Annotated in this window: 190 protein-coding genes, 4 tRNA genes and 1 other RNA gene (2 of these 195 only partly in view); 96 read left to right on the plus strand and 99 right to left on the minus strand. The window is 65.9% G+C overall.

From position 1 onward, the window contains the following. The 18 genes from eccCa to D9V34_RS09595 all read left to right on the plus strand — a co-directional run. Positions 1 to 1,899: the 3' end of a type VII secretion protein EccCa gene (gene eccCa / locus D9V34_RS09510; RefSeq protein WP_121688607.1), read on the plus strand. The gene continues 2,088 nt to the left of window position 1, outside the view; the window shows 1,899 of its 3,987 coding nt (coding positions 2,089-3,987); its start codon lies off the left edge, out of view; the stop codon is at positions 1,897 to 1,899. 231 nt (positions 1,900 to 2,130) lie between these two features. After that, a complete protein-coding gene (locus tag D9V34_RS09515) occupies positions 2,131 to 2,685 on the plus strand; it encodes a septum formation family protein (RefSeq protein ID WP_121688608.1) in 555 nt (184 codons plus the stop codon). 79 nt (positions 2,686 to 2,764) lie between these two features. Continuing rightward, positions 2,765 to 3,427, plus strand: a complete 663-nt coding sequence (gene rpe, locus D9V34_RS09520; RefSeq protein ID WP_121688609.1) for a ribulose-phosphate 3-epimerase — start codon at positions 2,765 to 2,767, stop codon at positions 3,425 to 3,427. Between the two features lie 125 nt (positions 3,428 to 3,552). Then, the gene (locus D9V34_RS09525) at positions 3,553 to 3,816 is read left to right on the plus strand and encodes a phosphoribosyl-ATP diphosphatase (protein WP_030143515.1); all 264 of its coding nucleotides are present in this window, start codon (positions 3,553 to 3,555) and stop codon (positions 3,814 to 3,816) included. A 48-nt stretch (positions 3,817 to 3,864) separates the two neighbouring features. Further along, entirely contained in the window at positions 3,865 to 4,704 is an 840-nt protein-coding gene (hisG, locus tag D9V34_RS09530; RefSeq protein ID WP_030143516.1) for an ATP phosphoribosyltransferase, read from the plus strand. A gap of 11 nt (positions 4,705 to 4,715) precedes the next feature. Continuing rightward, positions 4,716 to 5,480 (plus strand): imidazole glycerol phosphate synthase subunit HisF, encoded by a 765-nt coding sequence (gene hisF, locus D9V34_RS09535; protein WP_121688610.1) that lies wholly within the window; start codon positions 4,716 to 4,718, stop codon positions 5,478 to 5,480. Continuing rightward, the gene (gene hisI / locus D9V34_RS09540; RefSeq protein WP_030143518.1) at positions 5,477 to 5,866 is read left to right on the plus strand and encodes a phosphoribosyl-AMP cyclohydrolase; all 390 of its coding nucleotides are present in this window, start codon (positions 5,477 to 5,479) and stop codon (positions 5,864 to 5,866) included. The genes hisF and hisI overlap by 4 nt, the downstream gene beginning before the upstream one ends. Before the next feature lie 62 nt (positions 5,867 to 5,928). Next, the gene (locus tag D9V34_RS09545; protein ID WP_121688611.1) at positions 5,929 to 7,467 is read left to right on the plus strand and encodes an anthranilate synthase component I; all 1,539 of its coding nucleotides are present in this window, start codon (positions 5,929 to 5,931) and stop codon (positions 7,465 to 7,467) included. Next, on the plus strand, positions 7,464 to 8,141 hold the full coding sequence (locus tag D9V34_RS09550; protein ID WP_121688612.1) for a Trp biosynthesis-associated membrane protein: 678 nt from the start codon (positions 7,464 to 7,466) through the stop codon (positions 8,139 to 8,141). Before D9V34_RS09545 ends, D9V34_RS09550 begins: the two co-directional genes overlap by 4 nt. Positions 8,142 to 8,254: 113 nt before the next feature. Beyond that, a complete protein-coding gene (locus D9V34_RS09555) occupies positions 8,255 to 8,485 on the plus strand; it encodes a DUF6704 family protein (protein WP_030143521.1) in 231 nt (76 codons plus the stop codon). Positions 8,486 to 8,488: 3 nt separating this feature from the next. Continuing rightward, positions 8,489 to 9,259 carry an indole-3-glycerol phosphate synthase TrpC gene (trpC, locus tag D9V34_RS09560; protein WP_121688613.1) on the plus strand — a complete coding sequence of 257 codons (771 nt, stop codon included), beginning with the start codon at positions 8,489 to 8,491 and terminating at the stop codon, positions 9,257 to 9,259. Positions 9,260 to 9,264: 5 nt separating this feature from the next. Further along, positions 9,265 to 10,479: a tryptophan synthase subunit beta gene (gene trpB, locus D9V34_RS09565; protein WP_121688614.1), complete on the plus strand. Its 1,215-nt coding sequence runs from the start codon at positions 9,265 to 9,267 to the stop codon at positions 10,477 to 10,479. Further along, complete coding sequence (gene trpA / locus D9V34_RS09570; protein ID WP_121688615.1) at positions 10,476 to 11,264, plus strand: tryptophan synthase subunit alpha; 789 nt, start codon at positions 10,476 to 10,478, stop codon at positions 11,262 to 11,264. The genes trpB and trpA overlap by 4 nt, the downstream gene beginning before the upstream one ends. Positions 11,265 to 11,300: 36 nt before the next feature. Continuing rightward, a complete protein-coding gene (gene lgt / locus D9V34_RS09575; RefSeq protein ID WP_245991987.1) occupies positions 11,301 to 12,278 on the plus strand; it encodes a prolipoprotein diacylglyceryl transferase in 978 nt (325 codons plus the stop codon). Between the two features lie 115 nt (positions 12,279 to 12,393). Next, positions 12,394 to 17,193, plus strand: coding sequence for a glutamate synthase large subunit (gltB, locus tag D9V34_RS09580; RefSeq protein WP_121688616.1), 4,800 nt, complete (start codon positions 12,394 to 12,396; stop codon positions 17,191 to 17,193). Continuing rightward, positions 17,186 to 18,643 carry a glutamate synthase subunit beta gene (locus tag D9V34_RS09585; RefSeq protein ID WP_121688617.1) on the plus strand — a complete coding sequence of 486 codons (1,458 nt, stop codon included), beginning with the start codon at positions 17,186 to 17,188 and terminating at the stop codon, positions 18,641 to 18,643. The genes gltB and D9V34_RS09585 overlap by 8 nt, the downstream gene beginning before the upstream one ends. Positions 18,644 to 18,690: 47 nt before the next feature. Next, entirely contained in the window at positions 18,691 to 20,133 is a 1,443-nt protein-coding gene (gene pyk / locus D9V34_RS09590; RefSeq protein ID WP_121688618.1) for a pyruvate kinase, read from the plus strand. Positions 20,134 to 20,239: 106 nt separating this feature from the next. Beyond that, a complete protein-coding gene (locus tag D9V34_RS09595; RefSeq protein ID WP_121688619.1) occupies positions 20,240 to 21,349 on the plus strand; it encodes an N-formylglutamate amidohydrolase in 1,110 nt (369 codons plus the stop codon). Positions 21,350 to 21,413: 64 nt separating this feature from the next. Here D9V34_RS09595 and D9V34_RS09600 read toward each other — a convergent pair whose 3' ends face one another. From D9V34_RS09600 to D9V34_RS09615, 4 genes are all read right to left on the minus strand, one after another. Then, complete coding sequence (locus D9V34_RS09600; protein ID WP_121688620.1) at positions 21,414 to 24,287, minus strand: ABC transporter permease; 2,874 nt, start codon at positions 24,285 to 24,287, stop codon at positions 21,414 to 21,416. A 46-nt stretch (positions 24,288 to 24,333) separates the two neighbouring features. Further along, a complete protein-coding gene (locus tag D9V34_RS09605; protein ID WP_121688621.1) occupies positions 24,334 to 25,059 on the minus strand; it encodes an ABC transporter ATP-binding protein in 726 nt (241 codons plus the stop codon). Then, positions 25,056 to 25,697, minus strand: a complete 642-nt coding sequence (locus D9V34_RS09610) for a PadR family transcriptional regulator (protein ID WP_121688622.1) — start codon at positions 25,695 to 25,697, stop codon at positions 25,056 to 25,058. Before D9V34_RS09610 ends, D9V34_RS09605 begins: the two co-directional genes overlap by 4 nt. Positions 25,698 to 25,825: 128 nt before the next feature. Next, a complete protein-coding gene (locus tag D9V34_RS09615; RefSeq protein ID WP_121688623.1) occupies positions 25,826 to 27,187 on the minus strand; it encodes an anaerobic C4-dicarboxylate transporter in 1,362 nt (453 codons plus the stop codon). A 251-nt stretch (positions 27,188 to 27,438) separates the two neighbouring features. On the opposite strand from D9V34_RS09615, the gene D9V34_RS09620 reads away from it, so the two are divergent. The 12 genes from D9V34_RS09620 to D9V34_RS09675 all read left to right on the plus strand — a co-directional run bounded on the left by D9V34_RS09620 (position 27,439) and on the right by D9V34_RS09675 (position 44,611). Beyond that, positions 27,439 to 30,090 carry a response regulator transcription factor gene (locus D9V34_RS09620; protein WP_121688624.1) on the plus strand — a complete coding sequence of 884 codons (2,652 nt, stop codon included), beginning with the start codon at positions 27,439 to 27,441 and terminating at the stop codon, positions 30,088 to 30,090. Further along, positions 30,087 to 32,747: a helix-turn-helix transcriptional regulator gene (locus D9V34_RS09625; protein WP_121688625.1), complete on the plus strand. Its 2,661-nt coding sequence runs from the start codon at positions 30,087 to 30,089 to the stop codon at positions 32,745 to 32,747. Before D9V34_RS09620 ends, D9V34_RS09625 begins: the two co-directional genes overlap by 4 nt. 274 nt (positions 32,748 to 33,021) lie before the next feature. Next, on the plus strand, positions 33,022 to 36,117 hold the full coding sequence (locus tag D9V34_RS09630; protein WP_147441675.1) for a vWA domain-containing protein: 3,096 nt from the start codon (positions 33,022 to 33,024) through the stop codon (positions 36,115 to 36,117). Between the two features lie 59 nt (positions 36,118 to 36,176). Then, positions 36,177 to 36,797, plus strand: coding sequence for an alternate-type signal peptide domain-containing protein (locus D9V34_RS09635; RefSeq protein ID WP_121688627.1), 621 nt, complete (start codon positions 36,177 to 36,179; stop codon positions 36,795 to 36,797). A 75-nt stretch (positions 36,798 to 36,872) separates the two neighbouring features. Next, positions 36,873 to 37,637, plus strand: coding sequence for a hypothetical protein (locus tag D9V34_RS09640; RefSeq protein WP_121688628.1), 765 nt, complete (start codon positions 36,873 to 36,875; stop codon positions 37,635 to 37,637). 6 nt (positions 37,638 to 37,643) lie between these two features. Further along, a complete protein-coding gene (locus D9V34_RS09645; RefSeq protein WP_121688629.1) occupies positions 37,644 to 38,234 on the plus strand; it encodes a signal peptidase I in 591 nt (196 codons plus the stop codon). Beyond that, positions 38,231 to 38,974 (plus strand): hypothetical protein, encoded by a 744-nt coding sequence (locus tag D9V34_RS09650; protein WP_121688630.1) that lies wholly within the window; start codon positions 38,231 to 38,233, stop codon positions 38,972 to 38,974. The genes D9V34_RS09645 and D9V34_RS09650 overlap by 4 nt, the downstream gene beginning before the upstream one ends. 269 nt (positions 38,975 to 39,243) lie before the next feature. Beyond that, positions 39,244 to 40,389, plus strand: a complete 1,146-nt coding sequence (locus D9V34_RS09655) for a serine hydrolase domain-containing protein (protein ID WP_121688631.1) — start codon at positions 39,244 to 39,246, stop codon at positions 40,387 to 40,389. Between the two features lie 37 nt (positions 40,390 to 40,426). Continuing rightward, positions 40,427 to 41,029 carry a TetR/AcrR family transcriptional regulator gene (locus tag D9V34_RS09660; RefSeq protein ID WP_121688632.1) on the plus strand — a complete coding sequence of 201 codons (603 nt, stop codon included), beginning with the start codon at positions 40,427 to 40,429 and terminating at the stop codon, positions 41,027 to 41,029. A gap of 211 nt (positions 41,030 to 41,240) precedes the next feature. Further along, positions 41,241 to 42,680, plus strand: coding sequence for a C40 family peptidase (locus D9V34_RS09665; RefSeq protein ID WP_121688633.1), 1,440 nt, complete (start codon positions 41,241 to 41,243; stop codon positions 42,678 to 42,680). Positions 42,681 to 42,786: 106 nt separating this feature from the next. Beyond that, on the plus strand, positions 42,787 to 44,034 hold the full coding sequence (locus D9V34_RS09670; protein ID WP_030143541.1) for a pyridoxal phosphate-dependent aminotransferase: 1,248 nt from the start codon (positions 42,787 to 42,789) through the stop codon (positions 44,032 to 44,034). A 163-nt stretch (positions 44,035 to 44,197) separates the two neighbouring features. Beyond that, positions 44,198 to 44,611, plus strand: a complete 414-nt coding sequence (locus D9V34_RS09675) for a hypothetical protein (RefSeq protein WP_121688634.1) — start codon at positions 44,198 to 44,200, stop codon at positions 44,609 to 44,611. 146 nt (positions 44,612 to 44,757) lie between these two features. Here D9V34_RS09675 and D9V34_RS09680 read toward each other — a convergent pair whose 3' ends face one another. From D9V34_RS09680 to D9V34_RS09690, 3 genes are read right to left on the minus strand one after another with little or no spacing between them, the layout of a single operon-like run. After that, entirely contained in the window at positions 44,758 to 48,120 is a 3,363-nt protein-coding gene (locus tag D9V34_RS09680) for an ATP-binding protein (protein ID WP_121688635.1), read from the minus strand. Further along, entirely contained in the window at positions 48,117 to 48,929 is an 813-nt protein-coding gene (locus D9V34_RS09685; protein ID WP_121688636.1) for a DUF4194 domain-containing protein, read from the minus strand. Before D9V34_RS09685 ends, D9V34_RS09680 begins: the two co-directional genes overlap by 4 nt. Next, on the minus strand, positions 48,926 to 50,476 hold the full coding sequence (locus D9V34_RS09690; protein ID WP_183091937.1) for a DUF3375 domain-containing protein: 1,551 nt from the start codon (positions 50,474 to 50,476) through the stop codon (positions 48,926 to 48,928). Before D9V34_RS09690 ends, D9V34_RS09685 begins: the two co-directional genes overlap by 4 nt. 188 nt (positions 50,477 to 50,664) lie before the next feature. On the opposite strand from D9V34_RS09690, the gene cmtR reads away from it, so the two are divergent. The 3 genes from cmtR to D9V34_RS09705 all read left to right on the plus strand — a co-directional run bounded on the left by cmtR (position 50,665) and on the right by D9V34_RS09705 (position 53,767). Continuing rightward, positions 50,665 to 51,078, plus strand: coding sequence for a Cd(II)/Pb(II)-sensing metalloregulatory transcriptional regulator CmtR (cmtR, locus tag D9V34_RS09695; protein ID WP_121688638.1), 414 nt, complete (start codon positions 50,665 to 50,667; stop codon positions 51,076 to 51,078). Continuing rightward, a complete protein-coding gene (locus D9V34_RS09700) occupies positions 51,078 to 53,042 on the plus strand; it encodes a heavy metal translocating P-type ATPase (RefSeq protein WP_425454450.1) in 1,965 nt (654 codons plus the stop codon). The genes cmtR and D9V34_RS09700 overlap by 1 nt, the downstream gene beginning before the upstream one ends. A 164-nt stretch (positions 53,043 to 53,206) precedes the next feature. Then, positions 53,207 to 53,767, plus strand: coding sequence for an HdeD family acid-resistance protein (locus tag D9V34_RS09705; protein ID WP_121688639.1), 561 nt, complete (start codon positions 53,207 to 53,209; stop codon positions 53,765 to 53,767). A gap of 73 nt (positions 53,768 to 53,840) precedes the next feature. Here D9V34_RS09705 and D9V34_RS09710 read toward each other — a convergent pair whose 3' ends face one another. Beyond that, positions 53,841 to 54,608, minus strand: coding sequence for an SDR family oxidoreductase (locus tag D9V34_RS09710; RefSeq protein WP_121688640.1), 768 nt, complete (start codon positions 54,606 to 54,608; stop codon positions 53,841 to 53,843). Between the two features lie 203 nt (positions 54,609 to 54,811). Between D9V34_RS09710 and D9V34_RS09715 the strand changes: the two genes are divergently transcribed. The 4 genes from D9V34_RS09715 (at position 54,812) to D9V34_RS09730 (ending at position 57,717) form a co-directional block, all read left to right on the plus strand. After that, positions 54,812 to 55,282 carry an NfeD family protein gene (locus tag D9V34_RS09715; RefSeq protein ID WP_121688641.1) on the plus strand — a complete coding sequence of 157 codons (471 nt, stop codon included), beginning with the start codon at positions 54,812 to 54,814 and terminating at the stop codon, positions 55,280 to 55,282. Positions 55,283 to 55,325: 43 nt separating this feature from the next. After that, the gene (locus D9V34_RS09720) at positions 55,326 to 56,339 is read left to right on the plus strand and encodes an SPFH domain-containing protein (RefSeq protein WP_121688642.1); all 1,014 of its coding nucleotides are present in this window, start codon (positions 55,326 to 55,328) and stop codon (positions 56,337 to 56,339) included. A 37-nt stretch (positions 56,340 to 56,376) separates the two neighbouring features. Further along, positions 56,377 to 57,132: a glycerophosphodiester phosphodiesterase family protein gene (locus tag D9V34_RS09725; RefSeq protein WP_183091938.1), complete on the plus strand. Its 756-nt coding sequence runs from the start codon at positions 56,377 to 56,379 to the stop codon at positions 57,130 to 57,132. Positions 57,133 to 57,351: 219 nt separating this feature from the next. After that, entirely contained in the window at positions 57,352 to 57,717 is a 366-nt protein-coding gene (locus D9V34_RS09730; protein WP_030143556.1) for an RNA polymerase-binding protein RbpA, read from the plus strand. An 80-nt stretch (positions 57,718 to 57,797) separates the two neighbouring features. Here the strand turns inward: D9V34_RS09730 and D9V34_RS18140 are convergent, their stop codons facing one another. From D9V34_RS18140 to D9V34_RS09750, 4 genes are all read right to left on the minus strand, one after another. Next, entirely contained in the window at positions 57,798 to 58,361 is a 564-nt protein-coding gene (locus D9V34_RS18140) for a type II toxin-antitoxin system PemK/MazF family toxin (protein ID WP_245991988.1), read from the minus strand. Between the two features lie 223 nt (positions 58,362 to 58,584). Next, positions 58,585 to 59,844: an ammonium transporter gene (locus D9V34_RS09740; RefSeq protein ID WP_121688644.1), complete on the minus strand. Its 1,260-nt coding sequence runs from the start codon at positions 59,842 to 59,844 to the stop codon at positions 58,585 to 58,587. Positions 59,845 to 60,016: 172 nt separating this feature from the next. Continuing rightward, the gene (locus D9V34_RS09745; protein ID WP_121688645.1) at positions 60,017 to 61,048 is read right to left on the minus strand and encodes an NADP-dependent oxidoreductase; all 1,032 of its coding nucleotides are present in this window, start codon (positions 61,046 to 61,048) and stop codon (positions 60,017 to 60,019) included. A 10-nt stretch (positions 61,049 to 61,058) separates the two neighbouring features. After that, a complete protein-coding gene (locus D9V34_RS09750) occupies positions 61,059 to 61,451 on the minus strand; it encodes a DUF1304 domain-containing protein (RefSeq protein WP_121688646.1) in 393 nt (130 codons plus the stop codon). A gap of 87 nt (positions 61,452 to 61,538) precedes the next feature. Between D9V34_RS09750 and D9V34_RS09755 the strand changes: the two genes are divergently transcribed. Next, entirely contained in the window at positions 61,539 to 62,123 is a 585-nt protein-coding gene (locus D9V34_RS09755) for a TetR/AcrR family transcriptional regulator (RefSeq protein ID WP_121688647.1), read from the plus strand. Between the two features lie 29 nt (positions 62,124 to 62,152). On the opposite strand, the gene zapE is transcribed toward D9V34_RS09755, so the two are convergent. Further along, the gene (gene zapE / locus D9V34_RS09760; protein WP_121688648.1) at positions 62,153 to 63,202 is read right to left on the minus strand and encodes a cell division protein ZapE; all 1,050 of its coding nucleotides are present in this window, start codon (positions 63,200 to 63,202) and stop codon (positions 62,153 to 62,155) included. 195 nt (positions 63,203 to 63,397) lie between these two features. Between zapE and D9V34_RS09765 the strand changes: the two genes are divergently transcribed. The 3 genes from D9V34_RS09765 to D9V34_RS09775 all read left to right on the plus strand — a co-directional run bounded on the left by D9V34_RS09765 (position 63,398) and on the right by D9V34_RS09775 (position 65,576). After that, the gene (locus D9V34_RS09765; RefSeq protein ID WP_121688649.1) at positions 63,398 to 64,321 is read left to right on the plus strand and encodes a sulfurtransferase; all 924 of its coding nucleotides are present in this window, start codon (positions 63,398 to 63,400) and stop codon (positions 64,319 to 64,321) included. A gap of 99 nt (positions 64,322 to 64,420) precedes the next feature. Next, entirely contained in the window at positions 64,421 to 64,864 is a 444-nt protein-coding gene (locus tag D9V34_RS09770) for a SufE family protein (RefSeq protein ID WP_121688650.1), read from the plus strand. Continuing rightward, on the plus strand, positions 64,857 to 65,576 hold the full coding sequence (locus D9V34_RS09775) for a dihydrofolate reductase family protein (protein WP_121688651.1): 720 nt from the start codon (positions 64,857 to 64,859) through the stop codon (positions 65,574 to 65,576). Before D9V34_RS09770 ends, D9V34_RS09775 begins: the two co-directional genes overlap by 8 nt. A gap of 138 nt (positions 65,577 to 65,714) precedes the next feature. On the opposite strand, the gene D9V34_RS09780 is transcribed toward D9V34_RS09775, so the two are convergent. Continuing rightward, on the minus strand, positions 65,715 to 66,905 hold the full coding sequence (locus D9V34_RS09780; RefSeq protein WP_121688652.1) for an alpha/beta hydrolase family protein: 1,191 nt from the start codon (positions 66,903 to 66,905) through the stop codon (positions 65,715 to 65,717). A gap of 25 nt (positions 66,906 to 66,930) precedes the next feature. On the opposite strand from D9V34_RS09780, the gene D9V34_RS09785 reads away from it, so the two are divergent. The 9 genes from D9V34_RS09785 to D9V34_RS09825 all read left to right on the plus strand — a co-directional run bounded on the left by D9V34_RS09785 (position 66,931) and on the right by D9V34_RS09825 (position 77,818). Then, positions 66,931 to 67,548, plus strand: a complete 618-nt coding sequence (locus tag D9V34_RS09785) for a DUF3000 domain-containing protein (RefSeq protein ID WP_121688653.1) — start codon at positions 66,931 to 66,933, stop codon at positions 67,546 to 67,548. Positions 67,549 to 67,756: 208 nt separating this feature from the next. After that, positions 67,757 to 68,980 (plus strand): HRDC domain-containing protein, encoded by a 1,224-nt coding sequence (locus D9V34_RS09790; protein ID WP_425454451.1) that lies wholly within the window; start codon positions 67,757 to 67,759, stop codon positions 68,978 to 68,980. Between the two features lie 74 nt (positions 68,981 to 69,054). Further along, positions 69,055 to 70,251 carry a thiolase family protein gene (locus tag D9V34_RS09795; protein ID WP_121688655.1) on the plus strand — a complete coding sequence of 399 codons (1,197 nt, stop codon included), beginning with the start codon at positions 69,055 to 69,057 and terminating at the stop codon, positions 70,249 to 70,251. A gap of 3 nt (positions 70,252 to 70,254) precedes the next feature. After that, a complete protein-coding gene (locus D9V34_RS09800; RefSeq protein WP_121688656.1) occupies positions 70,255 to 72,387 on the plus strand; it encodes a 3-hydroxyacyl-CoA dehydrogenase NAD-binding domain-containing protein in 2,133 nt (710 codons plus the stop codon). Between the two features lie 180 nt (positions 72,388 to 72,567). Beyond that, the gene (locus D9V34_RS09805; protein ID WP_121688657.1) at positions 72,568 to 73,623 is read left to right on the plus strand and encodes an LLM class flavin-dependent oxidoreductase; all 1,056 of its coding nucleotides are present in this window, start codon (positions 72,568 to 72,570) and stop codon (positions 73,621 to 73,623) included. Beyond that, complete coding sequence (locus D9V34_RS09810; protein ID WP_245991989.1) at positions 73,616 to 74,932, plus strand: LLM class flavin-dependent oxidoreductase; 1,317 nt, start codon at positions 73,616 to 73,618, stop codon at positions 74,930 to 74,932. Before D9V34_RS09805 ends, D9V34_RS09810 begins: the two co-directional genes overlap by 8 nt. A 28-nt stretch (positions 74,933 to 74,960) precedes the next feature. After that, entirely contained in the window at positions 74,961 to 75,974 is a 1,014-nt protein-coding gene (locus D9V34_RS09815) for an amino acid ABC transporter permease (protein WP_121688658.1), read from the plus strand. Beyond that, positions 75,971 to 76,825, plus strand: coding sequence for an amino acid ABC transporter ATP-binding protein (locus D9V34_RS09820; RefSeq protein WP_121688659.1), 855 nt, complete (start codon positions 75,971 to 75,973; stop codon positions 76,823 to 76,825). Before D9V34_RS09815 ends, D9V34_RS09820 begins: the two co-directional genes overlap by 4 nt. Positions 76,826 to 76,837: 12 nt before the next feature. After that, positions 76,838 to 77,818, plus strand: a complete 981-nt coding sequence (locus D9V34_RS09825; RefSeq protein ID WP_121688660.1) for an ABC transporter substrate-binding protein — start codon at positions 76,838 to 76,840, stop codon at positions 77,816 to 77,818. Positions 77,819 to 77,918: 100 nt separating this feature from the next. Here the strand turns inward: D9V34_RS09825 and dxs are convergent, their stop codons facing one another. From dxs to dut, 5 genes are all read right to left on the minus strand, one after another. After that, positions 77,919 to 79,874, minus strand: coding sequence for a 1-deoxy-D-xylulose-5-phosphate synthase (gene dxs, locus D9V34_RS09830; RefSeq protein ID WP_121688661.1), 1,956 nt, complete (start codon positions 79,872 to 79,874; stop codon positions 77,919 to 77,921). 175 nt (positions 79,875 to 80,049) lie between these two features. Further along, a complete protein-coding gene (acnA, locus tag D9V34_RS09835; protein ID WP_121688662.1) occupies positions 80,050 to 82,800 on the minus strand; it encodes an aconitate hydratase AcnA in 2,751 nt (916 codons plus the stop codon). A gap of 263 nt (positions 82,801 to 83,063) precedes the next feature. Beyond that, entirely contained in the window at positions 83,064 to 83,852 is a 789-nt protein-coding gene (locus D9V34_RS09840; RefSeq protein WP_121688663.1) for a DUF3159 domain-containing protein, read from the minus strand. Between the two features lie 3 nt (positions 83,853 to 83,855). Further along, positions 83,856 to 84,530 carry a DUF3710 domain-containing protein gene (locus D9V34_RS09845; protein WP_121688664.1) on the minus strand — a complete coding sequence of 225 codons (675 nt, stop codon included), beginning with the start codon at positions 84,528 to 84,530 and terminating at the stop codon, positions 83,856 to 83,858. Further along, a complete protein-coding gene (gene dut, locus D9V34_RS09850; protein ID WP_183091940.1) occupies positions 84,527 to 84,985 on the minus strand; it encodes a dUTP diphosphatase in 459 nt (152 codons plus the stop codon). Before dut ends, D9V34_RS09845 begins: the two co-directional genes overlap by 4 nt. Positions 84,986 to 85,022: 37 nt before the next feature. Between dut and D9V34_RS09855 the strand changes: the two genes are divergently transcribed. Next, on the plus strand, positions 85,023 to 85,481 hold the full coding sequence (locus tag D9V34_RS09855) for a DUF3093 domain-containing protein (protein ID WP_121688666.1): 459 nt from the start codon (positions 85,023 to 85,025) through the stop codon (positions 85,479 to 85,481). A gap of 182 nt (positions 85,482 to 85,663) precedes the next feature. Here D9V34_RS09855 and D9V34_RS09860 read toward each other — a convergent pair whose 3' ends face one another. Then, complete coding sequence (locus D9V34_RS09860; RefSeq protein WP_030143580.1) at positions 85,664 to 85,957, minus strand: DUF4193 domain-containing protein; 294 nt, start codon at positions 85,955 to 85,957, stop codon at positions 85,664 to 85,666. A gap of 201 nt (positions 85,958 to 86,158) precedes the next feature. Here D9V34_RS09860 and sepH point away from each other — a divergent pair, with 201 nt between their 5' ends. Continuing rightward, the gene (gene sepH, locus D9V34_RS09865; RefSeq protein WP_121688667.1) at positions 86,159 to 87,379 is read left to right on the plus strand and encodes a septation protein SepH; all 1,221 of its coding nucleotides are present in this window, start codon (positions 86,159 to 86,161) and stop codon (positions 87,377 to 87,379) included. A gap of 96 nt (positions 87,380 to 87,475) precedes the next feature. On the opposite strand, the gene D9V34_RS09870 is transcribed toward sepH, so the two are convergent. From D9V34_RS09870 to D9V34_RS09890, 5 genes are all read right to left on the minus strand, one after another. After that, positions 87,476 to 88,486 carry a LacI family DNA-binding transcriptional regulator gene (locus D9V34_RS09870; RefSeq protein ID WP_121688668.1) on the minus strand — a complete coding sequence of 337 codons (1,011 nt, stop codon included), beginning with the start codon at positions 88,484 to 88,486 and terminating at the stop codon, positions 87,476 to 87,478. A gap of 15 nt (positions 88,487 to 88,501) precedes the next feature. After that, positions 88,502 to 89,983, minus strand: coding sequence for a GH1 family beta-glucosidase (locus D9V34_RS09875; protein ID WP_121688669.1), 1,482 nt, complete (start codon positions 89,981 to 89,983; stop codon positions 88,502 to 88,504). Between the two features lie 25 nt (positions 89,984 to 90,008). Next, positions 90,009 to 90,896 (minus strand): carbohydrate ABC transporter permease, encoded by an 888-nt coding sequence (locus D9V34_RS09880; RefSeq protein ID WP_121688670.1) that lies wholly within the window; start codon positions 90,894 to 90,896, stop codon positions 90,009 to 90,011. Then, the gene (locus D9V34_RS09885) at positions 90,893 to 91,966 is read right to left on the minus strand and encodes a carbohydrate ABC transporter permease (RefSeq protein ID WP_121688671.1); all 1,074 of its coding nucleotides are present in this window, start codon (positions 91,964 to 91,966) and stop codon (positions 90,893 to 90,895) included. The genes D9V34_RS09880 and D9V34_RS09885 overlap by 4 nt, the downstream gene beginning before the upstream one ends. A 71-nt stretch (positions 91,967 to 92,037) precedes the next feature. Beyond that, on the minus strand, positions 92,038 to 93,312 hold the full coding sequence (locus D9V34_RS09890) for an ABC transporter substrate-binding protein (protein ID WP_121688672.1): 1,275 nt from the start codon (positions 93,310 to 93,312) through the stop codon (positions 92,038 to 92,040). Between the two features lie 484 nt (positions 93,313 to 93,796). Here D9V34_RS09890 and D9V34_RS09895 point away from each other — a divergent pair, with 484 nt between their 5' ends. Continuing rightward, complete coding sequence (locus D9V34_RS09895; protein ID WP_183091941.1) at positions 93,797 to 96,277, plus strand: adenylyl cyclase; 2,481 nt, start codon at positions 93,797 to 93,799, stop codon at positions 96,275 to 96,277. Between the two features lie 57 nt (positions 96,278 to 96,334). Here D9V34_RS09895 and D9V34_RS09900 read toward each other — a convergent pair whose 3' ends face one another. Next, complete coding sequence (locus tag D9V34_RS09900) at positions 96,335 to 97,507, minus strand: alkaline phosphatase family protein (protein ID WP_245991991.1); 1,173 nt, start codon at positions 97,505 to 97,507, stop codon at positions 96,335 to 96,337. Positions 97,508 to 97,595: 88 nt separating this feature from the next. On the opposite strand from D9V34_RS09900, the gene D9V34_RS09905 reads away from it, so the two are divergent. Continuing rightward, positions 97,596 to 100,265 carry a DNA gyrase/topoisomerase IV subunit A gene (locus D9V34_RS09905; protein WP_121688674.1) on the plus strand — a complete coding sequence of 890 codons (2,670 nt, stop codon included), beginning with the start codon at positions 97,596 to 97,598 and terminating at the stop codon, positions 100,263 to 100,265. Positions 100,266 to 100,401: 136 nt separating this feature from the next. On the opposite strand, the gene D9V34_RS09910 is transcribed toward D9V34_RS09905, so the two are convergent. Continuing rightward, positions 100,402 to 102,483, minus strand: a complete 2,082-nt coding sequence (locus tag D9V34_RS09910) for a DNA gyrase/topoisomerase IV subunit B (RefSeq protein WP_121688675.1) — start codon at positions 102,481 to 102,483, stop codon at positions 100,402 to 100,404. Between the two features lie 173 nt (positions 102,484 to 102,656). Between D9V34_RS09910 and D9V34_RS09915 the strand changes: the two genes are divergently transcribed. Further along, positions 102,657 to 102,881: a DUF7455 domain-containing protein gene (locus D9V34_RS09915; RefSeq protein ID WP_030143592.1), complete on the plus strand. Its 225-nt coding sequence runs from the start codon at positions 102,657 to 102,659 to the stop codon at positions 102,879 to 102,881. Between the two features lie 175 nt (positions 102,882 to 103,056). Here D9V34_RS09915 and D9V34_RS09920 read toward each other — a convergent pair whose 3' ends face one another. The 5 genes from D9V34_RS09920 to D9V34_RS09940 all read right to left on the minus strand — a co-directional run bounded on the left by D9V34_RS09920 (position 103,057) and on the right by D9V34_RS09940 (position 109,048). Then, a complete protein-coding gene (locus D9V34_RS09920; protein ID WP_121688676.1) occupies positions 103,057 to 103,776 on the minus strand; it encodes a type 1 glutamine amidotransferase in 720 nt (239 codons plus the stop codon). Further along, positions 103,773 to 105,083: a Mur ligase family protein gene (locus D9V34_RS09925; protein WP_147441676.1), complete on the minus strand. Its 1,311-nt coding sequence runs from the start codon at positions 105,081 to 105,083 to the stop codon at positions 103,773 to 103,775. The genes D9V34_RS09920 and D9V34_RS09925 overlap by 4 nt, the downstream gene beginning before the upstream one ends. Continuing rightward, positions 105,067 to 106,290 carry an RNA polymerase sigma factor gene (locus tag D9V34_RS09930; protein WP_030143595.1) on the minus strand — a complete coding sequence of 408 codons (1,224 nt, stop codon included), beginning with the start codon at positions 106,288 to 106,290 and terminating at the stop codon, positions 105,067 to 105,069. Before D9V34_RS09930 ends, D9V34_RS09925 begins: the two co-directional genes overlap by 17 nt. Before the next feature lie 299 nt (positions 106,291 to 106,589). Continuing rightward, positions 106,590 to 107,927 (minus strand): MFS transporter, encoded by a 1,338-nt coding sequence (locus tag D9V34_RS09935; protein ID WP_121688678.1) that lies wholly within the window; start codon positions 107,925 to 107,927, stop codon positions 106,590 to 106,592. Positions 107,928 to 108,106: 179 nt separating this feature from the next. Further along, complete coding sequence (locus D9V34_RS09940; protein ID WP_121688679.1) at positions 108,107 to 109,048, minus strand: proteasome assembly chaperone family protein; 942 nt, start codon at positions 109,046 to 109,048, stop codon at positions 108,107 to 108,109. Between the two features lie 130 nt (positions 109,049 to 109,178). Between D9V34_RS09940 and D9V34_RS09945 the strand changes: the two genes are divergently transcribed. The 4 genes from D9V34_RS09945 to D9V34_RS09960 all read left to right on the plus strand — a co-directional run bounded on the left by D9V34_RS09945 (position 109,179) and on the right by D9V34_RS09960 (position 114,415). Next, positions 109,179 to 110,681: a leucyl aminopeptidase gene (locus tag D9V34_RS09945; RefSeq protein ID WP_121688680.1), complete on the plus strand. Its 1,503-nt coding sequence runs from the start codon at positions 109,179 to 109,181 to the stop codon at positions 110,679 to 110,681. A gap of 92 nt (positions 110,682 to 110,773) precedes the next feature. Further along, positions 110,774 to 112,147 carry a dihydrolipoyl dehydrogenase gene (lpdA, locus tag D9V34_RS09950; protein WP_030143599.1) on the plus strand — a complete coding sequence of 458 codons (1,374 nt, stop codon included), beginning with the start codon at positions 110,774 to 110,776 and terminating at the stop codon, positions 112,145 to 112,147. A 51-nt stretch (positions 112,148 to 112,198) separates the two neighbouring features. Beyond that, positions 112,199 to 113,596, plus strand: a complete 1,398-nt coding sequence (gene sucB, locus D9V34_RS09955) for a 2-oxoglutarate dehydrogenase, E2 component, dihydrolipoamide succinyltransferase (protein ID WP_121688681.1) — start codon at positions 112,199 to 112,201, stop codon at positions 113,594 to 113,596. Between the two features lie 111 nt (positions 113,597 to 113,707). Then, complete coding sequence (locus D9V34_RS09960) at positions 113,708 to 114,415, plus strand: DUF4191 domain-containing protein (protein WP_030143601.1); 708 nt, start codon at positions 113,708 to 113,710, stop codon at positions 114,413 to 114,415. A 120-nt stretch (positions 114,416 to 114,535) separates the two neighbouring features. On the opposite strand, the gene D9V34_RS09965 is transcribed toward D9V34_RS09960, so the two are convergent. Next, on the minus strand, positions 114,536 to 114,973 hold the full coding sequence (locus tag D9V34_RS09965) for an RDD family protein (protein WP_121688682.1): 438 nt from the start codon (positions 114,971 to 114,973) through the stop codon (positions 114,536 to 114,538). Between the two features lie 139 nt (positions 114,974 to 115,112). Between D9V34_RS09965 and glnA the strand changes: the two genes are divergently transcribed. Then, positions 115,113 to 116,537, plus strand: coding sequence for a type I glutamate--ammonia ligase (gene glnA / locus D9V34_RS09970; protein WP_121688683.1), 1,425 nt, complete (start codon positions 115,113 to 115,115; stop codon positions 116,535 to 116,537). A gap of 81 nt (positions 116,538 to 116,618) precedes the next feature. Here glnA and D9V34_RS09975 read toward each other — a convergent pair whose 3' ends face one another. Then, the gene (locus D9V34_RS09975; protein WP_121688684.1) at positions 116,619 to 120,278 is read right to left on the minus strand and encodes a S8 family peptidase; all 3,660 of its coding nucleotides are present in this window, start codon (positions 120,276 to 120,278) and stop codon (positions 116,619 to 116,621) included. A 321-nt stretch (positions 120,279 to 120,599) separates the two neighbouring features. On the opposite strand from D9V34_RS09975, the gene D9V34_RS09980 reads away from it, so the two are divergent. Both D9V34_RS09980 and D9V34_RS09985 read left to right on the plus strand, forming a co-directional pair. Continuing rightward, a complete protein-coding gene (locus D9V34_RS09980) occupies positions 120,600 to 121,253 on the plus strand; it encodes a TIGR00645 family protein (RefSeq protein ID WP_245991992.1) in 654 nt (217 codons plus the stop codon). Between the two features lie 167 nt (positions 121,254 to 121,420). Next, positions 121,421 to 123,544, plus strand: a complete 2,124-nt coding sequence (locus D9V34_RS09985; RefSeq protein WP_121688686.1) for an APC family permease — start codon at positions 121,421 to 121,423, stop codon at positions 123,542 to 123,544. Between the two features lie 71 nt (positions 123,545 to 123,615). Here the strand turns inward: D9V34_RS09985 and D9V34_RS09990 are convergent, their stop codons facing one another. From D9V34_RS09990 to D9V34_RS10015, 6 genes are all read right to left on the minus strand, one after another. After that, positions 123,616 to 124,026 (minus strand): hypothetical protein, encoded by a 411-nt coding sequence (locus tag D9V34_RS09990; RefSeq protein WP_147441677.1) that lies wholly within the window; start codon positions 124,024 to 124,026, stop codon positions 123,616 to 123,618. Positions 124,027 to 124,051: 25 nt separating this feature from the next. Next, positions 124,052 to 126,616, minus strand: coding sequence for a DEAD/DEAH box helicase (locus D9V34_RS09995; RefSeq protein WP_121688688.1), 2,565 nt, complete (start codon positions 126,614 to 126,616; stop codon positions 124,052 to 124,054). 148 nt (positions 126,617 to 126,764) lie between these two features. After that, a complete protein-coding gene (locus tag D9V34_RS10000; protein ID WP_147441678.1) occupies positions 126,765 to 128,054 on the minus strand; it encodes a cutinase family protein in 1,290 nt (429 codons plus the stop codon). Positions 128,055 to 128,366: 312 nt separating this feature from the next. After that, positions 128,367 to 131,372: a bifunctional [glutamine synthetase] adenylyltransferase/[glutamine synthetase]-adenylyl-L-tyrosine phosphorylase gene (locus tag D9V34_RS10005; RefSeq protein WP_121688690.1), complete on the minus strand. Its 3,006-nt coding sequence runs from the start codon at positions 131,370 to 131,372 to the stop codon at positions 128,367 to 128,369. A gap of 2 nt (positions 131,373 to 131,374) precedes the next feature. After that, complete coding sequence (locus D9V34_RS10010; protein ID WP_121688691.1) at positions 131,375 to 132,730, minus strand: glutamine synthetase family protein; 1,356 nt, start codon at positions 132,728 to 132,730, stop codon at positions 131,375 to 131,377. A 118-nt stretch (positions 132,731 to 132,848) separates the two neighbouring features. Further along, positions 132,849 to 133,034 (minus strand): SPOR domain-containing protein, encoded by a 186-nt coding sequence (locus D9V34_RS10015; RefSeq protein WP_121688692.1) that lies wholly within the window; start codon positions 133,032 to 133,034, stop codon positions 132,849 to 132,851. 33 nt (positions 133,035 to 133,067) lie between these two features. Here D9V34_RS10015 and map point away from each other — a divergent pair, with 33 nt between their 5' ends. Next, entirely contained in the window at positions 133,068 to 133,943 is an 876-nt protein-coding gene (gene map / locus D9V34_RS10020; RefSeq protein ID WP_121688693.1) for a type I methionyl aminopeptidase, read from the plus strand. Beyond that, complete coding sequence (gene ppgK, locus D9V34_RS10025) at positions 133,940 to 134,704, plus strand: polyphosphate--glucose phosphotransferase (RefSeq protein WP_121688694.1); 765 nt, start codon at positions 133,940 to 133,942, stop codon at positions 134,702 to 134,704. Before map ends, ppgK begins: the two co-directional genes overlap by 4 nt. Positions 134,705 to 134,763: 59 nt before the next feature. Here ppgK and rnpB read toward each other — a convergent pair. From rnpB to D9V34_RS10040, 3 genes are all read right to left on the minus strand, one after another. Beyond that, an RNA gene (gene rnpB / locus D9V34_RS10030) (RNase P RNA component class A) lies at positions 134,764 to 135,124 on the minus strand. An 84-nt stretch (positions 135,125 to 135,208) separates the two neighbouring features. Beyond that, positions 135,209 to 135,964 (minus strand): zinc ribbon domain-containing protein, encoded by a 756-nt coding sequence (locus D9V34_RS10035; RefSeq protein WP_121688695.1) that lies wholly within the window; start codon positions 135,962 to 135,964, stop codon positions 135,209 to 135,211. A 36-nt stretch (positions 135,965 to 136,000) separates the two neighbouring features. Next, positions 136,001 to 136,819 carry a Nif3-like dinuclear metal center hexameric protein gene (locus tag D9V34_RS10040; protein ID WP_121688696.1) on the minus strand — a complete coding sequence of 273 codons (819 nt, stop codon included), beginning with the start codon at positions 136,817 to 136,819 and terminating at the stop codon, positions 136,001 to 136,003. A gap of 186 nt (positions 136,820 to 137,005) precedes the next feature. On the opposite strand from D9V34_RS10040, the gene D9V34_RS10045 reads away from it, so the two are divergent. The 3 genes from D9V34_RS10045 to D9V34_RS10055 all read left to right on the plus strand — a co-directional run bounded on the left by D9V34_RS10045 (position 137,006) and on the right by D9V34_RS10055 (position 140,558). Continuing rightward, positions 137,006 to 137,443, plus strand: coding sequence for an acyl-CoA thioesterase (locus D9V34_RS10045; RefSeq protein ID WP_081864069.1), 438 nt, complete (start codon positions 137,006 to 137,008; stop codon positions 137,441 to 137,443). A gap of 208 nt (positions 137,444 to 137,651) precedes the next feature. Further along, on the plus strand, positions 137,652 to 139,241 hold the full coding sequence (locus tag D9V34_RS10050) for a GH39 family glycosyl hydrolase (protein WP_121688697.1): 1,590 nt from the start codon (positions 137,652 to 137,654) through the stop codon (positions 139,239 to 139,241). 81 nt (positions 139,242 to 139,322) lie between these two features. After that, positions 139,323 to 140,558 carry an ROK family transcriptional regulator gene (locus tag D9V34_RS10055; protein ID WP_121688698.1) on the plus strand — a complete coding sequence of 412 codons (1,236 nt, stop codon included), beginning with the start codon at positions 139,323 to 139,325 and terminating at the stop codon, positions 140,556 to 140,558. A gap of 570 nt (positions 140,559 to 141,128) precedes the next feature. Here the strand turns inward: D9V34_RS10055 and D9V34_RS10060 are convergent. Then, on the minus strand, positions 141,129 to 142,478 hold the full coding sequence (locus D9V34_RS10060) for an enolase C-terminal domain-like protein (RefSeq protein ID WP_121688699.1): 1,350 nt from the start codon (positions 142,476 to 142,478) through the stop codon (positions 141,129 to 141,131). A 167-nt stretch (positions 142,479 to 142,645) separates the two neighbouring features. Between D9V34_RS10060 and D9V34_RS10065 the strand changes: the two genes are divergently transcribed. The 5 genes from D9V34_RS10065 to D9V34_RS10085 are packed head-to-tail and all read left to right on the plus strand — an operon-like array spanning position 142,646 to position 147,753. Beyond that, positions 142,646 to 144,034 carry an ABC transporter substrate-binding protein gene (locus D9V34_RS10065; RefSeq protein ID WP_220700577.1) on the plus strand — a complete coding sequence of 463 codons (1,389 nt, stop codon included), beginning with the start codon at positions 142,646 to 142,648 and terminating at the stop codon, positions 144,032 to 144,034. A 3-nt stretch (positions 144,035 to 144,037) separates the two neighbouring features. Continuing rightward, positions 144,038 to 145,090, plus strand: a complete 1,053-nt coding sequence (locus tag D9V34_RS10070) for a carbohydrate ABC transporter permease (protein ID WP_121688700.1) — start codon at positions 144,038 to 144,040, stop codon at positions 145,088 to 145,090. Continuing rightward, a complete protein-coding gene (locus D9V34_RS10075) occupies positions 145,090 to 145,992 on the plus strand; it encodes a carbohydrate ABC transporter permease (protein WP_220700578.1) in 903 nt (300 codons plus the stop codon). The genes D9V34_RS10070 and D9V34_RS10075 overlap by 1 nt, the downstream gene beginning before the upstream one ends. 8 nt (positions 145,993 to 146,000) lie before the next feature. Next, the gene (locus D9V34_RS10080) at positions 146,001 to 146,870 is read left to right on the plus strand and encodes an NAD-dependent epimerase/dehydratase family protein (RefSeq protein ID WP_121688701.1); all 870 of its coding nucleotides are present in this window, start codon (positions 146,001 to 146,003) and stop codon (positions 146,868 to 146,870) included. Continuing rightward, positions 146,863 to 147,753 (plus strand): aldose epimerase family protein, encoded by an 891-nt coding sequence (locus tag D9V34_RS10085; RefSeq protein WP_147441679.1) that lies wholly within the window; start codon positions 146,863 to 146,865, stop codon positions 147,751 to 147,753. Before D9V34_RS10080 ends, D9V34_RS10085 begins: the two co-directional genes overlap by 8 nt. Before the next feature lie 55 nt (positions 147,754 to 147,808). On the opposite strand, the gene D9V34_RS10090 is transcribed toward D9V34_RS10085, so the two are convergent. Both D9V34_RS10090 and D9V34_RS10095 read right to left on the minus strand, forming a co-directional pair. Next, on the minus strand, positions 147,809 to 148,405 hold the full coding sequence (locus tag D9V34_RS10090) for a short chain dehydrogenase (RefSeq protein WP_121688703.1): 597 nt from the start codon (positions 148,403 to 148,405) through the stop codon (positions 147,809 to 147,811). Between the two features lie 130 nt (positions 148,406 to 148,535). Then, positions 148,536 to 148,913, minus strand: coding sequence for a winged helix-turn-helix transcriptional regulator (locus D9V34_RS10095; RefSeq protein WP_121688704.1), 378 nt, complete (start codon positions 148,911 to 148,913; stop codon positions 148,536 to 148,538). A 125-nt stretch (positions 148,914 to 149,038) separates the two neighbouring features. Between D9V34_RS10095 and D9V34_RS10100 the strand changes: the two genes are divergently transcribed. Next, on the plus strand, positions 149,039 to 149,683 hold the full coding sequence (locus D9V34_RS10100) for an NAD(P)-dependent oxidoreductase (protein WP_121688705.1): 645 nt from the start codon (positions 149,039 to 149,041) through the stop codon (positions 149,681 to 149,683). 53 nt (positions 149,684 to 149,736) lie between these two features. On the opposite strand, the gene D9V34_RS10105 is transcribed toward D9V34_RS10100, so the two are convergent. Continuing rightward, complete coding sequence (locus tag D9V34_RS10105) at positions 149,737 to 150,354, minus strand: TetR/AcrR family transcriptional regulator (protein ID WP_183091942.1); 618 nt, start codon at positions 150,352 to 150,354, stop codon at positions 149,737 to 149,739. 134 nt (positions 150,355 to 150,488) lie between these two features. Between D9V34_RS10105 and D9V34_RS10110 the strand changes: the two genes are divergently transcribed. The 5 genes from D9V34_RS10110 (at position 150,489) to D9V34_RS17565 (ending at position 158,148) form a co-directional block, all read left to right on the plus strand. Next, complete coding sequence (locus tag D9V34_RS10110) at positions 150,489 to 151,826, plus strand: extracellular solute-binding protein (protein WP_121688707.1); 1,338 nt, start codon at positions 150,489 to 150,491, stop codon at positions 151,824 to 151,826. Further along, positions 151,826 to 152,791, plus strand: a complete 966-nt coding sequence (locus tag D9V34_RS10115) for a carbohydrate ABC transporter permease (RefSeq protein ID WP_121688708.1) — start codon at positions 151,826 to 151,828, stop codon at positions 152,789 to 152,791. The genes D9V34_RS10110 and D9V34_RS10115 overlap by 1 nt, the downstream gene beginning before the upstream one ends. Further along, positions 152,788 to 153,726 (plus strand): carbohydrate ABC transporter permease, encoded by a 939-nt coding sequence (locus D9V34_RS10120; protein ID WP_121688709.1) that lies wholly within the window; start codon positions 152,788 to 152,790, stop codon positions 153,724 to 153,726. Before D9V34_RS10115 ends, D9V34_RS10120 begins: the two co-directional genes overlap by 4 nt. A gap of 59 nt (positions 153,727 to 153,785) precedes the next feature. Next, on the plus strand, positions 153,786 to 156,911 hold the full coding sequence (locus D9V34_RS10125; protein ID WP_121688710.1) for a glycoside hydrolase family 2 TIM barrel-domain containing protein: 3,126 nt from the start codon (positions 153,786 to 153,788) through the stop codon (positions 156,909 to 156,911). Positions 156,912 to 157,188: 277 nt separating this feature from the next. Next, complete coding sequence (locus D9V34_RS17565) at positions 157,189 to 158,148, plus strand: thrombospondin type 3 repeat-containing protein (RefSeq protein WP_147441680.1); 960 nt, start codon at positions 157,189 to 157,191, stop codon at positions 158,146 to 158,148. 144 nt (positions 158,149 to 158,292) lie between these two features. Here D9V34_RS17565 and D9V34_RS10140 read toward each other — a convergent pair. Further along, a tRNA-Val gene (locus D9V34_RS10140) sits at positions 158,293 to 158,365 on the minus strand. Positions 158,366 to 158,526: 161 nt separating this feature from the next. Continuing rightward, entirely contained in the window at positions 158,527 to 158,985 is a 459-nt protein-coding gene (locus D9V34_RS10145; RefSeq protein ID WP_121688713.1) for a peroxiredoxin, read from the minus strand. Positions 158,986 to 159,181: 196 nt separating this feature from the next. Here D9V34_RS10145 and aceE point away from each other — a divergent pair, with 196 nt between their 5' ends. Further along, positions 159,182 to 161,908, plus strand: coding sequence for a pyruvate dehydrogenase (acetyl-transferring), homodimeric type (aceE, locus tag D9V34_RS10150; protein WP_121688714.1), 2,727 nt, complete (start codon positions 159,182 to 159,184; stop codon positions 161,906 to 161,908). Between the two features lie 15 nt (positions 161,909 to 161,923). Next, complete coding sequence (locus D9V34_RS10155) at positions 161,924 to 163,123, plus strand: PucR family transcriptional regulator (RefSeq protein WP_030143638.1); 1,200 nt, start codon at positions 161,924 to 161,926, stop codon at positions 163,121 to 163,123. Positions 163,124 to 163,202: 79 nt separating this feature from the next. On the opposite strand, the gene D9V34_RS10160 is transcribed toward D9V34_RS10155, so the two are convergent. Next, entirely contained in the window at positions 163,203 to 163,847 is a 645-nt protein-coding gene (locus D9V34_RS10160; RefSeq protein WP_121688715.1) for a hypothetical protein, read from the minus strand. Further along, positions 163,837 to 164,430, minus strand: coding sequence for a hypothetical protein (locus tag D9V34_RS10165; protein ID WP_121688716.1), 594 nt, complete (start codon positions 164,428 to 164,430; stop codon positions 163,837 to 163,839). Before D9V34_RS10165 ends, D9V34_RS10160 begins: the two co-directional genes overlap by 11 nt. Before the next feature lie 244 nt (positions 164,431 to 164,674). Here D9V34_RS10165 and D9V34_RS10170 point away from each other — a divergent pair, with 244 nt between their 5' ends. Continuing rightward, positions 164,675 to 165,631, plus strand: a complete 957-nt coding sequence (locus tag D9V34_RS10170) for a patatin-like phospholipase family protein (RefSeq protein ID WP_121688717.1) — start codon at positions 164,675 to 164,677, stop codon at positions 165,629 to 165,631. A 77-nt stretch (positions 165,632 to 165,708) separates the two neighbouring features. Here the strand turns inward: D9V34_RS10170 and D9V34_RS10175 are convergent, their stop codons facing one another. Continuing rightward, positions 165,709 to 167,022: an MFS transporter gene (locus D9V34_RS10175; protein WP_342773000.1), complete on the minus strand. Its 1,314-nt coding sequence runs from the start codon at positions 167,020 to 167,022 to the stop codon at positions 165,709 to 165,711. Between the two features lie 62 nt (positions 167,023 to 167,084). On the opposite strand from D9V34_RS10175, the gene D9V34_RS10180 reads away from it, so the two are divergent. The 5 genes from D9V34_RS10180 (at position 167,085) to D9V34_RS10200 (ending at position 171,325) form a co-directional block, all read left to right on the plus strand. After that, complete coding sequence (locus tag D9V34_RS10180) at positions 167,085 to 167,651, plus strand: TetR/AcrR family transcriptional regulator (protein ID WP_121688719.1); 567 nt, start codon at positions 167,085 to 167,087, stop codon at positions 167,649 to 167,651. Between the two features lie 77 nt (positions 167,652 to 167,728). Continuing rightward, positions 167,729 to 168,664 (plus strand): ACP S-malonyltransferase, encoded by a 936-nt coding sequence (locus tag D9V34_RS10185; RefSeq protein WP_121688720.1) that lies wholly within the window; start codon positions 167,729 to 167,731, stop codon positions 168,662 to 168,664. After that, complete coding sequence (locus tag D9V34_RS10190) at positions 168,661 to 169,665, plus strand: beta-ketoacyl-ACP synthase 3 (protein ID WP_121688721.1); 1,005 nt, start codon at positions 168,661 to 168,663, stop codon at positions 169,663 to 169,665. The genes D9V34_RS10185 and D9V34_RS10190 overlap by 4 nt, the downstream gene beginning before the upstream one ends. Positions 169,666 to 169,746: 81 nt before the next feature. Continuing rightward, positions 169,747 to 169,995: an acyl carrier protein gene (locus D9V34_RS10195; protein WP_030143644.1), complete on the plus strand. Its 249-nt coding sequence runs from the start codon at positions 169,747 to 169,749 to the stop codon at positions 169,993 to 169,995. An 88-nt stretch (positions 169,996 to 170,083) separates the two neighbouring features. Next, positions 170,084 to 171,325, plus strand: coding sequence for a beta-ketoacyl-[acyl-carrier-protein] synthase family protein (locus D9V34_RS10200; protein ID WP_121688722.1), 1,242 nt, complete (start codon positions 170,084 to 170,086; stop codon positions 171,323 to 171,325). Positions 171,326 to 171,448: 123 nt separating this feature from the next. On the opposite strand, the gene D9V34_RS10205 is transcribed toward D9V34_RS10200, so the two are convergent. After that, the gene (locus D9V34_RS10205) at positions 171,449 to 171,928 is read right to left on the minus strand and encodes a DUF3145 domain-containing protein (RefSeq protein ID WP_121688966.1); all 480 of its coding nucleotides are present in this window, start codon (positions 171,926 to 171,928) and stop codon (positions 171,449 to 171,451) included. A gap of 190 nt (positions 171,929 to 172,118) precedes the next feature. Here D9V34_RS10205 and D9V34_RS10210 point away from each other — a divergent pair, with 190 nt between their 5' ends. Continuing rightward, complete coding sequence (locus tag D9V34_RS10210; protein WP_183091943.1) at positions 172,119 to 172,712, plus strand: PadR family transcriptional regulator; 594 nt, start codon at positions 172,119 to 172,121, stop codon at positions 172,710 to 172,712. Between the two features lie 8 nt (positions 172,713 to 172,720). Here the strand turns inward: D9V34_RS10210 and D9V34_RS10215 are convergent. From D9V34_RS10215 to D9V34_RS10225, 3 genes are all read right to left on the minus strand, one after another. After that, positions 172,721 to 172,794, minus strand: a tRNA-Ile gene (locus D9V34_RS10215). A 74-nt stretch (positions 172,795 to 172,868) separates the two neighbouring features. Next, positions 172,869 to 174,125: a glycosyltransferase gene (locus D9V34_RS10220; RefSeq protein WP_245991993.1), complete on the minus strand. Its 1,257-nt coding sequence runs from the start codon at positions 174,123 to 174,125 to the stop codon at positions 172,869 to 172,871. A gap of 150 nt (positions 174,126 to 174,275) precedes the next feature. Further along, on the minus strand, positions 174,276 to 175,202 hold the full coding sequence (locus D9V34_RS10225) for a DMT family transporter (RefSeq protein ID WP_245991994.1): 927 nt from the start codon (positions 175,200 to 175,202) through the stop codon (positions 174,276 to 174,278). A 43-nt stretch (positions 175,203 to 175,245) separates the two neighbouring features. Between D9V34_RS10225 and def the strand changes: the two genes are divergently transcribed. Further along, the gene (gene def, locus D9V34_RS10230) at positions 175,246 to 175,812 is read left to right on the plus strand and encodes a peptide deformylase (protein ID WP_121688724.1); all 567 of its coding nucleotides are present in this window, start codon (positions 175,246 to 175,248) and stop codon (positions 175,810 to 175,812) included. A gap of 69 nt (positions 175,813 to 175,881) precedes the next feature. Here the strand turns inward: def and D9V34_RS18265 are convergent, their stop codons facing one another. The 7 genes from D9V34_RS18265 to dusB all read right to left on the minus strand — a co-directional run bounded on the left by D9V34_RS18265 (position 175,882) and on the right by dusB (position 182,507). Next, positions 175,882 to 176,010, minus strand: coding sequence for a hypothetical protein (locus D9V34_RS18265; protein WP_259177640.1), 129 nt, complete (start codon positions 176,008 to 176,010; stop codon positions 175,882 to 175,884). Positions 176,011 to 176,065: 55 nt separating this feature from the next. Next, positions 176,066 to 176,140, minus strand: a tRNA-Asn gene (locus D9V34_RS10235). 1,044 nt (positions 176,141 to 177,184) lie between these two features. Beyond that, positions 177,185 to 177,256, minus strand: a tRNA-Asn gene (locus tag D9V34_RS10240). 109 nt (positions 177,257 to 177,365) lie between these two features. Further along, on the minus strand, positions 177,366 to 178,112 hold the full coding sequence (locus D9V34_RS10245; protein WP_121688725.1) for an ATP-binding cassette domain-containing protein: 747 nt from the start codon (positions 178,110 to 178,112) through the stop codon (positions 177,366 to 177,368). A 3-nt stretch (positions 178,113 to 178,115) separates the two neighbouring features. Then, on the minus strand, positions 178,116 to 180,026 hold the full coding sequence (gene dnaG, locus D9V34_RS10250) for a DNA primase (protein ID WP_121688726.1): 1,911 nt from the start codon (positions 180,024 to 180,026) through the stop codon (positions 178,116 to 178,118). A gap of 95 nt (positions 180,027 to 180,121) precedes the next feature. After that, positions 180,122 to 181,360 carry a deoxyguanosinetriphosphate triphosphohydrolase gene (locus tag D9V34_RS10255; RefSeq protein WP_121688727.1) on the minus strand — a complete coding sequence of 413 codons (1,239 nt, stop codon included), beginning with the start codon at positions 181,358 to 181,360 and terminating at the stop codon, positions 180,122 to 180,124. Continuing rightward, positions 181,353 to 182,507, minus strand: coding sequence for a tRNA dihydrouridine synthase DusB (dusB, locus tag D9V34_RS10260; protein WP_121688728.1), 1,155 nt, complete (start codon positions 182,505 to 182,507; stop codon positions 181,353 to 181,355). The genes D9V34_RS10255 and dusB overlap by 8 nt, the downstream gene beginning before the upstream one ends. Positions 182,508 to 182,630: 123 nt before the next feature. Here dusB and cyoE point away from each other — a divergent pair, with 123 nt between their 5' ends. Next, positions 182,631 to 183,584 carry a heme o synthase gene (gene cyoE, locus D9V34_RS10265; RefSeq protein WP_121688729.1) on the plus strand — a complete coding sequence of 318 codons (954 nt, stop codon included), beginning with the start codon at positions 182,631 to 182,633 and terminating at the stop codon, positions 183,582 to 183,584. A gap of 56 nt (positions 183,585 to 183,640) precedes the next feature. Here the strand turns inward: cyoE and D9V34_RS10270 are convergent, their stop codons facing one another. Further along, positions 183,641 to 184,444 carry an isoprenyl transferase gene (locus D9V34_RS10270; protein ID WP_121688730.1) on the minus strand — a complete coding sequence of 268 codons (804 nt, stop codon included), beginning with the start codon at positions 184,442 to 184,444 and terminating at the stop codon, positions 183,641 to 183,643. Further along, positions 184,441 to 185,235, minus strand: a complete 795-nt coding sequence (recO, locus tag D9V34_RS10275; RefSeq protein ID WP_121688731.1) for a DNA repair protein RecO — start codon at positions 185,233 to 185,235, stop codon at positions 184,441 to 184,443. Before recO ends, D9V34_RS10270 begins: the two co-directional genes overlap by 4 nt. A 138-nt stretch (positions 185,236 to 185,373) precedes the next feature. Here recO and D9V34_RS10280 point away from each other — a divergent pair, with 138 nt between their 5' ends. Beyond that, on the plus strand, positions 185,374 to 186,117 hold the full coding sequence (locus D9V34_RS10280; protein WP_051701856.1) for a trimeric intracellular cation channel family protein: 744 nt from the start codon (positions 185,374 to 185,376) through the stop codon (positions 186,115 to 186,117). Positions 186,118 to 186,145: 28 nt separating this feature from the next. Here the strand turns inward: D9V34_RS10280 and D9V34_RS10285 are convergent, their stop codons facing one another. From D9V34_RS10285 to hrcA, 15 genes are all read right to left on the minus strand, one after another. Beyond that, entirely contained in the window at positions 186,146 to 186,502 is a 357-nt protein-coding gene (locus D9V34_RS10285) for a helix-turn-helix domain-containing protein (RefSeq protein WP_121688733.1), read from the minus strand. Beyond that, positions 186,489 to 186,992 (minus strand): hypothetical protein, encoded by a 504-nt coding sequence (locus D9V34_RS10290; RefSeq protein WP_121688734.1) that lies wholly within the window; start codon positions 186,990 to 186,992, stop codon positions 186,489 to 186,491. Before D9V34_RS10290 ends, D9V34_RS10285 begins: the two co-directional genes overlap by 14 nt. A gap of 145 nt (positions 186,993 to 187,137) precedes the next feature. Beyond that, positions 187,138 to 188,898, minus strand: a complete 1,761-nt coding sequence (leuA, locus tag D9V34_RS10295) for a 2-isopropylmalate synthase (protein ID WP_121688735.1) — start codon at positions 188,896 to 188,898, stop codon at positions 187,138 to 187,140. Between the two features lie 210 nt (positions 188,899 to 189,108). Next, the gene (locus D9V34_RS10300; RefSeq protein WP_245991995.1) at positions 189,109 to 190,581 is read right to left on the minus strand and encodes an ABC transporter permease; all 1,473 of its coding nucleotides are present in this window, start codon (positions 190,579 to 190,581) and stop codon (positions 189,109 to 189,111) included. Further along, the gene (locus tag D9V34_RS10305; RefSeq protein ID WP_121688736.1) at positions 190,578 to 191,339 is read right to left on the minus strand and encodes an ABC transporter ATP-binding protein; all 762 of its coding nucleotides are present in this window, start codon (positions 191,337 to 191,339) and stop codon (positions 190,578 to 190,580) included. The genes D9V34_RS10300 and D9V34_RS10305 overlap by 4 nt, the downstream gene beginning before the upstream one ends. Before the next feature lie 187 nt (positions 191,340 to 191,526). Further along, complete coding sequence (locus D9V34_RS10310) at positions 191,527 to 192,207, minus strand: response regulator (RefSeq protein WP_121688737.1); 681 nt, start codon at positions 192,205 to 192,207, stop codon at positions 191,527 to 191,529. Between the two features lie 11 nt (positions 192,208 to 192,218). Next, positions 192,219 to 193,460, minus strand: a complete 1,242-nt coding sequence (locus tag D9V34_RS10315) for a sensor histidine kinase (RefSeq protein WP_121688738.1) — start codon at positions 193,458 to 193,460, stop codon at positions 192,219 to 192,221. A gap of 56 nt (positions 193,461 to 193,516) precedes the next feature. Then, positions 193,517 to 194,446, minus strand: coding sequence for a GTPase Era (gene era, locus D9V34_RS10320; RefSeq protein WP_121688739.1), 930 nt, complete (start codon positions 194,444 to 194,446; stop codon positions 193,517 to 193,519). A 40-nt stretch (positions 194,447 to 194,486) separates the two neighbouring features. Then, a complete protein-coding gene (locus D9V34_RS10325; protein ID WP_121688740.1) occupies positions 194,487 to 195,788 on the minus strand; it encodes a hemolysin family protein in 1,302 nt (433 codons plus the stop codon). Between the two features lie 51 nt (positions 195,789 to 195,839). After that, positions 195,840 to 196,301, minus strand: a complete 462-nt coding sequence (gene ybeY / locus D9V34_RS10330; protein ID WP_030143672.1) for an rRNA maturation RNase YbeY — start codon at positions 196,299 to 196,301, stop codon at positions 195,840 to 195,842. Further along, positions 196,298 to 197,392: a PhoH family protein gene (locus D9V34_RS10335; protein WP_396822696.1), complete on the minus strand. Its 1,095-nt coding sequence runs from the start codon at positions 197,390 to 197,392 to the stop codon at positions 196,298 to 196,300. Before D9V34_RS10335 ends, ybeY begins: the two co-directional genes overlap by 4 nt. A gap of 1 nt (position 197,393) precedes the next feature. Continuing rightward, positions 197,394 to 197,747 (minus strand): histidine triad nucleotide-binding protein, encoded by a 354-nt coding sequence (locus D9V34_RS10340; protein ID WP_030143674.1) that lies wholly within the window; start codon positions 197,745 to 197,747, stop codon positions 197,394 to 197,396. Between the two features lie 82 nt (positions 197,748 to 197,829). After that, the gene (locus D9V34_RS10345) at positions 197,830 to 198,573 is read right to left on the minus strand and encodes a 16S rRNA (uracil(1498)-N(3))-methyltransferase (RefSeq protein ID WP_121688741.1); all 744 of its coding nucleotides are present in this window, start codon (positions 198,571 to 198,573) and stop codon (positions 197,830 to 197,832) included. 1 nt (position 198,574) lies between these two features. Continuing rightward, the gene (gene dnaJ, locus D9V34_RS10350; RefSeq protein WP_121688742.1) at positions 198,575 to 199,672 is read right to left on the minus strand and encodes a molecular chaperone DnaJ; all 1,098 of its coding nucleotides are present in this window, start codon (positions 199,670 to 199,672) and stop codon (positions 198,575 to 198,577) included. A 108-nt stretch (positions 199,673 to 199,780) separates the two neighbouring features. Beyond that, a complete protein-coding gene (gene hrcA, locus D9V34_RS10355) occupies positions 199,781 to 200,803 on the minus strand; it encodes a heat-inducible transcriptional repressor HrcA (RefSeq protein ID WP_121688743.1) in 1,023 nt (340 codons plus the stop codon). 244 nt (positions 200,804 to 201,047) lie between these two features. On the opposite strand from hrcA, the gene D9V34_RS10360 reads away from it, so the two are divergent. Beyond that, on the plus strand, positions 201,048 to 201,665 hold the full coding sequence (locus tag D9V34_RS10360) for a DUF4870 domain-containing protein (protein WP_121688744.1): 618 nt from the start codon (positions 201,048 to 201,050) through the stop codon (positions 201,663 to 201,665). Positions 201,666 to 201,720: 55 nt separating this feature from the next. Here the strand turns inward: D9V34_RS10360 and D9V34_RS10365 are convergent, their stop codons facing one another. Genes D9V34_RS10365 through D9V34_RS10390 form a run of 6 tightly spaced genes read right to left on the minus strand, consistent with a single transcriptional unit; the run spans position 201,721 to position 207,634 of the window. Beyond that, positions 201,721 to 202,689, minus strand: coding sequence for an LLM class flavin-dependent oxidoreductase (locus D9V34_RS10365; RefSeq protein ID WP_121688745.1), 969 nt, complete (start codon positions 202,687 to 202,689; stop codon positions 201,721 to 201,723). Then, positions 202,686 to 203,732 carry an adenosine deaminase gene (add, locus tag D9V34_RS10370; protein WP_121688746.1) on the minus strand — a complete coding sequence of 349 codons (1,047 nt, stop codon included), beginning with the start codon at positions 203,730 to 203,732 and terminating at the stop codon, positions 202,686 to 202,688. Before add ends, D9V34_RS10365 begins: the two co-directional genes overlap by 4 nt. Beyond that, entirely contained in the window at positions 203,729 to 204,523 is a 795-nt protein-coding gene (locus D9V34_RS10375; RefSeq protein ID WP_121688747.1) for an amino acid ABC transporter ATP-binding protein, read from the minus strand. The genes add and D9V34_RS10375 overlap by 4 nt, the downstream gene beginning before the upstream one ends. After that, positions 204,520 to 205,452 carry an amino acid ABC transporter permease gene (locus tag D9V34_RS10380; protein WP_220700579.1) on the minus strand — a complete coding sequence of 311 codons (933 nt, stop codon included), beginning with the start codon at positions 205,450 to 205,452 and terminating at the stop codon, positions 204,520 to 204,522. Before D9V34_RS10380 ends, D9V34_RS10375 begins: the two co-directional genes overlap by 4 nt. Then, positions 205,449 to 206,738 (minus strand): LLM class flavin-dependent oxidoreductase, encoded by a 1,290-nt coding sequence (locus D9V34_RS10385; RefSeq protein WP_121688748.1) that lies wholly within the window; start codon positions 206,736 to 206,738, stop codon positions 205,449 to 205,451. Before D9V34_RS10385 ends, D9V34_RS10380 begins: the two co-directional genes overlap by 4 nt. Before the next feature lie 2 nt (positions 206,739 to 206,740). Then, positions 206,741 to 207,634, minus strand: coding sequence for an ABC transporter substrate-binding protein (locus D9V34_RS10390; RefSeq protein ID WP_183091944.1), 894 nt, complete (start codon positions 207,632 to 207,634; stop codon positions 206,741 to 206,743). Positions 207,635 to 207,823: 189 nt separating this feature from the next. Between D9V34_RS10390 and D9V34_RS10395 the strand changes: the two genes are divergently transcribed. After that, entirely contained in the window at positions 207,824 to 208,999 is a 1,176-nt protein-coding gene (locus D9V34_RS10395) for an LLM class flavin-dependent oxidoreductase (RefSeq protein ID WP_121688750.1), read from the plus strand. 334 nt (positions 209,000 to 209,333) lie between these two features. Here the strand turns inward: D9V34_RS10395 and hemW are convergent, their stop codons facing one another. From hemW to lepA, 3 genes are all read right to left on the minus strand, one after another. Beyond that, positions 209,334 to 210,554, minus strand: a complete 1,221-nt coding sequence (gene hemW / locus D9V34_RS10400; RefSeq protein ID WP_121688751.1) for a radical SAM family heme chaperone HemW — start codon at positions 210,552 to 210,554, stop codon at positions 209,334 to 209,336. Next, a complete protein-coding gene (locus tag D9V34_RS10405) occupies positions 210,554 to 211,207 on the minus strand; it encodes a DUF1990 domain-containing protein (RefSeq protein ID WP_030143691.1) in 654 nt (217 codons plus the stop codon). Before D9V34_RS10405 ends, hemW begins: the two co-directional genes overlap by 1 nt. A gap of 123 nt (positions 211,208 to 211,330) precedes the next feature. Then, the gene (lepA, locus tag D9V34_RS10410; protein ID WP_121688752.1) at positions 211,331 to 213,187 is read right to left on the minus strand and encodes a translation elongation factor 4; all 1,857 of its coding nucleotides are present in this window, start codon (positions 213,185 to 213,187) and stop codon (positions 211,331 to 211,333) included. Between the two features lie 288 nt (positions 213,188 to 213,475). On the opposite strand from lepA, the gene rpsT reads away from it, so the two are divergent. Further along, positions 213,476 to 213,745 carry a 30S ribosomal protein S20 gene (gene rpsT / locus D9V34_RS10415; protein WP_030143693.1) on the plus strand — a complete coding sequence of 90 codons (270 nt, stop codon included), beginning with the start codon at positions 213,476 to 213,478 and terminating at the stop codon, positions 213,743 to 213,745. 74 nt (positions 213,746 to 213,819) lie between these two features. On the opposite strand, the gene holA is transcribed toward rpsT, so the two are convergent. Further along, positions 213,820 to 214,875: a DNA polymerase III subunit delta gene (gene holA, locus D9V34_RS10420; RefSeq protein WP_121688971.1), complete on the minus strand. Its 1,056-nt coding sequence runs from the start codon at positions 214,873 to 214,875 to the stop codon at positions 213,820 to 213,822. A gap of 318 nt (positions 214,876 to 215,193) precedes the next feature. On the opposite strand from holA, the gene D9V34_RS10425 reads away from it, so the two are divergent. Then, positions 215,194 to 216,447, plus strand: a complete 1,254-nt coding sequence (locus D9V34_RS10425; protein WP_121688753.1) for a thioester domain-containing protein — start codon at positions 215,194 to 215,196, stop codon at positions 216,445 to 216,447. 13 nt (positions 216,448 to 216,460) lie between these two features. Here the strand turns inward: D9V34_RS10425 and D9V34_RS10430 are convergent, their stop codons facing one another. Then, positions 216,461 to 217,048: a TetR/AcrR family transcriptional regulator gene (locus tag D9V34_RS10430; RefSeq protein ID WP_183091945.1), complete on the minus strand. Its 588-nt coding sequence runs from the start codon at positions 217,046 to 217,048 to the stop codon at positions 216,461 to 216,463. 205 nt (positions 217,049 to 217,253) lie between these two features. Here D9V34_RS10430 and D9V34_RS10435 point away from each other — a divergent pair, with 205 nt between their 5' ends. Beyond that, positions 217,254 to 217,673 carry a RidA family protein gene (locus tag D9V34_RS10435; protein WP_183091946.1) on the plus strand — a complete coding sequence of 140 codons (420 nt, stop codon included), beginning with the start codon at positions 217,254 to 217,256 and terminating at the stop codon, positions 217,671 to 217,673. Here D9V34_RS10435 and D9V34_RS10440 read toward each other — a convergent pair whose 3' ends face one another. From D9V34_RS10440 to D9V34_RS10455, 3 genes are all read right to left on the minus strand, one after another. After that, positions 217,674 to 219,881: a ComEC/Rec2 family competence protein gene (locus D9V34_RS10440; RefSeq protein WP_183091947.1), complete on the minus strand. Its 2,208-nt coding sequence runs from the start codon at positions 219,879 to 219,881 to the stop codon at positions 217,674 to 217,676. A gap of 248 nt (positions 219,882 to 220,129) precedes the next feature. Continuing rightward, positions 220,130 to 221,143 (minus strand): ComEA family DNA-binding protein, encoded by a 1,014-nt coding sequence (locus tag D9V34_RS10445; protein ID WP_121688755.1) that lies wholly within the window; start codon positions 221,141 to 221,143, stop codon positions 220,130 to 220,132. A gap of 316 nt (positions 221,144 to 221,459) precedes the next feature. Continuing rightward, positions 221,460 to 222,308, minus strand: a complete 849-nt coding sequence (locus D9V34_RS10455) for a helix-turn-helix transcriptional regulator (RefSeq protein ID WP_121688973.1) — start codon at positions 222,306 to 222,308, stop codon at positions 221,460 to 221,462. Positions 222,309 to 222,408: 100 nt separating this feature from the next. On the opposite strand from D9V34_RS10455, the gene D9V34_RS10460 reads away from it, so the two are divergent. Beyond that, positions 222,409 to 223,173, plus strand: coding sequence for an SDR family oxidoreductase (locus tag D9V34_RS10460; RefSeq protein WP_121688757.1), 765 nt, complete (start codon positions 222,409 to 222,411; stop codon positions 223,171 to 223,173). An 87-nt stretch (positions 223,174 to 223,260) separates the two neighbouring features. Here D9V34_RS10460 and leuS read toward each other — a convergent pair whose 3' ends face one another. The 5 genes from leuS to cydD form a co-directional block, all read right to left on the minus strand. Further along, entirely contained in the window at positions 223,261 to 225,771 is a 2,511-nt protein-coding gene (leuS, locus tag D9V34_RS10465) for a leucine--tRNA ligase (protein ID WP_245991997.1), read from the minus strand. A gap of 170 nt (positions 225,772 to 225,941) precedes the next feature. Further along, a complete protein-coding gene (locus tag D9V34_RS10470; RefSeq protein WP_121688758.1) occupies positions 225,942 to 227,426 on the minus strand; it encodes an anthranilate synthase component I family protein in 1,485 nt (494 codons plus the stop codon). 9 nt (positions 227,427 to 227,435) lie between these two features. Beyond that, positions 227,436 to 228,686: an MFS transporter gene (locus D9V34_RS10475; RefSeq protein WP_183091948.1), complete on the minus strand. Its 1,251-nt coding sequence runs from the start codon at positions 228,684 to 228,686 to the stop codon at positions 227,436 to 227,438. Positions 228,687 to 228,774: 88 nt separating this feature from the next. Further along, positions 228,775 to 230,478 carry a thiol reductant ABC exporter subunit CydC gene (gene cydC / locus D9V34_RS10480; RefSeq protein ID WP_121688760.1) on the minus strand — a complete coding sequence of 568 codons (1,704 nt, stop codon included), beginning with the start codon at positions 230,476 to 230,478 and terminating at the stop codon, positions 228,775 to 228,777. Next, a protein-coding gene (gene cydD, locus D9V34_RS10485; protein WP_121688761.1) for a thiol reductant ABC exporter subunit CydD crosses the window boundary here: on the minus strand, positions 230,475 to 230,686 show its final stretch. 1,474 nt of this gene lie beyond the right edge of the window; the window shows 212 of its 1,686 coding nt (coding positions 1,475-1,686); the start codon falls outside the window, past its right edge; its stop codon occupies positions 230,475 to 230,477. Before cydD ends, cydC begins: the two co-directional genes overlap by 4 nt.

Raw genomic sequence — 230,686 nt, forward strand, 5'->3', positions numbered from 1 at the left:
ACCGGCCGGGCCCTGGGAAACGCAGACAACACCCCGGTGCGGATCAGCCCGTTCACCGCGGCCCCGGTCCTGCGCGACGAGCCCGAAACTCCCGAGGAGATCGAGCCCGAGGTGCCGGTCAGCGCCGAAGAGGCCACCGAAAAGCGCAGCACGTTTGATCTGGCCGTCGCCAAGATGTCTGAGAGCGGCATGAGCGCACACCAGGTGTGGCTGCCACCGCTGGAGATTCCGCCGACCCTGGATGAACTCTTCGGAGAGCTCGTGGTGAGTTATGAGCTCGGTCTGCACTCGCCGGCCTGGCGTCGGGCGACCCCGCTCACGGTGCCGCTGGGCCTGGTGGACGTGCCGCTCGAACAGCGCCGGGACACCCTGACCGTGGACCTGTCCGGTGCCTCGGGCCACGTGGCCATCGTGGGTGGACCGCTCTCGGGTAAGAGTACGCTGGCGCGCACACTGGTGACCGCGCTGTCGCTGCGGCATACACCGCATGAGGTTCAGTTCTTTGTGCTGGATTTTGGTGGCAGCTTTGCCGGAATGCGCGACCTGCCCCACCTGGCCGGCCTGGCGACCCGAACCGAATCGGACATCGTGCGCCGCTCGGTAGCCGAGGTCACCGCACTGCTGGATGCTCGTGAGGCGTACTTCCGCGCCAACGGGATCGACTCGATTTCGACGTACCGCACTCGGCGCGCGGCGGGCACGGCGGACGACGGGTACGGTGATATCTTCCTGATCATCGACGGCATCGGCACGATTCGCAGCGACTATGAGTCCCTGGAAACCCCGATCCAACTCATTGCCGCGCGCGGACTCAGCTATGGCGTGCACGTGGTGCTCACCGCCGGAAGGTGGATGGAGATCCGTCCAAATCTCAAGGATCTGCTGGGTACCCGACTTGAGCTCAAGCTGGGTGACCCGGTGGACTCCGAGGTCAACCGCAAGGCCGCCGGGAACGTGACCCCCGGTCGTCCCGGGCGAGGTCTTGCCCCCAGCACGCTTCAGATGCTCACCGCGTTGCCGCGTATCGACGCCGATCCCGACTCCGGCTCACTCAGCCAGGGTGTGGATGACCTGGTGAACAAGACCTCCTCGGCCTGGGTGCGTGAGCCCGGTCCTAAGCTGCGACTGCTCCCCGAGGAGCTGCCGCTGGCTCAGGTTCTCGCCGACGAACACGCGCAGCTGGAGCAGATCCAGCTGGGTATCGACGAGTCCACCCTGTCACCGTTTGGTATCGACCCGCGGACCGAGGCACACCTGTTCCTCTACGGCGACTCGGGGTCGGGTAAGTCAACGATGCTGCGTGGCTATATTCACGAGATCATGCGACGCTATGAGCCGGGTAAGGCGCGTATCTTTATGATCGACTACCGCCGGGCCAACCTCGGCGAGATCCCCGCCGACTATCTGGGCGCCTACATGACCGGACATGAGCAGACCACCGACTCGATCGCTCAGCTGGTGGACTTCTTCCGCAGCCGCCTGCCCGGACCCGATGTGACCGCCGAGCAGCTGCGCACCCGGAGCTGGTGGAGCGGTGCCGAGGGATTTGTGCTGATCGACGACTACGATCTGGTCGCTACCTCCCAGGGCAATCCGGCCGCACCGCTCGCCCAGCTCCTCGCTCAGGCGGCGGATGTGGGACTGCACGTTGTGGTCACCCGTCGCTCGGGTGGTGCCTCGCGTGCCGCCTACGACCCGATCCTGCAGGGCATGACCGACCTCGGGGTGACCGGCATCCTGCTCAGCGGAAACCCCGAGGAGGGTCAGCTGATCGGTAAGGTTAAGGCCATGCCGGCGGTTCCCGGTCGGGCGCAGGTGGTCAGCCGGGAGCGCGGCCACTTTATCGCTCAGCTGGTGCACACCCCGTCCATTCACAGCACCGACTCCGCGGAAGACTAACCCGCGTTGTGTCACAGGCCCCGGATCCACACGGTCCGGGGCCTGTGGCATGCGGGAAGGTGGGAATGCGACAGCACAACTATCGAAATCATCACATCTGTTCTTTTACGGGTGCTCAAGGCCCTACTGTGGTAGCGGCCGGGTGACTTCGTCAAAATCCTCCGGTCGCATTTTTGAACATCGCACGCGCCCCGGCAGCATCCGGGGGTCGTGGCGGACAAGGGGAACAACATGAACAAGAACACGATGTCGCGACGTCTGATGCGCGGGGGACTGGGCGTGGCGGTGGCACTGAGTGCGGCGCTGACCATGAGCGGCTGCTCGATCCTGGAGGATATCGCCAGCAACGGGAAGACACCCGTGCGCGACGATCAGGGGTCGGTAGTCGAGGGTGGCAAGCAGGACGTTTTCACCATCAAGGTGGGCGACTGCGTCAACGTCCCCAATGGGGACACGGTGAGCGATCTGAAGGTCATCCCGTGCGACACCGAGCACGATGCCGAGCTGTACTACGAGCACGAGATCACCCAGGACGACCTCGGTGCCGTGGACATCGAGGACGGATACCCCGGGGAGGACGCCGTGCACGAGGTCGCCGCGCGTGCCTGTGAGTCACGCTTCACCGAGTATGTCGGGGTGGACTATGAAACCTCGGCCCTGGACTACGACTGGTTCTACCCAACCGAAGATGGCTGGGACGCCATTGACGACCGCACCATCCAGTGCTTCCTTTTTGACGGGGAAAGCGGAAAGCTCACCGGCGCCCTCGCCGGTTCCGGACGCTAACCCGGTACCCATCCACCCGCACACGCCCGCCCGGCACTTTCGGGCGGGCGTGTGGTGTCTCAGGCGATAGGCTGGAGACATGACAGTCCGGATCAACCCGAGTATTCTTTCCGCCGATTTTGTAAACATGCAGGCGGATCTTGAGCGCATTGCCAACGCCGATTTTGTGCACGTCGATGTGATGGATAACCACTTCGTGCCCAACCTGACCTTCGGGCCGCAGATGGTGCGTCGCATCCAGGATGTGTCGCCGGTCCCGCTGGATATCCACCTGATGATCAGCGATGCAGACCGTACGGCCCCCGAATATGCCGAGATCGGCGCGGCCTCGGTGACCTTCCACGCCGAGGCCGCCGAGAACCCCATTGCGCTGGCTCGTCGTCTTCGTGAGATCGGCTCACGGGCGGGAATCGCGCTCAAGCCCGGTACCCCGATTGAGCCCTACCTGGAGCACCTGGACGAATTTGACCAGATTCTCATCATGACCGTGGAGCCCGGGTTCGGTGGACAATCGTTCATGGCGGACATGATGCCCAAGCTTGCGGCACTGTCGGCCGAGGCCAAGCGCCGCGGATCCAACGTGTGGCTGCAGGTGGACGGCGGCATCGCCGAGGCCACCATAGCCCAGGCTGCCGAGGCCGGAGCGGATACCTTTGTGGCCGGGTCGGCCGTCTACGGGGCGCAGAGCCCCGCGCTGGCGATCGATTCGCTGCGTGACTTGGCCGCCGCCCACCGTCACTAGCGTCGAGGAAACGGGCGCACCGGTGTTTGGTCCTGCACCGGTGTGCTCAAAATCCGGGCATATTTCCGCCCGGATCCGGGCCTCGCGGTCTTTTTCGGGCCCGGGCACCTAGTAGTGTGAACTTCGTGAAGACTTTCGACACCCTGTTTACCGAGCTGACCCGAAAGGCGCAGGAGCGCCCCGAGGGTTCGTTGACGGTGGCCGAGCTGGACCGTGGCGTCCACGGCATCGGCAAGAAGATCGTGGAGGAGGCCGCCGAGGTATGGATGGCCGCCGAATACCAGAGCAATGATGAGGCTGCCGAGGAGATCTCGCAGCTGCTCTACCACCTGCAGGTGATGATGATCGCCAAGGGTCTGACCCTGGAGGACGTGTATCGACATCTGTGAAGCCCCCGCTTCACCCTCGATACCCAACTTCAAACCTAAGGTTCACCCATGCTGAGAATTGCCATCCCCAATAAGGGATCGCTGTCCGAAACCGCCACCCTGATGCTTGCCGAGGCGGGCTATGCGACCCGTCGCGACCCCAAGGAACTGCACCTGGTCGACGCCGAGAACGACGTCGAGTTTTTCTTCCTGCGACCGCGCGATATCGCCACCTATGTGGGCTCCGGTGCCCTCGATGTGGGTGTCACCGGCCGTGACCTGCTGCTGGATTCCGGATCCGATGCCATCGAGATCGAGCCGCTGAACTTCGGCGACTCGACCTTCCGTTTCGCCGGCCCGGCCGGTAAATTCCACGAGCTGAGCGACCTGGAGGGGGTCCGCGTGGCCACCAGCTACCCGGGCCTGGTGGGCGATTTCCTCGCCGCGCACGGCGTGAGCGCCCACCTGGTGAAGCTCGACGGTGCCGTGGAATCCGCCGTGCAGCTCGGCGTCGCCGACGCCGTGGCCGACGTGGTCTCCACCGGCGCGACCCTGCGCAAGGCTGGACTGGACATCTTCGGCCCGGTCATCCTCGAATCCACCGCGGTCCTGATCCGCTCCGAGCAGGAGCAGCCCGGTCTGGCGACCCTGCGTCGCCGCCTCGAGGGTGTCCAGGTTGCCCGTCAGTACGTGCTGATGGACTACGACCTGCCGCTCTCGCTGCTGGATGAGGCCACCGCGATTGCCGGCGGCCGCCAGTCGCCGACCGTGTCGCCGCTGCGCGAGCCCGAGTGGGTCGCCGTGCGCGTCATGGTTCCCAAGCGCCGTACCAACCAGATCATGGATGCCCTCTATGAGCTGGGTGCCCGCGCGATCCTGGTCAGCGCGATTCACGCCGCACGTCTCTAAGGGGGAAGACCATGACACTCGCAACGCGTGTGATCCCGTGTCTCGACGTGGCAGGTGGCCGCGTGGTCAAGGGTGTGAACTTCCAGAACCTGCGCGATCAGGGCGACCCGGTTGAACTCGCCGCGAACTATGCGGCTCAGGGCGCAGATGAGATCACCTTCCTCGACGTCACCGCGACCGTGGATGGACGTGCCACGACCTATGACGTGGTGACCCGCACCGCCGAGCAGGTTTTTGTGCCGCTGACCGTGGGCGGGGGTGTGCGCTCAGCCGAGGACGTCGCGCGCCTGCTGGGTTGCGGTGCCGACAAGATCGGCGTGAACAGCGCGGCAATCGCGCGTCCCGAGCTGATCGGCGAAATTGCCGACCGTTTCGGCGCGCAGGTGGTGGTGCTCTCCCTCGACATCACCCGTGATGCTGCGGCCCCCTCGGGCTTTGTGGTGACCACCCACGGTGGCCGCACCAAGACCGAGCTGGACGCGCTGGCCTGGGCCACCGACGCCATCAACCGCGGTGCCGGCGAGTTGCTGGTCAACTCGATTGATGCCGACGGTACCCGTGACGGTTTCGATCTGGAGCTGATCCGGGCGATCCGCGCTATCTCGCACGTCCCGGTGATCGCCTCGGGCGGCGCCGGAGCGCTTGAACACTTCGCCCCCGCCGTACATGCCGGTGCCGATGCGGTGCTCGCCGCGAGCGTGTTCCACACCGGTGCGTTCACCATCGATCAGGTCAAGCTGGCGCTGGCGGACGAGGGGATCGAGGTGCGGCGATGAGCGGTACCGTCACCCTGAACACCTCGAGTCCCGAGGCCGTGGCCGCGAGCGTCACCTATGACGAGAATGGCCTGGCTCCGGCGATCATTCAGGAGGTGGGTACCGAACGCGTGCTCATGCTCGGGTACGTCAATGCGGAGGCGCTGCGGCGCACCCTGACCGAGGGGAGGGTCACCTTCTGGTCGCGATCGCGCCAGGAGTTCTGGCGTAAGGGTGATACCTCCGGCCACGCCCAGTATGTCCGGGATGTCAGCGTCGATTGTGATGCCGATACCCTGCTCATCCGCGTGGTTCAGGTGGGAGCTGCCTGTCACACCGGCGCACACTCATGTTTTGATGAGCGCACGGTTCCGGCGGTTCCGGGAGAGGTTCCCGGCCGCCCCTAGCCACGTGCACGTACGCCCGCTAGCCTCGAACGAGGGCGCGGCGCGAACATTCGGGAGTTTTGATGAGTAACAGTATGTCCGGCACCACCACCCGTGCGGACTTTGACCGCCTGGTTTCGGCGGGGGAGCACCGGGTGGTTCCGGTTGCCCGCGAGATCTTTGCCGACGGCGAAACGCCGGTAGGTATCTACCGGAAGCTGGCCGCCGGGAAGCCCGGCAGTTTCCTGCTGGAATCCGCCGAGCAGGGCGGTATCTGGTCGCGCTACTCGTTTATCGGGGTGTCCTCGTTTGGTGTGCTCACCGAGCGGGACGGTGCGAGTCACTGGATCGACTACGATCTGAGTGCCGAGCGCGCGTTCGGCGAGTCGATCCCCGCCGGCCCGCTGGATGCCGTGGACGCGTTCTACCGTCGCTGGGCCGGACCCAAGATCGACGGCTTCGCCCCGCTGACCGGTGGTCTGGTCGGGTTTATCGGCTGGGAGGCCATTCGTCAGATCGAGCACCTGCCCGATGCCCCGCCGCGCGAGATTCCGGTGCCCGACCAGGCGCTGAGTTTCGTGGAGAGCCTGGCCGTGTGCGATCACCGCTCGGCCACCGTGCGCCTGATCGTCAACGTGCTGCTGGATGATGAGCTGGACGGGGACACCCGCTGGGCCCACGCCCAGGCGCAGCTCAACGCCCTGCAGACCGGCCTGGCCCAGCCCGCCGAGGCATGGCTCGCCGAGGCCGACTTCTCGCTGGTGGCCGATCCGACCAACCGTACCGATCCGCAGGACTATCTGGACGGTGTCCTGGCCTCGCAGGAGTACATCCGTGCCGGTGACATTTTCCAGGTGGTGCTCTCGCAGCGCTTTGACCTGAAAACCGAGGCGGAACCGGTGGATGTCTACCGGGTGCTGCGCGCGCTGAACCCCAGCCCGTACATGTACCTCTTTGCGCTGGAGGATGCGGAGGGGCGCCCCTTCCACGTGGTGGGTTCCTCTCCGGAGGCCCTGGTTAAATCGGAGGATGGTCACCTGATCACCCATCCGATCGCCGGATCCCGCCCACGCGGGCGCACCCCCGAACAGGACACCGAACTCGCCGACGAGCTGCTCGCCGACGAGAAGGAACGCGCCGAGCACCTGATGCTGGTGGACCTGTCCCGCAACGATCTGGCCAAGGTGTGCACGCCCGGCACCGTCGAAGTGACCGAGTTCATGCGGATCGAACGCTTCAGCCACATCATGCACCTGGTGTCCTCGGTGGAGGGTACGCTCCGTGCAGATGCCAGCCCGGTGGACATCTTCCGCGCGACCTTCCCGGCCGGCACCCTCTCCGGTGCGCCCAAGCCGCGGGCGCTGGAGATTATCGACGAGCTGGAGCCCGCCCAGCGTGGCGTGTACGGGGGAGTCGTGGGCTACTTCGGCCTCTCCGGTGACGCCGACCTGGCCATCGCCATTCGCACCGCCACCATCGTCGACGGCACCGCCTACGTGCAGGCCGGCGGCGGACTGGTGGCCGACTCGGTGCCCGAACTCGAAGCGGCCGAAAGCCGCAATAAGGCCGCCGCACCGCTGCGCGCGGTGGCCATCGCCAACGCACTCACGAGGATTTCATGACCCAGCCCACCGAAGCCACCCCGACGGAAGCGGAGAAGATCGCCAAGAAGCGCCGCGGACTCAAGTCCCGCTCGCTGCTCCTGCTGATTGTTGCCGGGGGACTGGGACTGCTCTCGTGGACCCAGACCTGGGTCAACCTGACCGTCAACATCCCCAGTGGTGGCAGCAAGGACCTCGCGGTCAACGGGACCATCGCCGCACCGGCGCTGACGGCCCTGGCTCTGTGTCTGATCGCCCTGGCCGCGGCGCTGTCGATTGCCGGATACGTCCTGCGCCTGCTCTTTGGTGCCCTCTCGGTCATCCTCGGACTGTGCATCGCCCTCGAGGGCATCCTGGTGCTGCTGAACCCCGGTGCCTCCTCGGGAGCCGCGGTCACCGAGGCCACCGGCGTGGCCGGACCCGCCTCGATTGCCCAGGTGATCACCGCGTCGAGCGTCACCTTCTGGCCCTATGTGGGTCTGCTGGGGGCGGCCATCGCGGTCTTCACCGGGTTTGTCATCATCCTCACGGCCAAGCACTGGCCCGGATCTGCCGGACGCAAGTATCAGACCACCCCGCGGGTGCGGGTCGTGGATGAAAACGCCATGCCCGACGCGATCGATAGCTGGGATGACCTGAGTCGCGGCGAGGACCCCACCGATCCCACACTTCCCAACTCGACCTCCAAGTCCTAACCCCACGCGCGTCACCCCGATCCGCGCGTCCCGACCCGAGGCGCACCGCGTGGGTGCGCACGCCCCCGGCGATCCCCGATAGGATGGATCCGCCCATTCGTTTAAGGAGTTTCATGAGCACCGACATTTCCGATCCCGGACACGGACACTCGCCCGCAGCCTGGACCGCCGTCATCGTTATGCTGGCCGCCGTTACCATCGGCACCGTTGCCTTCTGGTTCGCCCAGGTGTGGCTGGTGTGGGCTTCGGTTGCGCTGATCGGCGTGGGTGCGCTGCTCGGTTGGATCCTCTCGAAGGCCGGTTGGGGCGTCAAGGGCCCCAAGTACGTCGCCAAGAGCCACTAGCTCATGCTCGCCGACCTGATGGCGGGTGCCGCGGCCGACGCCGCCGATCGTGAGCGGCTGAAGCCGCTCGAGGCGGTGCGAGCCGAGGCGCTCGCCCGCCCCGCCGCGATCGATGCCCTCGCCGCGCTGGCGCCGAGTGACCGGGTGAAGATCATCGCCGAGGTCAAGCGCGCGAGCCCCTCGCGCGGTGACCTCGCCGAGATTCGCGATCCCGCCCAGCTGGCCGTGTCCTATGAGACCGGTGGCGCCAGCACCATCAGCGTGCTCACCGAGGGACGAAAGTTCAAGGGGTCGCTGGCCGACCTCGAGGAGGTTCGTCGTTCGGTCGCGCTGCCTGTGCTGCGCAAGGACTTCATCTCGTCGCCGTACCAGGTGTACGAGGCCCGCGCGGCCGGAGCCGACCTGGTGCTGCTGATCGTGGCCGCGCTGGATGATGCCACCCTGGCCTCACTGTATGCGCTGATCACCGAGCTCGGCATGACCGCGCTGGTGGAGACGCACAGCGAGGAGGAGCTGCACCGCGCCCTCGCGCTCGGCGCCCAGCTGGTCGGTGTGAACGCCCGCAACCTTTCCACGTTCGAACTCGATCGTGACCTCTTTGGCACCCTCGCCCCGCAGATCCCCGCCGGGGTCATCCGGGTGGCCGAATCCGCCGTGCTCTCGCCGGCCGATGTGCGCCACTACCGCGCGGCCGGTGCCGATGTGGTCCTGATCGGCGAGGCCCTGGTGACCGGAGATCCGGTCGCGACCCTTGCTGAATATCTGGCGGTTTAATCCCTATGACGGATCTTCGTTCCGAAACCGGACCGTACTTCGGTGCCTTCGGTGGTCGTTATTCCCCCGAGTCGCTGATCGCGGCTCTCGACGAGCTCACCGAGGCCTGGGACAGCGCCCGGAATGACGAGGCCTTCCTCGGCGAGTTCCGCGCGCTGCTGCGGGACTACGTGGGTCGTCCCTCGATCATTACCGAGGTGCCCCGGTTTGCCGAGCACGCCGGTGGTGCCCGGATCATCCTCAAGCGCGAGGATCTGAACCACACCGGTTCACACAAGATCAACAACGCGCTGGGTCAGGTGCTGCTCACCAAGCGCATCGGCAAGACCCGGGTGATCGCCGAGACCGGTGCCGGACAGCACGGGGTGGCCACGGCCACCGCCGCCGCGCTGTTTGGGCTCGACTGCGTCATCTACATGGGCGAGGTGGACACCGAGCGTCAGGCGCTCAACGTGGCCCGCATGCGCCTGCTGGGTGCCGAGGTCATTCCGGTCAAGACCGGTTCGCGCACCCTCAAGGACGCGATCAACGACGCGATGCGTGACTGGGTCACCAACGTCGAGACCACCAACTACATCTTCGGAACCGTGGCCGGACCGCACCCGTTCCCCGCGCTGGTTCGTGATCTGCAGAAGATCATCGGCGAGGAGGCCCGTCAGCAGGTCCTCGACCTGACCGGCGCGCTGCCCACCGCGGTGACCGCGTGTGTCGGCGGAGGATCCAACGCGATGGGAATCTTCCACGCGTTCCTCGACGATGCCGACGTGGCCCTGTACGGCTTTGAGGCCGCCGGTGAGGGCGTGGACACCCCGCGTCACGCGGCGACGATCACCAAGGGACGCCCCGGCGTGCTGCACGGTGCGCGCTCGTACCTGCTGCAGGACGAGGATGGCCAGACCATCGAGTCGCATTCGATCTCGGCGGGCCTTGACTACCCGGGCGTGGGTCCCGAGCACTCGTGGCTCGCAGACCTCGGCCGTGCGCAGTACCGTCCGATCACCGATGCCGAGGCGATGGAGGCCTTCCGTCTGCTGAGTCGCACCGAGGGCATCATCCCGGCGATCGAGTCCTCGCATGCGCTGGCCGGCACGCTGAAGCTCGGCCGCGAGCTCGGACCGGACGCCACCATCCTGGTGAGCCTGTCGGGCCGCGGTGACAAGGATATGGAAACCGCGGGTCGCTACTTCGACCTGATCGACGAGGGAGCCACGCAGCTGTGACCCAGGTACACGACACCCTTGCGGCACTGCGCCGCGACGGTTCCGGGGCCCTGATCGGATACCTTCCGGTTGGCTTCCCCGACTTCCAGACCAGTGTGGACGCCGCGGTGGCCATCGCCGAAAACGGCGTGGACATCATCGAGCTCGGCGTGCCCTACTCGGACCCGGTCATGGATGGGGCCGCGATTCAGGCGGCCACCGTTCAGGCCCTGGCCGGTGGGTTCAAGCTCGCCCACGTGTTTGAGGCGGTTCGTCAGATTCGTGCTCGCGTGGACGTGCCGGTCCTGTTGATGACCTACTGGAACCCGGTCATTCAGTATGGACCCGACCGCTTCGCCGACGACCTGGTCGCCGCCGGTGGTGCCGGGCTGATTACCCCGGACCTGATCCCCGATGAGGCCGCCGACTGGCTCTCGGCCTCGGACCGGACCGATCTGGAACGCATCTTCCTGGCCGCGCCGTCCTCGAGTGACGAGCGCCTGAAGACCGTGTCGGAGCTCAGCCGTGGATTCGTCTATACGGTGTCCACGATGGGAATCACCGGTGCCCGCAGCGAGATGGACGGTGCCGCCCGCGCACTGACCACCCGCCTGCGCGCCGCCGGAGACAACTTCGCCTGTGTGGGACTGGGAATTTCCAGTGCCGCCCAGGTGCGTGACGTGCTCAGCTATGCCGACGGTGCCATCGTCGGTTCCGCTCTGGTCTCCGCCCTCGCCGAGGGTGGAGTGCCCGCCGTGGCCGCCAAGGCCGCCGAGCTGGCAACCGGTAAGAGCCAGTCGAAGTAGAATTATCCGCGCCGCCAGGCGTATCTGAAGAAAGGCGTGACCCGGGTGATTTCCCTGAGCATCCCCAGTCCCGAGATTAACTCGTTTAATATCGGGCCCGTAACCATCTACTTCTATGCCCTCTGCATTATGGCGGGCATCGTCGCCGCGGCGTTCCTGGTGAACCACCGCCTGAATAAGCTGGGTGCCGGTAACGGCGTCGTGCTGGACATGATCCTGCTGACCGTGCCGATCGGCATCATCGGCGCGCGGATCTTCCACGTGCTGACCCACCCCAACGACTACTTCTACCCGGGAGCGAACCTCTGGGAGGTCGTGGATATCCGTAGCGGTGGAATCGCGATCTTCGGTGCGCTGCTGGGTGGTGCCGTGGGCGCCTGGCTCGGCTGCAAGTGGACCGGACTGCGCTTCTGGGTCTTCGCCGACGCGCTGGCCCCCGGTCTGCTGCTGGCTCAGGCCTTCGGCCGTTTCGGCAACTACTTCAACCAGGAGCTGTTCGGTACCCCCACCGACCTGCCCTGGGGCCTGCAGATCGACAGCACCAACGCGGCCTGGCCGCTGGGTCTGCCCGCCGGTACCCTGTTCCACCCGACCTTCCTCTATGAGGTCATCTGGAACCTGCTCGGTGTGCTGTTCCTGCTGTGGCTCTCGCGCAAGATCAACGTGGGCTGGGGCAAGGTCTTTGGTGCCTACCTCATTTGGTACGGCGCAGGCCGTACCGTATGGGAGTCGATCCGGATCGACCCGAGCGAGATTTTCTTCGGAATTCGGGTAAATGTTTGGGCGGCTCTGCTCGCCATCGTTGTGGGAATTGTCCTGATCATCGTGCAGAACAAGCGCCACACCGGTTTGATCCCCTCGGCATATATGCCGGGTCGTGGCGATAAGGACGCTCAGGCTGGAGTAGGATCTTCACACACCGATGTGGAGTACGTAGATACCACTGACCCCTCGGTTCCGGCAACGGCGCCGGTAGCTGAACCGGCCACAAGCCGGGAAGGCGCAACCCCCTAACCCGCTCGGGTTCAGCCAGAACATACCCAGTTACAACGCATTGGCCCGGGACAGGTTAGACCTGCCCCGGGCCAATGGCGTCCCATCCCCTTAAACACTCCGTAAGGGTGGATTCATGACGCAACACAGTCCCTATCAAAGCTTCTCCGCGGTTCCGCCGCGGCAGGGGCTTTACAACCCGGTCCAGGAAAAGGACGCCTGTGGCCTGGCCGCGGTCGCTACCCTGCGTGGCACCGCCGGACACGACATCATCGAGCTGGCCCTGCAGGCCCTGCGTAACCTCGAGCACCGCGGTGCAATCGGCTCGGACGCCGGCACCGGTGACGGCGCGGGTCTGCTGAGCCAGGTGCCCGACGCCTTCCTGCGCGAGGTTACCCCGTTTGAACTTCCCGAGGCGGGGGAGTATGCGGTCGGTATGGCCTTCCTGCCCAAGGACTCGGCCGAGCGCGCCGCTCAGAAGGCCGCGATCGAGCAGATCGCCGCCGAGGAAGAACTCACCGTGCTGGGTTGGCGTGAGGTCCCGACCGACCCCGAGCACCTCGGTACGCTCGCCCGCGAGGCCATGCCCGCGTTTGAGCAGCTGTTTGTGCGCGTGGAAACCGAGATCGCTCACCACGCTCCCGAGCCGCAGCTGCACGAGCACTCGCCGATCGAACCCGGCGCCCCGGAGGAGGTGAACCCGACTCCCGCAACCGTCTTCTCCAACCTGGACGCGGTCTCCACCGCCACCTCCTCGATCCCCACGATCACCCCCTCGTCGAGCGCCTCGATCCCCACTCCCGCGCGCTCCGAGGACATTCCTCCCGCGGTCCCCACGACCGCCGCGCGTCCCGCCCGCCCGGATCCCCTCCTGCTGGATCGGCTGGCCTACCGACTGCGCCGTCGCGCCGAGCATGAGCTCGGTGCCTACTTCGCCTCGCTGTCGAGCCGTACCCTGGTCTACAAGGGCATGGTTACCACGCTCCAGCTTGAGCCGTTCTACCCCGATCTTTCGGATGCCCGTTTCGCCTCCAAGCTCGCGCTGGTGCACTCGCGGTACTCCACCAACACCTTCCCGTCGTGGCCGCTCGCGCAGCCACTGCGGATGCTCGCCCACAACGGCGAGATTAACACCGTGGAGGGTAACCGTAACTGGATGCGTGCGCGCCAGTCACAGCTGGCCAGCGACCTGCTGGGCGACCTCTCGCCGCTGCTGCCCATCTGCACCCCCGGTGCCAGCGACTCGGCCTCGCTGGATGAGGTGTTTGAGCTGCTGACTCTGTCGGGTCGCTCGATCACCCACGCGATGACGATGCTGGTGCCCGAGGCCTGGGAGAAGAAGACCGGGCTGGATGACAACCTGCGCGCCTTCTACGAGTTCTCGGCGCTCCAGATGGAGCCCTGGGACGGCCCTGCCGCGCTGACCTTCACCGACGGCACCCAGGTGGGCGCGACCCTCGACCGCAACGGACTGCGTCCGGGTCGCTGGCTCGAGACCACCGATGGCCTGGTTGTCCTCGGTTCCGAGATCGGTATTCTGCCGATTGCCCCCGAGCGCGTGGCCCGCAAGGGACGCCTGCGTCCGGGACAGATGTTTGTGGTGGACACCGCCGAGGGTCGGATCATCGAGGACACCGAGGTCAAGAAGGGCCTGGCCGAGTCTGAGCCCTGGGCCAAGTGGCTGGAGACCGAGCAGATCACCCTGGAGGACCTGCCCGAGCGCGAGCACATCGTGCACACCGCCGCCTCGATCACCCGCCGTCAGCGGACCTTCGGGTACACCGAGGAGGAGGTGCGCATCCTGCTGGCCCCGATGGGGCAGAACGGTGCCGAGCCGCTCGGTGCGATGGGATCCGATACCCCGATCGCCGTGCTGTCCGACCGCCCGCGCCTGGTGTTTGACTACTTCACCCAGCGCTTCGCGCAGGTGACCAACCCGCCGCTGGACGCGATCCGTGAGGAGCGGGTCACCTCGCTCTCGATCGGTCTGGGACCCGAGCACAACCTGCTCGAGGACGCCCCCGCGCACGCCCGCCGGGTAATCCTCAAGTTCCCGGTGATCAACAACGATGAGCTGGCCAAGATCCAGCACATCGAGCCCGAGGACCTCTCCAGTGCGCCCGCCGAGCTCGCGGTGACCATCCGTGGTCTCTACCGCTTCGACCGCGGCGAGAACGCGCTGCGCGACCGTCTGGACGAGATCCGCGCCGAGGTGGACACCGCGCTGGCCCGCGGCGCCGAATTCCTGGTGCTGAGCGACCGCGAGTCCACCAAGGACCTGGCCCCGATTCCCTCGCTGCTGCTGCTCTCGACCGTGCACCACCACCTGGTGGAGCGGGAGAACCGCATGCGGGTGGGCCTGATCGTTGAGGCCGGAGACGTCCGCGAGGTACACCACGTGGCCCTGCTGATCGGCTACGGTGCCACTGCGGTCAACCCGTACCTGGCGATGGAGACCTGCGAGCACCTGACCCGCACCGGCGTGATCACCGGCATCACCCCCGAGCAGGCCGTCAAGAACGTGATCTATGCCCTGGGTAAGGGTGTGCTGAAGATCATGTCGAAGATGGGTATCTCGACGGTGTCCAGTTACGCCGGTGCCCAGGCCTTCGAGGCCGTGGGTCTGTCCCAGGAGCTCATCGACGGCTACTTCGGTGGCACCGTGAGCACCCTGGGTGGCGTGGACCTCGGTGTCCTGGCCGCCGAGACCATGTCGCGGCACAAGAGCGCCTACCCGGACAACTCGGCCGAGCGGGTGCACGAGCGCCTGAACACCGGTGGCGAGTACCAGTGGCGTCGCGACGGTGCCCCGCACCTGTTCAACCCCGAGACCGTCTTCAAGCTGCAGCACGCGACCCGCTCGCGCCGCTACGACATCTTCCGCGAGTACACCGCCCTGGTAGACGAGCAGAACGAGAAGCTGATGACCCTGCGCGGCCTGTTCCGCCTCGAGGGCCACGGCCGCACCCCGGTGCCGCTGGACGAGGTCGAGTCCGTCGCCGACATCGTGAAGCGCTTCTCGACCGGAGCGATGAGCTACGGCTCGATCTCCAAGGAGGCCCACGAGACCCTGGCGATCGCCATGAACCGTCTCGGTGCCAAGTCGAACACCGGTGAGGGTGGCGAGGACACCGAGCGTCTGCTCGACCCCGAGCGTCGCTCGTCGATCAAGCAGGTGGCATCCGGTCGCTTCGGCGTGACCAGCATGTACCTGACCCACGCCGACGACATCCAGATCAAGCTCGCCCAGGGTGCCAAGCCCGGCGAGGGTGGTCAGCTGCCGCCGACCAAGGTGTACCCCTGGGTGGCCCGTACCCGTCACGCGACCCCCGGTGTCGGCCTCATCTCGCCGCCCCCGCACCACGACATCTACTCGATCGAGGACCTCAAGCAGCTCATCTTCGACCTCAAGCGGGCCAACCCCGCCGCGCGTATCCACACCAAGCTGGTCAGCCAGGCCGGTATCGGTGCGGTGGCCGCAGGTGTGGCCAAGGCGCTGTCGGATGTGATCCTGGTTTCGGGTCACGACGGTGGTACCGGTGCGTCCCCGATGAACTCGCTCAAGCACGCGGGAACCCCCTGGGAGCTCGGCCTGGCCGAGACCCAGCAGACCCTGATCCTCAACAACATGCGTGACCGCGTGGTGGTGCAGGTGGATGGTCAGCTGAAGACCGGCCGCGACGTCATCATCGGTGCCCTGCTGGGTGCCGAGGAGTTCGGCTTCGCGACCGCGCCGCTGGTGGTTTCGGGCTGCATCATGATGCGTGTCTGCCACCTGGACACCTGCCCGGTGGGTGTGGCCACCCAGAACCCGGTGCTGCGCGAGCGCTTCACCGGCAAGCCCGAGTTTGTGGTGAACTTCTTCGAGTTCATCGCCGAGGAGGTGCGCGAGTACCTCGCCGCCCTGGGCTTCCGCACCCTGGACGAGGCCATCGGCCGGGTGGACCTGATCCACGCCGGAGATGCCGCTGCCCATTGGAAGGCGCGCGGACTCGACCTGGACCCGCTGCTGTACCGTCCTGAGACCGAGCAGGCCCTGCGTGGCATCCGCACCCAGGACCACGAGCTCGACCAGCACTTCGACAACCAGCTGATCCGGCACGCCCGTGCGGCCCTGGAAAACGGCGAGCCGGTGGCGATTGATCTGCCGATCAACAACACCGACCGCGCCGTGGGCACGATGCTCGGCCACGAGGTGACCAAGCGTCACGGCGAGGCCGGGCTGCCCGAGTCCACCATCGAGGTTGCGCTGCACGGTACAGCCGGTCAGTCGCTCGGTGCGTTCATGCCCGCCGGAATTGCGCTGCGCCTCGAGGGTGAAGCCAACGACTACGTGGGTAAGGGACTCTCGGGTGGTTTGATCACCCTGCGTCCGCCGCGCGAGGCCACCTATCGGGCCGAGGAGTCGGTGATCGCCGGTAACGTGATCGGCTACGGCGCCACCTCGGGCCAGATCTTCCTGCGCGGTGTCGTGGGCGAGCGCTTCCTGGTGCGTAACTCCGGGGCCACCGCGGTGGCCGAGGGCGTGGGCGACCACGCACTGGAGTACATGACCGGCGGCGAGGCCCTGATCCTCGGACCCACCGGCCACAACGTGGGTGCGGGAATGTCCGGTGGTGTCGCGTACATTTACCGTCTGAACCCCGAGGCCGTGAACCCCGACGCCCGCGAGAGCGGCGAGCTGGGTGTGCACCCGCTGGACCGCGCCGATCAGGAGCGCCTGCGCGAGCTGCTCGGCCGTCACTTCGAAGCGACCGGTTCGCCGGTGGCCGAGGCGATCCTCGCGGACTTCGAGTCCGCCTCAACCGAATTTTCTAAGCTCGTACCGCGCGACTTCGCCGCGGTACAGGCCACCCGTGCCCAGGCCGAGACCGAGGGTCTTGACCTGGACGGCGACGTGGTTTGGGAGCGCATCCTGGAGGTGACCCGTGGCTAACCCGCGCGGATTTATGGAGACCACGCAGCGCGAGACCGCTGCCCGCCGCCCGGTGTCGGTGCGGATCATGGACTGGAAGGAGGTCTACGACAAGCGTGATGGCGCGACCGTGGCCCGCCAGGCCGGACGCTGCATGGACTGTGGTGTGCCCTTCTGCCACCAGGGCTGCCCGCTGGGAAACATCATCCCCGAGTGGAACGATCTGGTGCGTCGGGGCGAGGGTCACGCGGCCATCGAACGCCTGCACGCAACCAACAACTTCCCCGAGTTCACCGGCAAGCTGTGCCCGGCCCCCTGTGAGAGCGCCTGCGTGCTGGGGATCAACCAGCCCGCGGTGACGATCAAGGAGGTCGAAGCCTCGATCATCCAGGACGCCTGGGACAACGACTGGGTTCAGCCCCAGCCGCCCGAGCGCATCACCGGCAAGACCGTGGCCGTGGTGGGATCGGGCCCCGCGGGCCTGGCCGCCGCCCAGCAGCTGACCCGGGCCGGTCACACCGTGGCCGTGTACGAGCGCGAGGACCGCATCGGCGGGCTGCTGCGCTACGGCATCCCGGACTTCAAGATGGAAAAGGGCGACATCGACCGCCGCCTGGACCAGATGCGCGCCGAGGGCACCCGGTTCCGTGCCGGCGTGAACATCGGGGTGGACCTGACCTGGGAGGCGCTGCGCAAGCGCTTCGACGCCGTGGTTGTCGCCACCGGTGCCACCATCCCGCGCGATCTGCCGATTCCGGGTCGCGAGCTGTCGGGTGTGCACTTCGCGATGGACTACCTGGTGCCGGCCAACCGCGCGGTCGCGGGGGAGACCCCGGAGAACCTGATCGACGCCCGCGGCAAGCACGTGGTCATCCTCGGTGGTGGCGACACCGGTGCCGACTGCATCGGTACCGCGCACCGCCAGGGTGCTGCATCCGTCACCACGCTGGCCATCGGCAAGCAGCCCGGGACCGAGCGCTCGGATGCTCAGCCCTGGCCGACCATGCCGACCCTGTTTGAGTTCCAGAGCGCGCATGAGGAGGGTGGTGAGCGGGCCTACCTGGTCTCCACCGTCGAGTTCCTTTCGGACGAAGATGGGAAAGTGTGCAGCATTCGTGTTGCCGAGACCGAGTTCGTGGATGGGCGGCGTGTCCCCAAGGCTGGGACCGAGCGTGAAATCCCTGCGGACCTGGTATTCCTTGCCCTGGGCTTCACCGGGACAGAGGGCGACACGGTACGCGACCAGCTCGGGCTTCCGATCGCCACACAGGGTAACCTGGAACGAGACAATGATTACCGGACCAACCAGCCCGGGGTCTTCGTTGCCGGTGATGCCGGCCGCGGTCAGTCGCTCATCGTATGGGCGATTGCCGAGGGTCGTGCGGCTGCCGCGGCGGTAGATCGCTACCTGGAAGGCACCAGTTCTCTCCCAGCCCCGGTGCACGCTCACGAGCGGGCGCTCTCGCTGTAATCACCCCAGCCGCGGCATCTGCCGCAGAAGTTTGGAGCTCTATACCCATGAGACGCGCAAAAATTGTCGCGACACTTGGTCCGGCCACGAACACGTATGAGAACATCCGCGCGATCCTTGAGGCCGGCGTCAACGTCGCTCGGATGAACCTCAGCCACGGTGACTACTCGGTCCACGAGGCCGTGTACACCAACGTGCGCAAGGCCGCCGCGGACCTTGGTCACCCCACCGCCGTTCTGGTGGACCTGCAGGGACCCAAGATCCGTCTGGGCAAGTTCGAGGGTGGTCCCTACGACCTCGCCGAGGGCGACGTGTTCAAGATCACGACCGACGACATCATCGGCAACAAGGACATCTCCTCCACCACGTTCAAGGGCCTGCCCGCGGACGTGAAGGTTGGCGACCCGCTGCTGATCGATGACGGCAAGGTGGGCCTTGAGGTCACCGCCGTTGACGGCAACGTCGTCACCACCGTCGTGACCGTGCCCGGTCCGGTCTCGAACAACAAGGGCATCAACCTGCCCGGCGTTGCCGTGAACGTGCCCGCACTGAGCGAAAAGGATGAGGCCGACCTGCGCTGGGGCCTGAACCTCGGTACCGACTTCATCGCCCTGTCCTTCGTGCGTGACGCCAAGGACATCGTTCGTGTTCACGAGATCATGGACGAGGAGGGTCGCCGCGTTCCGGTGATCGCCAAGATCGAGAAGCCGCAGGCAGTGGACAACCTCGAGGAGATCATTGAGGCCTTCGACGGCATCATGGTTGCCCGTGGTGACCTCGGTGTGGAGCTTCCGCTGGAGGCCGTGCCGATCGTGCAGAAGCGCGCCATCGAGCTGTGCCGTCGTGCCGCCAAGCCGGTTATCGTCGCCACCCAGATGCTGGAGTCGATGATTTCGAGCCCGCGTCCGACCCGCGCCGAGACCTCCGACGTGGCAAACGCCGTCCTTGACGGTGCCGACGCGGTCATGCTCTCGGGCGAGACCAGCGTGGGTGCCTTCCCGGTGATCACCGTGGCCACCATGGCACGCATCGTGGAGTCCACCGAGGAGCACGGCCTGGAGCGCATCCCGGCCCTGGGCAGCAAGCCCCGCACTCAGGGTGGCGCCATTACGGCCGCCGCCGCCGAGGTGGGCGAGTTTGTGGACGCCAAGTTCCTCTGCGTCTTCACCGAGACCGGTGACTCGGTTCGCCGGACCTCGCGTCTGCGCAGCCGGATCCCCGTCCTCGGCTTCACCCCGCTGGAGTCGACCCTGCGTCGCATGCAGCTGAACTGGGGTGTCGAGGGTCGTCTGATCGAGACCGTGACCCACACCGACGCCATGTTCGGCCAGGTGGACGACGCTCTGCTGGGCGAGGAAATCGCCGAGCAGGGTGACAAGGTTGTTGTCATCTCCGGTTCGCCCCCCGGAATCTCGGGTTCGACCAACGACCTGCGCATTCACCGCGTGGGCGATGCGGCGAACCAGATCGTTCCGGCGTATCAGAAGTAGAAACGCCAGCAGTGACGGCCCCGGGGTTTTCCCCGGGGCCGTCCCGCGTTAACCCGCCCCCGTGTAGGGGATATTTTTGCGGGGCACTTGTGGGTAGTGTGCGGTCATGACCACCAGTGATGCCGCCCCCGTTCTCATTCCCGCGGGCACCGTGTTTTCGCCCGCGGACATCACCTTCTGGGCCGACCGGGATAGCCGGAGCCTCGAACAGGCCATTTCCGAGGCGGATGTGCTGGTGAGCTGTCCACACTCGGGCGCGGCCATCCCCGCCGAGATTTCACGCTTTTTGGCCCCCGAGTTCACCCGGCGTCTCCAGTACGATTTTTCCGATGTGGCGACCTCGGCAATCGTGCGTCGCTGGGCCGAGATCGATCCCCGCATTGTGTACGTGGAAAACCCGCACCCGCGGCTGATCCGTGACCCCAACCGCAAAAAGCCCGAGGATCCGGCGGCGCTGCTGGCCGAAGCGATCGGACGGGTGCGGACGGCCGGCGCGTATCAGCGGGCGGATCTCACCGGGGTGGATGCGATTCGCCCGGTCACCTTCTCCTTCTATCCGCTGCTGCGCGTGCCCAGCACGGATGCGGAGCTCTCCGAGCTCACCTCGACCTTCGAGGCCGTGGCCGAGCAGGGACTCGGTGTGTATGAGCGTACCCGGGATGAGCTGACCGAGCGTTTCATCGCCGCCGCCTATGCGCGTGCGGCATCCGGGGGAGACGCGTGGTTTACCCGGCTGAGTTTCCACGACACGATGAACACCACCACCACCCGCGAGGGTGCCGTCAACGTGGAGCGGGACCCGGCAGACCGGCTGCCGCGTGTGGTGGCGCTGTCCAACCGCGGCGATCACGCGGGTAATCCACGTCCCGAGGGGCCGGTCACCATGAACCCGGTGCGGCTGCGCATGCTGGCGTCGGCCCACCGCGAGGCCTTCGCGGTCGAGCGGGCCGAGGATGTGGCCCTCAATCAGCCCTATCTGGGCAGCCAGGAAATCATCGCGGCGGGGGAGCGCTTCGCCCGCGAAACCGATGCGGCACAGGCCGGCGTGCACTTCGACGCGGTCCAGGCCGAATTCCTGCGCGAGTTCCTCCTCGGTGACGCGGCGGTCCGGGTACTACATGAGCCGGGGACCGGCTGGATCACCGAGGATCCTGCACACGTCGACGCCGTGGCACACGCCTGCCGTGATGCCTGGGACCGCTACCGTCGCTCCTAGACACGCGTTCATGGGACGTCCCCGCCGCACATAGATGCGGCGGGGACGTCCCGTTTTGGGGCAACTAGACGAGGGTTTGCCGCCTGGTAAGCGGCAACGAGCCCCGGGTGAGCAGCCAGGCAGCGAGCGCCCCAACCAGGGGAACCACGACCAGCAGGACACCGAATTGCGCCCAGGGCACAACGAGCACGGCATTGCGCGTGAGCGTAAAGATCAGCGCGGCCGGAATCGCGCCGGCGATGAGCCCCAGGGCGGTGCCGAGGGTGGCGGTGAGTAGTGTCTGTGCGGCGGAAGCGGAGCGGCGCAGGCGAGTTGAGGCGCCAACGCTGGCGAGGGTCGCCTGGTCGGACCGGCCGTCGGCAAGGGCGAGACCCGCGGTGATCCCGGCCGCGCTCAGCGTGATCAGAGCCGAGGCCACAACGATCCACCACAGCATCTGCTGGATGAGAGAATCCGGCCCAGATTCGATCCAGAGACCCGATCCCTCGGCGAGCAGCTCGACCGCGGCCGACATGCGGTCGCGCTCGGCAACGGTCGGTGTCTCCGCGAAGGTAATGAGCTGAGTCACCGGCACCACGGTCATGCCGAGCTTCCGTGCCGTGTCGGGCGAAATGACACCGTAGTAGGGGATGTCGACATCGGGCTCCGCCACGCTAGCGGGAATCACCTCTCCGGTGGAGATGGTCGGCTGGTATCCGCTAAAGCTCCCCGGGATTGCCGTCTCGGCGGCCAGTCTTGCGGCCTCGTCCGTGTAGTGCACAATCGTGGCGGTACCGTTGTTTCCCAGCATTGCCGGGTTACTCAGCACGATCCCTCCACTGCGTAGGGTTTCCTTAGCCTGAGTACCGGGCTGGCGTCCGAGCAATACGGCAAGATCGCTCTCGTCACCCACCACAATCGCGGGCAACCGATTCAGCGAGCCGGGACCATGAGCGCCCGAGCCCTGGCAGCGCGCATCGGTCAGATCCAGGGGGGTGCCGTCGGGTGCTATCCGGCAACGGTTTTCCTCGGGCCAGTACACACTAAACGTTTCACACGCCGCGGGGCCATCTCCCGCCTCGGCCCTTGCCTGGGCCTGAGCCTTACAGGCGTCCTCAGGTTCGGAGGCGTACAGCGTGTGGGAGACGGGGGGAGTGGACGTCGAGTCGGTGAGGGCCTTGAGCACCCGTTCGGGATCGACGCGGGTAACTCCGGTGATCTCATAGGTGGCAGGGTCGTGTCGGTACTGAAAGAGCTCGAGCGCCGCCTGATTCTTATGTGCGCTCCAGTTATAGTCACGCCGCGCCTGCTCGCCATTGCTTGCCAGGACCACCATCAGCAGGCTCGCGAGCATCGCGGCGGCGAGGACGGCCGCGACGGCCGGGGTGGCACGGCCACGATTGCGGCCCGCGTCGCGGGCGGCCAGCCGCAGCGGCAGCGGCAATCCGGCGGCCCGCTTTGAGATCGCCTCGATCAGCGGGCCGGTGAGCAGGATCAGCGAGGTTGCAAGCGCCAGCGCACCGGTGATGCTGAGCAGCCACCACAGTGAGCCGATGGGTGAATCCTGGGTGAAGGGCGACATCATCAGGGTGAGAGCGACCATGCCTCCAAACAGCAGCAGGGCGACAATTCCAAAGACCACGCCCACGGTCAGGGCCCGTTTGGTGGGGCCGGCTACCGATCGGCCGCCCTTCAGCGCGGAGAGGGTGGCCTGGTTGGCCACCTGCCGGGCGGGAACCGATGCCGCAACCAGACCGGCCAGCACCCCCACAATCACCACGAGGATCGAGACCGGCCAGGCAATCACCAGCGAGGCGAAACGAGCGCTGCCCGCCGCCTGCGAGACACGGACCACCGCGACCCCGATTGCCGTTCCCAGCGCGGTGCCCACGATGCCGCCGAGGAGACCGAGCCAGATTCCGCTTGAGATGACGATGTGGCGCAGGCTCACGCTCTCTGCTCCAGAAGCCGAAAGGAGCGCCAACTCCCGCTGCTGGCGACGCGCGCCCATCGTGAAGGCCGCACCGGCCAGAAGGCACACCTCAAAGAGTGCGAGAACGCCAGCCAACGTGAGCATCCCGGCGATCGCCAGGATCGAGACTAGTCTGTGGTCCTCGCTCAACGTGGTGAGCTCGGCACCAATTTCTTCGGGCGCCGGTGGATTAGCCAGGAGGTCGCGGGAGGTAAGCAGGACCCCCTGCGCATTGAGCGGAGCGACCTCACTCCAGGTGAGCGGACGATCTCCAACCAGATATACGGTGGTGTCCGCCGGGCTAGATCGCAGCTCCGCGGGAACCTGATCCGGCGACACAAAAAGAACCTTCGCCGAGTCATCACGTGTGGCGGTGCGGAGGGTTCCCGTGGCGGTCACCGAGCCCAGCTGAGTGGACAGCGTATCTCCGATTTTCCACCCACCGCTCTCGAGGAGACCCGGTGAAACCAGAACTTCGTCATAGCGGGCGGGTGCCCGGCCCTCAAGCAGGGTGTACTTGCCCGTGAAAGCCGGGTTAAGGGCATCCGTGGCGACGGTGGTGACGCTGACCGCGACGTCGTTTCGCGTCATCGAGAACGTGTACTGGTTCCACGCAATGGTGGTGAAGCCGGCCGGGGCGGCATCGGCGGGTGGAGTGGCATGGAAATCTGGATCGTCGTCGCCCTGGACGCCGGTGCCACCCAGGTCCCCACGAGTGCCCTGATAGCCGAGTGCGTTGGTGACGTTGAACGGTGTGAGCCTGCCCTGGGTAGTGCCGAGTTCGGTGCGCGCGGTTTCCTCCCCTGAGGGGAAGGCGCTGAGCGCCACGGTGCCCCCGAGGGAGACCCCGATGATGGGCAGGGCGATGAGTGCCACCACGAGGGCTGAGCGGCCGCGGTGCGCGCCGATGTCTCGCCGGGCGATGCGGAGGCTCAACCGGGCACGGCGAAGCCACCCACCCCGGGTGGGAGTCAGATCGAGAGGCATGTTAGATTGCCCCTCCGGTGTGCGGGTGTGTCGGGGTGCTCATGATCTAGGCACTCCGCTCTGCGAGCAGCACACGCGGATCGTGCTGGGCTGCGGCCTGGTCGATGATGCGGCCGTCGCGGAGGAAAACAACCCGGTCGGCCCAGCCCGCATGACGCGCTTCGTGGGTCACCATGATGACCGCGGCACCGGCCTCGGCACGCGAACGCAGTACCTCGAGCACCTCGTCTCCGGTGGTGGAATCCAGGGCCCCGGTGGGTTCGTCGGCGAGGATCAGGCGGCGCTGGCCAACAATCGCCCGGGCGATCGCGACCCGCTGCTGCTGCCCACCGGACATCTGATCCAGGAAGCGATCGGCGAGGTTGTCGATCCCCACCTGACGCAGCGCATCGTGGGCCTGCCGGTGGGCCTTGCGCAGGGCGACCCCGTCGAGCTCGCGGGGGAGGGCGACGTTTTCCAGGGCGGTGAGGGTGGGGATCAGGTTGAAGTCCTGGAACACATAGCCGACCGCGCGGCGGCGCAGCCGGGCGAGTTCATTGGTGGACAAACCGCCCAGCGGGGTGCCCTCCACAAACACCTCACCACTCGTGGCGCGGTCCAGGCCGCCGGCGAGGGTCAGGAGCGAGGACTTGCCCGAGCCCGAGGGTCCCATCACCGCCACGAACTCGCCCGAGTGTACGGTCAGGGAGACATCACGCAGTGCGGCTACCGCGGTGGCACCTTCGCCGTAGTGACGAGAAACCCCGGAGAGCTGCAGGATCTCGGTGCTCATTTGGCCACCCGCTCGGCCTGGGCATCCTCATGCGTGGCCTCGGAGCCGCTTGCCGGGGATCCGTTGGCTGGAGTACGAGTGGCCGTGCCGTCGGAGGTCTGTGCCCGCTTGGCCAGCCATCCCTCGCAGTGATCCAGCCAGCGGATCTCCGCCTCGGTTTCAAAGATCAGCGCGTCCAGGACCAGCAGCCAGGCCGTGCTGTCGGTGCCGCTTTCGGGGGCATCGAGCTCGGCCGCCGCGGTGCGGCGCTGCCGGGTGAAGTCCTGCAGGGTGGTGATCGAGGCGGCGCGCTGGGTCTGGATGATCGTGGCCACGTCCACCCCGTCCAGGGTGAGTGCCAGGGCCAGCTTGATCGCCAACTCGTTGCGCGGCGGGTTCTGGTTCACCACCGGGGTGGCAAACCATCCATCGGCCTCGGCGCGACCGGCCTCGCTCAGACGGTAGATGACGTGTCCGGCACCGTCGTCGCCGTCGTTGACCACCAGGCCGTCTCGCTCCAGACGGTCCAGGGTGGTGTAGACCTGGCCGATGTTGAGCGGCCACGTGGATCCGGTGCGCGACTCGAAGTCGCCGCGGAGCTGGTAGCCATAGCGTGGGCCCTCGCTCAGCAGCGCGAGTAGGGAGTGACGAATCGACACGGGATCCTCCAACCGGGCGCGAACGCCGCTCTCTGGTCACGGCCTGCGTCTGCATACCGCGTATGGTTAATGTACCTACTCGGTATGCGAGTTGCAAGCATCCACGGATGCCGTGTCACAAAGTTTTGTTAGCCCCAGAGCAATCCGAAGCCCGCGCCGGCAATAATCGTGAAGCCGGCCAGCACCAGGGTGGGGACAAAGAACGAGTGGTCAACCAGCTTGGTGCCGAGCTTGGTCGAGCCGGTGTAGTCGAAGTTGGCCGCGGCGATCTGCGACCCGTTGGTGGGTAGCAGATAGATCCCGGCAAACGCACCGGCCCACATGCCCGAGAGGAGACCGAGGGGGATACCCGCGGCTAAGCCGATGGGCACCACCGTTCGGGTCGCCGTGGATTGGCTGGTGGTGAGCACACAGACCAGGAAGATGCCCAGGGCGAAGATCCAGGGCCAGTTGCCCACCCAGCCGCCCACGGTGTCCGCGATGACCTGCTGGTGTGCACCGAGGAAGGTATCGGTCAGCCAAGCCAGACCAAACAGGGCGATCGCCGAGACCATTCCGGCCTTGAACACCGTCATCGTGGGGATCTCGGCCACCTTGGGACGGGCGACCAGCAGGATCAGGGTACCCACCACAAACATGACGATCTCGATAATCGGGGTCATGGCCAGCGGGACCTGGCCGGGGGCACCATCGATAACACCGGGAACCAGCGGGCGCAGGTCCTTGAACAGGCCGAAGATGACGATCACCAGGACTCCGCCCAGGAAGATCAGCGCCGCGTTGCGCCCCTTGGCCGTGGGGGCCACGTCGGCGTGGGAGAGCGGGCCGTCCTGTTTGGGTGCCTCAAACTTTCCGGCAGCGATCCGGGCCTGGATCTCGGGATCATCGGCGATGTCCTTGCCCAGCCGCGAGACCACAAACGAGGCCAGCACAATCCCCACCACGGCGGCGGGGAAGGTGACCTTGACGATATCGATCAGCTCGTACCCGTAGGCGGGTGCGTCGGTGAGGGTCACCATTGCGGCCATCGCCGCCGACACCGGGCTACACGCCAGCGCGACTCCGGTGGCCACCACCGAGAGCGAGAGCGGGCGCGAGGGACGAATGTTGTTTTTATAGGAGAGGTCCTGGATCACCGGCAGCAGTGGGTAGAGGATATTCGACGTGCCGGCACCGGCCGAGAACAGGAAGGACACCAGCGGTGCCACCAGGGTGATCTGCTTGGGACTGCGCGAAATCAGCTTGGCCGCCACCCCAACCATCCAGTCAATGCCACCGGCCGCCTGCATCATCGAGGAAGCCAGCACCACCGAGAGCACGATGAGCAGGGCGTCCACCGGGGGAGAGCCCACCGGCTCTCGAAAAACGAACACCAGGATCGCGACACCGGTGCCGCCCCAGAGCCCGAGGCCCACACCGCTGGATCGGGTTCCCATGATGATGGCACCCAGTACCACCAGCAATTCCAAGATGAATGTGACGGCTTCCATGTTGATGCGTCCTCCCCGGCTCCCGCGCGCACGCGCGGCAGAATCTGCGCTCAGCCTAGCGACGCGCGGGGGCAAAATGGGGAAAACAATCAACCCAGAACGGGGACGTGTGTCGCGCCCCCACCGAACGCTAATCTGGGAGGCAGCCTTCGTTTTTTCGAATACCCGATCGAAAATTACGGACGGAGGCACCCGAAAGCTGCGCTCCTTTACCCATGACACGAGGGGCCTGGCACACCCGAAGGATCCCGATGCGAACTCTTTCCCCGCCTCGGCTGCAATTCGACTGGACCCCCCAGGCGGCCGACGTCCTGACCTCTTTTAGTGACCCTACCGTACCCCGTGCCCTGGCCCTGGTTGGCCCGACAGGCTGTGGCAAAACGGCGATTTCCAGCCTGGTGATCGCCGATCTTGGTGAGCCCTATTCGATTCTGCGGATTCGCGGAGTTTCCTTCGGCAGCGATAGCCCCTATCTCGCGATTGCGCACCTCGTCTCGGGCACCGTGAGCCCAACCGACACTCCGGTGAGTGTGCTGCGTCGCCTGGATGAGCGGCTGCGTCAGATCTCGGCCGACCGTCCGGTACTGCTGTACATCCAGAACTTTGAACTCCTCGACTCGGCCAGCGCCGCCGTGCTGTCCACCCTGCTCGGAGCGGGCACATATGCCGCCCTGATCACCTGCGGCCCGGTGGAGAGCCAGGCGTCGCTGATGGGGGTGATCGCCGGCGGGATGGTCGAGCCGGTCGAGATCCGTCCGCTGTCCATCCGCACCGTCCACAAGATCCTCGAGGCTGCCCTCCCGGGGACCGTGCCCTACCCGGTTGCCGAACGCCTCACCCGGGCCGCCGCCGGCAACCCGGTGCGCCTCCGAGTGCTGGTGGAACAGGCCCTGGCGGTGGAGGGTTTGCGATTTCGTGACGGTGTGTGGTCACTGAGTGGTGACGGCGCCCTCGGGGAATCCGGCTCACGTACGGATACCGCCTTCCTCGGGGTCTATGAGCTCCTGGAGGAACACGAGCGATTCGCGATCAACGCGCTGGCGGTTTTTGAGCGGCTGAGTATCGCCGGGCTGATGGATATCGCGGCCCACGCCGACCTGGAGCAGCTCGAACGCGCCGGGCTGATCATTATCGAGGGGGAGCCGCCCCGCTATCGCCTGGCCTCCAGCACCGTGAACGCGTCCTTCCTCCGCTCGCTCAGCCCCGATTTGGTGCGAGACCTGTGGACGCAGTTCGGGCAGCGCGTCCGCGCCCTGGAGGGCACCCTTCATCCGGCCGCGATCCTCCGCGCCGCCCGCGGTGGCGTGCGGGTGACCCGGGAAGAACTGTACGCGGCGGCGTTTACCGCGACCGGCGACCAGCGCCCCGACCTCAGCGACCTCCTGCTGGACCAGCTGGGTCCCGACACCGCGGAAACCTTCCTGGTCCGCGCGGGCAATGCGCGCCAGCGCGGTAATATCCAGGCCTCGGAGGAGTTCGCCAGCCGCGCCGAACTCTCGGCTTCGGTGACGGCCGAGGCCGCGCAAGCGCGCGCACTGCACATCCTCAATACGCTTGAGGATCGCGCGCAGGTAGCCGAGTCCGAACGCCTGTTGGAGGCGTTTACGCAGTGGCAGCGTGAACACGCCTCCACCGATCCGGTGGCGCTCTCGCTGGTGGTGTATTGCGACATGCTGATCGCCTCCCACCGCGGACGCTGGCAGCGAGTGCGCGAGATTGCCGAGGAGAAGCGGTTTGCCCGGCTGACCCCGGACATGACCAACGTGTGCTTAATGCTGGTGGCCGAGGCCCTGTGTGTGCAGGGCCTCCAGAATGAGGGGATCGCGCTCGCGCGTCGGGTGTTCCCGGACACGCTCAACCTGGTCTGGTTCGAGTTGCGTGATACCTCGGTGATGGCCATGTGGCGGGTACTCCAGGTGCGCGGCGAGTGGGATGAGTGCCGACACCTGGCGGCCGTGCTGCGCGAGCGTTTCCCGCAGGCCGGGAGTACCTATGCGGCGGTGGGCGAGCTGGTGGACGGATTCCTCGCGCTCCTCCAGGGACGTGCCGAACGGGCCGAGCGTCCGATGCGGACCGCCCGCGCGCTCTTTGCCCAGCTGGATCCCGCGGAAGGAGCCGAGCTCGGGCGCGCGATGGAACCACTGCTGGCCGATCACTCGGCCGAACCCGCCCCCGATATCGAGTTTGACCTGCAGGGCGTGCCGCGTCCGCTGGTGTTTCTGGGGGAGACGATCATGACCCGGACAGAAGCGGACGGGCTCGACCTGCCTGCGGCGATCTCGGCCCTCGTCGCCCAGGCCGACGCCCACCATCTGCGAGCCGAGTTTGGCTATCAGGTGTTCCCCGCCGCCGGGCTGCTCCGGCTCCTGCTGGCTGCCGATCCGGCCGCCCTGGCCGGCGCCGGGGAGAGTGTTCAGCGTGCCCGTGCCGTCATTTCTCGGGCGCTGAGCCACAGCGAGGGACCGCTCTCGCGAGCGTGCGCGGCGTTCGAAATCGGGTTGGATCGCCGTGATGTCTCGGGAGCCGTGCGTGCGGGAACCCGACTGAGCGACATGCTCGGGCTCGGCGCGTTTGTGTATTCCGGTGAGGACGAGGCCGTGGGCGCGGAATCCGCGAGTGACGTCGTCCACAATGAACCCGAGGGGCTGTCCGAACGGGAGCGGCACGTGTTTGCGGCGCTACGCGATGGCCTGCGCAATCGAGAGATTGCGGCGATCCTCGGCATTTCCCCGCGCACGGCCGAGGGGCACGTTCAGCGCTTGTACCGCCGACTCGGGGTGCGTTCACGCACCGAGTTGCTCGCCGCCTATCCGCTCGAGGGGCACGGCGTTACCTCGATTGATGCCGGGACTTCTGCCCACCCCCTCGCCGCGGTCACCCAGCTGCGAGGGCGTGCGGGATGAAAGACGGGACGGAAGCCGTCGAGGTTCGTGACGCGGTAATCATTCGCGACCGTGCGGTGAGCGTGCTGCGCGAGCCCGCGAGCGCCGGGGTGTGCCTGGTTGCCCCCGGTGCCATCGGCCTGCCGGATCTGGCGCGGGAAACCTGCGCCGCCGCGGGGATCGATAAAACCATGAGGGTGGTGGGAAATCGTAGCCTGTCCGATGTGGCCTACGGTGCGCTGGCGCCCTTTCTCGGACCGATTCTGGATACCCCCGATCCCGACGCCCTCACCGCGCTCTCGGGCTTCCGCGGCGAGATCGAGCGACGCCGCCAGGGTGCGCCGTTTGTCATTATCGTGGAGCAGGTTGAGCTGTTGGACTCGGCCAGCGCCGGCCTGCTCGCGCAGATTTCGATCGAGGCGTGGGTGCACCTGATGATCCTGGCACCGGGTGCCGCCCGAATCCCGCGCGATCTGCGGGCGCTCTTGCTTGAGGGGCAGCTGGTCGAGTTTTCGATGACCTCGCTCAGTACCGACGGCGTCATCGCGTTTGCGCACAGCCGACTCGAGGGCATCGTCCCGTGGGCGGTGGCCGACCGCTTTGTCCGGATGGGTGGGGCTGCACCGCAAATTCTTGAGGGCGGGCTGCGCGAGAGCGTACGCACCGGCGCACTGGTCGCCACCGAGGGCGTCTGGCGATTTGTGGATGAGCCGCGGCTCGGATCGGCGAGTGTCTGGCAGCTGCGCGGGATGCTTGCCCAGCTGAGTCCCGAGGAAACCGACGCACTCAGTGCGGTGGCCCTGGCCTTCGCGATTCCGACCAATCTCCTGGGGGAAATCTTCGGGGGCGATGCCGTACGCGCACTGCGGGCGACCGAGCTGCTGGTGTCCATCGAACGGGACGGACTGGATGAGTCGGGGGAGGAGTTGCTGCGGATCCCCACCAATCTGATTGCCGCGGTGCTGCGCGAGTCCCTGTCACCCTCGGCTAGTCGCGCGCTCTGGCAGCGAGTATTCTCGCGGTTGCCGTTGCCGCGGCTCCCCGAGTCAACCCTGCGCTATGTGGAGTGGACAATCGAGTGTGGTGGCGTGGTGGACACCCAGTCCCTCGGCATTTTGGCGACGTTGGCCAACCGGGTCGGCCGGCCCGAGCTGGCGCTGCGGGCGGTTGCCCTGGATCGCGAGACCCCTCGCTCTACGGCCATGCAGGTGCAGCGCGCCCGTGCACACTTCTACCTGGGCGAATCCGCAGCGGCGTTGCAGATCATCGATGAGATTTTCATCGGCCCTGGCTCGCTGAACGATATTCAGCGCATCGCCACCCTGCTGGCACAGATCTACGTCACCACCGGCCAGGGGTTTGACCAAATTGAGGTCATGCTGGATCGATGGACCACGATGGCAGAGGGCACCAACTATCACGGTGTGCTCGCTCAGCATGCCTGGGCGATGCGTGCCCCCGCCTTCCTGATGACCAGTGGGGACTATCGCGCCGCCCGTGCCGCGGTGGAGCCACTCCTGCAGCGATCGGGAAATATCAACGCGGAAACCGTGTTGATCGGAGCCCTCACCGGGGAAATCCTCGCGGTGACCGGAGACTTCGAGCGGTCGCTAGAACAGCTGGAATCCGCACTCGAGCTGGTCATGAACACGGCGGAATTGGCCAACTACGGGGGCTTCCTGTTTACCCGAATCGCGCTTGTGCAGTGCTCGTACGCCGACTGGGAGCGGCAGGATCGACTCCTGGAACGTCTGGCCGAGGAGCAAAATGCCTGGATGATTCGACAGGGAGTTGTCGTCGAGCTGTTGCGTGCGGTGCAGAACATGCAGGAGGGTGATTTTGAGGCCGGGGCGCGGCACTCTCAAGCGGCGGTTGTCCTGGCCCGTGAGAGCGACCCCGAGCGCCTTCGTCCACTGGTCCTCGCCACCGCCGCGTTTTCCGCGGTGGTCTGTCAGGATTTGGACCTCGCCGCCGCCTACCTGGCCGAGTACGCCACTCTTGAATACGGGGGAACGCCCCTCACCGACACCCTGACCCGAGCATACGCGTCCTATGCACGGTATCTGGTGGACCCGAGTCTGGGGCTTGATGAGCTGCGAGCGGTTGCACGAGAGGCCGGGGAACAGGGGCACTATCCTGGTCGCGTTCAAATCCTGCTGCTCCTGATGGATTTGGGGGACCGCGAGTGCCTGGACGAGATGACGGAGATTACCGAGGGCGTCAGCGACAGGATGGGACGAGCCGCCCGTGCGTTGGCCCAGGCGCTGCGCACAGGACTCGCCTGCGACTTTGTGGGTGCCGCAGAGATCGCGATCGAGTGTTCCCAGCACTACATTGCCGCCCGCGCACTGACCAGCGCGTTCCTGGCCCTGCGCGTGGTTCCCGAACGTGCCCTGCATCGGCGGGCTCTGGACGCGCTTGCCCTGCTGGCACCGAGTGCCCGGGCTTTGGACCCGATGCTCAACGCCATGCGGGAGGCCACGGTGCTCTCCGATCGTGAGCGGGAGGTGGCGCGCCTGGTGGCGCGTGGACTCACCAGCCGGGAGATTGCCCGGGCGCTCTCGCTCTCGGACCGCACGGTCGAGGGCCATGTACAGCGGGTTCTCCTCAAACTGGGGCTGGGCTCGCGCGAGCGCCTGCTTGACGCGAACCTGGGCTTCATCGGGGATACGGCATAGGCACCAAGCGTCCCCCACATGATTGACCGGCGTGCACCCAGATGGGTGCACGCCGGTCGTTTTTGCGTAAGAAAGGCCCCTCAAACGAGGGTCTACGCGGGCGGGGCACGTAGTTTTTGCGGTGTTAATGCGTAGGTTCGCGGCCCACCTACGTAGTTTTCTGAGGTCTCCCTGAACAAAACACGTAGCGATACGCATCGCACTACAAACTATCGCTTTTTAGATTGTTCCTAGATGTGCGCCCCCTGCACACATGAGTCAAAAGGAACGTTCGGTGAAGAACAGGAATTTCAGGATTGCGACGGCCGCCACGGTGGCGCTCGCGCTGATCGTGGGTGGTGCCTCACTGAGCGCCTACGCGGCCAGCGGCGCGGCAACCCCCGAGGCTGCCCCCTCCGAAGCCGCACTCGCGGTCACCGCCAATGAGAACATTCGCGCGGTGGATGATGCCCCGGCACAGACACCCGCCCCTCAGATCGGAACCGAGGCCCCGGCAGCCCAGCCGACTCGTCCCGCCGAAACGACCGCCCCCGCGGCCGCACCGACGCCCGGGACCGCGAGCACCACCGCGCCCGAGACTCCGGCCGAAACCGGTAGCAAGGGAACCGTCGAGTCCGCCCGGACACCCCTCGCCGGGGAGTCTCTGGTGGCGGATGCGGGCGTTGTTACCCCGTTGGCGGCACCGACGGTGGTGCCGCCCGGCAGCAAGGCCGTGATCAACGTGCAGGTTGGTGGCACCCGCACCGCCGGTGGTGTGGTTGGACCGCAGCCGGGTGTGGGGTTGCGCCTGGTAACCCACAGTGGCGGACCCTCCAATACGCTGTATGCCCCCTGGGCAACCTGTACCTCCGATGCCGACGGCAACTGTGCAATCCTGGTGCCGTCCAACTTCACCTTCCCGCGTAACTCAAATGCTCCGTGGGTAGCCCTGCAGAGCACCCCCGCGGGCGTGTTCTCGATTACGATGACGCGGACAGGTACCCAGAACACCGCCGTGTCCACCCCCTACGCGTTCCAAACCTCTTCGGGTGATTACGCTCAGGGAAAAATTACCAAGTACCCGGCGGTTGGCTCCTCCGACTCGAGTGTGGCCCTGAACAGCACGGGAATCTTCCAGACCTCCCAGGACAACCCGGCGCTTGCCCCCAAGTGTGGGCTGAACATCGGCCTGCTGGTTGACCTGTCATCCTCGCTGAGCGGATCTCAGGCTGCCCTGCGCACCGCCACGACCGGATTCGTGGACGCCCTGACCGGCACCCCGACCCGCCTGGGCATCTGGACGTTCGGGACCACCTCCCCGGCCGCCGGATCTGCCAACACCAACTCGGAGATGGTGAGCCTGGCCACCCCTCAGTCCGCCGCACCGATCCGCACCAAGGCCAATGGCCTCACCGTGCCCAGCGATTCGGGCACCAACTGGGATGCGGGACTGCGCGCGATCACCTCCAGTAACGAGGCGCTCGATCTGGTGCTGGTCCTGACCGACGGTGCTCCGACCTTCCGACTGAGCACGGGCGGCGCCCTGAACGGCGTGGGCAATAACACCACTGTGGCCGACATCGAGGCCGCAGTATTTAGCGCCAACGCGCTCAAGGCCAAGGGCACCACCGTCATGGCACTGGGCATCGGGTCGGCCTTCACCGCAGCCAACATCGAAAACCTCAAGTCGATCAGTGGCACCCGCGAGGGCGTCGACTATCTCAAGGTTGCCGACTATAGCGCCCTGAACGCGCAGCTGAAGGCGTTGGCCGGCGCACAGTGCGACGGAACAATCAACGTCACCAAAACCGTCAAGACCGCCGCGAACCCCGCCGGTTCACCGGCCTCGGGATGGACCCTGAACGTGGATGATGCGGCCTCGAAAAACGTGGCCCCCGCCTCCGCAGTGACCGGCTCGACCGGCGTGGCCTCCTTCAAGGTCAACAACCTCTCGATTGGAACGCCCCGCCCCATCACCATTGCCGAAACCCAGCAGCCCGGATACGTCCTGGAACAGCAGGGTGGCAAGAACGCCGTCTGTACCCGCGCCGACACCAAGGCCGCCGTCACGGTGACCAACGTGGGTGCCACCGGCTTTACCGTCGACGCGATCGCCAACACCTCGATCAGCTGCCAGCTCGTCAATAAGGAGGTCACCGCGACGGTGACGGTCACCAAGAAGTGGGTGGTCAACGGCCAGAACTTCGCCCACGGCAGCCAGCCCTTTGGTGCCGCCTCCTACACCCTGAATGGTGCGGCCGCCCGCACCGACTTCGGAACCAAACAGACCGGATTCACCGCCGGACAGAGCGTGACCCTGGCCGAGCCCGTCCCCACGCAGATTCCCTCGGGCTGCCGCCTACTGGGAGTTGACGGTCAGGAGACCCGCGTGCTCGTGGTTGGCGACAACGCCTTCCAGCTCACCAACCGCTTTGAGTGCACCAGCACGCTCCAGCTGAACAAGGTGGTGCGTGGAGGAACCGCTCAGCCCTCCGACTTCACCCTGAAGGCCACCCCCGGTGGTACCGGTACTAGCGGGGTCAGCGTCGCCGTCACCCCGGGCACCGTGGTGCTCTCCGAGAGCGGCGGACCCAGTGAATACCGCCCCGTTGTGGCCGCGGGAACCACGCTGGTGCCCGGTGCCGTGGGCTCCTGGGTCTGCGAGCGGGATTCGGGTTCCGGGTTCGGTGGAATCGCCGATGGACGCAACGGCTCGATCACCGTTGGGTGGGGCGATAAGCTGCGCTGCACGGTGACCAACGAGGCCGCGACCCTGTCCCTATCCAAGGTGGTGCTCAACGGCACCGACACCAACGCCGTCCCGGGAAACTGGACGCTCTCGGCCCTCACCAAGCCCAGCGACGGCCCGATACGGGGCTTCTACGCGACCGGATCCGCACGGCCCACCGCGATTCCCGTCACGATTGCCCCGGACCGCGAGTACACACTCTCCGAGATCGGACTGGTAAACGGATTTGTGCGCGCCTCACTGATCTGCGATGACGGCACCCGGACCTTCACCCCCGAGAACGACACCATTCGGGTTGCGGCAAACACGTCGCTGCACTGCGAGTTCACCAACGCCGCGGTGCCCAAGCTGACCATCGTCAAGACCGGGTGGGAACTATCAGAGATCATCCCCGGCACCGGACCGATTGGGTCTCCGGTGATCGACACCACGATCCCGCGCCCCACCGGCAGCCAGGTCCAGTGGACCTACCGGGTCAGCAACACCGGTGCACTCCCGATCGAGAACATCTCGGTCCTCGATAACAAGCTTGCGGCGAACGCCGTGAACTGCCCCGCCGCGAACACCCGCGACGATGGCACCCGATTCCTCGCAGCCGGCGCGTCCATGACGTGCTGGGCGCGTGGATCCCTCACCCCGTAGTCACACAGAACCACTGCTACACCTCCACCTTCTGCAACACCTCACATAAAGGAATCATCATGAAGATCTCAACTCGCGGTATCGTCGCCGGCGCTCTGGGCCTCGGGCTCCTGGCCGGTGGCAGCACGTTCGCTCTCTGGAGCTCCACCACCGACGCCGACGCCGGCAAGATCAACACCGGTAACCTGCACGTTGCCGTGGCCGGTGCCCCGGTCTGGACCGACGTGTCGGCCGATGTGGCCGGTGCACCGGTTGCCATTCCCGACGCCACCAAGTTCAAGACCGTCCCCGGGGACACTCTGAACCGCACCCAGAACATCGATGTCACCCTGGCCGGTGACAACATCAACGCCACCCTCAACGTGACCTCCAGTGCGCTGAGCGCCCTGGATGCCGAGGGTGCGGCCAAGGCCGGAACCGGCGGGCTGAGCGCGACCTACATCGTGCTCGACAAGAACGGTCAGGCCGTCCCGCTGGTAGGCGGGGCCCCCTCGGCCAAGACCACACTGGGAACCCCGGTGACCCTCAAGGTACCCAAGAACGCCGGCACCACCCCGGACACCTACACCGTGAAGATCGAGCTGGCTTTTGACAAGACCGCAACCGACCTCACCTACGCCAACGCGCAGGCGGTCCTGGGCAACGTCAACTTCTCGCTCGAGCAGAGCACCCGAGGCTAGTTCCTCCCTCGGTGGGGTGGGCGCACCCCCTGCCCACCCCACCGCAGCATTCCCCACAGTTGAAAGGCCTCACCCATGAAACGCACCCTTGCCGCCGTCACTGCGCTGGCTCTCGGAGCGACCCTCGGCACCGCCGGCGCCGCGACCTGGGCGCTCTGGTCACAGCAGACCTCAGTGCACGACGCCGTGACGATCGGCTACGCGGGATTCGCCGTCGGCAACCCCGGTGCCACCCCCGCACAGATGGACCGTGCCTTCGAGCCGCAGACCGCGGTCACCTGGTCGGCCAACAACGCCGAGGGTGGTAATCCGATCACCGCCCTGCAAACCAAAAACTTCGCCGACGCGGTAATCCGGATAGACGGACAGTCCCAGGGTAATCGTGGCCTCGCATACGACCTGCGAGGTGCCCACATCGTTGGCGGGGACGACTCGAGCCTGGTTGATGGCGTGCGCGTTCGGATCGTGCGAGCCGGCACGCCCGCGGGATGCGCACCCGCCCTGAACGCCGACACGGGCACCCTCTATGAGGGCGCTCTGTCCGCGGCCCGGATTCCCGCCCGCGAACTCGTCTCCTCCGCCTACAGCACGGCCGGATGGGACACCCCGGAACGGGAGTTCCTGTGCCTGCGACTGAGTCGCCCGGTTGCCCTGAACACCACCTACACCAACATCGGCTCGGCAACCGGAACGTACACCAACCCGGAGACCGGCGCCCAGGTGAGCGTCTCGGACGAGGACCGCTGGTCGATCGGACTGGGATATGACACCCGGGCGTTCCAGGCGACCTTCTCCCTGGACTTCGGGTTCGAGACCTTCCGCGGTCGGTTTGCCGGATAACGCATCATGTCCATCCTGATCACACCCACCGAGCCGGAGACGGATCACGTCGATGCCAACCGGAACCACGCCTCGCGCGGCTTCTGGTTCGGAGTGTGGCGGGGCGCCGGGGCGGTGCTCCTCGCCGTGCTGATCCTGATCAGCGCCGCGGTCACCGTGGTGCCGCTGATCATCGGGGCAGTGCCCCTCACCGTACTGACCGGGTCGATGCAGCCCACGATTCGCCCCGGTGACGTCGTGGTGTCGACCCCGGTCCAGGCAGCCCAGCTGAGCGTGGGGGACGTGGTCACCTTCCAGCCCATCTCCGATGACCCCACCCTGATCACCCACCGTATTCGCTCGATGAGCGCGGGAGACTCGGGCGTGCGGCTAATCACCCGCGGGGATGCCAACGGCGCGGATGATCCCGAAATCAGTGCCGATCAGGTCCGCGGACGTGTGCTCTACACCGTGCCGTACGTGGGCTGGGTCACCAACCTGGTCGGCGGCAACGTTCGCGGCCCCCTCATTACCCTCGCCGGCCTGGGACTGGTCGGCTACGCAGTCTTCACCCTCGTGCGTCGTCCCCGCGGCGCCACCGAAAGGAACACACCATGAAACGGATCACCGTTGCCGCCGTCGCGGGCGCACTCGCCCTCACGGTTGCGGGTCCCGCGCTCGGCGCGCAGGCGGCCGATGAGATTGGGCTCTCCTGGGATGGAAGTTCGGGATTCGCCGCGGAACTTGACCGCCCGGTGTTTGTGACACCGCGCGTGGTTCCGGGTGACTCCGATGCGCGTTCGTTTGTGGTGCGCAACCAGGGCGACACCGCCGCGGTACTCACCGCCAAGATCGTCAACGTACGCCTCACCGGAAACCCCGCGGATGAGTACTACCGTGATTTCACCGTCAACAGCCTCCCGGTGATCGACCGTTATGGCACGGACACCACGATCCTCACCACCCGCGTTCAGCCCGGCGGCACCGCGACCGTCAACCTCGACTACGACCTGCCCGAGGCTGCGATCACCGGCAACTATCCGGTGGCCAGCGATCAGGCCGTGTCGGTCGCGTTTGATGTGCGATTGACCCTGGCAGGAGAGAGCCGAATCGACGGACCCACCACGAGCCCGACCCCGACACCGACTGCTCCCACACTTTCACCCACTCCGTCCGCTCCGGGCGCGGCCACCCAGCCCCCCGCGGCCGGACCGCCGGCCGCAGCCGGCCCCGGAACGCTGGTACGCACCGGCGCCGAAGGATGGCCGCTGATTGCCGCAGTCGGCGCGCTGCTCGCCGGTGGCGGTCTGGCGCTGCGACGCAAAATGAACGGTGCCGGCACCGGCCGCACCCCCTAGACCACCGCAGGCGGTGATCCGTGGTCGTCATGGGTCCCGACTCACCGCCTGCGGGGAACTCCGCCCCCTTCGACCCCTGTCGGAGGGGGCGGTTTGTTTAACTCCGACGCGCGACGGGTCGACCCGTGTTGGAGGGGGCGGTTTGTTTAACCCGGGCTTGCCCCCGCGCGCATGCCGGATCCGGAATCGGGTCGGGGATAGGCTGGACACACCGGTCATCCACCCCACACCACAAGTGTTGAGCGCGCGGCCGAGGCAAGGAGCACACAATGAATCCGTCCAAGACCACCGCGTCCACCACCACATCCAACGCCGCCGAACGCACCCAGATCGACCAGATCACCCACACGCTGGAATCCCTGGCGCGCGATCCCGCCAGTGTCGGCGTCGCGGGTCGCATTCCCGGCTCGGCCCTCGCCCTGGCCGGACTCACCCCCGCCGGGGAGCGTATCGATTTTCTGCACGGACGCACGGCCCTGGAGGAATTTGGGCCCGAGATCTCCCGTCCGCTCGCCGCCGAGCACCGGTTCGATTTCGCCTCGCTCTCCAAGCTCTTTGTGTCGGTGTTGGCGCTCAGCGTGGTGGAATCGGGGCTGGTGGATCCAGACGCCCCAATCGGCGAGGTCCTCGGTGATGCGCTACATCGCGATGCCCGCCGGATCACCCTGATGAACCTCCTGGCACACGATTCGGGCCTCCCGGCTAATACCCGGTTCTGGGAGCAGGATCCGGGTGCCGACGCCCTTTGGGCGCACGTCCTGGGAACCGTCCCGGTGCGGGCACCGGGGGAGGCTCACGAGTACTCCTGCATCGGCTACAACATCCTGGGGCGAATCCTGGAAACGGTGAGCGGGGACGACCTGCCGACCCTGATGCGCACCCGCGTGCTGGAGCCGCTGGGCACCCGAGACACCGGGTATCACCCGATTGATCCGGGCCTCGCGGTGGCCACCGAGGAGCAGCCCGGTCGCGGCCTGGTGCAGGGGAGCGTGCACGACGAGCTGTCCTTCTTCCTCGGCAGGCCCAGTGGCAACTCGGGTCTGTTTGGTCCCGCCGATGATGCCCTCGCGCTCGGACGGATGATCCTGGCCGACGGACTCGGTGATCGTGGCCGTGTCCTTTCACCCGCCTCGGTTGCCCTGCTGGCCGCCCCACAGATTTTTGGCACAAATGCGGCGGGTACCTTCGGTCAGGCCGTCGGCTTTCGAGTGCACGATGCCGAATTTATGGGTGCCGTCCCGGGCCTGGGACACACCGGATTCACCGGCACCATGCTTGTGGTGGACCCCGTGCACAACAGCGCCGTGGCGCTCCTGACTAACCGCGTGCATCCGGGGCGCGCCCGGGCGAACGTGTTCGCCGTGCAGCGTCTGGCCAGTGAAACCGTGTGCCTTGCGGGTGTGACAGCGCGATAATCGGAGGGTCAGGTCCGCCGTGCGATATTATGACAGGATGAGTGACTCCACCCCGAAACCCCTCCGCGCCGACGCCGAACGCAACCGCGCGGTCCTCCTGAATGTCGCCGGGGAACTGTTCGCCGAACACGGCGTCGGGGGATCACTTGAGGATGTTGCGCGCCGCGCCGAGGTGGGTATCGGGACGCTCTATCGCCGCTTTCCCACGCGTGATGATCTGATCATCGCGCTGTATAGCGAACAGCTGGAACACTTTGTGACGATTGCCAGCGACGCCGTGAACTTCGCCGACCGCGACGCCGCCCGCGCCTTCCGTGCGTTTGTGCACTACACAATCGAGCTGCAGTCGGCCGATCGCGGCTTCTCAGATGTCCTGCTGGATGGCTTCGGCGCGCCGCGAATCTTCGTGGATGAGCATGAGCTTATTCGCGCGGGAATCACCGAGCTCTTCGATGCCGCCCGCGACGCCGGGGTCATTCGAGCGGATGTGTCGGAGCGCGACTTCCCAATGATCCTGCGCGCCACCGCACACCTGGCCGGCGCCCCCGAGCGCGCCGATGAGCTGGCGCGCCTCGCCGGGCTGCTGATTTCCGCACTGACCGGCGATTCCAGCATCCCGCTTCCCGCCGTCGAACGGTAACTAAGGGGAGCAGTAGCTCCGTGCGCCGCGACGCGCGCGGTGTGAAAATATGAGATCTCGCTATGGTCGTGTCGCAAAAACGGTGTTAGCCTGACGAAGCGGCGCACCCGCCGCGTTCCGTTTACACCCCTCCACTCCGTGGGGAGATGTGACGGGGTGGCCTCCGCTTAGCGGACTGCCATCATGGACCTACGGGGAGTGAAACACGGTTATGCGCTTTTCTAAACGCTGCGCGGTCATCTCGTTGACCTTTGCGCTCACCCTGGGCGGTGTGGGTTTTGCGGCCCCCGCCCTCGCCGATCCCGGCACACCCACGGCACCGTCCTGGGATGACGTCGCCGCCGCGCGCGACGACGTGACCAAGTCGCAGGCGCAGGCCGCCGCGATCCAGACCACTATTCAGCAGCTCAGCGACGCCTCGGATGCGGCCGATGTGGCCACCCAGCAGGCCGCCGAGAAGCTGCAGATTGCCCGGCAGAAGGTTACCGAGACGCAGCAGCGTCTGGACGATCTGCACGCACGACTGGAAGCCGCAAAGTCCGATGACGAAAACGCGCGCAAGGCGCTCGGCTCGATCATCGCGCAGTTTGCCCGCGCCGGTGGTGGTACCGGTGTGAGCGCCGCCCTGCTCTCCGGAGGCAATAAGACCGACGGAAGTGACCTGCTGTACGAGCTGGGCACGATGGAGAAGCTCTCCAGCGGCCAGGCCGCCCTGCTTGACCGCGCCAAGCAGACCAGCAACCTGGTCTCCACCCTGGAAGATCAGACCAAGGCTGCGCAGGCAGAAAATGTGACCGCACAGAAGGCCGCCGACGCCGCCTTCAAGACCGCGAACGATCGCGCCAATGCCGCTCAGGCCGCGGTGGATAACGCGCAGATTGAATCGGCCACGCTGAACGCCCAGCTCGCCTTCCTGCAGGACCGCAGTGCGAGCTTGGATAGCGCCTACGCCGCGGCGCAGGCTCAGGCCGCCGCGCTCAAGGCCCAGGCAGAGCAGGCCGCCCGGGATCGTGCGGCCGCCGAGAAGGCCGCCCGCGATGCCGCAGCCGCGGCCGCGGCGACTCGTCCGCCGACCACCACCCCGCCCGTCACCCGTCCGCCGGCAACCGGAGGCGGACACACCGGCGGTGGCAACACGGGCGGCGGTAACTCGGGCGGCGGTAACTCGGGTGGTGGTAACACCACTCCGCCGGTCACGACGCCTCCGGTCACCACGCCGCCGGTGGGTGGCGGGGGAGGAGCGCCGGTGGGTCCGGCCGCCGCCGCGACCAGCGCCGTCAACTTCGCCTATGCCCAGCTGGGCAAGTGGTATGTCTTCGCCGGTGAGGGTCCCGACGTGTGGGACTGCTCGGGCCTGACTATGATCGCCTACCGCCAGGCGGGGATCAACATCGGATACCACACGGTGGGTGCGCAGTACCGCCAGATGACCGCGGTGGGACGCCTGGTTCCGCGCTCCAGCGGACTGGTCCCCGGCGACCTGCTGTTCTACTCGCCGGGTGGCAACACCAACTCTCAGGTGATGTATCACATGGCCATCTACGTGGGTAACAACCAGATGATCGAGGCCCCCGAGCCCGGCAAGAAGGTTCAGCTGGTTCCGGTACGTACGCACAACCTGGTACAGAACGTCGGACGTCCGGCCGGATAGGCCCGCGCCACCATACAATTCGCGACGCCGGATTGGGCATATCGTTTTCGACACGAAACGGTTCCCGATTCGGCGTCGCCGCATTGTACGGGCGTATAGTGGCAGTGTGTCTGATCCAGAAAAGTCGACGCGCAAGCCGCGTCCCATCCTGCAATCCGCCAAGCTGGCAAACGTCCTCTACGATATCCGCGGCCCGGTGCACGAGCACGCCGCCCGACTGGAGGCCGACGGACACAAGATCCTGCGGTTGAACATCGGCAACCCCGCACCGTTCGGGTTCGAGGCGCCGAGCGCGATCGTGCGCGACATGATCGCGACCCTGCCCGCCGCGAGCGGATACTCCGACTCCCGTGGAATCCTCTCGGCCCGCCGCGCGATCTTCAACCACTACCAGGTGCGCGAGAACTTCCCCGCGTTCGATGTCAACGACATCTACCTGGGTAACGGTGTGTCCGAGCTGATCACGATGACCCTGCAGGCATTCCTGAACCCGGGCGATGAGCTGCTGATTCCCTCCCCGGACTACCCGCTGTGGACGGCCTCGGCCACCCTCGCCGGCGGTAACGTGGTGCACTACAACGCCATCGAGGAGCAGAACTGGGAGCCCGATATCGCCGATATCGAGGCGAAGATCACCGACCGCACCCGCGGCATCGTGGTCATCAACCCCAATAACCCCACCGGTGCCGTGTACTCCAAGGAGGTGCTGACCAAGCTGGCCGACGTCGCTCGTCGTCACGACCTGGTCATCTTCGCCGATGAGATCTACGACCGGATCCTCTACGATGAGGCCGAGCACATCTCCATCGCGACCCTCGCACACGATGTCCTCTGCCTGACCTTCAACGGTCTGTCCAAGACGTACCGGATCGCCGGCTACCGTTCGGGCTGGGTTATCATCACCGGTCCGCGTGACCGCGCGGCCTCCTTCATCGAGGGTATCTCGCTGCTCTCCAGCATGCGCCTGTGCGCCAACGTGCCCGCCCAGTTTGCGATTCAGGCGGCGCTCGGTGGCTATCAGAGCATCGATCCGATGCTCAAGCCCGGCGGTCGACTCTACGAGCAGCGCCGCGTGGCCGTGGACATGCTCAATGCGATTCCCGGCGTATCGGTGGTCGCGCCACAGGGTGCGCTTTACGCGTTCCCGCGGCTGGACCCCGAGGTGCACGAGATTCACGATGATGAGAAGTTTGTGCAGGACCTCCTGCTCAAGGAGCACATCCTCGTTGTTCAGGGCACCGGTTTCCACTACCCGCGGCACGACCACTTCCGCGTGGTGACGCTGCCGGGTGTGGGTGACCTTGAGGTGGCGCTTGAGCGACTGGGGAACTTCCTGTCCTCCTACCACCAGTAGGTTTGTGCTGAAATGCCCGTCTCGATCTGGTCGAGGCGGGCATTTTGCGTGAGGTGGCGACGCGTGAACATCGCAGTGTGGTCCCTGGTAGGGTATGGGGAGCGCCCGGGCAGATCCGGGCGTTTTTGCGTGTGCGCTTTTGCACAAAAACGAAGGATTCCCCGTGACCGATTCCAGTTTCCCCGCGCGCCGCGCCGGGATGCTCGCCCTGCCCGAGCCCGACATTCCGATGCTCCCATCCACCGCCACCCTCGACGCGGTTCGCGAGCGTATTCATCGTGACATCGATCCGCACATTCAAATTCTTCTTCGCCCCCACGGGCATCAGGTCATTCTCGACCTTATCCAGGTTCCCTATCCGCTGCGCGGTCAGCGCCTGGCGGATCGTGCCCTCGGCTTCCTGTGTCGCCGCGCCGATTCCGCCGGCTGGGAGATCGCCCTGGAACCACATCCGGCATTTGGCAGTGACACCGGCAGGCTTGCCGCCTGGTATCGCGCGCACGGCTTTCGCCCCGAGGCCCCCGGCGAAAACGCCTGGCTGCATCGAGTGCCTCGCGTGGCCACGTCTCCGAGTTGAGCGCGGTTCACGTGTGCGCGCGCTGAGCGTGAGTCAGACGGGTGCGCGCTGAGCGTGAGTCAGACGGGTGCGCGCTGAGCGTGAGTCAGACGGGTGCGCGCTCGGGGGAGTGCGCACCCGCCTGTGTGCCTATCTGTGTGCCCGGGTTAGGCCGCGTCGACCTCATCACCCAAACCAGCCCCGGCGATCTCGGCCACAAACGACAGCCCGCTGGCATTGTTTTTCGTCATCGAGAGCATCCGATCCATATACGGTTCGAGCGCCGTGACCTTATCCAGCGGTGCACCCACGATGAGTTGGAATCCGAGGCCCTGCCAGGCCGCGACCGCACGTCCGGCGAACTCGGCGTCGGACTTCACAAATCCCTCATCGAGGAACACCGGTGCGAATCGCGGACGGGTTCGGGATTCATCTCCGAGCTGGAAGCGCAGGGCGGCCCCCACGATGAAGGCGACCAGCTCCTGGGATTCACCACCGCTCTTTCCACCGAGTGAGGAGTACGTGCTGACTTCGACTCCGTCAACCGTCTGGCGAACGGCGGTGATCTCCACATGGCGACGCACATCCAGCAGGTCGTCACGCCGACCCTCACCGTTTTCACGGAGCAGATCCATGAACGCCCGCAGGCGGGTGAACCGTTCCTGCGCGGCCGCGTCATCGAGAATCTCGGTGGATCCGGCGGAGAGCTCACGCAGTTCACGACGGAACCGGGTCACGTCCTCGCCGTGCAGGCGTCGCAGGGCAATCTTGAGTCGGTCGCGTCCGGCACCAAAGGGCAGGGTCGAGAGAATCTCGTTGACCGGGTCCAGGCGTTCCTCGATGGCCTCGATCGCACCGTCGAAGGCACCGCCGAGCGGCACGAGATCCTGCCCACTCCACTCGGACAGCCGCCGGGTCCACTCCTGGCGTCGCTCATGCAGGCCGGTGGTGATGATCGTGTCGAGGATATCGCGGTAGCCCTCGGCCGATTCGATCGTGGTGCCCAGGTTGGGGTCCGGCCAACGGTCCTGATAGATCCGGAATGCCGATTCGAGTGCCGACTCGGCGGCCAGCGCGGCCTCGCGGGCCTGGGTGGACTGCGCGCGGAGACGATCACCCAGTCGTTTCACGCCGGAATCGAAGGCGGCTAGGTCGGTTCCGCCCCCCACGGCGGCGAGCTCCTCATCGAGGCGCTCCGCATGTTCGGGCGCCAACTCGGCGGTGTTGACCCGTTCCCACGCCTCGGCCAGTTCATCCTCGCGGTCCACGAGTCGCTCATGTTCGGTGGCCAGCTGCGAGCCGGCATCCTCGGCAAGGAATCGTTCCCGCTGGGCGGCATCGCGCTCCACCCGCAGGCGGGTTTCCTCATCGCCCAGGCTGCGCAGCACATCGCTGTCGGCGAGAACCCGTTCGCGTTCGGCGGCGAGTTCGCTCAGTGCGAGCTCGACCGCGACCACGTCGATCGTCGACCAGCGGGCATCGCGCACCAAACGGTGTGCATCACGGTGCGCACGCAGGACCGCCAGGCCGGCACGTTCGGCGGTGATCTCACCGACCAGTTCGGCCAGGCGCGCGTCCAGGTCGGCAACCTCGGCTTCGATCTGGGTGAGCCGCGCGGTGTTCGAGAACCCGATGATCGGACGCACATTGTTATCTCCGTGTGCACCGCGACTGCCGTCGCGAGTCTGCCCGCTCGGGGCCACCCGGCGGCCGGAGCCGCGCAGTTCGGCTGCGGATTCCACACACAGCGCGTCGGTGTGCGGGGCGCGCACCCGGTCCTGCACCCAGTGGGCGTAGGGGGAGTCCTGGAACACCAGCTTGCCGGAAATCATCTCGGGGTCAGCCTCGGCCGGCGTAAACGTCCCCGCGGGGACACCCTCAAACACGATCCGAGTAGAGAGCTCAACCTCATCGATACTGCGCGAGAAGGCATCGAGGTGTTCCTCATCCACCACCAGGATACGGGACACCGGACCCAGCGTCACCTCGGCGGCCGTGCGCCAGCGTTCCTCGCCGGCTGCCAGGTCGATGAGTTCTGCCACAAACGGCAGGTCTGCCGGGTTCAGCCCGCTGGCCTCCGCCAGCGCCAGACGTGCCTGGTGCAGATGGGGCGGGACCAAACCGGTCCGCCCGCTGAGCGACACCGCCTCATCGCGCAGGGCACGGCGATCCGCTTCCAACGGATACTGGTCTCGGCCGCGCGCGTTAATGCGGTCCTCGTGTTCCTGCTCGCGATCGGTATACGCGGCGAGGAATGTATCGGCGGCGTCCTGTGCGGCGGTAAACTCGGCGGCCGATTCGGGGGCCGCCCCCAGGACCGAGACGCGCTCAACAAAGGCGTCACGCTCGAGCGCCACCTGCTCGCGACGGTGTTCGAGGGCCGTGCGCTGCTGTCCCAGATCCTCGAGGACATCACCCCCGTTTTCGCGCTGTTGACGCTGGATCGTGGCAAGCCGGGAGGCCAGCCCATCCTCGTGTTCGCGAGCCGTGGCAATGCGTTCTCTTGCGCCGCGTCGGTCGGCGGCGTTGGTGGTTGTGGCGGTCTCCAGCAGGGCACGCTCGGTGCGGACCCGCCACAGGTTGAAGGCCGTGGCCCCCTCCTGGTTGACCCCAAACGTATCGATGGTGGCCTCTTCGGCCCGGGCCCGGGCGTGCTCGGCCATGAGCGCGGGGACGGCGCCGAGAACCGTGGATTTCTGGTCCTCGGTCACCATCGCCTCATAGGACTTCTCCAGGTCGGCGAAGTGCGCGAGCGCCGTATCGGCTGCCTCGAAGGTGGCCGGACGCTCCAGCACCATCGACTTATAGAGGCCATCCACCGTGCGCACCTGCTGTCCTGCCTGGATGCGAGCGAGCAGACGCAGCGCCTTCGAGCCATCACCCCCGGCACCAATGCCCAAACGGGTGTGCAGCTTCTGGGCGAACTCCAGGTATGTTCCGCACACCTGGATACCGGGCACGACTCCGCGAAGCGCGCGACGATCAAAACGGCTCTCGGCGATAGCGGCCAGCTCTCGCAGGTCAAACTCGCTGTCCAGGACGGCCATCTTCATCGAGACATTCGCCGAAGCAGCGGCTCCACGCGGGACAAAGTAGGTGCGCAGCACGGTGAAGCGGCGCTGATTATCGTCCACGAAGGTCATCGAAATGGCACCCCAGGTGGAGGAGTTTTCCCCGCGCAACACCCGGTCAAGCATGACGCCGGTTTCCGGGTCGCGTCGCGAATCCGTCTTTCCGAGCAGATAGGACAGCAGGTTGCGCTGATCCGCCCCGCGTGCACGTCCGGTAGTGGCATCGTTGGAGGCACCGTTGAACGCGGTGTCCGAGGGCATCATCAGGGCCAGATACGCGTCCATGAGCGTGCTTTTACCCGAGCCGGATGCACCCGAGAGCAGCGTGGCGGTGGGGGAGAGGGGAATCGCGTGGTGGCCCTGGAAGCCACCCCAGTTGACCACCTGGAACAGTTCGGCGCGCCACTGGGTGGTGCCCTCGGTGGCGCCGTCAATGTGGAAGAGAGGGGCGTCGCTCACTTGGTGTTCTCCTCATCGGTATTGGTCTCGGCGGCAGGTTCGGTGGCGGGTTCGGACGTTGGTTCGTCATCCACCTCGTCTTCCGCCTCGGCCTCTAGCTCCGCAGGGTCTGTCTCGTCTAGATCATTGGTGTCCGCACCCGCGATATCGACGTTGTCGGCGTCCTGCACCTGTCCCGAGCGTGTCCGGAACCACTCGAGCAGCTCACTCAACCGTTCCAGTGGCAGCAGCACCTCGATCACGGGCGCAATCCGGAATCGGTCGGGATCGTCGGTGCGCAGCAGGATTTGTGAGCGAGTCATCGACTCGATGGCCTTGTCGGCCTTGCGCGCATCGCCCGACTGGTCGGTGGAGTATGCGGGGCGGAACTGGGCGATCCGCCCGAGCATCTCCTCGCGCCCCACGTGCACGCTCTCGCGTCCATTACCTCGCTCGCTGCGGAATCGTCCGCGCAGGAAGACCAGCAGAATGGTCTCCTCGCGAGTGTAGGCGGTATCACGCAGCAGGGTGGGGAAGCGTCCCCCCTCCTCGGGGTGAGCCTGACGCTTAAACGCCACCTCGTATGCCCGATCGATGTGCAGATCCAGGAAGAGGTCGTTGAGGCGGGAGCGCAGCACCGCTTCGGAGGCGAGCAGGGTCTTCCACTCGCGCGGGTGGTCGGCGGCGCTCAGGTAGCGGCCGCGCAGCAGCGTGACCAGCGCGCGTCGCTGGGCGAGGTCGAGTCGGCCCTCGTCGCCCTCAAACAGTGAGACGGTGCCCTCGGGGTCTACCTCGGGCACGCCGTCCTCAATCATCGTGTCTCGGGTCATGCGGGGGTGTCCTCCTGAGCGGTCTGGGCGGGGGAGTCGTCGGTCTCGGCGCCGTCGATAATCTGTTCGATATGGGCAAGGGCGCGTTGCGCCTCGCGGTCCAGACGCACCCGCGGGACCCGGAAGGTGCGCGCGGTGTGGTCGGGACGGATGGTAGAGAATTCGTCGTAGGCATCGGCTTCGACGCCAATTTCGGCCTGCGTGAGCAGGTGTAAGAGGCCAAAAATCTCGACCGGACGGCGGAGATCCGGGCTCAGCGTATTAAACAGCTCGCCGAGTGGGGCGTCCTCGACATCCCGGGCTGCCGCACCAATCGCCGCGCGCACCTCGTCGAGGTACGGTCCTCCCTGGACGCGAATGGTGTCGATTTCCGGGGCGGCGGGAGCGTCGGCCGCGTGATCCTCCAGCGGGGGTGGCGGCGCCGCCGAGAGGGGATCCCACAGGCGTTCGCGCAGGTGTGGCGTCTCGGGAACCTCGGGCAGCAGTTCCACCGGGACGGTGGAGCGGGGGCCGGCGGTGTGCATCCAGGTTTCCAGTTCGCGCCCGAGCGCACGCAGCACCGCATCGAGTTCGCGATCGCGCACGTGATCGTGGTTTTCGATGTGCTCACGCAGCGTTGCGGTGAGGCGACGGCGCTGGGAAAGCACATCATCGATGCCCGAGCGCAGGATCGAAACCGTGCCGCGGAAGTCGCGCCGAGCCCCCGACCCCAGCCCGGCGGCGAACGGGTGGTCAAGAATGGTCTGGATATCCTGACGCAGCGCGGTGAGGAGTTCCTCGTTGCGCAGCAGCGCGAACGCTCCCTCAAAGGCTCGGCCCTCGGCCGTGGCACCCATGAGTTCGTCGGTCTTGGCCAGATACTCATCCAGCACCTCGCCGATGGGACGCTCCTCGGCACGGAAGTCGCTGATGATCTGGCGGTGCATGGCCGCGACCGACTCTTCGACCCGCTTGAAGTCGCTGGGAAGCTGACCGATGAGGTCGATCAGGTTCTGATAGCCCTCATACATGCGCTCGTTACCGGCGGCGGGGACCTCGCCACCGCCGCGGAGGCGATCGCGTTCGGCGGTGAGCTCGGCAATGCGATCGTCCAGCCGCTGAATACGGGTGTGTGGATCGGGGTCTGCCTCGGTGGCCCAGTGGTGCATGGTGTCAAGAATGGTGGTCAGTCGTGATTCGCTGATCAGCGCTCGGTCCTTGGCCAGGGAATCGACCAGTGCGAGCGCCTCGAGGGCGTGGGAGGTGAGTGAGTAGCGCTCCTCACCGTCGTTGTCGCTCGAGCGGTAGAGCCAGCGATCGTTCATCCACTGTACGCAGAGCGAGCGACCGGCACCCGGGGGAACCTCCTCGCCGAGCGCGGCGAGCTCCTGCAGATAGGTGTCTACCTGGACGTGGAGCCGCTCGGCATGAATGCTCTGGCGCTCCCGGCTAAAGGAGGTCCGGAAGATGGTGAGCACCAGGGGTGCCCATTTTCGATCGAGCAGGCGCAGGGTGGGTTTGTCAAAGGACTCCCTCACCCGTGTCAGCTCTCGCAGTACGTCACTCACCGCGTTCATCCTCCCGTTGTCGCGTGGCCCACCGCCGGCGGGCCAACCTCTATTCTCTCGTACGTTACCGATCCGACACGATCCCGCCACTCCTGGCCTGAGGATTGGGGGACAACTTCGTCGCCTCGGAAACCTGTGGAGGAGGGATTACCCTTGGCATATGTCAGTGTTCGCTGTATAGTCAGTGCATGCTGACATTAGCCTCCCGTCTCGACGTCATGAATCGGCTCGGCCGCGCCATGGCCGACGCCACCCGCTCCCGCATCCTGCTTGAACTCATGACCGGGCCCGGATATACGGGCAAACTCGCGACGGATCTGGACCTGACGCGCACCAATGTCTCCAACCATCTCGCCTGTTTGCGTGGATGCGGCATCGTGGTGGCGGTCCCCGAGGGTCGATCGACGCGGTATGAAATCTCCGACCCGCACATCACCCGGGCGATCGAATCGCTGCTCGGAGTGGTGCTCGCCGTGGATGATGGGGCGCCCTGCGTGAACACCTCCTGCACCGAACCCGGTTGCTGCCCGGATGCCGCAGTCGATGGCGACACTAGTGGTCAAGCCGACAACGCCATCGACCGCGCGAGGGAGCGGAGCTAGTGGCCGACGCATGCTGTGGACCCGCCGAGGCACCGATCGCCGCCGGACCCGAGCGGGAGGGTGCCGATCACACCGCCCCCGTAGTGCGCGAGGCGCTGACTCCCTGGTGGCGGGATGCCGGTGTCCTGATCCCCGCGGCCTCGGGGGTATTTCTCATGGTGGGTGCCGGCGTCTCGGCGCTCGGATTCCCGGTGGCCGCACTGGTGATCCAGGCGGTGTCGCTTGCGCTGGGGGCGTGGACCTTCATCCCTGGCGCGCTGCGCAAGCTGTGGCGCGGGCACCTCACCGTGGGACTGCTCATGACCATCGCCGCAGTGGGCGCGGTACTTCTTGGTCACGTGGCCGAGGCCGCGGCCCTGGCCTTCCTCTTTTCCCTGGCCGAGGCGCTCGAAGACCGGGCGATGGATCGTGCGCGCCACGGTCTGGGTGCCCTCCTCGATTTGATTCCCACCGAGGTGCGGGTGCTGCGTGACGGCCACGAGCGTGTCGTTGCCGGCGCGGATGTGCGGATCGGTGACGTGTTGCTGGTTGCCGCGGGGGAGCGGGTTGCCACCGACGGCATCGTGACCGCGGGACGCGGCGGGGTAGACCTCTCGGCCATTACCGGTGAATCGATCCCGGTCTCGGTGGCGCCGGGTGACCCGATTGCGGCCGGGGCGATCAACGGCTCGGCGAGCCTGCGCATTACCGCCACGGCCGATGGCCGAAACAACTCCCTGACCGATATCGTCGCGCTGGTGAGTGCGGCTCAGGATCGCAAGGGGGAGTGGGCGCGCCGTGCCGATCGAATCGCGCGGCCGCTGGTCCCCGCCGTTCTGATCCTCTCGGCCCTCGTGGTGATTTTTGGCTTCCTGGTGGGAGATCCGGGATTCTGGACCGAACGCGCCCTGGTTGTCCTGGTAGCGGCGTCGCCCTGTGCGCTGGCGATCGCGGTTCCGGTCACCGTGATTTCGGCGATCGGTTCGGCCAGTCGATTTGGTGTCATCGTCAAATCCGGCGCGGCATTTGAACGCCTCGGGGCCGTGCGACGGGTGGTGTTTGATAAGACCGGCACGCTCACACGCAACGTCCCCGAGGTGGTCGCAGTCGAGAGCGCGGATGCTGGATCATCCGATGCCGCGTTGATCGCGGCCGCGGCGCTGGAGATGCGGAGCACGCACCCGCTCGCACGGGCAATTGTGGCCGCCGTGCCCACCGGACAGCTCCCGGTGGCACAGGACGTGACCGAGGAGGCTGGGCGGGGACTTGCGGGGCTGGTGGATGGCGTGCGTGTGCGCGTCGGCAGCGCTCGGTGGCTGCTCGATGCGGAGGGCGACGGTGGGCTGGTGAGCGCTGCCGAACGCCTGGCTTCGGTAGGAATGACCGTCGTTGTGATCGAGCTGGACGGGCGAGCGTCGACGGTGATCGGTATTCGTGACGAACTTCGACCCGAGGCGGGGGAGACGGTGGCGACTCTGCGTGCCCAGGGGATCGAGGTGGCGCTGCTGACGGGCGATTCAGCCCGCACGGCCGAGGCGCTCGCGCACACCGCGGGCATTGCCGAGGTGCATCATGAGCAGCTGCCCACCGACAAGGCGCGGGTGATCGAGCAATATCGGCGTACGGCAACCACTGCGATGATCGGGGACGGCATCAACGACGCCCCGGCGCTGGCCACCGCGGATGTGGGGATCGCGATGGGGCAGACGGGGTCGGCCGCCGCGCTGGAATCCGCCGATATCGCCTTCGTGGGCACGGACCTGCGGCAGCTCCCGCGGGCGATCGCCCATGCGCGCCGCGGACTCCGGATCATGACCGGGAACATTGTGCTTGCGCTGGCGATCATCGTGGTGCTGGTTCCGCTGGCGCTGTGGGGCGTCCTGGGACTGGCCGGGGTGGTGCTGGTGCATGAAGTCGCCGAGGTGATCGTGATCCTCAATGGCGTTCGTGCCGCCCGGATTCCCCGGCGGATGGTGGGAAGCTAGTCGCCACAGGAGAGGGCCACAAACCGGTTACTTGACATAATGTACATTATCGGCGCAATGAATGAATTGCGATTCGGGCACAAACCTGTGGTCCCATAGCTGAATAACGAGCGTCTGCGTCAGAATGGACGTACCGGTACCGGTGTGATCGAAGGGGAAAGATCATGAGTGATCGACTAGTGATTGACAGTAGACAGCTGCGCGACTCGGCGGTCAACGGAATTCGTGTGGGGCTCGGCGTTACCGGCATTGTTGCCGTTCTGGTGGGAATCCTGATTCTGGCGCAGCCCGGATCCGCGCTGATTGCCGTGGGCTGGCTCTTTGGGCTGTATTTCATTGTGGCTGGCGTGATGCGCCTAATTGCCGCGGCGCTGGCCACCGACTCGGATACCGTGTATCGCATCTCCAGCGGGATCCTCGGCTTGCTTCTGGTGGCCGGCGGCATCTATACGCTGGAAAATCCGGTCTTTGGCGCGACCATTCTGGCGACGGTGATCGGCATCACCTGGATTATCGAGGGCATCGCCGCACTGACCGGGCGCAGCAACGACCGCGCCAAATGGTTTGGCATTCTTTATGGGATTCTGAGCATTGTGGCCGGTGTGATGGTGCTGTTTATCCCACTCAGCACCGCCGCTATTCTGCTGGTTATTGCCGCGGCATTCCTGGTTGTCGGCGGCATCCTGCAGATTATTCAGGCGTTTATGTTTGGGCGCCACGGGTAATCCCACCCGTGGCCACTCCCCCAAAACCACAAAAATCCCGCATTCACTACGAATGCGGGATTTTTGTTACGTTTTATTCGCCGGAACCGAAGCTGCCGGTGTCCCCGACCAGGCGGGTGTTGTCGGCGGGCACGGTCTCGACTGCGGCCAGGGCCACCTCGGCGGCGAACTCGGCCACGTTGTAGAGCTTGCCGGCCTGCTCGCGGCGCTCGGCGATGGCACCGGGGTTCAGTCGGTCCAGCAGGGTTGCGGTGATGGTGCCCTCGATCATGTCGCCGGAAACCACCACGAAACCGATTCCGGCCTCGGCGAGGGCTGGGATCTGCTCGCGCAGGGCGTCTTCACCGGCGCGCTTGGACAGCGCGACGGGCTCATACTCGGGCATGGTCGGGGTCTGGCGGATGAAGTGCGCCTGGTGGCTGGTCACGAACACCACGCGCGAACCCTCGCCCAGGAGCGACTTGGCGCTCTCCAGGACGTTGAGCTGTGCGTCACGGTTGAGCAGCAGGGCGTAGTTTTCGGCCATGCCGGACTCCATGCCGCCCGAGGCGTTCAGGACCAGGATGTCCAGCGAGCCGTACTCGGCGCGAATCGTGTCCATCATGTCCGCCACCGAGGCGGGATCGGTCAGGTCGGCACCCACGGTGATCGCGGTACCGCCGGCGGCGCGAATCTGCTCGGCCAGCTTGATCGCCCGTGCCTCCTTATTGCGGAAGTTGATCACGACGCGGGCGCCGGCCTCGGCAAAGTAGCGAACGGTGTCCGCGCCGACCCCGCGAGAGGAACCGGTGACGAGGACGTTTTTGCCGGCGAGGCTGCCCGGGGCGAGGATTTCAGACACTGTGTGATGCTCCTTGAAGGGTGCGGAAAGGACGAGGTGGGCAAAGTGGCCCAGCGACGATTCTAGCAAGACCGCCCCATCCCACCCGCGGCATAGAGACACAAAGTGCGAACGATCCGCCCTTTTTCTCCGGAATTGACCCGTCGAACTGGTAGGTTTGCTGCAAGAGTTTTCGCCCACATCCTGAAAGGAATTGGACGACCATGGAGATGATTACCCCGTATATCTGGATCGCGTGGCTTGCGCTGATCCTGATCTTCATCATCATCGAGATGCTGACCCTGGAATTCACCTTCCTCATGTTGGCCATCGGTAGCTTTGTTGGGCTGCTGAGTGGCATTCTGCGGGTGGAATGGTGGGGCCAGATCATCATTGCCGGCATTGCCGGCATGCTGCTGATTCTGCTGGTGCGCCCTCCCCTCCTGCGTGCCCTCCAGCGCGGCGGTGACCCAACCAAGAGCAATATGGATGCCGTGGTTGGTCAGGGTGGCGTGGTTTTGGAAACCGTGAGCGCGGGGACGGGGCTGGTCAAGCTTTCCAACGGGGAAACCTGGACCGCACGCACCGTAGCCGATGGTCCCGGTACCGCGCTGGAACCCGGCACGGTGATTTCCGTAGCTCTGATCGAGGGTGCCACCGCTCTGGTGCGCCCCGACGCGACTCCCCCCGTCTAGGTCTCGTCACAACGGCGAACCAACACAGAACAAGAGGAACATCGTGAACGACGACGTATCAATTGGTGCCGTAATCGGCATCATCGCCCTGGTTGCGCTGGTGATCTTTGTCCTGGTGGTGATCGCTCGCGCGGTCCGCATCATCCCCCAGGCAAGTTCGGGCGTGGTGGAGCGGCTGGGCCGCTACCACAAGACCCTGCAGCCGGGACTGAACATCCTGGTCCCCTTTATCGACCGCCTGCGTCCGCTGATTGACATGCGCGAGCAGGTTGTCTCCTTCCCGCCGCAGCCGGTGATCACCGAGGATAACCTGGTTGTGTCAATCGACACCGTGGTCTATTTCCAGGTCACCGACGCCCGTGCCGCCACCTATGAAATCGCCAACTACCTGGGCGCGGTGGAGCAGCTCACCACCACGACCCTGCGTAACGTGGTGGGTGGTCTGAACCTCGAGGAGGCGCTGACTAGCCGCGACAACATCAACGGCCAGCTGCGTATCGTTCTGGATGAGGCCACCGGCAAGTGGGGCATCCGCGTGGGACGCGTGGAGCTCAAGGCCATCGATCCGCCCCTGTCGATCCAGGACTCGATGGAGAAGCAGATGCGCGCCGAGCGTGACAAGCGTGCGGCGATTCTGACCGCCGAGGGTACCAAGCAGTCGGCGATCCTCGAGGCCGAGGGTCTGCGTCAGTCGGAGATTCTGCGTGCCGAGGGTGACGCCCAGGCCGCTGTGCTGCGTGCAAACGGTGAGGCCGAGGCGATCAAGACCGTGTTCGCCTCGATCCATGCCGGAAATCCCGACAACAAGCTGCTGGCCTACCAGTACCTCCAGACGCTGCCCAAGCTCGCGGATGGTTCGGCCAATAAGCTGTGGATCGTGCCGTCCGAACTCACCGAGGCCCTCAAGGGTATCGGCGGCGCCTTTACCCCCAAGGGTGATGCCACCCCCACCCCCAGCGCACCCGGTGCCGCGACTCCGGTCGCGGGCGTGGATGTCGAGGGTATCGCCGCGGCCCTGGGATACACCAAGCAGAACCCCGCGTCGAGTGGTGAGTAGCAACTCCCCCGCGTTTTTTGAAACGGCCAGTCCGCGCGTGTTTGCACACCGCGGCCTGGCCGTTTCGGCGCGTGTGAATGAAAATACGCTGGCCGCGTTCTCGGCGGCGGTGGCCGCCGGTGCGACGCATCTGGAAACGGATATTCGGGTGAGTGCGGACGGGATCGCGATCCTGCACCACGATCCAACCTTCGAGCAGGCGGGTCGGCAGATTCCGGTTGCCTCACTCCCCCTGGATCGCCTGCGCGACCCGGCGATCGGCCCCGGAGAATCACTCACGACGCTCGCCGAACTTCTGGCGGCATTCCCGAGCATCCCGATCAATGTTGACCTGAAGTCGGCGGACGCGGTGGACCCGGCGGTGGAGGTCATCCTTCGGGCAGACGCCCGGTCCCGGATCCTGCTGACCTCGTTTTCCGAGCGTACTCGGCGGAGGGCGATGAGGAGGCTCGGTCCGGTGGCAAGCTCCCCCGGACGCTGGGCCGGGATTGTGCTGATCCTTGCCCATTGGATACGACTCCGCCCGATTTTTCGCCGACTGGCCACCCGCACCGAGGCCGTGCAGTTTCCCGAGAAATACGGTCCGTTCCCCGCGATGACCCCGGCCCTGATCGCCCGATTACGCGACGTCGGGGTCGAATCCCACGTGTGGACAATCAACAATCCGGCCGATATTCGACGGCTTATTCTGGCCGGTGTGGATGGTGTCATCACCGATCGCTGTGATCTTGCCGTGAGTGTGATCGAGGATTTGCGCGCCGAGGGATTCTGTCCCTCGAACGAGGTACATTAATGTGAGCGCTTACACCGGGTGATGAGATTTTCCATCGGCCGGGAATTTGTGGCCCGTGACCGGTTGTTTTATCTGACCCGTGCACTGGGTCATTCTTTTTGTGTCCAAGCCCTGTTGCGCGGTAGCCGGGGCCGGTATGGTGTGGGGAACCGATCCACGCTCATAGTTTTTTCAGGCTAGACCGGTATAAATGGCAAGCACGCGAGAGGAGACCACACAATGGCGGATCGCAGTTTGCGCGGAATGCGCCTCGGGGCACAGAGCCTACAGAGCGAAGAGGGTGTTGTGTTCTCAGACCGGGAACGTTACATCTACCTATGTCCTAAGTGCGGCCATGAGACCGCACTGGTCTTTGCGGCCGACGCCGAAGCACCCGACACCTGGGAGTGCCGTAACTGCGGCGAGGCCGCGGTGCTGATGGTGGGGACCGAACCGATCGAGCTCGAGCCGAGCGAGGAAAAGCAGGCGCGTACCCACTGGGACATGCTGCTGGAGCGTCGCACGCGCGAAGAGCTTCAGGTCCTGCTGGACGAACGACTCGACTACCTCCGCGCCCGGCGCGGACAGAAAAAGGTGGGCGCCTAGCCCACAGGTTCACCGGATTTGTGGGGATGCCCGTAGGGGCATCCCCATCCTTCGTTTAACCTCCGGTGTGCAACGCCCAGTTAGCGCCAGCCGTAACGCTTACTCAGGGCGGCGGTCACCTGTTCAAAGGTCTTACGGTCCAGGCCCGATGCTTCCCGCCGCATGCCACCGGGACGGAGTCGGAAGACCCGATCGAGGTTTGCCCAGCTCGGACGCCCCTGGGAATCCCAGGGACCGGCACCGATGGGGACAAAGTCGCTCTGACCCGCATGGGGTTTGGAGGTGAGGGCAATGGCCAACACGTCGGATCCCTGGAGTCGGGCGACCACTAGAACCGGACGATCCTTGCCGCGTCCATCGTTCTCCTCAAACGGGACCCAGGTCCAGACAATCTCTCCCGGATCGGCGTCACCGTCGCGGCTCGGTGCATAGGTCATGGTGACGGATCCCACCCGGCGCGGGTCCACCCCGCGGGTGGCCGCGGGTCCGCTCTGTCCGGGACTGGGCGTCTCCCCCGGTCTCGAGCCCCCGGAGGGCTTTCCCGGGGCACCGGGGCGGCCGGCACCGCCGGGACGGCTGGTGGGACGACTTGGGCCGGTCAGGGCCGACAGCAGGTCACGCAGGATCCTCAGGAACGTGTTCACGCTCCTACGCTAGTGCACGCCGTCGCCGAGCTGCCAGGCTTCAAGCTGGGTGTCGCATACGGACAAAACGAACCGGATGTGCGGGTGCACATCCGGTTCGTTTGGGAAAAGAGTTGTGCCAGGCCCTCCCCTTGAAGACCTGGCACAAACCGGGGATCCGATATTCGGATGGGAGTTTCGCGTCGGGCCCTCCCCTTGAAGACCCGACGCGAGCTTGGGAAACCTAGAGGCTGTGCTCGGAGGTTGCGGTGGATACCGGGGTAAGGGCGTAGCCGTCCTCGCCGTGTACCACGCTGTCGACGCCGGCGATCTCGTCCTCGTTGGTGACGCGGAAGCCCATGGTCTTCTGGATGACCCAGCCGATGACGTAGGCGGCCACGAAGGAGTAGATCAGGACCGCGAAGACCGCGATGGTCTGGACCACCAGCTGGCGGAAGTCGCCGCCCACAAACAGGCCGGTGCCGGTGGCGAAGAAGCCGAGGTACAGGGTTCCGATCAGACCACCCACGAGGTGGATACCCACCACGTCGAGCGAGTCGTCAAAGCCGAGGACAAACTTGAGCTCGATGGCCACGGCGCAGACCGCACCGGTCAGGACTCCGAGGACCAGGGCCCAACCCGGGGTCAGGTTGGCGCAGGCAGGGGTGATGGCAACCAGGCCGGCGACGGCGCCGGAGGCGGCACCCACTGAGGTGGGCTTTCCGTGACGGATCTTCTCGATGATCAGCCAGCCGATGATGGCCGCGGCGGTGGCGCCCAGCGTGTTGATCGTGATCAGGCCGACGTTCTTCAGGCCGTTGAGCCACTCGGCACCGGCGTTGAATCCGAACCAGCCGAACCACAGCAGCGAGGCACCGATCAGGGTCAGCGGCACGTTGTGGGGCTTCTGGATGCCGGGCTTGAAGCCGACTCGCTTGCCCAGGATCAGGGCGAGGGCCAGGGCTGCGGCACCGGCGTTGATGTGCACGTCGGTACCACCGGCGTAGTCGATGACCTCGATGCCGGCGTCCTTACCAAACAGCGCGGTGCCGAGGTTCTGGATCCAGCCGCCGCCCCAGATCCAGGCGGTGACCGGGAAGTAGACCACGGTTGCCCAGATTCCGGCAAACACCATCCAGGCACCGAAGCGTGCCCGGTCCGCGATCGCTCCCGAGATCAGGGCCACGGTGATGATGGCAAACGTGGCGCCGAAGGCCACCCCGATCAGGTTTTCGTTGGCGTGCGGTGCCGAGGCGAGTCCGCTCAGCCCAAAGTCGTTGAGCGGGTTACCGGCGAACTGGCTCGGGTTGTCGACATGGGTCATGTTGTAGCCGTAGAGGATCCAGAGTCCGCCGATCAGGCCCATCGAGCCGAAGCTCAGCATGAGCATGCTGACGACGCTGCTGATCTTGACAAGGCCGCCGTAGAAGAAGGCGACGCCGGGGGTCATCAGCAGCACCAGTGCGGTGGCGACGAGTCCCCAGGCGAGAGATCCGGTATCCATAAGCTTTTCCTAACCGTCTGGGCCTCCATCGGGAGTAGAGGCCGTTGCGATTAGTTTGGCGAGAAGTTATTTCCAAAACCGGCAGGATCTGATTTCCAAAATGTTACAGGGCGGCGGCATCGGTAAACAGAATGTTTCGTACCCGATGCCGCCGCCCCATGGGAAGCGCGAATTACGCGTCTACGCGGACCACCATCTTGCCCACGTTCTTGCCGGCGAGCAGGTCGATGAAGGCCTGCGGGGTGTTCTCGATGCCCTCGACGACGGTCTCGTCGTAGGCGATCTTGCCGGCGGCGAACCACTCCCCCATAGCCTTGGCAAACTCGGGGGCCACGGCCACATGCTCGCCGATGGTGAAGCCGCGCAGGCGCAGGCTCTGGGTAATCAGGCGGCTCATGTTACGCGGCCCCACCTTGGGCGTGGTGACGTTGTACTCGGAGCTGGCGCCACACAGTGCGATCCGTCCACCGCGGTGCAGGGCACCGATTGCGGCCTCGAGGTGCTCACCACCGACGTTGTCGAAGTACACGTCGATCCCGTCCGGGGCGACCTCGGCCAGCTGCTCGGCAACCGGCGCCGCGTCGTTGTAGTTAAAGGCGGCGTCGTAGCCGTAGCGCTCGGTGAGCATCGCAACCTTCGCATCGGTTCCGGCCGAGCCCACCACGCGTGAGGCGCCCATCAGGCGAGCGATCTGACCCGCGGCGGTACCCACGGCCCCGGCTGCACCGGAGATGAAGACCACATCGCCGGGCTTGATCTCGGCAATATCACGCAGCCCCACAAAGGCGGTCAGCCCGGTCATACCCAGGATGCCCAGGGAGGTGGACAGCGGAACGCCGGGAATCTCGGCGGCCCGACGGAAAGTGGTCGCGGGTCCCTGGGCGACCGAACGCCAGCCCTGGTCGTGACTGACCGCGGTGCCCACGGGCAACTCGGGGGCGTTTGAAGCGACCACGTGGCCGACGGCACCGCCGGTCAGGGCCGCATCCAGCTCAAACGGCGCGACGTAGGACTCACCCAGGTTCATCCGTCCACGCATATAGGGATCAACCGAGACAAACCGGTTGAGCACCCGAACCTCGCCCTCGGCCAGCTCGGGCAGGGTGCGCTCCACGCGTCGGAAGGTGTCCGGGGTGGGCCACCCCTCGGGGCGCTCGGCGAGGTGGAATTCGACGGTGGTTTCGGGAATCGGTGTGGTGTTCATAAATACAGCCTTAGCGTGTTGCGAGTGCGACAAAGAGGAAGATCAGGCCCAGCAGCGGCAGGGTTCCCTGCGTGATCGCCGCGCGAGCCTTGGTGTGGTCGGAGAGCAGGAGGACCAGTGCGGCGGCAAACATCGGAGCGATGCCGGCAATGATCAGGGTCAGTCCGATCGTCTCAGTCCCGGCGATAACCAGGATCAGACCGATAAGCGATGTGATCGCCAGAAACAGGTTGTAGAAGCCCTGGTTGAACGCGAGGGGCTTGGTGATTTCGGCCACCTCGGCACTCTCGATCCCGAAGGTCTTGCGGGTGCTCGGGGCGGTCCAGCGCACCGACTCCATCACGAAGATGTAGCAGTGCAGCACGGCGGCCAGGGTCGCGAATACGAGTCCGGCAACAAGCATTTGGGGGTTCCTCACGTTAGATAACAGGGGGTCTGGAAACTAGCGTACAATAGATTCTGAACCGATCGTTGCAGAATGTGAGAAAACATGGCCCGCTCCCGAGAATTTGATACCGCCACCGTGGTGCGTGCGGCCCGCGACCTGTTCTGGGCGGTCGGCTATGACGTCGCCTCGATCAGCGATTTAGAATCGGCGACCGGCCTGTCTCGGTCGAGTCTGTATCAGGCATTCGGCAATAAGCGTGGCCTGTTTGACGCGGCACTGCAGGACTATCTCGATGAGATCGTCGAACCACGGCTCGTGCATCTCACCGACGGAAGTCCTGACGGGGTCCGCCGCTATCTGAGCGACATGGCCGCGTCGCTGGCGGCGCTGGAACCCGGGGACCCGCGGTTCGGGTGCATGATTGTGCGCGCCGGGGCAGGAATCGGCTCGCGAGACACCGATGCGGCCGCCGTGGTCGCGGGCTATCGTCGCCGCGTCGAGGGCTCAATCCTCGCCGCTCTCCGCGTGGACGCGCCCTCCTCCACAGACCAGGCGCGGCTGACTCATCGAGCGACGGTGATCACCGGACTGATCGTGAGCACACTCCTGTTGGCTCCGGTGGACCTGGACGGCGCGCTGGCACTGCTGGAGGCGGCGATCATCGAGGCGGCACCGCCGGTCGAATAGCACCGGGGGCCTCGGTGGGGCCCGATGGACTACTCGGCCGGCGTGGCCGCGTGGGTCAGTGCGATCATGCGGGAGATCGCTCGCTGGTACTTCTTGCGGTAGCCACCCTCAAGCATCCCATCACCAAAGATCTGATCCAGCGCGATGCCGGAGGCCACAATCGGCACCTGGGCGTCGTATACCCGGTCGATGAAGGCCACGATCTGGAGGGCGCGAGTCTGATCGGTGAGCTCGTGGACATCGCGAATGCCCAGCCGGGACAGACCGGTAATCAGTCCCGCATAGCGCGAGGGATGGACCGTCTGCAGGTGGTTCAGCAGCGCATCAAACGTGTCATCCGATACCTCGGCGTCCACCGGCAGGCCGGCGGTCAGCGCGGTGTCGAAGTTCGCCGGGTCGGTCACGATGCAGGATCCGCTCACCGCGCGGCGACGGTAGTCGGTTCCGTCGATACGCAGGGTGCGGAAGTGCGCGGACATCGCCTGGATCTCACGCAGGAAGTCGGCCGCGGCGAAGCGGCCCTCCCCCAGTGCGCCGGGCGGGGTGTTTGAGGTGGCCGCGATCCGGGTCCCCGAGGCCACAAGCTCTCCCAGCAGGCGGGTCATTAGCATCGTGTCACCCGGATCATCGAGCTCAAACTCGTCGATGCAGATCAGCGTGGCACCGGTGAGTGCCTGTACCGCCTGCTGATATCCGAGGGCCCCCACCAGCGAGGTGTACTCGATGAAGGTGCCAAAATACTTGCGCGGACCCGGCGCCCGGTGCCAGAGCGAGGCGAGCAGGTGGGTTTTTCCCACACCGAATCCACCGTCGAGGTAGATGCCCGGCTGCACGGTCGGTGCCTTCTTTTTACGTCCGAAGAATCCTCCCGAGCGCTGCACACCCCAGGCGTCGGCAAACTCGGTCAGGATCGTGACGGCCTCGGCCTGACTGGGATAGTCGGCATCGGGACGATAGTTCTCAAACGACGCCTGCGCGAACTGCGGGGGCGGGGTGAGCCCGGCGATAATGGCCTGCGCGTCGCTGCGCGGGGTGCGTTCGGTCAGGCTGATGCGACGCTGCGTGGGGGCTGCGGTCATGTGGGGGCTACCTCGTGTGTCGGATTCTTTCGCCACCCTGATGACAAGCCGCAAAAAGGTGCGTACATTCAAAGGTGGGGCGTCGGCTCCTAGCCTAGTCCCACGAGGCTCGTGCCCGTGGGGTGTCGGCTGTGAACCCGCCCCATCAGCCACCATCCGGACCGGCGATTGCCGGTGCAACCCGAGGGGAACCCCGTGACATTCGCCTTTGATACCTCCGATCCCAAGTTTGCCGACTACGCTCACCCGGGCAAACTCGTCTCGACCTCCTGGCTGGCCGATCGCCTCGGCGAACCGGGCCTCGTGGTGGTGGAATCCGATGAGGACGTGCTGCTCTACGCGGTTGGTCACATTCCCGGCGCCGTCAAGGTGGATTGGCACACCGAGCTCAACGATCCGGTCGTGCGCGACTACATTGATGGCGAGGGCTTTGCCGAACTCCTGTCGGCCAAGGGCATCTCGCGTGATGACACCGTGGTGATCTACGGCGATAAGAGTAACTGGTGGGCCGCCTACGCTCTGTGGGTGTTCACGCTGTTTGGTCACCCCGATGTGCGTCTGCTGGATGGCGGACGGGACAAGTGGATCGCCGAGGGCCGCGAGATCACCACCGACACCCCGGAGCGTATTGCCACCCGCTATCCGGTCATCGAACGTGATGATCGCACCGAGCGCGCATTCCGAGACGACGTGATCGACCACCTGGGCAACCCACTGATCGACATCCGCTCCCCACAGGAGTACACCGGCGAACGCGTCACCCACCCCGACTACCCGGAGGAGGGTGTGCTGCGTGGCGGCCACATCCCCACCGCGCACAACGTCCCCTGGGCTCGGGCGGTGGCGGCCGATGGGGGCTACCTCACCCGTGAGGAGCTCGAGGCGATCTACCGGGGTGAGCTCGGCCTGGCGCCCACCGAATCGGTCATCACCTACTGCCGCATTGGGGAGCGCTCCAGCCACACCTGGTTCGCGCTGCGCTACCTGCTGGGATTCCAGGCGGTCCGCAACTACGACGGTTCCTGGACCGAATGGGGCAACGCCGTCCGGGTTCCGATCGTTCAGGGCACCGAGCGTGGCACCCGCCCGGAGCGTGGAAACCGCGCATCCGCCCACTAGGAACCGGATGTGTGTAGGGCCGCGGGGAATTTCCCGCGGCCCTTCACTCTGGGCGAAATCCACGGCCAGCCGCACCAGAGGCTGGCATAATGGGGTCCCATGACCGATAACGCGCTGCCCGCCGCGCTCGCCGAGATCAGCGAGGACTTCCTCGACCTTGACGAAAACTCGCGGCTTGAACTGCTGCTCGACTTTTCCCGCGAACTTCCCGAGCTGCCCGCCCGCTACAGCGACCACCCCGAGGAGCTGGAGCGCGTGGCCGAATGCCAATCCCCCGTGTTTATTCGGGTGGAACTGGATGATTACGGGCTGGTGCAGCTCTTTGCGACCGCACCCCAGGAGGCGCCGACCACGCGCGGCTTTGCCAGCATCCTGGTCCAGGGACTCTCGGGATTGAGCGTCGAGGAGGCACTGGCCGTTCCCTCGGACTACTCGCAGCGGCTGGGACTGGCCCGCGCCGTCTCCCCGCTTCGACTGGCCGGGATGACCGGAATGATTCGTCGTGCCCAGCGTCAGATTCGACTGCTGGCCGGGCATGAGTAGTCTGACCGAGCTCCTCCCCGCCAGCGGAGAGAGCATCGATCCCGCGCTGCCCGAGGCACGCGAGTGGATCGCCGAACGCTATGCGCTCGCCGGAGAGTCCTGGACCGCGGTGAACATGATCACCACCATGAACGGCTCAGCCGCCGGCGAGGACGGCACCAGCGACACGATCTCCAACCGGGTGGATCGCACAATTCTCAGCGTTATCCGCGACCAGGCCGACGCGGTCCTGGTGGGCGCGCAGAGTCTGCGTGCCGAGGGCTATACGATTCCACGTCGGGCGGCCCTCGCCGTGCTGACCCGCAGCGGCGATCTGGGCGATGTGCCCGATAATGAGGGTGCCCGGGATCGGCTGATCGTGCTGTGCCCGCGCGCCTCGGTCCCCAAGGTCACCGCCCGGATGGATGGTCGGGTACGCGCGGTGATCGGCATCGAGGCCGCCGATCCGTCCCCCGCTCAGATCCTGGCAACCCTGGCCGACCACGGACTGAAGCGGGTGATCTGCGAGGGTGGTCCAACCGTGACCGGCAGCTTCCTGGCCGCCGGGGCGATCGATGAGATCTTCCTGACCGCGGCACCCAGCGTGGTCCTGCCGCCGCAGCCGGTGTTTGGCCAAACCGAGCACCTGGTGACCCGCTACACCCTACACGGCCTGATGCTGGACGATGAGGGCACCCTCTACCAGCGCTTCCGTCCACGCACCGCGGAGTAGCACGGCCACACAGGCTGTTGGCCGAGCAGCGGTTGGCCGGGCGACGGTTGGCAGGGCGACGGTTGGCCGAGTGAGCCCAGGCCGAGTGTTCGGCCGAACGAAACGACCCGGTGGGAAATCCCACCGGGTCGTTTCGGATCAGGCCTGTGTGGACGGATCGTGCTGAGCCTCGAGCCACTCATGCACCAGGCGCTCCCAGCGATCCCGGTCGAAGTTCCATAGCTTGGTGTGCCGGGCCACGCTGAATTCCTCCAGCGTGACAATGTCCGGGCGCTCGATTGCCAGGGCCTGTGAGGCCTCGGCGGGCACCACGTCGTCATCCACACTGTGCAGGATCAGGGTGGGGATGCGCAACTCGTCGGCACGGGCGACCAGATTCATCCGGTCAATGCGGACAGGCTCACCCAGCCCGGTGATTCGCGACGCCCATCCGGCACCGAGCAGGTGCACGGCGATATCCCGAACCGGCCGGGGCAGTCGACGCTCACGCGCCTGGAAGGCCAGAACCTCGGCCCAGTCGATCACCGGGGAATCCAGCAGCAGCGCGGAGATCTCGGCACCGTGCTCGCCATTCAGCACGGTCTGTAACGAGACCGCGCCACCCATCGACCATCCCATCAGCACGATGCGCGCGGCCGATCGGGCGCGAACCCAGCCCAGGGCCGCATCCACATCGTGCCATTCGGTCAGGCCCAGCCCGTAACGGCCATCGGCGCTGGCGGGGGCATCGCCGTCATTGCGGTAGGACAGCAGGAGCACGTTGTACCCGGCGGCCTGGGCGGTGGGAACCACGCGCAGGCCCTCGCCGCGACGGGTGCCCCGGCCGTGCACCACCACCAGCCAGGGTGCGTTCTCCTCCTCCACCGGGAACAGCCAGGCGGGCGCCACGCCGTTCTCCACCGGAATGTGGACGTTTTCCCAATGCTCGGCCACGGTGGTGGGGTCGGCCTCGACCCAGGCGGTGAAGCGTCCGCCACCGTGCCCCACCAGGCCACGCAGGTTCTGCGCGGGCAGTTCACGGGTGACCGTATGCTCCCCCACCGCCAGCACCTCACCGATGCGTACCAGGCGCTCGGGACGGCCGTACCAGATGCCGTACTGTCCGGGCAGGACCGTGAAGTCGGTGCGGGAGAGCACGATGGTGCCCTCTATCTCGTTGATTCCCAGGACCTGGGTGTCGGGCGCATCAGGTCCCGGAGGCGTCACCACCTCGCGGGCCAGGATCGCCGAAACCGTGGCGATTCCGGCCGCCACGACGGCGGTGGTGGCGGCGAGAGCCGCCGCAGGCAGGATTAACGCGCGAGCTCCGGCGCGGCGTGAAGAATTCATAGCCAACTAACTCTAGTCTGCAATCGTGACTGATTCGGTAACGGACGGACTCGCACCGGCTGACTTTCTCCGGGCACGCGACGCCATCCGAAGTGTGATCCTACGCCCCGAACTGCGGGTCCACGAGATTACCGCACCGGAGCGTCTTGCGCCGTACGCTCTGGCCTTGGCTGCCGACGTGATTCCTCCCGAACTCGGGCGTGCACACGCTCCGCACACGGCGGACTCGGAGCATGGCGCCGGCCGGTTTGTCCTCCTCTACGACCCCGCGGCCCCCGAGGCCTGGGGCGGCGTCTTTCGGGTGATCTGTTTCGCCCAGGCACCGCTCGAGCCCGAACTGGGTGTCGACCCATTTATGGCCGGTGTCGCCTGGTCCTGGTTGATGGATGCGCTGGAGTCTCGCGACGCCCAATTTGGCGCGGCGAGCGGCACCGCCACTAAGGTAATATCAACGGGTTTTGGCGAGCTCGCCCGTGCCGGAGACGGCACACAGCTTGAGCTGCGCGCGTCCTGGTCGCCCAGTAATGCCGAAATCGGCGCCCATGTCGAAGGCTGGGGCGACCTGCTGTGTCTCCTCGCGGGCCTTCCCCCGACTGAAGAAGGAGTGACCATGATCGGTCGCCGCAGAGGCCCCCGTGCCTGAGCGCCGCAGACGAGCATCGGCTCCCGCAGGAAACACCGCACCGTCCGCCACTTCGAGCGAGCCCGTCTCCGCCGACACCGTCGAGGTCGAACAGGCGTCCTCCGGATCTGCGTCGCGCACCCGGTCCCGACGTGCGTCGGCCCCGGCCGGCGCTGCCGCGCAGGCACCCGTGGTGTCGGTGAGTGCCACGGCCGCGGCCGCCCAGGCGCTGGCTCAGAGCGACGGTGCCCCCGCGGGTACCGTGCGCAAGGTCATCGACACCCCGCGCGCCTACGCTGCGTCCCTCGAACTGCTGGCGGCCGGTCACGGCCCAGTGGCCGTAGACGCCGAGCGTGCTTCGGGCTACCGCTACTCCCAGCGGGCCTACCTGATCCAGGTCTTCCGCCGGGGATCGGGGATGTTCCTCTACGACCCGATCGCGCTGGGCTCAATGCATGAGCTCCAGGCCGTGATCGGGGACGCCGAATGGGTGCTGCACGCCGCAAGCCAGGACCTCCCCTGCCTGCGCGAGGTGGGCCTGGATCCACGTGAGATTTTTGACACCGAGCTGGCCGCCCGACTGCTCGGCATGCCGCGGGTAGGTCTGGGCGCCGTGGTGGAGTCCCTGCTGGGTATTCACCTGGCCAAGGAACACTCGGCCGCCGACTGGTCCACCCGTCCGCTCCCCCAGTCCTGGCTGGAATATGCGGCCCTGGATGTGGAGCTCCTGGTGGATCTGCGTGACGAGGTTGAAAAGCTGTTGATCGAGGCCGATAAGACCGAGATAGCCCGGCAGGAATTTGCCGCCGAGCTGGCCAAGCCCGCGCCCGCGCCCAAGGTGGACCCGTGGCGCAAGCTGTCGGGTGCCCCAAGCGCGCGCAACCGGCAGATCCTCGCCGTGGCCCGCGAACTGTGGGTCGCCCGCGACACCCTCGCGCGTCGGCGGGATGTGGCCCCGGGACGCCTGGTCCCCGATGCCGCCCTGCAGGCGGCGGTCAAGGCCAACCCCAAGACCCGAGCCCAGCTCGCCGGCATGCGAGCCTTCACTGGCCGTGCCAGCCGGACCGAGCTGAACACGTGGTGGGAGGCCATCGAGCGCGGCCAGCACGAGACTGAGCTGCCGCCGCTGCGCATTCACACCGATACCCTTCCGCCGATCCGGGCCTGGGCCGAAAAGAACCCCGAGGCACACCACCGCCTGCGGGTGACCCGCCCGCGGGTGCAGGCGCATGCCGAAGAGATTCTGATGCCGGTGGAGAACCTGCTGACTCCGGAATTACTGCGTCGAGTGGCCTGGCAGCCGCCGACCGAGCTGACCGCCGAGGCGGTCGGCGCGGCCCTCGCCGAGCTCGGGGCACGCCCCTGGCAGGTTGAGGAAACCTCACAGCTAATCGCCGATGCGTTTGTAGAAGCCCCCCAAATTGTGTTGGAAGACGACGGCGCGGTTTCGTAGGAAGCATCAAAGGGGTAGCTGAGCGCCCGAGGTCATCCCTAGGATCGAATCAATCGATTCCTCTAGGAGGCAGTGTGGCCAAGAAAAACGACGTCTATTTCGTCGATGGAACGCGAACCCCGTTCGGACGTGCCGGTGAAAAGGGCATGTACTGGAACACCCGCGCCGATGATCTCGTGGTGAAGGCCATGATCGGCCTACTTGAACGAAACCCCGGTGTCCCCGGGGAACGCATTGACGACGTCGCGATTGCCGCCACCACCCAGCAGGGCGACCAGGGCCTGACCCTGGGTCGTACCGCGGCACTGCTCGCGGGCCTGCCCACTACGGTGCCCGGCTACGCGATCGACCGAATGTGTGCGGGGGCGATGACCGCGGTCACTGCCCTCGGTGCCGGTGTCGGTTTTGGTGCCTACGATCTGGCCATCGCCGGTGGTGTGGAGCACATGGGTCGACACCCGATGGGATTCAACGCCGACCCCAACCCGCGCTTTTTGGCGGAGAAGATCGTCAGCCCGGACGCGCTGAACATGGGCATCACCGCCGAGAACCTGCACGACCGCTTCCCGCAGCTGACCAAGGAGCGCGCCGACCACTTCGGTCTGCGCAGCCAGCAGAAGGTCGAGGCGGCATACCGCAACGGGAAGATCCAGCCGGATCTGATCCCGATCGCGCTGCGCAGTGAGGCGGGCTGGGGCCTGGCCGACACCGACCAGGGCATGCGTCCAGAAACCACGATGGAGGGCCTGGCCACACTGCGCACGCCCTTCCGCCCGCACGGCCGCGTCACCGCCGGCAACTCCTCGCCGCTGACCGACGGGGCCACGGTGAGCCTGCTCGCCGGAAGCCAGGCGGTCCACGACCTCAAGTTGACCCCGAAGATGCGGATGGTCTCCTTCGCCTATGCGGGCGTCGAGCCCGAGCTGATGGGCCTCGGCCCGATCCCCTCAACCGAGAAGGCACTGGCCAAGGCCGGCCTGAAGATCGAGGACATCGGCCTGTTTGAGCTCAACGAGGCCTTCGCCGTGCAGGTGCTGAGCTTCCTGGACCACTACGGCATCGGCGATGACGATCCGCGGGTCAACGCCTGGGGCGGCGCCATCGCCCTCGGCCACCCGCTGGCCGCCTCGGGTGTGCGCCTGATGATCCAGCTCGCCGCACAGTTCGCCGAGAACCCCGGCGTGCGTTTTGGGCTCACCGCGATGTGTGTGGGACTCGGCCAGGGTGGCACCGTCATCTGGGAGAACCCGAACTGGAACGGAAAGAAGTAGATTATGACCGACTACTCCACCATCGACTTTTCCCCGCTTGTCGAAGCCTCCGCCGATGAGGTGGTTACCCACAGCTTTGTGCAGGATGTTCGACTGGCCTCGGGCAAGACCCTGGCCCTGATCACCCTGGACAACGGCCGGGACCACACCCGCCCCAACACGTTCGGGCCGGCCACGCTGATCGAACTCGGTGAGCGCCTGGACGCGCTGCGTCTGCGCGCCTCCGCCGGCGAGATTGCCGGCGTCGCCATCACCGGTAAGCCGTTCATCCTGGCCGCGGGTGCCGACCTCTCCAAGGTGGGGGATCTCGACAGCATCGAGGTCGCACGCCTGCTCCCCCGCCTCGGCCACCACGTGTTTGGCAAGCTGCACACCCTCGGTGTGCCCACCTTCACCTTCATCAACGGCCTCGCCCTGGGCGGCGGACTAGAGATCGCGCTGAACAGCGATTACCGCACGGTGGATACCTCGGCGGCCGGTATCGGGCTGCCCGAGGTCTTCCTGGGCCTCATCCCCGGCTGGGGTGGGTCCTGGCTGCTGCCCAACCTGATCGGCATCGAAAACGCCCTCAAGGTCATCATCGAGAACCCGCTCAAGATGAACCGAATGCTGCGTCCGGCGCAGGTCCTGGAGCTCGGGATCGCCGATGCGAGTTTCGGGTCGGCAACGTTCCTGGAGTCCTCGCTCGCTTGGGCCTCCGGGGTCATCGAGGGCACCACCAGGGCGTCGCGTCCGAACGTGCCGGGCAAGCTTGAGCGCCTGGCCAAGTGGGACATCGCCCTGGGCATCGCCCGCAAGACGCTGGAGTCGAAGATTGGCACCGAGCCGGTCGCCCCGTATCTGGCACTGGACCTGATCAAGGCGGCCAAGTCCGTCTCGCGTGAGGAGGGCTTCGCCCTCGAGGACGAGGCGCTCACCACGCTGATCGCCGGCGACCAGTTCCGCGCCTCGATCTATGCCTTCAACCTGGTGCAAAAGCGCGCCAAGCGGCCCGCGGGTGCCCCCGATAAGGCCCTCGCCAAGAAGATCACCAAGGTGGGTGTGATCGGGGCGGGCCTGATGGCCAGCCAGTTCGCGCTGCTGTTTGTGCGTCGCCTGCAGGTGCCGGTGGTCATCACCGACCTCGACCAGGCTCGGGTGGACAAGGGCGTGGCCCACATCCGCGACGAAATCCGGGCGCTGGCTGAGAAAGGCCGCATCTCCGGCGACGAGGCCAACCGTCTCGCCGCGCTGATCCACGGGACCACCGACCGGGCCGAGTTTGCCGACTGCGACTGGGTCATCGAGGCGGTGTTCGAGGAGCTGGAGATCAAGCAGAACGTGTTTGCCGACTTCGAGAAGATTGTGCGCGAAGACACCATCCTGGCCACCAACACCTCCTCGCTCTCGGTGGAGAAGATCGGAGCCAAGCTCGCCCATCCCGAGCGCCTGGTCGGCTTCCACTTCTTCAACCCGGTTGCGGTGATGCCGCTGATCGAGGTGGTCAAGGCACCGGCGACCAACGATGAGACCCTCTCCACCGCGATGGTCGTGGCCAAGAACCTGCGCAAAAACGCTGTCATCACCCGCGATACCCCGGGCTTCGTCGTCAACCGCGTGCTGGCGGTCCTGCTGGGCGAGGCGATGCGCGCGGTGGATGCCGGCACCGGATTCGGGACCGTGGACTCGGCCCTGGCCCCGCTGGGCCTGCCGATGGCACCCTCGGCGCTGCTCGACCTGGTGGGTCTCAAGGTGGGGGCACACGTGCTGGACACCCATCACAACGCCTTCCCCGAGCGCTTCTACCGCTCGGAAAACCTGCACAAGCTGGCCGACTACGGCACGCTGCTGGAGCGGGACGCCAAGGGCAAGGTCAAGGGATTCGATAAGGGTGCTCTGAAGCTCGTCTCGGGCGGCAAGAGCCCGGTGTCCGAGGCGGAGATCCTGCGCCGGGTGCAGGACGGCCTGGCCACCGAGATTCACCTGATGCTTGAGGACGACGTGGTGCACGCCGCCGAGGACATCGACCTGTGCCTGATCCTGGGTGCCGGTTGGCCCTTCATCGATGGCGGGATCACCCCGTATCTGGACCGCGTCGGGGCGAGCTCGCGCACGTTTGGTGCGAGCTTCCACGACCCGCAGATTCGCGGGCTGTAGCCCGCGAACCAGAAGCCCGCGAACCGCAAGCCGCCCCGGACCGTTTGGTTCGGGGCGGCTTTGTGTCGCACCTAGCTGGGATTCTTCCGAGCGTCCAGGGGAATTCGTCATCTTTGGTTGTGTGCTGTCATCCGCGTTCACCCTTCGTTTTTGTTGGCCAATCGGGCCTAGCGTTACCCCATGACCGCACGCACCGATTCCATTCCCGCCACCCCGACCCCGTTTACCGTGGGGATCGTGCTGGATCCCGGCGGGCCGCTGCCTCCCGACACCGCTCCCGCCCTGCGCTTTGACCGTGCGTATTGGGCCGGGCTTGTGCACGCCGCCGAGGGTGGCGGATACGACCAGGTGCTCTTCGCCGGATCCTCCGCGGGCGCGGCACCGGGACTGGACCCGGTACTTCTGGCCTCCGCATTGGCACCGGCCGCGGAGAGAATCGCGCTCGTCCCCGAGGTCATCACCGGCGTGCTCGAACCGTTCCATCTGGCCGCCGCAGTCCAGACACTTGATCACCTTTCTCGTGGACGCGCGGGCTGGCTGGTGCGTCCGGGCCCTGCGGGGGCTGGGGGCGTGCGAGAGGACATCGAGGATGCCTCCGAAACTATCGCGGCGAGCCGCCTCCTGTTTGACAGCTGGGAGGAGGACGCCGAGATTCGCGATGTGGCCACCGGGCGCTATATCGATCGGGATCGGGTACACCGGGTGGATTATCGAGGTTCCCGGTTCACGATTCTGGGACCGTCCTATGTCCCTCGATCGCCACAGGGATCGCCACCCCTGTTCATTCGGGTTCCCGCGCTTTCGGATGCGGAGGCGGCGGGCCGACTGGCGCGTGCGGAGCGTGATTTTGCCCTCGAGTATGCGGACACCATCATCCTCGATGCCACCTCGGGCGCACACCCGGAACACACCCTCCGGGCGTTGCGCGAGGCCGGGGCGACGCGGATTGTGATCGAGGTTGTGCCGCCGTCCGGGCCGGAGGCCGTCTCGGCTCTTGCCGAGCGCGCCCTGCGCTGGCACCGCGATGGGGTCACCGGAATTCTCCTACGGCCCACGATCCTCCCCGGCGGACCCGCGGATCTGGACACCCGACTCCTGGCCGAGCTGTGGGGCCTCGGGCTTCCGCCCACCCACGGCCGTTCAACGCCGAGCCTGCGAGCCCTGCTCGGATTGCAGCCTGCGCGCAATGCGTTTGCGGAGGCTCGTCTTGCGAAGGTGGGTACCCACGGTGAATAACGCACGCACCGCGCGGCAGGTACACCTGGTGGGTTATTTCCCCGGCGTGAATCACTCGACGGTCTGGTCGGACCCCGGCTCGGGTAGTCAGGTGGAATTCGATTCGTTTGCACACCTCGCGCGCACCGCCGAGCGCGGCCTCTTCGACTACGTGTTTCTGGCCGAGGGGCTTCGGTTGCGCGAGCACAAGGGCGAGATCCATGACCTCGACGTGGTGGGCAGGCCCGCCGCGCTCCCGCTGTTGTCGGCTCTGTCCACCGTGACCGAGCGCATCGGCCTGGTCGCGACCGTCAACTCCACCTTCAATGACCCCGCCGACCTGGCGCGGCAGTTTGCCACGCTGGACCATCTCTCGGCCGGTCGAGCCGGGTGGAACGTTGTCACCAGCTCGGAGGCGTTCTTCGGAGCCAACTTCCGCCGGGGTGGGTATCTTGACCGCAACGACCGTTACGACCGTGCTGCCGAGGTTCTCCGGGCGGCCGCGGCGCTGTGGCGGGCACGTCCCGGTGCCGAATTCGGATTCCGCGGGGCGCAAATCCGCCTTGACCGAGTCTCAGGCGTGACCCCCGGCCCGCAGGGTGCGCCGGTGATCGTGCAGGCCGGAGACTCCGCCGACGGGCGCGAGTTTGCCGCCGAATACGCCGAGGTTGTGTTCTCTCCGCATGCCGACCCCGAACCCGCCGCGCGCCTGGCCGCGGACCTCACCGAGCGCCTGGCGCGGTTTGGTCGCACCCGGGAGGATCTGCGCATCCTTCCCTCGGCAACCTTCGCTCTGGGCGACACCGAAGCCGAGGCGCAGGAAAATGCGCGGGAGATTGCTCGCGCCCAGGTCACCCCACAGACGGCCATTGCCACGGTAGAGCGTATCTGGGGGCGCGATCTCTCGAATCTCGATCCGGACGGACCCCTCCCGCACGAGGAGCCCGGTGAGGATGAACTGCGGCGCGGGCAGGCACCGCATCTCGGGGAGCGTCGGAAGATCGCCGCCGACTGGCAGGAACACGCTCAGGCGGAGGGGCTGAGCCTGCGTGAGGTGGTGACGCGGAAGATCAGCTCCTTCACCCTGGTGGGCACCCCGGCTGCCGTGGCGGAGCGTATCGCCGCCGACGTGGCCTCGGGCCGGGTGGACGGATATGTGCTGGTCCCGCACCTACAGCCACACGGACTCGACACCTTTGTGGATCGGGTCATCCCCGAACTGCAGGAGCGCGGCGTATACCGCACCGAGTATCCGGAGGGCACCACCCTGCGCGACGTGTTAGACCTTCCCCGGTCCCCGTTGCTCACCCGGGACATTCGGGCGAATTAGCTGCGTACCGGTAATCGAAAGGAACCCCATGACCACACATGTCACCGCGGCCTCCGTCTCCACCAACAACCATCATGATCCCACTCCACCATCCGGGGAGGCCACTCCCCTCCGGGTGGTGCCGCTGCGGCATCCCTGGCGCTGGGTCTTCGGATTTCTCGTTGTCTTCGCTGTTGCGCAGCTGGTCTGGACACTGTTCTCGAATCCGCGCTGGCGGTGGGACACCGTGGCCGACTATCTGTTCGCGCCCTCGATCATCAACGGCCTGTGGCTCACGCTCTGGCTGACCGCGGTTTCCGCGGTGCTGGGGTTTGTACTGGGTGCGCTCCTCGCCCTCGCCAGGCTCTCGGCTTCCCCGCTGCTGCGGTCATTCGCCTGGGGTTTCATCTGGTTCTTTCGGTCCATACCGCTCGTTGTGCAACTGGTCATCTGGTACAACCTCGGATATCTGTTCTCCACGATTGGGCTCGGGTGGCCCTTCACCTACGACTTCTGGATCGTCGAGTTTAATACCAATCAGCTCATCTCCGCCGGTGCGGCCGCAGTTCTCGGGCTCTCCCTGCATCAGGCCGCCTACTCGGCCGAGATCATTCGGGCCGGAATCCTCTCGGTGGATCGCGGGCAGTTCGAGGCGTCGGCCGCGCTTGGTCTTCCCCGGCACACCCGGTTCTTCCGCATCGTGCTGCCCCAGGCGGCCCCGGCGATCATCCCCAACGCGTTCAACGAGGTGATCGGGCTTCTCAAGGGGACCTCGGTTGTTTTTGTGCTGGCGATTCCCGAGCTGTTTTACACGGTCCAGGTCATCTATAACCGCAATCAGCTGGTGATCCCGCTGCTTTTGGTGGCGGTGATCTGGTACACGGTGTTCACCACGGCGCTGAGCCTGCTCCAGAATCTGATCGAGCGCCGCTTTGCCCGCGGTGCCCAGCGAGCCCTTCCGCCCACACCCGGAGCCCGTCTTTGGGCGGTGATTCGGCGACGCCCGAGTCGAGACGGCGACACCGCCGCACACACGGGTACCCCCGAGGGAGCCCGGGCATGAGCGCCGCAGTGCCGGCGGCGACCGATCGTCTGGGCCGGATTCGGATCGACGGCGTGAGTAAGTCATTTGGTACCCGCAGGGTTCTCGATGGGGTGTCCCTGACGGTCGAGCCCGGATCCGTGATCGCACTGGTGGGGCCCTCGGGCTCGGGAAAATCCACGCTATTACGGGCGATCAACCACCTGGAAACCATCGATGCGGGCTCGATCACCATCGACGGAAACTATATTGGCTACACCCGTCACGGCGATCGGTTGTATGAGCTCCGCGAGAGCGAGGTGCTGCGGCGACGCACCGCGGTGGGCATGGTATTCCAGAATTTCCACCTGTTCCCGCACCTCACGGTGCTGGAGAATATCGTCATTGCGCCGCTGTCGCTGCGCCGCGCGGACCGACCGGCCGCCGAGGCGCGGGCGCGTGAATTGCTCGCCCGGGTAGGCCTGGCCGAGTATGCCGAGGCGTATCCGCGGCGGCTCTCCGGCGGCCAGCAGCAACGGGTCGCGATCGCCCGGGCCCTCGCACTCGAACCTGCCGTCCTGCTCTTTGACGAGCCAACCAGCGCCCTAGACCCCGAGCTGGTCGGCGAGGTGCTCGCGGTTATCCGTGAACTCGCACACGGCGGTACCACCCTGATCATCGTCACCCATGAGATTGGGTTTGCCCGCGAGGTCGCCGATCACGTGGTGTTCCTGGACCACGGGAGCATTCGCGAACAGGGCCCGCCGGATGTTGTCCTGGTGAATCCGTCACATGCCCGTACCCGCGCATTCCTGCGCCACCCCACCGCCACCGAAACCCCCGAATCGGACCATGAATCACCCGCCTCCCCCATCAACGCACCACAAGTATGAGGGAGAAGCATCATGAATATCCGCGCCACACGGCGTCGCCGAGGCCTGATCCTCGGTGCCGCACTCACCGCACTGGGGCTCCTGCTCGCCGGATGCGCCGCCGAACCGCGGGCATCGGCACCCAGTACGGGCCCGTTTGATCTGACCACAAAAAACGTGCGGGCCCGGCCCCGCATCGATCCGGTTCCCGAGGCGGTGGCCGCGCTCCAGGCCTCGGGATTCACCCCCGCAAAGTCCGGGACGCTGACCGTGGCCCATGCACCGTTCACACCCCCGATTCTGTTTCTCGCCGAGGACGACAACAAGACGATCCTGGGCAGCGACGCCGATTTTGCCCAGCTGATCGCCGATGGGCTCGGGCTCACCTACGCACCCAAATCGGTGTCCTGGGCCGACTGGCCACTCGGGGTGCAGTCGGGAAAATACGACATCGGAGCCTCAAACATCACCGTGACCGAGGAGCGTAAAGACCTCTTCGATTTTGCCACCTACCGGGACGACGTCGTCTCCTTTGCGGTCGCCAAGGACAGCGCCATCACCCGCATCAGTGAGGCCAAGGACGTCTCGGGAAAGAAGGTTGTGGTGGGCAGCGGAACCAATCAGGAAAAGGTGCTGCTGGGGTGGTTTGCCGCCAATGAGGCGGCCGGACTCCCGCCGGGTGAGGCCGTGTACTTTGACGATGTGGCGGCCGCCACCCTGGCCCTCACCTCGGGCCGGGTGGACGCCACACTCGGGCCCAATGCCACCAATGCGTATCGGGCCGCCACCACCGGGGAAACCAAGCTGGTGGGAGCGATCAACGGCGGCTATCCGGCCAATGCCGAGATCGGGGCGGTGACCGCAAAGGGCAATGGCCTGGCCGAACCCATCCGACTCGTCCTCAACTCGTTGATCGCCGACGGTACCTATGCGAAGGTACTGAAGCGCTGGTCGGTGGAGGTTGAGGGGTTGGATGTGTCTCTGGTGAACCCGCCGGGACTCCCGCGCGAATAGAGGCGCGACCGCTTACCCAGGTTGCTGGCTCGACACTCTGGGGTGCCGAGCCGGCTACCTGGGTGGTGCTAGTTTCCGGTGACGCTCGTTTCTGCTGACACTACTTGCCGGTGACCGCGTCGAAGCCGGGGCTCGTGGCCGGGTGCGGGTCCTCGCCGTCCGGACGGGCGACCGGGATGCGGCTGCCGAGTACCTGGGCGACCACGTCGCGGGCGATCTGCTGGCCGGTCAGCCCGGCATCGGTCAGGATCTGCTCACGCGAGGCGTGATCGATAAACAGGTCGGGCAGGCCCAGCTCGTCTACCGCGGTGTCCACTCCGGCCTCACGCAGACGCTGACGGATGCGGGTACCGATGCCGCCCACGCGCACACCGTCCTCGAGCGTGATGACCAGGCGGTGGCGACGTGCCAACTCCACCACGTCTTCGTTCACCGGGACGACCCAGCGGGGGTCCACGACGGTCGCGCCGATGCCCTGCGCCCGCAGACGCTCGGCCACATCCAGCGCGATCGTGGCCATCGGGCCCACGGCGACAATCAAGACGTCCTCACGGTCGCCCTCGGCCAGCACATCGACCCCGCCCTCGGTACGGCGCAGCGCGGCGATCTCCTCGGGTGCCGATCCCTTGGGGAACCGGATTACGGTCGGGGCGTCATCCACGGCCACGGCCTCGGCCAGCTCCTCACGCACACGAATCGCGTCACGCGGGGCGGCGATGCGGATACCCGGGACAACCTGCAGGATCGAGAGATCCCACATGCCGTGGTGAGAGGGGCCGTCGGGGCCGGTTACACCGGCCCGATCAAGCACAAACGTGACGCCGGCCTTGTGCAGGGCCACATCCATCAGGATCTGGTCGAACGCACGGTTTACAAAAGTCGCGTACATCGCCACCACCGGGTGCAGACCCGCATAGGCGAGACCGGCCGCGGAGGTCACCGCATGCTGCTCGGCGATCCCCACGTCGTGAACCCGGGTCGGGAATCGCTCGGCAAAGGCGTGCAGACCGGTGGGACGCAGCATCGCGGCCGTGATCGCCACAACCTTCTTATTCCGGGTTCCCTCGGCGAGCAGGGCGTCGCTAAAGACGCCCGTCCAGCTCTGCTGCGAGCTCGTGCTCAGCGCACGGCCGGTCACGGGATCGATCTTGCCCACGGCGTGGAACTGGTCATCCTGGTCGTCGCGGGCGGGCTGGTATCCGCGGCCCTTCTCGGTGATCGCGTGCACGATGACCGGGGCACCGTAGTTCTTGGCCTGGGTCAGCGCCTCCTCCATCGCGTGGAGGTCGTGTCCGTCGATCGGACCGATGTACTTAATATCGAGGTTCGAGTAGAGCGCCTCGTTGTTGCTGGCGCGGGAGAGGAACCCGTGGGTGCCACCACGCACGCCGCGGTAGAGGGCACGGCCGGGAGCGCCCAGCTTGGCAAAGAACTGCTCACTGCTGCGTCGCAGCGAGCGGTAGGACTTCCGGGTGCGGACGTCGTTGAGGTAGCGTGCCATGCCGCCGATGGTCGGCGCGTAGGAGCGGCCGTTATCGTTGACCACGATGACCATGCGACGCGCGTTGTCGTCGGTCATGTTGTTGAGCGCTTCCCAGGTCATGCCGCCGGTCAGCGAGCCGTCGCCCACCACTGCGACAACCGCCCGATCAGACTGTCCGGTCATCGCAAATCCGCGCGAGATCCCGTCGGCCCAGCTCAGTGAGCTCGAGGCGTGTGAGGACTCCACGATGTCGTGGTCGGATTCGCTGCGCTGCGGATATCCGGCCAATCCCCCACGCTCGCGCAGGTGGCTAAAGTCCTGGCGGCCGGTCAGTAGCTTGTGCACGTAGGACTGGTGTCCGGTATCAAACACGATGGGATCGTTCGGAGAGTCGAAGACGCGGTGGATCGCCAGGGTCAGCTCCACCACCCCGAGGTTCGGTCCCAGGTGTCCCCCGGTGAGCGCAACCTTATTGATCAGGAACTCGCGGATTTCCAGGGCCAGCACCTTGAGCTGCGACTCGGTCAAACCATCCAGGTCACGGGGGGATGAAATCTTCTCAAGAATCGACATGGGTACTCCTTCGCTGTCTGCCTGCGCGGGGGCGCGGACTCGTGGATCGGACAGCGTCCGAGGCACAGGGATAGTTTAGGTGATCCGAGCACATATTGGGTGTGAGCCGCGCGCCGAACAAACCAAAGCCGGCCCCGGAAGGTTCCTTCCGGGGCCGGACTTTCGGGGTTACGAACTAGCCAACAAGGCTGCGCAGCACGTACTGCAGGATGCCACCGTTGCGGTAGTAGTCGGCCTCACCGGGGGTGTCGATACGAACCACGGCGTCGAACTCGACCACGGCCTTGCCCGGAGCGGAGAACTCACTCGGGACGGCGGTCACGCGGACGGTCTTCGGGGTGGTGCCGTTGTTGAGCTCCTCGATACCGGCGATCGAGACGATCTCGGTACCGTCGAGGCCCAGCGACTCGGCACTCTCGCCGGCCGGGAACTGCAGCGGAACAACACCCATACCGATCAGGTTCGAACGGTGGATCCGCTCGAAGCTCTCGGTGATGACGGCCTTCACGCCGAGCAGCGAGGTGCCCTTGGCGGCCCAGTCGCGGCTGGATCCCGAACCGTACTCCTTGCCACCGAAGATCACCAGCGGGGTGCCGGCGGCCTGGTAGTTCTGCGAGGCGTCGTAGATGAAGGACTGCGGGCCACCCTCCTGGGTGAAGTCGCGGGTGTAGCCACCCTCGACGTCGTTCAGCAGCTGGTTGCGCAGGCGGATGTTCGCGAAGGTACCGCGAATCATGACCTCGTGGTTTCCACGGCGCGAACCGTAGGAGTTGAAGTTTCCACGCGAGACGCCGTGCTCGGTCAGGTAGCGACCGGCCGGGGTGTCGGCCTTGATGGCACCGGCGGGGCTGATGTGGTCGGTGGTGACCGAGTCGCCCAGCTTCGCCAGTACACGAGCACCCACGATGTCGGACACCGGGGTGGTCTCCATGGTCATGCCCTCGAAGTACGGGGGGCGACGCACGTAGGTGGACTCATCGTCCCACTCGAAGGTTGCGCCATCCGGGGTGGGCAGCGAACGCCAGCGCTCGTCACCCTCGAAGACGCTCGAGTACTGCTTGTCGAACATCGCGGTGTCGATCGACTCGTCGATGACCTTCTGGACCTCCTCGGCGGCGGGCCAGATGTCCTTGAGGAACACCGGGTTGCCGTTGAGGTCGTCGCCCAGGGAGTCGTTTTCGAAGTCGAAGCTCATCGAACCGGCCAGGGCGTAGGCGATGACCAGCGGAGGGGAGGCCAGGTAGTTCATCTTCACGTCGGGGTTGATGCGACCCTCGAAGTTACGGTTACCCGAGAGCACGGCGGTGACCGCGAGGTCGTTCTGGTTGACGCCGGCCGAGATCTCCTCGAGCAGCGGACCGGAGTTACCGATGCAGGTGGTGCAGCCGTAGCCGACCAGGTAGAAGCCGAGGTCCTCGAGGGACTCGGTCAGACCGGCCTTGTCGTAGTAGTCGGTGACAACCTTCGAACCCGGTGCCAGGGTGGTCTTGACCCACGGCTTGGCCTTGAGGCCCAGCTTGCTGGCGTTGCGAGCCAGGAGCCCGGCGGCCATCATGACCGAGGGGTTCGAGGTGTTGGTGCACGAGGTGATCGCGGCAATCGCGACGGCGCCGTGGTCGATCGTGAAGGACTCGCCATCGGCGAGGGTCACGGTGGTCGGCTTGGACGCGGCGGCCGGGGCCGGGCTGGTCAGCGCGGTGGCGAGCAGTTCGTCAGTGCTGAGCTCGGCGGGCTGTGCGTACACGGGAAGGTCGTGCTCGAACTGCGACTTGGCGGCCGAGAGCTCGATGCGGTCCTGGGGACGCTTCGGACCTGCGATCGAGGGCACCACGGTGGCCAGGTCGAGCTCCATGTACTCGGAGTACACGGGCTCGTGGTCGGCGTTGTGCCACAGACCCTGGATCTTCGAGTAGGCCTCGACCAGGGCAACCTGCTCCTCGCTGCGGCCGGTGAGGCGCAGGTAGTCGAGGGTCACGTCATCGATCGGGAAGACCGCGGCGGTCGAACCAAACTCGGGGCTCATGTTACCGATGGTCGCGCGGTTAGCCAGCGGAACCTGGGCCACCGAGGGGCCGTAGAACTCCACGAACTTACCCACAACACCCTGCTTGCGCAGCATCTCGGTGATGGTCAGCACCACGTCCGTAGCGGTCACGCCGGCGGGGATCGCGCCGTTGAGCTTGAAGCCGACCACCTTGGGGATCAGCATCGATACGGGCTGGCCGAGCATTGCGGCCTCGGCCTCAATGCCACCCACACCCCAGCCGAGCACACCCAGGCCGTTGACCATGGTGGTGTGCGAGTCGGTACCCACACAGGAGTCCGGGTAGGCCTGGAGGGCACCGCCGACTTCGCGGGTCATGGTGACGCGGGCCAGGTGCTCGATGTTGACCTGGTGCACGATTCCGGTGCCCGGGGGCACCACCTTGAAGTCGTTGAATGCGGTCTGGCCCCAGCGCAGGAACTGGTAGCGCTCACCGTTGCGCTCGTACTCGATCTCCACGTTGCGCTCGAAGGCGTCGGACTGACCGAAGAGGTCGGCAATCACCGAGTGGTCGATGACCATCTCGGCCGGTGCCAGCGGGTTGATCTTGGTGGGGTCGCCGCCAAGGGCGGAGACGGCCTCGCGCATGGTGGCGAGGTCCACGATGCAGGGAACACCGGTGAAGTCCTGCATGACCACGCGGGCCGGGCTGAACTGGATCTCGGTGTTGGGCTCCTCGGTGGGGTTCCACGAACCGAGGGCTTCGATCTGGGCCTTGGTGACGTTGGCACCATCTTCGGTGCGCAGCAGGTTCTCCAGGAGGACCTTCAGACCAAACGGGAGCTTCTCATGTCCCGGGACGGTGTCGAGGCGGAAAATCTGGTAGTCGGTTCCCCCGACGGTCAGATTCTGCTTCGCACCAAAGCTATTGACGGTAGACACTACGCGTTCTCCTCTGGCTAGACAGGCGCGCCCGCACCTGCGTTCAAGGACCCTCCTCCCCTGCCGCAACAGCGGGGAACTCGGTGCCTTGGTTCGCATGTTCGCTACGTCGCGACTAAGGCTGTCCTTATTTATCTTGATGTCGAGATAATTCTATCAGTATTCCGACGCGGTGTCGCTCACATCCGTGCGTGGCGTGTGGGTAAACGACCGCGACCCCCGCCCGTTTCCGGGTGGGGGTCGCAGAGGAGTTTACGAGTGTTCTAGGAACGTTTATCCGCCGTTTCGCCGCGGCGATACACCGAGCGGACGATCAGCCAGGTCAACACCAGGACCGGCGCGTAGAGCGGCAGGCCCATCGCGATCCGGGTCAGACCCAGCGCCGCGACGTTTCCGGAGAAGTAGAAGGGCAGCTGAACCGCCAGTCGGGCCACAAACATGCCCACCCAGGCCAGGGTCAGCCAGGTGAACACACGCCGCTTAAAGCGGTCGTGACGCCAGGCCACGCCGTCGCCCATCAGGTACCCGGCCAGCACGCCGATCAGCGGCCAACGGACGGCGATCGAGATCAGCAGTCCGAGGGCATATCCGGAGTTCACGTAGAACCCCAGCACAAAGTTGTCTTCGGCACGGCCCGTAGTGAGAGCCAGCACGGCCGAGGCCACCACTCCCACCAGGCCGCCGATCGCGGCGGTGACCGAGGACTTGCCGATCAGTCGCGCCACGGTTGCCACCACGGCGATTCCCACCGCCAGGCCGGCGGCCCAGGGCAGGCTCTGCGTCAGCGTAAAAACGATGACAAAGAGCAGGCCCGGAACCACAGCCTCGATGATGCCGCGGATGCCACCGATCGCACCCAGCAGGGCGGTGCCGGTATTACTGCCACCGGAGGCCAGCGCACCCAGTGAGGAGCGCGCCGCCACCTGGGCCAGCGTCTCACTGAGCTTGGGCGAGATCTCCTCGCCGTCCGCGGGTACCGGCTGGCTTGACTCCGGCTGGTGTGACCCTGACTGGTGTGACTCCGGCGGGGTGGTCGAGTCGGACGAGGTCATGCCCTACTCGGTTCCCGGGGCCACCGGCATCTTCAGCGCGAGCAGGTCGCGCGGAGGCATCGGGGTGTTGCCGCGGACAACCACGACACTACGGAACAGGTCATCGATGGCCTCAATGGCCTCGGTGTTGCCCTCCTCGGCACCGGCACCGGCCACAACGCCGCGCAGGAACCAGCGGGGACCGTCCACGCCGATGAAGCGGGCCGCGCGTGCGCCGCCCGGGTTTTCGGGGGTGGTTTCGCCGGGCAGGGTCGCAAACAGCTCCGGGCCGAGAATGGTCTCGACCTCGCGAACCTTGCCGCCCTGACCGTTGATGCCCACGGTGATCTGCTCACGGGTCTCGTGCCAGAGGCCCGAGCTGCGCGGCGCGGCAAATGCCTGCACCTGCAGGGTCGAACCGGCATAGTCGAGTCCCACGGCGATGATGCGCTGGGTGGATTCCTCCACCTCGAGGCGCAGGTTCAGCCCCTCACGCGGGAGGATTTTGACGCCGCCCAGGTCGATGTAGGGACGAACCGGGTTCGCCTCGCTCTCGTCGTACGGGCCACCCTCCACGCGGTCGGCCGGAGCCGACTTCGCGTCGATAGGCTCGGCGACGCTCTCGGCGGCGGTGTCCTCTGCATCCACAACGTCCACCGCGTCGGTGGCGGGGGCGGTGCTGTTCTTTTTCCTAATCATGCCTGTGCTCCTGTCTGAGGACGACCATACCCGGTCGAACCGAATCCTGTCTCACCGCGTTCGCTTTCAGGTAACACATCTACCGGAATGAAGCGTGCCTGGGTGACCGGCATGATGATGATCTGTGCAATCCGATCCCCCACCGCAACCTCATACGGGGTCGAGGAATCGGTGTTCAGCAGGATGACCTTGATCTCGCCGCGATAGCCGGCATCGATGGTGCCCGGGGAGTTCACCACGGTGATGCCGTGCTTGGCGGCCAGGCCGCTGCGCGGAACCACAAACGCGGCATGCCCGTCGGGCAGCGCGATCAAGACACCGGTACCCACCAGGGCACGCTGGCCCGGGGCGAGGGTGACCGCCTCGGCGGCCATCAGGTCGGCACCCGCATCGCCCGGTTGCGCATAGCGCGGGGCTTCTCGGGCGATAATAGGGATATCAACACTTTCGGTCACAGATCGAGGGTAATGCACATCGATGAATGATTGAGACATGACCCAGTATCACGAACGACTTTTCCCTTCCGTAATGGTGTTTGTTGCCACCGCCCTGGTGATCCCCGCGAGCATTCTGGTGTTCTTCCCGATCTCACTGACGGTGGGATACGTGGTGGCCGCGGTGCTCTATCTGGGATCGGTCGCCCTGTTTTTGACGATGGCCCCCACGGTGTCGATCAACGACGGGGTACTGCGGGCCGGACGCGCCCGCATCCCGGTCACCGAACTGGGCACCCCCGAGGCCTTCACCGGGGAGGCCGCGCGTGCCGAGCGCGGCGTCAACCTGCACGCCCGCGCGTACCTGCTGCTCAACGCCTGGGCGCAGCAGGCGGTGAAGGTCCCCGTGGTGGACGCGCAGGACCCGACCCCGTACTGGCTGATCTCGACCCGCCGCGCGGGTGAACTGGCCGCGGCGATCGAGGCCGCCCGCCGCGAACAGGTCGAAGCCGCCTAGCCGTCGTCACCGACACGGCGCGTGTTCGCCCGTCGCGAAACCGACGGGACAGCACCCAAATGCGCCCTCCCGGGCCGGCTACGTCCCGCCGCCGCACGGTCCCGCGCGAAGCCGGCACCGGGCACACAAAAGGCCCTCACGATTTTCATCGTGAGGGCCTTTTGACACTGTGTTGTTAGAGCCTAGGCGGCGCACTCCACACAAACCGGGCCGAGCTTGGTCTCGTGGTCGATCTGGGAGCGGAACTTCACCAGGAAGCAGCTCACACAGGTGAATTCGTCCGCCTGCGGGGGCAGAACGACCACGTCGAGGTCGAGGTCCGAGAGGTCGGCACCGGGCAGCTCGAAGCCACCGGGGTTGTCCGCATCCTCGTCACCTACAGCGCCCGAGAGTTTGTCCGGCACGCGCTCCTTAAGCGCTTCGATCGATTCGGAATCGTCGTCGCTTTTGCGAGGTGCGTCGTAATCCGTTGCCATGTTTTTCCACTTCTCTTCGCCTTTACCGATCTGAATCGGCGGCCATAGTTTGCAACAATCCGCGCTCAATAGCAAACCGAGCGACGTTTTTTCCCAGCGTTTTGTCGGGAACACACGCCGCGCCCGCGCGATTACGCGTTTCACCCGGCATTCATGGCACCATTGTTCACAGGATTTATGACGCCGAAAGAGGCAGGGCACATGCAGGAATTGAAGGTTGTTGGCATCGAGGATGGGGCCCTCATCGCTGCTGCGGAAAATGGGGACCGCTTCAAACTGGAAATCGATGAGGTGCTGCAGTCGCAGCTCCGTCGGATGAAGTCGCCGCTCGCGGCGACCCCGAAGATCAGGCCGCGCGAGGTTCAGGCACACATCCGTGCCGGACTCTCCGCCGAGGAGATTGCCGAGCTGACCGGCGCCGATGCCGACTACGTTCGCCGCTTCGAGGGCCCGATCCTGGCCGAGCGCGAGCACATGGTTGCCGCGGCACTCAGCGTGCCCGTGGTGGCCGCCTCCGTGCCCGGGACCGAGGAGGGTGAGGCCAACTTCGGTTCGGCCATCCGTGCCCGCCTGGAATCTCTTGAGGCCGAGGGTGAGCGTTGGACCAGCTGGAAGGACGAGGAGGAGGGCTGGATTGTCAAGCTGTCCTTCACCGCCGCCCGGGTTGAACACGATGCCCGCTGGACCTTCGATCCCAAGCGCCACGTCCTGAGCCCGCACAACAGCGAGGCCGTGACCCTCTCCAAGCAGGGCGAGATTGCCGCCCCCCTGATCCCTCGTCTGCGCGCCGTGGAGCCCACCGTGGATCCCAGCGAGGCACGGTTTAGCACCGACGCGTTTGAGACCGGGGTCATCGCCCCGATTACCCCGGCGGCCCCTACCGAGGGCCCCACGGAGTCGGTCGCCAGCCTGATGGGACAGCGCCGGGTTGAGCCCGCCCACGCGGTGGAGTCACACCGTCGCGGACCCAACGCCGCCGCCGATGCCGCAATCAACCGCGCCGAGGATCGTGGCGATGAGGGCAACCAGCACACCGCCGACCTGCTCCAGGCGCTGCGTAAGCGTCGTGGAGAGCGCGAGAACCGTGCCGAGCGGGAGTCGCGTCTGGAACACGACCAGCGTCAGGTGGAGCCCGCCGCGGACGCCGACACCGGGTTTGGACTGCGTCCGGTGGATGTGCCGCTGGAAAACTTTGAAACCCTGACCGGCGAGGTGCCGGTTCAGACCGAGGCCCCCGTCGCGGACACGCACACTGCCTCGGAGTCCGACACGTCGGGCCACACGGCATCGGCGCCGAACATCGAGCACGAGCCCTCCACACACGCGGATAACTCAACCGGCGCGATCCGCAACCGTCGCGGCCGTAAGGCCATGCCGTCCTGGGACGAGATCGTCTTCGGCGCCCGCACCGAGGAAGACTAACTACCTAAACCTCTACGGGCGGCCACGTGAAAACGTGGCCGCCCGTTTGCGGTTGGGAGCGCCGCGGTTTTGTGCGCCGTGCTGCGTGCGCTCCGGCTACGCCGACTCGCGAATGATCAGCTCGGCCGGAACGATGGTTTCCACCTCCGGGGACTCCCCCGCCAGAATCTCCAGGAGCCGCTGGGCGATCAGCTCGCCCTGCAGCCCCGAGGGCTGACGCACGGTGGTCAGCGCGGGGCTCACCTCGGTGGCCACCGAGGAGTCATCAAATCCGACCAGGGGAAGATCCTCGGGCACCATGATGCCCGCGCTGGTCAGCGTGCGCAGGGCCCCGCGCGCCATCAGGTCGCTGGCCACAAAGAGCCCGTCGATCCCGCCACGCTGCAGGAGCCGCTCCATCGCCAGTTCCCCGCTGTGCTCGGAAAAGTCACCGATTTCGATCAGGGTGTCCGGCAGGTCCGCCGCGCGCAGGGCCTCCTGAAATCCGGTCAGTCGGTCGAGGCCGGCGGGCATGTCCTGGGGACCGGTGATCGTGGCAATGCGCCGCGCCCCGCGCTCGATCAGGTATTGGGTGGCCATGCGGGCACCCTCGGCGTTATCGATGTCCACAAAATAGTCCCCCACGGTGCCGCGCATCCGATTGGGGCGCCCACCAAACACGACGGGAAGGGCGTCGGCGATGCGGTCCACGAAGCGGTCCCGTGCATGGTGGGAGATCACAATCGCCCCATCCACGTTGCCGCCACGCAGGTAGGCGGTAGTTTTGTCGCCGTCATCATCGGTGGCAATAAAGATGTTGAGTACGTAATCGGATTGACTCAGTCGACGATGCACCCCGGAGACCACGGTGGCAAAAAACGGATCGCCGAAAAATCGACTGGTGTCTTCGGGGACCACCAGCGCGATCGCCTTGGTCTGGCGCCGAACCAGGCTGCGGGCAGCCTGGTTCGGCACATAGGAGAGCTCGGCGATCGCACGTTCCACGGCCTCACGGGCCGCCGGACTCACCGCCTGGGCACCGTTAACCACACGGGAAACGGTGGAGCGAGAAACGCCCGAGCGGGCGGCGACCGCCTCGAGTGTGACCGGGGGTTGTGCGGGGCCCACTCGGTGCCTCCTTGACTAGTGCGTGTGCAGGTACAGCGGCACACCCGTGTACGTCGGAACGGACAGGGTCCGGTTCCGAATGATCCGATGATACTCCATGGCACTGTCCTTGAGCGTGCGCTGCTGGGTGTCGTAATCCACCCGCACGATACCGAAGCGCTTCCGGTATCCCCAGGCCCACTCATAGTTATCCACCAGGGACCAGTAGAAGTACCCGCGTACGTCCACCCCAGCCTCGGCCGCGTCCAACACGGCACCCAGATGTGACCGGAGGAATGCCGTGCGTTCGACATCGTGCACGCGCTCCTGACCGTCCTCGATCACCACCTCGTCATCGTAGGCTGCACCGTTTTCGGTGACAAACAGGACGGTGTCGGTGGGCCGCGCATACTCCTCCCACACCCGGGTGAGCACGCGGGTCAGTCCCTCGGGCTGAACCTCCCAGCCCTGTCCGGTGCGAGCAAGACCCCGCTCGTGCGGGTGGATGTCAGCCGGTGCCGGCCAGGGGGCCCGAATCGCGCGATCGGTGGGCGCCTCAAGCTCGATCGGCGGGACGGCCGGGGCGGTACCCGACACAAACTCGCCCTGGTAGTAGTTCACGCCCAGGGTGTCAATCGGCGTCGAAATCACGTCGAGGTCACCCTCGTGCACCGCCGCCTCCAGACGCTTCAGCGCCAGCGGTTCCTCGGTACGAATGTCGGCCAGGATGTCGGCCGGGTAGACGCCGCGGAACACCGGATCGAGGAACCAGCGGTTGAACTGACCGTCGAGCTTGCGGGCGGCATTGCGGTCGCCCTCGGCGTGCGGATCAACCGGGTCGGCCACGGTCAGGTTGAGGGTGATCCCCAGGTTTAGGGACGCATCGCGGGCGCGCAGCTCGCGCACCACCTGCCCGTGCCCCAGCAGCAGGTGGTGCGCGGCGAGCAGCCCCTCACCGGCGTCCTGGTGTCCGGGGGCGTGTGCCCCGGCGATGTGGCTGAGGAACGAGGAGCACCAGGGCTCATTCAGGGTCGCCCAGTTGGTAACCCGGTCCCCCAGCGCATCGTGGACCGAGAGGGCGTACTCGGTGAAGAGATCGGCAGACTCGCGCACGGTCCAGCCACCGCGCTCCTGGAGGGCCTGAGGCATGTCCCAGTGATACAGGGTCAGCCAGGGCATAATGCCGGCCTCCAGGAGCTCATCCACCAGGCGACTATAAAAGTCGATCCCCGCCGGATTGACAGCACCCGCATCCGGCCGTACCCGCGACCAGGAGGTCGAGAAGCGGTAGGACTCCAGGCCCAGGCCCTTCATCAGCGCCACATCCTCGCGATAGCGGTGGTAGTGGTCGCAGGCCACATCGCCATTATCGGCATTGATGACAGCACCCGGCACCCGGGCGAACTCGTCCCAGATCGACGCGGTGCGTCCATCCTCAAAGGCGGCACCCTCGATCTGGTACGCGGCCGTGGCCGCACCAAAAACGAAGTCCCGTGGGAAGGAGCGTGGTGATGACATGGTGATCTCTTTCTTGAGAAACGAACTAACCCTTGACCGCTCCTGCCATGATCCCACTGACCAGCTGCTTGCCGGTGAAGACAAACAGGACAAGCAGCGGAATCGTGGACAGTAGCACTCCGGCCAGCACGATCGAATAGTCCACAAAGTGGTTCGACTGCAGCAGCGAGAGGGCCACCGGAAGGGTCGGGTTTTGACGATCCAGCACGATAAACGGCCAGAAGAAATTGTTCCAGGAGGAAATGAAGGTAAACAGCGCCAGCATCGCCGCTGCCGGACGGGCGGCGGGCAGACCCACGGTGAGGAAGGTGCGGAAGGAACTGGCACCATCCACCCGGGCAGCCTCCAGGAGCTCGTCGGGCACCGCCTGACGCAGGTACTGGGTCATCCAGAACACCCCGAACGCGCTGGTCAGCGCGGGTACGATAATCGCCCCGATGGTGCCGGTCCAGCCCAGGTCCGAGAACAGAATGTACAGCGGAACAACACCCAGCTGGGTCGGCACGGCCATGGTCGCGATCACAAAGATCAGCAGCACATTGCCGCCGCGGAACTTGAGCTTGGCAAACGCCCAACCGGCCAGCGTGGAGAAGAAAACCACCGAGAGCGCGATCAGTGCCGAGCTGTAGAAGGAGTTCCAGAGTGCCAGCCAGAAGTTCACCGCCGGGTCGTTGATCACCGTGAGGGCGTTGTCGATGAAGTTTCCGCCAGGAATCCAGGAGGGGTTACGAATGGTCTGAGCATCCCCCGAACCGATCAGGAACGACCACCAGAACGGGAACAGGCTCCCGGCAATCATCGCCCCGAGAATCCCGTAGACGATCCAGCCGGGACGGGAGCCGCGCACGGTTCGGCGGCGGCGCGGCTCGGGGGCCGGGGTCGCGCGAGACGGCGACAGGGTGGGTGCGCTCATCGCGATACCTCCTGAGATGTCGAACTGGGTGCGGCCGCGGCGGACATGGCGGCCCGGTCGCGTGCGGCGATACGGCGCTCGCGCCGGGTGGGCGGACGGTGCCCACCCTCGTCCCGAACCAGATTGCGGGTGACAAACAGGTTGATCACACCGATCAGCAGGATGATGATGAACAGGATCCAGGCCAGCGCCGCGGCACGACCGAAGTTCCACTCCCCCCAGCCGGTGTTGTAGAGGTAGAGCGAGATGGTCAGCCACTGGCTGTTGGGTCCTCCGGTGCCGGGCCGGTCATACATGCGCGGCTCGTCGAAGATCTGCAGACCACCAATAGTCGAGGTGATGATCACAAAGATCAGCGTGGGCTTGAGGCTCGGCAGGGTGATGGAGAAGAACTGGCGGATGGGGCCGGCACCGTCCACGGTGGCTGCCTCGTAGTAGTCCCGCGAGACCGCCTGCATCGCGGCCAGCAGAATCAGGATGTTGTAACCGGTCCAGCGGAAGTTCACCATCGTGGCGATGGCGACGTGGCTGAAGAAGGCGTTGGAGTGCCAGGGAATCGGGTCCAGGCCGATCGTCTGGATCAGGGTGTTGATGATGCCGTAGCGGTCACCAAACATGTTGCTGAAAATCAGGGCGACGGCCACCGGGGCCATCACGTAGGGCACCAGCACACCCATCCGCCAGAAGGTCTTGGCACGGATGTTTTTGTCCAGCAGTGAGGCGATGAACACGGCCACGATCAGCTGCGGAACGCTGGAGAGCAGGAAGATGCTGAAGGTGTTGCGCAGGGCCAGCCAGAACTTGGGCTGGCCGAGCACGTAGGCATACTGCTCAAACCCGATGAACTCACCGGTGCCGCGCACCAGGTCCCACTCCATGAAGGAGATGACCGCGGTAAAGGCGATTGGGAAGAGACCCACGACCGCGAACAGGATAAAAAACGGGGAGATGTAGAGGTAGGGGGAAAGCTTCAGATCCCAGCGGGACAGGCCGCCGCCGAAACCCACGCGGCGGGTGGCGCGGGGGCGGGATCGGGCGCCGCCGGGCGCGGTGGTGGAAGAGGACACGATGCTCCTAGACAGAACGTTTGACGGGGAAAGAGGGTGGGGCGGCTATCTCGCCGCCCCACCCGGGTACCTCGTTACTTAATGGCCTTGACCTCGGAAACCCACTGCTTCCAGGAGGTGTCCGCGTCCTGCGTACCCTCCTCGACGCGGGTGAGCGCCTTCTGCATCGCATCGTTGATCTGGAAGTACTTCTCGCCCTTGAACGGCGACACGGTGACCGCCTGAGCTCGCTCGGAGAAGATCGACCCGATCGGGGCGTTGTTGAAGTACTCGTTGGTGGCCTCAAGCAGGGTCGCGTTGGTGAGAGCCTCGTTCTGGCTCGGGAAGTTGCCGGAGTTGCTAAACGCCTTGATCTGCTGCTCGGGAGCGGTCAGCCAGTCGGCGAGCTCCTGGGCGGCCTCGACGTTCTTGCCCTTGGCGGGGACGGTCAGGTAGGAACCGCCCCAGTTTCCACCGCCACCGGGGAAGACATTGGCAATGTCCCAGCCGGTCACATTCTTGGCGTTACCCTCGATCACACCGAGCATCCATCCGGGGCACAGCATGGTTGCGAAGGCGCCGTCGGCGAGTCCGGCGTTCCAGTCATCGGACCACTGTCCGAGCTTTGCCGACTGGGTCTTGCTGGCCGCGAGTACCTCATCGTAGATCTTGCGAACATCGGGGTTATCGGTCGCGGTGACGTCGCCGGTCTTGGGGTTCTCATAGGCCGCCTCGACCTGGTTGATCATGCCCTGGTAGGTGCCGCCGGCGGAGTCGAAGAACGGCTTGCCGGTCTTGGTGCTATACTCGTTACCCACCTCGAAGTACTTGTCCCAACCGCCGGTCAGCAGCGCGGTGACCTCGGCACGGTCGGTGGGCAGCCCCGCCTCGGCGAACAGGTCGCCGCGGTAGCAGATGGCCTCGGGTCCGATGTCGGTGCCGTATCCGATCAGGTTCTTGTCGGAGTCGGTGGCGGCGTTGACCTTCCAGTCCAGCCAGCGATCGTGCAGCTTCTCGGGCACCGGGGCCAGCATGTCCGAGTACTTCATGACCTCGGGCAGCCAGTCCACCTCGATTGCCTCGATGTCCGCCAGACCGGACTTGCCGAGCTTCTGGAAGTAGTTTGCTCGGGCGTCGTTGCTGGTCGCCGCCCGGTTGTGCACAACCGTAACGTTCGGGTGGGCGTCGCTGTACTCCTTGAGCAGCGCATCGGTGTAGCCAAAGTCGTTAAACGTGGCCACGGTCAGGGTAATCTTGCCGTTCCCCGATCCCGCCTCGCCGCCGTCACTCGCGCAGCCGGCCAGGACCAGTGCGGCGGCGGATACCAGCGCAACGGCGCCCGCACTCTTGCGGAAAGCACTCTTGTTCACAATCACTCCTTCGTGGTGGTGGGGTGAGCTTCATCGCTCTGGATTGAGACGCTGTGAGAGCGCTCCCAATCGGTGCCCCCGATCCTATGAGAGCGCTCCCAACTAAGTCAACTCGGGGTCGACGACCCTCCCGATTTTGGATGGCATTACCCTCTCCCCGTGCGTCAATTTTGGGCCGCCTAATCGACTCAAGAACGAGCCGCCTCGACGCCTCCCGCGGCGCCTTCAGACGATCGTGGTCATCCCGCAATTTCGCCAAATCAGCCAGTTTGTAAACCGGGATGAATATACGAAAATAGCCCGATATTCCGCGGAATTCCAAGGTTTTCGAATCGGGTGGAAATTTACTTGTTGACAGGTAAGTAAGTAAATCGCTAGCCTGCACCTGTCGACGCCGAAGTCGATGAAACGCCCCTCACATTTGTTCAAGGGAGAACACATGCGATCCAAATTATTGCGTGAAAAAAATGGGCCAAATTTAGCCGTGTCGGCCGCCGCGATTCTTGCGTTGGCAGCGGCCGGAACGATCGTCACGGCACCCGCCGCGCACGGTGCCGATCCACTCTTTGGTCCCAACGTCACGATCTTTGACGAAAACTGGAGTGTGGACGCGATTAACTCCGCTCTTCAGGCCGCCTCCCACGAGGGAGAATTCAGCCTCAAGCGCCACCAGTTCTTCTTCGCCCCCGGCACCTACGGCGTGAACAACAACGCCGACAACCCCCTGGCCGCGACCAACATCATCAACTCGGAACTCGGCTACTACCAGTCGGTCTCCGGGCTCGGGGCCTCCCCCGACGATGTGCTCATCAACGGGGCGATTCACGTCGAGCCCGAGCGAGTGTGCGAGGCGAACCCCTGGGACTGCCAGCAGCCGGGCTCGCTCACCAAGTTCTGGCGGTCGATGAGCAACCTGGCGTTCAACCCGATTCAGCAACCGGTCGGAGTGGATGCGACCCGCCCCTTCCCCAGCGGAATCACGGCCCCGCACCAGATGCGCTTTGCGGTCTCGCAGGCGGCACCGCTCCGACGCATTCACATCAAGGGTGACCTGACGGTGTTTGGCCGCGTGGGCGAGTATGCCAGCGGCGGCTACCTAGCCGACAGCAAGGTCGACGGTCAGATCGTTACCGGATCCCAGCAGCAGTGGTTCACTCGAAACTCCGAGGTGGGAACCTGGGAGGGTGGCGTTTGGAACAACGTGTTCTCCGGGGTCACCAACGCCCCGGCCACCGACTTTGGCCAGCCCCGCGCCGGCGGCGTCGGCGTGACCACCAACGTCGATAAGACCCCGGTTTCCCGCGAGATTCCGTTCCTGTACAAGGACGGCAACAACTTCAAGGTCTTTGTCCCCAAGGCCCACACGAACTCCACCGGCGCCAACTGGTCCACCGATGCGTCGGCCGGACAGTCCCTGCCGATTAGTGACTTCTACATCGCTAAGGCTGGCGACACGGCCGCATCCATCAACGCAGCCCTCGCCTCCGGCAAAAACCTCCTGCTGACCCCCGAGGTGTACTACCTGAACGCCCCGATCAAGGTCACCCGGGCCAACACCGTGGTCCTGGGTCTCGGTTACGCATCGCTGGTACCGAACAACGGCACCGCGGCCATCGAGATTGCCGACGTTCCCGGCGTGAAGCTCGCGGGAATCACCGTGGACGCACACACCAAGAATTCCGACGTGCTGGTTCAGGTGGGCCCCCGGGGTGCCACCGCCGCCGAGGTGGCGAACCCCACCACCCTGTCCGACGTCTTCATCCGTGTGGGTGGCCCCTGGGCCGGAAACGCGACCACCTCGATCGAGGTCAACACCCCGAACACCCTCCTCGACCACATCTGGGCCTGGCGTGCCGACCACGGTGACGGTGTTGACTGGCACACCAACGTGGGCGACCACGGCGTGGTGGTCAATGCGGATAACGTGACCGCGACCGGACTGTTTGTGGAGCACTACGGCAAGAACCAGGTGATCTGGAACGGCAACAATGGCCGCACCATTTTCTACCAGAGTGAACTCCCCTACGATCCGCCCACCCAGGCCGACTACATGGACGGCACCCGGCTGGGATACTCCTCCTACCGGGTGGCCGACACCGTGACCAGCCACCTGGCGCAGGGTATGGGTGTGTACTCGTTCTTCGATGACACCCGGAACAACGGCAACCACGTGTACGCCGAGAGTGGTGTTCAGGCACCGCAGAACGCCAACGTGCGCTTCGAGTCGCTGACCTCGGTGTTCCTCAACGGTACCGGCGGTATCAACCACGTCATCAACGGCACCGGTGCCCAGGTCAAGGGTGGTTCCCCTGCCACCATGACCGCGCAGGTGGTGTCCTACCCCGGCGTGGATCGCAGTGCCCCGACCGTCTCGATCACCGCGGACCCCGCGGCGCCGGGCCCCAACGGTTTCTACACCAAGAAGGTCACCCTCACGGTGACGGCCTCGGATGACTTCCTTCCGGCACCCCGGGTCGAGTACCGCTTCCTGTCCGCAGGAACCGTTGCAACCAAACCGGCCGCCCGGGTCGAGTCGGTGGCCCTGGCCGCCGCCGTCCCGACCGAGGACGCTGCCCAGGATGAGGTCCCTGTCGAGGACGACACCGAGTGGATTCGTGCCGAGGGTCCGATCGTGCTGGGGAACGGTGACCACAGCGTCGAGGTGCGCGCGGTGGATGCCGCCGGAAACATCTCGGCCAGCGCCAGCTGGTCCGGAAAGGTTCAGGTTGCCGTAGATGCGGAGACTCCGGACCCCGGCACCCCCTCGGTTACCCCGACCCCGGTCACCCCGGGTGACGGCGGCGCCGCAACCCCCGGCGTGATCGCCGCGCCGGGCGCTCAGCCGGGCGGAGGTCTCCCCCAGACCGGTGCCGCCGGTCAGGCGGGCGCGATCATCGCGCTGCTGCTGATGGCCGCGGGTATCGCCCTCGGTGCCGTGCGTCGCGCGCGGGCTCAGCGAGGCTAGTTCAACGGATCCTCCGGATGCCCAGGACGCACGTCCTGGGCATCCGGAGCGCGGCCGCTAGCCGCGGCCCGGCGGGGCCCAGGCCCCGAGGGTAATCCACGGCACCAGCACCTCGTCCTCGGTGAGGGAACCGTGCTGGCCCACCATTCGCCGCGAACTCTGATCCGTCGGTCGCGAATCGTAGTAGGCGATGCGCTTGCGTGCGGCCACCAGAATGTCGCCAATCCGGGGTGCGACCTCGGGTATCACCGTGCCAAACAGGCCCGCCGCGATCGCCTCCTCCCGGGAGAGCACCCAGGCGCGCTCCCCTTCGCTCTCCTGCCAGGCACCGAGGGTCGCAGCCCGTCGCTCGGGGGAAACACCCGCGTCAAAGTAGAGGTGCCGCATCCGAGGCTCCCCGCCGATCAGGCCGATCCCGGCCACCAGGTCGGGATCCTGATCAAAGAGGACGTGCGCATAGTCGGGGACATCCACGATGCCGTGGTCGGCGCTCAGGGCGATGCCCACGCCGGACCCCACACGCGCATGCAGCTTGCGAACCTCGGCGTCGAGATCCTCGAGCGCGGCCAGCCAGCGCTCATCGGCCACGCCGAACCGGTGGGCGATCTGATCAAGCTCAGGGACATAGAGGTACACCAGTGCCCCGGGGGTTTCGGCGAGTTTAACCGCCTGTTCGAAGCGCTCGGCGATGCGGTCCGCGGGAACATAGGTGGCACCGCGCAGGATTGCCCGGGTCATGCCGCTGGTGGCATACTTCCCGGTGCCCACGGCGAAGGGACGCAGACCCAGCCGGCCGGCGTGTTCAAAGAGCGGCTCGCGGAGCTGCCAGGTTTCGGGAACCATCCGCTCATCCCAGCCGGTGAGTCCGTTAACGATGCGATTGTGTTGAGCATCGCGCATCTCATACCCGACCACGCCGTGCTCCCCGGGCCAGGCACCGGTCATGATCGCGGTGAGGCTAGCCGCGGTGGTGCTGGGGAACACCGATTGCAGGGTGGGAAACTTCTGAGCCGTCAAAAAGCGCGCATAGGGCTTGGCCGCACGCAGCTGCTGCGCACCCAGTCCATCTACCACGATCAGGATGGCCGACTGGACCGGACCGAGGGGCACACCGGGCATCGCCGCGGGCGTCGGCAGGCCCGTTTCGGGGTGCAGAGTGGCGACAAGATTCGGCAGGATATCGGCTTGGCTGCGGGAAACGTCGGTGCGTGTCGGTAACATTGAAGGCATCGGGTTAAGTGTGCCATAGAAGGCATGGTTACCCGGCTCCCATCCGCCCTCGCGCCGTTCTCCTCGCGCGGCCATCCGAAACTATGGAATGACCCGAAAAGACTCCGCTTCCACCAGCGCTGCCCCCGCCGAACGCATCCTCGATGTTGATGTGACCGATGAGATGGAGGGCTCCTTCCTGGAGTACGCCTACTCGGTCATCTACTCGCGCGCGCTCCCGGATGCGCGCGACGGACTCAAGCCGGTGCAGCGCCGCATCCTGTACCAAATGGCCGACATGGGTCTGCGCCCCGACCGCAACCATGTGAAGTCCGCCCGCGTGGTGGGCGAGGTCATGGGTAAGCTGCACCCGCACGGTGACGCCCCCATTTACGATGCTCTGGTGCGCCTGGCCCAGCCGTTCACGATGCGCCTGCCGCTGATCGACGGCCACGGAAACTTCGGATCGCTGGATGATGGCCCCGCGGCTCCGCGTTACACCGAGGCGCGCCTGGACGCGACCGCGCTGGCGATGACCGAAAATCTCGACGAGGACGTCGTGGACTTCATCCCCAACTATGACGGCGCCCTCATGCAGCCCGATGTTCTCCCCGCGGCCTATCCGAACCTCCTGGTCAACGGCGGCAGCGGTATCGCCGTGGGTATGGCCACCAACATGGCCCCGCACAACCTGATCGAGGTTGTGGGCGCCGCGCGCTTCCTGCTGGAAAAGCCCAAGGCTACCCTCGAGGAGCTGATGGCGTACGTGCCCGGCCCCGACCTGCCCACCGGCGGAACGATCGTGGGTCTTGCCGGCATCAAGGATGCCTACGCAACCGGTCGTGGCGCGTTCAAAACCCGCGCCAAGGTCACGGTCGAAAACCTGACCCCGCGCAAAAAGGGCCTGGTGGTTACCGAGCTGCCCTATCTGGTGGGCCCCGAGCGGGTGATCGAGAAGATCAAGGACGGCGTCAACAACAAGAAGCTTTCGGGCATCTCGGACGTCACCGACCTCACCGACCGGACCAACGGTCTGCGCCTGGTCATCGGGATCAAGACCGGCTTCAGCCCCGAGGCCGTGCTGGAACAGCTCTACCGATTCACCCCGCTGGAGGACGGCTTCAGCATCAACAACGTCGCCCTGGTGGATGGCGGGCCGCGGACCCTGGGTCTGCGAGAACTGCTGCAGGTCTACGTGGATCACCGCATTCAGGTGGTCACCCGCCGCTCCAAGTACCGCCTGGCCCGGCGCAAGGAACGCCTGCACCTGGTGCTGGGACTCCTGATCGCGATCGTCGATATCGACGAGGTCATCCAGGTCATCCGCGCCAGCGATGACTCGGAGATTGCCCGCAAGAAGCTTCAGGAGGTGTTTGACCTCTCCAAGGTGCAGGCCGAGTACATTCTCGAGCTGCGTCTGCGTCGCCTGACCAAGTTCTCGCGGATGGAGCTGGAAACCGAGCGGGATGAGCTGCAGGCACAGATCGCCGAGCTGGAGAAGCTGCTGAGCAGCACCCGCCGGATCCGCACCCAGGTGTCCAAGGAGCTTGAGGCCGTGGCCGAGAAGTTCGGGACCCCGCGTCGCACCATGCTGACCGAGGCTGCCCCGAGCATCGCCGGATCCGCACGCAAGAAGGCCGGTGTTGTTCTTGAGGTCGCCGATGTGGCCTGCACCATCTTCCTGAGTGCCACCGGCCGCGCGCTGCGGGTGGACCGCCCGGCGGGCGAGGAGGTCACGATTACCGCGCCGCCGCGCCGCGCCAAGCACGACGCGATTGCCTCGGTGCTGGAGACCACCTCACGCACCGAGATCGGTGCGGTCACCAACCTGGGTCGCCTGATCCGCTTCTCCCCCATCGACCTCCCGGCCGTGCCCGCCGCATCGATCCATCTGGCCGCGGGTGTGAAGATCTCCGATTACATCGCGCTGACCAATAAGAAGGAGCGAGTGCTGGCCCTGGTCGATCTGGGCAGCGATCGCCCGGTCGCGCTGGGTACCGCGCAGGGTGTGGTCAAGCGGGTGACCGCGAACGCCTGGCCGAATAAGCCCGAGTTCGAGGTGATCGCGCTGAAGCCCGGCGACGAGGTTGTCGGGGTCAGCCAGCCGGCCGAAACCGATGAACTGATTTTTGTCACCTCGGACGCCAAGCTCCTGCACTTTGTCGCCTCCTCGGTGCGCCCGCAGGGTGCTCCGGCGGGTGGTATGGCCGGCGTCGCACTGGTGGGGAGCGCGCGCGTGCTGTTCTTTGGCGCGGCACCGCATGCCGAGGAGATTATGGTGACCACGATTTCGGTGGCCGAGGGCACGATCCCCGGCACCGATCCGGGCCGAGCCAAGACCTCGACGTTTGCCGATTTCCCGGCCAAGGGTCGTGCGACCGGTGGTGTCCGGGCCCACGCGTTCCTCAAGGGTGAGTCTCACCTCGAACGCGCCTGGGTGGGACCTGGTCCCGTGCGTGCCCTCTCGGTCGAGGGCTCGGCGCGTCCGCTGCCCGAGCCGGTGGGCCGCCGCGACGCCTCGGGTGCCGCGCTTGAGCAGGTGGTGACCTATCTGGGACGGGCGATCCAGCCCGACACCGGCTCCGGCTCCGCCGCCGCGCCCGACGCCGACGCCCCGCAGGATGGTCCCCTGGATGCCCCCTCGTTCGAGGATGGCGACGTGATCCGGATCCCCGCCCGCGCCTCGGCCACCCCGGCCCAGCCCCTCGGCTTTGACACCGACGGCGTGCTCTCGGTGGAACCCGCCGACACCGTCACCCTGGACCTCGATCTGGAATAGGTTCCACGATAAAGGGGCCCGGTCTCACTCAGATGAGTGAGACCGGGCCCCTTTTATGATTTGGTGCGCCAAGGTGACGTGGTGTGCCCCGGCGGGTTAGCACGCACCGTGGCGATCCGGCATACGCGGGAGCAGATTAGACGTCGATGCGTTCGCGGCTGAGATCCGCCGAGTGCTCCACGATGAAGTCCTTACGCGGCGCCACGTCGCTTCCCATCAGCAGCTCAAAAACCTTGGAGGCCCGCTCGGCGTCGCCCATGCGTACGCGGCGCAGGGTTCGTCCCGAGCGTTCCATCGTGGTTTCGGCCAGCTGGTCGGCATCCATCTCGCCCAGACCCTTGTACCGCTGCGGATCCTGGTAGCGCTTTCCGGTGGCCTTGAACTCGGCCAGCAGGTCGTGCAGTTCCTGCTCGGAGTACGTGTAGATCGTCTCATTGGGCTTGGAGCCCGGGTTGATCTGCACCACCCGGTGCAGCGGGGGCACCGCCGCGTAGACCCGGCCCGCATCGATCATCGGCCGCATGTAGCGGAAGAACAGGGTGAGCAGCAGGGTACGAATGTGCGCACCGTCCACATCGGCATCGCTCATGATGATGACCTTGCCATAGCGGGCGGCGTCCAGATCAAAGCTGCGGCCCGATCCGGCACCGATCACCTGAATGATCGCCGCACACTCGGCGTTGGAAAGCATGTCGGACACCGAGGATTTCTGAACGTTGAGGATCTTGCCTCGGATCGGCAGCAGCGCCTGGTGCTCGCTGTCGCGAGCATTCTTCGCGGTACCCAGCGCCGAGTCACCCTCGACGATGAACAGCTCGGAGGTTTCCACATCGTTGCTGCGGCAATCCACCAGTTTCGCGGGCAGCGATGAGGACTCCAGCGCGTTCTTACGACGCTGGGTTTCCTTGTGGGTGCGCGCGGAAATGCGCGACTTCATCTCGGCGACAACCTTGTCCAGCACCAGGGCGGTCTGGGTCTTGTCGTCCCGCTTGGTCGAGGCGAAGCGTTCCTTGAGCTGTCCGGAGACCACCGAGGCAACGATCGCCCGCACCGCGGGGGTACCCAGGATCTCCTTGGTCTGACCCTCAAACTGCGGCTCGGCCAGACGCACGGTTAGGACCGCGGTCAGCCCGGCCAGGACGTCGTCCTTATCCAGCTTGTCGTTTCCGGCCTTCAGTCGACGCGCGTTGGCCTCGACCTGGGCGCGTAGGAAGCGCAGCAGCCCCTGGTCAAAACCGGTCTGGTGGGAGCCGCCCTTGGGGGTCGCGATGATGTTCACAAAGCTGCGCATCACCGTCTCATAGCCGGTGCCCCAGCGCAGAGCGATATCCACGGTGCACTCACGCTCCACCTCGGTGGGCACCATCGCGCCACCGTCGGTGAGTACGGGCACGGTCTCGGTGAAGGTCGAGGTTCCGGTCAGGCGCCACACATCGGTGATCGCCGCATCCGGGGCCAGGTGATCCACAAACTCGGAGATGCCGCCGTCAAACTCGAAGGCGTGTGATTCGGTCTCCTCGCCGCGGGAGTCCTCGATGGCGATACCGAGGCCGGGGATCAGGAACGCCGTCTGCTTGGCGCGACCAATCAGGTCGTCCATCTGGAAGTTGGCACCCTTGGTGAAGATCTGCGGGTCGGCCCAGTAGCGCACGCGGGTACCGGTCTTGGCCTTGGCGACCTTGCCGATGGGCCGCAGCGCCGGCTCACCAAACTCGGTGAACGGGGTGAAGGGGGCATCGGGGGTGGGCGCGCCGGTGTCCTCGAAGACGCCGGGTACACCACGCTTGAAGGACATCAGCCAGGTCTTGCCGCCGCGATCCACTTCGACGTCGAGGCGGGCACTCAGCGCGTTGACCACCGAGGCACCCACACCATGCAGACCACCCGAGGCCGCATAGGAGCCCGAGCCAAACTTTCCGCCGGCGTGCAGCTTGGTGAAGACCACCTCGACACCGCTCAGCCCGGTCTTGGGCTCGATGTCCACCGGGATACCACGCGCGGTGTCACGCACCTCGACCGAACCGTCGTGGTGCAGCAGGATGTTGATCTTGGTTCCGAAGCCCGCTAGCGCCTCATCCACCGAGTTGTCGATGATCTCCCAGAGGCAGTGCATGAGGCCGCGGGAGTCGGTGGACCCGATGTACATACCGGGTCGCTTCCGCACCGCCTCAAGGCCCTCGAGGACGGAGAGGTGGCGCGCGGAGTATTCAGTGGTCACAGGGATAAATTCTACCGAAAACCCCCGACATCGCTTGCCACCGACACGTTGTGAACGGCCTGAGCGTACGCGCCTAGCGAAATTGCCCCGGAACGGAATGAAATTGCCCCCGGACGTGGTTGGATAAGACGTGAGGCCGAACGATTGGCCTCCTCACCGGTCAGGAGGAAAACATGACACAGATCACCGAAAGCGCTCCGAGCGTGGTGGACGCCCCGGCACTGACCGCGGCCGACCGTTGCGACAGCTGCGGTGCACAGGCCTACGTCCGGGTAACCCTTGCCAATGGCGAGCTCATGTTCTGCGCTCACCACGGTAAGAAGTACCAGGAGAAGCTTGCCGCCGTCGCCTCGAACTGGCACGACGAGAGCGCCCGCCTCAGCGAGGCTCGCGCCTAAGGCTCGCCCACACTCGCCGGCGCTGCTGATACAGCGCGAGAGCGGCGAGTCCCCAAACCACGCGTCGCCGTCCGGGAAACCGGACGGCGACGTTTTGGTGTGCGGACACCATCCACCAACAAAAACACCCCGCCTGAACCGAGGTTCGGGCGGGGTGTTTGAGTGGTTGAACGGCTTAGCGGGGAAGCTTGCCAATCAGGATCTCGCGGGCGAGATCGATGGTCTGATCCAGCTCATCGTGCTTGTCGTTCTTGATGTAGGTGTCTCCGGTGCGGGCCACGGCCAGGCTGATCAGGTGATCGGCAAACACCGGGTTCAGGACCAGCGCCGGGCCGTGCAGGTGTGTGCCATAGGCATTGCCCACAACCGCGCCCTCCAGGCCGTCACCGTTACCGAAGCCGTTGCGCACCGCACCGATCGGCGCCATGCCCTGGGCAAGCGTGGTCACGGCCGAGTGGTTTTCGGTACCGATCAGCAGACCAAACTGCCCATCGATACCAAACGCCTCGGTCACGATCCGCGCCGCGGTAGCATCCACGGTCACGTCAAAGACCCCGGCACCCTCGATCACGGTATTCGAATCGAGCTTGATCGTCTTGCCCAGCAGGTGGAACCCGGCACCGGCGGCCAGGAAGACCACACCCGCCTTCGCCCACTCGCGCAGCTGCTCGGCGATCTGCGCAAACTCCGGGGCGAGGGCACGCTGTGCACTCGAGGATCCGGTCCCCACCACGACGATGTCGGGGAGGATACCCAGGGTGTCCCCCGGGTTGTAGGTGCGCTGCTCGACCTCGATACCGGCGAGCTCCAGACGGTGCGCGAGCGCACGCCGGTTGCCGGTGTCCCCGTTCAGGGCCAGGTCGTTGGAGAAGAGTTCAAGAATGGAGACGGTCACGAGGCCGCACCTGCTTCCAGGTCCTTATAACCCAGGTACTTCCGGGTTGCCATCATCTGGTCGTAGTCGAGGAAGAACGTGTGGCGTCCGCTCGCCGGGCGCGGCCCGTCAAGCACTGCCTGCACGGCCTCGGTCACGTCCGGGATGATCCGGTCAAAGGTCTTGCCCTCATAGGCCAGTCGGGTCGCGACAAACGCACCCTTGGGGCCCGAGATGACATCCACGTGCTTGATCTTGGACAGATCGGCGTTGTAGAGCCAGGAGGGGTCGTAGGACGACTCATCGTAGGCAAACAGCACCGAGTCCGGCTCATAGGTGAGCGAGTCCAGGTTCAGCTGCAGCGACGCCAGGTTCTTGAGCATCAGGATCTCAACCTCGCGGTCACCCACGGTCATGATCTCGCCGCGACCGTACACGGTCTTACCGGCCTGAACGGCCTTCAGCGCGATATTGACGTCGAAGCGCTCACCCAGGGTGTGCGCGGCGAGGGTCAGCGTGGCGGCCACGTCGACCGCATAGTGCAGTCCGCGGCTCGGCATGGTGATCGGGTAGTCGGTGCCGGCGAAACGGATGACCGCCTCGTTACCGGCGGCCGAAACCACTTCGGCGACCGGGTGCGCGCCGTTAGCCGACGCCTCGATCTCCGAGTAGTCCCGGGCCGAAGCCTGACCGTGCGGAGCAGAAGCCAGAGCCTCGGGGGTCGAACCGAAGTACTCCACCCGGTGCTTGCCACCCTGCTCCAGCTCGGTACCGAGCTTGGCCAGGAAGTTGTCGTCACGGTTCAGCGCCACGTAGCCGTCCACCGCGTGAGCGATGTTGCGGAACATGGTCGCGACCCGGTCGGGCTCACCGAAACGGTAGATCTGGTCAACCAGCAGGTTGAGGATCACCGCGGCGCGCGGACGCAGCTGCTCGGCAATCACCACACCGTAGCCCTCATCAATCTCCAGGATCGCAATATCCGCGTCCAGGCGACCGGTCAGCGAGGTCTCCTTGAGCAGTGCCGAGGCGATGCCCTGAGGCATGTTGGCACCACTGGGGTTGGTGAACACCTTGAGGCCGTGTGCACGCACAACGTCGGTCATGATGTTGGTGGTGGTGGACTTCCCGTTGGAACCCAGGATGAACACCACGCCGTGCGGGAGGCCTGCCGCCACGTCACGCATGACGTTGGGGGCGAGCTTCTGGACAACCACTCCCGGCAGGGCGCTGCCGCCCCCGCGCAGACGGGTCGCGAAACGCGCGGCCCGTCCGGCGAGGATCGGCAGGACGTACTTCACGCCGCCCGGCTTACTCAAGGTAGTCACGCAGCGACTGCGAGCGGGACGGGTGGCGCAGCTTGGCCATAGTCTTCGACTCGATCTGACGGATCCGCTCACGGGTCACCCCGAAGGTGTCACCGATCTGATCCAGGGTCTTGGGCATGCCATCACCCAGGCCGAAGCGCATCCGGATCACGCCGGCCTCACGCTCGGAGAGCGAGTCCAGCAGCGATTCCAGCTGCTTCTGCAGCATGGTGAAGCCCACGGCGTCGGCGGGAACCACGGCCTCGGTGTCCTCGATGAGGTCACCGAACTCGCTGTCACCATCCTCACCCAGCGGGGTGTGCAGCGAGATGGGCTCGCGGCCGTACTTCTGCACCTCGATGACCTTCTCCGGGGTCATGTCGAGTTCCTTCGACAGCTCCTCGGGGGTGGGCTCGCGGCCCAGGTCCTGCAGCATCTGGCGCTGCACGCGGGCCAGCTTGTTGATGACCTCAACCATGTGCACGGGGATACGGATCGTGCGAGCCTGGTCGGCCATAGCGCGGGTGATCGCCTGACGAATCCACCAGGTGGCATACGTCGAGAACTTGAATCCCTTGGTGTAGTCGAACTTCTCCACCGCGCGGATCAGGCCGAGGTTACCCTCCTGGATCAGGTCCAGGAACTGCATCCCACGACCGGTGTAACGCTTGGCCAGCGACACCACCAGACGGAGGTTGGCACCGAGCAGGTGGCTCTTGGCCCGCTGACCGTCCTTGGCCACCCACATCAGCTCACGCTTGAGCTGCGGGGTCATGCCGTCGGCCTCGTTGGCGAGCTTGTCCTCCGCGAACAGGCCGGCCTCGATACGCATCGCAAGCTCAACCTCCTCGGCGGCGTTCAGCAGCGCAACCTTACCGATCTGCTTGAGGTAGTCCTTGACGGGGTCGGCGGTGGCACCGGTGATGGCTGCCGAGTAGACCGGAACCTCATCCTCGTCGTTCTGCGAGGACAGAACCAGGGCGTCCTGGGGCAGGTTCTCGGGAATGTCCGACTTCTTGTCGGTTTCCTCCTCGTCTGCGCCCTCCTCGATGTCGGGTGCGTCGAGAACCTCGTCCACCGCATCCTTCTTTGCGGCGCGCTTGGTCGCCGGCTTCTTTGCCGGTTCGGCCGCGGCGGCCTTCCTTACTGGTGTTTTCCGAGTCGCCTTTGCGGGCGCTACAGTTTCAGCTTCGGTGGCTTCCGAAGCCTGCACTTTCTTGGTTGCCATGGAGGCACCTTTCAGTCTTGAGGAGGGGTACGTGGTATCCCCCACCCATCCTCAATCCACGATAGTTTTCGGACATTACTAGGACCCATGTCAAGTCCGAATGTGATGCGCGGCAATTAAGCCACTTCACGCTCGGTCAAGAACGGGTCCTTCCTTCCATTATGCCATGCTTTGGAAGGTCTTTTTGCCACGACCCCTTGCGCAGCGGGCAAATCATGGGGTATTGGCGGGCATTTTTGACGGGGGAACAGTGAATTTAACCGCAGGATCTGCGGTTTTATTCCCAAACTGGGGATAGGTCAGGATGCGTCATGACCGTCGCGACCATCCTTGCGGCGCAAACGTGCAATCATCGCGACCCAGACTGGGCCGACCTCGATTCCGTCCTCGGAGAGAATCGAACGGGTGCGGCGACGGGCCCGGAACAGCATCACCACACCGAAGGCGATCACCACAAACTGGACGATCATCGCAAAGCGGAACGAGTGCAGGGAGTACACCTCGGCGGGTGGGCCACCGTGGCCACCTACGAGGTCCAGGATCACTCCCATCAGGAACATGATCACAAAGCTCGCACTGAACCCGCCCACGTTGACCAGCCCATTGGCCGAGCCGAGTACGCGCGAGGGGTTATAGGTGCGGGCAAAGTCGAAGCCGATCAGCGAGCCCGGTCCCCCGGCGCCCATCGCAACCAGCAGGATGATGACCAGCCAGAGTGGCGGCGTCCCGGGCCAGAGCAGCACGGCGGCCCAGGCCACAGCGATCGCGAAGACCAGGCCCAGCACGATGTTGCTGCGCCGGTACGGGTAGCGCGCACTCAGCAGACCCAGAATCGGACCGATCGCGATACCGGAGGCCACCACCACGAGCAGCATCGCCGCCGCAAAACCCTCGGTGAAGCCGAGCCCGTAAACCATAAAGGGGATGCCCCAGAGTAGCGAGAACACGGTGCCCGGGGACTGGGTGGTGAAGTGCGACCAGAATCCCAGCTGGGTGCCCGGGCGGCGCAGCGCCATCCCGAGCTCGCGCACGGACTGTCCCCAGGTACCCACGGGCGGCGGAACCGGGGCGTCGCGCGGGCGATCACGCACGGTCGCCAGAACCAGCACCAGGGCCAGGACGCAGAGCGCGGCGGCACTCAGGAACGCCGGGCTCCACCCAAACTTGTGGAGGACCCAGGCAAAGGGAAGCGCCGAGAGGACCTGTCCCAGCTGGCCGATGTTTCCAATCCACTGCGAGAGCTGCGGAACCCACTTCCCGGTAAACCAGGAGGAAATCAACCGCAGCACCGAGACGAAGATGGCCGCGTCGCCCGCGCCCACCAGGATGCGCCCGAGGACCGCAATGCCGAGCTGATCAGCAATCGCCAGGATGACCTGGCCTACCGCGAGTAGGCCCAGGCCGAAGAGGATCAGGACGCGCGGCCCCAGGCGGTCGATGAGTACACCGACCGGCACCTGCATGGCCGCATAGATGACCAGCTGCATGACGGCGAGCGTGGAAAATGCCGCGGCGGATGCATCAAAACGCTCGACGGCGGCAACCCCGGCGACACCCATCGTGGCGCGCTGCAGGACGGCCACCATGTATGCCAGGGCACCGATCCAAAAAACAATCCAGGAGGTGCGCGTATTCACCAATTCAGCTTATCGGGCCACTCGCAACGATTCGATCCGCCCCGCCATCGTATTCACTGCACACTTGTGATCCGTGGCTGCACGCCCATCCGAGCGGCAGCCATCCGGCCCGAGACGCCCGCGCGGCGCGGGCAGGCGTCCGCAGCACGGAAGCCGGCGATGATCCCTCAGCGGCCGAGCTACTCCCCCGAATCGCGCAGGTCTTCGCCGTTGTCCTCACCCTCGGGACGGCCGGCCAGGAAGCGCTCAAGCTCGGCGGCAATCTCATCCGCAGAGGGCAGCGACCCATCCATCGCCACAAACGGCGAGGCGGGCATATTCGATTCCATATAGGAGTCGTGCCGCTCCTCGAGGGTCGCCACCAGGCGACGTAGCTCATCGTTTCCGGCCACCTGCTCGTTCAGGCGCTCCACAAACTCACGAGCCTGGTCGCGCAGACCATCGGTGGGCAGGATCAGCCCGGTGGCCGCGCCCACGTACTCAATCGCCGCGATCAGGACATCGGGGTACTGCGTGTCGCTGAGGTAATGCGGGGTGAGCAGTGCGAGACCCGCCACGGCGAGGCCGTGCTCGGTCAGGCGATACTCCAGCAGGTGCAGGACGTTGGCGGGCAGCTGGGTCTGCGGACGCCAGACGGTCAACGACTCGATCAGGTCGGCGCGGGTACCGCTCACCGTCACCGGAACCGGGCGGGTGTGCGGCACCGGCATCGGCACCGCGTGCAGCCAGGTGGTGCGGGCGATGCCCAGGGTGTCGATCAGCCCGGTAATGGAGCGCACAAACGCCTCCCACCTAAAATCGGGCTCGTAGCCACTCAGGAAGAGGAAGGGCTGGGAGAGCTCATCGTGGACGAGGGTCAGCTCCAGGCGCGGCGGCACGTAGTCGGAGAGGTGATCCTCGTCGAAGGTCGCGATCGGGCGACGGGCGCGATAATCCAACAGTTCGTCATTATCGAAGGTGGCCACAACCCGGGAATCCAGGTTTTCCCGAACGAAGTCGATGAACTGCGCCGACGCGCTACCGGCATCCGAATATCCGGTGAGTGCCACCACTAAATCGAGCCCGGCGGGAATGTCCGCGGGGTTCACATCGAGGGAAATAAGTCGGTCCGAGTCAGCCATGGATCCACTCTAGGGCTCACAACCGGAACAATCCTCCGTTTTTGGCCGCTCCCGCTTTGCCATCAGCGAACACGCATGTAACCCGCGCGCATACGGGCGGTTCGACCACACATGGGCATAGCATGGAGGCATGACCGTTCCCGTTCTTAATATCTCCACCACCCCCGCCGATTCCGCGGCCGCGACCGTTCTGGTCCTCGCCGCCCACGGAACCGGCGACAACGTCACCCTGGTCGCCCCGGCCGGCTTTGAGGCCGTATCCGAGCTGGTTGGCCCGCTGGGCATCTCGGGTGCCGCCGACCGTCTGGTCCGCCTGCCCGCCGTGGCCGGTATCGCCGACACCCTCGCCGTGATTGGCCTGGGCGGCGAGCCCACCACCGATCGTCTGCGTTCGGCAGCCGGATCCGCGATCCGTCAGCTGGCCGGTGTCGAGCACGTAGCCCTGGCGCTCCCGGTTGCAGACGTGACCGAGCTGTCGGCCGTGACCGAGGGTGCCGCACTCGGTACCTACTCGTTTGTGGACTACCGCGGCGCCACCCAGGCCGAGCAGAAGAGCGCGGTGGAGACCGTGACCGTGCTGACCGAGACCGGAACCGGCACCGAGGACGAGCACCTGGCGATCATCGCCCGTGCCGCCGCCGTGGCCGAGGCCGTCTCGCTGGTCAAGGACCTGGTGAACACCCCCGCCAACGACATGTACCCCGCCAGCATGGTGACCGCAGCCACCCAGGCCGCCGAGGGTCTGCCCCTCGAGTTCACCGTCTGGGACGAGGAAGCTCTCGCCACCGACGGCTTCGGTGGTCTGAGCGGCGTCGGCCAGGGCTCGACCCGCGGACCGCGCCTGCTGAAGATCAGCTACTCCCCCGAGGGCGCCACCCAGCACCTCGCACTGGTGGGCAAGGGCATCACCTTCGACACCGGTGGACTCTCGCTGAAGCCCGCCAACTCGATGCTGGGTATGAAGTTTGACATGGCCGGCGCCGCCGCGGTGCTGGGCACCCTGACCGCCGCCGCCGAGCTGAACCTGCCCGTACGCCTCACCGGCTGGCTGTGCCTGGCCGAGAACATGCCCTCGGGCTCGGCGATCCGCCCGGGAGACGTCATCACCATCCGTGGTGGACGCACCGTCGAGGTCACCAACACCGACGCCGAGGGCCGCCTGGTTCTGGCCGACGGTCTGGTGGCCGCCGGCGAGGAGCAGCCCGACGCGATCGTCGACATCGCCACCCTGACCGGTGCCGCCCTGGTTGCCCTGGGCGACCGCTACATGGGTGTGCTCGGCGACGACGAACTGGTCGAGTCGGTCATCGCCAACTCCAAGCTCGTGGGTGAGCCCGCCTGGGCCATGCCGATGCCCGCCGAACTGCGCGGCATCCTGAACTCCAACGTGGCCGACATCATGAACGCCAATGTCGGAAACCGCAACGGCGGCATGCTCGTAGCTGCGCACTTCCTGAAAGAGTTCACGACCCCGCGCGCGGACGCTCCGGAGACCACCATCCCCTGGGCACACCTGGATATCGCGGGACCCGCCGATAATGGCGGTTCCGCATACGGCTTCACCGGCAACGGCGCAACCGCCTCGGGCGTGCGTCTGCTGCTGTCGCTTGCCGAAGAATATTCGCGTAGGTAGTAAGGTTCTTATGGTGGCCTTTACCACCCAGGCGAGCCACACAATGGTCTCGCAAAAACAGCTCAATTCAAGACTCATGAGGGAGTAGCTCAGTGACGGAGCAGAATTTTGACATCGTCGTGCTCGGCGGTGGAAGTGGAGGCTACGCGGCAGCCCTGCGCGCAAGCGAGCTCGGCTTCTCGGTAGCACTGATTGAGAAGGACAAGGTGGGTGGCACCTGCCTGCACCGCGGCTGCATCCCGACCAAGGCGCTGCTGCACGCGGCCGAGGTTGCCGATGTCACCCGCGAGGCCGCTCAGTTCGGTATCTCCGCAACCCTGAACGGTGTGGACATGGCCGGCGTGACCGCCTACCGCGAGAACATCATCGCCAAGAAGTACAAGGGACTTCAGGGCCTGGTGAAGGCACGCAAGATCACCACCATCGAGGGTGAGGGACGCCTGGTCGCCCCCAACACCGTCCAGGTGGGCGACCAGACCATCGTGGGTAAGGATGTCATCCTGGCAACCGGTTCCTACAGCCGTTCGCTGCCGGGTCTGGAGATCGGCGGTCGCGTAATGACCTCCGAGCAGGCGCTTGAGCTTCCGTTTGTTCCGGGATCCGTTGCGATCCTCGGCGGCGGCGTGATCGGCGTCGAGTTCGCCAGCGTGTGGAAGTCCTTCGGTTCGGATGTGACCATCATTGAGGGTCTGCCGCACCTGGTTCCCAACGAGGACGAGGCCATCTCCAAGGGCCTCGAGCGTGCGTTCCGCAAGCGCGGAATCAACTACTCGCTGGGCATCCGCTTCCAGAGCGTCACCCAGCACGAGAACGGCGTTGTGGTCACCCTGGAAGACGGCAAGACCATCGAGGCCGAGATCCTCCTGGTGGCCGTGGGCCGTGGCCCCGCCACCGCAAACCTCGGTTTCGAAGAGGTCGGCGTGACCATCGACCGCGGCTTCGTGATCACCAACGAGCGTCTGCAGACGAACATCCCCAACCTCTGGGCCGTCGGTGACATCGTTCCGGGTCTGCAGCTGGCCCACCGTGGTTTCCAGCAGGGCATCTTTGTCGCCGAGGAGATTGCCGGTCTGAACCCGGTCATCATCGAGGACGTCAACATCCCCAAGGTCACCTACAGCGAGCCCGAGGTCGCCTCGGTCGGCTACACCGAGGCCAAGGCCAAGGAGAAGTTCGGCGCCGACGCGATCACCAGCTACGACTACAACCTTGCCGGTAACGGTAAGAGCGAGATCCTGGGCACCGCCGGAAACGTCAAGGTTGTTCGTGTGAACGACGGCCCCGTGGTCGGCGTGCACATGATCGGCGCCCGCGTGGGTGAGCTGATCGGTGAGGCACAGCTCGTTGTCAACTGGGAAGCACACCCGGAGGACATCGCGCCGCTGATCCACGCACACCCCACGCAGAACGAGGCACTGGGCGAGGCGTTCCTGTACCTCGCCGGCAAGCCGCTGCACACCCTTTAGTACGCACCGATACATCCGCACACACAATTTAGGTTTTAAGGAGACAAGGTCATGAGTGAATCCGTGGTCCTGCCGGCTCTGGGTGAAAGCGTCACCGAGGGCACCGTTACCCGCTGGCTGAAAAACGTCGGCGATCAGGTCGAGGTCGACGAGCCGCTGCTCGAGGTTTCGACCGACAAGGTAGACACCGAGATCCCCTCGCCGATTGCCGGCGTTATTGAGGAGATCCTGGTAGAAGAGGACGAGACCGTCGAGGTTGGCGCCGTCCTGGTAAAGATTGGTGATGGCTCGGGCGCCGCGGCTCCGGCAGCTGAGGCACCCGCCGCCCCCGCCGCCGAGGCACCTGCTGCACCGGCACCCGCCGCTGCTCCGGCTCCGGCTGCTGCTCCGGCCCCCGCTGCCGCTCCGGCACCGGTTGCCGCCGCACCGGCACCGACCCAGGCCGTTGCACCGCCGCCCACCGCGGCCGTGAAGCCGGTCTCGGTTCCCGCCGCTGCCCCGGCAGCAGCAGCACCCGCCGCACCGGCAGCCGCTCCGGCCGCAAACGCCGGTGGCAACGGGTATGTCACCCCGCTGGTGCGTCGTCTCGCACAGCAGCAGGGTGTCGACCTGAACACCGTCGTGGGCACCGGCGTGGGTGGACGCATCCGCAAGGAAGACGTCCTCAACGCGGGCACCGCCGCACCGGCAGCATCGGCTTCGGCCGCGGCAGCACCGGTCGTGGAGAACTCGCCGCTGCGTGGCACCACCGTCAAGATGAGCCGCCTGCGCAAGGTTGTGGCCGAGCGTGCAGTGGCCTCGCTACAGCAGACCGCCCAGCTGACCACCGTGGTTGAGGTGGACGTCACCAACGTCGCCATCCTCCGCGACAAGTTCAAGGGTGAGTTCCTGGAGAAGACCGGCGCCAAGCTGTCCTTCCTGCCGTTCTTCGCCCTGGCCGCCGCCGAGGCGCTGCGTCAGTTCCCGATCATCAACGCGACCGTAGACGGCGACAGCATCGTGTACCCGGCCACCGAGAACATCTCGATCGCCGTGGACACCGAGCGTGGTCTGCTGACCCCGGTCGTGCGCGATGCCGGTGAGCTCTCGCTCGCCGACCTGGCCACCGAGATCGGTGACCTGGCCGCTCGCACCCGCGACAACAAGCTGACCCCGGACGAGCTCTCGGGCGGAACCTTCACGCTGACCAACACCGGTTCGCGTGGGGCTCTGTTCGACACTCCCGTGGTCTTCCTGCCGCAGAGCGCCATCCTCGGTACCGGCGTGGTCTTCAAGAAGCCCGCCGTCATCTCCAACGGTGGCGTGGACTCGATCGCCATCCGTTCGAGCGTCTACCTGGCCCTGTCCTACGACCACCGCATCGTGGACGGTGCCGACGCCGCTCGCTTCCTGACCACCATCAAGGCACGCCTTGAGGCCGGGAACTTCGAGGGTAACCTCGGTATCTAACCCACGTTAGAACCCGCCTGGGCCGGGAACTCCGAACGGAGTTCCCGGCCTTTGTTGTTGGATGTGCTCTGGGCGTACACACAAGCCCTCGGCAACCGGTATCCTGGGAGTATGGCACGTAAGGAAAAGCCCGCAAAGGCGCAGAAGGAACCCGGTCGCTTGAAGCAGATGTGGCAGGTCTTCCAGATGACCCGCCGCTACGACTCGAGTGTCGTTTGGTACATGGCTCTGGGCCTGATCGGCGGAATCGTCGTGGGTCTGGCAATGGCCCTCTGGCTCGCCTCGGGCAGCGTATTTGGTCTTGTTCTCTGGCTGATCGCCGGCCTGTTCGCCGGTATCCTGATCGCAATGATCATCCTGGGCCGCCGCGCCGAGCGCGCCGCCTACGGTCAGATCGAGGGTCAGCCCGGCGCCGTGGGCGCGATCTTCCGTAGCTCGCTGCCCCGCGGATGGCGCGGCGACGAGATGCCCATCCATGTGAACCCCCGCACCCAGGACGCCGTGTACCGCGCCGTGGGCCGTGGCGGAATCGCTCTGGTTGCCGAGGGCCCGCAGTCGCGCACCAAGCGCCTGCTGGACGATGAGCGCCGCAAGGTCGCCCGCATCCTCCCCAACGTGCCGATCAACACCTACTTCGTGGGCCCGGACCCCGACTCGGTGCCGCTGCACCAGGTCCCCAAGACCCTGCGCAAGGTCAAGAAGAACCTCACCAAGCCCGAGGTCATTGCGGTGAACAACCGTCTGTCCTCGCTGGGAAACAACCTGCCGATCCCCAAGGGCGTTGACCCCTTCAAGGTTCGCCCGCAGCGCGCCCGCTAAATCCCTTCGTTACAAAACCGCCCACCGGCTTCCGGTGGGCGGTTTTGTGTGTGGGATGCGGTCCACGAAACAAAGGGGCCGAGACCGCGTGTGCGGTCTCGGCCCGAGGCGTTCGAGAAACTAGGCGCGGGTGCGGATCAGCACGGTTCCGGCAACCTTGTCGTGGAAGCCTCGCTGGTCCGAGTCCCAGACCAGGGCGGGCACCACGAGCATCAGCAGCAGGGTGCGAACCACGGGCTTCCAGAATCCGATCCAGCCGCCCGCTCCCAGACGCACCAGGTGCAGCCCCATGATGCGGTGACCGAGGCTACCGCTGAGGGTGGGAATGAAAATAATCTGCAACACGCCGAACGCCACGTGGGTCCACAGCGTGCCCAGCGGGAGGCCGAAGGGCAGCAGCACCGCCGAGGCAATGGCCCAGTCGATACAGAGCGCGGCGAAGCGTCTTCCGACACGCGCGATACTGCGCGGGCCCTGATTGGGCAGCCCCAGCCGCTCGCCGGGATACTTACTGGGTTCGAGTTCACCAAAGGTGGTGGGCCGTTTTTCACCTGACACACCTCAAGTTTACGGTGAGTAGACTCGTAACATGCCCGAAACATGGGTGACACCATCGGGAAATGACTGCTGCGTACGCTCGGAGCAGGATGTTCCCCCTGCCATCCCCCTCTGAACAGATTTTTGGAGCTCAAACAAAATGTTTACTGATTCCGCCGAGGTGCTTGCGTTTATCAAGGAAACGGACGTTAAGTTCGTTGACATTCGCTTCACCGACCTGCCCGGTGTCCAGCAGCACTTTAACATCCCGGCCGCGACCGTCGACGAAGACTTCTTCGCCATTGGCCAGCTCTTTGACGGTTCGTCCATTCGCGGATTCGCAAACATCCACGAGTCGGACATGCAGCTGATCCCGGACGTCACCACCGCCTACATCGACCCGTTCCGCAAGGAGCGCACCCTGATCATGGTGTTCGACATCTACAACCCGCGTAACGGCGAGCGTTACTCGAAGGACCCGCGTCAGATCGCCCGCAAGGCCGAGGACTACCTCGCCTCCACCGGCATCGCCGACACCGCCTTCTTCGCTCCCGAGGCCGAGTTCTACATCTTCGACGACATTCGTTACGAGTCGAAGCCGCAGGGTTCGTTCTACTCGCTGGACTCCGACGAGGCCGCCTGGAACACCGGCCGCAAGGAGGAGGGCGGAAACCTCGGTAACAAGACCGGTTATAAGGGTGGATACTTCCCCGTCAGCCCCGTTGACAAGCACGCCGACCTGCGCGACGACATCTGCCTCAAGCTGATCGACGCCGGCCTGATCCTCGAGCGTTCACACCACGAGGTGGGAACCGCCGGTCAGGGCGAGATCAACTACCGCTTCGACACCATGGTCCACTCGGCCGATGACATCCTGAAGTTCAAGTACATCGTCAAGAACACCGCCGAGCAGTGGGGCAAGACCGCAACCTTCATGCCGAAGCCGATCTTCGGTGACAACGGTTCGGGTATGCACACCCACCAGTCGCTGTGGCTGAACGGTGAGCCGCTGTTCTACGACGAGAACGGCTACGGCGGCCTGTCCGACACCGCCCGCTGGTACATCGGTGGTCTGCTCAAGCACGCCGGTGCGGTCCTGGCCTTCACCAACCCGACCGTGAACTCCTACAAGCGTCTGGTTCCGGGCTACGAGGCACCGGTCAACCTGGTGTACTCGGCGGGTAACCGCTCGGCCGCGATCCGCATCCCGATCACCGGTACCAACCCCAAGGCCAAGCGCATCGAGTTCCGCGCCCCCGACGCCTCGGGTAACCCGTACCTGGCCTTCGCCGCTCAGCTGATGGCTGGCCTTGACGGCATCAAGAACCGCATCGAGCCGATGGCTCCGGTGGACAAGGACCTCTACGAGCTGCCCCCGGAGGAGGCCAAGGAGATCCCCCAGGTTCCCGCGAACCTCGAGGCTGCCCTGTCCGCCCTGGAAGAGGACCACGACTTCCTGCTCGCCGGTGGCGTGTTCACCCAGGAGCTCATCGAGACCTGGATTGGCTACAAGCGTAAGGTCGAAATCGAGGCGCTGGCACTGCGTCCGCACCCCTACGAGTTCGAGCTGTACTACGGCGTGTAAAGACCGTACGAGGCGTGTAAAGCGTCTTCAGTAGCACCGAGGCCCTCGGGGAGTTTTGCTCCTCGAGGGCCTCGGTGTGTTCTACGCGCGCCGTGCCTGGCGGAACCGAATTCCCGTGCCGGCCAGGGCGAGCAACACAGCGCCCAGCAGGAGCGGCACCCAGTTTGGCGCACCGGTCCGCCCCAGTTCACCGCCACCGGCGGCACCCGGCGGAAACACACTCGCCGACGGATCCGCGGTCGGGGCAATCGGCGCCACGGAGGTGGGTGCGGGCGACGGCGTGGCCGTGGTGCCGGTCTGCGGGATCGAGAGGACCTGTGTGCGCGCTCCCCCGTCGCCACCCTCACCGAGGTTCCCGGTGGGGTTATGCAGGTTGAGGAGCAGCAGCTTGGTGTTCTCGGTTGCTCCCGGACCGCTGTGCACGCGGAGCGCGGTATCGGAGAGTGCGGAATACAGCGGCCCGGCATCACCATTTGCCGCGTCCACCCAGAGGTCGGGGCTGGTCGGGTTAAACGTGATCGGATCGGTCTGGTCTACCGGTGTCGGCGTGCCGTCCGGTGCCCAGAACGGCGAATACGTGACCACGCGATAGCTCAGCGCACCCACCCGATCCGGCGCGATCCCCAGTGAATCCAGACTCACCGGTAACAGCAGCACGTTATTGTCAAACGTGTTGGTGTCCACCGAACCGTCCACCACGTTGACCGGCTGGGAATCCACGATCTGGTTCTCGGCTGGAGTTGCGCCCAGGCGGGTCAGCCTGGCCAGCGGTAGATCCAGTTCCACCTGGCTGGCAAACGCCACATCCACCCGATAGTCCTCGGTTCCACTGCCGGTGCTATCGATGTATACCTCGATGGCCGCACTGGGTGTCAACGCCGCCCAGTTACCCCAGGTGGCGACGCCAAACGACAGCCTCCCGGTGGAGAGATCTCCCCCACTCGCTCGCAGAGCCGGGAGCGTGCTGGATGCTCCCACCGCACGCAAATCCAGGGCGCGCACCGAGGGAACCTCCGCGCCATCGTCGCGCACCGTAAGATCGGTCCGGCGCGGGCTTTCGGCACCCAGCTGGAACGGCGCAACCAGGGACGTGTAGCCGTCCTTACCCAGGGTTCCCTGATTGAGCGCCCGCCCACTCAGCGTGAGCGGGGCGATGCCGCTCGCGGGATCGGACGGTGCGATGGATGCCGTCAGATCCGACGTCGGCTTGGGGGCCGCGTGTACGGCGATGCGCAGCGGCACCTCCCCCGGCGCCGTCACGCTTACCCGACCGGAGACCTCGGAGAGATACTGCCAGGCAACATCCCAGGTCGAACGGTTCCGGGTGGCGTCGATATTCTTGCGTAGTGCCGTCGGATCATCAATGCGCAGCGTGATCGGCACCCGCACGGTCTGCCCAGCGGGCACGCTGACCGAGGTCGGCACCTCAATGTCGGCACCGGGAATGGTGGTCGCCGCCTGGTACGCCAGCGTATAGGTTTGCTCGTTCTTTCCCTCATTACTGATGTTGATCCCCCGCTCCACCGAGGTAGCCTCGGTGCCGCTCTCCGAGACCCCAAATTCCACGCTCACCCCCTCGGCGTTCTCGCTGTCGGCCAACCGGGCGCTCGCACCGATCGCGGCCGCCGCGTTGACCAGCCCCGTGCCCACCCGTCCCGGACCATATTTTGCCTCCCCGGCAAACAGCTCGGAGTCGGCGGTGTTCACCACGGCCGTCTTGAGGGCGGTCCCGCGCAGGGCTGTGCCCTCGGCGACCAGGGCCGCAACACCGGCAACCTGAGGTGTGGACATGGAGGTACCCGTCGCTACCCGCACGCCGGTACCGCTGCCCGCTCCCGCCGAGGCGATCTGCGTGCCCGGTGCCGCGATGTCCGGCTTGACCACTCCGACCGAACCGTGTGGTCCACGCGATGAGCTCTCGGCCAGCGCTCCGGTCGAACCCGAATCACCCCGGGTGGCACCACGGCCCTCGGGTGAGAGCCGAATCCTGAGCGCGCCGATGCTCGGACGCAGCGCCTCGGAGCTCGCCCGGGTGAGCTGAATACCCGGCAGGGTCGCATTGCCCGCAATACCCGCGGTAAACGTGTCCAGCGTGGAGTCCAGCACCACCCCGCGGGCACCGGCCGCCGCAGCCCGGTCAAAGCGGACAGCCGATCCGCAGGCCCGCGAGCCCGGGTTGTCGTCCCAGCGTAACCATACCCAGTTGCCCGCAACCCGCGCCGAATCCTCGGCGCTAAACGCCTCGCAGCCCTCGCTGTTGTCGTCACTGGGACCCGCCACTACCGTGCCGGTGAGATCATCGGGTGTGGCCCCCGTATAGGTGAAGTCGGCGCTGTACTGTCCGGTGGTGGTGCCGGGATCCGGGGACAACACCTCGGCACTGTCCAGCGCCAGGGTGGTACCGATCGAGTTGGCCACGGTGAGCGCCGCCGGCGCGTTTCCGGGAGAACCGGCCACGTCATAGAGGTCGCCGCCGTTGCCCGCGGCGATCACCGGAAGCACGCCCTCCCGGGCCAGTTTCGCGATCATATCGTTCTCGGGATCATCAACCGGAGAGTAATCACTGCCCAGCGAGAGGCTGACGATGTCGGCGCGATCATCAAAGTTGCCGTCACCATTGGGATCCAGTGCCCGATCCAGCGCCTGCAGGACCAGGTTGGTGCTGCCCGAGCAGCCAAACACCCGATAGGACAGGAGCTTTGCCCTCGGCGCCGCCCCCGGCCCGGGGAGCTGGGCTGCGAGTTCCTCATCGCTGAGCGCACCAAAGTCTGTCCGGGCATTTTGCGGGGTACCATCGGCACGGATGCCATAGCCCGCCGCGGACCCCGCCACGTGGGTGCCGTGGCCGGCCGCGGCGCAGTCCAGCGGGTTTGCATCGGGCACCGGTACGGGCTGGTAGGTGGGACTCTGCGGGTTTGGGTCGTAGCCATCACCGGAGAAGTCATAGCCTCCGGCAAACTTCTCGGGGTCGAACAGCCCCTCCGGTGGCGTGGCGGCGGCAGAGGCCTGAGCAAACGCTTCGGTGGTGCCCGGACCACCGAAATCGGCGTGAGTGTAGTCAATGCCGCTATCCACCACGGCGATCGTGATGCCGGCACCCGTGCGTCCGGTCTTCCGCCAGGCGGCCGAGGCGCGGGTGTCGCTCACCGAACCCGCGTTATACGGCCGAGCTGCCTGAGCCTCGTCGGTCTGAGCCTCGGCCCGTGCAGGTTCGGTTTCGGCACCGGACCTCGGAGTTACCGGATCCCGGGGTGCCGACGTGGTCGCCAGCGTTTTGGTGATGATGGGCGTGACTTTTTGCACATCGTCGCGGGCTCGCAACGCATCAATCTGGGCGGGGGTTGCCGTCACTGCCACCCCGGGCAGGGCGTCGGTGGTGACATAGAGCGGGTCCTGGCCGAGCTCGGCGGCCACACTTTTCCCCCGCTCGGCGATGTCTGCCCGGGCCGCCAGTGCACGTTCGGTGGGGTCTCCACCGCGTGCGCGACTCGAGGCATCAAACGCCCCCGCACCGCGCAGCTGAACATAGACCGGCACCGGGCCCGTAGCCGGGGTCGATGCCGGCCGTGTCTGGGTCGGAGTCTTGGCGTCCCCGGCCTGTGCCCGGCTCAGCCGTTCTCGATTATCTGGCGCCGGCCCAGCCGAATCTCCCTGTGCGCTGGCGGCGGGAAGGAGTCCCGCACCACCGGCAATAATCGCGGCCGTCACGAGGGCGGCCGCAAAACCGCGATAAATAGCCATAACACTCTCCGTTCGGACGTATCTCAAATGGCTTTCGGGGCGAATTCGGCTGAATCACGACCCGATATCGGAGGGATCTCCGACGCCGATTGGGGAGAGCATGCTGAAGAAAAATGAGCGGTGTGCTGCGGGGTCAAGACACGGTCATGGGGAGAAGGTAGGCGCGAATGCTGGGTCTGTGCTCGAGGTACACCTGATATCCCATGCATGTTCGGAGGCGACAGCGCGGCGGGCCTCAGGCGCACGATGCGGGCCTGGACACGCCCGTCCCCTAAAATTGGGCTGATCGATTCACGATCCCCGAACCGAGGAGTATTTTCCGTGACCGACCAGACCGTCGCTCCCCAGCGCCCCGCACCCCGTCGTAACTCGGCCGGGACCAGCACGATGGCCTACCTTATTTTTGCCAGCCGGTGGATCCAGGCACCGCTCTACCTGGGACTGATCATCGCTCAGGTGGTCTATGTCTACGTCTTCGGCGTGGAACTCTGGCACCTCGTGGAGCACGTCATCACCGACGGCACCCACATCGATTCCAACCTGATCATGCTGAGCGTGCTCGGCCTGATCGACGTGGTCATGGTGGCAAACCTGCTGATCATGGTCATCATTGGCGGCTACGAGATCTTCGTTTCACGCATGCGCCTGGACGGCCACCCGGACGAGCCGGACTGGCTCGCCCACGTGAACGCCAACATGCTGAAGCTCAAGCTCGCGGTGGCGATCATCAGTATCTCCTCGATCCACCTGCTCAAGACCTTCATCGAGATTGGCAAGCTCTCCACCGACGGCAAGGGCCTCGGAGACACCGAGTCCGCAATCCTCTGGCAGGTACTGATCCACCTCGCATTTATTGTTTCGGCGATCGCCCTGGCGTTCATTGACAAGATGCAACACTCCTATCAGATGGCCGCATCGCACTCGGCCGAGGCCGCCGCGCTTAACGCGCCGGCAGATGCCCGTATTCCCGCGTAAAGTCGCTAAAACACGGGGATTTTCACCCCAAACCCCCACGGCCCGCTTCCTTCGACCTTGCCGAGAAGAAAGCGGGCCGTTGCGCATGCCGCCAATTACAGGTGCATAATGTACGAGGTAATCATCCGGCGCACCCGTCGGGTGACGTTTTTATTGGGGAGCACAGCGTGCATAACGAAGTTTCGCCGGGCGATCAACGCTCGGCTAAACGCATCCTTCTCGGCGATCCACTGCCGACGGACAAACTTGAGGGTCAGTTGCTCTCGAAGAGACTGGCCCTGCCGATCTTCGCCAGCGACGCCCTCTCCTCGGTTGCCTATGCACCGCAAGAACTGTTAATGATCCTGATGATCGGTGGCCTGGCGTTCCTGTCACTGGCACCGTGGATCGCCGCCTGCGTGGTCATCCTGCTGCTCGTGGTGATGCTCAGCTACCGTCAGCTGATCAAGGCCTACCCCTCCGGGGGTGGCGACTACGAGGTGGCCCGGAAGAACCTCGGCGAGACCGCCGGACTGACCGTGGCCGCCGCCCTGCTGGTGGACTACGCGCTCACCGTGGCCGTATCCATCGCCTCCGGTGTGGACAACATCATCTCCGCCCTGCCGTTCCTGAACGAGTGGCGCGTTGAGCTCGCAATCGCCTTTGTGATCATCCTGGTCGCGGTCAACCTGCGCGGGGTCTCCGAGTCGAGCAAGCTGTTTGCGCTGCCGACCTACATCTTTGCCGGCAGCGTGTTCCTGATGATCGTGGTGGGCTTTGTCCGCATGGTCCTGGGCGACGCACCGGTGGCTGAATCGGCGAACTATACGGTTCACGGTGAGAGCCTCACCCAGGCCGCGATGGTGCTGCTAATCCTGCGCGCCTTTGCCAGCGGGTGTAGCGCACTGACCGGTGTCGAGGCGATCTCTAACGGCGTGCAGGCATTCCGTCTGCCCAAGATCCAGAACGCTCAGAAGACCCTGGTGGCCATGGGCGGCATCGCGATCGTGCTGTTTGCCGGCCTCACCGCCCTTGCGCTGACCACCGGTGTGCACTATGCCGAGAAGCCCTGCGATCTGCAGGGCTTTGCCGATTGTGCCTCGACCCCACAGCGCTCGCTGATCGCCCAGGTAGCCTCGGCGACCTTCGGCGACGGCAGCTTCCTGTTCTTCCTGGTGCAGGCCGCGACCGCCCTGGTGCTGCTGCTGGCCGCCAACACCGCCTTCAACGGCTTCCCGATGCTCGGCTCGGTCCTGGCTCGCGATGGATACGCCCCCAAGGCGCTGAACACCCGTGGTGACCGCCTGATCTACTCGAACGGCGTGATCATCCTCGGTCTGGTTGCAATCGGCATCCTGCTGGTCTTCCAGGCCAACCTGACCCAGCTGATCCAGCTCTACGTCATCGGTGTGTTCCTTTCGTTCACGCTGGGGCAGTTCGGCATGGTCAAGCACTGGCGTCGGGTACGTCGCGAAAATAAGTCGGCCCCCGGATCGATGTCGGGTCTGCTGATCAACGGTCTCGGTGCCACGCTGACCCTGGTTGTGCTGCTGATCGTGACCGTGACCAAGTTCACCCACGGCGCGTGGGTTGTGTTTGTCATTATGCCGATCCTCGGTCTGCTGATGGCCGGTGTGCACCGCTACTACCGCGATGTCGCCCAGGAGATCCAGGTGGACCCGGACATCCGCTTCGGATCCGACGGCGACCTCGCCGTGGTCCTGGTGGGCCGCCTGGACAAGCCGACCCTCAAGGCGCTGGACTATGCCCGCGCCGCCAAGCATGATCGCCTGATCGCGCTGCACGCGTCGATCGACCCCGAACGCAGCAAGCAACTCAAGGCCGAGTGGGAGGCCCTGGATCTCGGAATCGAGATCTCCTGCATCCCCTCGCCCTACCGCGACGTGGCGATCCCGGTGTCGAAGTTCATCAAGCGCGACCGGGTGGAAAACGGCCCGGCCGTGGTCACCGTCTACATGCCCACCTACATCGTGGGCCACTGGTGGGAGCGTCTGCTGCACAACCACCGTTCCCGTCAGATCCAGCAGCGCCTGCTGCTGGTGCACGGCGTCACGGTGAGCCTGGTGCCCTGGCTGCTGGACTCCTCGGAGATGATCTACGGTCGCCGCTCCCGTCCGCTGCCCGGTGACGCCCGCCGCGGTCTGCCGCAGCGACCGGCACCGATGCGTCCGGCCGGAGCACGGGTGTCCAACGGTGCAATGCGTCTGCCCGAGGGTGCGGTCAAGCCGCCTCAAGAGCCCGGCGCGGACACGATTGCCAACACCGTCGTCCCCGAGCCCGAGGACAAGTAGCCTCGCCCGAGGGCAACAAGAAGCCGGCCGTCACGATTACTCGTGACGGCCGGCTTTTTGCGTGGCGAAAACTAGCGCGACTTGGGGGCGCGAATCATCGAGATGTAGGAGAAAACCCCCACGATCGCACCGAAGGCGATACCGGTGATCGCGAGGAAGCCGAGGACGTGCATCGTCCACTCGGCCGAACGCTCACCCTGGTTGACCAGCAGCGGCAAGATAATCAGGGCGAGACCCAGCACGGCACCGGCGGCGCGGTTACCCTTGGTCAGGCGCTTCCAGAAGGCCGCCAGAACCAGGAGCACACCGATCACGATGAGCACGGTGTTCACGATCGGGCCCACGGAGGTCTCGGGCGCGGTGGAGGTGGTGGCGTAGTAGATGATTCCCGAAAGGAAGACACCCACTCCGAAAACAGAGAGGAGGGTTCCGGAACTGCGCTCGTCCGCCGGGCTCGTCTCACGGCTGTGTGTAGTGGTCATATACACACGCTATCAATACCGACCGCTATCCGAGAAGTGGACCCACCGCGGTGACCCGGAGGACCGCCTCGCCGGCCTCCACAGATTCGGCCAGATCGACCACGGCCGAGATCCCCCAGTCGCCGTCGCCATCGGGATCTTCGAAGACCTGACGGACCTTCCAGACACCCTCGGACTCGGCCGGGGACTGGTCCACGGTGAGCAGCTGCGGGCCGCGGGCACTCGGGCCATCGCCGAGGGAATCGTAATCCTCGTAGTACGCGTCCATCGCCTCCGACCAGGCATCGGCATCAAAGCCGGCGGCACCATCCAGTGCGCCGAGCTCGTCGAAACGGTCGCGCGCTGCCAGCTGGACCCGGCGGAACATCTCGTTGCGGATCAGCACCAGGAATGCTCGCGGGTTGGAGAGAATGTTGCGCGGTGCCGGGGGCAATGCCTGGGCCTGCTCGGCATGCTTTTCGGGATCCGGGTGGGCGAGTTCCTCCCACTCATCCAGCAGGCTCGAGTCGACCTGGCGCACCAGTTCACCCAGCCACTCGATGATGTCGCGCAGCTCCTCGCTCTTGAACTCCTCGGGCACGCTCTGGCTGATCGCCCGGTAGGCGTCGGACAGGTAGCGCAGTACCAGGCCCTCCGAGCGGGCGATCTTATAGAAGCTCACGTACTCGGTGAAGGTCATCGCGCGCTCGTACAGGTCGCGCACCACGGACTTGGGACGCAGCTCGAAGTCACGCGCCCAGGGGCGCTCGGTCGCGTACATCTCAAACGCCGCATCCAGCAGCTCGGCCAGCGGCTTCGGGTGGGTGACCTCCTCGAGCAGCTCCATCCGCTCGTCGTATTCGATCCCCTCGGACTTCATCGAGTTCACGGCCTCGCCACGGGCGAGGAACTGCTGCTGGTTGATGATCGGACGCGGATCGTCCAGGGTAGATTCGATCACCGAAATCACATCGAGCGCGTGGGTGGGCACGTCGGGATCCAGCAGCTCCAGCGCGGCAATCGCAAACGGCGAGAGCGGCTGGTTGAGGGCGAAGTTTGCCTGTAGCTCGACGGTCAGACGGTACTGGATGCTGCCGTCCTCCTCGGTAAAACGCTCGATGATGCCCGCGGACACCAGGGTCCGATAGATCTCGATCGCGCGGCGGGCCAGCTCAAACTGGCGCGTCCGGGGCTCATGGTTGTCGAAGACCAGGGCACGCACCCGGGCAAACGCATCCCGACCGTGGGCAACCACGTTAAGGATCATCGAGTGGGTGATCTCCATATGGCTGACCAGCGTCTCGGGCTGCGCCTCGATGATGCGTTCGAAGCTCGCCTCACCCCAGGAGACAAAGCCCTGCGGGGCTTTCTTGCGGATGATCTTGCGCTTCTTCTTGGGGTCGTCCCCGGCCTTCTGAATCAGCTTGAGGTTTTCAATCTCATGCTCGGGGGCTTCGAGGACCACGTCGCCGGCGGTGTCAAAGCCCGCGCGTCCGGCCCGGCCGGCGATCTGGTGGAACTCACGTGCCTGGAGTTGGCGCATCTTGACACCGTCGTATTTGGTCAGCCCGGAGAGCAACACCGTGCGAATCGGGACGTTGATGCCCACACCGAGCGTGTCGGTGCCGCAGATTACCCGCAGCTGCCCGCGCTGAGCCAGCTGCTCAACCAGGCGGCGATAGCGCGGCAGCATGCCGGCGTGGTGCACGCCGATACCCATCCGCACCAGACGCGACAGGGTCTTGCCAAAGCCGGTGGTGAAGCGGAAGTCGCCGATCGCCTCGGCGATCTCGTCCCGCTGCTCACGGCTGACGATCTTGACGCTGGTGAGCGCCTGCGCGCGCTCGGCCGCGGCGGCCTGAGCGAAGTGCACCACGTAGATCGGGGCGCGCTGAGTCTGCAGCAGTTCTTCGATGGTCTCCTGGACGGGGGTCTGGACGTAGCTGTAGTGCAGCGGGACCGGACGGGTTGCCCCGGTGACCTCCACGGTGTCCCGACCGGTGCGGCGACTGAGGTCGGCCTTGAGGTCGGTGACGTCGCCCAGGGTGGCCGACAGGAGCAGGAACTGGGTTTTGGGCAGGGTCAGCAGCGGAACCTGCCAGGCCCATCCGCGGTCGCGGTCGCCGTAGAAGTGAAACTCATCCATAACCACCTGGCCGATATCGGCGTCCTCGCCCTCGCGCAGCGCCTGGTTGGCCAGAATCTCCGCGGTGCAGCAGATGATCGGAGCATCGGCATTCACCGCCGAGTCACCGGTGACCATGCCAACGTTCTCGGCCCCGAAGGCCTCCACCAGGGCGAAGAACTTCTCGCTCACCAGCGCCTTGATCGGCGCCGTGTAGTAGGTGCGCTCCCCCGCGGCCAGGGCGGCGAAGTGTGCCCCCATCGCGACCAGGGACTTACCCGAGCCGGTCGGGGTGGAGAGGATCACGTTGGCCCCGGACACCAGCTCCATCAGCGCTTCCTCCTGCGCCGGATACGGGGTGATCCCGCCGCTGGTGGCCCAGTCGAGGAAGGACTCAAACACGTCATCGGCGCTGGCCTTGGCGGCATACAGCTCATCGATGCGGGTGGAGAGTCCGGGACGGGAAGGTGCTGCGGAGGAAGACATGGCTCCATTCTCCCAGAAACGCACCCTCGGGCGCCGCACACCGCACGGGCGCACGCAAACATCACCGGACCGATACACGCTATGCGCACGCACCCGACCGGGGTCCCACGATGCCCATCAGCGTTGATTCAAGCGCGGCATCTGCGCATTAGACCATCGGGTCTCCCCGGCACCCCCGGCCAAGATCGGAGGCGGCACTACTGGCCGTCGCGGGTACCCCACGTTCGAGGATGTGCACGGTCTTGGTGAGGGTGATGGTGCCGAGGTCGGGGGCGCTCATGCGCACGGTCACCGTGTGCTCACCCGGGCTCTGGAACACCATTTCCAGCAGCGGGGAATCGCTCGCACGGTCAAAGACCCCGTTGCCGGTGGTGTCGTACTCGTAGTGCACCGGCGTCCCCAGGGGGAGTCCAGCCTCGGCGCCAAAGAGCATCGACTGACCCACCAGGCCCGAGGTTGCCGAGTTCAGGGCGGGCAGCGGTGCCGGGGCAGGTCGCGGCCCCGCCGCATCGGAGGTGCTATCTCGCGGAGCGGGGCGCGGAGCGACCGGCCCGGTCGGGCGATCGCCGGCCCACAGGGACGCTGCCACCTCGGCCAGTTCGCGCGCCTTAATGGTGCCCTCGAGTCCCTCAAGATAGTTGAGGTGCGGCTCGGGAACCGTGAGTAGGGCACCGAGACCCCAGAGCCAGCTGTAGCTGCACACCGGATCGCGGGGGTGGCACAGGGCACTCTTGAACCCGGCAAAATCATAGAAGTTGTCGGTTGCCGTGCGCTGCTGCTCTCCCATCCACCAGCGAATGATCCCCTGGCCGGAAATCTCACGCTCATTACCGGCACCCGCGGGCTGCTGATAAGGGTCGCCGAAAGTCATGATTGCCGAGACCTGCCCGGGCAATGCCTGCGCGAGGGTGCGCGCCGCCATTGCACCCTGGGAGTACCCAATGGCGATGTAGCGGGTCCGGCAGCCGGCCGGCTGGGTTGCCGCAAAATCACGCATGACCCGCTCGGCATAGGTCGCTCCGTGGGCGGCCGAATCGATCATGTCATCAAAGATCGTGGTGCGTGCCTGAATCGGCACGGCCGTGTAGCCCGCATCGTCGGTACCGCCAACTCCGAGAACCGGGACCTCCCCCACTGAGAAGCCCGCGGGCCACCCAGATTCGGGCTCGACTCCGCCCAGCGCGTCCACCAGACGAGCAAGCGTGGGGCCTTCCCAGCCGTTGGTCACCCGACCGGAGCGGGGATACAGCGTGGGGGCACCGTCCAGGGCACTCACCCCCGGCGCCAGGTTGGCCTCGCCGCTCCCTCGGAAGGCAAGAATCGCCACCGGGGTGCACGTCGTGGACTCCTGCATGCTGTAGCGCGGGAGCGCGATCGCCTGAGCGGGCATCGGCGCGATCACCGCGGGCAGCGCCAGGGCTCCACAGAGCACCGCCATGCTCAGAAACGAGCGACCGATCGCACGCACCGCCCGCGGAGCGCCGCGTCCGGTTAACCAACGCCATCCCGCAGCAAGCACCGCCGTGTGGGATTTCACACGTGCGCTGGGTTCGGGATTTCGGGGGTGCTTGCGGGGCACGAGAGAAGGGCACTTTCTCTGGGTAAAGCTGCATTCGGGGCAGTAGTGCGGGTGATCCGTTGGGGCAGATCGGGGTGGACCCCGGGGTGGGGGCCCGATGAATCTCGGGGCGAAACGGGTGATGCTGTGGTGCTGAGTGTGGCGAGAAGGGGGTGTCGCTAGGGGGTGTCGCTAGGGGGTGTCGCTCACGGAGTCATAAAACAGGTGTTCAAAGACGGCGCGGGAACGACGGGTAATTCGGAGGTAGTCCTGTTCCAGATCACCGGCGGATCCCGCCGGATATTCCAGAATGCGGGCGATACCCTCCAGTTGGTCTCGATCGCGTGGCAAAACATCCGTAGTGCGATTCAACCACAGGGTCATGGCCGAGCGCACGCGCGACGCAAACAACCATGCTTTTTCGAGCTGATCGGCGTCTTCCTGACCCACAAACTGGTGACGCTGGGCGGCGTGCAGGGCGTCCAGCGTGCTCGTGGTGCGCAGCTCGGGGATCCCGGCCGCATGCTCCAGCTGGACCAGCTGGGTGAACCACTCCACATCGCTCAGCGACCCCCGGCCGAGCTTCACGTGCCGGGTCGGATCGGCGCCCTTGGGGAGGCGCTCCCCCTCCACTCGTGCCTTGATCCGGCGCACCTCGCGCAGCTCGGCGGCGTCGATCGAGGCCGGGTAGCGTACGGTGTCGGCCAGTGCGGTGAAATCCGCGCACAGGGTGGGGTCGCCGGCGACCGGGCGGGCACGCAGCAGGGCCTGCGCCTCCCAGGTGAGTGACCAGCGGGCGTAGTAGGCGCGGTAGGAGTCGAGCGTGCGCACCAGGGCACCGTTGCGCCCCTCGGGGCGGAGGTCGAGGTCCAGATCCAGCGGAAGGCGGGCATCTTGGCTCAAACGACTGAGTTCGGTGGCGATCTTCCCGGCCGCGCGGGCGGCGCGCTCGGGGTCGAGGGCGACGGGGCGATACACGTAAATGATGTCGGCGTCCGAGCCGAAGCCCAGCTCGCCACCGCCGAGGCGACCCATGCCGATGATCGCAAACTCCAGCTGGGTGTCGTCCAGCGTGGCATCCTCGCGGATCAAATCCAGCAGGCCGCCGATGGTCACCTCGGTGATGACCGTGAGGCCGGTGGCAATGGTGCGCACGTCGCAGACCCCGAGCACCGAGGCCAGCGCGAGTCGCAGGATCTCCCGGCGACGCACCCGCAGCACCGCGCGGGCCGCACGGTCGGGCTCGCTATAGCGGCTGCGGATCGCCCGCACCTCGGCGGCCAGTGCGGCCTCGTCCCGCGGATGCATCAGGGTATCGGACTCCAGCCAGGCCGCGGCCTCGGGGAACTTATCCAGCAGCTCGCCGATAAAGCGCGAGCCACTCAGCACCTTGGTCAGGCGCTCGGCCACCCCCGAGGAGTCCCGTACCATGCGCAGGAACCAGTGGGTGCTGCCCAGGGCGTCGCTCAGGCGACGGAAGGCGAGCAGCCCGTAGTCGGGGTCCGCGCCGTCGGCCAGCCAGCGCAGCAGCACCGGGAGGAGGTTGCGCTGGATTGCCGCACTGCGGGAAATGCCGTTGGTGAGCGCGGCAATGTGGGCGAGGGCCCCGGCGGGATCACGGAAGCCGATCGCGGCCAGGCGAGCCCCGGCGGCCGCGGTAGTGAGCCTGGTCTCGTCCATGCCCAGTTCGGCCACCGCGCTCAGCAGCGGACGATAGAACAGGCGTTCATGCAACTGGCGCACACGCTGCTTGGTGGCCTCCCAGCGGCGCACCAGATCGCCCCCGGAGGCGGCCAGGTGGGAACCGCGGGCGAGGATGCGCAGGGCGTCATCCTCGCCCGGCATCAGGTGCGTGCGACGCATCTGCTGAAGCTGAAGTCGGTGTTCGAGGACCCGAAGCAGACGGTAGTCCGCCATGAACTCGCCGGATTCCTCGCGCCCGATATACCCGGCATCCGCCAGGGCGCGCAGCGCGGCCACGGTGCCGCCCACCCGCACGCTCTCGTCGGCAAAACCGTGCACCAGCTGGAGCAGCTGCACGGTGAACTCGATGTCCCGCAGGCCCCCGGGGCCCAGCTTGAGCTGGAAGCTCACGTCCTCGGCCGGGATGTTGGCGGTCACCCGCTCGCGCATCCGCTGCACCGACTCGACAAAGTTTTCCCGGCCCGAGCTCGCCCACACCAGCGGATCGATCGCCCGGTGGTAGCGTTCCCCCAGCTCGGCATCGCCGGCCAGATGGCGGTGCTTCAGCAGGGCCTGGAACTCCCAGCTCTTGGCCCAGCGGTCGTAGTATGCGAGGTGGGACTCGAGGGTGCGCACCAGCGCGCCCTGCTTGCCCTCGGGACGCAGATTGGGGTCCACCTCCCAGAGTGCGGGCTCGATGGCCGACTCGGAAATGCTGCGCATCAGGATCGTGGCTAGTCGGGTTGCGATCACGATCGCACGCTGGTTGTCGATGTCGGCATCCGCGGCCGCCGCGGCCACAAAGATGACGTCCACATCGCTCACGTAGTTGAGTTCGCCGGCACCGGCTTTGCCCATGCCGATGATCGCCAGCCGGGTCGCGGCGACCTCGTCGCGGGGGAAGCGGGGCAGCTCGCCGGCGGGATCCGCGGCCACCGAACGGGCGATCAGCAGCGCGGCCGAAAGCGCCGCGGCGGCGGCATCCGAGAGCGCCCGGGCCACGCCGTCGAGCACATCTCGGGGGTCCTCGGCCTCGGTGTCCACCCGGACGATGCGCAGCACCTCGCGCCGATAGGCGATCCTGAGCGCCACGATCGCCTCACGCTCGGGCAGGGTCGCAAACCCGTCCTCCTCACCCACGGCGAGGGCCAGACGCTCACGCATCTCTCTGGCGGTGGGCAACACCAGGGTCGGTTCGGCCAGCACCCGGCTTTCCTCGGGATGGCGCAGCAGGAAGTCGGCCAGCCCCTCGGACACTCCGATAACCCGAATCAGCGCACGACGCCAAAACGGATCCGCGGCAATCTCGCTCAGCAGATCGGGCCGGGTCTCCCCCAGACGCAGCAGCGTGCGCAGTGCCTCATCGGGATCGGCGGCCGCCGCGAACTCCTCCAGAGTGTCCGGCTCCACCGGCCAGCCCACCTCACCCAGCTGCTCGATGAGGGTGCGGGCGGCGGTGAGCTCGGCAAACCCGATCCGCGCAAGGACGCTGAGGCCCGTGGCCGGACGCGGCACCGCTAGAGAATTTCGATGTTTTTGGCGAGCTCGTACGGCGTGACCTGCGCGCGGTACTCGTCCCACTCCTGACGCTTATTGGCCAGCACGTAGTTGAACACCTGCTCGCCCAGGGTTTCGGCGACCAGCTCGGAGCGCTCCATCAGCGAGATCGCGCTGTCCAGGCTCGAGGGCAGCGGGGCGTAGCCCAGCGCGCGACGCTCGGCGTCCGAGAGCGACCAGACATCGTCCTCGGCCTCCGGCGGCAGCTCGTAGCCCTCCTCGATGCCCTTGAGCCCCGCGGCCAGCAGCAGCGAGTAGGCGAGGTAGGGGTTGGCGGCCGAGTCGATCGCGCGGTACTCCACCCGGGCGCTCTGCCCCTTATTGGGCTTATACAGCGGGACGCGCACCAGGGCCGAGCGGTTATTGTGACCCCAGCAGGCGTAGCTGGGGGCCTCGGCAAGATTATTGCTGCCGACGCTGCCCCACAGGCGCTTATAGGAGTTCACAAACTGGTTGGTCACCGCGGTGATCTCCGGTGCGTGGTGCAGCAGACCGGCGATGAACTGGCGACCCACCTTGCTCAGCTGGTACTGCGCACCGGCCTCGAAGAACGCATTGGTGTCACCCTCGAACAGCGAGAGGTGCGTGTGCATGCCCGAACCCGGCTGGTCAGACATCGGCTTGGGCATGAACGTGGCGTACACACCCTGCTCGATCGCGACCTCCTTGATAACCGTGCGGAAGGTCATGATGTTGTCGGCGGTGGCCAGCGCATCGGCGTAGCGCAGGTCAATCTCATTCTGACCGGGACCGGCCTCATGGTGGCTGAACTCCACCGAGATGCCCAGGTCTTCCAGCATCCGCACGCTGCGACGACGGAAGTCGTGGGCGGTGCCCCCGGGGACGTTGTCGAAGTAGCCCGCGGAGTCCACCGGAATCGGGCCCTCGGGACCGATCTGCGCGGACTTCAGCAGGTAAAACTCGATCTCCGGGTGGGTGTAGAAGGTGAAACCGCGGTCGGCGGCATGCGCCAGCGCACGCTTCAGAACGTTACGCGGATCGGTGTTTGCGGGCTGACCATCCGGGGTCGTGATGTCGCAGAACATCCGGGCCGTCGGGTCCTGACCGCTGCGCCACGGCAGGATCTGGAAGGTCGAGGGGTCCGGGTGGGCCAGCAGATCCGATTCGAATCGACGGGACATGCCCTCGATGGCCGAACCATCAAAGCCCAAGCCCTCGGTGAAAGCACCCTCCACCTCGGCGGGGGCGATCGCGACGGATTTCAGGGTACCCACAACATCGGTGAACCACAGGCGTACAAACTTCACGCCGCGCTCTTCAATCGTCCGCAGGACGAAATCTCGCTGCTTATCCATGGGCTCCTCTTTCCCGCGACCGCACGTGCTCGCTGTGTCTAGATTAGTGGTTCGAGCACCCCCGCCGGAATGGGGTGACGGGTGTTTCGCGCAGTCGAAACACCCTGTTTACATTGGACTAGTCGTTCTCGGCGTCCTCGCGTGCCCAGCGCTCGGCGTTTTCGCGCAGTTTGTCCATCGCGTGGGCAGCCTCCTCACGGGTTTCAAAGGGTCCCACGCGGTCGGCGGCGGGCGACACGAGTCCCTGCTCCACCTCGCCGGTGCGGGAGTTGTACCAATACTGCGTTGTCGGATCGGTTGCCATAGTTCCTCCTTGATCAGGGCCTAGACTGATCCTATGCCTCAGGACTCCCTCGGAAACCTCATCCCCGGTATCGTCTCGCCGCAGCGTGTCGTGCCCGCCCACATTCCGCGCCCCGAATACGTGGGGAAGGCAGCGCCCGCCCCGTTCACCGGTTCGGATGTCTATTCGGCCGAAGATGTGGAGCGCATTCGCCTCTCGGGCCGCCTGGCCGCCGACGCGATCGCCCTGGTGGAAGAGCACGCGGTTCCCGGCGTGACCACCGACCGGCTGGATCAGATCGCGCACGACTTCCTGATCTCCCACAACGCCTACCCGTCCACGCTGGGCTACCGCGGGTACCCCAAGTCGCTGTGCAGCTCGCTCAACGAGGTGGTGTGCCACGGCATCCCCGATGACACCGTGCTGCGCGACGGCGACATCCTCAACATCGACATCACCGCCTACCTAGACGGGTTTCACGGCGACACCAACCGCACGCTGCTGATCGGCAACGTGGCCGAGGAAACTCGCCTGCTGGTCGAGCGCACCGAGGAGGCCCTGCGCCGCGGCATTCGCGCGGTGGCCCCGGGCCGCGAGGTTAACGTGATCGGGCGCACCATCGAGGCCTACGCCAAGCGTTTCGGATACGGTGTGGTCCGCGACTACACCGGCCACGGTGTGGGTGCGGCGTTCCACTCGGGCCTGATCATCCCCCACTACGACTCGGCGCCGCGCTACAACGACGTGATGGTCCCCGGCATGGTCTTTACCATCGAGCCGATGCTGACCCTGGGCGGGATTGAATGGGATCTCTGGGCGGATGACTGGACGGTCACCACCCGGGACAAGAGCCTTACCGCACAGTTTGAACATACGCTTGTGGTCACCGAAACCGGTGCCGACATCCTGACCCTGCCGAGCGCAAAATGAGCGCCCCGCACGCCGCACACGCCGTCGGCATCGACATCGGCGGAACCGGAATCAAGGGTGGCATCGTGGATCTCGCCTCGGGTGAGCTGATCAGCGACCGGATCAAGATCCTCACCCCCGAGGGCGGACGTCCGGATGACATCATCGAGACGGTCGCCGAAATCATCCACCGCCTGGGGCCGGACGCCGAATCCGTCCCGCTGGGTGTCGCATTCCCGGCAATTGTGCGCGGAGGCAAAACCATGTCCGCGGCCAACGTGTCCAAGGAATGGATCGGCCTGGATGCTCACGCGCGCTTCGGCGAGGCCCTCGGCCGACCGCTGACGTTTGTGAACGATGCCGACGCCGCCGGTTTCGCCGAATCTGAGTTCGGGGCTGCCCGCGGACAGGATGGGCTGAGCCTGGTGATCACCCTGGGGACCGGAATCGGCGCCGGCGCCGTCTACAACGGCACGCTAATTCCCAACTTCGAGCTCGGCCACCTGGAGATCGACGGGCACGACGCCGAGACCCGCGCCTCGTACCGTGCCAAGGAGCGCGACGACCTGGACTGGGCCGAGTGGGCGGCACGCCTGCAGCGCTACTTCGAGACGCTGGAGTTCCTGTTCTCCCCCGACCGCATCATCGTCGGCGGCGGTGTCTCCAAGCACCACGAGCACTTCCTGCCGCTGCTCACACTCGACGCCCCGATTATGCCCGCGGTACACCGCAATAAGGCGGGCATCCTGGGGGCTGCGGCCTTCGCGGCCCGCGCCCAGTAGTCGCAGAAACGCCGCGGCCCCTCCGAGTATTCGGAGGGGCCGCGGCGTTTTACGTGGTAGGAATGGGCCGACTCTTACGCCGGGTTCTGTCCCGAGGGAAACCCTCATGGGCGACCATCTATCTAGGCCCGCCGTTGCCGACGGGCTCAAGCAATCTACCCGGAAACGGGACGAGCAGCCCCATGGTTTCCTGTCTGATCTTGCTCCGAGCGAGGTTTACCAAGCCGGCCGGGTCACCCCGGTCGCTGGTGGGCTCTTACCCCACCGTTTCACCCTTACCCCCGGAAAACCGGTGGCGGTCTATTCTCTGTTGCACTGTCTCGCGGGTTACCCCGGGTGGATGTTATCCACCGCCCTGCTCTGTGGAGCCCGGACGTTCCTCGTCATCGTTGCCGATGCCGCGATCGCCTTGCCGACCCATTCACCACTACTGTAGCGCGCGGCGCGCCCGCATCCCATTCGAGACCGGCGCGGCGCACGCTGCGGCGTACGACCGTGTCGCGGCTAGGCCTGGGTCTGGCCCCAGAGGCCGGACTCCTCGGTGCGAACCATGATGGCCGAGCACTCGGGGCACTGCAGCACCTCGTCGAGACCGGCGTTGCGCACGGCCTCCAGCTCGTTGCCGGTGGAGGCAATCTTGCAGGCACCACAGGCACCACGCTGGAACAGGGCCGCGCCCACACCACCGCGCGAGCGCACCCGCTCGTACAGGGCGAGCAGGGGCTCGTCCATGCCAATGGTGAGGTTGCCACGCAGGTTTTCCTGGGCCGAGAGCTCCTCAGCGATGACCTCAAGGGACTCGTCCCGACTCGCCTCGACGGTCTGGATCTGGCCGGAAATCTCGGCCTCGGCGCTGCGGCTGCCGTCCAGGACGGCCTGGGCGGCCTCGACGGCCTCCATGCTGATCAGCTGTGCCTCATCCAGCACGCTGCGACGCACACGCAGCGACTCCAGCTCGGCCTGAATGCCGCTGAGGGCCTGTGGGTTGGCGCTGCCGGATTCAATCAGCTGGTTGTCGCGGGCGATGCGCGCATCCACCACAACCGAGTCGGCCTCGAGACGGTCCAGCTCGACCTTGACATCCTCGAAGCTGCCGAGATCGCGGGCCAGGGTTCCCCGGGCGGCGTCACGGTCGGCCTCCAGCGAGGCCAGGGCGGCGAGCTCGGGCAGGCTGACTCGACGGTGGGCGAGCTTGGTGATCTCGGCGTCAATGGCCTGCAGGTCGAGGAGTTTGGCTTGCGCGGCGGCGGTGGCTTTCACGGGTTCTCTTTCGCTGGGGAGTGGGATGGCGTGGTGTCACTGGGTGACAACAAAGTCCCACGGGTCGGTGCGGATGTCGCTCACCGTGACGGTGAGCTCGGGCAGGGAGGCACGGAGCTGCGCGGCTGCGGCATCCAGCCACAGCCATTCGCTTGCCCAGTGCGAGGTATCGATGAGTGCGGGGCCCGATCCCAGCAGCGCCTGTTCGCGCGCCTCGGATGCGGGATGGTGACGCAGATCGCTGGTGATGTAGAGGTCGGCACCGCGGACGGCGGCCTCGCCCAGCAGGGAGTCCCCGGCACCGGCGCACAGTGCGATGGTCCGGATCTCCTGATCGTATTCTCCGGCCGCGCGGATTCCGGTCGCGGTCGCGGGGAGAATCTCGGCAAGTTCGCGCGCGATCTGACCCAGGGTCTTGGGCTCGGGCAGGGTTCCCACACGCCCGATCCCGCGCGTTGGGGATTCACCGGGCAGGATGGGCGTGGTCTCGACCAGGCCCAGGCGGTCGGCGAGAATCTGCGAGGTTCCCGCCTCGACCACGTCGGCGTTGGTGTGGGCGGCCAGCAGGGCGGCCCCGCCACGAATCAGCGTATGGATGACCGAGCCCTTATAGCGGTCGGCGGCCACCGAGGTCACCCCGCGCAGGAGGAGCGGATGGTGGGTGATCAGCAGCTGGGCGCCCACCGTCAGGGTTTCGGCGGCGGTTTCGGCCACCGGATCCACCGCGAGGTGCACCGCGGAGACCTGCTCGCGCGGGTCGCCGGCGATCAGCCCGGACGCATCCCAATCGGAGGCGCCACGCGCCGGCCAGAGGCGTTCGGTCACGTCGAGGATCTGCTGCAGTGTGTAGGTCACGACTCCAGGATACGGCCTCCCGGGCCCCGCGCGCTCCGGGCATGCCGAGAAGCCCTCGTGGAGAAGCGGCGCGCGCGACCCCCTTCGACACACCGAGGCCACATTCAGACCCCGGGTTTAGGATGGGTTGACGTAGCGACCAGCGCCGTTCCCTGCTTCCCGTCCCCCGAACCGGAAGGAGGAGCGATGAGCTCCGACCACGAAATCAATTTCCGCACCCGCAAGTGGGTGCGTCCCGAGGATCTCAACGCCAACGGCACCCTGTTTGGTGGCAGCCTGTTGCGCTGGATCGATGAGGAGGCCGCGATCTACGCGATCCTCCAGCTGGGCAACCACCGCGTCGTCACCAAGCTGATCTCGGAGATCAACTTTGTCAGCTCCGCCAGACAGGGTGACATCATCGAGATGGGTCTGCGTGCCACCCACTTTGGCCGCACCTCGCTGACCATGCGTGCCGAGGTGCGCAACATGTTTACCCGCCAGTCGATCCTGACCATCGAGAAGATCGTGTTTGTGAACCTGGACGAGTCGGGCACCCCGGTCCCCCACGGCTATGACACGATCACCCTGAATCGCGACCGCCTGCCGCACGGCATCAGCCCCGCGGATATCGTTACCGTCTAACCGACACTCCGCGCACCCGCACACGCGCGCTGCGCACCGCGCACCGCGCACCATCGTCGCCCCCGGAACCAGCATCCGGGGGCGACGCGTGTTCTCTCGACCGACAGATAGTAAATCCTTTTGATTTACTATAAAGTGACATCAGAGCCCGAGCTCGGTATCCGACGCTCGCCCGCACCGTCCGCATCACCGTCGAAAGGACCCCCGCGTGACCTCCCCCCTGATCCTCTCCGGCAACGCCGCCGCCCCCGGAACCCCGCTTACGCACTACTGGAGCACCGTGGTCGGTGCCGGCCGCGCGAACGAGGGCCTGCGCGCCGACTGGCAGCGCCAGCTCACCGAGGCCCGCGCCGCCGCCGACTTCCGCTATATCCGCTTCCACGGACTCTTCCACGACGACATGTTCGTCTACACGGAAAAGGAGGACGGCACCCCGGTCTTCAACTTCCAGTACGTGGATGCCCTGGTGGACGCGCTGCTCGACATCGGCATCCGCCCCTTTGTGGAGCTCGGCTTTAGCCCGCGCGCGCTGGCCCGGGAAACCGAAACCGTATTCTGGTGGGGTGCCCACGGCGCTCCGCCCACCGACTCCGCGCGCTGGGCCGAACTGATCGACCGCCTGGTGCGACACTGGATCCGCCGCTACGGCCTCGCCGAGGTGCGCACCTGGTACTTCGAGGTCTGGAACGAGCCAAACCTCTGGGGCTTTTTCCACGGCACCCGCTCGGAGTACTTCGAGCTGTACCGGGTAAGCGCCGAGACGATCAAGGCCATCGACCCGGGCCTGCGCGTGGGCGGTCCGGCAACCTCGAACTTTGTGCCCGACACCCGCTTCGACGGGGAAAAGGAGGACTTCGGCGCACAGATCGTGGCCGGCCGCGACGACCTGGACACCCTGGACTGGCGCCCGGTCTGGCTCGATGCCTTCCTGGAATACTGCGCCGCGCAGAACCTCCCGGTGGATTTTGTCTCCACCCACCCCTACCCCACCGACTGGGCGTTGGATGAACACGGCCAGGGCGAGAAGCTGACCCGCGGCGTGGACGCAACCCCAACCGATCTGGCCACCATCCGCCGCATCGTTGACGAGAGCGTCTACCCGAACGCCGAGATCCACCTGACCGAGTGGAGCTCATCCTCCTCGCCACGGGACCACACCCACGACACGGTGCCCGCGGCGACGTTTGTGGTGCGCACGATCCTGCACTCGCTCGGCACCGTCGACTCGCTGGCCTACTGGGCCTTCACCGATGTGTTTGAGGAGGGCGGCGCCGGGGACGAACTCTTCCACGGCGGATTCGGCATGTTCACCCTGCCGGGCATCCCCAAGCCCACCCTGCACGCCTATCGCATGCTCAACGGCCTGGGTGATGAACTGATCGCGCGCACCAACGGCACGATCCTCAGCCGGGATGCGGAATCGGGACGCCTGAGCGCGCTGGTCTATCACTATCCGAGTGAGCAGCCCCAGTCGATCCCCGCGTCCTTTGACTCCCGCGAGGTCGCCGACGCCAACGGCCGGATCGGCTCGCCGCGGACCCTGAGTATCCGCCTGGAGGGTCTGCCCGCGGGTGCCCGCTTCGAGGTGGAAACCCTGGATCTGGAACACGGAAACGCGATCGCCGAGTGGCGGAAACTCGGCGAGCCCGAGGCCCCGACCCGCGAGGAACTGGCGCTGATCAACCGCGGCGCGCGTGCCACCGCCCTTTTCACGGTTTCAGCCGATGAGAGTGGTATTCTCGCGAGTGAATTAGAGGTTTCCCCCTGGGCGATTGTTGCGTTGCGACAACTACCCTAGGCCCACGCATCACGGTGTGGGCGGCGGCAGCGCAGCCGTGGCCCACACCCCCGTTCAGTCCCGGAAGGAAATTCGCCACCCATGGCCAGACCCTCGCACCTCACCGAGCAGACGCCGGTCTCCGCGCGTCGCGGCACCAACCTGCCCCGCCTCAAGAACTTCAACGAGTCGGTGGTCCTGGATTCGCTGCGTCGCGCCCCCGATGGGCTGAGCCGGGTCGAGCTGGCCAGCGCGAGTGGACTCTCGGCGCAGACGGTTTCGAACATCTGCCGCCGGCTGATCGATCAGGGTGTGATTCTGGATGAGGGCACCGTGGTTCCCTCGGCCGCGGGGGTCGGGGGCAAGCGGCGCACGCTGCTGCACCTGAACCCCGACGCCTACTATGCGATCGGCGTGCATCTGGACCCGGCGGTGGCCACGGTCGCGGTCCTCAACGTGACCGGCACGGTGCTGGCCGAGCGCCGCCACCCGATGCACGATGTCACCGAGCCCGACCGGGTCCTCGCCGATATCGCCCGCCTGGTGTCCGAGTTGGTCGACAGCGCAAAGCTGCCCCGCGATCGCATACTGGGACTCGGGGTCGCGGCCCCCGGACCGATTGATCTGGATTCCGGAGTCATCATCGATCCTCCGCAGCTGCGTGGCTGGGGACGGGTACCCGTGCGGGAACGCCTGGCCGAGCTCACCGGACTGCCGGTCATCCTGGACAAGGATGTCACCGCCGCAGTGATCGCCGAGCGCTGGGCCGCCGGGCCCGCCGCCGCCGAAGTCGACACCTTCGTCTTCTTCTATATCGGCACCGGCTCCGGCATGGGACTGGTCGTCAATGACACCGTGCTGCGCGGCGTCTCCGGCAACGCGGGCGAGGTGGGCGGCCTGGACGCCTCCTGCACCACCCGCGACCTGGCCGAAGAGGGGGTGCGCCGCGGCGTGCTGTCCGGGCTGAGCCTGCCCGTCTCCCCCACCGAGGCCGAGGATGCGCTGGCCGATCTGGTCCGCATCGCCCACGATGGCGATGCCGAAGCCCGCGACATCATCGACGGCTGGGCACGCCGGGTCGGCCGCGGGGTTGCCGCCGCCGCAACCCTGGTGGATGCTCCCCTGATCATTTTTGGCGGTCCCGCCTGGACCCTGCTCGCCGAGCGCTTCCTGCCGATCGTGCGCGAGATCGTGGATGCCTCCCCGTTTGTGGAGAAGACCCGCGAAACCGTGGTCACCACCAGCGCCCTGGGCGACGCCGTCGGTGCCATCGGTGCCGCCTCCCTCGTGCTCGACACCCTGCTGTCCGTGCAGCCGCAGTCACTGGTGCTGCAGTAGGGGCCGGGCCGCTTCGCGCACGGCGCCGAGCCGCCTCGTGGCGTGGCAGCCTCGTCGCCCAGCGGTCGAGGTGCGTCATGGCGAGACGGCCTCTCCGAGTTGCAGCTGAGGTGTGTCGCAGCTGAGCGGCAGGCTCCCAGCTCCAAACCCTGGGCTCCCGGCTCCGAACTTTGAACTCCCGGCTCTAGACTCTGAACTCTGGACTGTGGGCACTGGGCACTGAGCTGTGGGCACTGGGCTCCGAACTCTGGACTCCAGACGTCATCACCCCTGCGGGAGAACCCCGTTTTGACACGTCAATTACGTGTCAAAACGGGGTTCTCCCGCAGGTACCTCTGTCGGTGCGGGCACGAGGCGGGTGCAGTGGCCCGATGCGCAGCACGAAATCGAGCTGTCCAGCGCAGCCCCTCAAACAGGCAGGTCACGCCCGGCCGCAGAACAGCCGCCGCGCGGTCGCCGCACATCGACCGCGCGGTGTGGAACCAAAACGTGCCACACCGCCCAAACCGCAAGCACCGCACCGCTCATCTCCGGGACTACGGGCGCTGGGCCGCGCCACCCAACGACGGGTTACGGACGCTGGGCCGCGCCGTCGGTCGCGCGCAGCAGGGCCCAGCGGTCGTGCTGGCCGGGGGCGGTGACCGGGTATTTCCGGGCGGCCGCCTCGTCGAAGTCCACGCCGAGGCCGGGCTTAGTGCTCGGGTAGAGCACACCGCCCCGCGCGACCGGTGCACCGGGGAACACCTCGAGGGTGGCCTCGCGGAATCCGGCGGCCTCCTGGACGCCGAAGGCGTGGGAGGACACGTTCATCGCCACGTTCGCCGCCTGGCCGAGCGGGCTGACGTCGCCCGGGCCGTGCGGGGCCGAGCGTACGCCGAACAGCTCGGCGGCCGCCAGGATCTTGCGGGTCGTGGTGAGACCACCCAGGGTGGGGATCCGCAGCCGGGCGAAGTCGATCGAGCGGGTGGTGAACAGGCGCGTGTACTGGGACGCCTCGGTGTACAGCTCGCCCACCGCAAGCGGGGTGGATCCGGCCAGGCGCATCTCGGCAAAGTGATCGGCATCCTCGGGTGCCAGCAGATCCTCCACAAAAAACAGCCGGGCGGGCTCAATCTCGGCCATGAAGCGCCGCGCCTGGGCGGGGGTCAGTCGCTCATGTGAGTCGTGCAGCAGCTCAACACCGTCGCCCACCAGCGAGCGGATCTCGGCCAGCACCGGCGGGACGTGGTGCAGGTAGGACAGCGAATCCCAGCGGTCCTCACGCAGGTGCCGGCGACGCTCCTCGGCGGCATCGGCGGCCGCGGTTCCGTAGGTGTCGGTTCCGGGCACGGCAACCTGCACACGCACGTGACGGTAGCCCTTCTCGGTGGCGGCCAGCACCTTCTCGGCGATCTCGCCGGCGGTGAATCCGTCCACGTGGGTGTAGGCCGCGGCACCGCCGCGGGCGCGGCCGCCGAAGAGCTCGTGCAGCGGCAGGCCCGCGCGCTTGCCGGCGATGTCCCACAGGGCCACATCGATCCCGGCCAGGGCGTTATTAGCGATCGATCCACCGCGCCAGTAACCGCTATTCAGCAAGAGGCGATGGATGTCTTCGATGTCGGCGGCGGGGCGCCCGATAACCATCGGGGCGAGATAGTCGTTGACCACCGAGGCGATGGCAAGGGTGCGCTGCGGGTCACTCGAACACCCCAGTCCATACAGGCCGGGCACGTTGGTTTCGACCCGAACGATCACGTAGGGGCAGCCCTGTGGGGCGGTGAGGAAGGTGGTGACGCCGGTGATCCGCACGGTATCGTCGCGGTCCAGATGAGCGGGATCGAGGTCGGCGGGGTCGGTATCCCAGGGTGCGCGGGCCAGCACCACACCATCGGTGGGCTCGGCGGCGGTGAGGGCGAAGGGGAGATCGGGCGAAGTCGTCATTGTCTAGCGTTCCGTTTCGGGGTGGTGGCTGCTTTGCCAGGGGTCTTGGAAACGTGTCTCACACGGATTTTCGAATCCGCGTTGACACAGTCTATCAAATTGATTTAGATTCGTCATGTGTTCACCAACGACGGCAAACACCAACCCCCAGCGAAAGGCACCACACAGTGAAAAGACATCGGAGTCTCACACGAACAGCGGCTTTAGCCACAACCCTGACCCTCGGACTCGCCCTCACCGCCTGCGCCTCCGGCGGCGACAACGCGGGAGGCGGCGACGGCAAGTCGCTGACCCTCTGGACCTTCAAGCAAACCCACGCCACCGCCCTGGAAAAGACCGCCGAGGACTTCAAGGCCAAGACCGGCATCACGGTCAAGGTGCAGGCGATCACCCCGGATGACGCGTTTGTCACCAAGACCCAGGCCGCCGCCAAGACCGGCGATTTCCCGGACCTGCTCGAGGTCCACTCGCGCGGCGAGGACTTCACCTTCGGCGCGGCCGGACTGCTGGAAAACCTGGCCGACAAGATCACCCCCGAGTGGGACAAGAACTACCTCGAATCCGTGCGCAACGAGGGCACCGTGACCGCGGCGGACTTCAAGTCCTCGCAGGAAACCGGCTCGAAGATCGCCGGTGTCGAGGAGGGGCAGCGTCTGAGCGTGCCGCTGACCATCGGCACCTTCGGCATCGTCTATGCCAATAAGGAGCGTTTGGCTGCCGCGGGCATCACCGAGGCCCCCAAGACCTGGGAGGAGTTCATCGCCGCCCTGGATGCGGTCAAGAAGACCAACCCCGACAACGGCGGCGTGACGATCGGGCTCAAGTCCCCCTCCACCGGCCTGGAATGGCTGATGCAGCCGATGGGCTTCGGCCAGCTGGGCAAGGGCCCGTTCGAGGCCCTGTTTAAGGACGACAAGTCCAAGAACTGGAGCTCGGAGAACGGCACCAAGGTGCTCAGCGAGTACAACAAGATCAACCCGTACTGGATGCCGGGATCTCAGACCCTCGACATCGACCAGGCCGACCTGAGCTTCGCCCAGGGCAAGTCCTCGTTCCTGGTGGGTGGCACCTTCACGCTCTCCTTCCTCAACCAGAACGGTTTTGACACCGAGAACCTGATGACCTTCCCGGTTCCTCCGCCCGCCGACGGCGCGGTCAAGGATCTGGCGCTGGCTCCGTTCTCGCTGACCGGTCTCTCGCTGTCCTCCTCGTCCAAGAACAAGGATGCGGCGCTCAAGTTCATGGAGTTTGTCTCCGAACCCGACAACGCCAAGAAGTTCTCCACCAACGCCCTCGACCTCGCCCCGGTTGACCTCGGCGCGGACCCCTCCACGGAGGTCGGGCCGGTTCTCGGCGCGATGATGGCGGCGTTCGGCGAGGCCGGACCCAACACCTACAACCCGGGCGACACCTCCTACCGCCCCAACCAGTACGACCCGGGTGACGTGGGTGCACTGCTGATGAACATGACCCCGCTCGCCCAGACCGATCCGGCGCAGACCGGGTCCAAGATGGCCGAGCTCATCGACTCCTACTGGGTCACCCAGAAGGGCTAAGCAATGACCAGCCACGTTACTCCCGACTCCGCCCTGCGCGGGGTCGGGGGTGACGGGGACCAGGACGGTCCCCGCCACTCCCCCCACACCGCGGCGGCCCCCACGCCGCCCGCCGCCGCGCCGAGCTCGCCGGCGTCCCCGAAGAAGCGGCGCATCCGCTACAACCGCACCGAATCCCGCTGGGGCTACGCCTTTGTGGCCCCCGCTCTGGTCCTGTTTGCGATCATGGGTGTCTATACGATCGGATACGGCCTGGCGCTGAGCTTCGCCCGCTGGAACGGCTTTAGTCCCAACTGGGAATGGGTCGGCTTCCAGAACTTCACCGACCTGCTCTTCGGCAGCAAGACGTACGCACCCCGCGTACAGGCGGCCGCCCTGAACACCCTGTGGGTGTGTATCGCGGTACCGGTGCTGACCATCGCGGTGAGCTTCCCGCTGGCCATCATCCTGAATTCGGCCAAGCGATTCCAGGGCATCCTGCGCTCGGTCTACTTTGTGCCCTACGTCACCACCGGCATCGCCGTATACCTGGCGTGGCAGTACATCCTGGAGCCCAACGGGGCGATCAACGGTCTGCTCCGGGTGCTGGGGCTGGGATCTCTCACCCAGCCGCAGGGCTTCCTCGGTAACCCCGACACCGCCCTGCCCACGCTGATCATCGTGCTGGTCTGGTCGGCGGTCCCGGTGGCCATGCTGCTCTATCTCACCGGCCTGCAGTCCCTGGACACCTCGGTGTTTGAGGCCGCCACCCTCGATGGTGCGGGATGGTGGCGCACCAACACGTCGATCGTCTGGCCGCTGCTGCGTGCGACCACCGGCATCGTGTTCCTGCTGAACCTGCGCGATGCACTGCAGGGCTTCCAAATCTTCCTGATCATGACCAATGGCGGACCGGGCAACCACACCAACGTGCTGGGCCTGGAAACCTACCGTCTGGCGTTCCTGTCCGAGCTCTCCCCCACCCTGGGCCTGGCTAGTGCCCTCGGCTGGATGCTGTTCCTCGCCGCGCTCGCGATCGCCCTGATCAACCAACGACTCGAGAAGAGGGCCCAGTAGTGGTAGACCTCGCCCCCGCGCCCAGCGCGCGAAAAGCCCCCGCATCCACGCCCTACGCGCCCAAGCCCTGGTACACCCGACTGTTCAACCTCAGCGGGAAAACCGTGGTGGGTCTGGTGCTTGGACTCTACGCCGTGGTCAGCCTGTATCCGTTTGCCTATATGGTCTCGGCGGCCTTCAAGACCACCGAGGAGGTCAACGCGGGCAACAACCTGATCCCGGCCAATCCGACCCTCGACACCCTGATCGACACCTGGAATCGGCTGCACTTTTTCGACTACTTCCTGAACAGCCTCTGGGTCACCGGTGCCACGACCCTCGGCGTGATCGTCATCTACTCCTGCGCCGCCTACGCCTTCTCGGTGCTGCGCTTCCGCGGCAAGACGCTGCTGTTCCGACTGTTCCTGGTGCTGCTGTTTGTGCCGGGCGTGGTCACCCTGCTGCCGGTGGTGATGCTGGAAAACGAGATGGGCATCCTGGGTACCCACCTGGGCCTGATCCTGCCCTTCATCAACGGGTCGGCCCCGCTGGCGATCCTGCTGTTGACAAACGCGTTCAACGCGGTCCCCGGGGACCTGCGCGAGGCCGCCCGCGTGGACGGTGCCGGGGAACTGCGCATCTTCTCGCGGATCTACCTGCCCCTGGCGCGGCCCGCGCTCATCACCATCGCGCTGCTCACCGCGATCCCCACCTGGAATGAGTATCAGCTGACCCGCGTCTCGCTGAACGATCCCACCCGCTACACCCTGCCCATTGCCCTACAAAGCCTGCAACAGGGCGACACGGTCCAGTACAACACGCTCATGGCCGCGGCCCTGATCGTGGTGATTCCGATCATCATCCTGTTCTTCAGTCTGCAGCGCTACTTCGTGAACGGCCTCGTCGGGGCCGTGAAAGGTTAGGAACCTTCGTGAATACCATCTCCCCCACCCTCGTGATCACCGGTGCGGCCGGCGGGATCGGTGGTCCGGTCGCCCGGGCCGCCCTCGACGCCGGCTACCGGGTGATCGGCGCCGATCAGACCCCGTTCGAACTGCCCGGCGCGGCCGCCACCCTGGTGGGCGACCTGCGCGACCAGGCGATTGTGGACTCGGTGTTTGATGCCGCCGGGCCCAATGTCTATGCGGTGCTGCACCTGGCCGCGATCCCCTCACCCGGTCAGTTTGATGACCATGACACCCTGGTGCGCAACGTGTCCTCGGCCTACCGGGTGATCGGCACAGCCGGCGAGCGCGGCGTCCGCCGGATCGTCGCAGTCTCCAGCGCCTCGGCCGTGGGCTTCGCCTGGGCCGACCGTGATCTGACCCCGGACTACCTGCCGGTGGATGAGGATCATCCGATCGTTGCCGTGGATACCTACGGCCTCTCCAAGGTGTTCATGGAGCAGATTGCCGCGTTTACCCACCGCCGCTGGCAGGTGCCGACCATCACGCTGCGCTTCCCGTTTGTGGGCACCGGCGAGCGCCTGCGGTACCGCCTGGACGAGATGGCACAGTCCCCGGCAACGGGCAGTCGCGACCTCTGGGCGTGGCTGGACACCCGGGATGCGGTGACGGCGATTCTGCGTTCGGCGGAGGTGCCCTTCGAGGGGGCCGAGGTGCTGAACATCAGTGCACCGGACACGATGTCCCCCTGGCCCACGCGGGACATCGTCGCGGCGGCCTTCCCGGGCCTCGCAGTCCCGGGCCGGGTCGGCGAATACGGCGGACTCTACGACACCACCCGAGCCGCAGATCTGCTGGGCCTCACCGAGTATCACGGATGGCGTGCCGGTGCCTAGCGCGCCGGCCCTCGACTCCACAGGGATATCTCAGGCCCCGGATTCGCACACCCTGGTTTCCCTCACCCGGGACTCGCTCGGCGCACGAATCGATCCGATCGGGGCGCGCCTGGACTCGCTGATCTATTCCCAAGACGGCGGCGATCCGGTCGAGCTGCTCTACCGACGCGAGCCCGAGCCGGACCTGCCCACGGATGCCCCGGGGTCCAACGGGCAGTGGCACCGTCGCTATGCCGGCGGCTGGCACACCCTGGTCCCACACTCCGGAGATGAGCGCACCGTGGACGGGGTCGCCCAGCCCTTCCACGGGGAGGCCGCCTGGAAAACCTGGCGGGTTTCGGCGGCCTCGGGGACAGCAGCGCGGGTGCACGCGAGTGTCACGCTCGACACGGTCCCGATACAACTCGAACGTGTGTTCGAACTGTTCGAAACCACGCTGCGGATCACCCAGCGGGCGACCAACCTCGGCGAGCGCCCGCAACCGATCAGCTGGGCCGAACACCCGGCGTTTGCCCCACCACTGGTGGGACCGGGTCTCAGCATCACGCTCGGTGAGAGTGTGCTGCCACTTCACATCCCCACGCCGCCGGAGACCCACGGGGCGTTTGCCGCGTATCCGTGCGGTCCCACTGGGCGTGCGGTCCTGGATAATCCGGTCGCCGGTCTGCGGGCCACGCTGGAGTGGGATGCCGAGCTGTTCCCCTACGCGTTCATCTGGCAGGAGCATCGGGCATCACAGGGCTCCCCCTGGCATGGGATCGCCGACGTTCTAGCGGTCGAGCCCTCGGTGCGTCCCTACGATCCCGAGGATGAGCGCCTGGGGCCGCTGGTCATCAATCCGGGTGACACCATCGAAACCGCGTTCACGCTGACCCTGTCCTAGGCGGCAAACGGACGGCACCCCACTCGGGTTGCCGTCCGTTTGTGCGTGCGCGGATTTACCAGCCGGCGCGGAAGATCTGTCCGGTCTGCTCTCCGGCGACCGAGCGCAGGACCCACTGGGCCACCTCGGCCGCGGGGACCTGGGCGAACCCGCGGAACGCCCCGTGATACTGCACGGATTCGGTGACCACGGTGGGACTCACCGCGTTGATGCGGATCCCGCGAGGCAGTTCGGGAGCCGCGCCCACCACAAACCCGTTCACGGCAGAGTTGATGGCCGATGCGGCTGCCGAACCGGCCACCGGGTGATCGGTCAGGATGCCGCTCACCAGGGTGAACGAGCCACCGTCGGCGACGTGGGCGGTTCCGCGCTGCACGGTTTCCACCTGACCGAGGAACTTGCTCGCCAGTCCCGATTCGAAGTTCTCCCGAGTGAGCTCACTCAGCGGGGCGAAGGGGATTTCGCCGCCAAGCACAACCACGGCCTCAAACGGAGCGTGATCGGCAAACAGTGCGTCGAGGGTCTCGGGGCGGGTGAAATCCACCGCGGGGGTTGTCGAGCGTCCCACCCCCAGGACGTCGTAGTGCTCACTCAGGGCGGCCACGGCCGCGCGCCCAATCTCGCCGGTGGCGCCAATTACCAGGACGGTCATCAGATTCCCCTCACATTCAGGGTGCACAAGAGTGTGCACGGGTGAATACAACCAGATTCACGCACGGGTATTCCATGGGGTGACACCGGGTGCCGATGCACCGGGACTCGGCGCGCAAGTCCGCGAGTTACTAGGCGGCACTTCCCGCGAGCACGTCATAGCTCTCCCGCGCATCCTGCACGCCACCCATGTGCTCGCGCGCCCAGTCCTCGAGCGCGCGCAGCGGCTCCTGCAGGGTCTCGCCCACCGGGGTCAGCGCGTACTCGACCCGCGGGGGCATCTCGGCATACACGGTGCGCCGGACCAGGCCGTCGCGCTCCAGGCCGCGCAGGGTCTGGGTCAGCATTTTTTGCGAGACGCCGTCCACGCGGCGTGAGATCTCCCCGAAGCGGCGCGGCCCATCCCCCAGTGCACCCACGATGAGTACCGTCCAGCGGTCGCCGATGCGATCCAGCAGACGCCGGGTGGGGCAGTTTCGGTTGTAGGGGTCCAGCGCAAACTGCGTCATTTTTCTTCTCATTTCGCCCAAAATGCATGGTTACCGCAAAGTGCCTACTTCACAAGCGCGCTTTACTCTCTTATCGTAACTAATGCGACGCCGAAGACAAGGCGTGCACAGCGAAAGGACACCCAATGACTCAGATCACCATCCTCGGCGGTACCGGATACGCCGGATCCCACATTGCTCGCGAGGCCGTCTCTCGCGGCCTGAGCGTGCGCGCCTTCTCCCGCAGCGTGCCCGAGACCCCCATCGAGGGCGTGGATTACGTCACCGGTGATGTTCAGGACGCCGCCACCCTGACCGCCGCGGTCACCGGCACCGACGTGGTTGTGGTGGCCCTCTCCCCGCGTGGTGGACAGGAGGGCAAGGTTGCCCCGCTGATCGCGCGCCTGGCCGCCGAGGCCGAGGCCGCGAATGTACGCCTGGGTGTCGTGGGCGGTGCCGGCTCACTCCTGGTTGCCCCCGGCGGACCCCGGGTAGTGGACACCCCCGATTTCCCCGACGCCGTCAAGCCCGAGGCATTCGAAATGGGTGAGGCGCTCGAGCAGCTGCGCACGACCCCCGAAACTCTGGACTGGTTCTACGTCAGCCCCGCCGGAGGCTTCGGCGCCTGGGCCGAGGGCGAGAAGACCGGTACATTCCGCATCGGCGGAGACATCCTGCTGGTCGACGAAGAGGGCAAGTCGGAGATCTCCGGTGCCGACTTCGCCCAGGCGATCGTGGACGAGGTTGTCACCCCCGCACACTCCCGCACCCGCTTCACCGTCGCCTACTAGACACAAACGCAAAACGCACCCCGGAATCCCGGGGTGCGTTTGGCGTTTTGAGACTAGCCGCGCAGTGAGTCCGGCAGCGCCTCATCGGTGAAGAGCAGCGAGAGGAACGCGCGCATGGTCTCGGGTACGCTGGCCCCGGGCACCTCGATCAGCCACTCCTGCTGAATGCCGTCCCACAGCGCCACCAGGGCGGTCGCGGCAAGCTCTGGATCCACGCCCGGACGCAGTTCCCCGGCGGCGGCATGCTTACGCAGGGCCTGCGCATAGCGATCACGCACCCGAACAAAGCGGTCGCGGAAGTACTCGCGTGCCGGGTGATCATGGGTGGTCGCCTCCCCCACCAGGACCGCATAGAGCGCGACGGGCTCGGGGTTATCCTCATTGGCGCGGGCCAGGTCCACCACCATGGTCACGATGTCGGTGTCGCCCACCAGATCATCGCCCCGCTCATCACGATCATGCAGCACCGCACGCAGCAGCGCCTCCTTCGTGGGAAAGTGATGCAGCAGACTCGACTGCCCCATCTCCGCGCGATCGGCGATCTCCTGAAGGCTGCCCGAACGGTACCCACGCGCGGTAAATACCCAGGCGGCGGCGGCCAAAATCTGATTGCGTCGCTCGGCACTTTTGGCGTACGGGCCGCGCGGACCACGCTTCTTCGGGACAGTCATGACCACCATGCTACAGGTCCGGCAAAAGTTTTTTGCACTAAAACCGTGTGTTCGCTCGGTTTTGGTGTTAGTCTCGCTGCATACTCGAAACCGAACACCTCACCCGACCCCACCCACGACGATGTGGAGACACCATGGCAGGACTCACCCGCAGGCAACTTCTCGGCGTTGGCGTTGCCGGTTTAGGCGCCGCCCTCCTCGGCGGATGCGCCTCTCCGGCACTGACCCGACCCGGCTCAGCCGCCCTCAAGCCCGCCACCCGCGCCGGTGAAAAGATCACCCTGACGTACTGGACCTGGCTGAAGGATATGCAGCAGGTCGCCGACAAGTGGAACCGCAACAACCCCGACATCCACGTCACCGTGGTGCCGATCCCCCAGGGCAACGCGGGTGGATACCAAAAGATGTATGCGGCACTAGCCGCGGGCGGTGGCCCCGATCTCGCGCAGGTCGAGCTGCGGACAATTCCCGAATTTCTGCTCGCCGGGGGCCTCACAAATCTTGCGGATTACGGAGTCGACGCCCATCGACACCGCTACGACCCCACCCTCTGGGGTCAGGTCAGCTACCTCGATGGCGTCTACGGACTCCCGCAGGATTCGGGCCCGATGGCCCTCTACTACCATCAGCCGCTCTTTGACCGGGTCGGCGCGGGCGTTCCCACCACCTGGGACCAGTGGGCCGACATCGCGGTTGAGCTCCGCAAAACCAAAACCTGGATCGACTGTTTTTCCCTCTCCGACGCCGGCCCCTTCGTCGCCTACGCAACCCAGGCCGGGGCCCGTTGGTTCACCCAGGGCGAGGGGGGATGGAAAATCAACCTGCTGGATGAGGCCACGCTCAAGACGGCACGCTTTTTTGACTCCGCCCTGGACCGCGACCTCCTGATCACCGGGTACGGCCCATTTTCCCCGCCATGGTCAGCGGCGGCCGCCCGAGACCAGATCGCCAGTCTCACCAGCGCCAGCTGGGCCGATTCGATCCTCGCCGATGTAAACGGCGGCGCCGGTAAGTGGCGGGTTGCCCCGATGCAGCGCTGGGGATCGCGGGGATTTGGTTCCAGCGCATTGGGCGGCTCCACCGTCGCGGTCCTCGGGCACTCACGGTATCCGCGTGAGGCGCTGAAGTTTGCCACCTGGCTCACCTCGTCGAAGGAGGGGATCGACGGCGAAATTGCCTCGGGAATCGGCTGGTCCCCGACCCCCGATTACATCGGGGCCGCGCGCACCAAGCCCTCGGCCTTTTTCAGCGGGCAAACCTATAACGAGGACATTATGCGCCCGGCAGCGGCCGATCAAAACCCCGACTGGGCCTGGTGGCCACTCACCTTCCAATCGTTCAACATTCTGGCCGATGAGTTCCGCAAGAAAGCCTCCGGGCAGAGCCTGGTGGACGGACTGCGCAACGCCGAAAACCAGATCATCACGGCCATGCGAAATAAGGGCCTGAGCGTAGAGAGGGCGGCCCGCTGATGACCACGACCACGCGCCGCAGCGCCCCGGCCCACGCCGCAGCCGCGAACCGTGCCGCCCAGCATTCCGGTGCCACCCGCCGGGTCACCGCCACTCGGCTCGCCCCGTGGCTGCTGATCGGCCCCTTTCTTGCGCTGTTTATCCTGACCTTTGCGCTGCCCATCCTGATGGCGCTGGTGTCCAGCTTCCAACAGGTAGAACGCCGCGGACTGTTCGGCGAGGAGGGCGTGAGCAACACCTTCGCCGGCCTCGGCAACTACGCCCAGGCTCTCGGGGACTCGGGCTTTCTTACCTCGATTGGCCGGATGCTGCTGTTTGGCATCGTCCAGGTCCCGGTGATGATCGCCCTGTGTACGCTGCTCGCCCTCCTCCTGGAATCCGCCTCGGCACGCTGGCCCGGGTTTTTCCGTGCGGCATTCTTCCTGCCCTACGGGATCCCCGGTGTCATCGCCACGATCCTCTGGTCCTTCCTCTACACCCCGGGGCTCAGCCCGCTGATCGACGCCGCAAAAATTGTGGGCCTGGACGTGGACCCGTTGGGATCGGGCATGGTGCTGTGGTCGATTGCCAATATCGTCACCTGGACCTACACCGGCTACAACATGCTGATCGTGATCGCCCAACTCAAGGCAATCCCCGGCGAGATCTACGAGGCCGCCAGACTGGACGGCGCGGGCCCGGTCCGCATCGCGCGCAGCATTCAACTGCCGCTGATCCGGCCCGCGCTGCTGCTCACCACCGTGTTTTCGATCATCGGGACTCTGCAGCTCTTTGCCGAGCCACAGGTGCTCGCCGGATCCTCCACCGCGATTGACAGTAGCTACACCCCCAACCTTGCTGCCTATACCAATGCGTTCGCCTACAACAGCTACAACGTGGCTGCGGCCCAGGCGGTGCTGATCGCCCTGATCGCATTTGCCCTGTCCTTTACGTTCCTGCGCCTGTCGAATCGGGGTTCCAAATGACCGCCGCACCACTCACCCGCCGCGATTCAGCCCGCACACGGGCCCACACCTCGGCTCATACCCCGGCCCGCTCGGGGAAGCGCACCCGCACCCCGGGCACACATCCAGCCCGCACCATCCTCGTCACCGGCTTCCTGGTGGTTGTGGCGCTCTACTTCCTGGTGCCGGTCTACTGGGTGATCGTGGCCGCCAGCAAAACCAGCAGCGACCTGTTCGCGACCCCGGGCCTGCTGTTTTCGGGTCACGTGGCGCTGTGGGAAAACATCACCCAGGTCTTTAGCTACGGCGAGGGGATCTTTGGTCGGTGGCTGCTGAACTCGCTACTGTACGCGGGAGTGGGAGCGATTATCGCAACCTATTTTGCCGCGGCCGGCGGCTATGCCCTCGCCAAGTATTCCTTCCGGGGACGCGACACAATCTACGCCACGATCCTCGGCGGGGTCCTGGTTCCGGGAACCGCGACCGCGCTGCCCCTGTTTTTACTGTTCAGCTCGATCGGGCTCGCCAACACCTACTGGGCCGTCCTGCTGCCCTCGCTGGTATCACCGTTTGGGCTGTTCCTCTGCCAGGTGTACGCACGCACCACGATTGATGACGCGCTCCTGGAGGCCGCCCGACTGGACGGTGCCGGCGAGCTGCGGATCTTCCACACGGTGGGCCTGCGCATCCTCACTCCGGCACTGGTCACCGTGTTTCTGTTCCAGCTCGTGGGCATCTGGAACAACTACTTCCTGCCGCTGGTGATGCTCTCCGACGAGAAGCTGTACCCGGTCACGCTGGGCCTGCAGAACTGGAACTCGCAGATCACCCGACTGCCGGAATTCTATGAGCTGACCACCGCCGGGGTGCTGCTCTCGATCATCCCGCTGGCCATCGCCATGGTTGTGCTGCAACGCTTCTGGCGCGGCGGACTGACCGAGGGATCGGTGAAGTAGTCCGCGCGCTCATTTCCTCCTCGCTCAGCCCGTTTTCGCCCCGACTCAAGGAGCACCCCATGACATCCGCAAACTCCACCCGACCCTCCGTTCCCGCGCCGCTCGGCACCAATACTCCCCCGAAGTCACCGGATCAGCGGCCGGTTTCCGGGCACTCCCTGGTCTCCGAGCGTGCCCCCTTTGGAGGCCGAGTACGCCCGGCACGCGCCTGGTTGCACTCCGATGCCCCGAGCATCAGCCTGAACCGCGAGTGGGCGTTTCGCCTGTTGCCCGCGGCGGATCCGCTCGGCGAAGCCGTGGATGCGTTTGCCCAGCCCGACACGGAGGTCTCCGGCTGGGAGCGCATTACCGTGCCCGGGCACTGGGTCCTCGGCGAGCGCGCACACGGTGCCCCGATCTACACCAACGTCCAGTATCCCTTCCCGCTGGATGCCCCGTTTGTTCCGGATGAGAACCCCACCGGGGACTACCGGCTGAGCGTGGATGTACCCGCGTCCTATGTGGACCGGGTCGAGACCGAGGCCGTGATCCTCCGTTTTGACGGCGTGGAATCGCTGGCTCGGGTGTGGTGGAACGGCGTCGAGGTGGGACACTTTTCGGGTTCCCGGCTCGCCCACGAACTCGACGTGACCGATCTGGTCACCGCGGGGTCAAATACGCTCGCGGTGCGGGTCCACCAGTGGTCGGCGGCCAGCTACCTCGAGGATCAGGACCAGTGGTGGCTCCCGGGCATCTTCCGCGACGTGACCCTAATCGCCCGTCCCGTCGGCGGCATCGAGGACCTGTGGCTCAACACCGCCTGGCACAACAGCGTGGGCACCCTCACCCCCGAGATCACGGCCCCCGCCTCGGCATTCCCGATCAACCTGAGCATTCCCGAATTGGATGTCGCCGTCTCCTGGGGATCGGCGGCAGAAATCGGCCCGCTTGCGGTGAACGCCCAGGCCTGGTCGGCCGAATCCCCGACCCTGTATACCGCGGTGGTCTCGGCCCGTGGGGAAACCATCGCCCAGCGCATCGGGTTCCGCACGGTGGAGATCCGCGGCGATAGGCTCCTGGCCAACGGCACCCGACTGGTCTTCCACGGGATGAACCGACACGAGGCGCATCCCGACCGCGGACGGGTATTCGATGAGGCACACGCCCGGGAGGATCTGGCCCGGATGAAACGGTTCAACGTGAACGCGATCCGTACCAGCCACTATCCCCCGCATCCGCGGCTGCTGGACCTGGCCGATGAGCTGGGCCTGTGGGTCATGCTGGAAAACGATCTGGAAACCCACGGCTTTGAGGTTGCCAACTGGCGGGGTAATCCAAGCGATGATCCGGCCTGGCGTGACGCCTACCTGGACCGTATCGAACGCATGTTCGAACGCGATAAAAACCATGCCAGCATCATCATGTGGTCCCTGGGTAATGAGGCGGGAACCGGGGCGAACCTGGCCGAGATGTCGACCTGGCTGCACCATCGCGATCCCTCCCGTCCCGTGCACTATGAGGGCGACTACGCCGGGCGCTACACCGACGTGTACTCACGCATGTATGCCTCGGTGCCGGAGACCCGCTCGATTGGCGATGGGAGCACGGGCTCGCTGCTTGGCTGCACCCCGATCGAGGCGGCCCGGCAGCGATCCAAGCCCTTCCTGCACTGCGAGTACGTGCACGCGATGGGCAACGGTCCCGGTGCCATCGACCAGTATGAGCAGCTGGTGCACAACTTCCCGCGGCTGCACGGCGGATTCGTCTGGGAGTGGCGCGATCACGGGCTGCGCACGCGTACCCCCGAGGGCACCGAGTACTTCGGCTACGGCGGTGACTTCGGCGAGGAGGTCCACGATGGCAACTTCGTTATGGACGGGATGATCTCCAGTGACGATATTCCCTCCCCGGGTCTCTACGAGTATGCGGCGGTGGTCGCCCCGGTACGGGTGGATATCGCCCCCGATGGCACCTCGCTCACCCTGACCAACCGACGTCACACCCTGGACACCGCGGACCTGCTGCTGCGCTGGGAGCTGACCTCGAACGACGACGAGTGGGATGGCGGAACCTGGTCGATTCCCCCGGTTAGTGCCGGGGACACCTGGGCGGCCCTCGCCCCGCCCGAGCTCCTCGCGGCGATCTCCGAGATCACCGCCGAGGCACCGGGAGCCGAGCATTGGTTGAGCGTGGACGTGCAACTGCGCGCGGAGACCGCCTGGGCACCGGCTGGGCACGTGGTTGCGCGCGCGCAACAGCGACTGAGCGCGCCCGTGCCCGTTCAGCCGGCCGCCCGGATCACCGACTGGCAGGATGGTGTGGCACCCCGCACCTCGATCGGTCTCGCGACCCTGACCGACGGACACCTGAACGCGCTCGCCGGGGCAGCGGCATCCGGTCCGACCCTCTCGCTGTTCCGAGCACCCACCGATAATGACCGGGGGCAGGCTCAGGGCAGCCTGGATGTCGCCGACCCCGGCCTCAGCCGTGGCCTCGGCGTGGATGCGCCCCCACACGCGGACACGTGGGCCGCGCATCGACTGCACCTGCTGCGCGCTCGCCGCCTTGCCGCCGCCCACACCGTCGATGCCGCTCGGCTCCTGGAGCGCTATGCGGCGCCCTCCTCTCCCGAGGGGATGCGGATGGAGACCCGCTGGGAGAGCGTGCCGGGTGAGCCCGATGCGGTGCTGCTGAGTGTGGATATCGCCCCGGATTCATCGTGGGATCTGACCCTGCCTCGAATCGGGGTGCGGCTGGAACTCCCCGCCGACGTGGATCACGCGCGCTGGTTTGGCACCGGCCCACACGAGTCCTATCCCGACTCCCGCACCGCCGCCCGGGTGGGCACGTTCGAGGCACCGCTGGATGAGCTGACGGTGCGCTACGCCCGTCCGCAGGAGAGTGGACACCGCGCGGATCTGCGCACGCTCACCCTCTCGCGCGCGGGTTCCCCGTGGCTCAGCCTGGCCACGCTTCCGGATGCGGCCGGACGCCTGCCGGGCTTCGGCCTCTCCCGCTGGAGCGCCGAGGAACTAGCCCGGGCCGCACACTGGCACGAACTCCCGGAGTCCGATCGGGTCTTCCTCACCCTGGATGCCGCCCACTCGGGCATCGGCTCGCGCGCCTGTGGCCCGGACATCTGGCCCGAGTTCGCCCTCCGCGCCGAAGCTCGCACGATCCGAGTGATCCTGCGCCCGGCACACTAGACCCCGCACGCGTCCGAGTCCCCCATCATTGGCCCGGGCGCGTGCGGTTCCCTGGGGAGGGAAACAGGCCGCCACCGATTCGGGTCGGTGGCGGCCGCCCCACGTTCCAGATGAATAACACTTATTCTGCATTAACGGTGTTTTTGTTGTGCGCGGTATCGCAGGCGCATAGTCTCCGACTACTTCAACTCATCGATGGCGTTAACGGACTCCCCCCACCAGAAACACTCGGGTCGAGGATGAAGATTTTTGTTGACCCTTTGAGAAAGAACTCTTCATGGACTGTCTTGCTAGTACCGGCTTTGACTCCTGGCCCGTGCTGATCGCGGCGCTGGTTGTGGTCGGCCTGGGCGTATACCTCGCCCTGCGCGCACGCCACACCAAATCCGGGCGCACCGCCCTGATCGCCCTGCCCCTGCTCTTGGCCCTGGGGCTGGCCACCCAGTCGGCGCCACCGGCCTCCGCCGCCCAGGGCGAGCCCTGTGTGTCGGCCAGTGCGTCGGCTTCGCCGACCACCTCACCATCCGTTTCACCGTCCGCCACCCCGTCGGCGACCCCCTCGGCCACTCCGAGCACCTCGCCCACGCCCCCGGGCGACCCCACTCCGACCCCGACTCCCTCGCCCAGCCCCGAGGGGTGCCAGTTGGTCAATGACAAGTCGGCCACCCTGGACAGCGATGGCGACGGAATCGTCGACCGCTGCGATGCCGACTCCGATAACGATGGCATCCCCGATGTGATCGAGGACCTCAACAACAACGGTAAATTTACCGATGATGATTATGACGGCGATAACCTTGTCATCGGGCAGCTGGGCGACGGCGTCTCCTCCTACCTTGATCTGGATTCGGATAACGATTCCATCCCCGACCTGTTCGAATCGGGCATCGACCCGGCACTGATCGCTCAGATCGACCGCAACGGCGACGGCATCATCGACGCCGACATTCCGGTGGGTGCCAACGGCCTGGCCGACGTCCTGGAAACCTTCCCGGACTCGGGTGTGATCAACTACACCCTGAAGAACACCGACGGCGACGATAAGCCCGACTTCATTGACCTGCAGAGCAACCGCCTGGACTACGACATGTATCTCGTGGGCAACGCCAACCTCGACATCCTCGGGGCCGGATTCCTCAGCCCCGGCGTGGACATCGACCACGACGGCATCATGGACCAGGTCGACACCGACACCGCCCACCGCGGCTCCCCCGGCGCCGCGCACCCCACCTGGTAGCCACTAGCTCACACGCTGCGGGGCAGTCATTCGTTTCATCGAACGGCTGCCCCGCAGTCTTGTATGCGAGTGCGCCGAGGTCCGACCAAAGAGCGCACAACCAAAAAGACCGCCACCCAATTTCTTGGGTGGCGGTCTTGTTTGTGGGCCCTACCGGGATCGAACCGATGACATCCACGGTGTAAACGTGGCGCTCTACCAGCTGAGCTAAAGGCCCTCCGTTGCCGTAGCAACAAGATTTACAATAGCAGGATCCCAGGGCCCGATGGCAATTCGTTGCCCACCCCGGGCGCGCCGTCCAAGCATCCCCCAAGCATCCCCCGGGCAAACTCCAAGCGGAACCCAAGCCGCGAGGCGAGCGCGGGTGCACGCCGCACGCTATCCCAGCTGCGCCAACGCCTCGCGGTAGCGCTCGATCGCCCGCGGCTCCCCCGGTCCGGTGATGAACACGTCGCGAATGACACCGTCCGTGCCGATCACAAAGGTCGCGCGTTCGGCCACACCGCGGGACTGGTCAAACACCCCGTAGGCCGAGGCGATCTCGCCGTGGGGCCAGAAATCCGAGAGCAGGGAGAAGGTGTAGCCGGCACCGTCCGCCCAGGTACGCAGGGCCCACTTGGAATCTACGGTGACCACCAGGAGTTCGGCGTTTACGGCGGCAAAATCGGCGAGGTTATCGCGCAGCGCATCCAGTTCCCCGGTGCACACACCGGAGAAGGCCAGCGGCACAAAAACCAGCACCACGGGGCGGGTGTCGCGGAATGCACTCAGTCTGATCTCTTCGCCAAACTGGTTCCGCAAATCAAAGTCCGGTGCCGGAGACCCAATTTTGCGCATCTTTTTCCCTCTGTTCGCCGCGGAAACTCTACGTTCACCCTACCGGAGCAGAAAAAACCTGCCGGGCGAATCACGTTAATGCCCTCCGGGTCGGTAGGCTTGGAGGAAACGTGCACAACCTTTGTATCCCAAATGCTGCGCGCGCTAAAACCCACCAAATGTTCGGCACGATCTGCCATGAAAAGAAAGGTCGACGGTGACTGTAAACGACCAGGACCCGTACTCCGTCAACAACTTTGACGTCGATCCGGAAGAAACCGCCGAGTGGCAGGAGTCCCTCGACCAGCTCGTTCACACCCAGGGCCCCGCCCGCGGACGTGACATGATGATGAGCTTGTTGAAGCGCTCCCGCGACCTCCAGCTGGGTGTCCCGATGGTTCCGACCACGGACTACATCAACACGATTGCTCCGGCCAACGAACCCGAATACCCGGGTGATGAGGCCATCGAGCGCCGCTACCGAGCGTGGAACCGCTGGAACGCCGCGATGACCGTGCACCGGGCTCAGCGCCCCGGCATCGGTGTCGGCGGACACATCTCCACCTACGCGGGTGCCGCAACCCTGTACGAGGTGGGCTTCAACCACTTCTTCCGTGGCCAGGACCACGCCGGCGGCGGAGACCAGATCTTCTACCAGGGCCACGCCTCCCCCGGCGCGTACGCACGTGCGTTCCTCGAGGGTCGCCTGACCACCGATCAGCTGGATGGCTTCCGTCAGGAAAAGTCACACGCCGGTGGGGGCCTGAGCTCCTACCCGCACCCGCGTCTGATGCCGGACTTCTGGCAGTTCCCGACCGTGTCGATGGGTCTCGGACCGATCAACGCGATCTACCAGGCACAGGCCAATAAGTACCTGACCAACCGCGGCATCAAGGACGCCTCCGACCAGCAGGTCTGGGCCTTCCTCGGCGACGGCGAGATGGATGAGGTCGAGAGCCGCGGTCAGCTGCAGGTTGCAGCAAACGAGGGCCTCGACAACCTCAACTTCGTGATCAACTGCAACCTGCAGCGCCTGGATGGCCCGGTGCGCGGTAACGGCAAGATCATGCAGGAGCTGGAGAGCTACTTCCGTGGCGCCGGCTGGAACGTGATCAAGGTCGTCTGGGGCCGCGAGTGGGATGACCTGCTGGCCCGGGACGCCGAGGGCGCCCTCGTCAACCTCATGAACGAGACTCCCGACGGTGACTACCAGACCTATAAGGCCGAGTCCGGTGCGTTTGTGCGCGAGCACTTCTTCGGCCGCGACCCGCGGACCGCGGCGCTGGTGGAGAACTACTCCGACGACCAGATCTGGGGCCTCAAGCGCGGTGGCCACGACTACCGCAAGGTTTACGCGGCATTCAAGGCGGCGAGCGAGCACAAGGGTCAGCCCACCGTGATCCTCACCAAGACCGTCAAGGGTTACGGCCTCGGCCCGACCTTCGAGGGCCGCAACGCGACCCACCAGATGAAGAAGCTGACGCTGGAAGACCTCAAGCTCTTCCGTGACGCCATGCAGATCCCGATCACCGACGCGGTGCTCGAGGAAAACCCCTACCAGCCGCCGTACTACCACCCCGGTAACGACAACGAGGCGATCGAGTACCTGCACGAGCGTCGTCGCGCGCTGGGTGGATACCTGCCCGAGCGTCGCAGCAAGTACACCCAGCTGAACCTGCCGCAGGACGATGCCTACCGCATCGCCAAGAAGGGTTCGGGCAAGCAGGAGATCGCCACCACCATGGCGTTTGTTCGACTGCTCAAGGACCTGCTGCGCTCCAAGGACTTCGGCAACCGCATCGTCCCGATCATCCCGGACGAGGCCCGTACCTTCGGTATGGATGCCTTCTTCCCGTCGGCAAAAATCTACAACCCCAACGGTCAGCACTACACCTCCGTGGACCGCGAGCTGCTGCTCGCCTACAAGGAGTCCCCGCAGGGTCAGATCGTGCACGTGGGTATCAACGAGGCCGGAGCACTGGCCGCCTTCACCGGACTGGGTACCACCTACTCTGTTCAGGGTGAGCCGCTGATTCCGTTCTACGTGTTCTACTCGATGTTCGGATTCCAGCGCACCGCCGACGCCATCTGGGCTGCCGGCGACTCGATGGCTCGCGGATTCATCGTGGGTGCCACCGCCGGTCGTACCACCCTGACCGGTGAGGGCCTGCAGCACGCCGATGGTCACTCGCCGCTGCTCGCGTCGACCAACCCGGCCGTGGTGTCCTATGACCCCGCCTACGGATACGAGATCGGCCACATCGTTCGCGATGGCCTGGACCGTATGTACGGCGGAAACCACGAAGACCCCAACGTCATGTACTACGTCACCGTGTACAACGAGCCCTACGTGCAGCCGGCTGAGCCGGAGAACCTGGACGTGGATGGCCTGCTGAAGGGTATCTACAAGCTGCGCGATGGCGGCGAAGGCGGAGTCAAGGCTCAGCTGCTCGCCTCCGGTGTGGCGGTCCCCTGGGCTCTTGAGGCTCAGGAACTGCTCGCCACCGACTGGGGTGTATCCGCCGATGTCTGGTCGGTCACCTCGTGGTCGGAGCTGCGTCGCGAGGGTCTCGCGGTCGAGGAGCACAACTTCCTCTACCCGAACGAGGAGCCCCAGGTTCCCTACCTGACCACCAAGCTCTCCGGAGCCGAGGGTCCGTTCGTGGCCACCAGCGACTACATGCACGCCGTCGCCGACCAGATCCGTCAGTTTGTCCCGGGTGACTACGCCACCCTGGGCGCCGACGACTTCGGCTTCTCGGACACCCGTGCGGCTGCCCGTCGCTACTTCAAGATCGACAGCCACTCGCTGGTTGTGCGCACCCTGGAGCAGCTGGCGAAGCAGGGCAAGATCGACCGTGCCGTTGTTGGCCAGGCGATCGAGCGCTACCGTCTGCTGGATGTCAACGCCGGTACCACCGGTAACGCCGGCGGCGACGCCTAGGCGGTTCGGACACAGATGAAGGAGCGTACCAAGGCAGAAACCCTGGCCTGGCTGCGCCGGATTTCCGGCGAGCTGGCCACGGTCACCCTCGGCAAGCTTGAAGAGGACCTGCCCTGGTATGCGGAGATGCCGCCTGGGCGACGATCGGCCGTTGGCCTCGTCGCCCAGGCGGGCATCACCTCCTTCATCTCCTGGTATGACGATCCACGCTCCACCCCGTGGATCGCGGCCGACGTGTTCGGGGCGGCTCCGCGTGAGCTGCTGCGATCGGTCAGCCTGCAACAAACCCTTCAGCTGATCCGCATCACCGTCGAGGTGGTTGAGGATCGGGTGAAGAGTGGTGGACAGGGTCTGCGTGAGGCGATCCTGCTGTACTCGCGGGAAATCGCGTTCGCCGCGGCCGATGTGTACGCCCGCGCCGCCGAGGCTCGCGGCCTCTGGGATGCCCGGCTGGAAGCGCTCGTGGTGGATTCGATCCTCGCGGGCGAGGCCGACGATGAACTTCCCAGCCGCATTGCAGCCCTGGGCTGGCACGGTCACGGCGAGGTTGCGGTCCTCGTGGGCACCACCCCCTCCCAGCTGGATGTTGACCAGCTGCGACGCGCGGCCCGCCACATGGCCGCCGACGTTCTGATCGGTGTGCAGGGCGGACGCCTGGTCCTGGTGATCGGCCGATCCACGCCGCGCGATCAGATTCCCGAAGAGGAGACCATTGGCACCTCTCCGGCCAAAACCTTCTTTGAAATTGCCAGCCAGCTGGCCCCCATGTTTGGTGCCGGACACCTGGTCCTCGGCCCCGAGGTGGGCACGCTGGTGGAGGCGTCCCGCAGCGCCCGCGCGGCCCTCGCCGGCTTCGCCGTGGCCCGCTCCTGGCGCAACGCCCCGCGTCCGGTGGCCGCCGATGACTTGCTGCCCGAGCGCGCGCTGGCCGGCGATCCGATCGCCCGGCAGACCCTGATCGAAAAGGTCTACCGTCCGCTCCAGGCCCACTCCAACGAGCTGGTGCTGACCCTCTGGTGCTACCTGGATAACGGACGCTCGCTTGAGGCCACCGCCCGCGAGCTGTTTGTGCACCCCAACACCGTGCGCTACCGCCTGAAGCGCGTCTCCGAGGTCATCGGCTGGGATGCCACCGGTGCCCGCGAGGCGCTGATTCTCCAGTCGGCACTGATCCTCGGCTCGATCGGCGAGCCCGAGCAACGCCGCAAACGCTAACCGGAAGAACGCTCACCGTTCACACCAGCGGACCGGTGCATCGTCTGGTCGATGAGTTGCCGTCAACACCACGCATGGACTAGCGGTAGCCGGGACGCGGTGTTGCCGAGTCCAGCGGAAAACTCGGGAGGCCCATCGGGTGCGCAAGAGACGCGATGATGTCACCCACCGAATGGATCACCACCCACGAGGCAGCGGCTGATTCTCGCAGCGGAATAGTGGTGATCGGCAGGTAGCGCACCAGTGAAACCCCGTTCAGCACGAGCTCTTCACGTCGGCTCACCCGCTCCTGCACGGGAGACCACGGGTAACGGCCCGGGATGTGCTCGACGGCCTCCAACTCGCGCAGTTCGACTCCGGGTGCCAGGTTATCCCGATCGGTTCGTTCGGGGATCCAGAGGTGTCCGGCATAGCGGCGCACGGCCCATCCGTGCCGGACGGCCAGGAGTTTTTCCACCGTTTCCAGCGTGCGGCAGGAAAAGAGGAAGTGGTCGCGCCCGTCCACGTACCAAACCGAACGGTACGAAACCCCGTACCAGCGATCCTCGAGGTGCTCCACAACGACGATCAGGTCCCCCTGGTCGTAGGAGATTTCTACCTGACCGGATTTCGCGCCCTCGCGCAGTTCACCCGGGTTGCCCCGGGAAAGCCACGCTCGAAACTCGTCACTAAAGTCCTTGGGGTGCGGCGATGACGATGCACTTTGTGTTGTATCAGTCTTCATCGTGGAGGGTCTCCGCATAGTCCTGAGTGAGCACATGAAAAATCGGGGCACCCACCGGATCCAAACCGGCTGCGTGAATCTCTCGGACCGGGAATCGTAGGGACCATGATGCGTCCACAGCCTTGCTTTCCCGCGTCATTGCGTAGCGCGGAAATCGCGCGGATGGCACCCCCTCCACATGCAACTCCTCGCCCCACAGGGAGCGCTCCACGCCCCGCATACGCACGTTAAAGACGCGCGAATTCGGTGCAAGATCTCGGGACGAGCGGGACTCTGCCAGTGGGCTGAGCCCCCGGCGACGGCGCAGGGACGAGACGATATCCATCGCAAAATGACGCTCGGCAAGTTCGAGACTCGCAAACTCCTGCCAGTGCCGATCGAGTTGGCCGCGATCATGCCGTCGGACCGCGATCCAGCCGCTGTCCATCTGGGTGAAGGTGAAGTCGAAATCGTCGCTCACCGGGAACCTGACACTGCCGTCGGAGAGACACGCTCTCAGGCGTTCCCGATCGGTGATGCCGTAGTCCAGCCCCATCAGCGTCAGAAACTCATCGCTGAAGTCAAGACCCGCGTCCTGTTGCATTTTGGTACCCCCACACCAATCATAGGTCGCTATCCGGCCCGCCACATTCACGGCCCACGATGGAAATCTGATTGGCGTGGTGCGCCCACCCGGAGTAGCCTTCCTGATGTAGCGACGCATGAACAGGAGGTGATACCCGTGTCCGCAGTATCCACACCGGGTGCATCCCGCCCGTCACGCGCGAGGTTCTAGGCGACCAGGGTCGCCCGGGAGAGCACCCGCAATCCTTTGGGAAAGGCTCACCATGCACACTTCATACACATCTTCGCCGCGCCGGATCGATCGCGCGCTTGTCCTCGGCGGGGGCGGTTCAACCGGTAATGCCTGGCTGATCGGCGTCATCGCCGGGCTTGCGTCCACCGGTCTGGACGTCGCCTCGGCCAACCTCACGATCGGGACCTCGGCCGGTGCCACGGCCGCCGCCCAGCTGACCGGCGACTCCGCCGCTGCCCTCTACGAGGCAACGCTCGCTACGCCGCCGATGCGCCCGGGACCGGTATCGTCACAATCCAACGGCTCGCGCCCAGCCACCTCGCGCCCGGCCACCTCACGATCTGAGGCCGCGCGTCCGGTCACCTCGCATCTGGAGGCGCTCACCCGCACCGTCGCCGCCTCAGCAGATCTAGCGGACTTCCGTCGCCGCATCGGCACCCGCGCCCTGGAACGTGAGGCCGACTCGGACGGCAGCTGGTCGAGCGGCTGGCGCGACACCGTGGCGGCCCGTCTCCCCCGCGCGCACTGGCGCCGGGACCGCGACATCCTGCTCACCGCCCTCGACGCCCGTACCGGCGTCCCCCGCGAGTTCTCCCGGGGCGAAGAGGTAAACCTGATCGATGCGGTTGCCGCGAGCTGTGCGAGCGGTCTGCCCTATCGGATCGGCGAGCACGCGTATCTGGACGGCGGCTTCCGGACCAACGCCGAGAACGCCGACCTCGCCGCCGGGGCCGAGCGGGTGCTGGTGCTCTCGCCCTTCGGCGGCCGCTCGCTGCACCCCGAGAGATGGGGCACCCACCTCGCCGCGCAGGTCCACGCCCTCCGTACAGGCGGCAGCCTGGTTGAGGTGATCGTCCCGGATGCCGAGACCGAACACCTGTTTGGCCCCCACGCCATGAACCCGAGTCTCCGTCCAGACGCCGCCCGGGCGGGCTTCGCGACCGGCCTCGCGCAGGCCCCACGGGTTCGGGCGCTGTGGAGCGAGTAGTTCCTCCTCCGGTCGGCGGGTGAAACGCGGGAGGTCCCGGATCCAATGTCGGATCCGGGACCTCCTGTCTTCAAACGCTAGTGCGTGGATTCCTGCTCGGCATCGGCCCGCGGCCGCACCGCCGGGGCCAGGAAGATTGCCACGGCCACCACCGCGAGCACCACAATCATTGCCGAGCGCAGGCCAAAGTGCTCGCCGAGGAAGCCGAGCAGCGGCGGACCCACCAGGAAGGCGATGTAGCCGGTGGTCGCGACCGCGCTCACGCGGCGAGCCGGGTCTTCCCCCGGCTCGCCGGTGTCGCCGGCGGCAGAAATTGTCAGCGGGAACCCGAGCGAGGCGCCCAGACCCCAGAAGAACACGGCGATTCCGGCGAGCACCGGGTTGTCCACGAAGACAACCAGGGCGATTCCGATCGCGCCGGCCAGGGCGCTCCCACGCACCACGGCGACCCGGCCGAAGCGGTTGATGACCGCGCCACCGGTGAAGCGTCCGATCGTCATCGCCAGGGCGAAACCGGTGAACACCAGCGAGCCCCAGGCGGGGTCGTAGCCGTGGCCGTCAACCATGAGCAGCGGCAGCCAGTCGTTGGCGGCACCCTCGGCCAGGGCCATCGCCAGCACGATTGCGCCGATCAGCAGCAGGCGGTGGTCCTTCCACAGCGGGCGACGCACCGGATAGACCGTCGCGATACTCCCGGTCTCGGTCGTGTCACGCTGACGCCCAAACCCGCTGGGCACGTAGCGGATGCCCCAGATGATGGGGAGCATGCAGATCGCCGCGATGATCACCAGGTGCAGCGCCACCGGGAAGTCCATCGCCGTGAACAGGATGCCCAGGCTCGCCCCCACCACGGTCCCCAGGGAGAACGCGCCGTGCAGATAGGGCAGGAAGGAGCGTCCGGAGAGGCGCTCGATCTCGGCTCCCTCGACGTTCATCGCGATCTCGGCGAGCCCCTGGCCCGCGCCAAACACAGCCAGTCCGATAAACGCACCGATGCCACTACTCAGCAGCACTCCGCCGCCGATCAGCGCGACACCACCCACGATGCACAGCAGGCCCAGCAGGGTCACCGGCTTGGTGCCCAGACGTCGCACCAGCGGGGCGGACCCGAGGATTCCCGCCATCGAGCCGATCGACAGCCCAAACAGGATGAGTCCCATCTGCGCGGTCGAGGCTTCGAGCTGATCGCGGACGGCAGGCGTCCGGGTCACCCAGGAGGCCAACGAGATGCCGGGGATAAAAAAGAAGGAGAGCAGCGCGAGGCGGCGGCGGGCCAGCTCGCGCGAAATGGGCGCGAGGGTGGTCGTGGCGGAGGTCATCGGGGAATCCTTGTGGGGCGAGATGGCGGGGTGATGGCGGCAGGGGCACGCCGGACACCGGTAAGTGTACAAGCGTACACCTCCGGGACACGTGCGGTAAAGTGAAAAGGAACACCCCGATCAAAGGACCCTGGATGGCCACCACCCACCGCCCGAAAGATCCGCAGCGTCGCGAGAAGATCATCGCGGCAACCCTCGACGTGATCGCCGAGCACGGCATCGCCGGCACCACCCACCGTCGCATCGCCGCGGCCGCCGAGGTGCCCCTGGGCTCGATGACCTACTACTTCTCCGGCATGGAGGAACTCCTCACCGAGGCATTCATGCTGATGGCCACCACCGTGTCCCGTCGCTACATGGAGATCATGGATGCGGCCACCACCCGCGAGGAGGCTCGCGAGGCCGTGGTTGAGGTCATCACCGGCGATATCTGGGAAACCCCGCGCACGCTGACCCTGAGCTATGAGCTCTACGCGTTCAGTATCAAAAACGAACGGGTACGCGAGGTGATCCGGCACTGGATGTCGCAGAGTCGCGTCGCGATCGGCCGACACTTTGACCCGATGACCACCTATGCACTGGACGCCGCGGTGGAGGGACTGACCATTCACCGCTCGTTCCAGCCGGAAATCACGCGGGAAACCGTCCGCGAAATCGTCGATCGCCTCACCCGCGAAGACGAACCCCCGGCGCGTCTGTAGGACTCCACCAAACAAATTTCCATTTTTTATAAGAGAGTCAACACCGAAAGCGTCCAAACCCTTGGCAAGATAGAGGGGTGATTGTACTTGTATGTCCCGGACAGGGATCCCAGACCCCCGGTTTCCTGACCCCCTGGCTTGAGCTTCCCGGCGCACGCGAGCTGCTCGCGTCCTACTCCGAGGCCGCCGGGGTCGACCTGATCGCCCACGGCACCGAGTCCGACGCCGACACGATCCGCGACACCGCGATCGCCCAGCCTCTCATCGTGGCCGCGAGCCTGCTGGCGCTGAACGCGCTGCGCGAGGCCGCCCCCGACGCCGTCATCGGCGGAGTAGCCGGACACTCGGTCGGCGAGATCGCCGCAGCCGCCGTAACCGGCGTACTGAGCGAGACCGATGCCCTGAGCTTCGTGGCCGCCCGCGCCCGCGCGATGGCCACCGCCGCGGCCGCGGTCCCCACCGGCATGAGCGCCGTCCTGGGTGGCGGCGACGAGGTAGTTGAGGCCGCCGCCGCGGCCGTGGGGCTCTCCCCCGCCAACTACAACGGAGGCGGACAGATCGTCGTGGCCGGCGAGTTCGATGGCCTCGAGGCCCTCGCCGCAACCCCGCCCGCCGGTGCCCGCGTGATCCCGCTGCAGGTGGCCGGAGCCTTCCACACCCGCTACATGGAGTCCGCCCGCGAGGTCCTCAAGGACGTCGCCGCCAACGTGACCCCGGCCGACCCGACCCTGCCGCTGTGGACCAACAACGACGGCCGCCAGGTCACCTCCGGCCAGGAGTTCCTGGATCTGCTGGTCACCCAGGTTGCCTCCCCGGTGCGCTGGGATCTCTGCATGGAGTCCTTCGCCGCCGCCGGCATCACCGGCCTGATCGAGCTGGCCCCCGCCGGTGCGCTGGTGGGCCTCGCCCGCCGCGGCCTGAAGGGCGTCCCCACCGTCGCCATCAAGTCCCCGAGCGACATTGCCGCAGCAGTCGAGCTGCTCACCGCACACGCGGAAGGAAACGCATCATGACCCGTCCCCAGCTTCGCCAGTCCACCGGCCCCCAGTTCACCCGCATCCTCGGCATGGGTGCAGCCCGCGGCGAGCTCGTGGTTCCGAACTCCGAGATCATCGAGCCGATTAACTCCTCGGATGAGTGGATCCAGCAGCGCACCGGCGTGATTACCCGTCACCGCGCCTCCGCCGATGTCCTGGCGATCGACCTCGCGACCGAGGCTGCAATGGAGGCCGTAGCCAACGCCGGGATCGAGCCCGGCCAGGTAGACCTGGTGATCATCGCGACCATCAGCAACGTGCAGCAGACCCCCTCGATGGCCACCGTGGTTGCCGACCGGATTGGCGCCAACCCGGCCGCCGCCTACGACGCCAACGCCGCCTGCGCGGGCTACGCCTACGCCGTGGCCCAGGCCGACGCTCTGATCCGCGCCGGTGCCGCACACTACGCCGTGGTTGTGGGTGCCGAGAAGCTCTCCGATGTGATCGACCCCACCGACCGCAGCATCTCATTCCTGCTGGGTGACGGTGCTGGCGCGGCCGTGATCGGCCCCTCGGACTACCCCGGCATCGCCGCCACCGTCTGGGGTTCCGACGGTGCCAACGCGGACAAGGTGGGCATGAACGCCACCCTGATCGAGTACCGCGACGGTAAGGCACCCTGGCCGACCCTGCGCCAGGAGGGCCCCTCGGTCTTCCGCTGGGCCGTCTGGGAGATGGCCAAGGTTGCCCGTGAGGCTCTCGAGGTGGCCGGCATCACCGCCGACGACCTCGCCGCCTTCATCCCGCACCAGGCGAACATGCGCATCGTGGATGAGTTCGCAAAGCAGCTCAAGCTTCCGGAATCGGTGATCATCGCCCGCGATATCGCGACCACCGGCAACACCTCGGCCGCCTCGATTCCGCTCGCGGCCCACCGTCTGCTGCAGGAAAACCCGCAGCTTTCCGGCGGTTACGCCCTGCAGATCGGCTTCGGAGCCGGCCTCGCCTTTGGCGCGCAGGTGGTTGTACTTCCGTAGATCTCGGCACGTTATTGCCGCAAACACCCGTGATTCGCATACACTGTACGACGGTCACTCGATATTCAAGGAGAAAAAATAATGGCACTGTCCACCGAAGAAGTACTCGCCGGCCTGGCTGAACTGGTTAACGACGAGACCGGTATCGCCGCCGATCAGGTGGCCCTGGAGAAGTCGTTCACCGACGACCTCGACATCGACTCGATCTCGATGATGACCATCGTGGTCAACGCCGAGGAGAAGTTCGACGTGAAGATTCCGGACGACGAGGTTAAGAACTTGAAGACCGTCGGCGACGCCGTCAGCTTCATCGTTTCCGCTCAGGCGTAGTCCCTCGGGAATTGCTCAGGCCCGGCCACTGGTCGGGCCTGATCTGCCCCACTCCCCTCCGTTTTATTCTGACGAAAGAGTTCATCGAATGACCAAGCGAATCGTCGTCACCGGTATCGGCATCACCAGCCCTCTGGGCGGTACCACCGACGAAACCTGGACCAACCTTCTTGCCGGCAAGTCCGGCGCCTCCCCGCTCGAGCAGCCCTGGGTTGAAGAGCTGGGTCTGCCGGTCACCTTCGCCGCCCAGGCAGCCACCAAGTCCGTGGATGTTCTGGCCCGCCAGGAAGTCAAGCGCCTCGACCCGTCGAGCCAGTTTGCCCTGACCGCCGCCCGCGAGGCCTGGGCCGACGCCGGCACCCCCGAGGTTGACCCCGAGCGCCTGCTGGTCGACTGGGCTACCGGAATCGGTGGCGTGTGGACCCTGCTGGACGCCTGGGATACCCTGCGTGAAAAGGGCCCGCGACGCGTGCTCCCGATGACCGTTCCGATGCTCATGCCCAACGGCCCCGCCGCCGCAATCGGCATGGACCTGGGTGCTCGCGGTGGCGAGCGGACCGTGGTGTCGGCGTGTGCGTCGAGCACCGAGTCCCTGGCCAACGCCTATGACCACCTGCAGCAGGGCCTCGCCGACGTCGTGATCGCCGGTGGCTCGGAAGCCGCCATCCACCCGCTGCCCCTGGCCTCGTTTGCCGCGATGCAGGCGCTCTCCAAGCGCAATGATGACCCGACCGTGGCCTCGCGTCCCTACGACGTGGACCGCGACGGCTTCGTTCTTGGTGAGGGTGCCGCCGCTCTCGTGGTGGAGACCCTGGAGCACGCCCTGGCGCGTGGCGCCAAGATCTACGCCGAGCTGCTCGGTGGTGCCGTCACCTCCGACGCGTACCACATCACCGCTCCGGACCCCCAGGGTACCGCCGCTGCTCGCGCGATGCGCGCGGCCGTGGAGAACGCCGGATACTCGCTGGATGAGGTGGGCCACATTAACGCCCACGCCACCTCGACCCCGGTGGGCGACATCGCCGAGTACAACGCCCTGCGCGCGGTCTTCGGTGACCGCCTCGGCGAGATTGCCGTGACCGCAACCAAGGCATCGACCGGGCACCTGCTCGGTGGAGCCGGTGCAATCGAGGCCGCATTCACCGCGAAGGCGCTGGCCGAGAAGGTCATCCCGCCGACCATCAACCTGGACAACCAGGACCCGGCCATCGAGCTGGATGTCGTCACCGAGCCGCGCCCGCTGGGCGATGAGCCCGTGCTGGCGATCTCCAACTCGTTCGGCTTCGGTGGACACAACGCCGTGGTGGCCCTGCGCACCTACGTCGCCTAGTCTTCGTCCCGGAAATCACACAGTGGCTCGTCTCCCTCGGGAGGCGGGCCGCTGTGTTGTATGCGCGCCGCTCGGCACCAGGACCGGGGATCCGTGCCGTTGCGTGCGGTGCCAAAAATTTGGCTAGCCGACGCGGTGCAGCCAGGTGACCGGGCCGGCCTCGCTCGCACCGCGAAACACGTCGAGCTCAAGGTCCCAGCTGGTACCGAGTAGCTGTTCCATCCGCTCATGAAGTTGATGCGGCTGATCGATCGCCTCGGCCAGGGCAAGCCGCACGCGATTCTCGCTCACCACCACGTTGCCCCCGGTATCGGTCTGCGCCGAGTGCATGCCCTGGTCGGGTGTGTACATCCAGCGGTGACCGTCCAGACCCGCCGCGGCGTCCTCGGTTACCTCGAAGCGCATCTGATCCCAGGCGTGCAGGGCCGTCGCCAGTCGGGCCCCGGTGCCCGGCGGCGCGGTCCAGGAAAACTCGGCCCGAAGAGCGCCACGCTGAACGGGCTGCTCACTCCAGTCGAGTCCCAGCGCATGACCGATAACGCCTCCGACCGCCCATTCGATATGGGCGCGGAATGCGCGTGGGGCCGAATGGATGAACACCATCCCTCGACTCTGTCTTTCGTTGTTCTGGATGGACACGGGATTCCCTTCGTTTGTGGTGATGCGTCTTCCCCTACGCACCCAAACGATGCTTCCCGGCAGTCCAGCCCGTCTCTGTCATTATGTGCAGATCATTCGGACGGACGCAAGCGTTTTGCCGCCGGGTTCCCTATACTCGGTAGAAGATAACCGCATGAGCGAAAGGCATCACGTGTCCGTCAAGGGCTCCCTGCTGGCGATCCTGACCCTCGGCCCCGCCTACGGTCTGCAGATTCGCGATGAACTCACCGTGCGCGCACCCCATCGCGCGGGCATCAACGTCGGTCAGATCTACGGAACGCTTGATCGCCTGCTGACCGCCGGTCTCGTCCGCTCGGCCGGCCTCACCGAGGACTCGCTCCCCCTGTATGAGCTCTCCGCCGACGGAGTTGAATTCGCCGCGTCCTGGACCACCGCCCCCGAGCAGGCGCAGGCTCCGGACTGGAACGACATGCAGGATCAGCTGCTGATCACCGCCTCGCTGCCCGGCAGCGCCGATGACGTACGAGCGCTCCTGGTGGGCTACCGTGAGGCTTGGTCCTCCTGGGCAGAATCAGCCGAGATTCCCGAAGCCCCCCACGCAGCCCAGCCCTTCGTGACCGCGGCCCGCGCGGCGCAGGCCGAGGCGGCCCTCGCCTGGATCGACCGGGTGGGTGCAGAACTGGCATCCGGTCGCGCGGTAGAACGCGCAGCCCGTCCGCTGCGTCCACGCCGCGGACGCAAACCCACGCGCGGCTTCTCCGCGTAACACTCTTGTAGGGCGGGCGGGACTTGAACCCGCGATCGTTCGGTTATGAGCCGAATGCCTTAACCAGCTTGGCTACCGCCCCAGGTTGTGCCCCCGAGGGAACACAACGGTCCTATCTTATCGCCAGCGGAGCCGACGACACGACGAGGAACCCGGCTATTCGGCCGACTGCTCGGCGCCGATTTCGGTGACCGGATCCACAACCTCTTCGCCGCGGTACAGCGCCTCGAAGGTGTTGAGGGTGCGCTCGATATCGTGCGGCGCGATCAGGCGCAGCGAGGCGTTCTTGAACGCGTTGAGCTTGTCGGTGTCGGCCGTGAGCACGTCGGTCAGCTTCTCGGCCAGGTCGGCCACGTTACCGGGCTCGAACAGGTGGCCGTTTTCACCATCGTGCACCAGGTGCGGCAGTGCCATTGCGTCGGCGGCAACCACCGGCAGCGCGGTGGACATGGCCTCCATCGTGGCGATCGACTGCAGCTCGGCAATCGAGGGCATCGCGAACACGGTGGCGTCGGTGTAGGCCTGGCGCAGTTCCTCATCGGTCACATAGCCGGCGAAGTGCACCCGCTCCCCCAGACCCAGCTCGCTTACGAGCTCCTGGAGGGCCTTTTTCTGATCTCCGCCACCGATGATGGTGAGCTTGGCGTCGAGTTCGGGATCGAGGCTCGCGACGGCGCGGATCAGCACGTCGATCTGCTTCTCACCGGTGATCCGACCCACAAACAGGATGCGATTCTCGGTGCGCGGCTCGAAGCTCGGCGTGTAGCGCGAGGAGTCGATGCCGCAGGAGATCGCGTGAACATCGCGAATGTTGGTGTAGCGCTCGAGGAAGTCGGCGGCGCGACGGGTCGGGGTCGTTACCGACTCGGCACGGCCCAGCGCGCGCTCGGCCAGGCGCCAAGCCCAGGCGATCAGCTGCTTCTGGAAGGCCTGCGGGACCATCGTGAACTCAAGCATGTTCTCGGGCATCACGTGGTTGGTTGCCACGATACGAATGCCGCGCTTCTGCGCCTGCACCGAGAGCCCTCGGCCGATCACGAAGAACGACTGCGAGTGAACCACGTCGGGCTTGAGCTCATCCAGAACCTTGGCCGCGTTGCGGTTGATGGTCCACGGCAGGGCAAAACGCAGCCAGTCGTGCGGGTACCAGCGCACGCTGAACAGGCGGTGCAGGGTCATCCGCTGGCCCTCGTGCGGCTCGGTCCAGGTGCCGTGACGGTAGGACGCAGCGGGGGCAACAACGTGGACGTCGTGTCCGCGGGCGACCAGGCCGGCGGCGAGGCGCTCGGTGAACCGGGCGGCACCGTTCACGTCGGGGGCGAACGTGTCGGTTCCGATCACGATGCGCAGCGGCCGCTTTGCCGGAGTCGTCTCGGCGGTGAGCTCGGGACGGTTTTCGGTTGAGTCGGTCAAGATGTGGAGATCCTCCGTGGTTGCCGGTTTCAGACCGGTCTGCTGAGGCCAAACTGCGGCCTCGGGGTCACCCTATTCTAACGTCTGCGTGCATCCCAACGCTTGTTATCCATGCGTGTGTGGCGCGAAGATCAGTCGCGAGGATGAGTTTTAGTTTGCTACCTGCGGGTGATGCCGGGCGAGTTGGAACACTCCCCAGACGGCGATGGCCCCCGCTACGACAAACCCAATGATGGCCCACAGCGGCGCGCCGTCGGCCTCCCCCAGCACGATCACGGCGATGGCCACGGCCACCATCGGATCCACAACCGTGAGCCCAGCGATCACCAGATCCGGCGGGCCGGAAGCATAGGCATTTTGTACAAAGTAGGCGCCCAGGCCGGTGCCGGCGAGCAGACCCACGATGCAGATCAGGGTGAGCCAGTTGAAGTCGGAGGCCTGCACACGGCTGATCACAACCTTGGCGAGGGTCGCCACGAACCCGTAGACCATTCCCGCGGAGATGATGTAGAACAGGGCGCGAGCGCGGGTGCGGAAGATGGCAAACATGGTGCCGAGGATCAGCAGCACAACACCCAGTATGATCAGGATCGTGATGAGCTTCTCGTCGGTCACCGGCTTTTCACCGCTGACGGTCGCCGCGATCCCCACAAACAATCCGATACCCAGCACACAGGCGGCGATCGAGATAATTCCGGCGCGGGTCATCTTGACCTTGGACACTCGTGAGTTGACAATCGCGGTCACCACGAGCGCGATCGCGCCCAGTGGCTGCACCAGAATCAGGGGCGAGAACGCCAGCGACACCAGTTGGAACACGATGGCCAGACCAAGCATCAGCGTGCCGATCACCCAGGACGGACGCTTGAGCAGCAGCGTCAGCTGACCGAAGTTGAGCCCGTTTTTCCCGGTACCCTCGGTGGCGTTATCCACCTTGTTGACTCCGCGGTGCTGGAACTGCGCTCCAAGCGAAAGGAAGACGGCACCCACGATGGCGATGGGGACACCGATCATCTGGGTGGGGTTCTGGAAGGTCTCCAGACTGACCTCGGTCAGGAAATCTAGTACGGGGCTCACCCATTGAGCCTACCGTGAGCCGCGCGAAAGATAGGGTAGTGGCATGGCTATTCTTCCCATTTGCATCAAGGGCGAACCGGTATTGCACACCCCGGCCGCCCCGGTGACCAAATTTGACGCGGACCTGCGCACCCTCGTCGAGAACATGTACGAGACCATGGACGCGGCCCCCGGCGTGGGCCTGGCGGCCCCCCAGGTGGGCGTCGGCTTGCGTCTGTTTGTCTACAGCTACGAGACCCCCGAGGGCGAGCCCTGGCGGGGCGTGGCAATCAACCCCACGCTGCTGATCAGCCCGGCCGAGCCGGGAGAACCGGACGAGGACATCGAGTCCGAGGGCTGCCTCTCGTTCCCGGGTGAGCGTTTCCCACTGCGCCGCTCCGAGCGCGCGGTACTGACCGCCGTGGACCTTGACCAGAAACCCTTCACCCTGGATGTGACCGGGTGGCGTGCGCGTATTCTCCAGCACGAGTATGACCACCTGGATGGCTACCTTTATCTGGATCGTCTGGGCTCCGGTGACTGGAAGACCCAGGACCGCCTGACCCGCAAGTACCGCTGGGGTGTTCCCGGCCTGAGCTGGACTCCCGGCGTAGACGACATCGACGCGTAGGTTTTCCGACAGCCCAACAAAAACGGGCTCGCCCACATTCGTGGACGAGCCCGTTTTGTGTCTCCGAGGTCAGCGCGCGAGTGCGCCGATCACCCACACCACACCAACCAGGACAATCAGTCCGATCAGGGTGTAGCGCACGGCACCGCGTGCGACACGTGCGGCCCGGCGGGTGCGTTCTTTTTCGTAATCGCTCATGCCCGTTCCTTCCCGCATAAAACAATACGCGCCGGGGTGACCCGGCGCGTATCTGTGGCTCCCCGACTTGGATTCGAACCAAGGACCTGCCGGTTAACAGCCGGCTGCTCTGCCGCTGAGCTATCGAGGATTACGGCGTTTGTTGCTACATGAGTTACTTTACTACAGGCGCGCGGCGTGCTTCAATTCGAGTCAAAATCTGGGCGTGTCCCGCATGTTTCCGGGGAACCGAGCCGGCCGCTTGCGCATCACAGGAATACGCTCGCGCGGCGAAGTTGCGTCGTCGGCTACCGATGCTCGCGCTTCGGGCGCTTGCGATGCGCCAGGATACCCCTCCATCCGGTCGGCGTCCCAGCGGAGGCAAGGAAGAGGCGTCCCGATGATCGTAGTTGCTCCGCCACCATATTCGGCCAAACAGGGGCGGGCAAGCTCTCGGGAACCTCGCGCAGGGAGTATGACTTCACCACATCCTCGGGATTCCAGGGATAGGGGCCTCGCGGACGCTCAATGCCCGGCGAACTAAGCCCGGCGAAGACTAGTCCCTGGGCGGTTTCACGAAACACCTCTTCAAATAGAAACGTATGCCCAGCCCCTGAAACGCAGCACACGCTCGTAACCCAGGAGCGTCCATCGGCAACGGTGATGTGCAACGCGCTCCACCGAACTATTTTTTCGTCAGCGCTCATGAGGGCACCTCGACTCAATGGCGACGGTCAAGGGTGCGTCGGAGGGTGGAGATGAGGCGCTAGCCGCGCCCGAAGTCCCGACCACAACCAGAATTGCTGCACTCAGCAGCGACAAACCCACACTGCGTATTTGCAAAGCTCTCCCTCAAGTTCTGCCTATTGGGAGAGCGGCCGTTAACTCGAAGCTACCACCTATTTTCGGAGAGTCTAGGGTGAGTGACCAGCTCCATCTCATGCTCGACCGCGTTCACTCACACATGCCCGCGCCAAGGAGACTTCGAGGAAGAATTTGGGGGCCAGACAGCACGGAGCCTTCGCAGGGGAGCTTCGGCGCGAGTTTTTGGGTACTAAAAAGCCCGGGGCCTTCGCGGGCGAGCTTCGGCGCGAGTTTTTGGGTACTGAAAAGCCCGGGGCCTTCGCAGGGGAGCTTTCACCCTTGCTTTTGGGTACTAAAAAGCCCCGGGAAGGTGGAGCTTCCCGGGGCTTAGCTCCCCGACTTGGATTCGAACCAAGGACCTGCCGGTTAACAGCCGGCTGCTCTGCCGCTGAGCTATCGAGGAAGATGCCTGCTGGCGTGTTACTACTGTAGCAGCGCGATTGGGCCGGAACGAAATCGAGCGCGCCCCGGGCGATTCGTGTCGCATACACGCCCAGGGGCGTGCGCGAATGCTACGCCGAAACGGGCTTGGCGGGCCGTGGAGCGCCCTCGGTGTAGGCGACCGGGGTTCCGCGATCCAGGGTGAGGATCGGCAGCGTCAGGGAGCCGCACAGGTCGGGTTCGTTACTGACCAGGAGTACGGTGCCGCCGGCGGCCTGAACGCGGGTGATCGCCTCGGCAATGGCCGGACGCACGTTGGGATCCAGCCCGGCGGTGGGCTCATCCAGAATCAGAAACTTCGGGTCTCCGGCCAGCTGCAGAGCCAAGCCCACGCGCTGGCGCTGACCGCTGGAGAGTTCATTGGCAAAACGGTCGAGGACCGAAAGCGGGAGCCGGGCATCATCGAGCAGGTGTGCCACGCGCTGTCCCACCGCCGGATCATCCAGGCCCGGGTTGTGCTGACGTACCCGCTGGGCAAGCCCCGCCGCAACGGTTTGCATGCCGAGGATCGCGCCCTGTTCGCGCTGCGGCAGATATCCGATCCGAGCACGGGCGCGCTTGCGGGCACCGTGTCCGAAGCCTCGCAGGGGTGCGCCGAGCACACTCCCGGTACCGCCGACCACACGCGCGGGGGCACCCGGACGCAGGCTGAGGATGCGGGCGAGGGTGGATTTGCCCGAGCCCGCGCCACCAGAGAGAATCAGCCCCTCCCCCGCATCCAGGCTCGCCGAGACGCCGGAGAGCGCCACGTGTCCCGCGTGGCCGGGGCGCATCGGATAGCCGATGGACAGGTCATCGAGGGACAGCACGGCGGTCATGAATTACTCCGATCGCAGGGTGCGACGCTCGGCTTCGAGCGCCATCAGTTCGGTTTGGACCGCGCGGTACGCCTCGCGGTCGGTGGGGTCGGTGCGCTGCAGACGTCCACGCAGCTCATGGGACTGCCGCAGCAGATCGCGATCGATCAGCGCCACGGTGATGCCGTTGACGTAGCCGCCGAGCTCGTCGGCACCGCGCTGCGGAATCGGGGCGATGGCCAGCTGCTCCACCAGGGTGCGGATCGGCACCGGCACGGTGGCGGCGACGGTCTGGAACCAGTCGGGCTGGCCAAACCGGTCGAGGGTTGCGGCGATGCCGTCGCGGACGATCGCCAGCGCGGGATTCACAAACCCCGTATGCATCGCCCGCGCCACCAGTTCCACCGGCACGGTTTCGGGGTGCTGGAGCACGGCCATGATCGCGTCCCGCTCCAGGCGCGTCACCGGATCCGAGGGCAGGTCGCGCAGCGAGACCGGGGGCTCATCCAGGATGATCACCTCGGTCGAACCCTGCCCTGAAGGCTCCATTCCCGCGGACGGTGCCGCCGGGGCGGGCAGCTCACGACCACGCACGGGAGCCGACTGCTCACCACGCCCGGGCTTGGCGCGCGCCACGGCCGACTGCACCTCGGGCAGGTCCATCCCCAGCTGACGCGCGAGCACGCGGGTGTAGCCGGGGCGAATCGCCGGATCGCGGATCTCGGCGATCACCGGCGCGGCCACGCGCAGCGCGCCCACCCGGCCCTCGACACTCTCCAGGTCATACTCGGAGAGCAGCTGCCGGATGACAAACTCAAACATCGGCTCCTTGTTATCCAGGAGCGCGCGGACGGCCGCGTCACCACGCGCCAGGCGTAGGTCACACGGGTCCAGGCCGTCGGGGGCGACGGCCACATAGGTCTGGGCGGAGAAGCGCTTCTCCTCGGCGAAGGCGCGCATCGCGGCCTTCTGGCCGGCGGCGTCGGGGTCGAAGGTGAAGACCACCTCGCCGGTACCGGAGTCGTCCCCCATGATCCGGCGGATCAGGCGAATGTGCTCGACCCCGAACGCGGTGCCACAGGTGGCCACCGCGGTGGTGATCCCGGCCAGGTGTGCGGCCATCACGTCGGTGTAGCCCTCAACCACCACAACCTGGCCGCCGCGGGAGATGTCACGCTTGGCCAAATCGAGCCCATAGAGCACCTGGTTCTTGTGGTAGACCGCGGTTTCCGGGGTATTCAGGTACTTGGGACCCTTATCGTCCTCCAGCAGGCGGCGGGCACCAAAACCGATGGTCTGCCCGGTGACGTCGCGGATTGGCCACACCAGGCGGCCTCGGAAGCGATCGTAGACGCCGCGATCACCCTGGCTCACCAGACCGGCGGCCAGCAGCTCCTCGACCGTGAACCCCTGCGCCTTGAGCGCATTGGTCATCCGGTCCCAGCTCTTGGGGGCAAAACCCACCCCAAAGTGTTCGGCGGCCACCGGGTCAAAGCCGCGCTCCCCCAGGAACTTCCGTCCGGGTTCGGCATCGGGGGCACCAAGCTGCTCGCGGAAGAACACACCGGCGGCGGCGTTGGCGGCCAGCAGGCGGGCGCGCTGTCCGTGATCGGAGCGGCCGCTCCCGCCCTCCTCATACTGCAGCTGGATGCCCGCGCGGGAGGCCAGGCGTTCGACGGCCTCGGTGAAGGACACGTGATCGATCTTCTGCAGGAACGAGATGGCATCGCCACTCTCGCCGCAACCGAAGCAGTGATAGTAGCCCAGCTGCGGACGCACGTGGAAGCTCGGGCTGCGCTCATCGTGGAAGGGGCACAGGCCCTTCATCGAGCCCACACCGGCGGATTTCAGCGTGACGTGATCTCCCACAATGTCCGCGATGTTGGTGCGCGACTTTACCTCGTCGATATCGCTCTGTCGGATCAGTCCTGCCATTGCTCCAGTCTAGCCCCGCGGGCCGACATCCGGGGCCCGGACGCGCGCGGTCCCACCCCCGTAATCAGGGGTGGGACCGGGAAACGCGGTGTGGACTACCCCAGGCGCTCGAAGCGGCTGATCGCGGCCTGATCGGTCAGGCTCGCAACCTGATCCACCACAACCCGGCGACGCTGCGCATCGTCCTCGGCGGCGGCCCAGTCGGCGGCGAAGCCGATGTCCAGCAGCTCGGGTCCGCGCTCGTAGATGGTCTCGGCGAGGGTGGTGAGGATGTCACGCTGCTGACGGTAGATCGGCTGGCGGCTGCCGCGGCTCATCACGAAGGCCGCCACGATGCCCTTGAGCACGGCAATCTCGGCGGCGATCTCGTGCGGCACCACCACGTCGGCGTTGAATCGGATCAGGCTTGCGGCCGGGAACGCCTCACGGGTGGCGAGGGTTGCCGCGCCGGCGAAGCGACCGATCATGTCGCTGGTGAAGGTTTTCAGGCGCGCCTGGGCGGGCCGGGAGCCATCCCACGCGGTGAGCCAGCTGGGAACCTCGCGGATGCGCTCGAAGGCGGCACCGAGGTCGTCGATGCTGAACTCGTCACCCGCCCACTCGCGAACCTTGACCAGCAGGACCTCGTGTCCGGCACGCGAGGCCAGCATGGCCGGATCGATGTACTCGCCCACCACCGCGTCCTCGAAGTCGTGCACCGAGTAGGCGATGTCATCGGAGAGGTCCATGACCTGCGCCTCGATGCAGCGGCGTCGATCCGGCGCGCCCGCGCGCAGCCACTCAAACGCCGCCGAGTCCTCGTTGAAGAACCCGTACTTGGCACGTCCACCGGGATCGGCGACCGCGTGCGAAGCGGGCCAGGGATACTTGCAGCTCGCGTCGAGGCTCGCGCGGGTGAGGTTCAGGCCGTAGGCACGGCCGTCCTCCCCGAAGACCTTGGGCTCAAGCCGGGTGAGGATGCGCAGGGTCTGCGCATTGCCCTCGAAGCCGCCGATCTGCTCGGACCAGTCGTTGAGCGCACGCTCCCCGTTGTGCCCAAAGGGCGGGTGACCGAGGTCGTGGGCGAGGCAGGCGGTGTCCACCACGTCCGGGTCGAGGCCCAGGGCAAGCCCCAGCTCGCGACCGACCTGGGCGACCTCGAGTGAGTGGGTCAACCGGTTGCGGGCAAAGTCCAGCCCTGCGGTGGGGCTCAGCACCTGGGTCTTTGCGGCCAGGCGGCGCAGCGCGCTGGAGTGCAGCAGGCGCGCGCGGTCGCGGGCAAAGTTGGATCGGTGCGACTTATGGGTCTCGGGGAACCACCGCTCGGTGTCGGCAGTCGAGTAGCCGCTATCCACCGCTGGTGTCTCCGGCGCCCTCGGTCAGGCGCTCACGCTGGTCGCCCTCAAGCTCGCGCGAGTTCAGCCAGTTTTCCGGCAGCACCACACGCTTGGGGCTTCCGGCACGGCCTCGCTGGCCCTCGGCACCCTCGGTCGGATAGGGGGCGTCGCCCAGGCGCTCAACCAGCTCATCCACCTCGGCGAGGCTCGATACCAGCGCCAGGGCGCTACGAATCTCGCTGCCCACCGGGTAGCCCTTGAAGTACCAGGCCACGTGCTTGCGGATGTCGCGGCAGCCACGCTCCTCACTCTCGAAGAACTCGGAGAGCAGTTCGGCGTGACGACGGAAGGCCTGCGCCACCAGGGCCAGGTTGGGGCGGTGACGCTCCTCGGAACCGGTGAAGGCGGCGGCCAGGTCGCCAAACAGCCACGGACGGCCGAGGCAACCGCGACCCACCACGACACCGTCGGCACCGGTCTCGCGCATCATCCGCGGACCGTCTTCGCCGCTCCAGATATCTCCGTTGCCGAGCACCGGAATGCTGGTGATGGTCTCCTTGAGTCGGGCGATCGCCGACCAGTCGGCCTGACCCGAGTAGAACTCGCTCGCGGTACGGCCGTGCAGCGCGACGGCCGAGGCACCGGCGGCCTCGGCGATCCGGCCGGCATCAAGGTAGGTGAGGTGTTCGGGGTCGATGCCCTTGCGCATCTTTACGGTGACCGGCAGGTCTCCGGCACCGCGCACGGCCGACTCGACGATGTCCTGGAACAGATCGAGCTTCCACGGCAGCGCCGAGCCGCCACCCTTGCGGGTGACCTTGGGGACGGGGCAGCCAAAATTGAGGTCGACGTGGTCGGCAAGACCCTCGTCGTTGAGGATCCGCACGGCCTTGTAGACGGTCGGGGCATCCACGCCGTACAACTGAATGCTGCGGGTCTTCTCGGATGGATGATGGGCGATTAGCCGCATCGTCTCGGGGGTGCGCTCCACCAGGGCGCGCGCGGTAATCATCTCGCTGACATACAGGCCGGCACCGTATTCGCGACACAGCCGACGGAACGCGGTGTTGGTAATTCCGGCCATCGGCGCGAGAACCACGGGCACGTCGAGGGTCAGGCTGCCGATACGCAGCGCGGGGGCGGGAGCAACAACTGAAGTGGACATCGCATCAATTCTCCCAGATGATCGCGCGCGCGGCGAACTCACGGCCCGGAAGGCGGACATTTACCGTTCACAGCACGGATATACTGGAGTTTGCTATACGCGCTGATCGGAGCTTTTTCTCGTATGACCCTGCACGGCCCCACCCCTGCTTTTCACGCCGGTTCCGATGGAACCGACGCGGCACTCGCATCTCGTGCCCAGGGGGGATCGCTCCGTGACCGGATCACCCTCTACTACACGCTGACCAAGCCGGGGGTGCTGTACGGCAACGTACTCACCGCCGCCGCCGGTTTCCTGCTCGCCGCCCGCGGGCAGGTGGATCTGTGGCTCTTCGCCGCACTGATCATCGGCACAACCCTGGTGATCGCCTCAGCCTGCGTGCTGAACAACGTGCTGGACCGCGACATCGACACCAAGATGGAACGCACCCGCAAGCGCGCCACCGTGAGCGGCGGCGTGGGGGTCCGTAATGCGGTGATCTTCACCATCGCCCTGTTTGTGGTGGGCAATGCGATGCTGATCGCCTGGACCAACTGGCTCGTGGTCGCCGTGGGTCTGGCCGGCTTTGTGGTCTACGTGGTGTTTTACGGCATGCTCTCCAAGCGCCTCTCCATCCACGGCACCCTGGTGGGCAGCGTCTCCGGTGCCGCGCCGATCCTCGCCGGATACGTGGGCGTGACCGGATCGATCGATGCCTCGGCGATCCTGGTCTTTGCGATGCTGTTCTTCTGGCAAATGCCCGAGTTCTACTCGATCGCCGTCTACCGCCGCGACGAATATGCCGAAGCGGGCATCCCCGTCATCTCGGTGGTCAACGGCATCAAGAACACCAAGACCCAGATCTTCTGGTACACCCTCGCCTTTGTGGTCTCGACCCTGCTGCTGCCGGTGTTTGGACACGTGGGGATCATCTACACCGTGGTCATGGGGGCGCTGGGCCTCTACTGGCTGTGGATCGGATTCCTCGGCTTCCGCGCCACCGACGATGACGCCTGGGCTCACCGCATGTTCCGCTTCTCGCTGATCATGATCCTGGCCCTGTGCCTGATGCTCTCGATCGGCCCGATCATCCCCTAGTTTTTGCAACACAAAGCCCCGCTCGGCGTAAACCGGGCGGGGCTTTTTCTTACCCGCTATGCCTGGGGGGTGTCGATCGCGCCGCCGAAGCGACGATCGCGGCCGATGTAGATTCCGATCGCCTCCCACAGCTGCTCGCGGGAGAAGTCGGGCCACAGGGTGTCCAGGAACACCATCTCCGCATAGGCCGACTGCCACAGCATGAAGTTCGAGGTGCGCTGCTCCCCCGAGCTGCGCACAAACAGGTCCACATCCGGCATATCCGGGAGGTAGAGGTGCTTGGCGATGGTCTTCTCGGAGATCGAGCCGGGCTTAATCTTGCCCGCCTTCACACCCTCGGCGATCTCCCGCACGGCGTCGGCGATCTCGTTGCGACCTCCATAGTTCACACACATGGTGAGGGTCAGCACGGAGTTAGATTTGGTCAGCTCCTCGGCGTACTTGAGCTCCTTGATCACCGACCCCCAGAGCTTGGGGGTGCGCCCGGCCCAGCGCACCCGAACGCCCCACTCGTTGAGCTGGTCGCGGCGACGGTGCAGTACATCACGGTTGAAGCCCATCAGGAAGCGCACCTCATCCGGGGAGCGTCGCCAGTTCTCGGTCGAGAAGGCGTACACCGAGAGGTGCTTGACCCCGGCCTGGATCGCGCCGGCCACAACATCGAGCAGCGCGGCCTCCCCCGCCTGGTGGCCCTGGACTCGCGGCAGACCGCGGGCATTCGCCCAGCGACCGTTGCCATCCATCACGATGGCCACATGCTCGGGGACCCCGGCCCGGGGGAACTCGGGCGGATAGATGCCGGTCCAGTCGATCGGGCGATACGGGACCGCGTCGCGGTGGGTGAAGGGCTTCGGGGTCATGCGGTGGCCTTTGGTTCGGAGGCGGGCGGGGGCGAAGACTGCGGCACGGCCGCGACGGTGTGAGCCTGGGATCCGTCCAGGTGGTCGAGGGAGCGGAGGCTGCGATCCAGGTGCCACTGGGCATAGGCGGCGACGATGCCGCTCGCGCGCTTTTGCACCTGCTCGGGGACATCCTCGGTGAGGTCCCAGGCTCCGGCGAGCAGCGCGATCAGGAGTTCTCGGGTGGCATCATCAAGGATGGCGGCACCCTGCGGGGCACAGTCGGAGCACACGGCACCACCCACCTGCACCATCACACGGGCGTGCGGGCCGGGACGCCCACAGCGGGCACAGTCCTGGAAGCTCGGCGCCCAGCCGGCAATCGAGAGGGCGCGCAGCAGGTAGGAATCCAGGGTCAGCGTGGGGCTGTGTTCGCCGCGCGAAAGGGAACGGAGGGCACCCACCAGCAGCAGATACTGGCGCTGAGCCGGATCGGTTTCGGTCAGTCGGTCGGCCGCCTCCACCATCGCGGTCGCGGTGGTGTAGAGCGCATAGTCGGCCACGATCGGGGCACCATAGGAGCCGAGGGTTTCGGCCTGGCTGATGGTGTCGAGGGTGCGACCCTCATAAAACTGGATGTCGGCCACCATAAACGGTTCGAGCCGAGCGCCAAACTTCGAGCCCACCTTGCGCACCCCCTTGGCGACCGCGCGGACCTTCCCGTTATTACGGGTCAGCAGCGTACAGATGCGGTCTGCCTCGCCCAGCTTATGGGTGCGCAGAACCACTGCCTCATCACGGTAAATTGCCACACCCCTATTATCCGCTACGCCGGTGACACCGGGCGAACCGGGCGGCCGTGTTCGGTTGATCCTCCCAGGATGACCCGGGCGGCGTCATGCGCGTCGTGTCCACTGGAATCCGGGGGAAACTGCGTGTTAGATGGGGATGTGACCCCTCTGTTTGTGATCCCCCTGTGGCTGGACCTGACCGCCGTCGCTATCGGCGCGGTGCAGGGCGCGATGTTCGCGGCACGCTTCCGGGAGAATCGCCTGGATCTCCTCGGGGTCGCGATCATCGGTCTGGTGATCGGCCTCGGCGGCGGTCTTGCCCGCGACATTCTGATCAACCAGGTTCCCGCCGCGCTCTCGACCAACTGGTATCTGCTGACCGCCACGGGTGCGGCGTTTGTGGGCATGCTGCTGCTGCGTGTGTTCACCCGGATGAATGCGATCATCATCACCCTGGATGCGCTGACCATCGGCATGTTCGCGGCGATCGGGTGCGCCAAGGCGGTGGCCGCCGGGCTCCCCGAGGTGCCCGCGGTGTTTGTCGGGGTCATCTCGGCGGTGGGTGGATCGGTGGTGCGCGACATGATGCTCAACCTGCCCATCGCCCTGATGCACGTGGGCTCGCTCTACGCGGTGGCTGCCGGAGCGGGCACGATCTTCATGCTCGCGGCGATGCACCTCGAGGTGCCCATCGTCTGGGCAGCGGTGGGCTGTGTGCTGATCACCACGATGGTGCGCCTCCTCTCGGTCCGCTTCGGCTGGAGCCTGCCCGAACAGCGCGCGCTCAGCTCCTGGGCCACCTGGCGCCGCCGCGACTCGGACGCCTCGGGTGCCGGCGCGGCCCTGGGCACCGGCCCGCGCGACTCGGGCTGGCGTCGCTGGCTCCCCCGCATCCGCCGCTAGCCTTCGCTCCTCCCCCAGCCAACGATTTCTACTCTGCAGATCGGTTGGCCTCCAAATGCCGGCTTTCCCGCTCGGCCGGCACCAGCGGCCGCCCGGTTTCTATATCGGTCAGCGACCACTCGGCACGGTAACCCAGGGCGCTCAGCACACGAGCAAAGGCCGCGACATTCACATTCCCATCACCGTTGACCACCGCGAGAATGTCAGGGACGGAGACTCCCACCCTGTGGGCGAGATCTTCCGGCAACGCACCCCGTTCATGAATGGCCTGCTGGAGCGCCACCACCGTTTTGTCCATCAAGCTTGCCGCCTCTAACTCCTTTGCCTCGACGTTGGCGAGCAGGCCCGCCAAGGAGAACGCCCCCGTGTGTTCAGCGTGCGTCATGAGAGAGGTCCTCCTGCATGACCTTCCATGCTTCGGCGAGGTGTTTAGGGTCCGTGTGCTGTGACTGCTTGGAAAATCCAAAACCCAATCGGAGCTCCTCATTCAACGACCTGACCGGAAGCACGTGCGTTCCGCTCCAGTGATCCCACCCGGCGGGCGATTGTGGGTGCTGAATTCCCGAGCCATCGGTGTCGAAAAAACTGAGCCGCAACCCCCACTCTCGAAACTCCCAGAGGCCACCACCGAGATAGTTGGTCTTCGAATGCGAGATTGTGCGTCCCTCCGAAAGATTGCGAATGACGCCAGCCAGTCTGACAAGATAGCGCGGCTGCTCCGCCAGTGGTGGGGCACCCGTGTTTGGCATGAGCCTTCGCTCACGCAACGCATTAAAAAACTCGCGTGCAGGAACGGTGATTCGATCACCACGCACACACATTGTGATCAGGAAGCTTCTCCCGTCAAAGACGACGGGGCGCACTAATTCGGCCACTGTTTCTCCTCGATTTGAGCCCAATAAAGAGGACCGAATCTACGCCGTCCCCGGCCCGCGCACAAGAGAACGGACACGGCGGACAAAACGCCGAAACGCCGCGGGCCCGCACACAATGTGCGGGCCCGTGGCGTGAGGGAGGAGGTTAGGCGTTGACCAGTTCCGGCTCGGCGTCCACGCGCGAGCGCAGGGCGCGGTTCACACCCGAGACGATGGCCTTGAGCGAGGCGGTCGAGGAGTTGGAATCGATACCGATGCCCCACAGGCGCTGGTCGCCCACGCGCAGCTCCAGGTAGGACGCCGCGGCCGCGTCGCCACCGGCGCTCAGGGCGTGCTCGACGTAGTCATACACCTCGACGTCGATGCCCTGGGCGGCCAGGACGTTGACAAACGCGGCGATCGGGCCGTTGCCGGTCGCGGTCTGGTCGGTGACCACGTCGCCATCGCGCAGGGTCGCGGTCAGCTCGGTGGCGCCGTCGCGGCTCGAGGTGTGGGTGTCGCGCAGCTCGAAGCGGCCCCACTTGGCGGCGGCATCGGCGGCGGGCAGGTACTCGTCCTGGAAGATGTTCCAGATGTTCTCGCTGGTGAGCTCGCCACCCTCCGAGTCAGTCACACCCTGCACCACGCCGGAGAACTCGATCTGCAGCTTACGCGGCAGGTCCAGGCTGTGGTCGGCCTTCAGCAGGTAGGCCACGCCGCCCTTACCGGACTGCGAGTTGACCCGGATCACGGCCTCATAGGAGCGACCCAGGTCCTTGGGGTCCACCGGCAGGTAGGGAACGGCCCAGACGATGTCGTCCACGCTCTTGCCCTGTGACGCGGCATCCGCGGCCATGGCCTCGAAGCCCTTCTTGATGGCGTCCTGGTGGGAACCGCTGAACGCGGTGAACACCAGGTCTCCGGCCCACGGGCTGCGCTCGGGCACCGGCAGCTGGTTGCAGTGCTCGGCCGTGCGCTTGACCCGGTCGATGTCGGAGAAGTCGATCTGCGGGTCGATGCCCTGGGTGAACATGTTGATGCCCAGAGCCACCAGGTCGACGTTACCGGTGCGCTCACCGTTACCGAACAGGCAGCCCTCGATGCGGTCGGCCCCGGCCAGGTAGCCCAGCTCGGCGGCGGCGATCGCGGTGCCGCGGTCGTTGTGCGGGTGCAGCGAGATCAGCACGTTCTCGCGGTTGTTGATGTGGCGGCCCATCCACTCGATCGAGTCGGCGTAGACGTTCGGGGTGGCCATCTCGACGGTCGAGGGCAGGTTGATGATGACCTTGCGCTCGGGGGTCGGGACGAAGACCTCGAGGACGGCGTTGACGACCTCGACGGCGTATTCCAGCTCGGTGCCGGTGTAGCTCTCGGGCGAGTACTCGTAGTACACGTCCGTCTCGGGGATGGTCTCCTCGTACTTCTTGCAGAGCTTCGCGCCGTCCACGGCCAGCTGGGTGATCGCGGCCTTATCGGCGCGGAATACCACCTCGCGCTGCAGCACCGAGGTCGAGTTGTAGAGGTGAACGATGGCCTGCTTGGCGCCCTTCAGCGACTCATAGGTGCGCGCGATCAGGTGTTCGCGGGCCTGGGTCAGGACCTGAATGGTCACATCGTCCGGGATCGCGTTTTCCTCGATCAGGCTGCGCACGAAGTCGAAGTCGGTCTGGCTCGCGCTCGGGAACCCAACCTCGATCTCCTTGTAGCCCATCTCGACCAGCAGGTCGAACATGATGCGCTTGCGCTCGGGGCTCATCGGGTCGATCAGCGCCTGGTTTCCATCACGCAGGTCAACCGCACACCAGCGCGGGGCCTGGGTGATTTCCTTGCTGGGCCAGGTGCGATCGGGCAGATTCACGTTGATCTGCTGGGAGTACGGAACGTACTTGTGGATCGGCATGGCCGAGGGCTTCTGGTTGTTCTTCATTGCGGGGATCTCCTCAAAAATTATGGGTGAAGCCAACAAACGCCGCGACGAGAGGGGCTTGAACTAAGCCTCGTCGCGGCAGCTAAGGAGCAGACCCGCAAAGAACACGCGTTTAGCCTAGCACCAAATCGACACACCCCACCCCACCCGTGTCTCCAGAGGACACGGGTGGGGTGGGGTGATCGAGTCTCAGAATCGGCGGAACGCTGCCTAGTCGGCGGCCAGTGCGGCGACCGCACTCCCCCGCGTGGCCCGGCGCGAGGGGGCGAGCGAAGCCCCGATCGCCACCACAATTGCCAGCACCAGGATGATCCCGAACACACCCCAGGGCAGGGCCGGTGTCACCAGGCCGTGACCAAGCATCGCGCCCAGCGTGGCCTGGGCACCACACCAGCCATAAAAGGTTCCCAAAATCAGTCCGAAGAACACCGACACCAGGGTCATCTGGGCGGATTCGGTGATGATCATCCGGCGAATCTGACCGGTCGAGAACCCCAGCGTACGCAGCAGCCCCAGCTCCGGTGCCCGCTGGATCACGCCGAGCGCCAGGTTGTTCACCAGGCCCACCGCGGCGATCAGCGCCGAGAACCCGAATAGGCCGGAGAAGATTGCCAGGGTCATCGTGAGGATCTCGTTCATTCCGTCCGCGTACTCGGGCTGGGCGTCGGCGATCCCGATCATCATCTGCACGTAGGTAGAGCTGGCGACCGCAAACATGGTGACCAGGGTGACCCCGATCACGATGCCCACCATGCTGCGGGCGCTACGTTCGGGATAACGCACGGCGTTGGCGGCGGCGATCCGGGCGGCCGGGCTGCGGCCCATCCAGCCACCGGTCAGGCGTAGTAGCGCCGGCATCAGGACCGGCGACAGCATCACGATTCCGCTGAAGGACAGCACGCCACCCACGAGGGCCACCAGCAGCCCCAGCGGGGAAAACAGCCCCAGCGCGACACCACCCAGCAGCGCGAACAGCCCACCAATCAGCAGCACGTAGGCACCGACCCGACGGCCGAGCGAGACCGGACGGGTGGGATCCGCGGCGGCCACGCCGAGTGCCTGGATCGGAGTCACCTGGGACACCCGCTGTGACCCGACCCAGGAGGCCAGATAACCCATCGCAATCGTGATCAGGAACGGCGCGATCAGTAGCGGATCCAGCACATCGTAGGTGGTTTCGGGCAGCACCTTGGCGTCCACCAGCATCGGCACACCCACCAGGCCGGCGACGATGATCGGGACGGTACCGATCAGCGCACCCAGGGCCGCACACGCCAGTCCCTCCCGGGCGATGCCGCGGCGCAGCCGGGACGAGTCGGCACCGATCAGGCGGTACAGCGCGATTTCGCGCACCCGTCCGGCGATTACCGTGGCGACCGTATTGGCCGTGACCACCGCCGATACATAGATCGCGATCGCGAAGAACACCGCGCTCACCACGAGCACCGTGAGGCGCACCGACTCGTGCTCCCCGGCGAGCTGGTGGGCCCCGATTGCCGCGGCCACCACGGTGGTCGCGATCACCAGGGCCGCACCAAACGCCCCCGATAGTGCGGCCACGATGATGCTCGCGCGATAGTCCCGCAGACGCATTTTGCTTGTGCGTGCACCTCCGCGCGCGCCGGTGGAGCGGTATTCGGCCGGCGAGGAGGCACGAACCTCCGCGGCGGCGGCGCGGCTCACGCGGCCTCCTCGAGGGAGAGCATGAGCGAGGAAATCTCGGCGGCACCGGTGCGGCCGATGTCGTGGCGCAGCGAACCGTCGGCGAGGACCACGATCCGGTCGGCGTAGCTCGCGGCAATCGGGTCGTGGGTGACCATCGCGATGGTCTGATCAAAGCGGGCACAGGCATCGGCGAGCAAGCTCAGAACCTCGCGGCCGGTGCGCGAGTCCAGGGCACCGGTGGGCTCATCGGCAAAGATGATCTCGGGACGGGTGGCCAGGGCGCGGATGATCGCCACCCGCTGCTGCTGCCCGCCGGAGAGCTGGTGGGGCCGGTGATCCAGGCGATCCCCCAGGCCCAGGCTCGTGCACAGGTCGGTGATCCAGGCGCGCTGGGTCGCGTCGATGCGGCGTCCACCGAGATCGAAGGGCAGCACGATGTTCTCCCACGCGGTGAGCGTGGGCACCAGGTTGAAGGACTGGAAGATGAAGCCCATGCGGTCCCGGCGCACCCGGGTCAGGGCCGCATCATCCAGCGCGCCGATCTCGGTGTCACCGAGCCACACGCGGCCCGAGGTGGGAGAGTCGAGTCCCGCGGCAATGTGCATGAGGGTGGACTTACCCGAACCGGAGGGGCCCATGATTGCGGTGAAGCGGCCTCGCTCGATGTCGAGGCTCACGGCGTCGAGAGCCACCACGGCACCCGAGCCGATGCCGAAGGATTTGGTGACCGTGTCGAGGCGAGCTGCGAGCACGGGGCTGGAGGAGGAAGTGGTCATGTCCCCACAGTAGAAACAGCCGGGCATCCGTGGCATCAAGCGGCGGAGGGAACCCGCGTCATCCCAGCGGCCGATCCCCGGACCATGCCGGTCAGCATCCGGGATGATCACACCCCGAACACGCCGGACTACCGTGCGTCGTGCGGAGTATTCGCGGGTGAACTCGACCGGTCGCGCGCGGCCGAGGCTACTGCGCGTCGTGCGGGGTATTCAGTCCGTGTTCGTAGGCGAAGACCACCAGCTGCACGCGATCACGAAGCGAAAGCTTGGCCAGCACCCGGCTGATGTGGGTCTTGACCGTGGCCTCGCTGAGGAACTCATGGGTGGCGATCTCGGTGTTGCTCAGGCCGGCGGCCGCCAGCCTGAAGATCTCGGTTTCGCGACCGGTCAGTGTGGAGAAGGACTCGGGAACGGCGCGGGTGGCCGGTGCCGCAGAGACCGAGCTGAACAGGTCGTGTACGGCGCCCGGGGCGATCACCGCGCTCCCCGCAAACACTGTGCGGATCGCGGCGAGCAGGAACTCGGGCTGGGTGTCCTTGAGCAGGAACCCGCTGGCCCCGATGCGCAGCGCGCGGGCGGCACCCTCATCCAGATCGAAGGTGGTGAGCACCACGATCTTCGGGGCGGGCTTTCCGGAGCGGTCTGCCTCCTCGAGGATGGCCGCGGTGGCCGCGATCCCATCCAGGTTGGGCATCCGCACATCCATCAGGACCACATCCGGTGCGGTATTGCGCACCAGCTCGATGCCCTCCTGACCGTCGGCGGCCTCACCGGCAAACTCCAGGTCCGGCTGGGAGTCGATCAGCATCTTGATTCCGGCACGGAACAGCGACTGATCATCAACGAGGGCGACACGAATCGCGGTCATGGGGTTTCCCTTCACGAGGAAGTCGGGCGGACGGCACCCGCGGGCATATGAACCGTCACAACAAAATGATAGGCGTTGGCGGCGCTCGGCGGGGTGAACGCGACCGAACCACCCGCCAGGGCGGCGCGTTCCTGCATCCCGGGGAGGCCGTGGCCGCCCGAGCGCGGTGCCAGACCGGGGTTTGGGGGCAGCGTGGCATTGTCGATCTGCACGGTGAGGGCCCCCGGACGCCAGTGGAAGGCGAGGAGGACCCGACGGGCACGATCCCCGTGCCGCAGCGCGTTGGTCAGCGACTCCTGCACGATCCGGTAGAGCGCGATCTGCTGGCCGGTGGGCAGCGGAATCAGCTCACCGGATTCGATGTAGTGCACCTCAAGGCCGGTGGATCGCATCTGCTCGATCAGGCCGCCCAGGTCGCTCAGCACCGGCTGCGGGCCATCACCCTGGCTGTGACGCAGCTCACTCAGCAGGAGTCGCACATCGGTCAGGGCGCTGCGCGCGGTACCGGCCACGGTTTCCAGGGTTCCAGCCAGGGCATCGGCATTCCCACGGTGCACGTATCGCGCACCATCGGACTGGGCGATGATCACCGCGAGCGAGTGCGCGACCACGTCGTGCATATCGCGGGCGATGCGGTTGCGTTCCTCGAGGGCAAACATCGCCTGCTGGGCGGCGAACTGCTCCCGCTCGGCCAGGTAGCGTTGGCGCCCCTCGGCTCGGGCCCGGCGACCCGTACGCACCAGCAGACCGATGGTCCAGGACAGCGCCAGCACCACCACGGCGGCGACCGCCGCCAAGGTCCCGAATACAGCGATCGTACGCATCGTGTTTTCGGAATCGGAGGCGGTCCCGCGCACGATAATGATCGCCGTGTAGTACCCGGCCAGGAGTCCACCCACCAGGGCGGACCCGAGCCCGAACCAGCGTGCAGCCCGCTCGGCGTAGGCTCCGGTGGTGTAAAGCACCGCCAGGATCGCCGCATTGGCGAGGGTCGCCGGAAGCCCGGCCGAGAGCTGCGCGATGACCCCGACCCAGGCGATCATCAGGGCCAGCCCCGGGGAGAACCGACGCAGTCCCAGGGCCGAGACCATCGCCAACACGAGGATCAGACCGGGCAGCCCGTCGCCGTAGCTGAGCGGCACCACGATGGCACCAAAAACCACGGCGACCACGAGGTCGACCACAAGCTGGATGCGCGTAAGCTGCCGGAACACGAAGCCCACGCTACCCGGCCACACCCAGGTGCGGGTCATAGATACCCCCTCCGGAGGCGAAGATCACTCTCGCGATGTATTTTACGAGATCGCGGCTAGAATCCCAGGCGGCCGAGCTGGTTCGGGTCGCGCTGCCACTCCTTGGCCACCTTGACTCGCAGCGAGAGGAACACCTTGCGTCCCAGCAGATCCTCGATCTGCTCGCGGGCCACCTGGCCCACCTCACGCAGACGCTGACCCTTATTGCCGATGATGATGCCCTTCTGGCTGTCGCGCTCCACAAAGAGGTTCGCGTAGATTTCCAGGAGGTCCTTGTCCTCGCGCTCGACCATTTCGTCGAGGGTCACCGCGAGCGAGTGCGGCAGCTCATCGTGCACACCCTCCAGCGCAGCCTCGCGAATGAACTCGGCGATGCGGTCCTCATCGGACTCATCGGTCACGGTCTCCTCGGGGTACATGGCCCCGCCCACCGGCATGAGCTTGATCAGCTCGTCGGTGAGGATGTCCAGCTGGTCGTCGGTTACGGCCGACACCGGGATGATCAGGTCCCACTCGCGCAGCTCCTGCACGGCCAGCAGCTGCGAGGCGATACCGGCACCGCCGATGGTGTCCACCTTGGTGACGATCGCGACCTTCTTAGCGCGCGGGTAGAGGTCCAGCTGCTCGTTGATGAAGCGATCGCCGGGACCCAGCTTCTCGTTGGCCGGGAGGCAGAAGCCGATGACGTCCACGTCACCCAGGGTGTTCTGCACCAGGTCGTTCAGGCGCTGACCCAGCAGGGTGCGCGGGCGGTGCAGACCCGGGGTGTCCACGATGACCAGCTGGCCGTAGTCGCGGTGCACGATACCTCGGATCGCGCGCCGGGTGGTCTGCGGCTTGGCGCTGGTGATCGCGACCTTCTCGCCCACCAGGGCGTTGGTCAGGGTGGACTTGCCCACGTTCGGGCGGCCCACAAACGAGACGAATCCCGAACGGTACTTGGGGAAGCCTCCGCGCGGCTTGCGGGTGGGTTCTTCGGTGGTCATGCTGTGTCCTCTTTGGGGTGTTGGGGTGGAGCGTTCGAGGCTAGTTGTCGCCCGGTGCGTCCGGAAGTGTGGGGATCGAGGTCTCGGCGATCAGCGCACGCGTGACCAGCACGGTGGTGACTCGGCCGCGACGACCATCGGTGCGTTCGGCGGTGAGTTCCAGCCCACCCACGATCGTGCGGGCACCGGCCTCGGGCAGGCGACCCAGCGACTTGGCGATCAGGCCACCGACGGTGTCCACGTCCTCATCGTCCAGTTCGATATCGAAGAGTTCACCCAGCTCATCCACGGGCAGACGCGCACTCACCCGGAAGTTGCCGGGCGTGAGCTCCTCAACCTCGTTGGAGTCGGAGTCGTACTCGTCGGAGATGTCGCCAACGAGCTCCTCGATGATGTCCTCCATGGTGACCAGGCCGGCGATCCCGCCGTACTCGTCCACCACGAGGGCCAGGTGGTTGGATTCCAGCTGCATGCGGCGCAGCAGGTCGTCGGCCTTGGCCGAGTCGGGCACGAATACCGCGGCGCGGGCGGTTTCGCGCACCTCGCGCTCGCGGGCCGCCGCGTCACCCTCGTGGGCGATACGGGCGATATCACGCAGGTAGAGCACACCCACGATCGCGTCGGCCGACCCATCGATCACCGGGATCCGCGAGACACCGGTGCTCAGGAACAGGCTCATGGCCGCATCCGCGGTGGCGTCGGCATCGATCGTGATCATGTCGGTGCGGGGCACCATGATCTCCCGGGCGATGGTCTCATTGAACTCGAAGATCGAGTGGATGAGCTCGCGGTCATCCTCCTCGAGCACGTCCAGCTCGGTGGCCTCATCCACCATCGAGAGCAGCTGCTCCTCGTTGTTGAACGACACCGAGCGGGTGGTGCCCGGAGTGACCCGGTTGCCCAGGTGTACCAGCGCATTGGCCAGCGGACCCAGCAGCACCCGGACCGCGTGCAGCAGCGGGGCGGCAACCTTGAGTAGGCCATCGGCATGCAGGCGTCCCACGGTACGGGGGCTTGCCCCCACCAGGATGAACGAGACGATCGTCATGACCAGGGCCGAGATCGCCAGCGCGAGCCAGAAGTTGTCCAGCTGCGAGGAGATCTCCAGGGTGATCAACACCGCGGCGGTGGACTCGGCCATGATGCGGATAAACGCCAGGGCGTTCAGGTGCGCACCGGGGTCGGCGGCAATCGCCCGCAGCGAGCGCGCCGAGCGCGAGTTTTCGGCGAGTTCCAGCAGATCACTGCGGGACTTGACCGTGATCGCGGCATCCCCCGCGGCCATCAGGGCGGCAAACGCCACCAGGATCAGGGCGACGATGGCGGTAATCAGCTCACTCATGCGACGCTCCGTTGTGCTGCGGGGCAGGTTCTATGGTCACTCATTGGCGGCCTAGGACCGTCGCTCCTGCACGTGGAAACCGAGCAGGATATCGCGCTGGATGCCAAACATCTCGCGCTTTTCCTCGGGCTCGGCGTGGTCATAGCCGAGCAGGTGCAGGATGCCGTGGGTCGTGAGCAGCAGCAGCTCATCCAGGGTCGAGTGGCCGGCGGTTTCCGCCTGCGACTCGGCGACCTGCGGGCACAGCACGATGTCGCCCAGCAGACCCGCGGGGGTCGGCTGCTCGGGGGTACCCGGACGCAGCTCATCCATCGGGAAGCTCAGCACGTCGGTGGGACCGGGCTCATCCATCCACTGCACGTGCAGCTGTTCCATGGCCGCCTCATCCACGGCGACGATGTTGAGGTCGGCCTCGGGGCTCACGTGCATCGCGGCCAGGGCGAACTCCCCCAGGCGCTGCAGCGCGGCCTCGTCAATCTCGACGGCCGACTCGTTGTTGATTTCAATGCTCATGAGCTGGTGCCCCTCCTGGGGTTGCGGCCGCTCGGGCCGCCGGTTCCGGTGCGCTTTTCGGCGCGCTGTGCAAATTCGGCGGCACGATCTCGCTCGTGCCGGGCGGCGATCTGGCGAGCGTCATACTCGCCATAGGCGTCAACGATGTGACCCACGAGGCTGTGGCGCACCACGTCGTCGCTGGTCAGGTTCGCAAAGTGAATGTCCCCCACTTCGGAGAGCACCCGCTGAGCCACCTTGAGGCCGCTCAGTCCGGTGCCGAGGTCAACCTGGCTGGCGTCGCCGGTGATGACCATCTTCGAGTTGAAGCCGAGCCGGGTAAGGAACATCTTCATCTGCTCGGGGGTGGTGTTCTGCGCCTCATCGAGGATCACAAACGCCTCGTTCAGGGTGCGGCCACGCATATACGCCAGCGGGGCCACCTCGACGGTGCCGGCCGCGAGCAGCTTGGGCACGGTTTCGGGGTCCAGCATGTCACCCAGGGCATCGTAGAGCGGACGCAGATACGGGTCGATCTTGTCGCTCAGCGTCCCGGGAAGGAACCCCAGACGCTCCCCCGCCTCCACGGCGGGACGGGTCAGGATGATCCGCGAGACCTCCTTGCGCAGCAGCGCCTGGACGGCCTTCGCCATCGCCAGGTAGGTCTTACCGGTTCCGGCCGGTCCCAGCCCAAACACGATGGTGTACTCGTCGATCGCATCGACATAGTCGCGCTGACCGGCGGTCTTGGGACGCACGGCCTTGCCCTTGCTGGACACGATGCTCTGACCCAGCACATCGCTGGGACGCTGCTCACCATCGGTGATGATCTTGATCGAGGCGGTCACATCGGCGGGCTCGATCGTGTGGCCACCCTGGACCAGCGCGATCAGCTCGGCGATCAGTTCCTCAACCCGGGCCACATCATGTGCCAGCCCGGCCAGGGTCACCTCGTTGCCACGCACGTGCACATCCACCGCGGGGAAACGCCCCTCGATGGTGGAGAGCAGGCGATCCTCGGGGCCCAGCAGATGGACCATCGCCACCCCGTCAATCGGGATGCGTCGTTCGATGCGGTTGCTGCCGACCGGGGTATCTCCGGCCGAGGGCACGTTAGGCACCAAGTCGCCCCTCTTCCAGCTTGCCGGAGAGAACGTGGGCGTGCACGTGGAACACGGTCTGACCGGCGTTGGCACCGGAGTTGAAGACCAGGCGGAAGCTGCCGTCGGCGTGTTCGTTGGCAATGTTCTGGGCGAAAAGCACCAGCTCGGCGAGGAGCTCGGGGTCGGCGGCGGCCAGCTCGGCCACCGTCACATACTCTTCGGTTTTGGGCACAACCAGGATGTGCACCGGTGCCTGCGGTGCGATGTCGCGGAAGGCAATCAGGTGATCGGTTTCGGCGACGATGTCGGCGGGGATCTCTCGGGCGATGATGCGGCTAAAGATACTCGGCTCGGTGGCTGTCATAGCTCCATACTAGCGATCGGGGTGAACGTACGGGGTGTGCGCGCCGAAGAATTCACCGCGCACACCTCCCGAAGACCCGTTGCTACCACCGACCCAGCGCCGCGGTGATGACCGCGAGCGCCGCGGGGCCCGCGGTAGACGTACGCAGAATCGTGGTGCCGAGCACCACGCGGTGCGCGCCGGCCTGCTCCAGCACGTCCAACTCGCGGGAGGAAATACCGCCCTCGGGTCCCACCACCAGCACAATCGGCCGGGTGTCGTCGGTTTCGCGCGCGGCCATATGCGAGGTCAGGGCAACCGGCGCGGTGGGATCCAGCACCAGGACATCGTGGTCGGCGGCGAGGGCCGCGACCCCGGCGAGGTCCAGCAGGTCGTGCACGTGCGCGAGGTGCGGACGAATCGACTGCTTGGTCGCCTCCCGGGCGATGGTCGCCCAGCGCGCCCGCCCCTTGACCTTCTTCTGCGCATCCCAGCGCGAAATGCTGCGCTCGGCCGCCCACGGATACACCCCGGACACCCCGAGTTCGGTGGCCGCCTGGACGGCCATCTCGTCCCGGTCGCCCTTGGCAAGGGCCTGCACCAGGAACAGCTCGGGGGTCGGCAGCGGATGCACCTCGACACTCAGCGCCTCGGCCTCCAGCAGACCCGGGGTCGAGACGGTCACGCGGGCACCAATCAGCAGGCCCGCGCCATCGCCAAGGAAGAGCTCCTCGCCAACACGGATCCGGTTGACGGTCACCGCATGCTTGGCCTCGGCACCCTCCAGGGTGATCGTGTCGCCCACGGCGGGCACCCCGACAAAATCGCGCAGAAACAGGCTCGACATGCTAGCCGCGCAGCTTATCGCGGAGCTTGGCAAACAGGCCCTGCTGGAATTCGCCCAGCGCGGCGGTCTTGTCCTTGCGCTTGGCGGCGAACTTCTCGATCAGCTCGCGCTCCTTGTGGTCCAGCTTGGTTGGGGTCATCACCTGGATGCCGATGCGCAGGTCGCCGCGGCCGTGGCCGCGCAGCTTGGTGATGCCGCGGTCGCGCACGGTGATCACGTCCGAGCTCTGCACACCCGCCTTGATCTCGACCTCGAGGTCGCCATCGAGGGCGTGGATCGTGGTGGTCGATCCGAGGATCGCCTCGGTCATCGGCACCTCCAGGGTGCACAGCAGGTCGTCGCCGTTGCGGCTGAAGACGTCGTGGTGGCGCACCTTCATTTCCAGGTACAGGTCACCGTTCGGGCCACCGGCCGGGCCGATTTCTCCCGATCCGGGCATCTGCAGGCGCAGACCGGTGTCCACACCGGCGGGGATGTCCACCGAGACGGTGCGGCGGGCGCGCACGCGGCCCTGGCCCTGGCAGCCGACGCAGGGGTTGGCGATGATGGTGCCGTATCCGCGGCAGGACCCACAGGGGGTCGAGGTCATCACGTTACCGAGCAGGCTACGAACCGGACGCTGGATTGTGCCCGAACCGCGGCAGATGTCGCAGGTCACCGGCTGGGTGCCGGGCTGGCAGCAGGAACCCTGACAGGTCTCACACAGCACCGCGGTGTCGACCTCGAGGTCGCGGTGGGTGCCAAACACAACCTCGCCGAGATCAAGCTCAACCCGCAGCAGGGCATCCTGACCGCGCTCGCGACGCGACTTGGGTCCGCGCTGCTGGCCGCCACCGCCGAAGAACTGCTCGAAGATGTCGCCGAAGCCGCCAAAGCCCGCGTCGCCGCCCTGACCGGTCTCGCCGCGGTCGTAACGGGCACGCGAGTCCGCGTCACCCAGCACATCGTAGGCGTGGGTCACGAGCTTGAAGCGCTCCTGCGCCTCCTCGGAGGGGTTCACATCGGGGTGCAGCTGACGAGCCAGCTTGCGGTAGGCCTTTTTGATGTCTTCAGCCGATGCGTCCTGCGAAACGCCCAGTACCTCGTAGTGGTCAGCCACCCGTGATCCTCCATGGTGGCGACGCCGAAGCGTCGCGCAATTGATTGTTGTGGCCAGCGACCCAAGATGGGCAGTGGCCGGTTGAACGGCGGCGTAAACGCCGCGGGGTTAGTTCTCGCCGAGCTGGCGGGAAAGATAGCGTGCCACGGCGCGAACCGAGGCAATGTTGCCCGAGTAATCCATTCTGGTGGGTCCAAGGACCCCGAGACGGGCAATTTCGCCCGCAGAGGAACGGTAGTTCCCCGCGACGATCGAGGTTTCGGCCAGGCCGAAGGGTTCATTCTCGCGGCCGATGCGGGCGGTAATCCCCGCCGCGTCGATGCTCATCTCGCCAAACAGGCGCATCAGCACCACCTGCTGTTCGAGGGCCTCCAGGACCGGATAGATACTCCCGGCGAAGTCCTCCTCGCTGCGGGCAAGGTTGGCGGTACCCGACATCACCAGGCGATCCTGGCGGTATTCGGCCAGCTGTTCATCCAACGCATCGCAGATTCGATCCACCAGACCCGGGTGTCCGGGAACGCCCAGCGCTCGCACCCGCACGAGCACCCGCGAGGCGTCCTCGACGCTGTGACCGAGGAGCTCGTGATTGATGCGCACCTTGAGGTCGTCCACATCCTCGGTGGACAGCGGCGCGGTCACCTCAACCGTGCGCTGCTCGACCCGACCGTTGTCGGTAATGAGGACAACCAGGAGACGGGCATCCCCCAGCGAGACCAGCTCGACGTGCCGCACCTGGGCGCGGGCAAACGAGGGGTACTGCACGATCGCCACCTGGTTGGTGAGCTGGGAGAGCAGACGCACCGTGCGCGAGAGCACATCGTCCAGGCCCACCCCGTCGCCGAGGAATTCCTGAATCGCCCCGCGCTGCGCGGGCGAGAGCGGGCGCTGCTCGGCCAGGTGATCCACAAAGAGCCGGTAGCCCTTATCGGTGGGGATGCGGCCCGAGGAGGTGTGCGGAGCGTGGATGAGCTCCTCGTCCTCCAGCTGCGCCATATCGTTGCGAATCGTCGCCGCCGACACCCCGAAGGAGTGGCGTTCAACGATCGCCTTGGAACCCACGGGCTCCCGACTGGAGACATAGTCCGACACGATCGCGCGAAGGACGGCTAGGCCACGCTCGGAGACCATCGGTCACCTCCACCTCATCGCGACTTCCCCGGGGAAATCTGGACTCATTCGACGTGGGCAAGCATCCGCACACACGGATTGGCACTCGTCACCACTGAGTGCTAATTCTAGCTCGCTCTGCTGCCCGGTTCCAATCTCTGACACTCGGTCCGGGTGCTTTTCGACCGCCGATACGCCAGATTTTGGTGATAGACGGTAATAAGACGTATCCAATTCACCGTGCGCCGGTTATCCTAAATCCACTATGAGCGATCACACGCAGTCGAACCCCGAACCCTCGGACGCCAACCAGCCCGGTGGCGCGGTACCGCCGCTGCCCCCCACTCCGCCGCAGGGCGGGCAGGCCACGCCGCCGCCCGGATACCCGCAGCAGGGTGCGCCGCAGACTCCCCCGCCCGGTTATCCGCAGCCCGGAAATGCCCAGCAGGGTTACCCGCAGCAGGGTCAGCCCCAGCCCGGCTATGGGCAGCAGCCCTACGGCCAGCAGCCCGGGTACACCCCGCCCGCCGGTTCGACCCCGCTCACCCCCGAGAACGACCGTCTCTGGGGCTCGCTGTCACACTTCGCCGGCATCTTCGGCCCGATCGTCGTGCTGATCGTGTGGCTGATCTTCCGCGACCGCGGCCCGTTTGTGAATCAGGAGGGCAAGGAGGCGCTGAACTTCCAGATCAGCGCCTGGCTCCTGGGCATCGCCCTCGGCATCGTGGGTGGGATCACCAGCTTTATCGGCATCGGTGTCATCCTGCTGCTTCTGATGTGGCCGGTGGGCGTAGCCGCCTTCGTGTTTGCGATCATCGGCGGCGTCAAGACCAGCAGCGGCGCCCCCTATCGCTATCCGCTCACCTACCGCTTCATCAAGTAGCGCACACAAAACCGGCCACCCTGGGGTGGCCGGTTTTGTGTATGAGTGGTCTTTGTTATTGTGCAGACGCAAATCGACTGGGGCGTCGCGGTAGTCCGAGTCGCCCGGCGAGGGTGGTCCTCTCGACGTCGCCCGCCCAAACCGGCTTGAGCCCGCCGGCCAGCAGTGCGCGCAGCCCGGCGGTATCGGTCCGGATCTCCACACCGGCGATCCCGGGGGTTGCCCGCCAGGCGTCGATCCGCGCGGCGAGACCGGGGGCATCCTCGCCGGCGAGCACCACGATCAACCGGGTGGCGGCGCCCGTGGGATACTCGGCAAGGATTGCCTCCGTATCCAACTCATCGACCAGGATCACATCGGGCGCCGTGGTTTCGGAGGGTCCACTCCACAGTTCGCGCGCGGCTGCCTTGCTCTCGGCGCGGGCGAATACCGGAGGCTGTCCCTGCGGCGGACGCGGGGTGATCAGTGGCCCCCTGACCCGAAAATAACGACCCTCATGCGCGATCGAATGAACCCGGGAGCTGTCGACGTACTGACCCGTCGCCACATCCCGCACCGTCGCATCATCCTCCCAGGAATCCCAGAGCTGTCGCAGCACGTGCGTAAATTCGGCGGCCTGGGCACGCAGACCCGGCTCATCAAGATCGCTCGCCGCGGGAACCAGCAGGTCGGCCGCCGCGATCCTTTCCGCCTGCACCAAAACACCCGCACGACCCTCACTGACAAAGTCGAGAGTCGCCACCTGTTTGGCCGCGTGGAAGGGCTCCACATAGTGCGCGGCCACGCCGGGAACCAGCGCAATCCGGGAGGTGCGACGCGCGAGATAGGCGAGAGTCTCCCCCGCGGTGGCGCGCGGGACGCCGTCGCCGGGCCCCAGGAGCGCATCGTCCAGGCCGATGTAATCGACTCCCGCAGATTCGGCCGCGCGGATTAGCTCCGCCAGGTCGGCACTCCCCGATCCATCCGCGGCTACTCCGATCGGATCGTCTCTCAGCTGCACCCCGACCACAAACGCCTCGGTCATCGCACACCGCCCGACAGGGTGATCGACTCGGTCGTTTCGGTGGCGACCGCCGGTGCATCACCCCAGGTTTCGGCACCGATCTGGCGCAGTCGTTCGGTCACCTCGGGGCCGCCCACCTGCCCGAGCACGCCCGCATAGTAGAGTCCGCGGGCGCTCGCGCCGGCCGCCAGGGCGATCTCGTGCTCGCGCCCCAGGTCGGTACCAAACATTGCGGGGTCATCGGTATTCACGGTGACCGGCAGCCCCGCGGCAACCAGCGCGCCAATCGGGTGATCCTCCAGGCGATCGATCACGCGGGTGCGCAGGTTGGAGGTGGGGCAGACATCCAGCACGATGCCGCGCTCGATCAGCTCGGTCACCAGGGCCGGATCCTCGATCGCTCGGAATCCGTGCCGAATCCGATCAGCACCCAGCAGGTCGATGGCCTCGCGCACCGACTGGGCACCGTCGTCCTCACCCGCATGCGGGACCGAGGACAGGCCGCCGTCGCGGGCGATCTGGAACATCCGGGTGAACTTCGAGGTGGGGGCCGCACGCTCGCGGCCCCCCAGCCCGATCCCCACGATGCCACGGTCGCGGTAGCGAACGGCGTCGCGGACGATCCGCTCGCTGAGTTCGGCGGGACGATTGCGGTCCACATCCGGGGTTAGCCGCACGATTACGCCGGTCTCCTCAAACGCCTCCTGAATGCCGTCGGTGAAGCCGGTGAACAGCTCGTCGGGATCGATGCCGCGCACGTAGTACTGCCCCGGAGAGAAGATGCCCTCCAGATACACGGCACCGAAGCTCGCCGCCTCACGCGCGTAATCCACCACCACCCGGCGGTAGTCATCCGGATTGAACAACACGTCGGTGGTCACATTCCACACATCGATGAAGTGGTTGAAATCGGTGAAGTTGTAGAAGCTCTCAAGCTCCTCGAGGCTCGCCACCGGCAGCGTCACCCCGTTTTTCCGGGCCAGCTCAAACAGGGTGTGCGGCCGGACGGCACCCTCCAGGTGCACGTGGAGTTCAATTTTGGGGGCCTGGGTGGGGGAAGTCATCCGATTGTTTCCTTGGGAGTGGGAACGGCGCTTGGCGCGCGTTCGGGGTGAATCATGCTGGCCACAAACTGCCTCGTTCGCGGATGCTCGGGATGGTCAAGGATCTGAGCGGGGGTGCCCTGCTCCACGATCTCACCCGCGCTGAGGAACACGATCCGGTCGGCAATGGTGCGAGCAAACTGCAGCTCATGCGTGGCGAGAATCAGGGTCAGGCCGAGGTCGCGCAGCTCGCGAATCAGGGCGAGCACCTCCCCGACGGTTTCGGGATCCAGCGCCGAGGTGACCTCATCCAGCAGGATCACCTCCGGTTCGGTGGCCAGCGCGCGCAGGATCGCCACCCGCTGTTGCTGCCCGCCGGAGAGTCGGTCGGGATACTCGTCGGCCTTCTCGGCGAGGCCAAACCGGGTCAGCAGCGCCCGGGCCTTGGCATCGGCGTCGGCCTTGGACAGACCGCCGAGCTTGCGCGGGGCGAGGGTGATGTTCTGGAGCACGGTCAGGTGCGGGAACAGGTTGAACTGCTGGAAGACCATGCCCACCCGGCGGCGTACGCGGTCGCGTCCGCCACGTCCGGCCTCCCCGGTCACGGGTTCACCGTGCACCAGGATCTCACCGGCGAGGCTGTCCTCCAAGAGGTTGATCGTGCGCAGGAGCGTGGACTTGCCACACCCGCTGGGGCCGATCAGCGCGATCACCTCGTGCGGTGCGACCTCAAGCGAGACGTTTTTCAGGGTCAGATTCTCCCCATACGCCTGGGAGAGGTTGCGGATACTGACCGCCGCGACCCCACTCATACCGCTCCTCCCATGCCGCGGCGCAGCTGGGCACGGCGCAGCAGGTGATCGGTCAGCCGGGTGAGCGGAATCGTGATGCTCACAAACAGCACCGCCGCCACCAGGTAGGAGGTGAAGTTAAACGTGGTGGCCGAGTACGCCTGGGCGGCGCGCGAGGCCTCCATCGGCCCGATCACCGAGATCAGCGCTGTCTCCTTTTGCAGGGCGATGAATCCACTCATCAGCGGCGGCACCACGCGGCGCACGGCCTGCGGCAGCACGATGTACCACAGCGTGCGGCCGTGCCCGAAGCCCAGGGCCCGGGCGGCGGCGCGCTGGCTGGGGTGGATCGACTCGATGCCCGCCCGATAGGTTTCGGCCGTATAGGCGGCCGAGGTGAGCACACAGCCCACCGCTCCCCAGAACAGCGGCGAGGAGCTCAGCCCCTCGATCCGCAGTGCGGGAATCCCCATCCCGAGCATCAGGATGACCAGGATCGCCGGTAGCCCACGGAACAGGTCGATGTAGCCGATCGCGAAGGCCCGCAGTGGGAAAAACACCGGCGAGGACAGGTTTCGCAGCAGCGCCAGCCCGAGGCCCACCAGCAGCACGATGGGTTCGAGGATGATGAAGAGGGTCACGTTCAGCAGGAATCCGTCCCACACCTTGGGGAAGGACAGCACAAAGTGTTCGGGGCTGAGGAACGCCGCCTGGAACGATTCCCAGCCGGCCGAGGAGGACAGCCCAAATCCGAGGACCGCCAGCAGGGCCAGCGTGCTGACCGTGGCGATCAGCGCGGAGCGGCGCACATCCGCACGCCTCCACCACACCGGGCGCACCAGCAGCGCCTGCAGCTCGGCGTCGCTGAGTTTCGGCGGGCCGGGGCGGCCCACCGGCGGTGCCTGATCCACCTGATTCGTCTGGGCAGCAACCCGATCGTCGATACTCACGCGTCTCCCCTCTCGGCGAGGTGATCATGGATCGTGCTCCCCGCATATTCGGTGCGATAGACACCCAGTTCCTGCAGCTCGGGAATGACCCGGTCCACAAAGGCATCCAGTCCGCTGGGCACCACCGAGGGGTTGACCACAAAGCCATCGGCGGCCCCGGTCTGCACCCAGTGGTTGATCTGATCGGCGACGCTCTTGGGCGTGCCCACAAAGTCGCGGCGGGCGCGCACCTCTCCGAGTAGCGCGCGCGTGGAGAGCCCGCGCTCGCGCTGCAGGGTGCGCCAGGACTCCACCAGGACGCGGGCGTCGCGTTCTCCGCCAACCTGTCCACGGGTGAAACGGTCGGCGTGCTCCCAATCGGGATCCTGCGTGGGCAGCGGACCGTCCACGTCGAAGTCGGTGAGGTCGATCCCCCACACCTCCTCCAGGAGGAACACGGCGACCTTCGGGGTGACCTCCTGCAGTCGCCATTCGGCGGCGATCTCGCGCGCCTCCTGCTCGGTATCCCCCAGCACAAACGAGGTGGACGGGAGGATGATCAGCTCATCCGCCCGACCGGCGGCCCGGCGACGCACCCGCAGGTCCGCGCAGAACTCCCGGGATGCCTCGATGCTGCGCCTTCCGGCAAAGATCACGTTGGCGTGGGCGGCGGCCAGGTCGCGACCCTCGGGGGAACCGCCGGCCTGCACGATCGCCGGTCCGGGACCGGGCAGCGCGGCGAGCCCGGCCGCGGCCTCGGCACCGGACCAGATACGGGCTGTCTCGGCCAGGAACCCTTCGGCCTGGCGGTAGCGGTCGGCGTGAGCAACCATGCGTCCGGGACGGAAGTTGGTGGAGGCCCCCACGCCGAAGCTGGTGTGCGAGGTCACCACGTTCCAGCCCGCGCGGCCGCCGGAGAGGCGGTGCAGCGTGGCCAGACGGGTGGCCACGTCGGTGGGGTCGGAGAACGTGGTGCCGATCGTGGCGACCAGTCCGATCCGCTCGGTTTCGGCGGCGAGGCCGGCGAGCACGGTGAGCGAGTCGGGCTTATCAAGGATCGCGTGCTCCACCACGCGCCCCCGGTGCTCCTGGAGCCAGTTGGCCTCGGCGAGGAACACAAAGTCGAACAGGCCGCGCTCGGCGCTGCGGGCAAACCGGGCAAAATCGGCAAACTCGATCTGACTGCCCGCCTCGGGATGTCCCCAGAGGGTGTGGTGGTGGTCATTGGGGTAAAACGCACCGAGGTGCACCCGGCGCAGGTTCGCGCCCGGTGCACTCTCGGGTTGGGGATTGTGTGGTGAAGCCATTGTTACTGGGTGTACTCCTGAACCTGCTCGGGCAGCGGCAGCCACTCCTTCTCCAGCTTGTCGATGGTGCCGTCGTCACGCAGCTCAGCCAGGGCCTCATCCACGTAGGGCACCAGCGGGCTGTTCAGATCAAACACGAAGCCCATGCCCTTGCTCACACCGTTGTCCTTGAGCAGGCCGGCGATCTTGAGGTCCTTGAACTGGTTGAGCACCACGTTCTGGCCGATCTGTAGGTCCACCACGATCGCATCCACCTGGCCGTTTTCCAGGGCCTGGGTGCTCAGCGCCACGGTGTCAAAGGACAGCACGTCCTGGGGCTTGATGGTCTGGGTGATGTAGCTGTCCTGGGTGGTTCCGGCCACGGTTCCGAAGCGGTACTTGGCGAGGTCGGCCACGCTCTTCGCCTCGAGTGCCGGGGAGTTATCCTTGGTGATCACGACGCTGCGCGACACATAGTAGGGGTCGCTGAATGAGACGGCCTTGGCACGCTCGTCGGTAATCGAGACCTCCTGGGTGTAGAGGTCAAAGTTCTTGGGTCCCGGGGTGAACGAGGCTGCAAACGCGGTGTAGCCCCACTTGACCTGGTCCTTGGTGAAGCCGAGCTTGTCGGCCACCGCATAGGTCAGCGCACTCTCAAAACCCTTGCCGTTCTCGGGCTTGTTGTCGATGAACCAGGGCGACCACACCGGGTCGTCCACATGGACGGTCAGCTCGCCGTCCTTCACCAGCTTGAGCTTGGCCGGGTCACCCAGGGTGACCTTCTCCGCGGACGCCGAGGATGACGGCGAAGCCGCGGGCGTGGCTGAGGACGAACACGCGCTCAGCGTCAGGGCGGCCAGGGCGGCCATCCCGATCAGCGCCAGGGTGCTGCGGCGACGAATACGTGAGTGGGTCATGCGTGCTCCTTCGATGAATCCCCACGACATACGCCAGCCGGGATGGGACTGCCTCCAGGGAGGAAGGGGGGATGGCATCACTTTAGGAATCTCCTCGAAGTTTCCAACATCGGTGACGCTATGTCACGCAACATTGCGCACTGTGACGCGGGGGTATTGCGGGCGCGCCGGGCTTGGGAGGATAGCGGGATGACGTCTTTCCCCACCGCAATTCCCCTCTCCGTTCTTGACCTGGTTCTCATCACCGAGGGCGGCGACGCCGCGAGTGCATTTGCCGAGACGATCGCGCTGGCCCAGGCCGTCGAGGAGGCCGGCTATCGGCGCTACTGGGTGGCCGAGCACCACCTGTTTCCCGGGGGTGCCGGAGCTGCCTCGGTCCTGTTGACCCCGACCATCGCCCGGGCGACCTCGACCATTCGGGTGGGCACCGCGGTCATCATCGTGGACCACCACACGCCGCTTCAGGTGGCCGAGGTCGCGGGTACCGTGGCCACACTCACCGGACGCGGGTTCGACCTGGGCATCGGCCGGGGTGGCCCGAGCGCCGAGCAGCGCGAGCGCGGGCGGCAGACCAACGCGGCCCTGGAGGCCGGGACCACCCGTCCCGGCCCGATCGGCGAACACCGCGAGGTGGAAGGCGTGGTGATCCCGTCCTGGGTGGTCACCCCGTTCAACGATGCGCGCGCGGGCCTCAACGACCGCCTGCTCAACCGCTTTCCCGGCAACCCCACCGACTTTGGGGCGCAGGTGGAGGACATCCTCGGCTTCCTGCGCGGCACCTTCACCGCTCCCGGTGAGGTTCCCGCGGACGTGCACATCACCGCGTCCCCCGCCGAGGGCGCTGACGTGGAGGTCTGGGTGCACGGCAGCTCGGCCGGCGTCTCGGCCGAGGTGGCCGGGGCAAACGGCCTGCGGTTTGGGGCGAACTATCACGCGCTCCCGCAGAACATCCTGGAAACGGTCCAGGCGTACCGGGACGCGTTTGTGCCCTCCGCCGAGCTGGATTCCCCGTACATCGCGGTCTCGGTGGACGTGCTGGTCGCCGACACCGACGAGGAGGCACAGCGCCTGGCCAAGCCATTCGAACGCTGGCTCTACTCGATCCGCACCGACTACGTGGCCGGCCCCTATCTGAGCCCCGAAACCGACGCCGCGAACCCGCTCACCCCCGAGCAGGCGCTGCTGGTCTCCGACCGGGTCGCCACGCGCATTGTCGGCTCCCCCGAAACCGTGGTTGCCCGACTACGTGCACTTCAGATCGCGACCGGCGCGGATGAGTTTGTCATCACCACCCAGGCCCACTCCCGCGCCGTGCGCGAGCAGTCCTACCGGCTGCTCGCCGAGGCGTGGGGCACGGGGCAGTAGCACGGAGTCCGGACTGTCCCGGGGGGTCCGGCGTGTCCGGGGGCGCCACACGTTATCCAAGCGCTATTTCACTCGTTCCGAGGCTGTCCGCGCTGCACACACGGGTTGATCATGCGGAGGGCTCGTTTTGACACGTAAATTACGTGTCAAAACGCGGGTCCATTTAAAACACGGGCCGGGCAAAACTCTCGGCCACATCTAGTCAGCGACACCAAGTCAGCGACACCTAGCCAGCCTCGAACCGGTAGCCAATCCAGCAACCCAAACCAACGCCCCGAGCCGGCGCCCCGAGTCAGCGTCCGAACCCGCTATACAAACTCGTTGCGCTAACCCTCTATCCCACCAGCGCGCGCACCACGGCGTCCGCCAGCAGGCGGCCGCGCAGGGTGAGCTGCAGGCGTCCGCGGAGGGCGGCGGGGCCCTCGATCAGGCCGTCGGCGATCAGGCGCGGGATTTCGTGGCGCGCGTCGGCGTCAAGTCCGGAAATCGCGATGCCCTCGGCGGTGCGGGATTCCAGCAGGATCCGCTCCATCTCGCGGGTTTCATCGTCCAGCACCTCGCGCCCAAGACCCGGGGAGATTCCCTCTGCCATGCGCTGAGCGTAGGCAGCGGGATGCTTGACGTTCCACCAGCGCACCCCGCCAACGTGGCTGTGCGCGCCGGGGCCGATGCCCCACCAGTCGGCACCGCGCCAATAGGCGAGGTTGTGCCGCGAGCGGGTTTCCGGGGAGACCGACCAGTTGGACACCTCGTACCAGGAGAATCCGGCGGCCGAGAGCGCCTGATCGGCGTACTCGTACATGTCCGCCTGCAGATCCTCGTCGGGTTCGGGCAGCTCGCCGCTGCGGATCTGGCGGTGCATCTTGGTGCCTGGCTCGACGATCAGCGAGTAGGCGGAGATGTGATCCGGTCCATAGCTGAGGGCAGCATCCACGCTGCGCTGCCACTGTTCCAGGGTCTCCCCCGGCGAACCGTAAATCAGGTCCACGCTCACCTGCAGGCCGACCCTCTTGGCCCACTCAACCACGAGCGGCACGCGCTCGGGGGTGTGGCTGCGATCCAGGGTCGCCAGGGTTTCCGGCACGGCCGACTGCATCCCGAAGGACACCCGGGTGAATCCGGCATCCTTGAGGGTCTGCAGGTAGACCTCATCCACCGAGTCCGGGTTGGCCTCGGTGGTGATTTCGGCGTTCGGGGTGAATCCGTGGGTGTCACGGACCGCGTGCAGCATGCGGGCCAGATCATCCGCGGGCAGCAGGGTCGGGGTTCCGCCCCCAAAAAAGACCGTGTCAACCGGGCGCACCGCAACCTGGGCGGCGTCGAGTACCCGCTTGGACAGCGCCACCTCGGCGATGGCCTCATCGGCGTAGTCCACCTGCTTGGCACCGCGCAGCTCGGTGGAGGTGTAGGTGTTGAAGTCACAGTATCCGCAGCGAACCCGGCAGAACGGGACGTGCAGGTAGAAGCTGAAGGGACGATCCTCACTGCCGATGCGCGCGGAGGCAGGCAGAGAGCCGTCGGTGGGGGCGGGATCTCCGAGGGGTAGTGCTCCCATTAGGTGGTGGGGCTCGCCCACGTCGGGGAAAGCGCACGCATATACGCGGTGGCAATCGCCGTCATCCGGGCACGACCCAGCGGCGGGAAGGCACGGTACTTGGCACCGATCGGGCGCATGAACGAGCGCACGGTGAACCACACCGAGTCATCGTCCCGCAGCTCCACCATGAACGACTCCTCGCCGCTCATCTGAGCGGTAGAAACCGTTCCATAGGCGAACGCGGTCGAGTTCTGGTTCTCCACCAGGTACACCACCCGGATCTTGGATTCCAGGTTGTAGCGGCCAATCTTGCCACGCAGCTTGGCGGTGGTTCCCGCATCCAGGAATGCGCTGCCATCGGGGGCGAAGCGCTGCTCGCTGTGACGGCGGTTGGGGGCAACGGCGTTACCCTCATCATCAAACTGAATTCCGGTGTACTCGTTTCCGCTGCCCGGACGCACATCGTGCACGTCGATCCCGGCATCACGCTGCACACCCCAGCTCAGCAGCGTCGATGCTGCGGCCTCGTAGCGTTCGCGTCCACTGCCCAGACGGATGCTGTCCTCGGCGGGCACATAGCCCTGCGGCGGGTACTGCATCAGGTCGGCAGCCTGGGTGGCCCCGACTGCGGCATAGTCAACGGGCTGGTCTTCGAAATTACTGCGGCGCATCCCCTACTTCTTTTCTGTCTGCTTCGTTCCGCGATCAATTCTTCGGCCACCTGGCGGCCTGATTGGGGCACGCCCCGAGGGCGAGCACGGTTAAGTCTAACCCGAGCTCGCCGCTACGGGGAGTTACTTCTTGCCCTTACCGGATTCCACGTCACCGGACAGCGCGGCGATGAAGGCCTCCTGGGGCACCTCCACACGACCGACCATCTTCATGCGCTTCTTACCTTCCTTCTGCTTCTCCAGCAGCTTGCGCTTACGGCTAATGTCACCGCCGTAGCATTTGGCAAGAACGTCCTTACGGATCGCACGAATGGACTCGCGGGCGATGATGCGGGCACCAATTGCCGCCTGAATCGGCACCTCGAACTGCTGGCGCGGGATCAGCTTGGACAGGCGCTCGGTCATCAGCACGCCGTAGGAGTAAGCGTTGTCGCGGTGCACGATCGCGCTGAAGGCGTCCACGGCCTCACCCTGCAGCAGGATGTCAACCTTCACCAGGTCGGCCTCCTGCTCACCCGAGGGCTCGTAGTCCAGTGACGCATAGCCCTGGGTGCGGCTCTTCAGGTGGTCGAAGAAGTCGAACACGATCTCGGCCAGCGGCATGTTGTAGCGCAGCTCGACGCGATCCTCACCGAGGTAGTCCATACCCAGCAGCGCGCCACGGCGGCTCTGGCACAGCTCCATGATGGTGCCCACGTAGTCCTTGGGGGCCAGGATCGCCACACGCACCATCGGCTCGGATACGGCGTGGATCTTGCCGGTCGGGAACTCGCTGGGGTTGGTCACCGTGACGGTCTTGCGATCCTCGGTGGTCACCTCGTAGATCACGCTGGGCGCGGTCGCGATGAGGTTCAGACCAAACTCGCGCTCCAGGCGCTCGGTGATGATCTCCAGGTGCAGCAGACCCAGGAAGCCACAGCGGAATCCGAAGCCCAGGGCCACCGAGGTTTCCGGCTCGTAGTTCAGTGCCGCATCGGACAGCTTGAGCTTGTCCAGGGCCTCACGCAGGATCGGGTAGTCCGAGCCGTCGATCGGGTACAGACCCGAGAACACCATCGGCTTGGGGTCGGTGTAACCGGGCAGAGCCTCGGTTGCAGGCTTCTGCGCGTGGGTGACGGTGTCGCCCACCTTGGACAGGCGCACATCCTTCACACCGGTGATCAGGTAGCCCACCTCACCGACGCTCAGTCCCTTGGACGGAACGGGCTCGGGCGAGGACACACCGATTTCCAGCAGGTCATGGGTAGTGCCGGTGGACATCATCTGCAGGCGCTCGCGCGGCTTCAGCGTGCCATCCACCATTCGGACGTAGGTGACCACGCCGCGGTAGGCGTCGTATACGGAGTCGAAGATCATCGCGCGCGGTTCGGCGTCCACGTTGCCCACCGGGGCGGGGATGTCGCGGATCACACGGTCAAGCAGCGCCTCGACACCCATGCCGGTCTTACCGGACACACGCAGCACGTCCTCGGGCTTGCCACCGATCAGGTTGGCGAGCTCAAGCGCGTACTTATCCGGGTCTGCCGCGGGCAGGTCGATCTTGTTCAGCACCGGAATGATGGTGAGGTCGTTTTCCATCGCCAGGTAGAGGTTGGCGAGGGTCTGTGCCTCGATACCCTGGGCGGCATCCACCAGCAGGATTGCACCCTCACAGGCGGCCAGCGAACGGGAAACCTCATAGGAGAAGTCGACGTGACCGGGGGTGTCGATCATGTTCAGTGCATAGGACTGACCACCCTCATCCGACCAGGGCATCCGCACGGCCTGGCTCTTGATGGTGATACCGCGCTCACGCTCGATGTCCATCCGGTCCAGGTACTGGGCGCGCATGTCACGGTTGGCAACGATGCCGGTGATGCCGAGCATGCGGTCTGCAAGCGTCGACTTACCGTGGTCGATGTGCGCGATGATGCAGAAATTACGGATGAACTCCGACGGGGTACTCGCCGGCTCTAGGGCCTTTACAGCTTGGGGGCTCACGCGTTCCTCTGGTTGTTAATGGTCACAAATAAAATCAGGTGCCGGAAAACCGGGCATGGACACACGTGTCCTTCTCGCCATTCTCCCATGAAAGGAGCGGCCGGGGCGAATGCGCACCGCCGAAGGGTGGGGACACGACGCGCCAGCTCGCGATGGTTGGGCGAGAGTGACGGGAACTGATAGACTCGGGTCTTGACTTGCGTGCGGAGTATCCACACGAAACAGTCGGACGGCGCCCTCTCTCGCTAACCGACACTCCCATTCGGAACAAACGAAAGACTAACTAAAGTGGCAAACATTAAGTCGCAGATCAAGCGCATCGGTACCAACAAGAAGGCTCAGGAGCGCAACAAGGCCGTCAAGAGCGAGCTGCGCACCGTCGTCCGTCACACCCGCGAGGCCGTCGTCGCCGGCGACAAGGACCGCGCCGTATCGGCCCTGCGTACCGCTTCGAAGAAGCTGGACAAGGCCGTGAGCAAGGGCGTTCTGCACAAGAACCAGGCTGCGAACCGCAAGTCGGCTCTGGCCAAGCAGGTTGACGCACTGCTCGCTAAGTAATTCTGCTTTCTAAAAATCCCCGCCCTCTTCGGAGGGCGGGGATTTTTGCTGTGCGGGCCTAGTTGCGGTGCGGGCTAGCGACGAACGAGCGTGCGTCCGCGGCTGGCGATGGCCGAGACCATGCGCTCCAGGGCGAACTGCGGATCTCCCGGCGCCCCCTTGACGATCGCATCGGTGTCGGCGATCAGGCGGATGCACGCCCCGAGGCCCGCATCATTCCAGCCGCGCAGATCCCGCTTGGCCCGATCAATCTGCCAGGGTGCCAGCCCGAAGGCGCGCGCCATCTGGGCACCGGGAACCCGGTTGGAACTCACCTTGGCCATTGTGCGCATCTTCATCGCAAAGGCCGCGACCATCGGAACAGGATCGGTACCCGAGTGAATCGCCTGACGCAGCGCGATCAAAGCCTCGCCGGCACGGCCGGCAATCGCCAGATCCGCCACCGCGAACGCGGTGACCTCGGCGCGGCCACCATAGTACTGGGCGACCGTCTGCTCGGTGATATCTCCGGTGGTATCGGCCATCAGCTGGGTACACGCGGCCACCAGTTCGGCCAGGTCTCCGGAAAACGCGGACACCAGTGCGCGGACCGCATCGGGACGTGCGCGACGACCGGCCGTCGCAAACTCTGCGGCGGCAAAATCAATCTTTTCCGAGTCTTTCTTGAGCTCGGTACAGACCACCTCAATCGCGGTGCCCTTGGCGGCGCGGATCGCATCCAACAGGCGCTTCCCACGCACTCCCCCGGCATGCCGAAGCACGACGGTCGCCCCCTCGGGCGGGTTGGCCAGGTAGTCGATGGCCTCGGTGAGGAAAATATCGGAGCACTTCTCGACCGCATCAATACGAACAAACCGCGGCTCCCCAAACAGTGAGGGACTTGCCACGGTCGCCAGCTCGCTGGCCACGTAGGTGTCGGCGGTAAGTTCACTGAGCTCAAGGCTCGGGTCCTCGGCACGCAGCAGATCGCGCAGGATCCGAATCGACCGGTCGGCGAGGAACCCCTCGGTCCCGCTCACCAGCACCACGGAGGCCGGCCGAATCTGGTTCCACGCGAGCTGCGGGATCGCCACCTTCACGCTTGCCTTTGCCGTCGTTGTGCCGCGAGCTGCCGCCACCGTGTCCTCCATTTCACGATCGGGACCCGAGGTCGCCAATCATCTGGATCCAGCCTACCGGCTCCCTCGGACCTTGGTTGCGGACAGGCCGTCTCGCCTCGGCCGGGGCCGACACGCAGGCGCGTCGAGGTTGGACTTTCCTCACGATTCGCCACGCAATCCCGTCGCCACACACAGGCCACATCGGCATTCGGGAACGATCAACAAAAGTTCCCCTCCGTTGGGTGACATAACGCTCGTATTTATCAGTATTATTTCCCTGTCCTCACTCTTCGCGCGCGGCCGATCGCACCCGACAGCGCGCACGCTTTCTCCCCGAAAGGCGAATCCATGACATCCCACCCACCACGCACCTCCCGCCGGCTGGCGAGCTGGATCGGCGCGGCCGCGCTCACCCTGGGCGGCATCCTGACACCCGCCGCGGCCCTGGCGGCCGAGCCAGCATCCGGCGCGGCATCGGTCTCCGCCGGAGACACCGTTCACATCGGACCTCGGCAGGGATACGCCGGCACCGGAATCTTCCCCGTCTGGTACCACGGCGCCGGGGTAGGCGAACCCGATGGCTGGGCATACTGCCTGGAACACAACATCAGCGCGCGCACAAACGTGGATGGCCGTGTCGACTCCCTTGATGACTACCTCGGTAGCAACGCCTTCACCGGCAAGGAGGTCAAGGACCGAGTGCTCTGGGTCCTCGCGCACAGCTATCCCGCGGTCGACCTCGAGCAGCTGGCCAGTGCTGCCGGAATCTCCGGGCTTGCCGTGAACGACGCGATCGAGGCCACACAGTACGCGATCTGGCGCTACACGGATGTGGGCTACGACGCGAACTGGCCCTGGGAAACCCCGAACTCCGAGGCCGTGTACTGGTACCTGGTCCACGGTGCCAACGCCGCGCCCTCCCCCGCACCGTTCCCAACCCAGGCGACCGCCTCTATTGCCTCCCCGACCTCACAGCAGAACGCCGGAAGCCTGGCCGGACCCTTCACCGTGAGCACCAATCAGGAATCGGTGAGCATCTCCGCCCCGGACGTGCGACTCACCGACGCACAGGGCAACCCGATCAACGCGACCGCGGTGCGTGATGGCCAGTCCATCTATCTGGATCTGCGCGATCTCACCTCCGCCGGTTCGGCCACGCTGACGGCAACCGCCTCGGCGGCCGGACCCACCGGAAATGTCATCTCCGTTGCGGCTTCGGGCAGCACCTCGCCCACGGCCACCGAGCACGCGCAGACCATCGTGCTTGTGCAGGCGCACACGGCCACCGTGCAGACGCAGTCCGCGGTTAACTGGGCCGGGGTTCGGGCAACCGAGCCCACCCCGGGAAACTCGACCCCCACCCCGGGTAGCACCCCCGGACCAAGCAATACCACCGGCCCCGGCACCACCGCGTCACCGACCGCACCGGCTTCAGGCTCGGCTTCGGCTTCGGCTTCGGCTTCGGCCCACGCGACTGCCGACGGTGCACGTCTCGCCTCCACCGGTGAATCCTTCCCGGCGCTGGCCGCAGGAATCGCGGGCATCCTGCTCATCCTGGGTTACGGTTCGCTGCGTCTTCGACGCTCGCGCCGCGACGCCTAGGGATCTCAATCCGCTACCGGGCCTCGGTTCCCCCGTGGGAATCGGGGCCCGTTTGCGCATCCATCGTCCGGGCGGGCAGCGCCGCAAGCAGCACATCCAGCCCTGCGCGCATAATGGACTCGGGCTCCACCGGATCCATCGCCCTCAGCCGGGCATATTCCGGCGCATGGGCAAATTCCACGCCGAGATCTCGTTCACTCCGGGCCATTGCCGCGGTGGTCGCCGAGCCGATCACATAGTTTGCGAGAATGTATGCGGTTCCCAGCGGATCGCGCGCACCCGCCTCGCTCAACAGCACCACCATGCGATCACTGACCCGCACGTAGTGCGGCCCACGCGGGGCCCGCATCGCGATCACTCGTACGGCCCAGGCGTGGTGGACGAGGTGCCGATAGTAGGCGAGCATGAGCTCTCCCAGCGAACCGGAAATCACCGCCTCCCCCATCACCGGATCACGCTGCATCGCATAATCCAGCGCAAGATCGTAGAGGTCATCCACCGACTCAACCCGCGAGTACAGACTCGCCGCCGCGACACCCAGCACCCCGGCCACCGAGCGAATACTCAGCGCCTGCACCCCGCCCTCGTCCAGGAGCCGCATGCTCGCGAGCGCTACGTCTTCAATGTGGACGGAGCGGGCACGCAGAACAGGCTTTGGATGATCCCAATAACTCACGGTGTCCACTATAGGTCACCAAAGAGCCTAAACGAACACTGTATGCTTAAGTGGTTTTGGGGCTCGGAGACGTTCGGGATGCCGAACTGTTCTCCCGAAGCCTGACCCGCACGACAATTCGAAGGAATCCATGACTTCAGCGATTACCCTGATTCGTTCCGCCGCCCTTTCTGACGCGGCCCAGTATGCCTATGCGGCTACCGCCCCCGCGGGGTCGCGTCTGATTTTCCTAGCCGGGTCCTGCCCGCTCAATGCCGACGGAAGCACCGCTGGCGTTGGCGACTATGCTGCCCAGGCGTCGTCCTGCATCGACAACATGAAGGCGGCACTGGCAGCTGCCGGGGCCGGTATCACCGATGTGATCAGCACCCGGGTCCTCGTCGCCTCACACAACCAGACTGACCTGGTGACCGCGTGGAACGTGGTGCGGGATGCCTTTGGCGATCACGATGTTCCCAGCACCCTGCTGGGTGTCACCGTTCTCGGCTATGACGATCAGCTTGTTGAGATCGAGGCGATCGCCGCGGTACGGGATGAGACTGTGCACTAGTCACCTCTCGGTTCTCACCTCCAGCCCGCGTCCGGTTCGGACAATAAATACGGTTCCGCTCTGATCGGTGCGCAGAATTCGCACACCCAGGGCGCTCAGGAAACTGAGCGTCTGGGTGCGCGGATGCCCATATGTGTTCGCTGCACCCACCGAGATGACCCCGATTCTTGGGTGCAGTGCTCGATAGAGCTCGGGATCCTGATCGGCGCTGCCGTGATGGGCAACCTTGACAACATCGGTCGAGCGGGCGTAGCTGGTTTTCGCGAGAGCGGGAATCAGGAGCGACTGGGTTTCGGCGCCGAGATCGGCGAGGAAGAGTGCCCGGGTCCCTTCCCCCTCAAATCCCCACACCACGGCGGACCCGTTGGCGCTCAGGCCGCTAGTGACCGACGGCGGCCAGAAGACTCTCCAGCTCAGCCCTCCGAGCGCTCCCGTATCGCCATCTCGCGCCAGCCTTGCGCTGGACGGTAACTGCGCACGTACCCGTTTATCCTGTTCGGTGCGCGGTGTGGCGATCAATGCGGCATCGATGCGATCGCCGAGCGCGGCGATACCTCCGCTGTGGTCCGCGTCATAGTGTGTCAGGACAAAGAGGTTTATGCGGTCGATACCCAGCCGGTCAAGGCACTGCGTCAGCGCGGCTGGGTCCCGACCCGAATCGACCAGCGCAACCCTCCCTCGCGAGCGCACAAGAATTGCATCGCCCTGCCCGACGTCACACGCGGCGATGATCCAGCCTGTGGGCGTGCCTGCACGGGCGAGCACGGCTGGGATCACCGCCGAACCAGTCAGCAGCGACCCGGTCACCAAAATCGCAACTCCCCAGCGAATACGGTGGGCGCGGTGGAGAACATATCCGAGCAGAACCAGCGTGAGCGCAAGCAGACCAAGTGCCCCGACCGGCCCAGGCAGCCAGGGCACGAGACCTCCGGGCACTGCGGCACAGACCCGCGCGACCGCGATAATCCAGGCGGTCGGGAGCCAGGCGAACCACACGGCTACCAGCCCCAATGGAGGCCAGATGGCATGTGCAATACACACGATCAGGCCCATGAGTGTGGCCAGGGGCGCGGCGGGTTCGGCGAGCAGGTTCGCGGGAATCGCGGTCAGCGAAATCTCCGGTCGAAGCAGGATCAGGATGGGGCCGCAGGCAAGCTGCGCGGCGGCGGGAATTGCCAGGGCGTAGGACAGCCACGTGGGAAGCCAGCGGCTGAGCGCCACGGCTAAGGGGGTGCTGAGCATAATCAGGCCCGCGGTGGCAGCCACCGACAGGATGAAACCAAAATCTGTCGCGAGGCCGGGTTCCAGCAGGAGCAGCACGATCACCGCGATGTTGAGCAGCGGAACGCCCGCGCCGGGTCGACCGTGCAGCAGAAACCCCAGAACCACCGCAGCCATGACCGCGGCGCGCAGCACACTGGGATCCGGACCAACAAGCAGAACGAAGCCGCCGAGGCCGATCGCCCCCGCCACAATACGGATCCTCCGGCCGGCACCCATCAGTGCGGCCAACCCCGCACACACGGCGATCACAACCGCACAGTTGGCCCCGGAAACCGCGACCAGGTGGGTCAGCCCGGTATCGCGCATGGCCTGATCGAGATCGACGGGCAGCGTTCGTGTCTCCCCGATCGCCAGGCCCGGCAGCAGCGTCCCCGCGCTTCCGGGGAGAACCGACGCCGCCTGGACGAGCCCCTCCCGCAGCCCATCCACCGCACGCTGAATCATCTGGGCGGGTCCGCCTGGTCCGGGGGTTCCAACTCGAGGAAGTGCGCGTACCGATACCCAGGCAACCTCCGCGGTCCCGGGTGCGCTTTCTCGTACGCTGCCGTCCACGTCGACCGTGTCACCGATTCGGAGCGCGTCCAGGCGCGCGCCTACCAGCAACACCGCAACATCGCTGGGTGCACCCCGCACACTCACGGTCCGCGCGGCGAGAATCATGCGTTCGCTGCCGTCCAGGGCCGCGACAATCGGGCGTGCCCGCTCGGTAGCGCGTACGCGCATCGACACGGTGGGTGCACGCGCGGGGGCTGCCCGATATCCCAGCAGGGGCGGTTCCGCCTCGTCGAGCGAAGGCGCGGCCTGGATGATACTCAGGAGCGGATCCGCCTCGACTCGGGCACGCGCCAGCGCGATGTTCGTTGTGCCCACCGCAGCGACAAGTGTCAGTGCCACCACCACGGCCGCGCGCACAAGCGCACGCACCTCGGAACCCCGCGAGTCTCGATATCGTCGCCGATACGCCAGAATGCTTGCGCCGCTCAGTGGAATTCCAATCGCCAGGATGATCCCCGTCGTGAGAAAGAGAATGTGTGAACCGAGCCTCGGCAAGCCCAGGGATAAGCCCCACACGACGAGTGCAACCGGGACGAGCCGATAGGGGCCGGGTATTCGCCCCGGATCGGTCAGTTGCCACGCTCCTTTTCCAACGCGGCACAGCACCTCGGTCACCGTCATGGCGTGACCTTCCCACGGAGCGCCACAATCATTTTTGGGCCAATGCCGGAGACACGAGCCAGATCGTCGACGCTTCGGAACGGACCGTTGGATGTCCTCCACTCGATAATTCGAGCGGCCAGGGCCGGCCCAATGCGCGGTAGAGAATCAAGCTGCTCGGCGGTCGCCTGGCTCAACGAGATCGGGCCCGATGCGGGAGCGGTATCACCGCTTCCCGCGACTCCGCTCGCACCACCCGAAGCCGGCACCACGGTTTCCCCCTGTGCGGGCACACGGATCTGCTCCCCGTCAACCACCCTGCGGGCCAGATTGATCTGGGCAATATCCGCGCTCGGTAGCGCACCGCCCGCCGCCGTGATCGCCGCGTCCACACGCGCAGTTCCGGTCAGGGTGTAGAGACCGGCGGAAGCCACGGCACCCACCACGTGCACGGTCACGGGTGCGGAGTCGGTTGCGGGCCCCGGACGAGCAGAGGAGGTATCGCCCGTGGCGGGTGAGGATCCATCCGTGCGGGGCGAACCGTCCGAAGCGGCGTCTGCGCTGTCTGAACCCGAGTCGATACTCGATGACGTATCGGCCGCCCGCTCGGAGTTCCTCGCGGAGACTGCCGCGGGCGATGACCCCGTGGCCGCCGTGGAAACCGCCGCATCGGGGTCAAGTAGGCGAATCAGAACGATACCGATCACCAGGGCGACAACCACCCCGGCCACCGCGAAGCCACGCCCGCGTACCCCCAGTCGTCTCCACCGCGCTACAAACCCACGCACCCGGCTCGAAGACACACCCGGCGTCGCGCCGATGGGCGGTCGTTCAGGCTCACCGGTGTCGACCTCCGCGGGTGGTGTAAGGACCTCGACTGTTCCGGGCACCGGCGGCTTGAAAACTCGATCCGGTGGGCGAGCATGGCGCGGTGGGCCGACACGGATGGTGCCGGGGTCTGCGGGCCACGGGACGTCTTCCCGGGGAGAACGGTGCGCGGGATGCGGGATGAATGCGGTGTGTGAGGTCATGGTTCGAGGCTAGGGTGGGCACGTCGCCGTGGAGGGTGATGGACCTCAGCCTGGGGATAACCCGGGGCAGAATTGTCACTGTGGAGGAGGGCCACCGCGAACCGGCCGGGGACACGCCGCCGGAGACTCCGGGCACATGCGTTAGCGTGAGAGAGACGATACTTGCCGCCGAGGGTATACATGACTCCCCCGCGACGAAGCCCGAGAGCGCTGGCCTGAGGGCGATGTACCCGAGGCCGAAACCCTCGCGGAGGTGGATCTGCGCGTGCGAGACTTCCTCACTCAGGTTGCCGAACAGTACGCCGGATAGCTGACGTTATGACCCGGACCCGAAGCGCTCAATACCCACCACGCTGAGCATCTGGAGCTTGCTCTCGGCCTCGCTTCGCGGTGCGGCCGAGAGCACCAGCAGGGCCTGGGTTTGATCTTCGGTGAAAAGCGTCTGACAGTCCACTTCGATCTCACCAAGCTCGGGATGGATCAGCGTTTTATGATCGGCGAATCGCCGCTGGACACGCTGTTCGGCCCACAGCGTGACAAACTCGGGGCTCACACGCTCGAGCTCTCGCACCAGATCGGCGGCGCGCGAATGCTGCCCCATTAGGCCCAGCGCGGCCCGAAGCGACGCCACCTGGGCGCGCCCCTGACGATCCCGATCCGACTCGGGATAGAGCGTGCGTGCGCTCTCGGGATGGGCAAACCAGCGATAAACCTCGCTGCGTTCCCACCCGATGAGATGGCTGGTCTCCCCGTATAGCGCGGCCGCGGGCGCATTCTGAACCAAGATTTCCCCGAGCAGGGAGACGATCAGCGCGGGTGTGTCCGAAAGCCGGTCCAGGACCCGCAACAGCGCGGGTGCCACATACTCACCGGTGGCCGAGCGGTCGGGAGCGGCCAAACCCGCTATCCGGTACAGATAGTCACGTTCATCCGGGGATAGCCTGAGTGCTCGTGCAAGCGCAGACAGGATCTGCGCACTCGGCTGCGTGCTGCGACCCTGCTCCAAACGCGTGTAATAGTCGGTGGACATCTGGGCGAGCTGCGCGACCTCCTCGCGGCGTAATCCGGGGGCGCGCCGTCTCGGGCCCGCGTGCAAGCCGACGTCAGCGGGTTTGAGATCGCCGCGGTGGCGGGAGAGAAACTGGCTGAGAGCGTCGCGATCCATGTGACCAGTATCCTCCGTTTCCACCGGGTAAACCAGGGACTCTCCCTCCCCCGATAACCGCTCTCTGGTACGCGTCGCTGAGCGGATCAATACTCGAAACATGAACATTTCAGGAAACACGATCTTCGTTCCCGGCGCGACCAGCGGCATCGGTCTGGCGTTGGCTCTCGCACTGCAGAACGCCGGAAACACGGTCATCATCGGCGGACGACGCACCGAGCTGCTCGACCAAATCGCCGCCACTCACCCGGGCATTCACACGGTGCACATCGACACCACAAGCGTGGCCAGCATCCAGCAGGCCGCCACCGCCGTGATCGACGCCCACCCCGAACTCAACGTGCTGATCGCGATGGCCGGAATCATGCGTGTCGAAGATTGGACCCGACCGAGCGGGTTCCTTGACTCCGCCGAAGAGATCGTCGTCACCAACCTGCTCGGGCCGATCCGCCTGATCGGCGCGTTTGTGGAACACCTCCAGAGTCGACCGGATGCCACCATCATGACGGTGAGTTCGGGCCTCGCCTTCACCCCGCTCATGGCAACGCCGACCTATAACGCGACCAAGGCGGCAATCCATATGCTGACCGAGTCGCTGCGCCTCCAGTTCGCCGAAACCTCGGTACGCATGCTGGAACTGGTGCCGCCGTCGGTGGCCACCGATCTCCTGCCCGGCCAGCGCGAGAGCGCATTCGCGATGCCGCTGGATGAGTTCATTACCGAGACGGTGGCGCTGATCCACGAGAACCCGGATGCCGAGGAGATCCTGGTGGAACGGGTGAAATTCCTCCGGTTTGGGGAGGCGCGCGGGGACTATAAGCAGACCGTCGCCGCGGTCAACAGCCTGGACCCGCACGGCAAGTAGCGCCGGTCACGCACCGCTCACGCATCAGACACAGACACAAAACGGGGCGGTTTCCCTTCGGAAACCGCCCCGTTCTGTGTGTGTGTACTACGCCTTGATCGCGATGTTGACGAGCTTGGGCTCGCGCACGATGACCTTGACAATCTGACCCTCACCGATCGCACGCTTCACACCCTCGGAGGCCAGGGCGATGGCCTCGAGGTCGGCGGCAGAGATGTCGGGGGCCACGTCCACGCGGTCGCGGACCTTACCGTTGACCTGGAAGACCGCGGTCACCGAGTCGGCCACGAGCAGGCTCGGGTCGGCGTCCTTCCAGCGCACCAGCGCAACCGGGGCGGGGAAGCCCAGGTTGGCCCACATGTCCTCGGCCGCGAACGGCGCGAAGATGTTCAGGGCGGTGGCCAGAACCTCGGCGGCCTCGCGGACGGCGGGGTCACCGGCACCGGGGCCCGAGTCGATCGCGCGACGGGTCACGTTGGTGAGCTCCATTAGGCGGGCGACCACCACGTTGAACTTATACGACTCGATCAGCGCGGGGGCATCGGCCAGGAAGCGGTGGGTTTCACGGCGCAGGGCACGGTCACCGTCGTCGGCGATGCTGCCGGACGGGGTGGTCACATCCTTCGAGATCCGCCAGGCGCGAGCGAGGAACTTGGCGGCACCGGCCGGGGACACATCCGCCCAGTCGATGTCGTCCTCGGGCGGGCTGGCGAAGGCCATGGTCACACGCAGGGCATCGGCACCATAGGCATCCAGCTCGCCGGCGAACTCCACCAGGTTACCCTTGGACTTGCTCATCTTGGAGCCATCCATGAGCACCATGCCCTGGTTCAGCAGCGCGGTGAAGGGCTCCACGAAGTCGACATAGCCGAGGTCGTGCAGCACCTTGGTAATAAAGCGCGCGTACAGCAGGTGCAGGATCGCGTGCTCGACGCCACCCACGTAGTGGTCAACCGGTGCCCACTTCTTCGCCTCGTTGACGTCGAAGGCTACCTCGTCCGAGTTGGCGGACAGGAAGCGCAGGAAGTACCAGGAGGAGTCCACGAAGGTGTCCATGGTGTCCGAGTCGCGCTTGGCAGGCTTGCCACAGGTCGGGCAGGGCACGTTCACCCAGTCCTCGGCGGCACCCAGCGGGCTGGCACCCTTGGCCTGCAGGTCCAGGCCCGCGCTCTCGGGCAGACGCACCGGCAGCTCGGCAGCGGGAACCGGAACCTCGCCACAGTCACCACAGTGGATGATCGGGATCGGGGTACCCCAGTAGCGCTGACGCGAGATCAGCCAGTCGCGCAGACGGTAGTTCTTGGAGGCGTGACCGAGGCCACGCTCCTCTAGGTCGGCGATGATCGCGGGGATCGACTCGGCCTTGGTCAGGCCGTCGAACTTGCCCGAGTTGATCATCTTGCCGGCGCCGGGCAGTGCGATGCCACTCTCGGCCGGGTCGACCACGGCGTCCGCGCCCTCAACCGGCTCGGTGTCCACCACGATGCGGATCGGCAGGTCGAAGGCCTTGGCGAAGTCCAGGTCACGCTGGTCGTGTGCGGGCACGGCCATGATCGCGCCGTGGCCGTAGTCGGCCAGCACGTAGTCGGAGATCCAGATCGGCAGCTTCTCGCCGTTGACCGGGTTGATCGCATATCGGCCGGAGAACAGACCGGTCTTCTCGCGGTCGGTGGCCTGACGCTCGATGTCGTTGGCCTTCTTGACCTCTTCCAGGTAGTCCTGGAACTTCATCCGGGTCTCGGCGTCGGCCTCGACCACCAGCTCGGCGGCCAGGTCGGCATCCGCGGCAACAACCATGAAGGTCGCACCAAACAGGGTGTCCGGACGCGTGGTGTAGACGGTGATCGGTTCGCGACGGCCCTCGATCTCGAAGGTCACATCGGCACCGTTGGAGCGGCCGACCCAGTTGCGCTGCATGCTCAGCACCTTGGACTGCCAGCCCTCCTCCAGGAGGCTCAGGTCGTCCACCAGGCGGTCCGCATAGTCGGTGATCTTGAAGTACCACTGGTTCAGCTTCTTCTTGGTCACCAGTGCGCCACAGCGCTCACAGCGACCGTCCACCACCTGCTCGTTGGCGAGCACGGTCTGGTCGTTGGGGCACCAGTTGACCGGGCTGTCCTTGCGGTAGGCCAGGCCCTTATTGAACATCTCCAGGAACAGCCACTGGTTCCAGCGGTAGTACTCGGGGTCGCTGGTGTGGATTTCGCGGCTCCAGTCGAAGGAGGTCGCGTAGCGGCGGAACGAGGTCTTCTGCTGCTCGATGTTCTGGTAGGTCCACTCGCGCGGGTCGATGCCACGCTTGATGGCCGCGTTTTCAGCGGGCAGACCGAAGGAGTCCCAACCGATCGGGTGCAGCACCGAGTAGCCCTGTCCACGCCAGTAGCGGGCCAGGACGTCACCGAGGGCGAACGCTTCGGCGTGACCCATGTGCAGGTCTCCGGAGGGGTACGGGAACATGTCCAGCACGTACTTGCGCGGTGCATCATCGGGTACATCGGCCGTATTGAACGGCGCAAGCTTGTCCCAGATCCCCAGCCAGCGGTCCTGGATGGCGGAGAAGTCGTACTTCTCTTCGATGTTGGGCTCGTTGGTGCTCACAAAACTCTCATTCTCAAGCGAAATCGGGCGGTCGCGGTGCGACGCTCGGTGGCCACTCACGGTGGAGGACAAACGGTTCTAGCAAAAGAACACGTATCCGTCTAGGTTACCGCGGATTGCGGGGTCCCGGGTGCCGAAGCGGATGCCCGCGGCGAACGACGCTCCTCCGGCTAGCGTTCGGCCTCTGCCACACCCAGCACCGCCAGCAAAACGCGCGCTTTCAAACGGGATTCGGCATACTCGCGGCCCGGGTCCGACAGAATCGTGATTCCTCCGCCGGCACCGATCCGCGCAGCGCCAGGCTCCACCAGGATGCTGCGGATAATCATCGACAGTTCCAGGGATCCGCGCGCGTCCCGATACCCGAACGCTCCCGCATAGGCACCGCGAGGCCCCGCCTCCATCGCCGCCAAATGGGTCATCGCGCGGTGCTTCGGGGCGCCCGTCATCGAGCCCGCGGGGAACGCGGTGCGCAACAGGTCTCCGATACGTACGTCCGGGCGCATGGTGGCCTGGACCGTGGAAACCAGCTGATGCACCTGGGAGTATGTCTCGACCACGTGCAGTTCCGAGACGGTGACCGAGCCGAGCTCGGCGATTCGGCCCAGATCGTTGCGCATCAGGTCCACGATCATCAGGTTTTCGGCGCGCTCCTTCTCGTCCGCACGCACCTCGGCGGCGAGTTCGGCGTCTCGGATCGGATCCGGGTCGCGCCGCCGCGTTCCCTTGACCGGACGCGTGGTAACCCTGCGCGCGGTGTCCACGGAGAGGAAGGTCTCGGGGCTGGAGGACACCAGCGCTGTGCCCTCAAACCGCAGGTACCCCCCGCGGTCGGTGGGGCTCAGTGTGCGCAGGTGCTGATAGAGAGCCAGCGGATCGAAAGCTCCCGGCACCGTGACCTCGTTGGTCAGACACAGCTGGTAGGCCTCGCCGGCGGCGATCAGGGTGCGGCAGTGTTCAACCAGCGCACGGTACTCGGCCTCGGAGTGACGCCAGGTCGGAACGGGCGGCTCGCCCGCGGCTGGAGCGGTTATGTGCGCGGCGTGATCGGCAGCGCCGGGCACGCGGGCAGCGCCCACACCGGTACCAGCACCAGCACCAGCACCAGCACCAGCACCAGCACCAGCACCAGCACCAGCACCAGGGTTCTCCCACCGCGAATCCGTCGGCAAGTCCACACGCTGAATCAGTGTGACCGTGCGGGCACCGTGGTCGAAGGCGAGCATCCGGTCCACCAGCATCCAGCCGGCATCCGGCAGTGCCTCGGTACGAGAGACGGCGGCGGGCGCTCCCACCAGATCGGCACCATACTCGTAGCCGAGAAACCCGATCCAGCCGCCGCCGAAGCCGGGCACGTCCGCGGCGGCCACCTGAAAGTCTTCCAACATCGACTCCAGCACCGCATGCAGATCGGGCAGCTCCGTCGTCGGGGCACACACGCGGGGGTCCCGTCCAGGTTCGCGTAGGCTCACCGTGCCGGTCCCCCGGTGGGCGGTGGCCACGGTGCTGGCGATTCCCAGATAGGAGGGGCCTGAATCTGCTCCGACCCCGGCATCCAGCCAGAAGCAGAAGTCGGCCTCACCGATCAGGCTTTGCGCAACCGATGTGGGTTCGATCCACTCCGGCAACTCGCGGGCGCTAAAACTCAGGTTCACCCTCAGAGTTTATCGAGACTCATCCGCGTCGGTGGACGCCGCGGCCCGGTACCCGCGCAACCCGGTGCGGTTCGCCCCCAGCGCCGCGGCCGCCACGATCGCGCAGATACCCCCGGCCGCGATCCCGATCCCCGCACCCCACCAGTTCCCGAACAGGCCCGCCCGGGTTGCACCGAGCTGCGGTCCCCCCATTCCCACCATGTGTTCGAGCGCTCCGACCCGGCCGCGCAGGCTGTCCGGGGTTTCCTCCTGCACGATAATCTGAGCCAGCGAGATGCTCACCGCATCCAGAATCCCGCCCAGGCCCAGCAGAATCAGAGTGATCCACCAGTATCCGGACAGCGCCACCCCCACCATCAGCCCGCCAAACAGCGCGGTGGTAATCAGCAGCGCCGGTCCACGCCAGCGGAGGCGACCGAGCGCGCCGGATCCGAGGCCCAGGAGGGCTGCTCCGATGGCCGGTGCCGCGCTGAGTAGACCAAAAATCAGAGGATCTGCGCCGAACCGTTCGGCGTTCAGGGCGGGGAGTAGCGCGATCGGAAGCGCAAGCATGGTGAGGCTCAGATCCGCCAGAAACACCCCGCGCAGCACCCGATGGCGGGCCACAAACACCGCACCCTCGGCAATCCCGCCAAATCCGGTTGAACCAGGAGCCGAGGATCCGGGAATCGCCGGGAGACGCACTGCGGCGATCAGCACGGCCACGCTCCCCACCAGCTGAAGTCCAAAGCATGCCCAGGCCATCCCGACCGACAGCAGCAGCCCACCAAGTGCGGGGCCCAGAATCATCCCGAGATTGCCGGACAACAGAGTGAGGATGATGGCAGCGGGAAGCAGCGTCGGCGGCACAATGGTGCGCAGCAGGGTGCGCCGGGCCGGCACGGCCAGTGCGCCGATCGCCGCCTGAAGTGCAACCAGAAGATACGCGGCACCCAACCAGACGTTCGGGATGAGGGCCTGCGCCATAAATCCGAGTGCGACCAGTGTCTGGGCCGCTGCGGTCATCCGGGTGAGCCGGCGTCGATCCGAGCGATCGGCCAGCAGGCCCCCGAGTGGAGCCAGTACGATCGTGGGGATCGCCACACACAGCCCGATCAACCCGACCGCAAGCGAGGATCCGGTGCGCTCAAAAACCATCAGGGTGATCGCAACAACTGCCGCCTGGGTTCCGAGCCCCTGAATCGTGTTCCCCTTCCACACTCGGGCAAACGCCGGTGCGTCGCGGAGCGGGCGCAGGTCCACCAACAGATTTTTTCCCATGTCTCCCCCGCGCATCATCGACGCACAACACTACACGCCGCGTGCCCGGAGTCCGGTGCACGCGGCGTGAGCGCGATTCGAGAGCCGGCTAGCCCGCGGAGACGAGGGTGCCTGCCTCGATGCGCAGGTGCCGGTCAAAGAGGTCACCGGCGACGTCGGCGTGGGAGATCAGGATGACCGTGCGGCCGTGGGCGCGGGCGACGCCCACCAGGTCGGCGATCAGGGCGGTCGCCAGGTCTCCCTCGACGCTCGCCGTGGGCTCGTCCAGGACGATCACCGGGAACTCGTGCAGCAGTGCCCGGGCCAGGGCCAGCCGCTGCGCCTGGCCACCGGACACCAGCGCACCACGCTCACCGACGCGGGCGGACAGGCCGCCGCGCTCGCGCACCCAGTCACCGAGGCCCACCTGGTCGAGGATCAGTTCCAGGTCCTCGTCGGTGGCGGTTTCGTGGGCAAACAGCAGGTTTTGGCGGATGTCCTCGTCAAAGAGGTACGGCACCTGCTCACACAGACCGATTTCCGTGCGCACGGTATCGGGATGCAGCGAGGAGAGTTCGGTGCCCTGCAACCGGATCGAACCGGTGTAGTCGATGAAGCGCACCAGCGCGTGAGCCAGGGTCGTTTTGCCGGCGCCGCTCGGGCCCTCGATCAGCAGGCTCTCGCCCGCCACGATGTTGAGCGAGTCGATGCGCAGCGCGGGTTCGGGGGCACCGGGGTGACGGATCGCGACGTTCGAAAACGCCAGCAGATCGGCACCGGCCACCGGCACCAGCTCGGTCGCGCCCACCTCGGCGGGCACGTCGGACGCACGTTCGGCGTCGGTCGCACCGGCGATCCGCTCGGCACTTGAGCGCACCTGACGCCAGGCACCGAGAGCCAGCGGCACGTTGGCCACAACCTCAAACACCGCGAGCGGAACCAGGGCCAACACGGCCAGCCCGGGGCCAGACAGGCCACCCTCGTGCAGCACCGGAATTGCGCTGATCATCGCGATCGCAATCGCCACCCCGGTGAACAGGGCCAGGGCCGCCGCGGCGATGCCGGTGCCGCTGGCACGCTTCACCAGCGAGGTGGTGAGGGCCTTGTCCGCCGCGTCCACCCGAGCACGGGCCGCGGGCTCGGCCCCGTAGGCCACCAGCACGTCGAGCGCACCGAGGTAGTCCACCAGGGAATCCAGCAGGTTGGCCCGCTGCGGCGCGAGCGAGCGCTCGGCTCGGGCGGCCACCACAGAAATGGCCCAGGCGCTCAGCGCAAACGTCAGGATCAGTGCGAGCGCGAGACCCAGGGCCGCGCCCGGAGAGAGCAGCGCCACGCCGACAACCGCGATGATCGACACACCCAGCGCGGTCAGCAGCGGCTGGATCACGCGCAGGCCGAGGTTCTGCATCTCGTCCACATCCGACACCAGCGTGGACAGCAGGCTGCCGCGGCGTGAGCGGGCAAGGCCAGCCGGGGCGATCGGCAGCAGGCGCTCCAGCAGCCCCAACCGCACGGTTTCCAGCTGACGGAAGGCCGCCTCGTGGCTGAATAGACGATCCAGGTAGCGGAAGAAGGCTCGGGCCAGCGCGAAGGCGCGCACCCCCACGATGGCCAGGTTGAGGTACATGATCGGCGGCATCTCGGCCGCGCGGGTGATCAGGTAGGCGCTACACGCCATCAGGGCCACGGTGGCCAGGGCCGATCCGATGGCCGACAAGAGTCCGCCGGTGGCGTACTTGCCGCGCGGTCGCGCGGCCTTCAGCACATCCCGGGTGGTTACCACCGAGGGGGCCGGGGTCACTGTTGCGCTCATGCGTCCACCTCGATCGGCTCGGCTGCGGGTACGGGGATCGGGACCAGATCAATTCGAGTGTCGGAACCCTCCAGGAAGGCCCCGCGGTGGCTGAGCACCAGCACGGCGGCACCCTCCGCGGCCAGGGTGCGCAGGTTGCTCACCAGGCGCGCCTCGGTGGCGTGATCCAGCGCCGAACTCGGTTCATCCAGGATCAGCACCGCGCAGT

Origin of the sequence: Mycetocola lacteus (assembly GCF_003667575.1) — a bacterium.
GTDB lineage: Bacteria > Actinomycetota > Actinomycetes > Actinomycetales > Microbacteriaceae > Mycetocola > Mycetocola lacteus.

What these genes read in the sequence shown, in the direction of transcription:
- D9V34_RS09515 (WP_121688608.1), top strand. Translation starts at nt 2,131, where the DNA reads ATGAACAAGAACACGATGTCGCGACGTCTGATGCGCGGGGGACTGGGC.
- rpe (WP_121688609.1), top strand. Translation starts at nt 2,765, where the DNA reads ATGACAGTCCGGATCAACCCGAGTATTCTTTCCGCCGATTTTGTAAAC.
- hisG (WP_030143516.1), top strand. Translation starts at nt 3,865, where the DNA reads ATGCTGAGAATTGCCATCCCCAATAAGGGATCGCTGTCCGAAACCGCC.
- hisF (WP_121688610.1), top strand. Translation starts at nt 4,716, where the DNA reads ATGACACTCGCAACGCGTGTGATCCCGTGTCTCGACGTGGCAGGTGGC.
- hisI (WP_030143518.1), top strand. Translation starts at nt 5,477, where the DNA reads ATGAGCGGTACCGTCACCCTGAACACCTCGAGTCCCGAGGCCGTGGCC.
- D9V34_RS09545 (WP_121688611.1), top strand. Translation starts at nt 5,929, where the DNA reads ATGAGTAACAGTATGTCCGGCACCACCACCCGTGCGGACTTTGACCGC.
- D9V34_RS09550 (WP_121688612.1), top strand. Translation starts at nt 7,464, where the DNA reads ATGACCCAGCCCACCGAAGCCACCCCGACGGAAGCGGAGAAGATCGCC.
- D9V34_RS09555 (WP_030143521.1), top strand. Translation starts at nt 8,255, where the DNA reads ATGAGCACCGACATTTCCGATCCCGGACACGGACACTCGCCCGCAGCC.
- trpC (WP_121688613.1), top strand. Translation starts at nt 8,489, where the DNA reads ATGCTCGCCGACCTGATGGCGGGTGCCGCGGCCGACGCCGCCGATCGT.
- trpB (WP_121688614.1), top strand. Translation starts at nt 9,265, where the DNA reads ATGACGGATCTTCGTTCCGAAACCGGACCGTACTTCGGTGCCTTCGGT.
- gltB (WP_121688616.1), top strand. Translation starts at nt 12,394, where the DNA reads ATGACGCAACACAGTCCCTATCAAAGCTTCTCCGCGGTTCCGCCGCGG.
- pyk (WP_121688618.1), top strand. Translation starts at nt 18,691, where the DNA reads ATGAGACGCGCAAAAATTGTCGCGACACTTGGTCCGGCCACGAACACG.
- D9V34_RS09595 (WP_121688619.1), top strand. Translation starts at nt 20,240, where the DNA reads ATGACCACCAGTGATGCCGCCCCCGTTCTCATTCCCGCGGGCACCGTG.
- D9V34_RS09600 (WP_121688620.1), bottom strand. Translation starts at nt 24,287, where the DNA reads ATGCCTCTCGATCTGACTCCCACCCGGGGTGGGTGGCTTCGCCGTGCC.
- D9V34_RS09605 (WP_121688621.1), bottom strand. Translation starts at nt 25,059, where the DNA reads ATGAGCACCGAGATCCTGCAGCTCTCCGGGGTTTCTCGTCACTACGGC.
- D9V34_RS09615 (WP_121688623.1), bottom strand. Translation starts at nt 27,187, where the DNA reads ATGGAAGCCGTCACATTCATCTTGGAATTGCTGGTGGTACTGGGTGCC.
- D9V34_RS09620 (WP_121688624.1), top strand. Translation starts at nt 27,439, where the DNA reads ATGCGAACTCTTTCCCCGCCTCGGCTGCAATTCGACTGGACCCCCCAG.
- D9V34_RS09625 (WP_121688625.1), top strand. Translation starts at nt 30,087, where the DNA reads ATGAAAGACGGGACGGAAGCCGTCGAGGTTCGTGACGCGGTAATCATT.
- D9V34_RS09635 (WP_121688627.1), top strand. Translation starts at nt 36,177, where the DNA reads ATGAAGATCTCAACTCGCGGTATCGTCGCCGGCGCTCTGGGCCTCGGG.
- D9V34_RS09640 (WP_121688628.1), top strand. Translation starts at nt 36,873, where the DNA reads ATGAAACGCACCCTTGCCGCCGTCACTGCGCTGGCTCTCGGAGCGACC.
- D9V34_RS09645 (WP_121688629.1), top strand. Translation starts at nt 37,644, where the DNA reads ATGTCCATCCTGATCACACCCACCGAGCCGGAGACGGATCACGTCGAT.
- D9V34_RS09650 (WP_121688630.1), top strand. Translation starts at nt 38,231, where the DNA reads ATGAAACGGATCACCGTTGCCGCCGTCGCGGGCGCACTCGCCCTCACG.
- D9V34_RS09655 (WP_121688631.1), top strand. Translation starts at nt 39,244, where the DNA reads ATGAATCCGTCCAAGACCACCGCGTCCACCACCACATCCAACGCCGCC.
- D9V34_RS09660 (WP_121688632.1), top strand. Translation starts at nt 40,427, where the DNA reads ATGAGTGACTCCACCCCGAAACCCCTCCGCGCCGACGCCGAACGCAAC.
- D9V34_RS09665 (WP_121688633.1), top strand. Translation starts at nt 41,241, where the DNA reads ATGCGCTTTTCTAAACGCTGCGCGGTCATCTCGTTGACCTTTGCGCTC.
- D9V34_RS09685 (WP_121688636.1), bottom strand. Translation starts at nt 48,929, where the DNA reads ATGACCCGAGACACGATGATTGAGGACGGCGTGCCCGAGGTAGACCCC.
- cmtR (WP_121688638.1), top strand. Translation starts at nt 50,665, where the DNA reads ATGCTGACATTAGCCTCCCGTCTCGACGTCATGAATCGGCTCGGCCGC.
- D9V34_RS09705 (WP_121688639.1), top strand. Translation starts at nt 53,207, where the DNA reads ATGAGTGATCGACTAGTGATTGACAGTAGACAGCTGCGCGACTCGGCG.
- D9V34_RS09715 (WP_121688641.1), top strand. Translation starts at nt 54,812, where the DNA reads ATGGAGATGATTACCCCGTATATCTGGATCGCGTGGCTTGCGCTGATC.
- D9V34_RS09730 (WP_030143556.1), top strand. Translation starts at nt 57,352, where the DNA reads ATGGCGGATCGCAGTTTGCGCGGAATGCGCCTCGGGGCACAGAGCCTA.
- D9V34_RS09740 (WP_121688644.1), bottom strand. Translation starts at nt 59,844, where the DNA reads ATGGATACCGGATCTCTCGCCTGGGGACTCGTCGCCACCGCACTGGTG.
- D9V34_RS09745 (WP_121688645.1), bottom strand. Translation starts at nt 61,048, where the DNA reads ATGAACACCACACCGATTCCCGAAACCACCGTCGAATTCCACCTCGCC.
- D9V34_RS09750 (WP_121688646.1), bottom strand. Translation starts at nt 61,451, where the DNA reads ATGCTTGTTGCCGGACTCGTATTCGCGACCCTGGCCGCCGTGCTGCAC.
- D9V34_RS09755 (WP_121688647.1), top strand. Translation starts at nt 61,539, where the DNA reads ATGGCCCGCTCCCGAGAATTTGATACCGCCACCGTGGTGCGTGCGGCC.
- zapE (WP_121688648.1), bottom strand. Translation starts at nt 63,202, where the DNA reads ATGACCGCAGCCCCCACGCAGCGTCGCATCAGCCTGACCGAACGCACC.
- D9V34_RS09770 (WP_121688650.1), top strand. Translation starts at nt 64,421, where the DNA reads ATGACCGATAACGCGCTGCCCGCCGCGCTCGCCGAGATCAGCGAGGAC.
- D9V34_RS09775 (WP_121688651.1), top strand. Translation starts at nt 64,857, where the DNA reads ATGAGTAGTCTGACCGAGCTCCTCCCCGCCAGCGGAGAGAGCATCGAT.
- D9V34_RS09780 (WP_121688652.1), bottom strand. Translation starts at nt 66,905, where the DNA reads ATGAATTCTTCACGCCGCGCCGGAGCTCGCGCGTTAATCCTGCCTGCG.
- D9V34_RS09800 (WP_121688656.1), top strand. Translation starts at nt 70,255, where the DNA reads ATGACCGACTACTCCACCATCGACTTTTCCCCGCTTGTCGAAGCCTCC.
- D9V34_RS09805 (WP_121688657.1), top strand. Translation starts at nt 72,568, where the DNA reads ATGACCGCACGCACCGATTCCATTCCCGCCACCCCGACCCCGTTTACC.
- D9V34_RS09815 (WP_121688658.1), top strand. Translation starts at nt 74,961, where the DNA reads ATGACCACACATGTCACCGCGGCCTCCGTCTCCACCAACAACCATCAT.
- D9V34_RS09820 (WP_121688659.1), top strand. Translation starts at nt 75,971, where the DNA reads ATGAGCGCCGCAGTGCCGGCGGCGACCGATCGTCTGGGCCGGATTCGG.
- D9V34_RS09825 (WP_121688660.1), top strand. Translation starts at nt 76,838, where the DNA reads ATGAATATCCGCGCCACACGGCGTCGCCGAGGCCTGATCCTCGGTGCC.
- dxs (WP_121688661.1), bottom strand. Translation starts at nt 79,874, where the DNA reads ATGTCGATTCTTGAGAAGATTTCATCCCCCCGTGACCTGGATGGTTTG.
- D9V34_RS09840 (WP_121688663.1), bottom strand. Translation starts at nt 83,852, where the DNA reads ATGACCTCGTCCGACTCGACCACCCCGCCGGAGTCACACCAGTCAGGG.
- D9V34_RS09845 (WP_121688664.1), bottom strand. Translation starts at nt 84,530, where the DNA reads ATGATTAGGAAAAAGAACAGCACCGCCCCCGCCACCGACGCGGTGGAC.
- D9V34_RS09855 (WP_121688666.1), top strand. Translation starts at nt 85,023, where the DNA reads ATGACCCAGTATCACGAACGACTTTTCCCTTCCGTAATGGTGTTTGTT.
- D9V34_RS09860 (WP_030143580.1), bottom strand. Translation starts at nt 85,957, where the DNA reads ATGGCAACGGATTACGACGCACCTCGCAAAAGCGACGACGATTCCGAA.
- sepH (WP_121688667.1), top strand. Translation starts at nt 86,159, where the DNA reads ATGCAGGAATTGAAGGTTGTTGGCATCGAGGATGGGGCCCTCATCGCT.
- D9V34_RS09875 (WP_121688669.1), bottom strand. Translation starts at nt 89,983, where the DNA reads ATGTCATCACCACGCTCCTTCCCACGGGACTTCGTTTTTGGTGCGGCC.
- D9V34_RS09880 (WP_121688670.1), bottom strand. Translation starts at nt 90,896, where the DNA reads ATGAGCGCACCCACCCTGTCGCCGTCTCGCGCGACCCCGGCCCCCGAG.
- D9V34_RS09900 (WP_245991991.1), bottom strand. Translation starts at nt 97,507, where the DNA reads ATGCCTTCAATGTTACCGACACGCACCGACGTTTCCCGCAGCCAAGCC.
- D9V34_RS09905 (WP_121688674.1), top strand. Translation starts at nt 97,596, where the DNA reads ATGACCCGAAAAGACTCCGCTTCCACCAGCGCTGCCCCCGCCGAACGC.
- D9V34_RS09915 (WP_030143592.1), top strand. Translation starts at nt 102,657, where the DNA reads ATGACACAGATCACCGAAAGCGCTCCGAGCGTGGTGGACGCCCCGGCA.
- D9V34_RS09930 (WP_030143595.1), bottom strand. Translation starts at nt 106,290, where the DNA reads ATGGCAACCAAGAAAGTGCAGGCTTCGGAAGCCACCGAAGCTGAAACT.
- D9V34_RS09940 (WP_121688679.1), bottom strand. Translation starts at nt 109,048, where the DNA reads ATGGCTGACTCGGACCGACTTATTTCCCTCGATGTGAACCCCGCGGAC.
- D9V34_RS09945 (WP_121688680.1), top strand. Translation starts at nt 109,179, where the DNA reads ATGACCGTTCCCGTTCTTAATATCTCCACCACCCCCGCCGATTCCGCG.
- sucB (WP_121688681.1), top strand. Translation starts at nt 112,199, where the DNA reads ATGAGTGAATCCGTGGTCCTGCCGGCTCTGGGTGAAAGCGTCACCGAG.
- D9V34_RS09960 (WP_030143601.1), top strand. Translation starts at nt 113,708, where the DNA reads ATGGCACGTAAGGAAAAGCCCGCAAAGGCGCAGAAGGAACCCGGTCGC.
- glnA (WP_121688683.1), top strand. Translation starts at nt 115,113, where the DNA reads ATGTTTACTGATTCCGCCGAGGTGCTTGCGTTTATCAAGGAAACGGAC.
- D9V34_RS09975 (WP_121688684.1), bottom strand. Translation starts at nt 120,278, where the DNA reads ATGGCTATTTATCGCGGTTTTGCGGCCGCCCTCGTGACGGCCGCGATT.
- D9V34_RS09990 (WP_147441677.1), bottom strand. Translation starts at nt 124,026, where the DNA reads ATGACCACTACACACAGCCGTGAGACGAGCCCGGCGGACGAGCGCAGT.
- D9V34_RS09995 (WP_121688688.1), bottom strand. Translation starts at nt 126,616, where the DNA reads ATGTCTTCCTCCGCAGCACCTTCCCGTCCCGGACTCTCCACCCGCATC.
- D9V34_RS10000 (WP_147441678.1), bottom strand. Translation starts at nt 128,054, where the DNA reads ATGGCGGTGCTCTGTGGAGCCCTGGCGCTGCCCGCGGTGATCGCGCCG.
- D9V34_RS10010 (WP_121688691.1), bottom strand. Translation starts at nt 132,730, where the DNA reads ATGGATAAGCAGCGAGATTTCGTCCTGCGGACGATTGAAGAGCGCGGC.
- D9V34_RS10015 (WP_121688692.1), bottom strand. Translation starts at nt 133,034, where the DNA reads ATGGCAACCGATCCGACAACGCAGTATTGGTACAACTCCCGCACCGGC.
- map (WP_121688693.1), top strand. Translation starts at nt 133,068, where the DNA reads ATGCCTCAGGACTCCCTCGGAAACCTCATCCCCGGTATCGTCTCGCCG.
- ppgK (WP_121688694.1), top strand. Translation starts at nt 133,940, where the DNA reads ATGAGCGCCCCGCACGCCGCACACGCCGTCGGCATCGACATCGGCGGA.
- D9V34_RS10045 (WP_081864069.1), top strand. Translation starts at nt 137,006, where the DNA reads ATGAGCTCCGACCACGAAATCAATTTCCGCACCCGCAAGTGGGTGCGT.
- D9V34_RS10055 (WP_121688698.1), top strand. Translation starts at nt 139,323, where the DNA reads ATGGCCAGACCCTCGCACCTCACCGAGCAGACGCCGGTCTCCGCGCGT.
- D9V34_RS10060 (WP_121688699.1), bottom strand. Translation starts at nt 142,478, where the DNA reads ATGACGACTTCGCCCGATCTCCCCTTCGCCCTCACCGCCGCCGAGCCC.
- D9V34_RS10070 (WP_121688700.1), top strand. Translation starts at nt 144,038, where the DNA reads ATGACCAGCCACGTTACTCCCGACTCCGCCCTGCGCGGGGTCGGGGGT.
- D9V34_RS10090 (WP_121688703.1), bottom strand. Translation starts at nt 148,405, where the DNA reads ATGACCGTCCTGGTAATTGGCGCCACCGGCGAGATTGGGCGCGCGGCC.
- D9V34_RS10095 (WP_121688704.1), bottom strand. Translation starts at nt 148,913, where the DNA reads ATGACGCAGTTTGCGCTGGACCCCTACAACCGAAACTGCCCCACCCGG.
- D9V34_RS10100 (WP_121688705.1), top strand. Translation starts at nt 149,039, where the DNA reads ATGACTCAGATCACCATCCTCGGCGGTACCGGATACGCCGGATCCCAC.
- D9V34_RS10105 (WP_183091942.1), bottom strand. Translation starts at nt 150,354, where the DNA reads ATGACTGTCCCGAAGAAGCGTGGTCCGCGCGGCCCGTACGCCAAAAGT.
- D9V34_RS10110 (WP_121688707.1), top strand. Translation starts at nt 150,489, where the DNA reads ATGGCAGGACTCACCCGCAGGCAACTTCTCGGCGTTGGCGTTGCCGGT.
- D9V34_RS10115 (WP_121688708.1), top strand. Translation starts at nt 151,826, where the DNA reads ATGACCACGACCACGCGCCGCAGCGCCCCGGCCCACGCCGCAGCCGCG.
- D9V34_RS10120 (WP_121688709.1), top strand. Translation starts at nt 152,788, where the DNA reads ATGACCGCCGCACCACTCACCCGCCGCGATTCAGCCCGCACACGGGCC.
- D9V34_RS10125 (WP_121688710.1), top strand. Translation starts at nt 153,786, where the DNA reads ATGACATCCGCAAACTCCACCCGACCCTCCGTTCCCGCGCCGCTCGGC.
- D9V34_RS17565 (WP_147441680.1), top strand. Translation starts at nt 157,189, where the DNA reads ATGGACTGTCTTGCTAGTACCGGCTTTGACTCCTGGCCCGTGCTGATC.
- D9V34_RS10145 (WP_121688713.1), bottom strand. Translation starts at nt 158,985, where the DNA reads ATGCGCAAAATTGGGTCTCCGGCACCGGACTTTGATTTGCGGAACCAG.
- D9V34_RS10155 (WP_030143638.1), top strand. Translation starts at nt 161,924, where the DNA reads ATGAAGGAGCGTACCAAGGCAGAAACCCTGGCCTGGCTGCGCCGGATT.
- D9V34_RS10160 (WP_121688715.1), bottom strand. Translation starts at nt 163,847, where the DNA reads ATGAAGACTGATACAACACAAAGTGCATCGTCATCGCCGCACCCCAAG.
- D9V34_RS10165 (WP_121688716.1), bottom strand. Translation starts at nt 164,430, where the DNA reads ATGCAACAGGACGCGGGTCTTGACTTCAGCGATGAGTTTCTGACGCTG.
- D9V34_RS10170 (WP_121688717.1), top strand. Translation starts at nt 164,675, where the DNA reads ATGCACACTTCATACACATCTTCGCCGCGCCGGATCGATCGCGCGCTT.
- D9V34_RS10180 (WP_121688719.1), top strand. Translation starts at nt 167,085, where the DNA reads ATGGCCACCACCCACCGCCCGAAAGATCCGCAGCGTCGCGAGAAGATC.
- D9V34_RS10190 (WP_121688721.1), top strand. Translation starts at nt 168,661, where the DNA reads ATGACCCGTCCCCAGCTTCGCCAGTCCACCGGCCCCCAGTTCACCCGC.
- D9V34_RS10195 (WP_030143644.1), top strand. Translation starts at nt 169,747, where the DNA reads ATGGCACTGTCCACCGAAGAAGTACTCGCCGGCCTGGCTGAACTGGTT.
- D9V34_RS10200 (WP_121688722.1), top strand. Translation starts at nt 170,084, where the DNA reads ATGACCAAGCGAATCGTCGTCACCGGTATCGGCATCACCAGCCCTCTG.
- D9V34_RS10205 (WP_121688966.1), bottom strand. Translation starts at nt 171,928, where the DNA reads ATGGTGTTCATCCATTCGGCCCCACGCGCATTCCGCGCCCATATCGAA.
- D9V34_RS10210 (WP_183091943.1), top strand. Translation starts at nt 172,119, where the DNA reads ATGAGCGAAAGGCATCACGTGTCCGTCAAGGGCTCCCTGCTGGCGATC.
- def (WP_121688724.1), top strand. Translation starts at nt 175,246, where the DNA reads ATGGCTATTCTTCCCATTTGCATCAAGGGCGAACCGGTATTGCACACC.
- D9V34_RS18265 (WP_259177640.1), bottom strand. Translation starts at nt 176,010, where the DNA reads ATGAGCGATTACGAAAAAGAACGCACCCGCCGGGCCGCACGTGTCGCA.
- D9V34_RS10245 (WP_121688725.1), bottom strand. Translation starts at nt 178,112, where the DNA reads ATGACCGCCGTGCTGTCCCTCGATGACCTGTCCATCGGCTATCCGATG.
- dnaG (WP_121688726.1), bottom strand. Translation starts at nt 180,026, where the DNA reads ATGGCAGGACTGATCCGACAGAGCGATATCGACGAGGTAAAGTCGCGC.
- dusB (WP_121688728.1), bottom strand. Translation starts at nt 182,507, where the DNA reads ATGTCCACTTCAGTTGTTGCTCCCGCCCCCGCGCTGCGTATCGGCAGC.
- cyoE (WP_121688729.1), top strand. Translation starts at nt 182,631, where the DNA reads ATGACCCTGCACGGCCCCACCCCTGCTTTTCACGCCGGTTCCGATGGA.
- D9V34_RS10270 (WP_121688730.1), bottom strand. Translation starts at nt 184,444, where the DNA reads ATGACCCCGAAGCCCTTCACCCACCGCGACGCGGTCCCGTATCGCCCG.
- D9V34_RS10285 (WP_121688733.1), bottom strand. Translation starts at nt 186,502, where the DNA reads ATGACGCACGCTGAACACACGGGGGCGTTCTCCTTGGCGGGCCTGCTC.
- leuA (WP_121688735.1), bottom strand. Translation starts at nt 188,898, where the DNA reads ATGAAGAACAACCAGAAGCCCTCGGCCATGCCGATCCACAAGTACGTT.
- D9V34_RS10305 (WP_121688736.1), bottom strand. Translation starts at nt 191,339, where the DNA reads ATGACCACTTCCTCCTCCAGCCCCGTGCTCGCAGCTCGCCTCGACACG.
- D9V34_RS10310 (WP_121688737.1), bottom strand. Translation starts at nt 192,207, where the DNA reads ATGACCGCGATTCGTGTCGCCCTCGTTGATGATCAGTCGCTGTTCCGT.
- D9V34_RS10315 (WP_121688738.1), bottom strand. Translation starts at nt 193,460, where the DNA reads ATGACCCGCACCTGGGTGTGGCCGGGTAGCGTGGGCTTCGTGTTCCGG.
- era (WP_121688739.1), bottom strand. Translation starts at nt 194,446, where the DNA reads ATGACCACCGAAGAACCCACCCGCAAGCCGCGCGGAGGCTTCCCCAAG.
- D9V34_RS10325 (WP_121688740.1), bottom strand. Translation starts at nt 195,788, where the DNA reads ATGAGTGAGCTGATTACCGCCATCGTCGCCCTGATCCTGGTGGCGTTT.
- ybeY (WP_030143672.1), bottom strand. Translation starts at nt 196,301, where the DNA reads ATGAGCATTGAAATCAACAACGAGTCGGCCGTCGAGATTGACGAGGCC.
- D9V34_RS10340 (WP_030143674.1), bottom strand. Translation starts at nt 197,747, where the DNA reads ATGACAGCCACCGAGCCGAGTATCTTTAGCCGCATCATCGCCCGAGAG.
- D9V34_RS10345 (WP_121688741.1), bottom strand. Translation starts at nt 198,573, where the DNA reads ATGTCGAGCCTGTTTCTGCGCGATTTTGTCGGGGTGCCCGCCGTGGGC.
- hrcA (WP_121688743.1), bottom strand. Translation starts at nt 200,803, where the DNA reads ATGGTCTCCGAGCGTGGCCTAGCCGTCCTTCGCGCGATCGTGTCGGAC.
- D9V34_RS10360 (WP_121688744.1), top strand. Translation starts at nt 201,048, where the DNA reads ATGAGCGATCACACGCAGTCGAACCCCGAACCCTCGGACGCCAACCAG.
- D9V34_RS10365 (WP_121688745.1), bottom strand. Translation starts at nt 202,689, where the DNA reads ATGACCGAGGCGTTTGTGGTCGGGGTGCAGCTGAGAGACGATCCGATC.
- add (WP_121688746.1), bottom strand. Translation starts at nt 203,732, where the DNA reads ATGACTTCCCCCACCCAGGCCCCCAAAATTGAACTCCACGTGCACCTG.
- D9V34_RS10375 (WP_121688747.1), bottom strand. Translation starts at nt 204,523, where the DNA reads ATGAGTGGGGTCGCGGCGGTCAGTATCCGCAACCTCTCCCAGGCGTAT.
- D9V34_RS10385 (WP_121688748.1), bottom strand. Translation starts at nt 206,738, where the DNA reads ATGGCTTCACCACACAATCCCCAACCCGAGAGTGCACCGGGCGCGAAC.
- D9V34_RS10390 (WP_183091944.1), bottom strand. Translation starts at nt 207,634, where the DNA reads ATGACCCACTCACGTATTCGTCGCCGCAGCACCCTGGCGCTGATCGGG.
- D9V34_RS10395 (WP_121688750.1), top strand. Translation starts at nt 207,824, where the DNA reads ATGACGTCTTTCCCCACCGCAATTCCCCTCTCCGTTCTTGACCTGGTT.
- hemW (WP_121688751.1), bottom strand. Translation starts at nt 210,554, where the DNA reads ATGGGAGCACTACCCCTCGGAGATCCCGCCCCCACCGACGGCTCTCTG.
- D9V34_RS10405 (WP_030143691.1), bottom strand. Translation starts at nt 211,207, where the DNA reads ATGCGCCGCAGTAATTTCGAAGACCAGCCCGTTGACTATGCCGCAGTC.
- holA (WP_121688971.1), bottom strand. Translation starts at nt 214,875, where the DNA reads ATGGAGGACACGGTGGCGGCAGCTCGCGGCACAACGACGGCAAAGGCA.
- D9V34_RS10425 (WP_121688753.1), top strand. Translation starts at nt 215,194, where the DNA reads ATGACATCCCACCCACCACGCACCTCCCGCCGGCTGGCGAGCTGGATC.
- D9V34_RS10430 (WP_183091945.1), bottom strand. Translation starts at nt 217,048, where the DNA reads ATGCGGCTCCTGGACGAGGGCGGGGTGCAGGCGCTGAGTATTCGCTCG.
- D9V34_RS10435 (WP_183091946.1), top strand. Translation starts at nt 217,254, where the DNA reads ATGACTTCAGCGATTACCCTGATTCGTTCCGCCGCCCTTTCTGACGCG.
- D9V34_RS10445 (WP_121688755.1), bottom strand. Translation starts at nt 221,143, where the DNA reads ATGACCTCACACACCGCATTCATCCCGCATCCCGCGCACCGTTCTCCC.
- D9V34_RS10455 (WP_121688973.1), bottom strand. Translation starts at nt 222,308, where the DNA reads ATGGATCGCGACGCTCTCAGCCAGTTTCTCTCCCGCCACCGCGGCGAT.
- D9V34_RS10460 (WP_121688757.1), top strand. Translation starts at nt 222,409, where the DNA reads ATGAACATTTCAGGAAACACGATCTTCGTTCCCGGCGCGACCAGCGGC.
- D9V34_RS10475 (WP_183091948.1), bottom strand. Translation starts at nt 228,686, where the DNA reads ATGGGAAAAAATCTGTTGGTGGACCTGCGCCCGCTCCGCGACGCACCG.
- cydC (WP_121688760.1), bottom strand. Translation starts at nt 230,478, where the DNA reads ATGAGCGCAACAGTGACCCCGGCCCCCTCGGTGGTAACCACCCGGGAT.